The organism is Paenibacillus sp. NAIST15-1 (genome assembly GCF_001894745.1).
GTDB classification, from domain to species: domain Bacteria; phylum Bacillota; class Bacilli; order Paenibacillales; family Paenibacillaceae; genus Paenibacillus_B; species Paenibacillus_B suaedae.
In genome coordinates this window covers 1-201,949 of sequence record NZ_BBYF01000012.1, presented here as the reverse complement: position 1 = coordinate 201,949, position 201,949 = coordinate 1, and the positions used below count along the sequence as shown (strand labels likewise).

Annotated in this window: 180 protein-coding genes, 16 tRNA genes, 1 pseudogene, 2 riboswitches and 1 other annotated feature; of the genes and pseudogenes, 145 read left to right on the top strand and 52 right to left on the bottom strand. The window is 48.0% G+C overall.

Features of this window, described 5'->3' with window-relative positions; translation table 11 throughout:
- Positions 1-161 precede the first annotated feature (161 nt).
- The 16 genes from PBN151_RS22315 to PBN151_RS22240 all read left to right on the top strand — a co-directional run bounded on the left by PBN151_RS22315 (position 162) and on the right by PBN151_RS22240 (position 1,636).
- Positions 162-237: transfer RNA gene (locus tag PBN151_RS22315), tRNA-Asn, on the top strand.
- Position 238: 1 nt separating this feature from the next.
- Positions 239-331, top strand: a tRNA-Ser gene (locus tag PBN151_RS22310).
- A gap of 7 nt (positions 332-338) precedes the next feature.
- Positions 339-413: transfer RNA gene (locus PBN151_RS22305), tRNA-Glu, on the top strand.
- A 94-nt stretch (positions 414-507) separates the two neighbouring features.
- Positions 508-583: transfer RNA gene (locus PBN151_RS22300), tRNA-Val, on the top strand.
- 6 nt (positions 584-589) lie between these two features.
- Positions 590-665: transfer RNA gene (locus PBN151_RS22295), tRNA-Met, on the top strand.
- A 5-nt stretch (positions 666-670) separates the two neighbouring features.
- Positions 671-747 (top strand) — tRNA-Asp (locus tag PBN151_RS22290).
- A gap of 40 nt (positions 748-787) precedes the next feature.
- Positions 788-863, top strand: a tRNA-Phe gene (locus PBN151_RS22285).
- A gap of 10 nt (positions 864-873) precedes the next feature.
- Positions 874-949: transfer RNA gene (locus tag PBN151_RS22280), tRNA-Thr, on the top strand.
- 4 nt (positions 950-953) lie between these two features.
- Positions 954-1,039: transfer RNA gene (locus PBN151_RS22275), tRNA-Tyr, on the top strand.
- Between the two features lie 3 nt (positions 1,040-1,042).
- Positions 1,043-1,116: transfer RNA gene (locus PBN151_RS22270), tRNA-Trp, on the top strand.
- A gap of 20 nt (positions 1,117-1,136) precedes the next feature.
- Positions 1,137-1,212: transfer RNA gene (locus PBN151_RS22265), tRNA-His, on the top strand.
- A 9-nt stretch (positions 1,213-1,221) separates the two neighbouring features.
- Positions 1,222-1,296 (top strand) — tRNA-Gln (locus tag PBN151_RS22260).
- A gap of 3 nt (positions 1,297-1,299) precedes the next feature.
- Positions 1,300-1,374: transfer RNA gene (locus tag PBN151_RS22255), tRNA-Gly, on the top strand.
- Positions 1,375-1,379: 5 nt separating this feature from the next.
- Positions 1,380-1,454, top strand: a tRNA-Cys gene (locus PBN151_RS22250).
- 10 nt (positions 1,455-1,464) lie between these two features.
- A tRNA-Arg gene (locus PBN151_RS22245) sits at positions 1,465-1,541 on the top strand.
- A gap of 12 nt (positions 1,542-1,553) precedes the next feature.
- Positions 1,554-1,636: transfer RNA gene (locus tag PBN151_RS22240), tRNA-Leu, on the top strand.
- 328 nt (positions 1,637-1,964) lie between these two features.
- On the opposite strand, the gene PBN151_RS22235 is transcribed toward PBN151_RS22240, so the two are convergent.
- Complete coding sequence (locus PBN151_RS22235) at positions 1,965-3,485, bottom strand: flotillin lipid rafts scaffold protein FloT (RefSeq protein ID WP_072730721.1); 1,521 nt, start codon at positions 3,483-3,485, stop codon at positions 1,965-1,967.
- A gap of 117 nt (positions 3,486-3,602) precedes the next feature.
- Positions 3,603-4,142 carry an NfeD family membrane protein gene (locus PBN151_RS22230; protein WP_072730720.1) on the bottom strand — a complete coding sequence of 180 codons (540 nt, stop codon included), beginning with the start codon at positions 4,140-4,142 and terminating at the stop codon, positions 3,603-3,605.
- 259 nt (positions 4,143-4,401) lie between these two features.
- Between PBN151_RS22230 and PBN151_RS22225 the strand changes: the two genes are divergently transcribed.
- The 7 genes from PBN151_RS22225 (at position 4,402) to PBN151_RS22195 (ending at position 9,165) form a co-directional block, all read left to right on the top strand.
- A complete protein-coding gene (locus PBN151_RS22225) occupies positions 4,402-4,710 on the top strand; it encodes a LiaF transmembrane domain-containing protein (RefSeq protein WP_021254299.1) in 309 nt (102 codons plus the stop codon).
- 53 nt (positions 4,711-4,763) lie between these two features.
- Positions 4,764-5,438 (top strand): PspA/IM30 family protein, encoded by a 675-nt coding sequence (locus tag PBN151_RS22220; RefSeq protein WP_021254298.1) that lies wholly within the window; start codon positions 4,764-4,766, stop codon positions 5,436-5,438.
- A gap of 8 nt (positions 5,439-5,446) precedes the next feature.
- A complete protein-coding gene (locus PBN151_RS22215) occupies positions 5,447-5,947 on the top strand; it encodes a PspC domain-containing protein (RefSeq protein WP_021258624.1) in 501 nt (166 codons plus the stop codon).
- Between the two features lies 1 nt (position 5,948).
- Entirely contained in the window at positions 5,949-6,638 is a 690-nt protein-coding gene (locus PBN151_RS22210; protein ID WP_021254296.1) for a PspA/IM30 family protein, read from the top strand.
- Positions 6,639-6,747: 109 nt separating this feature from the next.
- Entirely contained in the window at positions 6,748-7,398 is a 651-nt protein-coding gene (liaF, locus tag PBN151_RS22205) for a cell wall-active antibiotics response protein LiaF (RefSeq protein WP_021254295.1), read from the top strand.
- A gap of 35 nt (positions 7,399-7,433) precedes the next feature.
- Positions 7,434-8,537 carry a sensor histidine kinase gene (locus PBN151_RS22200; protein WP_021254294.1) on the top strand — a complete coding sequence of 368 codons (1,104 nt, stop codon included), beginning with the start codon at positions 7,434-7,436 and terminating at the stop codon, positions 8,535-8,537.
- Positions 8,521-9,165: a response regulator transcription factor gene (locus PBN151_RS22195; protein WP_174807476.1), complete on the top strand. Its 645-nt coding sequence runs from the start codon at positions 8,521-8,523 to the stop codon at positions 9,163-9,165. Before PBN151_RS22200 ends, PBN151_RS22195 begins: the two co-directional genes overlap by 17 nt.
- A gap of 74 nt (positions 9,166-9,239) precedes the next feature.
- Here the strand turns inward: PBN151_RS22195 and PBN151_RS22190 are convergent, their stop codons facing one another.
- Positions 9,240-9,596, bottom strand: coding sequence for a hypothetical protein (locus PBN151_RS22190; RefSeq protein WP_072730719.1), 357 nt, complete (start codon positions 9,594-9,596; stop codon positions 9,240-9,242).
- A gap of 142 nt (positions 9,597-9,738) precedes the next feature.
- Between PBN151_RS22190 and PBN151_RS22185 the strand changes: the two genes are divergently transcribed.
- From PBN151_RS22185 to PBN151_RS22145, 9 genes are all read left to right on the top strand, one after another.
- The gene (locus PBN151_RS22185) at positions 9,739-10,512 is read left to right on the top strand and encodes a YwmB family TATA-box binding protein (RefSeq protein ID WP_072730718.1); all 774 of its coding nucleotides are present in this window, start codon (positions 9,739-9,741) and stop codon (positions 10,510-10,512) included.
- Between the two features lie 159 nt (positions 10,513-10,671).
- Positions 10,672-12,216 (top strand): glucose-6-phosphate dehydrogenase, encoded by a 1,545-nt coding sequence (gene zwf, locus PBN151_RS22180; protein WP_021254290.1) that lies wholly within the window; start codon positions 10,672-10,674, stop codon positions 12,214-12,216.
- A gap of 235 nt (positions 12,217-12,451) precedes the next feature.
- A complete protein-coding gene (locus PBN151_RS22175) occupies positions 12,452-14,050 on the top strand; it encodes an ABC transporter substrate-binding protein (protein ID WP_072730717.1) in 1,599 nt (532 codons plus the stop codon).
- An 80-nt stretch (positions 14,051-14,130) separates the two neighbouring features.
- Positions 14,131-15,081 (top strand): ABC transporter permease, encoded by a 951-nt coding sequence (locus PBN151_RS22170; RefSeq protein WP_072730716.1) that lies wholly within the window; start codon positions 14,131-14,133, stop codon positions 15,079-15,081.
- A gap of 5 nt (positions 15,082-15,086) precedes the next feature.
- Complete coding sequence (locus PBN151_RS22165; RefSeq protein WP_021254287.1) at positions 15,087-15,932, top strand: ABC transporter permease; 846 nt, start codon at positions 15,087-15,089, stop codon at positions 15,930-15,932.
- Between the two features lie 118 nt (positions 15,933-16,050).
- Complete coding sequence (locus PBN151_RS22160) at positions 16,051-17,064, top strand: ABC transporter ATP-binding protein (RefSeq protein WP_036667646.1); 1,014 nt, start codon at positions 16,051-16,053, stop codon at positions 17,062-17,064.
- Positions 17,057-18,046 carry an ABC transporter ATP-binding protein gene (locus PBN151_RS22155; protein WP_072730715.1) on the top strand — a complete coding sequence of 330 codons (990 nt, stop codon included), beginning with the start codon at positions 17,057-17,059 and terminating at the stop codon, positions 18,044-18,046. Before PBN151_RS22160 ends, PBN151_RS22155 begins: the two co-directional genes overlap by 8 nt.
- 125 nt (positions 18,047-18,171) lie before the next feature.
- Positions 18,172-18,627 carry a hypothetical protein gene (locus PBN151_RS22150; protein WP_021254284.1) on the top strand — a complete coding sequence of 152 codons (456 nt, stop codon included), beginning with the start codon at positions 18,172-18,174 and terminating at the stop codon, positions 18,625-18,627.
- Positions 18,628-18,877: 250 nt separating this feature from the next.
- A complete protein-coding gene (locus PBN151_RS22145; protein WP_021254283.1) occupies positions 18,878-20,464 on the top strand; it encodes a peptide chain release factor 3 in 1,587 nt (528 codons plus the stop codon).
- A gap of 29 nt (positions 20,465-20,493) precedes the next feature.
- Here the strand turns inward: PBN151_RS22145 and PBN151_RS22140 are convergent, their stop codons facing one another.
- From PBN151_RS22140 to sspI, 3 genes are all read right to left on the bottom strand, one after another.
- A complete protein-coding gene (locus PBN151_RS22140) occupies positions 20,494-21,369 on the bottom strand; it encodes a class I SAM-dependent methyltransferase (RefSeq protein ID WP_072730714.1) in 876 nt (291 codons plus the stop codon).
- A gap of 5 nt (positions 21,370-21,374) precedes the next feature.
- Complete coding sequence (locus PBN151_RS22135) at positions 21,375-22,451, bottom strand: MerR family transcriptional regulator (RefSeq protein ID WP_072730713.1); 1,077 nt, start codon at positions 22,449-22,451, stop codon at positions 21,375-21,377.
- A 184-nt stretch (positions 22,452-22,635) separates the two neighbouring features.
- Entirely contained in the window at positions 22,636-22,863 is a 228-nt protein-coding gene (gene sspI / locus PBN151_RS22130) for a small acid-soluble spore protein SspI (protein WP_028533687.1), read from the bottom strand.
- Between the two features lie 158 nt (positions 22,864-23,021).
- On the opposite strand from sspI, the gene PBN151_RS22125 reads away from it, so the two are divergent.
- The 5 genes from PBN151_RS22125 to yunB all read left to right on the top strand — a co-directional run bounded on the left by PBN151_RS22125 (position 23,022) and on the right by yunB (position 28,354).
- Positions 23,022-23,690 carry a potassium channel family protein gene (locus PBN151_RS22125; protein ID WP_021254279.1) on the top strand — a complete coding sequence of 223 codons (669 nt, stop codon included), beginning with the start codon at positions 23,022-23,024 and terminating at the stop codon, positions 23,688-23,690.
- Positions 23,687-24,523 (top strand): TrmH family RNA methyltransferase, encoded by an 837-nt coding sequence (locus tag PBN151_RS22120; protein ID WP_139295400.1) that lies wholly within the window; start codon positions 23,687-23,689, stop codon positions 24,521-24,523. The genes PBN151_RS22125 and PBN151_RS22120 overlap by 4 nt, the downstream gene beginning before the upstream one ends.
- A 141-nt stretch (positions 24,524-24,664) precedes the next feature.
- Entirely contained in the window at positions 24,665-25,363 is a 699-nt protein-coding gene (locus PBN151_RS22115) for a metallophosphoesterase family protein (RefSeq protein WP_072730712.1), read from the top strand.
- A gap of 142 nt (positions 25,364-25,505) precedes the next feature.
- Entirely contained in the window at positions 25,506-27,107 is a 1,602-nt protein-coding gene (locus PBN151_RS22110; RefSeq protein ID WP_083545277.1) for an S-layer homology domain-containing protein, read from the top strand.
- A 236-nt stretch (positions 27,108-27,343) separates the two neighbouring features.
- A complete protein-coding gene (yunB, locus tag PBN151_RS22105; RefSeq protein WP_072730711.1) occupies positions 27,344-28,354 on the top strand; it encodes a sporulation protein YunB in 1,011 nt (336 codons plus the stop codon).
- 202 nt (positions 28,355-28,556) lie between these two features.
- On the opposite strand, the gene PBN151_RS22100 is transcribed toward yunB, so the two are convergent.
- Positions 28,557-29,654 carry a M23 family metallopeptidase gene (locus tag PBN151_RS22100; protein WP_072730710.1) on the bottom strand — a complete coding sequence of 366 codons (1,098 nt, stop codon included), beginning with the start codon at positions 29,652-29,654 and terminating at the stop codon, positions 28,557-28,559.
- 157 nt (positions 29,655-29,811) lie between these two features.
- On the opposite strand from PBN151_RS22100, the pseudogene lipA reads away from it, so the two are divergent.
- Positions 29,812-30,714: pseudogene (gene lipA, locus PBN151_RS22095) on the top strand (lipoyl synthase); the annotation flags it as partial.
- Positions 30,715-30,900: 186 nt separating this feature from the next.
- Positions 30,901-31,587 (top strand): YutD family protein, encoded by a 687-nt coding sequence (locus tag PBN151_RS22090; protein ID WP_083545276.1) that lies wholly within the window; start codon positions 30,901-30,903, stop codon positions 31,585-31,587.
- A gap of 141 nt (positions 31,588-31,728) precedes the next feature.
- Here PBN151_RS22090 and PBN151_RS22085 read toward each other — a convergent pair whose 3' ends face one another.
- Positions 31,729-32,565, bottom strand: a complete 837-nt coding sequence (locus tag PBN151_RS22085; RefSeq protein ID WP_021254271.1) for an NAD kinase — start codon at positions 32,563-32,565, stop codon at positions 31,729-31,731.
- Positions 32,566-32,687: 122 nt separating this feature from the next.
- Positions 32,688-33,977, bottom strand: a complete 1,290-nt coding sequence (gene ylbJ, locus PBN151_RS22080) for a sporulation integral membrane protein YlbJ (protein ID WP_072730709.1) — start codon at positions 33,975-33,977, stop codon at positions 32,688-32,690.
- A 534-nt stretch (positions 33,978-34,511) separates the two neighbouring features.
- Between ylbJ and PBN151_RS22075 the strand changes: the two genes are divergently transcribed.
- Together PBN151_RS22075 and PBN151_RS22070 are read left to right on the top strand one after the other, a co-directional pair.
- A complete protein-coding gene (locus tag PBN151_RS22075; RefSeq protein WP_072730708.1) occupies positions 34,512-34,901 on the top strand; it encodes a globin domain-containing protein in 390 nt (129 codons plus the stop codon).
- A 101-nt stretch (positions 34,902-35,002) separates the two neighbouring features.
- Positions 35,003-35,707, top strand: coding sequence for a DUF2225 domain-containing protein (locus PBN151_RS22070; RefSeq protein ID WP_065290678.1), 705 nt, complete (start codon positions 35,003-35,005; stop codon positions 35,705-35,707).
- Positions 35,708-35,800: 93 nt separating this feature from the next.
- On the opposite strand, the gene PBN151_RS22065 is transcribed toward PBN151_RS22070, so the two are convergent.
- A complete protein-coding gene (locus PBN151_RS22065) occupies positions 35,801-36,031 on the bottom strand; it encodes a hypothetical protein (RefSeq protein WP_065290677.1) in 231 nt (76 codons plus the stop codon).
- Positions 36,028-36,207, bottom strand: coding sequence for a YycC family protein (locus tag PBN151_RS22060; protein WP_021258599.1), 180 nt, complete (start codon positions 36,205-36,207; stop codon positions 36,028-36,030). The genes PBN151_RS22065 and PBN151_RS22060 overlap by 4 nt, the downstream gene beginning before the upstream one ends.
- 133 nt (positions 36,208-36,340) lie before the next feature.
- On the opposite strand from PBN151_RS22060, the gene PBN151_RS22055 reads away from it, so the two are divergent.
- Positions 36,341-38,131 (top strand): M3 family oligoendopeptidase, encoded by a 1,791-nt coding sequence (locus PBN151_RS22055; RefSeq protein WP_072730707.1) that lies wholly within the window; start codon positions 36,341-36,343, stop codon positions 38,129-38,131.
- Between the two features lie 63 nt (positions 38,132-38,194).
- A complete protein-coding gene (locus PBN151_RS22050) occupies positions 38,195-39,382 on the top strand; it encodes an MFS transporter (RefSeq protein ID WP_072730706.1) in 1,188 nt (395 codons plus the stop codon).
- Between the two features lie 151 nt (positions 39,383-39,533).
- Here the strand turns inward: PBN151_RS22050 and PBN151_RS22045 are convergent, their stop codons facing one another.
- Complete coding sequence (locus tag PBN151_RS22045) at positions 39,534-40,790, bottom strand: methyl-accepting chemotaxis protein (protein ID WP_021254263.1); 1,257 nt, start codon at positions 40,788-40,790, stop codon at positions 39,534-39,536.
- A 237-nt stretch (positions 40,791-41,027) separates the two neighbouring features.
- Here PBN151_RS22045 and PBN151_RS22040 point away from each other — a divergent pair, with 237 nt between their 5' ends.
- Positions 41,028-41,426, top strand: a complete 399-nt coding sequence (locus PBN151_RS22040; RefSeq protein WP_072730705.1) for an O-methyltransferase — start codon at positions 41,028-41,030, stop codon at positions 41,424-41,426.
- A 147-nt stretch (positions 41,427-41,573) separates the two neighbouring features.
- Here PBN151_RS22040 and PBN151_RS22035 read toward each other — a convergent pair whose 3' ends face one another.
- The gene (locus PBN151_RS22035; RefSeq protein WP_005551150.1) at positions 41,574-41,807 is read right to left on the bottom strand and encodes an alpha/beta-type small acid-soluble spore protein; all 234 of its coding nucleotides are present in this window, start codon (positions 41,805-41,807) and stop codon (positions 41,574-41,576) included.
- Between the two features lie 149 nt (positions 41,808-41,956).
- Complete coding sequence (locus PBN151_RS22030; protein ID WP_072730704.1) at positions 41,957-42,922, bottom strand: aldose 1-epimerase; 966 nt, start codon at positions 42,920-42,922, stop codon at positions 41,957-41,959.
- Between the two features lie 216 nt (positions 42,923-43,138).
- Positions 43,139-43,433, top strand: a binding site (T-box leader).
- A gap of 78 nt (positions 43,434-43,511) precedes the next feature.
- Here PBN151_RS22030 and trpS point away from each other — a divergent pair.
- The gene (gene trpS / locus PBN151_RS22025) at positions 43,512-44,498 is read left to right on the top strand and encodes a tryptophan--tRNA ligase (RefSeq protein WP_072730703.1); all 987 of its coding nucleotides are present in this window, start codon (positions 43,512-43,514) and stop codon (positions 44,496-44,498) included.
- A 15-nt stretch (positions 44,499-44,513) separates the two neighbouring features.
- On the opposite strand, the gene PBN151_RS22020 is transcribed toward trpS, so the two are convergent.
- The gene (locus PBN151_RS22020; RefSeq protein WP_072730702.1) at positions 44,514-44,720 is read right to left on the bottom strand and encodes a DUF5325 family protein; all 207 of its coding nucleotides are present in this window, start codon (positions 44,718-44,720) and stop codon (positions 44,514-44,516) included.
- 120 nt (positions 44,721-44,840) lie between these two features.
- On the opposite strand from PBN151_RS22020, the gene PBN151_RS22015 reads away from it, so the two are divergent.
- The gene (locus PBN151_RS22015; protein ID WP_072730701.1) at positions 44,841-45,059 is read left to right on the top strand and encodes an alpha/beta-type small acid-soluble spore protein; all 219 of its coding nucleotides are present in this window, start codon (positions 44,841-44,843) and stop codon (positions 45,057-45,059) included.
- A gap of 158 nt (positions 45,060-45,217) precedes the next feature.
- Here the strand turns inward: PBN151_RS22015 and PBN151_RS22010 are convergent, their stop codons facing one another.
- On the bottom strand, positions 45,218-46,201 hold the full coding sequence (locus PBN151_RS22010) for a metal-dependent hydrolase (protein WP_072730700.1): 984 nt from the start codon (positions 46,199-46,201) through the stop codon (positions 45,218-45,220).
- A gap of 113 nt (positions 46,202-46,314) precedes the next feature.
- Between PBN151_RS22010 and PBN151_RS22005 the strand changes: the two genes are divergently transcribed.
- The 3 genes from PBN151_RS22005 to PBN151_RS21995 all read left to right on the top strand — a co-directional run bounded on the left by PBN151_RS22005 (position 46,315) and on the right by PBN151_RS21995 (position 48,368).
- Complete coding sequence (locus PBN151_RS22005; protein ID WP_065290670.1) at positions 46,315-46,599, top strand: hypothetical protein; 285 nt, start codon at positions 46,315-46,317, stop codon at positions 46,597-46,599.
- 166 nt (positions 46,600-46,765) lie between these two features.
- Positions 46,766-47,698: a heme o synthase gene (cyoE, locus tag PBN151_RS22000; RefSeq protein ID WP_072730699.1), complete on the top strand. Its 933-nt coding sequence runs from the start codon at positions 46,766-46,768 to the stop codon at positions 47,696-47,698.
- Positions 47,699-47,768: 70 nt separating this feature from the next.
- A complete protein-coding gene (locus PBN151_RS21995; protein ID WP_065290668.1) occupies positions 47,769-48,368 on the top strand; it encodes an SCO family protein in 600 nt (199 codons plus the stop codon).
- A gap of 4 nt (positions 48,369-48,372) precedes the next feature.
- Here the strand turns inward: PBN151_RS21995 and PBN151_RS21990 are convergent, their stop codons facing one another.
- The 3 genes from PBN151_RS21990 to PBN151_RS21980 form a co-directional block, all read right to left on the bottom strand.
- A complete protein-coding gene (locus tag PBN151_RS21990) occupies positions 48,373-48,723 on the bottom strand; it encodes a toprim domain-containing protein (protein WP_072730698.1) in 351 nt (116 codons plus the stop codon).
- A 192-nt stretch (positions 48,724-48,915) separates the two neighbouring features.
- A complete protein-coding gene (locus PBN151_RS32345) occupies positions 48,916-49,044 on the bottom strand; it encodes a hypothetical protein (RefSeq protein ID WP_260612440.1) in 129 nt (42 codons plus the stop codon).
- A gap of 153 nt (positions 49,045-49,197) precedes the next feature.
- On the bottom strand, positions 49,198-50,397 hold the full coding sequence (locus PBN151_RS21980; RefSeq protein ID WP_072730696.1) for an MFS transporter: 1,200 nt from the start codon (positions 50,395-50,397) through the stop codon (positions 49,198-49,200).
- Between the two features lie 163 nt (positions 50,398-50,560).
- Between PBN151_RS21980 and PBN151_RS21975 the strand changes: the two genes are divergently transcribed.
- From PBN151_RS21975 to PBN151_RS21840, 28 genes are all read left to right on the top strand, one after another.
- Positions 50,561-50,986, top strand: coding sequence for an ATPase (locus PBN151_RS21975; protein ID WP_174811119.1), 426 nt, complete (start codon positions 50,561-50,563; stop codon positions 50,984-50,986).
- Positions 50,983-52,161, top strand: coding sequence for a transglutaminase domain-containing protein (locus PBN151_RS21970; RefSeq protein ID WP_072730695.1), 1,179 nt, complete (start codon positions 50,983-50,985; stop codon positions 52,159-52,161). The genes PBN151_RS21975 and PBN151_RS21970 overlap by 4 nt, the downstream gene beginning before the upstream one ends.
- Before the next feature lie 109 nt (positions 52,162-52,270).
- On the top strand, positions 52,271-54,364 hold the full coding sequence (locus tag PBN151_RS21965; RefSeq protein ID WP_072730694.1) for a peptidoglycan D,D-transpeptidase FtsI family protein: 2,094 nt from the start codon (positions 52,271-52,273) through the stop codon (positions 54,362-54,364).
- A 285-nt stretch (positions 54,365-54,649) separates the two neighbouring features.
- Positions 54,650-55,651: a metal ABC transporter solute-binding protein, Zn/Mn family gene (locus PBN151_RS21960; protein ID WP_072730693.1), complete on the top strand. Its 1,002-nt coding sequence runs from the start codon at positions 54,650-54,652 to the stop codon at positions 55,649-55,651.
- A gap of 50 nt (positions 55,652-55,701) precedes the next feature.
- Positions 55,702-56,472 carry a metal ABC transporter ATP-binding protein gene (locus tag PBN151_RS21955; protein ID WP_090513654.1) on the top strand — a complete coding sequence of 257 codons (771 nt, stop codon included), beginning with the start codon at positions 55,702-55,704 and terminating at the stop codon, positions 56,470-56,472.
- A 5-nt stretch (positions 56,473-56,477) separates the two neighbouring features.
- Entirely contained in the window at positions 56,478-57,431 is a 954-nt protein-coding gene (locus tag PBN151_RS21950; protein WP_021258579.1) for a metal ABC transporter permease, read from the top strand.
- Positions 57,428-58,309 (top strand): metal ABC transporter permease, encoded by an 882-nt coding sequence (locus PBN151_RS21945; RefSeq protein ID WP_072730692.1) that lies wholly within the window; start codon positions 57,428-57,430, stop codon positions 58,307-58,309. The genes PBN151_RS21950 and PBN151_RS21945 overlap by 4 nt, the downstream gene beginning before the upstream one ends.
- A gap of 256 nt (positions 58,310-58,565) precedes the next feature.
- A complete protein-coding gene (locus tag PBN151_RS21940; protein WP_065290660.1) occupies positions 58,566-59,300 on the top strand; it encodes a Cof-type HAD-IIB family hydrolase in 735 nt (244 codons plus the stop codon).
- A 45-nt stretch (positions 59,301-59,345) separates the two neighbouring features.
- Entirely contained in the window at positions 59,346-59,822 is a 477-nt protein-coding gene (locus PBN151_RS21935; protein WP_028533705.1) for a DUF456 domain-containing protein, read from the top strand.
- 134 nt (positions 59,823-59,956) lie between these two features.
- The gene (locus tag PBN151_RS21930) at positions 59,957-61,627 is read left to right on the top strand and encodes a putative polysaccharide biosynthesis protein (protein ID WP_051240322.1); all 1,671 of its coding nucleotides are present in this window, start codon (positions 59,957-59,959) and stop codon (positions 61,625-61,627) included.
- Positions 61,628-61,896: 269 nt separating this feature from the next.
- Positions 61,897-63,876, top strand: a complete 1,980-nt coding sequence (locus PBN151_RS21925; protein WP_072730691.1) for a methyl-accepting chemotaxis protein — start codon at positions 61,897-61,899, stop codon at positions 63,874-63,876.
- Positions 63,877-64,216: 340 nt separating this feature from the next.
- Positions 64,217-65,398, top strand: a complete 1,182-nt coding sequence (locus tag PBN151_RS21920; protein WP_072730690.1) for an acetyl-CoA C-acetyltransferase — start codon at positions 64,217-64,219, stop codon at positions 65,396-65,398.
- On the top strand, positions 65,367-67,031 hold the full coding sequence (locus tag PBN151_RS21915) for a class I adenylate-forming enzyme family protein (RefSeq protein WP_072730689.1): 1,665 nt from the start codon (positions 65,367-65,369) through the stop codon (positions 67,029-67,031). The genes PBN151_RS21920 and PBN151_RS21915 overlap by 32 nt, the downstream gene beginning before the upstream one ends.
- A 103-nt stretch (positions 67,032-67,134) precedes the next feature.
- The gene (locus PBN151_RS21910; RefSeq protein WP_072730688.1) at positions 67,135-70,491 is read left to right on the top strand and encodes an AfsR/SARP family transcriptional regulator; all 3,357 of its coding nucleotides are present in this window, start codon (positions 67,135-67,137) and stop codon (positions 70,489-70,491) included.
- A gap of 142 nt (positions 70,492-70,633) precedes the next feature.
- Positions 70,634-72,013 (top strand): substrate-binding domain-containing protein, encoded by a 1,380-nt coding sequence (locus tag PBN151_RS21905; RefSeq protein ID WP_139295399.1) that lies wholly within the window; start codon positions 70,634-70,636, stop codon positions 72,011-72,013.
- 15 nt (positions 72,014-72,028) lie between these two features.
- Positions 72,029-72,895, top strand: a complete 867-nt coding sequence (locus PBN151_RS21900; RefSeq protein WP_083545275.1) for an ABC transporter ATP-binding protein — start codon at positions 72,029-72,031, stop codon at positions 72,893-72,895.
- A complete protein-coding gene (locus PBN151_RS21895) occupies positions 72,873-73,577 on the top strand; it encodes an ABC transporter ATP-binding protein (RefSeq protein ID WP_072730687.1) in 705 nt (234 codons plus the stop codon). The genes PBN151_RS21900 and PBN151_RS21895 overlap by 23 nt, the downstream gene beginning before the upstream one ends.
- A gap of 29 nt (positions 73,578-73,606) precedes the next feature.
- Positions 73,607-74,473 carry a branched-chain amino acid ABC transporter permease gene (locus PBN151_RS21890; RefSeq protein WP_072730686.1) on the top strand — a complete coding sequence of 289 codons (867 nt, stop codon included), beginning with the start codon at positions 73,607-73,609 and terminating at the stop codon, positions 74,471-74,473.
- A complete protein-coding gene (locus PBN151_RS21885) occupies positions 74,473-75,489 on the top strand; it encodes a branched-chain amino acid ABC transporter permease (RefSeq protein ID WP_028533713.1) in 1,017 nt (338 codons plus the stop codon). The genes PBN151_RS21890 and PBN151_RS21885 overlap by 1 nt, the downstream gene beginning before the upstream one ends.
- A complete protein-coding gene (locus PBN151_RS21880; protein ID WP_072730685.1) occupies positions 75,486-75,794 on the top strand; it encodes a hypothetical protein in 309 nt (102 codons plus the stop codon). Before PBN151_RS21885 ends, PBN151_RS21880 begins: the two co-directional genes overlap by 4 nt.
- Positions 75,772-76,833, top strand: a complete 1,062-nt coding sequence (locus tag PBN151_RS21875; RefSeq protein ID WP_083545274.1) for a 3-oxoacyl-ACP synthase — start codon at positions 75,772-75,774, stop codon at positions 76,831-76,833. The genes PBN151_RS21880 and PBN151_RS21875 overlap by 23 nt, the downstream gene beginning before the upstream one ends.
- A complete protein-coding gene (phaZ, locus tag PBN151_RS21870; protein WP_072730684.1) occupies positions 76,830-77,774 on the top strand; it encodes an intracellular short-chain-length polyhydroxyalkanoate depolymerase in 945 nt (314 codons plus the stop codon). The genes PBN151_RS21875 and phaZ overlap by 4 nt, the downstream gene beginning before the upstream one ends.
- A 25-nt stretch (positions 77,775-77,799) precedes the next feature.
- Positions 77,800-78,543, top strand: coding sequence for a 3-oxoacyl-ACP reductase FabG (gene fabG / locus PBN151_RS21865; RefSeq protein ID WP_072730737.1), 744 nt, complete (start codon positions 77,800-77,802; stop codon positions 78,541-78,543).
- Positions 78,540-80,147: an acyl CoA:acetate/3-ketoacid CoA transferase gene (locus PBN151_RS21860; RefSeq protein WP_083545273.1), complete on the top strand. Its 1,608-nt coding sequence runs from the start codon at positions 78,540-78,542 to the stop codon at positions 80,145-80,147. Before fabG ends, PBN151_RS21860 begins: the two co-directional genes overlap by 4 nt.
- Positions 80,148-80,400: 253 nt before the next feature.
- On the top strand, positions 80,401-81,390 hold the full coding sequence (locus PBN151_RS21855; RefSeq protein WP_227774943.1) for an ABC transporter permease: 990 nt from the start codon (positions 80,401-80,403) through the stop codon (positions 81,388-81,390).
- Between the two features lie 11 nt (positions 81,391-81,401).
- Complete coding sequence (locus PBN151_RS21850) at positions 81,402-82,310, top strand: carbohydrate ABC transporter permease (protein ID WP_072730682.1); 909 nt, start codon at positions 81,402-81,404, stop codon at positions 82,308-82,310.
- A 196-nt stretch (positions 82,311-82,506) separates the two neighbouring features.
- A complete protein-coding gene (locus tag PBN151_RS21845) occupies positions 82,507-84,156 on the top strand; it encodes an extracellular solute-binding protein (protein WP_072730681.1) in 1,650 nt (549 codons plus the stop codon).
- Between the two features lie 118 nt (positions 84,157-84,274).
- The gene (locus tag PBN151_RS21840) at positions 84,275-86,515 is read left to right on the top strand and encodes a helix-turn-helix transcriptional regulator (RefSeq protein WP_072730680.1); all 2,241 of its coding nucleotides are present in this window, start codon (positions 84,275-84,277) and stop codon (positions 86,513-86,515) included.
- A 64-nt stretch (positions 86,516-86,579) separates the two neighbouring features.
- Here the strand turns inward: PBN151_RS21840 and PBN151_RS21835 are convergent, their stop codons facing one another.
- Complete coding sequence (locus PBN151_RS21835; protein ID WP_227774941.1) at positions 86,580-87,911, bottom strand: DUF2515 family protein; 1,332 nt, start codon at positions 87,909-87,911, stop codon at positions 86,580-86,582.
- A 166-nt stretch (positions 87,912-88,077) separates the two neighbouring features.
- On the opposite strand from PBN151_RS21835, the gene PBN151_RS21830 reads away from it, so the two are divergent.
- Together PBN151_RS21830 and PBN151_RS21825 are read left to right on the top strand one after the other, a co-directional pair.
- Complete coding sequence (locus tag PBN151_RS21830; protein WP_065290644.1) at positions 88,078-88,416, top strand: thioredoxin family protein; 339 nt, start codon at positions 88,078-88,080, stop codon at positions 88,414-88,416.
- Positions 88,417-88,712: 296 nt separating this feature from the next.
- A complete protein-coding gene (locus PBN151_RS21825) occupies positions 88,713-89,639 on the top strand; it encodes a COX15/CtaA family protein (RefSeq protein ID WP_139295398.1) in 927 nt (308 codons plus the stop codon).
- Positions 89,640-89,815: 176 nt separating this feature from the next.
- Here the strand turns inward: PBN151_RS21825 and PBN151_RS32340 are convergent, their stop codons facing one another.
- Positions 89,816-89,950: a hypothetical protein gene (locus PBN151_RS32340; protein ID WP_265332122.1), complete on the bottom strand. Its 135-nt coding sequence runs from the start codon at positions 89,948-89,950 to the stop codon at positions 89,816-89,818.
- Between the two features lie 306 nt (positions 89,951-90,256).
- Here PBN151_RS32340 and PBN151_RS21820 point away from each other — a divergent pair, with 306 nt between their 5' ends.
- The 10 genes from PBN151_RS21820 to PBN151_RS21780 all read left to right on the top strand — a co-directional run bounded on the left by PBN151_RS21820 (position 90,257) and on the right by PBN151_RS21780 (position 101,076).
- Positions 90,257-92,050 carry a UbiD family decarboxylase gene (locus PBN151_RS21820; protein ID WP_072730678.1) on the top strand — a complete coding sequence of 598 codons (1,794 nt, stop codon included), beginning with the start codon at positions 90,257-90,259 and terminating at the stop codon, positions 92,048-92,050.
- A 5-nt stretch (positions 92,051-92,055) separates the two neighbouring features.
- A complete protein-coding gene (locus tag PBN151_RS21815; RefSeq protein WP_021258553.1) occupies positions 92,056-92,751 on the top strand; it encodes a Cthe_2314 family HEPN domain-containing protein in 696 nt (231 codons plus the stop codon).
- A 78-nt stretch (positions 92,752-92,829) separates the two neighbouring features.
- Positions 92,830-92,972: riboswitch (SAM riboswitch) on the top strand.
- 86 nt (positions 92,973-93,058) lie between these two features.
- Positions 93,059-93,193 carry a hypothetical protein gene (locus PBN151_RS32335; protein WP_265332121.1) on the top strand — a complete coding sequence of 45 codons (135 nt, stop codon included), beginning with the start codon at positions 93,059-93,061 and terminating at the stop codon, positions 93,191-93,193.
- Between the two features lie 27 nt (positions 93,194-93,220).
- A complete protein-coding gene (locus PBN151_RS21810; protein ID WP_072730677.1) occupies positions 93,221-94,246 on the top strand; it encodes a methionine ABC transporter ATP-binding protein in 1,026 nt (341 codons plus the stop codon).
- Positions 94,246-94,911: a methionine ABC transporter permease gene (locus PBN151_RS21805; protein ID WP_021252621.1), complete on the top strand. Its 666-nt coding sequence runs from the start codon at positions 94,246-94,248 to the stop codon at positions 94,909-94,911. The genes PBN151_RS21810 and PBN151_RS21805 overlap by 1 nt, the downstream gene beginning before the upstream one ends.
- Positions 94,912-95,126: 215 nt before the next feature.
- The gene (locus PBN151_RS21800; RefSeq protein WP_021252622.1) at positions 95,127-95,972 is read left to right on the top strand and encodes a MetQ/NlpA family ABC transporter substrate-binding protein; all 846 of its coding nucleotides are present in this window, start codon (positions 95,127-95,129) and stop codon (positions 95,970-95,972) included.
- A gap of 238 nt (positions 95,973-96,210) precedes the next feature.
- Complete coding sequence (locus PBN151_RS21795) at positions 96,211-96,993, top strand: SDR family oxidoreductase (RefSeq protein ID WP_072730676.1); 783 nt, start codon at positions 96,211-96,213, stop codon at positions 96,991-96,993.
- Between the two features lie 149 nt (positions 96,994-97,142).
- A complete protein-coding gene (locus PBN151_RS21790; RefSeq protein WP_072730675.1) occupies positions 97,143-98,300 on the top strand; it encodes a sugar diacid recognition domain-containing protein in 1,158 nt (385 codons plus the stop codon).
- Positions 98,301-98,529: 229 nt separating this feature from the next.
- Positions 98,530-99,798: a GntP family permease gene (locus PBN151_RS21785; RefSeq protein WP_021252625.1), complete on the top strand. Its 1,269-nt coding sequence runs from the start codon at positions 98,530-98,532 to the stop codon at positions 99,796-99,798.
- Positions 99,799-99,933: 135 nt separating this feature from the next.
- A complete protein-coding gene (locus tag PBN151_RS21780; RefSeq protein ID WP_072730674.1) occupies positions 99,934-101,076 on the top strand; it encodes a glycerate kinase in 1,143 nt (380 codons plus the stop codon).
- A gap of 197 nt (positions 101,077-101,273) precedes the next feature.
- Here PBN151_RS21780 and PBN151_RS21775 read toward each other — a convergent pair whose 3' ends face one another.
- Entirely contained in the window at positions 101,274-101,519 is a 246-nt protein-coding gene (locus PBN151_RS21775) for a NifU family protein (protein ID WP_021252627.1), read from the bottom strand.
- Positions 101,520-101,610: 91 nt separating this feature from the next.
- Between PBN151_RS21775 and PBN151_RS21770 the strand changes: the two genes are divergently transcribed.
- Entirely contained in the window at positions 101,611-101,865 is a 255-nt protein-coding gene (locus PBN151_RS21770; RefSeq protein WP_021252628.1) for a YuzB family protein, read from the top strand.
- 46 nt (positions 101,866-101,911) lie between these two features.
- Here PBN151_RS21770 and PBN151_RS21765 read toward each other — a convergent pair whose 3' ends face one another.
- Positions 101,912-102,985 (bottom strand): NAD(P)/FAD-dependent oxidoreductase, encoded by a 1,074-nt coding sequence (locus PBN151_RS21765; RefSeq protein ID WP_072730673.1) that lies wholly within the window; start codon positions 102,983-102,985, stop codon positions 101,912-101,914.
- 239 nt (positions 102,986-103,224) lie between these two features.
- Entirely contained in the window at positions 103,225-104,331 is a 1,107-nt protein-coding gene (gene mqnE / locus PBN151_RS21760; protein WP_021252630.1) for an aminofutalosine synthase MqnE, read from the bottom strand.
- Positions 104,332-104,598: 267 nt separating this feature from the next.
- Between mqnE and PBN151_RS21755 the strand changes: the two genes are divergently transcribed.
- Positions 104,599-104,958, top strand: coding sequence for a HesB/IscA family protein (locus PBN151_RS21755; RefSeq protein WP_021258546.1), 360 nt, complete (start codon positions 104,599-104,601; stop codon positions 104,956-104,958).
- A gap of 256 nt (positions 104,959-105,214) precedes the next feature.
- Positions 105,215-105,436, top strand: coding sequence for a hypothetical protein (locus tag PBN151_RS21750; protein ID WP_028533728.1), 222 nt, complete (start codon positions 105,215-105,217; stop codon positions 105,434-105,436).
- Between the two features lie 150 nt (positions 105,437-105,586).
- On the opposite strand, the gene PBN151_RS21745 is transcribed toward PBN151_RS21750, so the two are convergent.
- The 4 genes from PBN151_RS21745 to PBN151_RS21730 form a co-directional block, all read right to left on the bottom strand.
- Positions 105,587-105,985: a DUF2871 domain-containing protein gene (locus PBN151_RS21745; RefSeq protein WP_072730672.1), complete on the bottom strand. Its 399-nt coding sequence runs from the start codon at positions 105,983-105,985 to the stop codon at positions 105,587-105,589.
- Positions 105,986-106,096: 111 nt separating this feature from the next.
- A complete protein-coding gene (locus PBN151_RS21740) occupies positions 106,097-107,491 on the bottom strand; it encodes a sensor histidine kinase (RefSeq protein WP_072730671.1) in 1,395 nt (464 codons plus the stop codon).
- Positions 107,488-108,168 (bottom strand): response regulator transcription factor, encoded by a 681-nt coding sequence (locus PBN151_RS21735; RefSeq protein WP_072730670.1) that lies wholly within the window; start codon positions 108,166-108,168, stop codon positions 107,488-107,490. The genes PBN151_RS21740 and PBN151_RS21735 overlap by 4 nt, the downstream gene beginning before the upstream one ends.
- Before the next feature lie 170 nt (positions 108,169-108,338).
- Entirely contained in the window at positions 108,339-108,545 is a 207-nt protein-coding gene (locus PBN151_RS21730) for a hypothetical protein (RefSeq protein WP_028533730.1), read from the bottom strand.
- A 197-nt stretch (positions 108,546-108,742) separates the two neighbouring features.
- Here PBN151_RS21730 and PBN151_RS21725 point away from each other — a divergent pair, with 197 nt between their 5' ends.
- Both PBN151_RS21725 and sda read left to right on the top strand, forming a co-directional pair.
- Entirely contained in the window at positions 108,743-109,405 is a 663-nt protein-coding gene (locus PBN151_RS21725; protein ID WP_065290635.1) for a YheC/YheD family protein, read from the top strand.
- A gap of 271 nt (positions 109,406-109,676) precedes the next feature.
- Positions 109,677-109,826, top strand: coding sequence for a sporulation histidine kinase inhibitor Sda (sda, locus tag PBN151_RS21720; RefSeq protein ID WP_028533731.1), 150 nt, complete (start codon positions 109,677-109,679; stop codon positions 109,824-109,826).
- A 20-nt stretch (positions 109,827-109,846) separates the two neighbouring features.
- On the opposite strand, the gene PBN151_RS30825 is transcribed toward sda, so the two are convergent.
- Positions 109,847-110,122 (bottom strand): hypothetical protein, encoded by a 276-nt coding sequence (locus PBN151_RS30825; protein WP_139295397.1) that lies wholly within the window; start codon positions 110,120-110,122, stop codon positions 109,847-109,849.
- A 63-nt stretch (positions 110,123-110,185) separates the two neighbouring features.
- On the bottom strand, positions 110,186-111,193 hold the full coding sequence (locus tag PBN151_RS21715) for an NAD(P)/FAD-dependent oxidoreductase (RefSeq protein WP_175560775.1): 1,008 nt from the start codon (positions 111,191-111,193) through the stop codon (positions 110,186-110,188).
- A 519-nt stretch (positions 111,194-111,712) separates the two neighbouring features.
- Between PBN151_RS21715 and PBN151_RS21710 the strand changes: the two genes are divergently transcribed.
- Positions 111,713-112,909: an NAD(P)/FAD-dependent oxidoreductase gene (locus PBN151_RS21710; RefSeq protein ID WP_021252640.1), complete on the top strand. Its 1,197-nt coding sequence runs from the start codon at positions 111,713-111,715 to the stop codon at positions 112,907-112,909.
- A gap of 216 nt (positions 112,910-113,125) precedes the next feature.
- Here the strand turns inward: PBN151_RS21710 and hemQ are convergent, their stop codons facing one another.
- Positions 113,126-113,878 carry a hydrogen peroxide-dependent heme synthase gene (gene hemQ / locus PBN151_RS21705; RefSeq protein WP_021252641.1) on the bottom strand — a complete coding sequence of 251 codons (753 nt, stop codon included), beginning with the start codon at positions 113,876-113,878 and terminating at the stop codon, positions 113,126-113,128.
- Positions 113,879-114,128: 250 nt separating this feature from the next.
- On the opposite strand from hemQ, the gene PBN151_RS21700 reads away from it, so the two are divergent.
- The 6 genes from PBN151_RS21700 to dnaI all read left to right on the top strand — a co-directional run bounded on the left by PBN151_RS21700 (position 114,129) and on the right by dnaI (position 122,389).
- Positions 114,129-114,422, top strand: coding sequence for a YuiB family protein (locus PBN151_RS21700; protein WP_072730735.1), 294 nt, complete (start codon positions 114,129-114,131; stop codon positions 114,420-114,422).
- A 480-nt stretch (positions 114,423-114,902) separates the two neighbouring features.
- Positions 114,903-116,642, top strand: a complete 1,740-nt coding sequence (abc-f, locus tag PBN151_RS21695; protein WP_072730668.1) for a ribosomal protection-like ABC-F family protein — start codon at positions 114,903-114,905, stop codon at positions 116,640-116,642.
- Positions 116,643-116,884: 242 nt separating this feature from the next.
- On the top strand, positions 116,885-118,729 hold the full coding sequence (locus PBN151_RS21690; RefSeq protein ID WP_072730734.1) for a S9 family peptidase: 1,845 nt from the start codon (positions 116,885-116,887) through the stop codon (positions 118,727-118,729).
- 86 nt (positions 118,730-118,815) lie between these two features.
- Entirely contained in the window at positions 118,816-119,622 is an 807-nt protein-coding gene (locus PBN151_RS21685; protein WP_227774939.1) for a phosphotransferase, read from the top strand.
- A gap of 274 nt (positions 119,623-119,896) precedes the next feature.
- Positions 119,897-121,411, top strand: a complete 1,515-nt coding sequence (locus PBN151_RS21680; RefSeq protein WP_072730667.1) for a DnaD domain protein — start codon at positions 119,897-119,899, stop codon at positions 121,409-121,411.
- Positions 121,412-121,441: 30 nt separating this feature from the next.
- On the top strand, positions 121,442-122,389 hold the full coding sequence (dnaI, locus tag PBN151_RS21675; protein ID WP_021258533.1) for a primosomal protein DnaI: 948 nt from the start codon (positions 121,442-121,444) through the stop codon (positions 122,387-122,389).
- A gap of 158 nt (positions 122,390-122,547) precedes the next feature.
- On the opposite strand, the gene PBN151_RS30820 is transcribed toward dnaI, so the two are convergent.
- The gene (locus PBN151_RS30820) at positions 122,548-122,697 is read right to left on the bottom strand and encodes a hypothetical protein (RefSeq protein ID WP_005551050.1); all 150 of its coding nucleotides are present in this window, start codon (positions 122,695-122,697) and stop codon (positions 122,548-122,550) included.
- A gap of 247 nt (positions 122,698-122,944) precedes the next feature.
- Between PBN151_RS30820 and trxA the strand changes: the two genes are divergently transcribed.
- Both trxA and uvrC read left to right on the top strand, forming a co-directional pair.
- Positions 122,945-123,265 carry a thioredoxin gene (gene trxA, locus PBN151_RS21670; RefSeq protein WP_005551049.1) on the top strand — a complete coding sequence of 107 codons (321 nt, stop codon included), beginning with the start codon at positions 122,945-122,947 and terminating at the stop codon, positions 123,263-123,265.
- A gap of 190 nt (positions 123,266-123,455) precedes the next feature.
- The gene (gene uvrC / locus PBN151_RS21665; protein ID WP_083545271.1) at positions 123,456-125,597 is read left to right on the top strand and encodes an excinuclease ABC subunit UvrC; all 2,142 of its coding nucleotides are present in this window, start codon (positions 123,456-123,458) and stop codon (positions 125,595-125,597) included.
- 502 nt (positions 125,598-126,099) lie between these two features.
- On the opposite strand, the gene PBN151_RS21655 is transcribed toward uvrC, so the two are convergent.
- The 3 genes from PBN151_RS21655 to PBN151_RS21645 form a co-directional block, all read right to left on the bottom strand.
- Positions 126,100-126,741 carry a hypothetical protein gene (locus PBN151_RS21655; RefSeq protein WP_072730665.1) on the bottom strand — a complete coding sequence of 214 codons (642 nt, stop codon included), beginning with the start codon at positions 126,739-126,741 and terminating at the stop codon, positions 126,100-126,102.
- A gap of 183 nt (positions 126,742-126,924) precedes the next feature.
- Positions 126,925-127,413: a hypothetical protein gene (locus PBN151_RS31455; RefSeq protein WP_227774937.1), complete on the bottom strand. Its 489-nt coding sequence runs from the start codon at positions 127,411-127,413 to the stop codon at positions 126,925-126,927.
- A 43-nt stretch (positions 127,414-127,456) separates the two neighbouring features.
- Complete coding sequence (locus tag PBN151_RS21645) at positions 127,457-127,858, bottom strand: GNAT family N-acetyltransferase (protein ID WP_072730663.1); 402 nt, start codon at positions 127,856-127,858, stop codon at positions 127,457-127,459.
- 393 nt (positions 127,859-128,251) lie between these two features.
- Here PBN151_RS21645 and PBN151_RS21640 point away from each other — a divergent pair, with 393 nt between their 5' ends.
- The 10 genes from PBN151_RS21640 to PBN151_RS31450 all read left to right on the top strand — a co-directional run bounded on the left by PBN151_RS21640 (position 128,252) and on the right by PBN151_RS31450 (position 140,479).
- Positions 128,252-129,172: a carbohydrate ABC transporter permease gene (locus tag PBN151_RS21640; protein WP_021252650.1), complete on the top strand. Its 921-nt coding sequence runs from the start codon at positions 128,252-128,254 to the stop codon at positions 129,170-129,172.
- 16 nt (positions 129,173-129,188) lie between these two features.
- Positions 129,189-130,001, top strand: coding sequence for a carbohydrate ABC transporter permease (locus PBN151_RS21635; protein WP_021252651.1), 813 nt, complete (start codon positions 129,189-129,191; stop codon positions 129,999-130,001).
- A gap of 39 nt (positions 130,002-130,040) precedes the next feature.
- Positions 130,041-130,823: an SDR family NAD(P)-dependent oxidoreductase gene (locus PBN151_RS21630; RefSeq protein WP_072730661.1), complete on the top strand. Its 783-nt coding sequence runs from the start codon at positions 130,041-130,043 to the stop codon at positions 130,821-130,823.
- Positions 130,824-130,860: 37 nt separating this feature from the next.
- The gene (gcvPA, locus tag PBN151_RS21625; protein ID WP_072730660.1) at positions 130,861-132,336 is read left to right on the top strand and encodes an aminomethyl-transferring glycine dehydrogenase subunit GcvPA; all 1,476 of its coding nucleotides are present in this window, start codon (positions 130,861-130,863) and stop codon (positions 132,334-132,336) included.
- Between the two features lie 6 nt (positions 132,337-132,342).
- Positions 132,343-133,926: an aminomethyl-transferring glycine dehydrogenase subunit GcvPB gene (gene gcvPB / locus PBN151_RS21620; RefSeq protein ID WP_072730659.1), complete on the top strand. Its 1,584-nt coding sequence runs from the start codon at positions 132,343-132,345 to the stop codon at positions 133,924-133,926.
- Between the two features lie 3 nt (positions 133,927-133,929).
- On the top strand, positions 133,930-135,684 hold the full coding sequence (locus PBN151_RS21615) for an amylo-alpha-1,6-glucosidase (protein ID WP_175560772.1): 1,755 nt from the start codon (positions 133,930-133,932) through the stop codon (positions 135,682-135,684).
- A gap of 198 nt (positions 135,685-135,882) precedes the next feature.
- Positions 135,883-137,685: a cache domain-containing sensor histidine kinase gene (locus PBN151_RS21610; RefSeq protein WP_083545270.1), complete on the top strand. Its 1,803-nt coding sequence runs from the start codon at positions 135,883-135,885 to the stop codon at positions 137,683-137,685.
- Entirely contained in the window at positions 137,666-138,910 is a 1,245-nt protein-coding gene (locus PBN151_RS21605; RefSeq protein WP_072730658.1) for a response regulator transcription factor, read from the top strand. The genes PBN151_RS21610 and PBN151_RS21605 overlap by 20 nt, the downstream gene beginning before the upstream one ends.
- Positions 138,911-139,048: 138 nt before the next feature.
- Positions 139,049-140,320, top strand: coding sequence for an ABC transporter substrate-binding protein (locus PBN151_RS21600; protein WP_072730657.1), 1,272 nt, complete (start codon positions 139,049-139,051; stop codon positions 140,318-140,320).
- Between the two features lie 6 nt (positions 140,321-140,326).
- The gene (locus tag PBN151_RS31450) at positions 140,327-140,479 is read left to right on the top strand and encodes a hypothetical protein (protein ID WP_175560771.1); all 153 of its coding nucleotides are present in this window, start codon (positions 140,327-140,329) and stop codon (positions 140,477-140,479) included.
- Between the two features lie 16 nt (positions 140,480-140,495).
- Here PBN151_RS31450 and PBN151_RS21595 read toward each other — a convergent pair whose 3' ends face one another.
- On the bottom strand, positions 140,496-142,199 hold the full coding sequence (locus tag PBN151_RS21595) for a CPBP family intramembrane glutamic endopeptidase (RefSeq protein ID WP_072730656.1): 1,704 nt from the start codon (positions 142,197-142,199) through the stop codon (positions 140,496-140,498).
- A 248-nt stretch (positions 142,200-142,447) separates the two neighbouring features.
- Positions 142,448-142,606: riboswitch (cyclic di-AMP (ydaO/yuaA leader) on the top strand.
- 59 nt (positions 142,607-142,665) lie between these two features.
- Here PBN151_RS21595 and PBN151_RS21590 point away from each other — a divergent pair.
- Positions 142,666-144,024, top strand: coding sequence for a TrkH family potassium uptake protein (locus PBN151_RS21590; protein ID WP_021252660.1), 1,359 nt, complete (start codon positions 142,666-142,668; stop codon positions 144,022-144,024).
- Positions 144,025-144,063: 39 nt separating this feature from the next.
- Positions 144,064-144,747: a potassium channel family protein gene (locus tag PBN151_RS21585; protein ID WP_072730655.1), complete on the top strand. Its 684-nt coding sequence runs from the start codon at positions 144,064-144,066 to the stop codon at positions 144,745-144,747.
- Between the two features lie 92 nt (positions 144,748-144,839).
- On the opposite strand, the gene PBN151_RS21580 is transcribed toward PBN151_RS21585, so the two are convergent.
- Together PBN151_RS21580 and PBN151_RS21575 are read right to left on the bottom strand one after the other, a co-directional pair.
- Positions 144,840-145,604, bottom strand: a complete 765-nt coding sequence (locus tag PBN151_RS21580) for a hypothetical protein (protein ID WP_072730654.1) — start codon at positions 145,602-145,604, stop codon at positions 144,840-144,842.
- A gap of 108 nt (positions 145,605-145,712) precedes the next feature.
- Entirely contained in the window at positions 145,713-146,618 is a 906-nt protein-coding gene (locus PBN151_RS21575; protein WP_021252663.1) for a LysR family transcriptional regulator, read from the bottom strand.
- Between the two features lie 330 nt (positions 146,619-146,948).
- Here PBN151_RS21575 and PBN151_RS21570 point away from each other — a divergent pair, with 330 nt between their 5' ends.
- The 7 genes from PBN151_RS21570 to PBN151_RS21540 all read left to right on the top strand — a co-directional run bounded on the left by PBN151_RS21570 (position 146,949) and on the right by PBN151_RS21540 (position 153,998).
- Positions 146,949-147,620, top strand: a complete 672-nt coding sequence (locus PBN151_RS21570; RefSeq protein WP_021252664.1) for a succinate dehydrogenase cytochrome b558 subunit — start codon at positions 146,949-146,951, stop codon at positions 147,618-147,620.
- A 16-nt stretch (positions 147,621-147,636) separates the two neighbouring features.
- On the top strand, positions 147,637-149,394 hold the full coding sequence (sdhA, locus tag PBN151_RS21565) for a succinate dehydrogenase flavoprotein subunit (RefSeq protein ID WP_072730653.1): 1,758 nt from the start codon (positions 147,637-147,639) through the stop codon (positions 149,392-149,394).
- A gap of 2 nt (positions 149,395-149,396) precedes the next feature.
- Positions 149,397-150,161, top strand: a complete 765-nt coding sequence (gene sdhB, locus PBN151_RS21560) for a succinate dehydrogenase iron-sulfur subunit (RefSeq protein ID WP_021252666.1) — start codon at positions 149,397-149,399, stop codon at positions 150,159-150,161.
- Between the two features lie 210 nt (positions 150,162-150,371).
- Positions 150,372-150,734: a hypothetical protein gene (locus tag PBN151_RS21555; RefSeq protein ID WP_021252667.1), complete on the top strand. Its 363-nt coding sequence runs from the start codon at positions 150,372-150,374 to the stop codon at positions 150,732-150,734.
- Positions 150,735-151,039: 305 nt separating this feature from the next.
- Positions 151,040-151,930, top strand: a complete 891-nt coding sequence (locus PBN151_RS21550; RefSeq protein WP_072730652.1) for a metallophosphoesterase — start codon at positions 151,040-151,042, stop codon at positions 151,928-151,930.
- A 144-nt stretch (positions 151,931-152,074) separates the two neighbouring features.
- Positions 152,075-152,827 (top strand): metallophosphoesterase family protein, encoded by a 753-nt coding sequence (locus PBN151_RS21545; protein ID WP_065291538.1) that lies wholly within the window; start codon positions 152,075-152,077, stop codon positions 152,825-152,827.
- Between the two features lie 88 nt (positions 152,828-152,915).
- Positions 152,916-153,998 carry a DMT family transporter gene (locus PBN151_RS21540; protein WP_227774935.1) on the top strand — a complete coding sequence of 361 codons (1,083 nt, stop codon included), beginning with the start codon at positions 152,916-152,918 and terminating at the stop codon, positions 153,996-153,998.
- Between the two features lie 295 nt (positions 153,999-154,293).
- Here the strand turns inward: PBN151_RS21540 and PBN151_RS21535 are convergent, their stop codons facing one another.
- Both PBN151_RS21535 and PBN151_RS21530 read right to left on the bottom strand, forming a co-directional pair.
- A complete protein-coding gene (locus tag PBN151_RS21535) occupies positions 154,294-155,106 on the bottom strand; it encodes a histidinol-phosphatase (protein WP_072730651.1) in 813 nt (270 codons plus the stop codon).
- A 57-nt stretch (positions 155,107-155,163) separates the two neighbouring features.
- Entirely contained in the window at positions 155,164-156,066 is a 903-nt protein-coding gene (locus tag PBN151_RS21530; RefSeq protein WP_065291536.1) for a LysR family transcriptional regulator, read from the bottom strand.
- A 325-nt stretch (positions 156,067-156,391) separates the two neighbouring features.
- On the opposite strand from PBN151_RS21530, the gene PBN151_RS21525 reads away from it, so the two are divergent.
- A complete protein-coding gene (locus PBN151_RS21525) occupies positions 156,392-157,705 on the top strand; it encodes an MFS transporter (RefSeq protein ID WP_072730650.1) in 1,314 nt (437 codons plus the stop codon).
- A 141-nt stretch (positions 157,706-157,846) separates the two neighbouring features.
- Here PBN151_RS21525 and PBN151_RS21520 read toward each other — a convergent pair whose 3' ends face one another.
- Positions 157,847-158,560, bottom strand: coding sequence for a hypothetical protein (locus tag PBN151_RS21520; RefSeq protein WP_175560770.1), 714 nt, complete (start codon positions 158,558-158,560; stop codon positions 157,847-157,849).
- 298 nt (positions 158,561-158,858) lie between these two features.
- Here PBN151_RS21520 and PBN151_RS21515 point away from each other — a divergent pair, with 298 nt between their 5' ends.
- Positions 158,859-159,275: a helix-turn-helix transcriptional regulator gene (locus tag PBN151_RS21515; protein ID WP_227774933.1), complete on the top strand. Its 417-nt coding sequence runs from the start codon at positions 158,859-158,861 to the stop codon at positions 159,273-159,275.
- Between the two features lie 185 nt (positions 159,276-159,460).
- Here the strand turns inward: PBN151_RS21515 and PBN151_RS21510 are convergent, their stop codons facing one another.
- Together PBN151_RS21510 and PBN151_RS21505 are read right to left on the bottom strand one after the other, a co-directional pair.
- Positions 159,461-161,590 carry an RNA degradosome polyphosphate kinase gene (locus PBN151_RS21510; protein WP_072730647.1) on the bottom strand — a complete coding sequence of 710 codons (2,130 nt, stop codon included), beginning with the start codon at positions 161,588-161,590 and terminating at the stop codon, positions 159,461-159,463.
- Between the two features lie 78 nt (positions 161,591-161,668).
- Entirely contained in the window at positions 161,669-163,216 is a 1,548-nt protein-coding gene (locus PBN151_RS21505) for a Ppx/GppA phosphatase family protein (RefSeq protein WP_072730646.1), read from the bottom strand.
- A 399-nt stretch (positions 163,217-163,615) separates the two neighbouring features.
- Between PBN151_RS21505 and PBN151_RS21500 the strand changes: the two genes are divergently transcribed.
- On the top strand, positions 163,616-165,184 hold the full coding sequence (locus PBN151_RS21500) for a Ppx/GppA phosphatase family protein (protein WP_072730645.1): 1,569 nt from the start codon (positions 163,616-163,618) through the stop codon (positions 165,182-165,184).
- Positions 165,185-165,246: 62 nt separating this feature from the next.
- On the opposite strand, the gene PBN151_RS21495 is transcribed toward PBN151_RS21500, so the two are convergent.
- Positions 165,247-166,206, bottom strand: coding sequence for a zinc dependent phospholipase C family protein (locus PBN151_RS21495; protein WP_072730644.1), 960 nt, complete (start codon positions 166,204-166,206; stop codon positions 165,247-165,249).
- Between the two features lie 315 nt (positions 166,207-166,521).
- Between PBN151_RS21495 and PBN151_RS21490 the strand changes: the two genes are divergently transcribed.
- Positions 166,522-167,847, top strand: coding sequence for a glycoside hydrolase family 125 protein (locus tag PBN151_RS21490; protein WP_072730643.1), 1,326 nt, complete (start codon positions 166,522-166,524; stop codon positions 167,845-167,847).
- Positions 167,848-167,950: 103 nt separating this feature from the next.
- On the opposite strand, the gene bluB is transcribed toward PBN151_RS21490, so the two are convergent.
- Together bluB and PBN151_RS21480 are read right to left on the bottom strand one after the other, a co-directional pair.
- Positions 167,951-168,613, bottom strand: a complete 663-nt coding sequence (bluB, locus tag PBN151_RS21485) for a 5,6-dimethylbenzimidazole synthase (RefSeq protein WP_072730728.1) — start codon at positions 168,611-168,613, stop codon at positions 167,951-167,953.
- 283 nt (positions 168,614-168,896) lie between these two features.
- Positions 168,897-171,002: an acyltransferase family protein gene (locus PBN151_RS21480; protein WP_072730642.1), complete on the bottom strand. Its 2,106-nt coding sequence runs from the start codon at positions 171,000-171,002 to the stop codon at positions 168,897-168,899.
- A gap of 426 nt (positions 171,003-171,428) precedes the next feature.
- On the opposite strand from PBN151_RS21480, the gene PBN151_RS21475 reads away from it, so the two are divergent.
- From PBN151_RS21475 to PBN151_RS21465, 3 genes are all read left to right on the top strand, one after another.
- Positions 171,429-171,890: a zinc-binding dehydrogenase gene (locus PBN151_RS21475; RefSeq protein ID WP_227774931.1), complete on the top strand. Its 462-nt coding sequence runs from the start codon at positions 171,429-171,431 to the stop codon at positions 171,888-171,890.
- A 130-nt stretch (positions 171,891-172,020) separates the two neighbouring features.
- Positions 172,021-172,473 (top strand): chemotaxis protein CheX, encoded by a 453-nt coding sequence (locus tag PBN151_RS21470; RefSeq protein ID WP_021252682.1) that lies wholly within the window; start codon positions 172,021-172,023, stop codon positions 172,471-172,473.
- Between the two features lie 111 nt (positions 172,474-172,584).
- A complete protein-coding gene (locus PBN151_RS21465) occupies positions 172,585-173,361 on the top strand; it encodes an SDR family NAD(P)-dependent oxidoreductase (protein ID WP_065291526.1) in 777 nt (258 codons plus the stop codon).
- Between the two features lie 147 nt (positions 173,362-173,508).
- Here the strand turns inward: PBN151_RS21465 and PBN151_RS21460 are convergent, their stop codons facing one another.
- Positions 173,509-173,766, bottom strand: a complete 258-nt coding sequence (locus PBN151_RS21460) for a DUF2573 family protein (protein WP_021261954.1) — start codon at positions 173,764-173,766, stop codon at positions 173,509-173,511.
- 172 nt (positions 173,767-173,938) lie between these two features.
- Between PBN151_RS21460 and PBN151_RS21455 the strand changes: the two genes are divergently transcribed.
- From PBN151_RS21455 to PBN151_RS21420, 8 genes are all read left to right on the top strand, one after another.
- Positions 173,939-175,225, top strand: a complete 1,287-nt coding sequence (locus PBN151_RS21455; protein WP_072730640.1) for a DEAD/DEAH box helicase — start codon at positions 173,939-173,941, stop codon at positions 175,223-175,225.
- 468 nt (positions 175,226-175,693) lie between these two features.
- Positions 175,694-177,079, top strand: coding sequence for an ABC transporter substrate-binding protein (locus PBN151_RS21445; protein ID WP_083545268.1), 1,386 nt, complete (start codon positions 175,694-175,696; stop codon positions 177,077-177,079).
- 194 nt (positions 177,080-177,273) lie between these two features.
- Positions 177,274-178,740 (top strand): ABC transporter substrate-binding protein, encoded by a 1,467-nt coding sequence (locus PBN151_RS21440; RefSeq protein WP_036667650.1) that lies wholly within the window; start codon positions 177,274-177,276, stop codon positions 178,738-178,740.
- A gap of 140 nt (positions 178,741-178,880) precedes the next feature.
- Positions 178,881-180,290, top strand: coding sequence for an ABC transporter substrate-binding protein (locus PBN151_RS21435; RefSeq protein ID WP_370510445.1), 1,410 nt, complete (start codon positions 178,881-178,883; stop codon positions 180,288-180,290).
- 166 nt (positions 180,291-180,456) lie between these two features.
- Positions 180,457-181,242 carry an ABC transporter ATP-binding protein gene (locus tag PBN151_RS21430; RefSeq protein WP_072730638.1) on the top strand — a complete coding sequence of 262 codons (786 nt, stop codon included), beginning with the start codon at positions 180,457-180,459 and terminating at the stop codon, positions 181,240-181,242.
- A complete protein-coding gene (locus tag PBN151_RS21425; protein ID WP_083545267.1) occupies positions 181,239-182,504 on the top strand; it encodes an ABC transporter permease in 1,266 nt (421 codons plus the stop codon). Before PBN151_RS21430 ends, PBN151_RS21425 begins: the two co-directional genes overlap by 4 nt.
- Before the next feature lie 343 nt (positions 182,505-182,847).
- Complete coding sequence (locus PBN151_RS30815) at positions 182,848-183,024, top strand: GapA-binding peptide SR1P (protein WP_090513584.1); 177 nt, start codon at positions 182,848-182,850, stop codon at positions 183,022-183,024.
- On the top strand, positions 183,014-184,024 hold the full coding sequence (locus PBN151_RS21420) for a hypothetical protein (RefSeq protein ID WP_072730637.1): 1,011 nt from the start codon (positions 183,014-183,016) through the stop codon (positions 184,022-184,024). The genes PBN151_RS30815 and PBN151_RS21420 overlap by 11 nt, the downstream gene beginning before the upstream one ends.
- A gap of 79 nt (positions 184,025-184,103) precedes the next feature.
- Here the strand turns inward: PBN151_RS21420 and PBN151_RS21415 are convergent, their stop codons facing one another.
- From PBN151_RS21415 to PBN151_RS21405, 3 genes are all read right to left on the bottom strand, one after another.
- Positions 184,104-184,709 carry a DUF1854 domain-containing protein gene (locus PBN151_RS21415; protein WP_227774925.1) on the bottom strand — a complete coding sequence of 202 codons (606 nt, stop codon included), beginning with the start codon at positions 184,707-184,709 and terminating at the stop codon, positions 184,104-184,106.
- Positions 184,702-186,897, bottom strand: a complete 2,196-nt coding sequence (locus PBN151_RS21410; protein WP_139295396.1) for an ABC transporter ATP-binding protein — start codon at positions 186,895-186,897, stop codon at positions 184,702-184,704. The genes PBN151_RS21415 and PBN151_RS21410 overlap by 8 nt, the downstream gene beginning before the upstream one ends.
- Positions 186,898-187,133: 236 nt before the next feature.
- Complete coding sequence (locus PBN151_RS21405; RefSeq protein WP_021252696.1) at positions 187,134-188,429, bottom strand: aminotransferase class I/II-fold pyridoxal phosphate-dependent enzyme; 1,296 nt, start codon at positions 188,427-188,429, stop codon at positions 187,134-187,136.
- Between the two features lie 309 nt (positions 188,430-188,738).
- Between PBN151_RS21405 and PBN151_RS21400 the strand changes: the two genes are divergently transcribed.
- The 6 genes from PBN151_RS21400 to PBN151_RS21375 all read left to right on the top strand — a co-directional run bounded on the left by PBN151_RS21400 (position 188,739) and on the right by PBN151_RS21375 (position 194,508).
- Positions 188,739-189,524: a helix-turn-helix domain-containing protein gene (locus PBN151_RS21400; RefSeq protein ID WP_028533760.1), complete on the top strand. Its 786-nt coding sequence runs from the start codon at positions 188,739-188,741 to the stop codon at positions 189,522-189,524.
- A 285-nt stretch (positions 189,525-189,809) separates the two neighbouring features.
- The gene (locus PBN151_RS21395; RefSeq protein WP_021261967.1) at positions 189,810-191,075 is read left to right on the top strand and encodes a helix-turn-helix domain-containing protein; all 1,266 of its coding nucleotides are present in this window, start codon (positions 189,810-189,812) and stop codon (positions 191,073-191,075) included.
- Between the two features lie 13 nt (positions 191,076-191,088).
- Complete coding sequence (locus PBN151_RS21390; RefSeq protein ID WP_072730636.1) at positions 191,089-191,283, top strand: hypothetical protein; 195 nt, start codon at positions 191,089-191,091, stop codon at positions 191,281-191,283.
- Positions 191,284-191,489: 206 nt separating this feature from the next.
- Complete coding sequence (locus PBN151_RS21385; RefSeq protein WP_021252699.1) at positions 191,490-191,720, top strand: aspartyl-phosphate phosphatase Spo0E family protein; 231 nt, start codon at positions 191,490-191,492, stop codon at positions 191,718-191,720.
- 50 nt (positions 191,721-191,770) lie between these two features.
- Positions 191,771-193,093: an XRE family transcriptional regulator gene (locus tag PBN151_RS21380; RefSeq protein WP_072730635.1), complete on the top strand. Its 1,323-nt coding sequence runs from the start codon at positions 191,771-191,773 to the stop codon at positions 193,091-193,093.
- Between the two features lie 86 nt (positions 193,094-193,179).
- Positions 193,180-194,508 carry an XRE family transcriptional regulator gene (locus PBN151_RS21375; protein ID WP_072730634.1) on the top strand — a complete coding sequence of 443 codons (1,329 nt, stop codon included), beginning with the start codon at positions 193,180-193,182 and terminating at the stop codon, positions 194,506-194,508.
- Positions 194,509-194,644: 136 nt separating this feature from the next.
- Here PBN151_RS21375 and asd read toward each other — a convergent pair whose 3' ends face one another.
- Entirely contained in the window at positions 194,645-195,463 is an 819-nt protein-coding gene (gene asd / locus PBN151_RS21370) for an archaetidylserine decarboxylase (protein ID WP_021252702.1), read from the bottom strand.
- A gap of 160 nt (positions 195,464-195,623) precedes the next feature.
- Positions 195,624-196,721, bottom strand: coding sequence for a YheC/YheD family endospore coat-associated protein (locus PBN151_RS21365; protein ID WP_072730633.1), 1,098 nt, complete (start codon positions 196,719-196,721; stop codon positions 195,624-195,626).
- A gap of 151 nt (positions 196,722-196,872) precedes the next feature.
- On the opposite strand from PBN151_RS21365, the gene PBN151_RS21360 reads away from it, so the two are divergent.
- Positions 196,873-198,033 (top strand): glycosyltransferase family 4 protein, encoded by a 1,161-nt coding sequence (locus PBN151_RS21360; protein ID WP_072730632.1) that lies wholly within the window; start codon positions 196,873-196,875, stop codon positions 198,031-198,033.
- A 93-nt stretch (positions 198,034-198,126) separates the two neighbouring features.
- Positions 198,127-201,949, top strand: a 3,823-nt coding sequence (locus tag PBN151_RS21355) for a serine-rich family protein (RefSeq protein ID WP_139295395.1), incomplete at its 3' end; no start/stop codon positions are given.

Genomic DNA, 201,949 nt, shown 5'->3' with positions numbered 1-201,949 from the left:
CTGACCAATACTAATCGGTCGAGGGCTTATCCTAAAAGATTAAACCCCAAAAAGTGACGTGAAGCTTTGCAGCAACACCGAAACCTTTTCGGGGGCCCCGGATGAACATCTAGCACTAACTTTCGCATTCAGTTTTCAGGGTACAGCCTGAAACATCATATTCCCTGATAGCTCAGTTGGTAGAGCACTCGACTGTTAATCGAGTTGTCACAGGTTCGAGTCCTGTTCGGGGAGCCATGGAGAGATGTCCGAGTTTGGTCGAAGGAGCACGATTGGAAATCGTGTAGGCGCCACAAGCGTCTCGAGGGTTCGAATCCCTCTCTCTCCGCCAGTAATTTGGCCCGTTGGTCAAGGGGTTAAGACACCTCCCTTTCACGGAGGTAACAGGGGTTCGAATCCCCTACGGGTCACCATTACAACTTCTCAATTGGTAAAAATTGAGGGTTGAACAAGTTGAAGAAGTTTGATAAGATATAAGAGTCGCTGGTGAAACAACGACAGCAACATGGACGCTTAGCTCAGCTGGGAGAGCATCTGCCTTACAAGCAGAGGGTCGGCGGTTCGATCCCGTCAGCGTCCACCATTATATCGCGGGGTGGAGCAGTTGGTAGCTCGTCGGGCTCATAACCCGAAGGTCGCAGGTTCAAGTCCTGCCCCCGCAACCAAATATGGAGCTGTGGTGTAGAGGCCTAACATGCCTGCCTGTCACGCAGGAGACCGCGGGTTCGAATCCCGTCAGCTCCGCCATTTATTTTCAAGTGGCTTGAATTTAATAAGATTTCAATGAGGCTTGGTAGCTCAGTCGGTAGAGCAAAGGACTGAAAATCCTTGTGTCGGCGGTTCGATTCCGTCCCAAGCCACCATAGAAATTTAGCCGGTGTAGCTCAGTTGGTAGAGCGGCTGACTTGTAATCAGTAGGTCGAGGGTTCGACTCCTTTCGCCGGCACCATCTTGGAGGATTAGCGAAGTGGCCAAACGCAGCAGACTGTAAATCTGTTCCCGTCCGGGTTCGGTGGTTCGAATCCATCATCCTCCACCATGTAGGGGCATAGTTTAAAGGTAGAACAAAGGTCTCCAAAACCTTTGGTGTGGGTTCAATTCCTGCTGCCCCTGCCAACAATTTCTAATGTAATATGGCGGTCGTGGCGAAGTGGTTAACGCATCGGATTGTGGCTCCGACACTCGAGGGTTCGATTCCCTTCGATCGCCCCATTACCACATTGGGGATTAGCCAAGCGGTAAGGCAACGGACTTTGACTCCGTCACGCATAGGTTCGAATCCTATATCCCCAGCCATTTGCGGACATAGCTCAGTGGTAGAGTATCGCCTTGCCAAGGCGAGGGTCGCGAGTTCGAATCTCGTTGTCCGCTCCAGATGTGGCGCCATAGCCAAGTGGTAAGGCAAAGCTCTGCAAAAGCTTTATTCCCCAGTTCAAATCTGGGTGGCGCCTCCAAACATCTTTTGTGCCCTTAGCTCAGCTGGATAGAGTATTTGACTACGAATCAAAAGGTCGGGAGTTCGAATCTCTCAGGGCACGCCATTAATTTCATAAGCCGGTGTGGCGGAATTGGCAGACGCGCGCGACTCAAAATCGTGAGGGAAACCGTGGAGGTTCGAGTCCTCTCACCGGCACCATATTTATGACAAGACTTTCAAGCGATTGAAGGTTTTTTTTTATTCTCGGAAATGAAAGAATACGATAAGACGATTACATAGTTGCTTGAGCCAGTTTAACAGCAAATTGAATCATGAGGACAGGAAAAATAAAACGCGAAGTAGTCGAACCTATTAAGTCGAACATAGGATGTCCATAGTAGAGGAACGATCATCAGATGGATGTAGATCATGCTTCACGGTTAGATGTAGCTGGGATAGTGGACAAATAGAGTAGCCTTGCAAAGCGAACGAGTAGAGTTTGCTCTGCAAGGCTGTTTTTATGAATAAGACCTAAGTGTTTCAAAGTTTACTCGGGCTGTTTAGTTGGTTCGTTCGTAGGTAGATCGAGTGCTGGCTTGATCTGCTTGCTATGTTCCGGACCGTTGGTAAATCGCTTAATCATTTTCTCAATATCCAGACCGGATACGTCTTTTAACATTTGTGGAGCAGTCGCCATGAGTTGTGTGACATAGTTGCTTACCCGTGCTGCTCCTTCACCATTGCCTGTGTCAACGACAGTGAGCTTGTCGATGGACTTGAGTGGCTCTGCGACTTTGCCAGCGAGTTCTGGCATCATCTTAACGACGATATCGAGTACAGCAGCTTCGCCAAACTTCTCGAACGCTTCAGCAAGCTTCTCCTTCGCTTCTGCTTCGGCTAGACCACGCAGGCGGATGACTTCAGCTTCAGCCGTACCACGCGCACGTTCAGCATCGGCAATCGCCAGACCTTCTAAGCGTTTCTGTTCAGCGAGGGCCTTGGCCTCGGCTTCGATACGATACTGCAGAGCATCCGCTTCCAGTACTTTGCGTGACTTCTCAGCTTCGGCAGATTGAACAACGGCATAGCGATCCGCATCGGCCTTCTTTTTCACTTCTGCATCATACTGTTTCTCACGACGGAGAATTTCTTTGGCTTCCAGATCAATCTCACGTTCTTTGCGAACAATTTCGACACGCATTTGTTCCTCAACAACGCTTTGCTTGGAACGTGCTTCTTGAATGAAGTATGCTTGGTCTGCTTCCGCACGAGCAAGATCTTGGTCTTTTTTGAAAGCAGCAACCTTTAATTCTTTTTCTTTGGAAGCTTCAGCAATGTTCGTATCTCTGAGCAACTCGGCTTTCATTCCTGCTTCTTCCGCTTTGGCCTTTTGGATACGGGCATCACGAACAGCTTCTGCCTCAGCAATGTCTGCATCACGTTTAACGGCTGCGATACGTGGTTTGCCGAGTGCATCTAAGTATCCGTGCTTATCTCGTACGTCTTTAATCGTAAAGGATACAATTTGCAGACCCATCTTTTTTAAATCTTTAGCGGCAACTCCCTGTACTTCCTGAGCAAATCGATCGCGGTTGCGATATACTTCCTCGACGGTCATGGAACCAAGAATCGCGCGCAGATGACCTTCGAGTACTTCTTGAGCCTCACTCTTCAGCGCTTCGGTAGGCTTGCCAAGGAATTGCTCTGCAGCGGTTGCAATATCTTCTACAGTACCGCCTACCTTAATGATCGCTACAGCGTCTGTCATGACCGGTACACCTTGTTCGGTATATACTTCTGGTGTCATTACATCAAGCTTGTGTGAGAGTAGGGATAGAAATTGTGATTGCTGGAAGATTGGCAGGATGAATGCACCACCGCCGCGGACAATTTTCATTTTGCGTCCGGATTCGTCGGTGGATACGTTCTTGCGTCCCAGATAAGAACCGGTGACGATCATTGTTTCGTCTGGGCTGACGGTCTTGTAGCGTGCCCAGAATGCAAGGCCAAGTACGAGTATGACGCCAATAACGATTAATGGGATGATCAATGCTTCACTAAACTCCATGAGATACAGCTCCCTCTATATTTATTTGTATAGGCAATGCCTGAATACACATGAATCCATAAATCGAATCGAAGTGAGAATGTAGGATTTAAGTCCTGTAACAGAAGAGCAATGATGTTAATGGGTTGGACGGAGTGTTTCCTCGTTGAGCGGGGATACATACAGCGTATCTCCCTTTACTTCAACAACGACGATGGTCGTTCCGGAAGGAATGGCTTCTTTGTCGAAGGAGGCTGCAATTTGATTCGTTACTCCAGCTCCGATTCGAACAATGACCTCTCCATAGCCAGCAGCCGGAATCGGAACATTGACCTCCCCAACCTTACCTGCAAGTTCTGTAATGGAGAATCCAATGGAGTTCTCACTATTCTCCATAGGCCTTACATATAGAAAATAGACACCAATGGATACTACAAGTGCACCAGCAAGAGCGGTGAGGAGAATGGTTGTAGAAGACCAAGCTGTATAACGGCTAAGCAGGACTCCGACTGCGCCAAGTGCGGTTAAGCCGCTTACGAGTATGGTTGGCTGAAGTACCGCAAGGTGACTGTCGCCAACTAAACCATCGACTACATGGCTGAGGACCTCTCCAATCAGAAGTGAGACGATGGCGTACAAAACGCCGAATATCAGCAATCCCCAATATAACGTGTGCATGACGATGCGCTCCTTTCTCATCGCTTGAAGGAAGTGACGCCTGCAGCGAATGGGCAGTTATGGAAATATATACGTAATTGGCGGAACTTTGTTTCAACTTCGACTTCAGACCAGTCCAGTATAGGCTCGATCAAAGGTCGGTCAGGTCCCCCGACTTGAGTCTAGGATCAAAAACCGTCCCCGGCCTGTTTTGGGCAAGTGCATTTCCACCTAAAATAAAGACATAAGCAAGACACGACGAAAGGTGGTGACGAACCGAATGCAAACGAACAAAGGTAACACATTCGCTTTTGTACTGATCGCACTGGGAGGAATCATATTACTAAGCAAGTTCGGGATTCATCTGGGCAGCTGGTTTGGCTACTTGTTCCCTCTCATTCTGATTGCGCTTGGCTACTATGGAGTGAAGGCAGGGAATTCATTCTTCGGATGGATCTTTATCATTATCGGAGCGATATCGTTGATTGGCAAGTTGTCCTGGATCATCGGTATCATCGTTGCCGTAGGATTGATTGGTTTCGGGATATCGATGTTGGGAGGCAAGCGCAACAAGAGCCATCCGTTTTAACAAAGGTGATTATTAATAATTGCAAATAGTCGGTTCAAGGAGGGTAAGGCTGAATGAGTGGTATTTTGAAAAGGGTTCGCGACATTACGATGGCTACATTGAATGAACGGTTGGATAAGGTTGAAGATCCTGTTCGCTTGATTGACCAGTTTCTGATGCGTACACGCCATGATATTAATGAGGCAGACCGCCTCTATCAACAATATGTCATGCATGCGAATCAAATGAGAAATCAAATGAATCAAGCACAAGAATTATGTTCTCGCAGAGAGCAGCAAGCGATGCTGGCCTTAAAGGCGGGTGAGGAATTCGCAGCCAAGATTGCATTGCAAGAGAAGCTGATGCATGAGGATAAGGTGCAGCAGTATTCAGAATTGTACGAAAAGAGCAAGGATGCGATTCTTGAGCTGGAAGAGCAATTGAATATGCTCAAGAGCGAATATCAAGCTGTATATGACAAGCGCCAATATTACATCGCTAGAATGCAGACCGTTCGCTTGCAGCAGCAAATGAACGAGCGCTTCGGACAATACGGTGTGGGGCAAGTGGACAGCATGTTCCGCAGACTCGAGGATCGAGTGTCCGGGATGGAATGGGAAACGCAAGGCATTCAAGATGTACGCCGCATGAGCGGCCAAACGATGGGCAACATCAACCCGGAACGGGATATGGCTTTGAAGCGCGAAATGGAGCGCCTGAAACAAAAATTAGATTCAGCAAAGGAGTGAAGTAAGCCATGAACAGAAAGTTGTACCGTTCGACACGGGATCGTAAAGTATGCGGTCTCCTCGGCGGCTTAGGTGAATGGCTTGGATTCGATGTCACTCTGCTGCGTGTCCTGTTTGTAATCGGAGTATTCTTCTCGGCGTTCACACTTATCGCCGTATACTTTGTAGTATCACTAGTAGTACCTAAGGAGCCGTACCAGCCATTTGGACCTACCGGTTATGGCGCAGGCCCATACGGAGGCGGCTATCAAGGTCAACAAGGTTACCAAGGCGGCTACTCCAATGATCCCAACTATTACAACGGACCACGAGCAGCAGGGCCTACGAATCCATACGGCTCCTCCACATATGGTGGAGTGAAGCAAACCAACAGTTATGATGCGAATTATGCATCTTCTAATGATTCTTCCATCGATTCGATGATGATGGATATTGAGAAAAAAGCGTTGAAAAAAGAAATCGAAGAACTTCGCCAAAAAGTAGCGAAGTACGAGAGAGGGGACAAATAAGATGGGTGTATTCAAACGTATTAAAGATATGACTAAGGCTTCTGTACATGAGTTGTTGGATAAAGTAGAAGATCCAGTGGTAATGCTGAATCAATATCTGCGCGACATGGAGGAAGAAATCCATGATGCGGAAGTAACAGTTGCCAAGCAAATGGCAAGTGAGCGCCAAATCAAGCATCGTTATGATGAAGCTATTCGCTTTACAGCTGACCGTGAAGCACAGGCAGAACGCGCATTGAAGTCAGGCCAAGAGGAAATGGCACGCAAGTTCCTGGAAGAAAAACTGTACTATGATCAAAAAGTTGCTGAATACAGCGACTTGCATGCCCAAGCACAGGGCCATGCGGAAGAGTTAATGCATCAGCTGCGCTCGATGAAGGATGAATTCTACAAGCTGCGCAACAAACGCAATGAATTGGCTGCACGTGCACAAATGGCGAAGGCACGCAAGCAGATGTCTTCCATTACAAGCAACCATTCCATCGAGTCAGGTTCTGCGACTCGCGGATTCCATCGCATGGAAGAGAAGATTATGCAATTGGAAGCAGAAGCTGAAGTCATGCGTGTCCCTTACGGCGGATATGCAGGCACTTCATCCAATTACCAGCCGCCAGTAGATGTAGAGAAGGAAATGAAGGTTAACGAGCAATTGGCAGCATTGAAGCAAAAATTGGGTCAAACGGAGCAATAAATCCTTGGGGGATGTCCAAGGTTGTGATATGCTAACATAGGTAGCTTACGGCGATGCGCTAGCATCGCCGTAAGTGCTATCCGCGAATATTTGTGACAGGAGGTGCGACATGAATAAAAACAACCGTTTGCTTGCATATATTCTTATCGTCTTCGGGTTGCTCATTTTGATTGGCAAGTGGCTTAGTTTCGTAACGTTTGTCGCACTTGTAATGCTGTATTTGGGCATACGCAAAGTTCGTGCTGCAGAATTGCGTGTAGGGTACACCTTGCTAGGTATCGGCGGAACACTGTTACTTTTGGAACATTTAATGCTATTCGTCGGAATCATCTTGATTTCGTTAGGGATATTCTATTCGCGTGCCCGCAAAGACCAGAAACATGATCATGTCGAAAAGCGCCAGAATATTACGTCCAGCCTGAAGTGGGATCGAGTTCCGTATATTTTGCATAGCCAGAGCATGTGGCATTTCATTGGGGAAAGTGATATTGATTTGTCCTTAGCGATATTGGAAGAACCGGAAACCACCCTCATCTTTCAAGGTGTATTAGGTGACATGGACATTATGATTCCAGATGACATTGGTGTATATATCGAAGCTACGGTCATATTTGGACAAATTGATGTGGGACGCGACAAAGAAACCGGATTTTTGAACAAGTGGACGTGGCGATCGCCGAATTACGAGTTTACGGAGCAAAAGGTGAAACTCCATATTTCTTACCTCGTAGGAGATATTGATGTCAGGTTGCACATGTAGGACAGTTAGCGGAGAAAGGAGATGCAGAGGCCGGTATGGAACCGAAAAAGCATGTGAATATGGTAGTACGATTAATGGGCGAGACGCTTCTCCTTTCTATCATACTATTCTTTGTCATCATTTATTTGATGCAATCATATGGTTATGTGCAGCCATTTGAGACTTGGATCGACGGAGTGAAGGCGACATTATCGGTGTTGTTTGTCGTTGCAATCATTACGTCGATATTTGCGTTCTACCAAGGTTATCGAATGAAGCGTCGGGTGGAATTGCTGCGCGAATCGATGCTGCTCTTGGAGAAGGGGAATCTATCGCGGCCGATGCCGGATCTCGGCGATGACGAGATCGGCCAGCTAGCTGAACAATTGGAGCGAGTAAGCAAGCGTTGGGAAGAACAAGTGACTTCGATGCAGCGCTTGTCCACGAATAATGCGCAATTGGCAGAGCAGGCTCGGATATCTGCGATTATCGAAGAGCGGCAACGCTTGGCGCGGGAGTTGCATGATGCGGTAAGCCAGCAGTTATTTGCAATATCAATGACAGCTACCGCTGTACGGAGAACACTGGATGTTGATTTTGATCGAGCGGTGCGGCAGGTGGAGCTGATTGAAGAAATGGCTTCCGTTGCCCAGTCTGAGATGCGAGCGCTGCTGCTTCATTTGCGGCCTGTACATTTGGAGGGAAAAGGCTTGACTCAAGGCTTGGCGGAGCTGATCCGCGAGCTTCAGTCCAAAATTCCAATTGAAATCCATTGCGAGATGGATGATCATATTGGATTAGTGAAGGGCGTTGAGAATCATCTGTTCCGGATTGTTCAGGAGGCGTTGTCGAATACACTGCGGCACTCGAAGGCATCACGGATGGAGATCAAGCTGCAAAATCGAGGGGATTTCGTTCGTTTACTCCTTCGTGATAATGGGATAGGATTTGATTGGGACGATAAGAAGCAAGCAAGCTATGGCCTTCGTACGATGCAAGAGCGGGTAAATGAAGTGGGTGGCTCCATTCAGTTCATTACCGCACCTGACAAAGGAACCCGGATCGAAATTCGAGTGCCTGTCATGAGAGAAGAGCCTGGTCTGAAGGAGGAAGAGTTGAACGATGGAGATGGAAACATCGATGATGGACAATCCTATTAAAGTATTGTTGGTAGATGACCATGAAATGGTTCGCATCGGCCTTGCTGCAGTACTGAATACAGAAGAAGGCATTGAGGTCGTAGGGGAAGCAAGCAACGGGATGGACGGAATACGTCTTGCTCAAGAGTATAAGCCTGATGTTGTGCTTATGGATCTTGTGATGGATGGTATGGATGGTATAGAGACAACCCGCAAGCTGCTGCAGTTGTATCCTGACTGCAAAGTGATCGTACTTACAAGTTATTTGGATGATGAAAAGATGTATCCTGTCATTGAAGCTGGAGCATTCAGTTATTTGCTGAAGACGTCCCGAGCTACAGAGATTGCTGAAGCCATCCGGGCGGCTGCAAGAGGCCAATCTGTGCTTGAGTCCCAGGTAGCCTCCAAGATGATGAATCGATTCCGCCAGCCAGCACAGCCAACTGCGGCGCATGAACAATTGACAGAGCGTGAGATGGACGTACTTCGTTTATTAGCGCAGGGGAAATCCAATCAGGATATCGCGGATGATCTGTTTATTGGGATTAAGACAGTTAAATTCCATGTTACGAATATATTGGCGAAGCTTGGTGTGGAGGATCGCACGCAGGCAGCGATTTACGCTTATAAGAACGGATTGGCTGAATAGCCGAGAACCCGAGCGCTTTCCTAGGAGAGTGTTCGGGTTTTTTTCGAATGAACTGAGAAGAGGATGCAGGAATTCTAGATAAAAAGCAGAAAAAATAAGGAAACCAGACCCAAATCAAGAGCGAGGCGTCCACCAGGGAAGAAGGGACTGGCTCTATATGGATCGAATGCGCTTGTATATACTTGATTTGAAGTGTCAGCAACTTGAAGCGATCTGTTTTTCTTTTTCCCTCTGCGCTTCTTAACTGGGGAAGGTTCAACGGATGCAGCAGAAGCGCGCGAGGTAGTAACAATATCGCCGTTCAATATCACTTTCCCTCCCTCACAAGAGGTAAGCCGTCCTATATATTGATCTCCATTCTGCATCACAACACAGACCGGGCGGCCACACAGCAATCGAATGAATGTCTCGTCTATCGGAACGGGAACCACGGTTGGTCAGCCTCCATTCTTGGTTGAATGTATATGTCAGTAGTCTATTCCATGAACGAATGCTAGGTATGGTCATACACCTAGAATCAGCCCGCCTAATTCTAAGAGGTGCTACACTTCGATAAGGTAAGGTGATGGAAGGATGCATGCAGTACGCCGTTCTGCCGTTGCGGCAGTAGGATTGGTGTTGTTAGCATTATGCGGTGCCATTGCACTCATCGGAAGCAATGATCGATGGCAATTGGCTGGGAGTCGGGAATCGGTCGAGAAGCTTGATCTTGTGAAGCGGGTGAACATGCTGTGGGTGCTTGCTGAATTGGTCGGATCCGGGAAATTCCAGACTACGGTGCTCATTCAAGGGAATTATGCAGCTGATGGCAGCAAGGAGAAGAACCTCGAACAGTGGCAGAAGGATGCAGGAATCACAGCGCACCTGATACGCAAGGAAGAACAAGGCAAGGAGGCGTATCGCGGAATTTATATATCGGATTCGATAGAAGCAGCGATTCTGTGGTTTCAAGAAGAGGATGGGCGCGTATACTATACGATATCCATACAGGGATCAGCCAGAACCGGTATGACTCAGTCAGCTGCAGAAGGGGAACAACTGATGAAGAAGCTATCATCTCATTACGGGGCAGAATGGACGGCTACCGTTCAGACAGTAGCGAGCCAATCGCTGAAGGACAGCTTCGAGAGGGCTGAGCGATCGCTACGGGAATGGGGACAAGCAGAACCGCTTGACCGCTATGAGGATGAGCGTACGATCAGTGTATCTTATCAGACGGACTATATGGGTTCAGGGGTGCAAATGAAGCATGGAAATGCAAATTTGCAGCTTGCTGTTCATGAAAACAGGGACAAGGGAGAAACCCGCATATCTTTCGGTACACCGTTGATTGCCGGTGAATATTAATGAGAATGGATTGAGAATTGCGGCTGGATAAGGCAATGAGAATTATACTTGACGTCAAGGAAAGAATGGAATCTATACGGTAAGTATGCTAAAATGGCATCACATCCGAAATAGGAACTATATCAGATCTATAAACGAGTGTAAGGATGATGGAGAGAGATGACTGTGATGCAAAATCATGAATCCCAATTGGCAGAAGGCGCCGTATTCTATATATTCGGTGCTACTGGCGACTTAGCTCGCCGCAAATTGTTCCCGGCTATATATAGTCTATATCGCGAAGGCAAGCTAGGAGAACGCTTCGCAGTTATCGGGCTAGCCCGCCGTGCTCGTACGCATGAAGAATTCCGTCAGGATGTGCGTGCGTCTATCGACGAATTTTGCCGTTACCCGGTTCAGAATGATGAGGAATGGAACCGGTTTGCTAAGCATTTTGAGTACAAACCGTTAGATATTAACAATGTAGATGGCTTCCGCGAACTGCGTGAGCAGTCCGAGCATATCGAACGCGAGTACGATATTCCAGGAAATCGTCTGTTCTATTTGGCACTGGCTCCGGAATTGTTCGGCAGTGTATCGCACAATCTTCGTGATGGCGGAATGCTGGAGAGCAAGGGCTGGCACCGCCTCGTAATCGAGAAGCCGTTCGGTTACGATCTACCGTCAGCAGAGAAGCTGAACGAAGAAATCCGTCAAGTATTCAAAGAAGAAGAAGTGTACCGTATCGACCATTACTTGGGTAAAGAAATGGTACAGAACATTGAAGTTCTTCGATTTGCGAATGCATTCTTCGAGCCGCTCTGGAACAACAAGCATATTGCGAATATTCAAATTTCCCTATCTGAGACAGTTGGGGTTGAAGAGCGTGGAGGCTATTACGATCATGCAGGTGCATTGCGCGATATGGCGCAGAACCATATGCTGCAAATGCTCACGATGATTGCAATGGAGCCGCCTAGCCGCCTGCATCCGGAAGATATCCGCGATGAGAAGGTGAAGGTGCTTCGTTCCTTGCGCCAATACCCAGAGCAAGAGGATGTTCACCGCAATGTCGTGCGTGGACAATATTCCGCAGGCTCGATGAATGGCAAGGAGCTTCCTGGCTATCGTGAGGAAGATAAGGTGAATCCTGCATCTGTTACGGAGACATATTTTGCAGCACGTGTATTCGTTGACAACTTCCGCTGGGCGGGAGTACCGTTCTACATTCGGACAGGCAAGCGTCTGCCAGTGAAGACGACAGAAGTTGTGGTTGAATTCAAGAACATGCCTACGAATGTATACCTCGGACAGAAGCATAAGCTGGAGCCGAACTTGCTCGTTATCCGCGTAAATCCGATGGAAGGCATCTACGTGAAGCTTAATGGTAAGAAGCCTGGGGCGGAAGGCGGCATTCAACCGCTTGCGATGGACTTCTGCCAAAGCTGCATGGTCGGCATCAATACGCCAGAAGCGTATGAGCGTCTGATCTTCGATGCTGCTCGCGGCGATTCCACGTACTTCACGCGTTGGGACGAGGTGGCTACTGCATGGTCATTCGTTGATAATATCGCGAAGGCATGGAAGAAATCTAACGAAGATCTGTTCGCTTATCCGGCAGGCTCTTGGGGCCCTGAGCAAGCAGACAAGCTTCTGCAAGAGGATGGATTCCACTGGTGGCCTGTTAATGGACAGGAAGAAAGTGAAGTTGTCTGGACGAAGTAATTCGTTTCCCATAGATTGATAATCAGCTGTGCCCTCTACAGGGGCACAGCTTTTTTGGTTGAAGGCAGTTTATAGCGAATGGCTGCTTCGCCTTTTCATGTGTCGATCTCGTGACTGTGAAAACAGGATGATTTTAATCCCTATCAAAAAACTCGGAAAAACTATTGTCTTCTGAAAAAAATATAGTTATACTAGATTCCATAGTCTTGTTAACCATCTATCGGGAGGAATCAACATGAAACGCAACAAATTATGGATTATCGGACTGCTCACACTTATCGTCCTTGTGGTGAGTGCGTGCGGTAACAATTCTACTCCTGCGAAGGATTCAACGTCTTCTATGGCGGAAGGGACAGGCCAACCGAAGGATGGAGGCAATATTATTATTGCAGTACAAGAGGATCCTCGTGTATTGAACCCATTGTATTCGAATGACCGTGTTACGTTGACGATAAATCAAACCTTGTACGCACCATTGTATACGGTGGAAGACGGAGGCAAGAAGAAATTCGTACTCGCGGAGAGCATTACTCCATCGAAGGATTTCTTGACTTACACGCTGAAGCTTCGCAAAGGATTGACATGGCATGACGGCAAGCCGCTTACAGCAGATGATGTTGTCTTCACAATCAACAGCATCTTGGATGAGAAGCAGCACAGCACGGATCGTGAATCCTACATTTTCAACGGCAAGCCGTTGCAGGCGAAGAAAGTAGATGACGTAACTGTCGATTTGGTTCTTCCACAGCCATCTGCTTCCTTTGAAGGAATCTTTGCTTCGTTCAAGCCGATTCCGAAGCATATCTTCGAAGGCGAAGCTGATATTGAGAAGAGCACGAAGAATGCAGCTCCAATTGGTTCTGGCGCTTATAAGTTCAAAGAATATCGCCCAGGCGAATATGTAACATTGGAGCGCTTCGATAATTATTTCGCAGGCAAGGGTCATCTGGATCAAGTCATCTACCGCATTGCGAAAGATCCGAATGCAGCGAACCTGGCATTGCAGAACGGTGAATTGAATATGCGCAAGGTTGAACCAGCGGATTACAACAAGTTGAATACGAGCGGCAAGCTGAACATGGTTGTATACCCTGAAGGCCGCTTGAACTATCTGGTGTTCAATATGAACATCGATGCGATGAAGAAGAAGGAAGTCCGTCAAGCGATTTCCTATGCAATTAACAAGCAAGAACTGATTCCGCTAGCTTATGGCTCTGCAGAATTTGCAGACCCAGCGGCGTCCATCTTTACACCGGATACAACGTATTACACAGCGGATGTTGAGAAGTATGACTACAATGCGGAGAAAGCCAAAGAATTGCTTAAGCAGGCTGGCGTAAGCAACTTGAAGCTGAAGCTTGCTTACTCGAATGCAAGCAAGATTCAAACAAGCCAAGCACTCTACATTCAACAAAAGCTGAAAGAAGTAGGTATTGAAGTTGAATTGCTGCCGCTTGAATCCGGCACGTTCTCCAATATGTCGCTTGATCCGAACAACACGAAATTCGATTTGTCCTTCAATGGTTATGTAATGGGAACTGAACCGGATTCGTACAAATCGCTCTACTTGAGCAATCAACTGTACAACTACGGCCATTACAACAACCCAGAACTCGATAAACTGTGGGAACAAGCTGCTGTAGAGATGGACAGCACGAAGCGTGGCGAACTGTACAAGCAAATTCAACAAACGATTGCCAGCGAGGCGGTTGTATATCCGATTGCAAACGACAAAGCGATCATCGCGGTAGACAAACGTTATGGCGGTCTTGATGAAGCGGTTGCGAAGCCGGTCTTCATGTTCGAAGATTTGTCCAAACTTTATCTGAACTAAGCACGATAATTTGATATCGAACATAAACATCCAGAATACAGGCGCCAGCAAGGGCTGGCGTCTGCACGGAGGGAATTGAATTGCAGAAATACATCTTGCGACGCGTTCTGCAAGCCATTCCACTGCTCTGGTTTATTTCAATCGTATCATTCGCGCTCATTAAACTAGCACCGGGAGACCCGGTGCTTTCGTTCGTCACACCGAACATGAACGCGGAGGATGTAGAGCGAATCCGTCATGACCTTGGATTGACGGAACCGATTATTGTGCAGTATTGGAACTGGCTTAAAAATGTATTTTCAGGAGATTTAGGTTATTCACTGATGAGCCATCGGCCGGTGACGGAGCTCATTTTAGAACGGCTGCCTGCGACGATTGGCCTTATGGGATCCGCTATGTTGATCTCACTTCTCATTTCGGTACCACTTAGCATGTACGCTGCGTCACGTAAAAATCGTCTCAGTGACCGCGGCCTTAGCCTGCTGTCTTATATCGGAATCTCGATCCCGAGCTTCTGGTTTGGCATTATGCTGATTTATATTTTTGCGTTGAAATTAAACTTGCTCCCAAGTATGGGGATGCGAACAATCGGGGTAGATTCCGCACTTGATATTTTGAAGCACGGAATTCTGCCTTGTACGGTACTGACTTTCATGAATGTATCGGTCTATATGCGTTACATTCGTTCGCATACGATAAGTCAGCTGGAAGAGGACTACGTTCAAATTCAGTACGCTTACGGAGCTACTCGCGGCACGGTATTGCGTCGTCATGTGCTGAAAAATGTTCTGCTGCCTGTCATTACAATTCTCGGTATGTCCTTCCCTGAACTGATTGCCGGAGCATTCATTACGGAATCGGTATTCTCATGGCCAGGGATGGGGGCACTCGGGATTACTTCGGTATTTCAGCTGGATTACCCTGTCATCATGGGCATTACGATGATCTCTTCCGTTATGCTGGTTGTCGGGAACTTGGTTGCTGACCTGCTGTACGGCGTAGTAGATCCACGAATTAAGACAACGGGGTGAGTCAGATGAACCGAATGATATGGCGAAATATCGCTACACAATTGAAAGAACAGAAGCTGGCTCTGGTAGCATTGATTCTACTCGCGGTTCTCATTATCGCTTCCACCTTGGCATTTTTGAGCCCGCATGATCCCGACAAGATGGTCGTGACGGAGACACTTCAGTCCCCAAGCGCATCTCATTGGTTCGGTACAGATGACCAAGGGCGCGATGTGTTCGCACGGGCATTGTATGGCGGACGTATTTCACTTAGTGTCGGATTTTTGTCGATGTTTATCGCAGTGCTGGTAGGAACTGCTGTAGGTACAATTAGTGGTTATTTTGGCGGCTGGATTGATAATACGTTGATGCGTATCGTTGATATTTTAATGTCGATACCATCCTTCTTCTTAATGCTTATTCTGAATGCTTACTTGAAGCCAGGGATTACCACGATCGTGCTGATCATCGGCCTGCTTAGCTGGATGAACATATCCCGAATTGTGCGTGCGGAGACATTGTCCGTCAAGGAGCGGGAATATGTCCTGTATGCGCGAGTATCAGGCCAGAGCACGTTCGGCATCATTTGGAAGCATATCATTCCGAATATTATGCCTACGATTATTGTTACGGCGACGATCAATATTGCAGGGGCAATTATGATGGAGTCGTCACTAAGCTTCCTTGGTCTCGGGGTACAGCCGCCGAACGCGTCATGGGGAAGTATGTTGAACAGCGCACAAGGATATATCGGGGAGGCGCCTTATATGGCTTTGTTCCCTGGATTGCTTATCTTGGTTACAGTGCTGTCGTTCAACTTCCTAGGCGATGTGCTGCGTGTTGCCTTTGAACCAAAAGCGAATCAACGTTAGTCCATTATAAGCTGGGTTAGGTTCTAGGATGCAGTGTGTGCACTGTAGAGAGCAGATAGTTGGATCGTCTAACGATACAGATGCAGGGCTAACGATACTATACAACGGAGTGAGACTTATGAATGAACTGCTATCCGTTCAACAACTGAGAACTTCGTTCCACACACGCGACGGAGAAGTGCAGTCTGTCCGGGGCGTCAGCTTCGATGTTCATGAAGGCGAAGTCATCGGCATCGTCGGTGAATCAGGCAGCGGCAAGAGCGTGACAGCGAAGTCTCTCATTGGATTAATACAACATCCGGGACAGATTAAGAGCGGTCAAGTGCTGTTCCACGGAGATAACCTATTAGATATGTCAGAAAAGGAATTGCGGCGCATTCGGGGTAATCGGATTGCAATGATTTTCCAAGATCCGATGACGTCGCTAAATCCGGTAGTTAAGGTAGGCGCACAGATCGTAGAGGTATTGCAGCGTCATCAGAAGCTGTCGAAGACGGAAGCACGAAAGCGGGCAATCGAACTGCTGCGTCAGGTTGGTATTCCTTCGCCCGAGCAGCGCATCGATCAGTACCCGCATGAATTCAGCGGTGGGATGCGTCAGCGGGCCATGATCGCAATGGCGCTCTCCTGCCAGCCCGAGCTGCTTATTGCAGATGAGCCGACCACTGCGCTCGACGTCACGATTCAGGCACAGATTCTGGGATTGATGAAGGAGCTCCGGGATACGACGCGGACCGCCATTCTACTCATTACGCATGACTTGGGCGTTGTAGCGCAAGTGTGTACGAGGGTTATCGTCATGTATGGCGGGTTGATTATGGAAGAGGGTACGGTTGAGGATATCTTCGAGCGTCCTCGTCACCCATACACGAAGGGATTGCTTCGCTCGATTCCGAAAGTATCGACAGGGACACGCGAGCGTCTCGCTACGATTGAGGGAACGCCGCCGAACCTGCTACATCCGCCGGAAGGCTGCCCATTTATGGAGCGCTGCCCTTCTGCGATGGACAAGTGCAGACAAATGCCTCCGGTCGTTACGACCGATCCAGGTCATCGTTCGCTATGCTGGCTTGTGCATGAAGAAGAAGAGCAGCGTCTGGAACGATTGGAGAGGGGGCTGTCAAATGAGTAACCAAAAAGAAATTTTGCTAGACGTTCGTGGACTAAAAAAGTACTTCCCAGCCTCCAAATCACTGCTCGGCCGTCCACAGAAAGTATTGAAAGCAGTAGATGATGTCAGTTTCCATATTCATAAAGGGGAGACGTTCGGACTTGTCGGAGAATCAGGCTGTGGGAAGTCAACGACAGGACGTTCGATTGTAAGACTATATGATGTAACGGATGGAGAAGTTCTGTTCGACGGTCAAAACATCGCGACAATGAACGAGAAGCAGCTGAAGCCGTTCCGCAAGCGAATGCAGACGATATTCCAGGATCCCTATTCTTCGTTGAATCCTGGCATGAACGTGACTCAACTCATTAGTGAACCGATGGCGATCCATGGCGTCGTGAACCGGAAGGATCAGCGTAATATGGTATTGTCTTTGCTGGAGAAGGTAGGACTGAAGCCAGAGCATGCGGAGCGTTATCCGCATGAGTTCAGCGGCGGTCAGCGTCAACGGATCAGTATTGCGCGCGCACTGTCGGTACGGCCTGAGTTCATCTTGTGCGATGAGCCAATCTCGGCACTTGACGTATCCGTACAAGCCCAAGTGGTGAATATGCTGGAGGACTTGCAGGAAGAGTATGGGTTGACTTATCTGTTCATCGCGCATGACCTATCCATGGTAAGACATATATCGGATCGGATCGGCGTGATGTACTTGGGCAAGCTGGTCGAGGTCGCTCCTAGCGATGATTTGTACAACCATCCTGCACACCCCTATACGCAGGCGCTGCTCTCCGCAATCCCTGTACCGGATCCGAAGCAGGCTGGTTCAGCGATCTCGATGCTTCAGGGAGATTTGCCAAGTCCGCTCGCAGATATGCAAGGGTGCAAGTTCGCATCGCGTTGTCCATTTGCCACGGAACGCTGCCGTCAGGAGGAGCCGAAGTGGCGGGAAATCTCGCCTGGGCATTATGCGGCTTGCCATTTGAATGATGGTCAAGTGTAAGTGGTGCAATTATATTAGCTCGTATAGCAATTACGAGAGGTGATGGGTTTCCTATAGCTAGTATGATATAATGCTAGATATTTGTTAATCTATGCCAATGCACAATTGTGAGGAGAGTGGAATAGTTGTCTACAGAGACTCGGGTATCGCAAAGTACCGCGATTATGATAGAACGCGCTCGTCGTAAGGGCATTACCGAAGAGCAGCTGTTGCATGCAGCACGCACAGGAGATGTTAGCGAACTCATTACGATTAATGAAGAGTGGTATACGTATGACGACTTCGTATCCTATGCGAACGAACATGATGAGCCGCTTGCTCAAGCAATTGCAGAGGGATATCGGATGACATTTAACACGAATAATGGTCTGTCGATATGGCTGCAAGAGCGCTTCGATGTGCAAGAGGGAGAGCATTATACCAAGGAAATGGGTCGTATTTCAGGATTGAAGCTGAGTGCAGCTGATGTCGAAGTAATTCGCTCCTCATTGGCCTTGAACTGGACATTAGTTGAAGGGTCCGCTGCGGATGGAGCGGGTACGGTAACACTGGTTGTCCGCGCTCTGCTTGAGCAATCATAAGTAGTTAATAATACGTATTATGATATAATCGAATCGTCCATTCTCTCGATGAGAGGATGGGCGGTTTTTTAGTTGTAAAGTGAATGAGTTCCTAATATAGGGGATAGCTGTTAGGATAGCAGGGATGCAGTAACGAGGGATTAGAGATATTTCATATTCTTTGAAGGTTGTTCTCGTTACCCATTTATAGGTTTACTTATTTTGTGTTACAATAGGACTTACGTGATTTTGTGATGAGAGGGCTAACGATATGAGTAAATTATCCGAACAATTAGCGCAAGAGGTAGAGAAGCGTCGTACCTTTGCGATTATTTCTCACCCAGACGCCGGTAAGACGACATTGACAGAAAAGCTGCTCCTGTTCGGTGGCGCCATCCGTCTCGCAGGTACGGTCAAGGCTCGTAAAGCGAGCAAGCATGCAACGAGTGACTGGATGGAAATCGAGAAGCAGCGTGGTATCTCGGTTACGTCATCGGTAATGCAATTTGATTATAATGGGCATCGGGTTAATATCTTGGATACACCAGGTCACCAAGACTTCAGTGAAGATACGTATCGCACATTGACAGCTGCGGATGCTGCTGTCATGTTGATCGACGTTGCGAAGGGTGTCGAGGCACAGACCATTAAGCTGTTCCAAGTATGTGCGAAGCGTGGTATTCCGATCTTTACGTTCATCAACAAGCTCGACCGTGAAGGTCGCAGTCCGTTCGAATTGATGGAAGAGATCGAGCAGGTGCTCGGAATTCGTTCTGTGCCTATGAACTGGCCGATTGGTATGGGACGCGGTCTATGCGGCGTATATGATCGCATGAAGAACCAAGTCGAGCTGTTCCAGGATGATAACACGAAGATTAGTGTGAAGAAGGTTGAGGATTACAACGATCCGGCAATTCGCCAAATTGCAGGGGACTATTTGCATGATCAATTGTGTGAAGAGTTGGAATTGTTAGACGTAGCGGGAGACGAGTTTGATTATGAGAAGGTAAAGCGCGGCGAATTGACACCCGTCTTCTTCGGAAGTGCGGTCAACAATTTCGGCGTGCAGACATTCTTGGATAACTTTCTTCAGCTTGCTCCGAAGCCAGCTCAGCGCCAATCGACGGAAGGGCCGATTGAGCCGACGAACGAGAAGTTTACGGGCTATATTTTCAAAATTCAAGCAAATATGAACCCTGCCCATCGGGATCGCATTGCCTTCTTGCGCATTTGCTCCGGCAAATTCGAGCGCGGGATGTCCGTTAAGCATGTACGGGCAGGCAAGGAGATTAAGCTTGCGCAGCCACAGCAATTCCTTGCCCAGGATCGGGATATCGTGCAGGAGGCCTTCCCAGGCGATATTATCGGTCTGTTCGACCCAGGCATTTTTCGGATTGGAGACAGCTTGAGTCAAGGCGGAGAAGTGGTGTTCGATGAGCTGCCAACCTTCTCTCCTGAGATTTTCGCCCGGGTGACGGTTAAGAATGCATTGAAGCATAAGCAGTATCAAAAAGGCGTCGATCAGTTGACTGAGGAAGGTACAATTCAAGTATTCCATTCCGCAGGCGTATTTGATGAGACGATATTGGGCGTAGTAGGTCAGCTCCAATTCGAGGTATTCGAATATCGGATGAAGGCGGAGTACGGCGTTGATGTGATGATGCAGCGTCTAACGTACCAGTTCGCAAGATGGGTAACAGGCAATCCGAAGGATATTGATCCAACGAAGTTCCGTATCAATTCACAGCTCGTGAAGGACAAGAACGGCAATTTTGTCGCATTGTTTGAGAACGAGTATGCGATGCGTACAGCTATGGACAAAATGCCGGATTTGAAGTTTATGGAGACAGCTCCTTAAGGAAAATAGACAACAAGAAGCCCGCCAGATTATTGGCGGGCTTTGTCATTATCCCAGACCCACAGGCCTGTATAGGATGGCAGTACGACACTGCCATCTGTTTCTAGCGTGAGGAACTCGCAGGCGGCGGAATCGAAAAACCAGCTTGTAATCTGCTTGGCCTCCTCCATTGAAGGGAAGCGGAAATGCGTGCTTAATTCCGTGCGCTCGAACCCGTAACGTTCTTCTAAGTCTCGAATGTACGTCCGCAATCCAGGAGGAACTTCGGGAGCGGCTACCCCCGTTCCAAGTGTCTCCCAAATCGCGATACATCCACCGGGACGCAATATGCGTCTCAGCTCGTGCATGATGCGATCTAGTAAACTGCTCTGTTCTTCACTTGTATTCCCTTCACAGGCACCATAACAGATTGTCCAGCCTGCTAGAATGAGATCAGCAGAATGATCAGCAAGCGGAAGCTTGTGGTGCAGTGCTTCATGTGTGGACAGCTTAGCGGCTGTAGGGGCGCTTATTCGTCCCAAGGATACATCAAGCCATATATTGTGCTTTAGCTGCTCTAGCATCGCTTCAGATGCGTCACAGGCTACATAGGAACCAGATTGCCAATCTCTGTTGGGCATGTCAGCTAATACAACTCGAGTAAATCTTCCGGTTCCCGCACCAATTTCGATAATCCGCTCATAATGCCGCTTATTGAGCACCTGCTGTACAGAGTGCCGCCATTCCTGCTCGATATCTTCGTACTGGATCATACGGTCATAATCGGCAGCCTGCTGGGCGTAGACGGTGTCATGATCCGGTTTCATTTTCGTGTTCGCTTGCTTGGTTTCATCCGATTGAGGTACAAGTGTCACTTTGCGATCTTGGGGTTGGGCGGTACTATCCTGCGCAGATTCGATTGTCACGGCTCTTACACCCTCTCTTTGGAAATCGTCAGCATGTGCATTAAATGATTCAACTGTTCCGCCTTTACCTCGAAGCCTTGCTGCTCTAACCATGAAATCAATCTGGAACGATCGGCGAAATATTCGTCGTGGAGTGCTTCAATTCCCTGCACGTCCCCTGCAGCTGTCAGCTCGTCAATAAAGGTAGCGCGATGCGCCTCATCCCGGAACATTAGGTCTGCGATTACAATGCGTCCATCAGGATGAAGTAACCGGATCATCTCGGCAAGGGCGATCTCTTTCTGATCATCGGTTACATGGTGAAGCGCATAGGTCGATATTATGAAGTCAAATTGTTCATCCGCTATTGGCAAAGCCAGCATGTTGCCTTGCAGCAGCCGAATATTCGGCCATTTCTCCCGACATCGCTCGAGCATCGCGTTTGATTGATCAATGCCGGTCATATCTGCCCCTAGGCGCAAGCAGCGGCCAGCCAGATTGCCCGTACCAATCCCAATTTCAAGTCCTCTTTCTCTGGTCTTTGTCTCTTGAATCGCCTCAAGACATACCCTGTCAAGAATGGCCTCATAATCGGCATGGACATCCAATGGCCCCGTACCGTTCGCTACAGCGTGATCATATTGTCCTGCCTGCTTGTCAAAATTCCAGCGGTCGCTCCAATCACTGCGCAGCTTCTGGTAGTGTCGTGATTGTTCGCCTATGGCATGTAAATCGTTCATCATCATCTCTCCCTGATTGGCTTGATCGGAATCATAGCCGTTAAGCAGCTTGTCAATTTGGCCGAGGAGCCGCTTCAGCTCGGTATATTGCAGGGCTAGCTCTTGCCGCTTTTCTAATAAAAAGGGATGGACAGACGCCATATTCCCTTGAGCTGCATCATCAATACAGCAGCGAATTTGCTCGACTGACAAATTCATCTCCCGCAGTGCGCCTATTGTCCGCAGCCGGCTTATATCCGTTTCATTGAATACGCGATAGCCATTCTGTTCTTTGGCGAGCGGAGGCAGTAGACCTTTCTGCTCATAGAAGCGTATTGCTCTCGTTGTCATCCCAAGCTGCTCTGCAGCTTCTTGAATTTTCATGGGGCATCGGCTCCTTGCTTGTTATGCTTTCATTGTATAGTTTGACGCAGCGTCAATGTAAAGCGATATGTAAAAAAAGACGCAGAACCGTTATCCCTCTATTCAAGGGTAATGGGTTCTGCGTCATTGTAATGTGGATATGCATAATTGCATTTCGTGGATGCGGGCAATGTAGATCTGATGATTATTTGCCAGCTTGTTCGTCTTGCAGTTTGCTCTGAAGCGTATCGATAAGCTGCTGACGAGCCTCGCTGCTGCTCGCCTTCCAGATCATTTCGAACAGCACACCCAATCCAGGCAATGCGCGTTCATCGTAATCGATGGAGCCCTCAATCATATCTACGATATCTTCATCGGGCTTGTTTTTTACCTTTTGCACAATGGCTTGACGCAAATTCAATGTGACGGCCACAGGCAGTCCTCCTTCCTTCGCGTGTGCTTGCTTCATGCTATAACATTCCCTGAGATGAGGACAGTCATTCAAGGAAGGGATTCGCGTTTCACCTACGGAGATGGGCATGCTATAATGAAGGGTATAGAATGTTGTCGGAAAATGGGGAAGGTGAACCTATGGCTGCCAAAAAACAATTTGCCATTATCGGTATGGGCCGATTTGGCACAAGTATAGCGAACAGCTTAAGCAAAATGGGATTTGAAGTGCTTGCGATTGATTCGAGCGAGCAGAAAATTCAGGATGTAGCGAATATGGTTACGCATGCGGTATCCGCAGAATGTACGGATGAAGAAGCGCTGAAAGCGCTTGGTGTACGCAACTTTGACGTAGTCGTTGTTGCCATCGGGCAAGATATACAGGCAAGCATCCTGACTACGCTCATCCTGAAGGATCTAGGTGTGCCGACGATCGTTGCCAAGGCGCAGAATGAACTGCACGGCAAGGTATTAAGCAAAATCGGTGCTGACAAGGTCGTATTCCCTGAACGTGATATGGGGATGCGCGTTGCGCACAACCTGATTTCGCCGAATATTTTGGATTACATCGAGTTGTCTGATGACCACAGTATTGTAGAGATTCGTGCGACGCCCCTTATGATCGGCAAGAACTTGAAGGAACTTGATATCCGCGCGAGGTATGGATGCAACGTTATGGCAATCAAGAACAACGGCAAGACTAACATTTCTCCATATGCAGAAGATCGCATTAAAGAAGGAGACGTGCTTGTCATTATTGGGCAGAACGAACATTTGAATACGATGGAGCTGGCATTTTCGGAATCATGAGAGAACCATTGAGCATTACATCGATACAGAATAATAAAGTAAAGAGCTGGGTACAGCTAAAAGAACGAAAGCACCGCAACCGTGAAGGCTTGTTCATCGTGGAAGGCATCCATCTCGTACTGGAGGCTCTGCGCTCTGATATGCAGGTGGATGTCGTGGCGTATGACATGAACAGCGGAATACCGCAGGAGTTGGAGCCATTCCACTTGCAAGAAGAGGGGGGAATATCATCCTCTGGTCGGGCTCCGGGCACGGAGTGGATTGCAGTGACGGATGCGATCATACGCAAATGCAGTGATACCGAGACCCCGCAGCCTGTCTTCGCTATTGTCCATAAGCCTGCTGCATCGGTAGACAGCTTGCTGGCATCACCGAACTCGCTCGTTATTGTTGTGGATGGCGTACAGGATCCTGGCAACCTAGGGACGATTATCCGTACCGCAGATGCAGTTGGCGCAGATGGTGTCGTCATTGGCAGAGGAACCGTTGATCTCTATAATGCGAAGACGATTCGTTCGACGATGGGTTCGCTATTCCACTTGCCGGTTGTAGAGGGGGATTTAGCTGAGCTGCTTCCTGCTGCGCAAGCACGCGGGGTTCGCCTAGCCAGCACGAGCTTGCAGGCAACGCATTCCTGCTATAGCTATGACTATCGACCAGCGACATGGCTTGTCGTCGGCAATGAGGGGCAAGGTGTCTCTCAGAACGTGCAATCGCTCGTGGATGATACGATTATTATTCCAATGCGTGGGCAGGCGGAATCGCTGAATGTAGCCATGGCTACTACAGTGCTGCTCTATGAGGCAATGAGACAGCGTCATTACTCGCAATAGATCCTGTGAATTGGTATAAATGAATATCCCTAAAAAATAGTATTTGAATAGACAAGAGACTGGAAAAGGATTGATTTACTGCACGTTCCTTTGCCCGGTCTTTTTGCATATGCGGGACCTAATCAGAGGAGGTTCAGTTTATTGAAGTATTTCATGAGTGATATACATGGTGAGTTTAATGGCCTCGAAAAATTGCTAAAGTACGCGGAGATCGATTTAACTAAGGATCAGCTTGTGTTCGGCGGGGACTATATCAATCGTGGAAAAGAAAGCGGTAAGGTTCTCAAGAAGATTAAGCAATTAGTAGACACTTATCCTGATAATGTGATTGCGTTGATTGGCAATCATGAGGAAATGATGAGGGATTACTATCAACACGGTGATAAGCTATGGCTGAAACATGGAGGGATCGATACTCTTAAGGATTTTTCGAGGGCATTTGCTGATGAGTCGGAGATGCATAAATACATAGAATGGGCCTGCGGTCTGCCATTACTCTACGAAGATGATGAATTTGTTTATACGCACGCCGGATTAAATCCTCATGAACCGTTATATCAACAGAATAGAGGTATACTTTGGATGTCAGAGTCGGATTTTTACAGCATTCCGAAGTCTATTCTTCAGAGGTTGACCGACAATAAGCCTATCGTTCATGGCCATACGCCAGTAGAGCGAATCTATTTTGACGGAGTTCGTCTGAATTGCGACATGGGTTCGAATACGTACTCGATTAAAGAGGAGCGGGGATTAGGCTTAGTCAATGTGAGTGAAATGATCTATATCGTCTATAAGACAGCTCTGAAAAAAATGGAGACACGCAATGTTTACTGCAGGTAGCAAAAATATTCATTCATATGTTCCTATTATCATACAAAAATGTATGATAATTTCCATTATTTAATTATCTATCAATGTTCTTTTTTTTGCTAGGATGGAAGATAGCGCAATCTATCATCTCTAGTAAAGTGAGGATATCGAAGTGACCTTTCGACGCAAAATTGTATTGTTAACGGCTGTAGCCGCGATGTTTATAACCGGAAGTTTGGCATGGGGAGAATCGAAGAGTGCAAGTTCAGGTTTGCCATTCGATGATATTGCAGGCATATACGGACAGCAGGATATTGTCACCTTATATAAGAAAGGCATTGTGACCGGGTCTGGTAATCGACGCTATGAACCGGAGAAATCTGTGACCCGGGCGGAGTTAATCAGCATGATCAATCGGATGTTTAATTTGCACCCTGTGACAAGCGACATTCCTGCTTATGATGACGTGCCGCGCAGCGCTTGGTATTATGGTGCGGTTCAAGCAGGGTCATTGCTGCATTTGGTACAGGGAACAGGGGAGAGAAGCTTCCAGCCGCAACAGCCTGTAACTCGCCAGGAAGCGGCTGCAATGATTGTGCGGGCGTTCAAGCAATCTACGAAATCCGGCTCTGGCGTATTATCTTATCCAGATTCATTCGATATCGCGAAATGGGCAGTACCGTATGTAAGCATTATGCAAAAGCTGGACCTTATGACTGGTGACGATAAAGGGTTCCGGCCAAATGCTCCGCTGACCCGGCAGGAGACGGCCGTCGTATTGAATCGGGCGCTTCAACGTCCTGATTGGTCGAAGGCTCTGACGAAGACCCCGCCGAAGCGCATCGAGATGGGATGGATGCATGAGCTTTCGACGCAGCAGTATATAGAGAAGGTTTCGGGCTCAACCGTTAATACATTATCGCCAAGATGGTATTTCCTTGATGCGAAGCAGACGGTAACGGATCAAACCGACAAGGCGCTCCTATCGTGGGCGAAGCAGCATGGTAAGCAGGTGTGGGCGCTTGTAGGCAATCGCTTCAATGCGGATTTGACGCATCAGGTGCTTACGGATCCAACGAAGAAGAATGCGGTCATTGCGAAGCTGTCGGGCTTTGTGAAGACATATGGGTTAGATGGTTTAAATCTTGATTTTGAAAATGTGAGACCAGATGATAGACAGGCCTTAACGGTGTTCGTGTCGGAACTGGCGGCTAAGCTGCATCAACAGAAGGCAGTCCTATCTATTGATGTGTCTCCTGACTTGGGGACAGATTGGACGGAGGCGTTTGACTATGCAGCACTTGGCAAGTCTGCGGATTATATGGTGCTGATGAGTTACGATGAGCACTGGGACGGTGCGCCGAATGCGGGATCCGTGTCATCGCTGCCATGGGTGCAGCGCGCGCTGGATAAACTTGTGGAGTCGGTTCCGGCTAACAAAGTCATCGTAGCACTTCCCTTCTATACGAGAGATTGGGCGATCAAAGAAAAAGGTGTTACTTCCCGTGAAATGACATTGAACGAGCAAGGTGAGCTGCTTCGTTCCCGCAAGGTCAAATGGGATGACCGAACATCACAGTATATCGCTGACTTCATGGATCGAGGAATAAGACATCAAGTGTGGGCAGAAGAAAGCCGCTCCCTGAGTTCGAAGTATGCAATGGCGAGCAAGCGCAATGTAGCGGGATTTGCCTATTGGTATGTAGGTGCTGAGACGAACGATGTATGGAAGGCACTAGATAATCAGTGGAGATATTCTTCGTTAACATTTTGATACAGGTTACATGTACGTAATAAATTGAATGGTGAATGAAAAAGTAATGGAGCAAATCGGAATTCAGGAGACTATTTTTATCATTCATATCGAACGAGCAATCCGTGTTAATCTGGTTGCTCGTTTTTTTGTCCTGCAATACATTACACGGTTGAATCCTTCTTTTTTCCCTCGGGCAAGCATACACTGAGAACGTACAGGCTGCTCGTTGCACCGACCGGAAGGGGGAATCGGATGTGAACAGGTGGCGTTCGAGCGGGTTCCGTGCGCGGCGATGGAGATGGCCGAAAATATCTTGGAGCAAACGCCGTCCAGGCTGGAGAGCGTCAGGGTGGCGTCCACGGCCGAGGATGCCAGTTGCAGGTCAATCAGAAGCCAAAAATGTATCATCAGGCTGGAGCAGCAGACAATCGAAGCCGAAGCGAAAACGCAGAGCCTTCTTCATTGCGCTCGTTATTATCACGCTATTGACAGTGCAATTGTTCGTCTACGTGGATAGAAATGTGAAGGGGCCACTCATGCATTTGGCTAAAATTCGTGTAAAGCAAATTGCGACACAAGCCATTAACCGAGCGATTACCGATCAGGTGATGCGTGGACGAGAACTCGATAAGCTGATTGAATGGAAAACCGATTCACGCGGTAAAGTGACAAGCTTCGTCTTGAATTACAACGAGCATATGCGGATTACCTCCGAGACGGTAGATATTGTAGAGTCCTCGCTCAAGAATATTCATGAAATCAGTGACAAGATTCCGCTTGGTCAAGCGCTGGGCAGTCCACTGATCGCTTCCTTCGGCCCACGGATACCGGTTAAGATGGAGCCGCAGGGTGCGGTTAAGGTGGAGTTGAATACCCGCCCCATGGACGTAGGCATCAATATGGTACTGGTTGAGGTGTATATCAAGGTGACGGAAGAGGTTGCGATTGTCATTCCATTCGATCTGGAGCCTGAAGTGGTTGAAACCCAAATTCCAATCTCCTATTTGCTCGTCGTAGGGGATGTTCCAATGTACTATTATGATGGCAAGGGCCAGCCAGTAGGAGCGAATCGGGAAAAAGCCCCTGCCTTGTCGCTGCCTATGCAGTCGGTTCCAAGCAGCGGAGGAAGCGGGAGTATTTCTTCCGGCAGCAAGCAGGAAGGGATAACAGTTCCAGCGCAGACTGAAACGCATGCTGATCCGACAGCTCCGGCCGAGACTGGTGATGTGCAGCAGCATGGCGGTAACGGCAATACTGGATCGTGATCGGATTATGGTGCACAAAGATATGAAATGAAAAGTATGATGAGGCTGTAAGCGATAAAAAATCAATTCTGTATGATAAAGGGAGCATGCATCTGTATCAGATGTGTAATGGAATGTGTATGGGATTCGTATATGAAGAAGGGGCACATTCATCGGTACGGCCGAAAGATGTGCCCTTTTTGCCTTATTTAGAACCCAATCGTTAGCGCCGCTTGGAATTCAGCCGCTTGCGCTTATCGGATTGTTCCCACTGGTACAGAAGCGGGTACGGATCGAACGCGTACTCGACTAAGCCGCGATCGCGATATACGCCATAGTGGAGATGCGGAGGGAACTTGCCTGATGTGCCAGGCTTGCCATATCCAGAGCTGCCAACCCATCCCACTGTCTGACCTGGGGTGACGATATCGCCAACCTTAATATGTTTTTCATAACCAGACAGGTGGGCGTAATAATGATAAATGTTATTCAGATCACGTATGCCGATCCGCCAGCCGCCGTAACGGTTCCAGCCTTTCACCTCAACGATGCCATAGCAGGTGCTGCGCACAGGAACCCCATATCCGGCAAAGATATCGGTGCCTTCATGAATACGATATCCCCCGTAATGCCGTCCCATTCCAAAAGTACTTCGATATGAATAGGAGCTTCCAAGAGGCAATGGGAAAGTGTACTCGAACAGATCTACTTTATCGAAATGCTCGAAAATCCGCGCATACTGCTGGACACGCTGAACAGCACGTGGATTGGAATAATAATGCCACAGTCCATTGCCGAAATCTTCGACATTAGGCCCATAGGCTCCAATGATCGAAGCGACGCTGTAGAGCAAGTCCACATCATTCGAGGCGTCCGCACGCTTGTCCCCGGAACCGTCACGTCCAATACCTCTAAAGATAGATATTGACTTCGGGTTGTCATCATTGATATCCGGGTTCAGCATGCCAGCCCATTTACGGGGATCCACATATACGCCTGTTAGTCGATCTGGATGTTTACGCTGTTTTGGGTTGGCTTTGGTCAACGCCCGCTCGTACTGGTCGATGGCAGCTAATCGGTACCAAGGGATTCCGGTCAGTATCGACATTTGCTCATATAAATTTCGACGCTCTTTCCATACATCCCCTGCCGGGGATGGTGCCTGACCAGAATCTTTGGCAGCTCCAGACTGCTGGCTAGACTGAATCTTCTGCTGCTGTGAACCAGACGGAGCGGCGTGAACCAACACTGCTGAATGTGGTGTCATCAGCCCCAGCCATAAGGCAAGTCCTGCACATAGATAAGATGGAGCTTGTCTCATGTCTTCATTTCCTCCTTATTCCATACCTGAAAAGGTTGATTTAATGTTAGAATGTGCGTAAATGGCCTTTTTATCCAAGCAATGGACACGTAGGTATAGATTTTGAAGGGTTCATGGTATAATACAGAATTAGGTCAAGGTTAAGCGAACAAGAAGGAAGGTAGACTCCATGAAAACGAGAGAGCAGAAGCAGAAACCAGATTGGATACGCATCAAGCTGACTACCGGAGAGAACTATTCCGAGATTAAAGATATGATGCGCTCCAAAACGTTGCACACCGTGTGCGAGGAAGCACGTTGTCCGAACATTTATGAATGTTGGGCAAATCGTACGGCGACGTTTATGATTTTGGGAGACATCTGCACTCGTGCTTGCCGCTTCTGTGCGGTCAATACCGGCATGCCGACGGAATTGGACTTGCAGGAGCCAGAACGCGTAGCAGAAGCTGCAGAGCGCATGGGCTTGCGCCATTGTGTCGTTACATCCGTAGCCAGAGACGATTTGAATGATGGAGGAGCATCGATCTTTGCAGAGACGATCCGGGCGCTACGTCGCCGGTTGCCACTCTGCAGTGTGGAAGTGCTTATCCCGGACTTCATGGGTAATTGGGATGCACTTAAGTTGGTTATGGACGCAAAGCCAGACATTCTCAATCATAACGTCGAGACGGTAGAACGGTTGTCCGACCGTGTACGTGCGAAGGCGAAGTATGAACGCACACTTGAATTGTTGAAGCGTGCGAAGGAAATGCAGCCGAACATTCCTACGAAATCCAGCATTATGCTTGGCGTAGGGGAAGAATGGGACGAAATCTTGCAGACAATGGACGATCTTCGCGCCGTTGATTGCAACATTATGACAATTGGACAGTATTTACAGCCGACGAAGAAACACTTGTTCGTTGAGAAATATTACACTCCAGAACAATTTGCAGAGCTGAAGAACGAAGGATTGAAGCGTGGGTTCAGCCATGTGGAATCGGGACCGCTTGTCCGCAGTTCCTACCATGCGCATGAACAAGTCCAGTCCGCTCATAAGTCTATGGCTACACAAGCGTAATCGTGTTGTTAGCCGCTGGCGATGAGACGGAGTTCGCCTAAAGAGTGACCGTTCGAGAAGCCGATGTTCAGCAGCGGGAAGAATGCATCATCTACTCGATGACCCAGTCTCCTTACAAGTTACTAGCGACTTGTAAGGAGCAGCGGCGGCAATCGGGAGGAGAGGGAGCATGCAGGCCTCTATGTTATGGGAACAACCTCGATAAAGCGCGCTCCTCCGTTCGTGCTTGAGCCTGCTGCGGCAGGGGAAGGGGGAATCACGGACGTGATTCAAATTGGAGGCAGATCGTACGAAGTCATTCATGAGTACAAGAACGCATGGAATCCGGAAGCATTCAAGGGTCGCTATAGCGAAGTACTAGAACGGTATGATTACATTCTAGGGGATTGGGGATACAATCAGCTTCGCCTCAAAGGCTTCTTCCGTGACACTCATGCGAAATCCACTAAGGATAGCGCCTTGTCCGGAATGATGGATTACATTAATGAATATTGCAATTTCGGATGCGCCTATTTCATATTGGAGAGGGTAGGCAACAAGGATGTCCGTGTAAGGGCTGCTGGAGATCAGGGAGATGAAGCAGAACAAGAAGGTGCAGCAGCATTGGAAGCGCCTACTGCGGATTTGCCGCCGCAGCAACCGAAGCAGGGGATCGTACTCCAGCCGAAGCAAAATAATCAGGATGCAGCAGCGGAACCAGCTGCGAAGCCATCCTCGTCTGAGCGTAAGCCTCGTCATTCGCGCAATCGCAATAAGCAGAATCATGGCAAAGGCGGTACACCGAATCAGGCAGGTGCGCAGCCACGACCTGCTGCGGAATCGAAGGAACGGGCAGAGCGGGTAGAACGCGCACCTAAAGAAGTGCGTTCCTAAGCAGACACAGCATAATACCATAGTAGATGGACTTACCGGCACCGCTTCTCATCCGTTCAAGACGAGGAGCGGTGCCGTTTGCATGAATAGGACATAGCAATGCCCGCCGTCCAGTGAACAGCGGGCATTGTGAAGTTGAACTTATACGTTATAACAGCCGTGCTCGTCATATCCGAGGAAGGCTTCACGCACCCGATTCCAGAACGGGAATGGACGATAGCGAATAAATGTTACCTTCTGATCGGCGACTCTACAGCGTATGGAGCACAGCTGCTCCAACGGAATGTTGATATGATCAACCGTCAGGAGCAATTTCTGCTTCTTCTGAGAATGGATGTCGCAATGATGATGCTTCGGCAAAATAAGCGACGATCCAAGCGTACGATACACACGGTTGTTGATGGATGAAATCTCAGCAAGTTGAATCGATGGGATCGAGGGATGAACCATAGCCCCGCCGAGACTCTTATTGTAAGCTGTACTTCCAGACGGAGTAGATACGCACACCCCATCTCCACGGAACATTTCGAACAGTTCGTCATTAATATCAATTTGAGCGACGAGCGTATTTTCTACCCCTTTAAGCGTAAACTCATTCAATGCGATGTATGTCTTGTTGGAGCCGTTGTCATGAGTAGCGACTTGCAGCTCAATTAGCGGATACTTGACGATGCGCGGTGATATTTGATCTTGAGTTCGATTATCTGCAATCAACTGAACGAGCATCTCAATTTCATCTGGCTTCCAATCCGCGTAAAACCCGAGGTGGCCGGTATGGATGCCAACAAATGCAAGTTGATCAAGCTGATCGATGTATCGATGGAACGCTTGAAGCATCGTGCCGTCTCCGCCTATGGATAATACAATATTCGGTTCGTCATCATCACGTACTAGGCCCCGATCGTTGGCCAGTTGGTGGAACGTGTCAGCTAATGCGGCAGATACGTCGTCTCCCCGGTTCATTACTGCGTACTTCAAGGCGTTGGCTCCTTTGCACTGCTTTTCATTAAGATTTATAACGAAGTATATCCAATTCCATATTATACGTTCCACATCTGGAATACAATCGCCATTTCATCTGAAGCAGATTAGCCGTTCCCTTATCTGCCCATTCGATGGAAGTATCGCAGCAATCCAACAGCCGCTGATACGATGCTCAATATAATGATAATGGCGAAGGCTGCTAGAAGACCAGTATGTGTGGCTGACCATGCTGTATTCCATACTTTCGTTGGGATTATGCTGTGGTCTAAGTCAGACAGCCACGTAGGGAGCAAGGATTGTACCGTTCTTGTATGAAGCAGCGGATACAGGATAAAAGCGGCGAATGCGGCAAGGAAGCTGTGAATGAGTCTGGAAACAAAGAAAGGAATATATCGTAAATCGCACTGATTCATAATACTAACGATTTGGGCATGGACGGACAATCCGCCCCATGACAAAATCCAAGCTGCGGCTACCACTTGTGCATGAGTGCCAGCTGAGTCCGCGGATCCAGCGCCCTTAGCGCCAAGAGTGACCTCAAATATTCCACCGGAAAAGGCGGAAGAGAGGGAGCCGGGGAGTTGAACAGTCTGAAGCAGCCCTTGCAGCACTGCCTCCCATACACGCATAACCCCAATTACAGACAGTAAGTCCATCGCAACGGAGAAAAAGACAACCAGCCCTCCTACAACGATCATAAGCTTTAAAGAGGAGGCAACAGCCTCCTGCAATAAGGTGCCGAGGGAGCGGCCATCCTTCTGCCTTGCCTCATGCATGGCCCAGAAGGCGCGGACAACGAGGGGAGTCTGCCTGACACGCTTCGTCTGTCCATGGGAGGAGATCGGCTCGACAGCTGCTGCTATGGGTGTCATAGGAGCATGCGGAGCATGGAATCGCATCAATAGCCCGACGACAAATGCCGCTCCGTAATGAGCAAGTGCAATCGTAAGAGCTAGGCTGACGTCTCCGAAAAATCCGATGGATACAGCACCTATTAGAAATATGGGATCGGATGACGTGGTGAAGGCGACGAGGCGCTCCCCTTCTTCACGGGAAATGAGCCTCTGCATTCGCAGCTGAGTGGTGAGCTTGGCTCCAACAGGGTAACCGGAAGCATACCCCATAGCGACCACAAACCCGCCGATTCCAGGGATGCGGAACATCGGGCGCATGATTGGATCAAGCAAGGTGCCAATGAAGTGTACAATGCCGAAACCAAGCAGAGCTTCGGATATAATAAAGAACGGGAGCAAGGATGGGAACAGGACGTCCCACCAGATGGCCAACCCCCGTGTCGAAGCGGATAATACGGTGTCAGGATATATGATCATTAATAAAATGAAGAGACCAATCGTTGCTGCGATGAGTACAATCTGGATGGAGGAGCTTGTCCGAGAGCGGCTCATTGTATATTCACTCCCTCTACTTCTTCAGTCAATGGGACGACCACTGCAATACAACATATGATAAAGGGACAAAAATCATGCTGTTCACCTTCAGAACAGCGCTGTGATGATACAATTCTGTCTTTATTCTGTAATCAAAACGTAAAGGAAACGCTTGCATTTATCCGTGTCATTTCGGGAAGCATTATGGTACACTAAAAATACAAGAAAGATGAAATGCGTATCCGATCGTTAGGGGTGATTGGTGTGAGCATTATTGCAGGCATCCTTGTTTGCGCTTTTGTTTATGTCATTCGGGAATCGTTAATGGGATCACCAGAAGAAGATTGGTAAAGACAAGGTAAGAAGAGACTACAACTACGGCCAGACGCTGAACAGATGCTCAGCGTTTTTTTTGTGCTTATTTGCGCGTTCACCATTCATTTGATTGAAACTTCTGCTCGTTTGTAATAAAGTGTTGAACAAGGACTACTTTATTGACGAAATGCTGGCTGTTGATGGCAGTCGCATGATGGAGAATAGATAGGAGCGATTATGGAACGGTACAGTCAAACAATATATGAGGCGATCGGCGGAGAGGCGACGGTTCGGAAGATGGTGGAGGCTTTCTATCCACGAGTCCAGGCTCATCCTTTGCTTGCGCCACTATTCCCAGAGGATATTATGCCGGTAATGGAACGACAATTCATGTTCTTGACGCAGTTTTTCGGAGGACCATCTCTCTACTCTGATCAGTTCGGACATCCAATGATGCGTGCACGTCATCTACCATTTCCGATAACGCGTGATCGTGCAGATGCATGGTTAGGCTGCATGCGGGAAGCGCTTCATGAGATAGGAATGGAGCCAGGGCTGGCAGTGATGGTTATCGATCGCTTATCGGGCCCAGCGTATCACTTTATTAATACGAATGATGAGGCTTAATTCCTTGTTCAAATAGAACGGCTCATGTATTCCATAATAGATTCGTTTTCATGGACTTCGTGCGACTCACATAATCGATCAGCAGAAAAGAGGAACGATTTATGGAGGTTGAACCGCTTTTTACGGTGAAGGTAGGCTGTCCGTACTGTGAACAGGTATTTGTTACTTCGCGTGTACGGCCTCGCTTCAAGAAGCCCTCACGCATTGACAGTGATTTTTGTACGCATTATGACGAGGGCAAGGTGAATCCGGACTATTACGTAGTTCGGGTATGTCCTTCATGTGGATGTGCATCCACAGAAAATTCCTTAAAACATTGGTACGAGCCGCAGCGTAGGAAGTTCGAAGCACGCATCGCGAACCAGTGGAAGAACCGTGATTACGGTGGCGAGCGGACTTGGGAGGATGCGCTTGCAACGTACCAGCTGGCTCTGTTAACAGCTCAGACTATTGGCGAGAGCCATCGTGTGGTTGCTGGTCTTCTTCACCATATCGCATGGTTGTATCGATACCGCAATGATGTGGTAGAAGAGCGTCGATATATGCAATATGCACTTGACGCCTATGTTGCCGTGCTGGAGCAGGAGTGGCGCGATCAGAACGATGCGCGGCTCATTTTTATTATCGGGGAGCTGTATCGCAGATTAGGCGAATTCAATGAGGCTGTGAAATGCTTCAGTAAAATTGTTCATGATAAAAGGATCATGGATGCGGCAATGATCCGAGCTGCTAGAGAGCAGTGGACCCTGATTCGTGAGGAAATGAGAGAAGCAACTGAAAACGCTACATCAAGTATGGCCGATTGAATGAGGAGACAAGAAGACGTGTATCCGGCAGAAGTGGCGGGTACACGTCTTTGTCTTGACCAGTGAAAATCAATCCTCACTGATCCATGCATTCTATCGAATCGCGCGGTCTGCGAGCAAATAATCGTTATCCGCGTCGACGATGACGAGGCGGTTGCGACAACAAGGGAATACAAGGAGCCGTTTCTTGCCGTCATGGATATCAGGAAGCTCATTTGGCTTAATGGGAAGAAGGACATTGTCTTTCTTACAAAACGGGCAGGTTGATATATACAGGTCGCCCATTAGCTGATCATACGGCAGTGTATTTTCAAATGGTATCATTCCTTGGTGTTCTCCGATGATTGTTCTGCGCCAGAAGGGCTCTGATCGGCCTTATTAAGCTCCGCGAGCTTCTGTATAAGAATGTGCTGCGGCATATGCATGAGCTGCTCTAAGGGAACATTAAGCGCCTTAGACAGTTTGACAGCAGTGTCTGCAGAGATTGGCAATGGTTTCATCTCACGAACCTCCCTATGCGAGTTCTTATAAATTTTGATATAGTTTAGTTATACACGGTCAAGGTGCAAAACTCAAACTTTGCAAGGTTGAATAGGTGTGGACAAATTAAGCCAAATGAAAGGTGTGTGCACGATGAAACAACCGTTAAGTCAAACATGGGATTTGGATGTCATTTTTGAAGGTGGATCAGAATCCGAAGCACTGAAGGCTTCATTGTCAACCGGTGAGCAGAAGATTGCTTCGATCACGAATGAGCTTAAGGCAATGGCGATTCCTCAATCTGGTAAAGAGGCGCAACAGCTTGCTAAATTGACTGAGCAGCTGCAGCAGTTGATTATAGAGTTGCGTGAGGCCGGTGCTTACATAGGCTGCTTGACGGCACAAAATGTGAAGGATAAGAAAGCGATTCAGTTATCGGATCGTGTACGTTCCATCGGTGCCCGAATGGTAACCTTGGATACGCTTTATGATGAGCTTTTGCGCGGCATGGACGAGCAAGTATGGTCTGAATTTGTTGCACTGCCTGAAATTGCAGGCATTCGTTTCAATTTGACTGAACGCCGTGAATGGGCAAAGGAGAAAATGTCACCGGAGAAGGAAGCGCTTGTAGGCGATTTGGCAACGGACGGATATCACGGATGGAGTGCCAACTACAACACAATCGTATCCCATTTCCGCATCACGCATGAAGAGAATGGGGAGACGGTGCATCTTTCTGCAGGACAAGCTGACAACAAGCTGTCCGATGCTGATCGCTCAGTGCGCGAGGACATGTTCGTGAAGTGGGAAGAAGCATGGGAGGAGCGTGCTGACTACTGTGCAGACGCATTAAACCGCATTGCAGGCTTCCGTTTGAAGCTGTATGAGAACCGTGGATGGAAGGAAGTATTGAAGGAGCCCCTTGCTTATAACCGGATGTCACAGGCGACACTGGATGCAATGTGGGATACTATTACACGCAATAAATCGGCGTTCGTGAAGTATTTGGAGCGCAAGGCGAAGCTGCTTGGTGTGGAAAAACTCACATGGTGTGATGTAGAAGCGCCAATCGGCAGCACGCAATCGAAGATTTCTTATGATGATGGCGCCCGTACAATAGTAGAGCAATTCGAGAAATTCAGCCCACGTATGGCTAAATTTGCAGTGAATGCTTTCGAGAAGCGCTGGATCGAAGCAGAGGATCGCTCTGGCAAGCGCCCAGGCGGGTTCTGTACTTCGTTACCTGTAAGCAAAGAAACGCGTATATTCATGACATATGCTGGTACACCATCGAACGTGTCTACGCTTGCGCATGAGCTTGGACATGGTTATCATACGCATGTGATGGAAGACCTGCCTCCATTTGCACGGGGGTATGCGATGAATGTGGCAGAGACGGCTTCCACATTTGCAGAGATGATCGTAGCAGATTCTGCGGTGAAACAGGCGAAGGATGAGAAAGAGAAGCTGACACTGCTGGAGGATAAGCTTCAGCGCTCAATTGCGTTCTACATGAATATTCATGCGCGCTTCCTGTTCGAGACTCGCTTCTATGAGGAGCGTAAGCAGGGTGTATTGTCTTCGGAGGAATTGTGCTCACTTATGGAAGAGGCACAGAAGGAAGCGTTCTGTGGTGCACTGGATTCGTACCACCCGCACTTCTGGGCGTCCAAGCTGCACTTCTACATGACGGGTGTACCGTTCTACAACTTCCCATACACATTCGGTTACTTGTTCAGTACGGGATTGTATGCGCGGGCTTTAGAAGAAGGTGAATCCTTCGCAGCGAAATATGATGCATTGCTGAGAGATACAGCAGTAATGACGGTAGAGGATCTTGCACAGAAGCACCTTGGCGTAGATTTGACGAAGCCAGATTTCTGGCAATCGGCGATAGATGTGACATTGCAAGACGTGGAATTGTTCCTGCAAATGACTGAATAAATTAGAGTGACAACGGATAGACCGTGCAAGTTAAATGAGGCTTACATAGAAAGGAAAAACAACTTGGCGACATCAACTAGGCTTCTTAAGCTGTTCCATGCTTTGTTTTACTCAACGAATGCCGTTCTGCTTTCTTATTTGCCGCTTCTATTGCGGGAGCGGGGTTTCGAACCGTTTGAAGTAGGCACTATATTAATGTTGGGGCCTTTTCTAGCGATGTTTGCACAGCCTGCAGCAGGTCTGATTAGCGACCGCATCCGAAAGGTTCGCCCGCTACTAATCGGCTTGTGGATTGTATTGGGAATATCAGCGTCATTAGCTTTTTTGACAACGGATCGTATCCTTGTCGCGGTAAGTATTCTGATTTTGTATATTTGCTATCTTCCATCGATTTCATTGCTTGATACGTTAACAGTTAAAATAGCCAATTCTATGCAGCAATCATATGGAGCTGTTCGCCTTTGGGGTTCAGTTGGCTTCACCGTAACGGCTGTAACGCTAGCACAGGTATTTGATTTGGTGGGCGGAGTGGATTCACTGTTCTGGATGTATTTGCCGGTCTGGTCCAGCTTTTTTATCGGTATGTTCTTTTTGAAGGAACCGAGATATGATGATGGTGAGCCGGATGAAGCGGTGAACATGACCATTTTGAAAAAGGCGCTCACCATTCCTTCCTTGCTTGTATTGCTTACTCTTATTTTCGTCATCGGGATGCCCCACCGGATGAATGATGCGCTGCTATCGCTGCATATGAGCGATTTGGGCGCTAGCTCCGGGCAGGTATCGATTGCATGGGCTGTTGCAGGATTCAGTGAAGTTTTTGGCTTCATCATTATGGGACGAATCATGAAGCGTTATCGAATGTTGACATTGCTATCCGCCGTAGGCATGCTATATGCGCTTCGATGGCTGCTGTATTCCATAACGACGGAGCCGGTGATGTTAATCGTACTGCAAGGATTGCATTCGATTACGTATGCTTGCTTCTGGGCCTTAGCAATCGAATTCGTAGTGCAGCTTCTCCCGCAGAAATTAGCAGCTACAGGACAATCGCTGCTCGGTATGGTGTTCTTTGGTTTGTCCGGATTGGCAGGAGGAGTTATTGGCGGAGCACTGCAGGAATCGTATGGCGGTAATGTCATGTACAGCATTGGTTTTGTTCTTGCCCTTCTTGGAACTTTTGGCTTCATGTTGTGGAACCGCAAGGATCGCAAGCGCACGCTTGCAGTTGAACAAGAAGCAACTGTATAACTTGCATAATGGAATTGGAGATTAAACTTATCATTTACAGTGCTGAATAGCTGTAAGGTAGGTAAATAGGTAATCCAATAACAGCGGGGCAGCCCTTAGTAGCATTCTACTAGTGGCTGCCCCGTTTGTTTTGGATATCGAATATGCAATATTAGAATTTGAATACTTGAATCGTGCGCTGCAACTGGATCACCTTTTGCTGCATTTGCTCCGTAGCATCGGCCATCGCTTGGACGGATGTAATTTGTTCATTCATAGAAGCAGATACTTGCTCTGTTCCCGCAGCAGATTGCTGTGTAATTGCTGAGATGTTCTCGATGGAGCTTGAAATGTTTACAGCTCCCTCCAGCATCGTATCACTTTCATTCGCGAAGGCGGCAATTTGTTCGGTAATAAATTGAATGCTATCTACAATTTCTAGGAAGATGCGCTCTGTTTCTTTAATTAATTCCGTTTGGGCGTGAACGACCTCTTCATTGACTTGAATATTCGTAATTGCCTGGCGGATGCCTGACTCAATGCTTTTCACCAGAGTAAATACTTCCTTCGTCGAAGCGGAAGATTCTTCAGCAAGCTTGCGAACCTCCTGTGCGACGACTGCGAAGCCACGGCCATGCTCGCCAGCACGTGCCGCCTCGATAGAGGCATTAAGGGACAATAAGTTCGTCTGCTCAGCAATGTCAGAGATGGTGCGTGTAATTTTGGAGATGCCATCTGCTTGTCGTGCAAGTTCCTCAATTGTCGAAGCTACTTGATCAGTTGCCTCGATGTTGCGCTGCATGCCTGCGCTTTGTGTCTCGACTGCCGTTCTTCCCTTAGCAACGAGACCGACTGTAAGGGCAGAACGCTCATTCATTTCCTTCGTAGAGTATGTATAGGACTCAACCTTCTGCTCAATTTGCTTGACGGAATCCGACATCGATGCGACATCTTCGGAGATTTCCGCTGCTCCAATCGCAAGTTCATTTGATGAAGCTGTCACCTGTTCCATAACGAGCTTTAAATTGTGGTTCATATGATACATTTCTCTGCTTGATTCGGATACGTGCCGCGTAATATCGGTCGTTTGGCGTAAAATTTCACGAAGCTTAATGATCATGGAATTAAAAGCATGCCCTAACTCGCCAAGTGAATCATTCGTTGTCACGTTCAACGTTTGGGAGAAGTCACCCTTCGATACTTGCAGGGCTGACTGGGCAATGTCTTTGATCGGGGCACTCAATGAACTTTCCAGAAAGTTAATAATGGGATAGCTAACACCGATCAGGATGGCGATAATGATTATCCCGGTTGTAAGCGATACATCAGCTAGGAGTAGGACTATTGTCGCTAATGCGAATAGGCCGACGATACTGTAACAGCCGAACAGCAGCTTTTGTTTGAAGTTTAACTTGTAGAACCAGTTCATAGGACCGCTCCTTTCCCCTGTCATGCCAAAATTTAGAATTTGAAATCATTATAGCATCGGCTGGGAAGATGGTCTATGAAAATGTTAGTAAATTCAACACGATTAGACGAAATTCGTCAATACCATTTTAGGTGATGTAAAAATGTGTTGATTAAAGGAAAATAATCCCTTATACTGTGACTAAAGAACCATAAAATTGAAGCTGAGCTTCTGTCAAAATAGGGAGGAATGAATAAGATGAAGTCTGTCTCGATTCCATTAGCTAGGCAAATAAGCCTAGTTTTTGAGAAATTAGAATCAGAGCTGATTGGTTTGACAGGTGGAACAATTGTAGTTTGTCTTCGCAATGATATCATTGGGAAATTCGGTGTGAAGCACGATGCGTTGGAAAGCTGTGCTGGTGAACTAAAGCCGATTCGACAAGGATTGTCGAGGCAGCAAATTGCCCAATTTCTGCAAACGGCGATTGATGCGCTGAAACATAAGAAGAATTGGACGCATGGGGAGATTGTGTACGATTTTACAGTTAGGCATGGGGAGCTGTATGTCAGCACATGGTTTGAATCGAATCATAATATGGTTCATATTTTGGATAAGAAGGAAGAGAATCTACATACTTACAGAAATGTATCTTAATGTGTTCATTTGCAATTGTCGAATGTTATTTGTAAATAAGAAAGCAGGAGTCCCTTCTAACACCAGTTGGTTGTAGTAGGACGTCCTGCTTTTTTTCGTAAGTATGGGGTGTTGCGTAACTAGCTTAAAAAGGTTCAACAGCTAAGCTTAGCGAGCGCGGCCGGCCAATTGCTGTTCAGCAATTTGTACAAGACGCTTCGTGATGTAGCCTCCGATGGAGCCCATATCGCGAGAAGTATAGTTACCGTAGTAACCATCTTGAGAAATTGGAATACCCAATTCTTGAGCGATCTCAAATTTCATTTGTTGAAGAGCTGCTGTTGCTTGAGGAACAACGAGATTGTTGGAACGGCTTCCGCTTCCTTGTTGTTGATTTGGCATGTTGTTCACCTCCTTGTGATAGTTATTATGGAGAGATAGAGATGAAATATGCGAGAGGAAGTGCTCGTTGTGAAATGTAAATAATGCCAAGTTGTCCTGGTCCGGCATTTATGGGAGGAACCCAAAAAGGAGGCTTGTCGCCTCCCCTGTTATGGATGTTGAATTTCAAGCTCTAAGTTGAGGATAACTGGCTTGTTCGGCTCAAGTTCAATCAAGCCTGTAACCTCATTGCCGAATGGAAGATTTGGCGCATCAGGAAGCCAAGTATAAGGCTCTATGCAGATAATTTCATTCGCAGTGCCTCGAGTGTAGAGAACCCAATGCTTGAACCAAGGCTCATTGCCTGTATAGCGGATACGATAACCGTCTTCGCGGGCCAGCCAAGCTTCAGGCTTATGCTCGCCTATGCTGAATACCGTATCGAAGTCGGTTCCTTCTAGGTTCATTCCGGAGAGCAGCTTCTCGTTATCACCCAGCGGCAACGTATTTCCTGTCATAATAAGCTCTTCGTCCAGCTCATACACACCTGTAACTGGAACCTGCAGGGTCCAACGGTTCGGTTCGCCATCAAGTTGTAACCACGTATGTGTTCCGAAGCCAAATGGTGCAGTCTGCTCACCAACGTTGGTTACTTGCAATTGTTGTGTCAGTTGGCTTCCCTTCAGTTCGTAAGTAAGCTCGAACTGGAGAGGTGTTGGATATTGCTCCATCCAGCGCTTATCCTCAGAAGAATGGAACTGAACCGTGACGATAGCGTGATCTTCGGTTGCTTCGGCACATGTAACTTGCCACGATTGCAAGCGATGCAAGCCGTGAATGTGATTGTTGTTGGCTGTGTTCTGATCAAACTGATAGGACACTCCTGCATATTGGAATTGTCCGCGGCGTATCCGTCCAGGCGGCATAAGCATAGGGATGCCGAAGTGGTAAGGTTTGGTCATATAATAATCCAGATCGCTCTCAGCTGGCGTACGCAAAATATCGCGTTCAAGCACTTTGTCCCACAGACGAATGAGATTAGCGCCTAGGGAAGGCAGCAATGTTGCCTCAAGCGTGTCACTGTGAAGAATAACTGTCTCATGATCGTTCCATTTGCCTCTCGTAATCTGATACATGCGAATTGCCCCTTTGCTCGTGAAGTTATGTAATGGTTTGTTATTTTCATGATAGCAAATTCACGCATTAAAGTCATTGAAGCACACAAGGTCTAATTCAAGCGGGCGATAAACGGGCAACAGAACAGATTGACAAATACAATGATCTTCGCTATCCTTATGGCTAATTCCTAGTTATGTAGAGCTCGCATAAGTGATAGGATATAATTGAATTCGTGTAAAATGATGATGAGGACAAGTACGCTATGCGGTAGCTCCAGAGAGTCGGTGGTCGCTGTGAACCGACGCGAATGCATAGATGGAATGGGCCTCGGAGTGCTGTGTTGAACCAGTGATGTGCAAGAAGTAGACATAGCCGCTGCTCTGCGTTACAGAGGTCAAGGCTTGCAAAGAGGGAGTCAGCATCGTTTGCTGATGCTTCCTAACATTCGTAGGACTGTGCTTGTTAGAAGTCACAGCCATACGATTATGCAGGCGAATTAGGGTGGCACCACGGTTCTTCGTCCCTTGCGGATGAAGGGCCTTTTTTGCGTTCTCGAGTATGACGATACAAGAATAATGATATTTGTGGAAAAGGAAGTGTTGCGTGATGAAACGCGTATTATCTGGTATTCAGCCAAGCGGTCAATTGACACTTGGCAACTACATCGGAGCAATCCAAAACTTCGTGAAGCTGCAGGAAGAACATGAGTGCTTCTTCATGGTGGTAGACCTGCATGCTATTACTGTACCGCAGGATCCGGAAAAATTGCGTGAGCAGACAGAATCTGTAGCTGCCTTGTATATTGCGGCAGGCCTCGACCCAAGCAAGTCGAACATTTTCCTCCAATCTCATGTTCATCAGCATGCAGAGCTTGGATGGTTGATGACGACACTCACCTATATGGGTGAGTTGGAGCGGATGACGCAATTTAAGGATAAGTCGGAAGGGAAGCAGTCAGTTGGAGCGGGCTTGTTCGTATATCCATCTCTTATGGCTGCAGATATTTTATTATATCAAGCCGATCTTGTTCCCGTTGGCGATGATCAGAAGCAGCATTTGGAGCTTACTCGGGACTTGGCTGCACGCTTCAACGGGCGCTTCGGCGACTTCCTGACTGTTCCAGAACCGTATATCCCGGAAGTCGGCGCACGGATTATGTCATTGGATGACGCCTCCAAGAAAATGAGCAAAAGTAACCCTAACCCTGGAAGCTTTATTGCCTTGCTAGATGATCCTGCTGTTATTCGAAAGAAAATCAGCCGTGCGAAGACGGACTCTGAAGCGCTTGTGAAGTACGATCCTGCGAATAAGCCGGAAATCAGCAACCTGATGAGCATCTATGCTCACGCTGCTGGTATGTCCATTGCTGACATTGAAGCAAAGTACGAGGGCCAAATGTACGGTCCTTTCAAGAAAGACTTGGCAGAGCATGTAGCTGCGCTCATCGAGCCGCTTCAAGCCCGCTATCATGAAGTAAGACGCACAGGTGAACATCACGAGGCGCTGCGTCGTGGTGCTGAGCGGGCACGTGAAGCGGCAGAGCAGACTTTAACGGAAGTGAAGCGCCGGATGGGCTTTGTGCTCCCGCAATAAATCTAGGACGATTTGTTAAGCCTGCTTGCCTGCTGTATGATCTTGTTGGGCCAAGCTTCGCCGACGAAGCTTGGCCTTCACAATGAAGCCGCATCCCATATTCACGATAGCAAGTATGGTAAAGAGAAGAGCAAGCCAGACACTTTGGCTGATGGAGATCGCTGTTGCGATCAGCAGGGCGATGGAAGAGCATGCGAACCATAGTGATAACCATTTGTTCATGGGGAAGACTCCTTTTCGCAAAATAATGTTACAGATAAGTATAACATTTTGCAGGCCGGATAAAATAAGTTTGCAAGCTTGCACAACTAGAAGCGCCTAATTGCGAAAGGAGATTCACCTATGTCTAATCGTTCTGGTTCCAACAACTTGGTTGTTCCTCAAGCTACTGCTGCATTGCAGCAAATGAAATACGAAATTGCTCAGGAATTGGGCGTTCCAATTCCACAAGACGGCTACTACGGGAACTACACTTCCCGTGATACCGGTTCTATCGGGGGATACATGACGAAGCGTTTGGTGCAAATGGCACAACAATCGCTTTCCGGCGGTTCCCGCTAATCGAAATGCACTAATGATTTGGCTACCCTGCGCGCGGGGTAGCCTTTTATTATGAAAAGTGAGCATCAACAGCATTTGGCCAAAAAAGAAGGTACAGTGGATCCTGTCTTCACAGATTCCCTGTACCTTCTTCTTCTAAGTGCCCTTACACGCCGTTTCTATTCGTATTCCAATCCAAAATGCTTGCCGGAGTGAGTTTTGCTTAGCCAGCCTACGAAATAATCAAGCGTCTCATACTTGGCGTTCATCATGACGACAGCAACGAGGGGGAATTGCTTGCGATGCCTATACCTGACATCGGCCCAGCGAACGGCATATCCATAACCGGTTGGCTCTACCGTTGCACAAGCGTAGCGTGAAATGTACAGGAGCGCTTCTACAGCAGGGTGCTCCTTGGAAGCTTCTACTGCTGGATGCTTATCGCAGTAGGCCGTCTCTGTCCAATGGAGACGATTGTGATTCCAGTTCCCGATTCGGTATGCCCCTTCTGGAAGAGGCTTGACTACATTCCATCTGGATAGCGATACGGTCGGAATAAGTGTATACGTGTCCGAATGGACGTACTCTTCATCGAAGAGCAGCATCTGATCCTTAAGCTTCTTGTGTACAGATGCCCTCCATAAGAAGTACACAAGGAGCAGCGCATACAGCACGGGAAATACCATTCTTGGTGACAAGACACCCAATCCCCACAATGCTACAGCTACGAGGTGGGAAGAGAAAATAATCGGATCGAACAGCGAGATGAAGTCAAAGGACAGCCATTTGTCTGTAACAGGCCACGCCGCTTGGGTTCCATAGGCATTACACAGATCAGTAATGACGTGTATGACTACGGCGAGAGCGGTCCAGAGCAGAACGTGCCAGAACAAGGCACCCTTGTTCAGCAAAGTCATTAGACCTGCGATAAGCAGTGCCCATATTGGCAGCATCGGGATGGAATGTGAGATGCCTCGATGCTGACGAATATAGGTGGTGTTGTCCTTCAGCTTGAGTGCAACATCCGCGTCTGGAGCCTGTGATCCGAGCAGAACACTGAAGAAGACGGCCGAAGCCGTGGCAGGATGGGTCATGACGGCAGGATCAATGTGTGAGAGTCCGGCAAGCCCCAATCCAATAACAGCATGTGTGCTTGTATCCATATTCGTAATCACCCTCTTGTATTGTGAGCAATTATGTACCAGAATATGACTCATGAGTACAATTCACAAGAAGGATTCAGTGGGGGCAACATAAGAAAGAGGGGGAATCAACCATGAACATTATATTTGTCGAGTATCGAATTGATCCGGACAAGCGAGAAGCATATTTAGAACAGATTACAGAGCGCCTGCGGCCATTTCCTCAAGTCGTATTATATGAAGGAACTGACCAACCTAACGTATTCGTGGAGCAGTGGATGGATACCACACACGAAGAGTATTTGCAGCTAAGACGGATTCGTCTGGAGGAAACAAGTGAATGGGACGTTATTACCGCTTGCATTCCTGGCGGCAGATCCAAATTGCATATCTGGGAGTTCGCATCAATTTCCAAATAAGTATAGCCACATACGCTATTGTGAGGAAGATCCAATAGATTGTCAAAATGATGAACGATGCTACGAGACATTGTCAGCAATTGGACGTTTTTGATATGATGAAAATTACAGCGGAAACACAAAGTTTCTGCTCTTGTTTGTACAACACAAGGAGGAACAGGTCATTTTGGATAAACAATATACGTACCAGACTCCTTCCGACTCTATCCCGCTATCGCCGGAACCGGTGCGGGTCGAATTATGGAAAGAGTTTGTTCAGTTAACGAAGCCGGGCATTATTCGCTCCAACTTAATGGCTGCATTCACAGGGTTTTGGGTGGCAGCCAAATGGGATATTCCGTGGATGACCTTGCTGTGGATGATAATTGGTACCGCACTTACGATGTCGTCCTCATGCGTGTTCAACAACTATTTTGATCGAGATTTCGATATGAAAATGGAACGTACGCGCAATCGATCGCTTCCTACGGGACGTTTACAGCCGAATGTTGTGCTCTGGTATGCCATTATTCTTGGTATTGCAGGTCTGTCGGTCTTGTTCCTGATGACCAATCCATTGACAGGATGGTTTGGCGTTCTGGGCATGTTTGTTTATGTAGTCATTTATACATTATGGTTGAAGCGAACATCGACATGGAGCACCTCTGTTGGGGCCATTTCGGGAGCAATGCCACCCGTTATGGGGTATACATCTGTGACAGGTCAAGTGGATGAAGGGGCTATCCTGTTGTTCCTCATTCTATTCCTGTGGCAGCCGCCTCACTTCTGGGCGCTAGGCATTCGACGTGTTGAAGAATATCGTGCCGCTGGATACCCGCTGCTTCCCGTAGTCAAAGGAATCGAGCGGACGAAGAAGCAAATGATCCCGTATGTTGTGCTGCTTCTGCCGGTTACTTGGCTGTTCTATTCGTACGGCTATGTAAGCTGGATTTACGGGGTATTAGGAACCATTCTTAATGTGATTTGGCTGTATATTTGCATCTCGGGCTTCAAGGCGAAGGACAATGAAGCTTGGGCGAAGCGCAACTTCTTGTTTTCGATTAACTGGTTATTGCTGCACTTGTTCATTCTTGTCTTGGATACGATGGGGAAAATGTAATATCGCATCAAATCGAGTTAATTGGAATTCAGCCTGACCACTAAAGGGAGTGTAACGGGAGGAACAGACGATGTCTCAATGGGCGAAGAAGTATTCTTTGCAAATCTTCTTAATGTCACTGGTTGTGGTATTTGCAATTATTGCTGCTTGGTTATACTGGCCGCGTGAAGATTTCAAGAAGGCACCGGATTTTTCTATGCAGAATGTGGATGGAAGCACAGTAAGTCTTGATAGTACGAACGGGAAGGTAAGGCTCTTCTATTTCTATTTCACGAATTGTCCGGACGTCTGTCCGCCGACGACATTTATGCTGTCTGAAGTACAGACTTTACTGCAGGAGAAAGGCGTATTTGGTAAAGAGGCAGGTATCGTATCCATCTCCTTCGATCCGGAGCGGGATACGATGGATGCGATTAAGACGTGGTCGCAGAAATTCAACGCTGACTACTCAGGCTGGTATTTCCTTCGCGGAAAAGAAGAGGACGTGGCCAACATGATGCCAGCGCTGGACTCTGCTGTGATGAAGGATCAGGATGGCAACTTTACGCATCTCAATGTCATCACTCTAGTCGATCAGAAGGGTAATATTCGCAAAGCGTATAACGCGAATGATCGGGAGCGAACAACGCCTGAAATCATTGCGGAAGATGTCATGAAATTAATTAAATAAGAGATTAGGTAAGCGGGGGAAGATCCGGATACACGATGTATTCGTCTAACCCCGCTTTTTCTAATTGTTGGATTAAATACTCATCTGGCGTACCTTCTACTCCAGCATATCCTCGGCGCGTATAGAGATGATCTGCATCCGGGAACGTATCTCGCAGAATAGCTCGAATGCGTTTCCCAGAAGAGTCATTATCCATAAATAAGTATACGGGCTTATCTCCAACCTGTTTACGCAGTTTTTCTGTGCGATCGGTATTCAATGTCCCATATGTGCACATGATGTCAACTTTGTCAGCCAACAGCTTTCGCAAGCGGCTGCGATCGTTTTTGCCTTCTACGATGAGAGCGATTTCCATCGTGTTCACCTTCTTCCTCTATGCGGTACGGGCAGCATTCCGAATCTGATGGAAATGATCCGGCCAGTAATTCTCCCATTATCAATAGTGTACCACGAATGATGAAATCCATTGCGGTGATGAAACGAGAAGCGCATGACAAAATTGGCTTGCCCGGAGGCAAGCCGTATAAGGAGAGAGCAAGATGGGGGGTTACAGCAGAGGAGCACGCAGAATGATGACGAGCAGGATGAACAGGGCGAGAATTACGGTGGTTATTGTCCAGAAACGTGCGCCGAACGCTAGCTCTGGCCCACCGCCAGGCTCAGTATAATACCCCAACTAGGTTCACCTGCTTTCGTCGGTAGTCATTTCTCATCATTATAGTATGTTCGCGGAATTATCCTGTTCTGTGTATTCACCCATATTTGGGAATATGGGCGCAAACCATGTGAAGGCATCAAGATGCCGGGACAGGACATTCAGCTCTTGTTCTTATGTAGTTGGGTTCGTCGAAGGTGGACGCGTGCTGTGGACAGTCTTCTTCACTAACGATGTAGGCTTGCCTGGCGGGAGCAGCGTAACGGCTGTCATAAGGACGAGAAATGCGATGAAGTACGGCGATAATTGCCCACGGAGCTGCCCGGCAATCATCGGTCCAATGAAGGAGCCGATAGAAGAAGCAATCGATAAGATAGAGAAGATTCGTCCGTATCTGGCCCCGCCGCTCAGCAACAAGAGATGTGCTGATAAAGCCGGTAAAATGATTCCCTTCGTCATGCCGATAAGAAATAAGGAGAGAAGTAAAGGAACAGGCCAGTGAATTGCCAATAGAAAGAACAGAATCGCTAGCGAAAAGGAGCCGAGCCATGTGCGCATATAAGCTGAATATTGATTCAAGAACAACATGCTTAAGGTAAGGAGCGCCCCGAGGCTGATGGCCGAGAACAATACGCCTGTTTTCATTATTGAGGTTAATGCGTCAGCCATAAATGGCAACTCAAAAAATAAGATGCCCTGCGAGCAGGCAATGGCAAGCGGCATAAAGTAGAAGCGCCATGGGATAGCAGGTGCATGCTCAGAAGTTGCAGCTGGTGTTGAAGTAGGGATGCTTGGTGCTGTCGTCTTAGAGGAGGGACTTTCACTTTCTTGAACATCTTGAATAAACAGCCATGCCAACATACCAACAAGGATAAGGCCAATGCCCAGCGCTTGGAACGCCATGACGAATCCGATTTGGGACACGAGATAAGCGCCAGCGGCAGGAGAGACAACAGAAGCCAATGTATGGACGAGCCCATTGCCCGCCATCAACTTGCCTTGATGAACATGATCGCGTGCCATTCGTGCAAGCAGAGACAGGCAAGCAGGGGAGAGGAACGCGAGTACGAATCCGCTTATAGAACGTAGAATAAGCAGCTGCCATGGGTTGACGACATGGGCCTGAAGCATGAGAATAATGCCGGCTCCAATGAGGCTGAACACGATGAAGATGCGGCTGCCGAAGCGGTCTACTCCGTAACCGGCCATGACGTTGCCAGGCAGATGGGTGAACGAATACATACCCATCATTAATCCGATGAAGGATGGAGCAGCACCAAGAGAGATTGCAAATGGGGTCAGAATGGGGTACTGCGCATGCAAATCGAAAAACGCAACGAATAAAAACAGGTAGAGCCAAAAGACAGAACGCAAGCCAAGTCACCTCCAGATCGCTATGGTATACTTGTACGTATTAGCGGACGAACTTAGTACCCGAATTTGGCTAATGATGTTAGATGGTCTGACTGTTGCATCATATGGGAATGATGTATAATACGCTTTGGAAAGGGTGATTGAAGAAGTGAGTCAACTCGAAATGTGGTTTGAATTTATTAAGCAAAATTGGCTTGTCTTCCTAATCGCACTCATCGTACTGCTCGTAATTGTTAGTTTCGTGAAAACGATGATAAAATGGGCGCTGGTCGTCGTAATTGTCGCTGCTGTAGCCGTCTATAGCGGAATTACGTGGGACGACGTGAACAACGTAGTGACGACAGTGAAGGATGAGACTGTGCTGAAGCTGAAGGATCAAGCGATGAACTCCATGATGGAGGAAGCGAAGAAGGCGACGTTCAAGAGCAATGAGGACGGGACTTATACGATCAAGTCGCCGAATTTGGAGCTTACAGGCACTCCTAACAGTGACAAAGTGAAATTATCGTTCAATGGAGTCTCCCTTGGTGAATGGAGCATGAACGATACGATTCGCGATTTCGTGAAGGAAGCGAAGCAGAACAAATGAGTACTGGATTGCAGTGGGAATGGAACGCGATAACGCTAGTACTGCTTGCGGTCGTGCTTCTTTCCGCAGTTCAAGGGGTGGCGAGAGGCGCTTCGGGGTCCATGCGCCACCTCTTTCTATTTGTTGCTCAGTCGGCCTGCACCATTGTATCACTTATCCTGTCCTTCGCTGCTGCGATGTGGCTCTCGCCCATGGTACAGCGTCAGTTCGTTGATTGGAATATTGTTATACCCTCCCATGCACTGGCTTGGTGGGAGCAGATCTATTATACCTTCGTGACAGGAATACGGGACTTCGCACTGCTGCGCGTTGCAATCTTATTCGGCATCATCTATATGCTCGTCCGAGGAATAATGGGTTGGCTCGTTTCTTTGATCTGGAGCGGGGCTTCTGTGGCGAGTCAAGAAGAAGGAAGCTCATCTTCTCGCTCAGGGTTCATGCAAGTGATAAGCCGTATGGCCAATTGGCTAACGGGTGGTGCAATTGGTGCGCTAATTGGTGGTGTGCGCGCCTTCATCATTATTATGGTGTTATTCGTATATGTTGCCCTTCAGCCTGCTACGAAGGCAAGCGATATCATTCAATCCTCTTCTGCTTATCGCACGGTGGCTAACCAAGTGATCGAGCCGCTTGCGGGGTCATTAATTACAGAGAGTCTGCCTGTCTTCACCTCCCAAATGGGGCAGGAATTCGGAGAACTTCTGCAGCGACGATATGAAGTCATTGATAATCAGATTTCTTCCGATGTGAAGCAAGCCGCGCGTGATGTGACGGCAGGAGCATCGACCGATGAAGAGAAGGCGCGACGCTTGTATGATTGGGTCGGTTCCCGGGTTCAGTATGATTGGGATAAGGCCAAGCAATACGAGACGAAGCGGATTTGGAAGGAGCAGACTCCGGAAGATACCTTTGCTACGAAGCAGGGGGTATGTATCGATTATGCACGTCTGTATGCAGTTATGGCTCGTTCCTCAGGGCTTCAAGTCAAGGTTGTGACCGGTCTTGGATACAATGGCAATGGCGGCTATGGTCCGCATGCCTGGAATCAGGTCTGGCTAAGCGAACAGAAGAAATGGGTGCCGCTAGATAGCACATGGGCATCATCGGGAGATTGGTTCAATCCTCCTAAGTTCGACACCACTCATATTCCAGACAAGCCATTGACGATAAGATAATTTGCGGCGATGGCGATTAGAAGCTGCACAACCTTTGAATATAGGCAAATCAGTATGGTAAAATAAATAAGATTGTACAGCAAAAGTTAGCAAGAAAGGATGATTGGCATTGAGTCATCCAAATGCGGATGATCCGCAGAAGCGGGAAGTACAGAACCGGCGTACGTTTTCGTTTCGGTTGAACTTATTCTTTTTTATTACATTTTTGATTTTCACCGTGCTTATCGTGAGACTGGCCATTTTGCAATTCGTTGAAGGTCCCGCCCTGAAGGAGAAGGAGTCCCAGCTTGGATTCCGGGAAACGGCGGTACCGCCGCTTCGGGGAACTATTTATGATGCTTCGAATACGCGGCTAGCCTATTCCACAGCGTCGCAATCTCTTTACTTCAATGTGGTGAAGAATTACGGGGATCCGAGCAAGAAGATGACGGATGACCAGAAGAAGAATCGAGCTGAAGTAGAGCAGCTTGCGAAGCAGCTCGAGGAAATATTCAAGAAGATAGGCAGTCCTCAAGACAAGCCATTAACAGCTGAAGAAATTTTGAAGCGAATGGACTTGGGTGGGAAGATGAATTTTGTTTTCGTTCCTAGGCTCATTAAATCAGGATTGACGAAGGAAGAGGTTGCTTATTTCCTGGAGCATAAATCGCAGTTCAAAGGCATCGATATCGTCGAGGATAGTGTCCGTAACTATGATAAGGATACGATCGCAGTACAGACGGTCGGTTATTTGAAAAAGTTCAAGGGTGTTCGCGAGCGGATGCCGTTCTACAAGGAACAGTATGAGAAGCAGGAACAGCTTCCTACGGAGAAGGAATACTTGGAATACGAGGATGTTGGCGTTGACGGCATCGAATTGATGTATCAGAACGAGCTGCGCGGTTTGAACGGGGTGAAGAAGTTCCCGGTCAACGTGGCGGGTCGTATTATCGGGCCGATGCAGCTGACGAAGCCGGAGCGCGGCAACAACATACATTTGACTATCCATCGCGATATTCAGAAGGCAACAGAGAAATCGATCATAGATACACTGGAGAAGATTCGCAATTCCTCGAACCGCATTGAGTATGCGCCAAATGCCCGTACTGGTTATGCAGTTGCGATGGAAGTGGATACCGGTAATATCGTGTCGATTGCCAGTATGCCGGATTATGACCCGAATGTATGGCGCAACGGCCAAATCAGCGTCGAGGATTATGAGAAGATCCAGTTTTATATGGGAAATGGGGCCGTTCGCGAAGTCTATGGTCCGTATAATGATGACAAGGAGCGCGGACGTCATCCAACTTCCCTTGTCTATCTTGGATCTACGATGAAGCCATTGTCGGTTCTCGTCGGGTTGAAAGAAAGATTGTTCGGTCCATGGGAAGATTACTATGACAAAGGTTACGGTGAATTCGGCCGCCGCGGCCATGAGACGAAGGTATGGAACTCAAGCAAAACGTCTTACGGTTACATGGATGCAGCAAAAGCCTTGAAAGTATCTTCTAACGCCTTTATGGTGGATATGATTGGTAAGAGACTCTTCTCCCTTACAGACAGAAACGGTTTGGAATTGTGGGATAAATACATGGAAGCCTTTGGTCTTGGCGTGAAGACAGATAGCGGCTTGCCTGGTGAATCCGCAGGATTGAAGGACTATCTGGTAGAGGCGGAGCGCAACAATGCACAGTCCGCTCTCGTATACGCCTCCTTCGGTCAGCAAGGGAAGTATACAACCTTGCAGCTCGCTCAATATGCAGCTACCCTAGCGAATCATGGTAAGCGCATTAAGCCGCAATTCGTAAGCAAGATTACAGATGGGGATGGCAAGGTAGTCAAGTCATTCGGTCGTGAAGTGTTAAATGAGACGAATTTCGATGACACGCACTGGCGTGTCGTTGAAGAAGGGATGTCGAAGGTTAACGTTCACGGTTTTGATGGATTCCCATACTCGTTCTATAGAAAGACGGGTACATCGCAGCAAGATATAGCAGGGAAAAGACTAGAAAACGCCGTGTTCATTGCCTATGCGCCGGCAGATAAGCCGAAGCTTGCGGTTGCGGTTGTCGTACCAGAGGGCGGATATGGTTCCTACGGGGCAGCTCCGATCGCGCGTGCTATGTTCGATGCGTATGATGAGGTATACGGATTGACGGGTACACCGAAGAAGAAGCAAGGTACAGGCGGCGAATCTACGGATGCAGCTAACAACAATCAATAAGCAGGAGGAGTCGCTGCGTTCAGTGGCAATGATGCATTTCTGAGCGTTGCGAGCCTCAAATAAAGACTTTTTCATATCGTACATGGTGTCACCGATCAGGGAGCACATCGCATACGATAAGGAAAAGTCTTTTCTTTTTGCAAAACTATATGTCTAGGGAAAGAATTTTTTTTATACAAAAATAGTTGCATTAGGTAAACATATTTGTGTATATTAAACAGTGATCAGTGATAAACGTAATCATTACAAAAAAACATTGGGCATTCATGTGGGAGGGAACGAAAGATGACGAAGGCAGCTGAAAGACCGAATGGGAAGTTCAAAATGAATTCGGCGTTGAAGCGGTTGGTTATGACGATATTGTTCTTAAGCGTAGCTGTAGGATTAGCAGCATGTGGCGGCAGCACAAACGAGGGCAAGACAGAGGGAACTGCAACGTCTGCCGATGCTCATCCAATCAAGGTAACAACTACGATTGGTATGATTGCTGACGTGGTGAAAGAGGTAGGAGGAGAACGTGTTGATGTAATTGGGTTGATGGGTCCAGGGGTTGACCCTCACTTATACAAAGCGTCCCAAGGAGACATTAAGAAGCTGGATGATGCGGACATCGTATTCTACAACGGCTTGCATTTGGAAGGGAAGATGGTCGATATTTTGGAGAAAATGAGCGGCAGCAAGACGACGGTTCCCGTCTCCAGAACAATTTCGGAATCTGAGCTGCTCGCAGATCCGACATTAGCACAATCGCATGATCCGCATATTTGGTTCAATGTGCAGAATTGGATCAAGGCGACGGAGGTCATTCGTGACACGCTGGTGGAATATGATGCGGCACATGCAGAAGCCTATAAGCAGCGTGCAGAGGCATATGTAAGCAAGCTGCAAGAGCTTGATGCGTATGTACACAAGCGGATAGAAGAGATTCCGGAAGGGAGCCGCGTGCTCGTGACGGCGCATGACGCGTTTGGATATTTTGGCAAGGCGTACGGCATGAAGGTTATGGGGCTTCAAGGAATCAGCACGGCTTCTGAATACGGAAGCAAGGATGTATCCGATCTTCGCGATTATCTGGTGGACAATCAGATTAAGGCAGTTTTTATTGAATCGAGTGTACCGAAGAAGGCAATTGAGGCGGTCATCGAAGGAGCGAAGAAAAAAGGCCATGAGGTCGTCATTGGCGGTGAATTATTCTCGGATGCAATGGGCGAGCCGGGGACAGAAGAGGGAACTTATATTGGCATGGTTCGCTTCAACGTCAATACGATCGTCGATGCACTGAAGTAATGTACATAACTTCGAGAGATATAACATGGTAGGAGAGGAGCGAAATGAGCATGATGGATAAGGGGAATACGCCGCTTCGTGTGAGTGGCTTAACTGTTGCATACCAGAAGAAGCCCGTGCTTCGCAATGTTAGCTTTACGATACCGGAGGGAAATTTAATCGGCATTATCGGGCCGAATGGTGCAGGGAAATCTACACTTATTAAATCTGTGCTTGGATTAATTCCGCGAGTAAGCGGAGAGGTGAATATATTCGGCAAGCCTTACTCGGAAAGCCGCAAACGGGTAGGCTACGTCCCACAGCGCGAATCTGTGGATTGGGATTTCCCCACGAACGCACTCGATGTTGTAATGATGGGCCGTTACGGACACTTAGGATGGTTCAAGCGACCGGGCGCGAAGGAGAAGGAGATTGCGCTCGATTGTTTGGCCAAGGTGGGAATGGCGGATTTTGCAGATCGGCAAATAAGTCAGCTGTCCGGCGGACAACAGCAGCGTGTATTCCTAGCAAGGGCGCTTGCCCAAAACGCGGACATCTATTTTATGGATGAGCCGTTCGTTGGTGTAGATGCGATGACGGAGAAAGCGATCATTACATTATTAAATGAATTGAAGCGTCAGGGGAAGACCGTGCTTGTTGTCCATCACGACTTGGCAACAGTGAAGGAATACTTCGATTGGGTAATGCTTCTGAATGTAGAATTGGTTGCCTGTGGAGAAACCGAAAAAATATTTAACACAAGCATGTTGCAGCAAACCTATGGCGGCAGACTTACCGTGTTGGATCAAAATGCGGGTGCCGTCATGGTAGGAACGAGGTGAGTGCAATGTTCGGAATATCTTGGGACGTGTTGCGTGATCCGAATACACAGTGGATTCTCGTCGGTTGTTTGCTGCTCGGTCTCATGAGTGGCATTGTGGGCAGCTTCGCTTATTTGCGGAAGCAGAGTCTGGTCGGGGATACGCTCGCGCATGCTGCGCTGCCAGGCATATGCATTGCTTTTATGCTCACTGGGGTTAAATCGCTGCCCTTATTTTTCCTAGGAGCCTTCTTATCCGGTATGCTGGCAACAGCGGGAATTTCAGTCGTGACGCGCTATACGCGCATCAAAGCGGATGCGGCAATGGGGATTATGCTGTCGGTGTTCTTCGGTGTTGGCATTGTGTTGCTGACGCAAATTCAACATTCCAGCTACGGTAACCAAAGCGGACTCGACAAGTTTCTGTTCGGCCAAGCAGCTTCCATGATGCAGAGTGATGTCTATACGATGGCAGGTGTGTCGCTGCTTATTATTGTGGCATGCAGCCTGCTGTTCAAGGAATTCAAGCTGCTCAGCTTCGATCCTGGCTTTGCGCGCGGACTCGGGTTTCCGGTTGGCGTGCTGGAGCAGCTGCTTATGCTGTTTACCGTAATTGCCGTCGTTGTTGGCATTCAGGCAGTCGGCGTTGTGCTTGTTGCGGCACTATTGATTACTCCTGCCGTATCTGCACGCTATTGGACCGATCGACTCGGATTAATGGTGCTGCTCAGCGGGCTGTTTGGAGCAGTAAGCGGCATTATTGGCACACTTGTCAGTACGACGACGAGCAATTTACCTACTGGCCCGCTCAGTGTATTGGCTGCAACCTTCGTCTTCTGCTGCTCGGTTGTATTTGCCCCACGCCGCGGTGTGCTCGCGAAATGGATTCGTCGGATCCGTAATCATCAATCGATTCGGGTGGAGGAACGAATTCGTCTAGAGGAGACGGAGCCTCGATTGCGAAAGGAGGCGTCGTTGTGACAGACCTATGGATTATACTGACCGGTGCGCTAGTAGCTGCAACTTGCGGGATATTGGGCTGCTTCCTCGTGCTGCGCAAAATGTCCATGATCGGGGATGCCATCAGCCATTCCGTGCTTCCCGGCATCGTTATAGCCTTCATGCTAAGCGGCTCACGTGATTCGTTCGTCATGCTGCTGGGTGCGTCCGCAGTAGGCTTAGTAACGGTATTTCTCATTCAGCTGTTTCAAAATAGCGGCGTGCAATCGGATGCATCAATTGGAGTGGTATTTACCGCATTATTCGCGGTTGGCGTTGTGCTCGTAAGCTTGAATGCACGCAATGTGGATCTGGATTTGGATTGTGTTCTGTTTGGTGAAATCGCCTATGTCCATTGGAATACAACGACCTTGTTCGGCATCGACATGGTGCCGAAGGCTGTATGGATACTCAGTTTTACACTGCTAGTGATATTGCTCGTCATCGGGCTGTTCTATAAGCAGTTCAAAATATGTGCATTCGATCCGGCGATGGCTATAGCCTGCGGCATACCTGTTGCGTTATTCCATTATTTGCTGATGGGACTCGTGTCCATGACGACAGTGGCTTCATTTGAAAGTGTAGGAGCTATCCTTGTCGTCGGCATGCTTATCGTTCCAGCTTCCACCGCCTACTTGCTAACGGAGCGCTTGAGTCTCATGATTGTGTACAGTGTGGCCATTGGAATTGGATGTGCAATAGCTGGCTACTACCTGTCCTCCTTACTCGATGCGTCAATAGCGGGAATGATGGTCACGGTAGCGGGCGCATTGTTCATACTTGCCTTTCTGTTGTCCCCGACTCATGGAATGCTGGCCCGCGTACTGAAGCGTCGTCGGATTGCAGAGATGACTGCTTAGAAGCGGCTTAGGAACACCCTTTGCTCCTGATTATGGAGAGGGGTGTTTTTTTGTTATTGCCAGATAGGAACCACTGCGTAAGCGGCCTCTTTGTAAAGGAAAGGAATTCTTTGTTGTAAATGCCTGCATATGATACAATGGCGTTATGCAAATTTGTGCACGACAATGATTGACAATGAGTGTTACAAGCTTCGACAAATAACGAATCACAACTCGTCTGAAGCGGAACGCATCAGAGACAGGAGTGACGGATGAGATGAGTAAATATAAGTTGTTGGCTCTCGATATGGATGGAACGGTATTGGATGATGATCAGCGCATTTCCAAGGAAAATGCTGATGCCATCCGCAGTGCTTGCGATGCGGGAATTACGGTCATCTTCTCCACTGGCCGCGCGTTCGTCAATGCACTTCCTTATGCGGAAGAACTAGGATTGAATGCTCCAATGATAACAGTCAATGGGAGTGAAGTGTGGAAGAATACACGTGAGCTGCACTTGCGTCATCTCTTGGATCGCGAGGCGGTGAAGCGCATGCACGCGATGTCCGAGGAGCATAATGTGTGGTTCTGGGCTTATTCGACGGAACGATTGTACAACAAAGAGAATTGGGGAGCCGATATCGAGGCTGAGGAATGGCTGAAGTTCGGCTACTTTACGAAGGATGATCGTGTGCGCGAAATTCTGTGGCGCGAACTGCGTGCCATGGGCGGATTGGAATTGACCAATTCCTCGCCACATAATATTGAGATTAATCCTGGAGGAGTCAACAAGGCAACGGGAATACAAACTGTATGCGAGCTTATTGGCTGCGAGATGTCGCAAGTGGTTGCTGTAGGCGACAGCTTGAATGATATGGCCGCGATTCAAGCGGCAGGGCTTGGTGTAGCTATGGGGAATGCGCAGGACGAAGTGAAGCAGGCTGCGGACATCGTCGTACGAACGAACAACGAGCATGGTGTTGCCCAAGTCATTAGGGAGTATATGCTGTAATCGATTGTTCACGAGCGTTTATTCTCGTGCAAGGTGGTGGAACGGATGGTTATTTTCGGTTGGATTAGTGTGATAGTCCTGTTTCTTGTCGGTATGGCAGGGGCTATCTATCCGATTTTACCAGGTGCGTTGGCAATCTATGCAGCTTTCTTTGTGTATGGATTATGCATTAGCTTTGAACCCTTCGGGTTCTGGTTCTGGGCGATTCAGACGATTATTGTAGCTGTGCTGTTTATTGCCGATTACGTGGTCAATGCCTGGGGAGTCAAGCGATTCGGAGGGTCTAAGGCTTCAATCATCGGGAGTACAATAGGGGTCATCATCGGTCCGTTCGTCATCCCGGCGTTCGGTCTTATACTTGGGCCTCTCTTAGGCGCGTTTATCGGGGAACTTATGACAGGAGCGAGTATGGATAAATCGACAAAATCGGCCATTGGTGCGGTTGTCGGACTATTTACGAGCATTGTCGTAAAATTTGCGCTGCAAATCGTGATGATTGTCCTGTTCTTCCTTTGGTTGTAAATGTTTTAATAGAAAAGGTGTCCATAAGACGGTCTGACGGTCTGATATAGACTAGGGCTGTCTTATGGAGCGGCTTCCTGCTCTTTGGAGAAAATACGGTGGCTTTTGCCATGATGAATAGAATTGAATGTAGTATGTTCGGACGGGATATTAGGATACGGGCTAGCATACAGAAAGAAGGGAAACGTTTGGCAAAGGAATCATTTATTAAAGGAACGCTCATTATTGCAGCGGCTACCCTCGTCGCTCGCGTCTTAGGGCTCTTTCAGCGCGTTCCGCTTGAGCATATGCTCGGTTCTGTGGGTAATGCCTCTTTTGCTGCCTCACAGACAGTCTATTTGATGATACTTGCAATAGCGACAGCAGGTATTCCGAGTACATTAAGCAAGATGGTATCCGAACGCTATGCGCTGAATAAGGTGCGCGAAGCGGAGCGGGTCTATTATGCTGCGCTGCTGTTCGGACTCATATCCGGTGTGATTACAACCTTGCTGCTCATCGCGTTCGCAGGTGTGTATGCGGATATGATTCAGCTGCCTGAGGCTGCACTTGCTATTCGTGCATTAGCACCTGCGCTGCTGTTGTTCCCGGTCATTGCCATGATGCGCGGGTATACGCAAGGGCGCAATATGATGCAGGCAAGTGGTGTATCGCAGATCGTAGAGCAGGTTTTACGTGTTCTTACGGCGATCGGACTTGCCTATATCTTGATGAGCACGGGGCAGAACCAAGAGTGGATCGCAGCGGGTGCTTCCTTCGGCGGTGTGCTAGGGAGTGTCGGCGCATTCATTATTATGATCTATTACTTGCGTAAGCTCCGTCAGGCAGATCGGGAAGCTGGAGTACGCGCACGCCGCAGGGGTGCGAAGAAAGTACCGCTTAGCGATATTTTCCGTTCAATTTTCGCGATGTCCGTACCGATTGTATTGTCTTCACTTGCCGTACCGGCTGTAAACTTTATTGATACGTCCATCACGATTCCACTTCTCTCACCGGAAGTTGGGGTAGATGAGGCGAAGCATCTGTATGGTATCCTTGGTCAGCGTGCACAATCGATCGCTGGCATTCCGCCAATTCTGGCGATTGCGTTAAGCACGTCGCTCATCCCGGTCATTTCCGCTGCCTTTGCGAAGCGGGATATGGTTCACTTGAAGCGGCAGACTACAATGGCAATGCGTATTTCCGTATTGAGTGGCATGCCTATCGTATTGGCTCTAGCGGTCGCAGCATATTCCGTGAACGGTTTCTTGTTCAGTACGTTGGACGGTGCAGGCATTATTGCAGCGTTGACGCTCGGTACGATATTCCAAATTACGATGATGACGTCAAGCTCGATTCTAATTGGACTTGGCAAGCCTTATATTGCTATGATCAGTGTAACATTAGGTATTATTATTAAGCTTATTGCCAGCTTCTCGCTTGTTCACTTCTTTGGTATTTACGGCATTATTGGAGGAACAGCACTAAGCTTCCTGCTTATTACATGGCTCAATCTTCGTGTCATGAAGAAGGTTGTTCCGTTTTCGGTACTAGGCAATCGCTGGATAGGCTTCCTGATGACCATCGTGCTGTCGGGTGGCGTAGGATATGGCTGCGAATGGTTGGGCGAGCAATTAGTGGGCATCTTGCCGGCCAAGCTTGCCTTCATGTTCACGGCAGGTGTTGTAGGCGTGGGGGTAGTAGCTCTGTTCGTTGTTGGGCTGGTTGCTTTCCGCGTTATTCGATATGATGAGCTGTCGGGTTACCCGCGTGCGGTTCAGAAGGTACTGCGTCCATTGATGCGATTGCAGGGAGAACGTGGTTAATTCACATACGCGCTATTTATAGCGTAGTGAGAATAAAAAAATTGACAAGCTCCACGAAGGAAGCGCAAGCGATGCACTTCCTTCATGGAGCTTTTTTTGTCGTACACCAGGGTGCATAAGGGAAAGGAAGAGAAACGGGAGGATACAAGGATGATATGGTGTTAATTACCATCTGTTGATTTTGTAACAATGTATAAACTTTTACCGTTTTATACCGATATACCAAACGTATTTTGGCAACGAGACTTGGCAAGCAAAGGGGTGTCAACATGAAGAGGTTTTTTCAGTGGACTACAGGAATACAACAATCCTTACAAAAGAAAATAATATGCTTACTTGCGTTATTTATTGTCGTTCCTACGATTATTCTTATCATTATCCTGACAGGTACGGCAGCAAGCAATACGAAAGACATGGTCTACAATCAAGTGAATGGGGCTACCCAATCCATTGTCGGTATGCTGGATGACATGTATGATTCAAATGCCTATACGGTAAACAGCCTGGCTGACAGCATTAGTAAGAAGTCGCAACAAAAGGACTGGATCCATGATCGGATGCTGGAGATTGCCAAAGATATTGAGAATATATATGCGGCATATGTCTTTGTAGATAATCAATACATACACAGTTCTAATGACAGTGATGAGACGATTGATGCGATGAAGCGGGACTGGTATCAGCAGGCAAAGAAAAGTGCCGGGAAAGTAATTGTGACGAAGCCGTATCGCGATGCGATAACGAATGATTTGGTAGTTACGTTCGCTAAAGAACTCCCAGGGAAGAATGGAGTTGTTGCCATTGATGTGGCAATCGATCGGATTAACAAGGCTGTAGAGAAATACAAAGTAGGGAAAAGCGGTTATATCAGCCTGGTTGACAAGGATAATCAGGTCGTAACGCATCCGGTGTACAAGCAGGGGACGGTTCTGGACGAAGCTACGTACGGAGAGCTGGCGACAGCGGAAGATCACGGTGCCTACAAGTCGAATGCGGCAGGACGTAATGAGTTCGTCAGTTACGACAAACGCAACAAAATGGGTCTGAGCATCGTCTCGGTCATCGCCTTGTCGGAAATCAACAGTCAAGCCAACTACATTTTTATTGTCGCATCCATCTTCCTAGTCGTTCTTATCGCATTAATGGGACTATTTTTATGGCGGTTTGTAAAGAGCATTATTCGTCCCGTTCTCCGCGTGCAGCAGCTGACGGAACGGATTGCTGCGGGTGACTTCACAGAACGGATTCCGGAGTCGGATCGCAGCGATGAGATTGGACGCTTGGAGAAAAACTCCAACACGATGGCACAGTCCTTGACTGATGTTCTGCTTCGCATTCGCGAAGTGTCCGAGACGGTTGCAGCTTCTGCTGAGGAGCTCTCCGCTAATACAGAAGAGAATGTAGCGTCTCTGCAGCAGGTTGCTGCCTCTTACCAGGAGGTGTCTGCACAATCATCGCTCCTTAATGATCGTCTCAAAGCGGTTCGCTCTGATGCGCATCAGTCTGGCCGCCAGTTGAAGGAAGTTACCGAACTGGTTAATCTGTCCTCCGAGGCTGCTAATGATATGAGTGAATGGGCAGTACGAGGAGAGCAGGCGTTGAGCAGTGTACGCTCGCAAATGAATGCAATTACAGAACATACAGAGCTGGCGACCAAGGAAACGGAGCAGTTGATTGAGCAGTCCCAGCATATTCGCCGTATTGTCGTATTCATTCAAGAGTTGTCTGCACAAACGAAGCTGCTCGCCCTGAATGCAGCGATTGAAGCTGCACATGCGGGTGAGCATGGCCGTGGATTCGCAGTTGTAGCTGATGAGGTTCGCAAGCTGGCAGAGCAGACGAATGAAGCGGCTGGGCAAATTACAGGCATGATTCAGCATATTCATGAACGTTCTGAAGCGGTATGGACAGCAATGCAGAACGGTTCAGCCTCGGTAGAGGAAGGTCAGCAGGTGACGAAGACGGTGACGAGCAGCTTTGCCGACATGTTCGCAGCAGTTGATGAAATGAACGTACAACTGAGTCATATTGCACAAATGAGCACTCAACTCACTAGTGCCAATGGTACGATGATCACTTCGTTCGATGAAGCGAGTGAAATGACTAATACAACGCTGCTTGAAATGGAAAATGTGGCGGCAGCCGGTGAACAGCAAAATGCGGCCATGCAGGAAATGGCTTCGTACGCGAACCACTTGGCTACCATTGCTGATGATTTGCAGCAGTTGTCTGCGAAGTTCAAGGCATAGCTTGCCTTGCTAGGTGCGGCGTTACGGATGCAATAAAGATATACAAATTACGGAGAGCACTTGAACCGCGTCGCGGTTCGAGTGCTTTTTTGTTGTCCTATCGGTTCACTTCTTCTCGGTCGCATCTATTTCGAAATAGCCCATGCGAAGAGCAAGGTCATGGAGTGCGTTCATGTCTGTACCGTTATGCAACTGATTTGCAACTGTCATCGCGTTTACTGGAAATGGTGGATATACAGGCTTGCGGGTGAACGGGCATTTGGGGAGGGGGTTAGCCTCTGAACATTGCAGGACATATCTGCAAGCGGCAGCCATAAATCCTGAACGTGGGGTGGAATAGATGAATGAAGTGTGGATAATGGGGGCGGCACGCACGCCAATCGGTTCATTTCAAGGCAATTATCGGGATGTGACTGCAGTGGAACTGGGCACAGCTGCTATTCAAGAGGCCTGCAGCCGCGCTGGCATCATGGGAGAACATGTGGATCAAGTATGGATGGGACAGGTGCTGCAAGCTGGAGTTGGGCAAAATGGGGCACGACAAGCGGCTTTACAGGCGGGCATCCCTATCCATGCGCCAGCGACGGGGGTCAACCTAGTCTGTGGATCAGGGCTGCAGGCTGTCATGCTGGGGACACAGAACATCAGGACGGGTGATGCAGATATCGTCGTATCTGGCGGAATGGAGAATATGACCCAATCTCCCTATATACTCAAGCAGGCAAGACAGGGATATAAGTACGGGCACGGGGAGCTGTTGGATACTGTACTGCATGATGGACTGACCTGTGCCTTTCTACAGCAGCCAATGGGCATTACCGCAGAGAAATTAGCGGAACGCTATCATATCACACGTGACATGCAGGACGCATTTGCACTAAAGAGCCAACAACGTGCGGAATCAGCGATGCGTGAAGGAAGATTCGAAGCTGAGCTCGTTCCAATCCGAGTACCTGAACGCAAGGGGGCATTCCGGACGGTGGATACGGATGAGCACCCTCGCCATGGCATGACCATGGACAATTTAAGCAAACTGAAACCTGCCTTCCTTAGCAATGGCACGGTTACAGCGGGGAATTCGTCCGGGATTAATGATGGGGCAGCTGCTGTTGTCTTGTGCAGCTCGGAAGCAGCTGTGAAGCGTAATTTATCACCCCTCGCGGTGATGCGCGGTTATGCAGCAGTAGGCGTGGAGCCGGAATGGATGGGACTCGGACCTGTATCTGCGCTGCGGAAGGCTGCTGACAGGGCAGGCCTGTGCATGCAGGATATTGAACTGTTCGAAATCAATGAAGCTTTTGCGGCACAAGCGCTGGCTGTTACCGAGGAACTGGGCATTGATACAGAGATCGTCAATGTGAACGGAGGTGCGATTGCGCTCGGACATCCGATTGGTGCCAGCGGGACAAGAGTGCTTGTGACACTGCTTCACGAGATGGAGCGAAGAAAGGTGAAATACGGCGCGGCTGCGCTCTGTGTAGGAGGCGGTCATGGTGTCGCTGTCATCGTCGAACGGGGCTGAATCGGAACGACAGCATTCATGGCGAAGCTTTGAAACGGTGGACAGTGCTGCATACTGGTTCGAGCATCGCTGCGAGAAGACACCGGATAAAGTCGCGGTCGTAGACGCTCATACAGGGAATCGATACACGTATCGAGAGCTTGCATGCCGTGCAAGGAAGTTGGCGTTTGTACTGCAGCATCATGGTGTTAGCGCTGGGGATCGGGTTGCTGTACTGCTGCTAAATCAGGCTGAGATGCTGGATGCACTGCTTGCCTGCAGACTGTTGAGCGCGATTGCCGCCCCAATGAATTGGAGGCTCGCGGAAGCAGAGCTGCATGAAATTGTACGGGACTGTTCGCCGAAGGTGCTGCTCTATGATCGAACAGAGCCTTCGCTTGCTCCTCTATCTGAAGCATTACAAGAGAGAAGCGTAGTACGATTGGACGTGTCTGAGCTGCTGCATGAACAGGCGGAGGCCCAATGTGAACAGCCGGGGAGTTCGACAGTCAATGCAATCGAGGATGCAGATGCTGAGATTGCAGCCGGGACAACGGCAGATGAGCCTGCACAACCTCGTGATATATTGGCACAGGAAGCAATCTGCCTCGATGATCCATGGCTCATGATCTATACCGGGGGAACGACAGGGAAACCGAAGGGGGTTGTCCTGTCGCATGGCTCTGTATTCTGGAATGCGGCGAACACGGTAATTAGCTGGCAGTTGAACGAATCGGACGTTACGCCGACGATCTTGCCTATGTTCCATACTGGAGGCATTAATGCACTGACATTCCCTGTACTTATGGCTGGGGGAACGGTCGTGCTCGTGCGCAATTTCCAAGCGGATGACATGATCCGGCTCCTTCGGGAAGAACGTTGTACGATTGTGTTAATGGTGCCGACGATGTATCATCTGCTCGTTCAGTGCGATTCATTTAGAAATGATATGTTTCCGGATATGCGAACCTTTCTCTCGGGAGGTGCCCCGTGTCCATTATCCGTATATGAAGCATTTCATGTTAGAGGCTTGCCTTTTAAGGAAGGATACGGCGCGACAGAGTCTGGTCCAAACAATTTCGTAATCGAGCCGGAAGCGGCTAGAATGAAGCCCGGATCGGTAGGCGTGCCGATGCTGCTCGGAGAGGCAAGGATTATTGGATCTGACGGGCGCGTGCTGGCAGCAGGTCAAGTCGGAGAGCTGGTGCTTCGGGGAGGTCATTTGTTCTCTCATTATTGGAACAATCCGCAGGCAACGGAAGAGACGATGCAGGATGGATGGTTGTTGACGGGGGATCTGGCTCGAAGGGATGAGGACGGCTATTACTATATTGTTGGCCGGAAGAAAGATATGATTATTACCGGAGGAGAGAATGTATATCCACTTGAAGTGGAGCATATTCTCGAGAGCCATCCGAAGGTGCTGGAAGCAGCTGTGCTTGGCATAGCAGATTCGAAGTGGGGCGAAGTTGTCGTTGCCGCTGTCAGTACAGGAGAGATCTCCTCCTTGACGGAAGAAGAACTCAAGCAATACTGTCAAGCGAGGATTGGGAAGTATAAAGTGCCCAAGCGCTTTATTCTCACTGAAGAGCTTCCAAAGACAGTAGTGGGCAAGCTGGACAAAAAGGCAATGAAAGCATGGTTTGGCGGTTGACCGAGGTCAGCCGCTCATTTTTTTGTAAAAGTGCTTGAAGCAGGTATAACTGTGATACAATATACAGGACAACATTGGAAAATAGAGGAATTGGAGGTTCTGCATGAAAGAAGGCCGCGTGCTTAAAATGAAATTAATGCCGCCCCCTCTGAAGAAGCAGCTGCTCCACCGTCCTCGTCTTGCTAAAGTGCTAACCCGCATTACAGATTTCCCGCTCACCATATTGACCTCTGGTCCGGGATTCGGCAAGACGACGGCGCTGTCCGCCTATTTGCGCTCCTCGGACATGACGTATGCATGGTACGGAGCATCTCCTCAAGACAATGACTTTATCCCATTTGTATCCCATATCATTTATACGTTGCGGCAAGCGGTTCCCGATTTTGGGGAATCGCTGCTTGCTGAGCTGCACAGCGGTGGAAATCGGAACAGCAGTGAAGATATCATTGCCTTGGCAGACTTATTTTTGAATGAGTTGGTATCGCTTTCAAAGCGGACGATATTAATCATTGATGATTACCACCTCGTCGAACCGACTACAAGCATTGACGAATGGATGCAGTATGTTGTGTCCTATTTGCCTGATTGCGACAAGATGGGCATCGTCATTTCCTCACGCGCCAAGCCTCAGTGGGATGGTCTAGCTGCATTGCGCATCCGAGGCCATGTACTGGAAATTGGCAAGGAAGAGCTTGCATTCAATGAAGAAGAAATTGAAGTGTTGTACAGCGATTATTACGGGTACCCGCTTACGAAGCAGCAGCTTGAGCGGATTTATAAGCAGACGGAAGGCTGGATTATTGCGGTGCAGCTTATATGGCAGCGGCTGCTGTCTTCCAATGGGTCGCTAGAAGAACTTCTGCGGGCGCCAAGAGATACGATGGAGGAGTTGTTTCAGTTTCTGGCATTGGAGCTGTTCCAGAAGCAATCTTTGTCGATGCGCTCCTTCATGCTGGAGACGAGTATCTTTGACGAGCTTACCGGTGACTGGTGTGATGCCGTATGCGGGCGAAGCGGTTCACATGCCCTGTTGTTTGAGCTGTGCGGCAGCGGCTTCTTGTCAGCAGTCGATGACAAGCAGTTCCGCTATCATGCCCTGTTCCGTGAATTCCTGCTCGATCAGTTGAGAAGACAGCATGATCGTTACGTGTCTTTGGCGAAGCAGGCCATTCACATCTTCGCATCGCGCGGCCGCTATGATCTGGCGATGGCACAGGCGATGGTTCTGCAGGATGGCGAAGAGACGGCACTGCTGCTGCAGGATGGGGGCGAAGAGTTGATACAGGGCGGTCATTTGGAATTCGTCCATGCCTCCTTGCTGACGATTCCAGAGCGTACGAAGCGAAGATACCCATATTTGCATGTGCTGCATGGGGATATTATGCGTTATCGCTGCCAGTATGAAGAGGCGTCAGCCCAATACCGCATAGCCGAATATGAAGCAGATAGTGCCAGCAATCGCATTGTTCAGATGATGGCCCTTGAAGGGCAAGCTCTCTTATTTCTGGATACGATACAACCTGGCAAGGCAGAGCCTCTGCTGGAGCGTGCGATTGCAATTGCAGAGTCGCTCTATGGAGGCCGGATCATGCATGTAGATCGAATTGAAAGCGTTAACTTGCGGCATTCAAGCTATGAATCAGGTGGAAGGGTTCGAACGGGCGAGCGTGAGCGTCTTGGCCGCTTATATACATTGATGGCTGAAAATATGCTTAATGCGGGCAGAGGAACAGAAGCGCAGCTCTGGTACGATCGGGCTATTCATATCCACGCAGAGGGAAGAGACTGGCTGCTTGAAGCGCGGTTGTTCCTCCGTACCGGCAGACTGCACAAGGCAAAGTCGAAGCTAATGCATGCCCAGATGATGGAACAGGAACAGGGTTCGCTCTTCCGCGGGCTTAGCTACCATTCCAAGACATTATCCCGCTCGCACCGCGAGATTGATCTGCTGCTCTCGCTTATCAGCAGTATGTGCGGAGAGCCAGTTGCGGCGAAGGAGGCGGCAGAAGCGGGAATGATGCAGGGCATTCGCTTCAAGGCGCCCTTCGTAGAGGCTTGCGGATGGATGCGAATGGGCCATGCTGCGCAGCTGACTGGGAAGTATGATGCGAAGGTAGCTGCTGATTGCTATCAGGCGGCGCTGTCAATCATGGAACGGCTGGAAGTGAAGCGCGGCAGCGCTGAGCCATATATGGGACTCTGCTTGCTCTTCGGCAGAGCTCGTTCAACGGATACGGCTCTACGATACGGGCATAGTGCTTGGGAGAAGACGCAATTCGCGAATGATGGCTGGCTCACCTCGCTAATTAGGCTGAGCATGGGCATTGCACTGTTCAACGCGAATCGGTATGCCGAAGCCGAGGATGTTTTCCGTGAATGTAGTGAACGTTTCCTCGCTTGCGGTGATGGATTCGGCAGCGCTGCTGTTGAGATGTGGCTCGCATTATGCGCCTATCGGACAGAGCAGGACAGCAAGTTCGCGGTTGCGATGGAGCGCTTTTTGGCGCGGACGGAGCGGGAAGGCTACTCGTTCCTGATCACGCGGCGTACATTGTTCGGGCCGAGCGACACGCAGCAGCTCATTCCGCTGCTTATTGAAGCGGTACGACTTGATATTTGCCGTTCCTACGCATCGACGATGCTTACGGAATTAGGACTAGATCAGCTTACGTACCACCCTGGATATACCTTGTATATACATACGCTTGGGAATTTTGTCGTCCAGCTTGGCGATATCGAGTTGTCGGACAAAGACTGGCAGCGTGGCAAGGCAAAAGAGCTGTTCCAGCTTCTGGTGACTAGACGGACTCGTTCGTTGACGAAGGAAGAACTGCTGGATTCTCTGTTTCCTCAATCAGAGGAGAAGGCGGCCAATCGAGACTTCAAGGTGGCGCTAAATGCCTTGAATACGGCCTTGGAACCGCATCGTCGTGTTCGTTCGAACCCTTATTACATCATTAGGCGGGGAACCACCTATCAATTGAATCCGGCTGCGGGCTGGGTGCTCGACGCCAATCGCTTCGAGATGGCGATCGAACAAGGGCTTGAAGCTGGCGATGTGGAGCAGGCAATCAAACTGCTGGAGGAAGGGCTCCTTATCTATGAAGGCGACTATATGCCTGAACGCCGTTACGAGGATTGGTGCATTGAGGAACGGGAACGCTTGCAAGTGTTGTTCATGCGTGGAGCAGAGAGATTGTCTTGCCACTATGCGGCTATGAATACCTTCGACAAGGCGATCCGCTGGGCGGAATCGATTGTAGCGAAAGATCGCTGCTGGGAAGAGGCGTACCGAATCCTGATTGCTTGTCATCTTCAAATGAACAATCGCAATCAAGCTTTGCGCTGGTACAACAAATGCCGAAAGGCGTTGGAGGAAGAGCTAGGGATCGAGCCGATGAAGGATATCCGAGAACTTGTTCGGGACATATCGAGTGTAATACTGAGTGATGACGATTAAGAGGGTACTGCTGCGGAATGTTGCTTGCTTATCTGTTGATTAAGCTGGCAGTATGTCGTGCTGCGGTTTCCTAACCGATGCAACTCATTTGTAACTATACCCTCTTATGATGAATGAGAAATGATTCGTAAGGGGGTTTTTGGTGTCTATGACACAGTTATTTATTCGTGAAACAAGCAATCAGAAGCAACAATTACATCGCAGCCATGATAAGCAACGGGCGGTTCGCATACAGATGTCAAGACTATTGCTGCTCAGCTTCATGTCCTTGCTCCTGCTGCTGACAGCTGCTTGTGGAAGCAGTGGAAGTGATGCGGGAGGGAACTCCGCAAAGCAAGAGAACAATGGTGCAGCATCGACAGAGAACAAGAATAATCAAACGGAAGAGAAGAAATCGTCCGATGGAGATAAGACGCCAATCAAGATCGGAGTGCTTGCTTCCATGTCGGGGGCGCTTGAAAGTTACGGCAAACAGACGGTTCGCGGATTCGAGCTTGGCATCGACTATGCCACACAAGGTACGAAGACGATCGATGGACGGCCAGTTGAATTCATTGTAGAAGATACGGAAACGAAGCCGGACGTAGCCGTTAAGAAGGCAACCAAGCTGCTTGAAACCGATAAGGTTGATTTCCTTGTTGGTTCATCCAGCTCAGGGGATACATTAGCGGTTCTTCCGCTTGCTGAGGAATACGAGAAGATTATGGTCGTCGAGCCGGCTGTTGCGGATAGCATTACAGGCGAGTTGTGGAACAAATACGTATTCCGCACTGCACGCAATTCCTCGCAGGACGCGGTTGCAGGCGCGGCGGCGATAGCGAAGCAGGGCGTTAAGATTGCAACGTTCGCACCGGATGGCGCGTTCGGACGCGATGGCATTAAGGCGTTCAAGGAAGCAGCGATCAAGCTTGGTGCAGAAATTGTAGAAGAGCAGTACGCGGACGCTACTGCAACGGATTTTACCGCGAACATTCAGAAAATTGTAAGTGCAAAACCGGATTACTTGTTCGTAGTATGGGCGGGAGCGAATACGCCGTGGAAGCAGCTTAAGGATATGAAGGTAACGGAGCAAGGCATCAAACTGTCTACTGGAGCTCCGGATATCGCGGCTCTGAAGACAATGCAGGAGCTGGAGGGGATGGAAGGCTTCTCGGTGTACTACCATTCACTTCCGAGCAATGATGTGAATAAATGGCTCGTAGAAGAACATACGAAGCGATTCAATGGAGATTTGCCAGATTTGTTCACACCTGGCGGCATGTCAGCAGCGATCGCGATCGTGGAAGCGGTGAAGAAGACGGGCGGGGATACGACTGCCGACAAGCTGATTGCAGCGATGGATGGAATGACATTTGATGCGCCGAAGGGCAAGATGACGTTCCGAGCGGAGGATCATCAAGCACTGCAGACGATGTATGCGGTGAAGCTGGAGAAGAAGGATGGTACCGATTATCCGGTTCCTGTACTTATCCGTGAACTGTCGCCAGAAGAGACGGCACCGCCGATTCGCAACAAACGTTAACTAGGAGGTCAGGACATGAGCGGAGCGGAGAACAACCTCAGGACGGCCGAGTCGCTGCCGATTGAACAGGGGACGAATAGAGCTCGCCGCTCCCATTCGTCCCAAGCGGTGGATAAGATTTTGAGCACAACAGATTTGACGATTGCGTTCGGCGGACATATCGCAGTACAGGAAGTGAACCTCACCGTTGAGCGTAATCGCTTCAAGTCAATCATTGGCCCAAATGGTGCAGGTAAGACGACCTTGTTCAACTTGTTAAGCGGCGAGCTGCGGCCAACTTCTGGCCAGATCCAATTCGAGGGGCGCGACGTGACGTTGCTGCCCCCATTCGAACGGACAAGGCTTGGGATGGGGCGATCCTTTCAGATCACGAATGTATTCCCCAATCTGACGGTGATGGAGAATGTACGGCTTGCTGTCCAATCCAGACATGGTGTTCGCATGAATTGGTATCGATCACTGCGAGCGTATCGTCAGTTTGAAGAAGAAGCGGAGCATTGGCTCGAAATGGTGCTGCTTGGAGGAAGAGGCGGTGCTACAGCGAAGCACTTGGCGCATGGAGAGAAGCGCAAGCTGGAGCTAGCGATGCTGCTAGCGCTCCAGCCGTCGCTTCTTCTGCTCGATGAACCGACGGCTGGCATATCGGTGGAAGAGGTTCCAGCGATTATGGAAGTGATCCGTCGGGTGAAGGATGCCAAAGATCGAACGATATTACTCATTGAGCACAAGATGGAGATGGTTCTGGATTTATCCGATACGATCGCCGTTCTGTTTAATGGGAAGCTGCTTGCAGATGGTCATCCGGATGAGATTATGAATAATGAATTGGTACAGTCTGCTTACTTGGGAGGGTTGTATGATGACGCTGCTGCAGGTGAATGAAATTGAAACGTATATCGGACAGTTTCACATTTTGCAAGGGGTCACCTTCCAAGTGAAGGCTGGTGGGATTACCGTACTGCTTGGCCGCAATGGGGCGGGCAAGACGACGACACTGCGTTCCGTTATGGGATTGAATCCGGCATCCAAGGGAGAAATCCACTATAAGGGAGAACGATTGGATCAGCTTCCGACGCATCTCATTGCTCGCAAAGGGGTCGGGTATGTTCCAGAGGATCAGGGAATCTTCACGGATCTAACGGTAGGAGAAACGATGCGTATTGCGATGAGAGGGAATAGCGAAGAGGCTGCTGCTCGGCTGGAATGGACAATGGAGCTGTTCCCAGATCTGCGCCGCTTCTGGAACCGCAAGAGTGGGCTCTTGAGTGGAGGGCAGAAGCAGATGCTGGCGATCTCCCGGGCATATGTGAACGACAATGAATTGCTCCTCATCGATGAACCTAGCAAAGGGCTTGCCCCGATTATGGTGGAGAAGCTGATGGAAGCTATCCAGCAGATGAAGGAGAAGACGACCGTGCTCCTAGTTGAGCAGAACTTCCTTATGGCGAGCCGCATTGGAAGCGCGTACTACATGATGGACGAAGGGCGCGTCGTGAAGGCAGGAACGATGGATGAACTGCGTTATGACGAGGAGACACGGCGGAAGTATTTGGGCATTGCGTAACCGATGCGCCAAAGAGGAGGGAGTATGTATTGAACGGGTTCATCAATCTGATTGTTAATGGGCTTGCGACCGGAATGCTCGTCTTCCTGCTCGCGTCGGGGCTGACACTTATATTCGGACTTATGAGCGTGCTCAACTTCGCGCACGGCGGCTTGTTTGCCTGGGGTGCCTATAGCGGGGTGTGGTTGTATGCGGCAACGGGCTCATTCGTCTTGGCGATTGTGGGGGCAATTCTTGTTGGAATGCTGCTTGGCTTCATGATGGAACGCATTGTCATTCGGCCCGTGTACGGCAATCATGTGCAGCAGATTCTGGTCACGCTAGGCGTTATGCTCGTGTTAAGTGAATTGCTCAAAGTTGTATTCGGCCCGAATCCACTTAAGGCGGATGCCCCGCCTATACTCAGCGGAAGCTGGGAAGTTGGCGGAGTGATTCTAATTAAATACCGAATCTTCATCATCGTAATTGGTGCGCTCGTGTACGGCGGATTATTGTTCATATTGAAGCGTACGAAGATTGGTCTAATCGTGCGCGCAGGCGTTATGAATCCGGAAATGGTTCAAGCGCTAGGCATTCCGATTCGGCGTGTATTCACGCTTGTATTTATGGTTGGGGCAGGTCTGGCGGCACTGGGAGGCGTACTGCTTGCTCCATACTCAGGAGTGATCTTTGCCGAAATGGGCATGCAATTTGCCATTCTTGCCTTCATCGTCGTTGTCATTGGCGGCATGGGGAGCATCCAAGGCTCTGCACTGGCGGCACTGTTAGTTGGCTTGTCGGGAGCATTTATGGCCTATTATGTGCCGGACTTGTCGCTTGCAGGCAATATGCTGTTGATGGTGGTTGTCCTTCTCATTAAGCCTTCAGGCTTGTTCGGGGCGAAGGGGGGAGCGTAATGAGACATATAAACATCGGAACGAAATGGTTCCTTCTGCTCGTCATTGGACTTGCCGTGCTGCCGTGGATCAATGACTCGCGCAGCTTCCTCATTATTATGACGCAAATTTGCATCTTCGCTGTTTTTGCGATGAGTTACGACATTTTGCTCGGTTATACAGGCATTGTCTCATTCGGTCATTGTATGTTCTTCGGTATTGGTGCGTACGCAACTGGTGTCATGCTCGATCGGATGGGGGCCAACATCGGAGTCTTGCTGCTGTCGATTGCAGCAGGTGTGATTTTGTCGGCGCTGCTCAGCTATCTGGTAGGCATGTTGTCTTTGCGTTTGAAGAATCACTTTTACGCAATGCTTACGTTGGCCTTTTCCGGATTGCTGCTTGTCTTGGCGGAGAAGTGGAGGTCTCTGACGCGAGGAAATGACGGCTTCACGTTCCCGATTCCCTCGGAGCTAAAGGATCGGACGGTGCTGTACATGGTATCGCTCGCTGTGATGGTTGTCATCTATATGCTGCTCAGAAGGTTCACGCAATCCCCCGTCGGTCGTGTGTTGATGGCGATACGTGAAAATGAGCAGCGAACCGCTTCGCTCGGCTATGAGATCATCCACTACAAGGTGTTTGCAAGTGTAGTCGCAGGTGTAGTCGCCAGCATTAGCGGATCCATGTATGTGCTGACACTGCGATTCGTCAATACGACGGTGTTCGCGATGGATATGACCTTGAACGCGCTTCTGATGACGATTATTGGCGGCGTTGGGACACTATTTGGGGCGATTATTGGCTCAGCGATTATTGAATGGGCGCACCATGGCCTAACTGAGCTGGCTAAGTTCCACCCCATATTCGAGAGATGGATTATTTTCTTTGGCCTTCTCTACATTGTCGTCGTGCTCATCTTCCCAGCAGGCATAACCGGAACGCTCCGAATGTGGTGGATGAAGCGGAGAGGAAGGAGAGCCTCTTCGTCTCCTACGGAGACAGCATCACGGCATGGGAAGGAGGAGGCAGGATGACTTCTCGCAGGCAGAAGGACACGGCTGCGGAGCACTTGGAAGAGGATGTGCACTTGGAGGCTCATGACAGTCGAAATCAGGACAATCGACATCATTTGGTTGAGGATACCTCTGTGGTCGGTTCCTTTGTCGTCCGCTGCCGGATACGGCAGGAGACCGAGGGATTGGACGATTGGCGAATCCGAATTACCTATGTACAGGGCCAGGAAGAGCAGACCGTTGCTTCATGGGAGGAAGCGGTTGGCTATATGCAGCTGATGATGAAGCGGGGGAATGACGCGCATGAACGAGAACGGAATGAATGAAAGAGAAAAGAATGAGCAGTCGATCGTCCGTCTGTTGTCCGTAGGAACTTACATCCCTGACCAGAAAATGACTAGCGGTGATATTGCAGAAGCGTCAGGCATTCCTCAGCATATTGTGGAGTCGAAGCTGGGCATCCGGCAGAAGCCTGTCCCAGGGCCTGATGATCATCCCTGCGCGATGGGGGTTGCAGCAGCGGAGGAAGCGATTCGTCGTGCCCAGATCGCGCCTGAGGAAATTGATCTCATTATATATATCGGTGAAGAATACAAGGAATACCCGGTATGGACGGCGGCTCTTCAACTGCAGCATGAGATTGGAGCTGTAAATGCGTGGGGCTTCGATATGGGCTCCCGATGCTGTACGGCAATTATGGCTGTTCGGACAGCGAAGTCGATGATGTTGGGGGATTCTCGTATTCGCACTGTGCTGCTTGCTGGCGGCTATCGCAACGGCGACCTGATTGACTTAACGGATCCGAACACTCGCTTCATGGCGAACTTGGGTGCTGGCGGCGGAGCGATGCTGCTCCAGCGTGGGGCTGGCCCTTCGTATCCAGAGGTGCTGGATTCAGCAATTATTACGGATGGATCATTTGCGCAAGATGTCATCATTCAAGCAGGGGGAACGAAGCAGCCATTGACGGCTGAGCTATTGGCGCAAGGTCAGGCTTGCTTCCGAGTCCCAGATCCAGAACGGATGAAGTCGCGACTGGATGCGGTGTCGATGCAGCGATTCTCTCAGGTGGTGGAACAAGCCATTCAGGGTAGTGGATATACGGTCTCGAATATTGGTTTTATCGGCTTGCTTCATATGAAGCGATCCGCACATGAATTCGTGCTGCGCTCCTTAGGGATTCCTGAAGAACGTTCCGTTTATTTAGAGGACTATGGTCATATCGGTCAATTCGATCCGATTCTATGTCTGGAATTAGGCGTAAGACGGAAGTTGATTCAACCGGGCAGCATTGTTGTATTAGCAGCTGCGGGCATCGGGTATGCGTGGGGCGCACTCACCTTAAGATGGGGGGACGAAGCATGAAGATTCATGTAAAAGCCGTTGAATTGCCAAATGGGGAAACACTCGGATACCGTGAACGTGATGGCGGCGATGAGGTAGTTGTGCTGATTCATGGCAACATGAATTCGTCCTGCCATTGGGATGTCGTGCTGGAACAGATGGATGCTCGGTATAAGCTGTATGCGGTCGACCTGCGTGGGTTTGGTATTTCTACCTATCATACGCCGATTGAATCCTTATCTGATTTCACTGCAGATGTGAAGCAATGGGTCGATTTACTCGGACTAACTCGTTTCACCCTCATTGGATGGTCGACTGGTGGCGGGGTGGCAATGGAGTATACAGCCACTTATCCTGATGAGGTAACACGGCTGGTGCTGCTGGCAAGCGTCTCGACTCGTGGATATCCATTTTATGAGGACGGATCGAACGGTATGCCAGATGTTACGCGCCGGATTACGACAATAGAAGGTATTCGATCATTGGCTCGCAATACCCTCATCGAATCTGCGAACATACGTCGGGATCGCCGGTTTATGAAGCAATTGTATGAGGCCGTTATCTATGATCGGAATCAACCGGAAGAGGCAAGATACGAAACCTATATAGACGATATTTTGACGCAGCGTAATCTGATGGATGTGTATCATGCGCTGAACACGTTTAACGTGAGTGTATTTGATCATGAAGCATCTCCGGGAAGCGGGGCTGTGAAACGAATAAAAGCACCCGTTTTGGTTCTGCGGGGCATGCAGGATTTAGTTATTACTGAGGCGATGACGAGAGAGACGCTGGCTGATCTGGGAGACATTGCGGAGTTCGTTCCATTGACAGGATGCGGTCACTCACCGTTAGTTGACGATCTTCCGCAGCTGCTGCATGTAATCGAGTCCTTCTTGGGGAGAGATTCATCAGAAGCAGCTCCTAGCGGGTCAACTGCATCGGCCGGCTATACAGATTGAAGGGAGACACGGGAAGACGATGACGATGAAGCTTACAGGGAAAACGGCAATCATTACAGGCGGAGCAAGCGGCATAGGGCTTGCAGCGGTACACTTGTTTCTTGAGGCAGGGGCGAATGTTGTTATCGCTGACTTCAATGAGACGGCGGGGCAGCAAGTGATCGATGAGCTGACAAGAGAACAGCGTGATCGTGCGTTATTCGTGAAGACGAATGTAGCGGATGAAGAAAGTGTACGGCAACTGATGGAGCAGACGGTTGCAACATTTAGCGTTATCGATATTCTGATCAACAATGCTGGAATTACACGTGACGCGATGCTGCTGAAGATGACCCCAGAACAATGGCAGGATGTTATCAATGTGAATTTGAATGGAGTGTTTCTATGCACGCGTCTTGCAGCTCCTTATATGGCGGCGCAAGGCAAGGGTAAAATCATTAATACTTCATCGATTGTTGGCGTTCAAGGCAATATTGGACAGACGAACTATGCTGCGACCAAAGCAGGCGTCATTGGCATGACGCGTACATGGGCTCGGGAGCTAGGATATAAGGGGATCTGTGTGAACGCGGTTGCCCCAGGCTTCATCGCAACGGAGATGGTGGCCAAGATGCCGGACAAGATTATTGACAGTATGCGTGAAAAAGTACCGCTGCGCCGATTAGGACGGCCGGACGAAGTTGCACAAGCGTATTTATTCCTCGCTTCGGATGCAGCTGATTATATAAATGGAACAGTGCTGGAAGTGAACGGAGGGTTGTCCATTTGAATGGACTAGATGCTCGTCACAGCACAGTGGATAGCCGCTTCGATCAGCGGCTGAATCAACCGCTTGTCCCGCGCCGCTGCGCTCAGGTTATGGGCGCGGATGAAGCGGTGGAGCTTATTGCGAATGATGCAACGGTTGCTGTGGGAGGCTTCGTTGGATGTGCTCACCCAGAAGCACTTACGTCAGCGCTGGAGCGCCGCTTCTTGAACGAGGCGGCGCCGACAGGGCTTACAGTTGTGTATGCAGCCGGACAAGGGGATGGCGTTGTTCGCGGCGTGAACCATCTTGCATATGAAGGCATGGTGAAGCGGGTCATTGGAGGGCATTGGGGACTTGCTCCGCGTTTGGGCGCGCTTGCGCTCGATAACCGGATTGAAGCCTACAACTTTCCACAGGGTGTGATTGTACATCTCTATCGTGATATTGCTGCAGGCCGATCGGGGACATTGACCCATGTCGGCCTTCATACCTTTGTCGACCCGAGGAATGGAGGGGGCAGGCTGAATGCAAGCACGGTGGAAGAGCTTGTAGAGCTGGTGCAGCTTGGAGGCCGAGAGCAGCTCTATTATCGAGCTTTTCCGATTCATTGCGCTTTCGTGCGCGGCACGACTGCGGATGAGCGCGGCAATATCTCCATGGAGCGAGAGGCAGTAACGTTAGAAATGCTGGCACTTGCTCAAGCAGCGAGGAACAGCGGAGGAATTGTGATTGCGCAGGTAGAGCGCATCGTGCCGCACGGAACCATGCATTCGAAGCAGGTAGTCATCCCAGGCATGCTGGTCGATGCTGTTGTTGTCGCTAGGCCAGAGGAGCATACAATGACGTTCGCAGAGGTATACAACCCCGCATATGCTGGGGAGATACAGCAGGAATCGTCCGCCGCATATGTGCCTCCAATGGCAAGAGATGAGCGGCTAGTCATTGCACGGCGAGCACTCAAGGAAATCCCCTCACGCAGTGTTGTTAATCTCGGTATCGGTCTGCCTGAGGGAGTTGGATATGCAGCACTTGAAGCAGGACGAACAGATATGACGCTGCTGCTTGAATCCGGCCCTGTTGGTGGCATACCTGCACGCGGGCTAAGCTTCGGCGCATCTGCGTTTGCAGAAGCTATTCTTGATCAGCCAGCTCAATTCGACTTCTTCGATGGAGGAGGGATTGATGTTGCTTGTCTGGGGATGGCAGAGGCAGACGGAAGAGGAGACGTGAATGTGAGTCTGTACGGAGGCAAGCTGACAGGCTGCGGCGGCTTCATTAATATAAGCCAAAATGCGAAGAAGCTTGTCTTCTGCTCCACCTTTACGGCTGGCGGTCTGAAGATGGAGATAGCTGATGGGGGCCTTCGTATCCTTCAAGAGGGACGCTTCCGGAAGTTCGTTCGGCAGGTAGAGCAGCTTACCTTCTGCGCAGATTATGCACAGCGACGTGGCATCGAAGTGCTGTACGTGACAGAGCGCGCAGTATTCCGGCTGTATGCAGGGGAACTTGAACTTATCGAGATGGCACAGGGACTATCGCTAGAAGCAGACATTCTAGCCAATATGGACATCGTGCCTCGCATTAGTCCACAGCTGAAATGGATGGGAGAGGATCTGTTCCGATAGGGACTGTCATGGACTGTCATAGAGACTGTCTCATAAGCTGAGGCTGATTTACTGCCTGTAAGATGATAACTGGTAATGTGAAAGGTCGAGTAAGGGGTACGTTGGTACCCTAACTCGACCTTTTGTTTTATTGCTGCTTCGCCTCCATCACCTGCGTCTGCAATGGCTGTTCGAGGTGATTTTCAAGGCAGCGAAAATATTGTGAGCGCTATCAAAAAATGTTGCTTGCCTTACAAAACCGGGCGAGATTATCATGAAATTGCGGAAGGGGCCCAAAAATTACCGCAATCGATATGGAAAGGGGAAGATCATGAAGACGAACAGTCAACCGGGGGGACGCCGATCATTTCACTTGCGTGAAAATGCTCAACTCTACCTTATAATGCTTCCCGTTCTACTTCATATTTTTATCTTCAGTTATATTCCGATGTACGGGATAATCATCGCATTTCAAGATTATTTCCCGGGAAAACCTTTTTTCTCATTTACAGATACGAATTGGGTAGGTTTTAAACACTTTATTGAATTTTTTAATGGTCCGTATTTTGGAAGATTGATGCGTAATACGTTCTCGCTCAGCTTTTATTTTCTGGTGTTTGGCTTCTGGGTGCCCATTCTGTTTGCGGTATTGCTTAACGAACTGAAGAATGGCATCTTCAAGAAGTACGTACAGACCGCAAGCTACTTGCCTCACTTTATTTCGAACGTCGTCGTTGCGGGCATGGTGTTGTCATTCATCAATACAGATGGAATCATTAATACCATCGTGAAGATGTTCGGCGGGACACCGGTCGCGTTAAACACGGAAGCGGGGTATTTTCCGGCCATTTATACGATTACGAGCATATGGAAATCATTTGGCTGGAGCAGTATTTTGTATTTGGCAGCCATGTCCTCTGTTGATCCTCATTTATACGAAGCTGCTAAGATGGACGGAGCCAACCGCTTTAAACAAATCCTCCATATTTCGTTGCCATCCATTCGTCCGACCATCTTATTCCTGCTTATATTCGCGATTGGCAGTCTGTTTTCAGCGAACAGCGAGTTTATTTTGTTGATCTATAACCCAATGGTATATGAAACGGCGGATGTCATTGGCACCTATTTGTACCGCGATGGCTTGCTTGGCGGACAATTCAGCCTAGGAACGGCAGTTGGGCTGTTCATATCGGTCATTAACTTCACGCTGCTGTATTTCGCAAATACGCTAAGCCGTAAATATTCAGATTATGCCTTGTGGTAAGGAGGAGTACAATGGCCTCGGTCAGGAAAAATCCGAACAAGATTAGGGAAGGATCTGTCGTGGTCGACATTATCTTGTACGCGATCGCGCTCGTCGTTTGCTTAATCACCCTGTATCCGTTTTATTTCGTCATCATCATGTCGATCAGTTCGCCTTCGGAAGTAGCCGCCATGAATGTTGTTTGGTTTCCGAAAGGCTTTAACCTAAGCTCATATGAATTGATCGTAAGAGATGCGAAAATGTGGTGGGCGTATTCGAACACTTTGATTTACGTTGCTGCAGGTACGCTTTTGAACTGCTTAATGGCTGTATTGGGTGCATACCCGTTAACGGTACGCAATCTGAAGGGGCGAAAATGGATCGTTGTATTTCTACTAATTCCGATGTATTTCGGGGGTGGATTAATTCCCTCCTACCTGCTCGTGAATAAGCTCGGGATGTACAATACCATGTTTGCAGTTATTATCCCTGGGATGGTTAGTATTTGGAATATTATCCTCGTCAGGACGTTTTTTATGACGATTCCAGATGGTCTGAAGGAATCTGCTTTTATCGACGGGGCTTCCCATCTGCAGCTGCTGTTTAAGATTATATTGCCGATTTCCAAGCCGATTCTTGCCGTTATTGCGATTTATTCGATTGTCGGGATTTGGAACAGCTGGTTCGACGCGCTTGTCTATCTGCCGAACGAAAAGCTTCATCCGCTTCAAATGTATCTATACCGTGTGGTCGTTCAACAGTCGGTGGATCTAAAGATGTTATCGCTGGAAGATACCAAAAATGCGGTGGCGAACATGTTGACCAACATCCAGTTAAAATACGCGATTATCGTTTTTACAGCATTGCCTGTCATATTTACGTATCCATTTTTTCAAAAGTATTTCATCAAGGGAGCGCTTCTTGGTTCTTTAAAAGAGTAGGACTATACTCTTTGAGGGAACAGATCGAATTAATGTCGAAGGGAATTGCGGTATGGACTAGAAAAAATGTTTTTGACAATTTGAAAGCGTTTGCAACATATCTTGGGATAAGATTTTAGCATTTCAGCTACAAGGGCCAGATTTCGGTGAAATCATTTTGAAATTCGTTTTTATCGATTCGAGGGGGAATCTAAAAATGAAACAATGGAAAAGAACGATGATCTCCGTATTAACGGCAATTCTCGTGATTGGGTCGAGCACGGCATGCAGCACCTCCAGCAACAACGCCAACAGCGGCGATGACAAGAAGGAGGAAGCAGGAGGATCTGCTTCTACCGAAGTCAAAAAGTTAAAACTGCTTGGGCCGCAAGGTTCTAACAAATATATCAAATTCGATGAGAGAGAAAAATATCCGGTATGGAAAGAAGTCGATAAGATGCTCACAGATGCCGGTCTGCAATTGGACTATGAGATGGTTCCAGGCGAGCAATATAAAGTGGTCGTTCAAACGAGAATGGCGTCCGGTTCCTCGCTTCCAGACATCGTGAACATTTCGGCTCTAGATAATACGACAGTGTTGAATTTGGCGAAGCAGGGCGTCCTGCTTGATCTGAATCCACTGATTGAGAAGTACAGCAACGGCAACATTAAGAAAATGTACAATGAAGAATTCCCATACGCCAAAAAGACGACAACATCGCCTGACGGCAAAATGTACTGGTTCAGCAATCTTCATAAAAAAACATATCAGGGTAAAACGCCAGCACCGGTTGCATTGACGATGCTGCTTCGTAAAGACTGGCTTGATAAGCTGAAGCTCCCGGTTCCAAACACAGCTGCAGAATATTTGCAAACATTGAAGACGTTCCGGGAGCAGGATGCCAACGGAGATGGCAAGCAAAACGAAGTGCTCGTATACGATCCAAGCAAATTTGAAGGCGCTATCGCGCAATGGTTCGGGCTTGGTACAGATATCACGGCAGTAGATGTTGAGAACAAAAAGGTAGTATCCCCTTGGTATCAAGACGGAATTAAAGATTACTTCCGCTACTTGCAGCAGTTAACAAAAGAGGGCATTCTCGACACAAGCCTGATTGGGGCGACAGGGGAGCAAAAGCAACAAAAAATGACCGAAAACCAGGTTGCTTCATTGAGTGATTATAATCTGGAGACCTATCAGGAGCCTACCATTAACGGTGGAGGGGAGTTCTTCCCATTGATGCCGCTCAAGGCGGTCGACGGCATCACTCCGGCAGCACAGTTGGAACCTCCTTTCCTTGTGTGGCAGAAGTATGCAATTACAAAAGATTGCAAAGATGTGGAAGCAGCCATCAAGTTTTTCGATACGATTTACTCAGAAAAATATGCAGATCTTCTGTATTGGGGAATCGAAGGGCAAACTTACAAGAAGGACAGCAACAGCGCGAAGGTGTTTATTAATAATGGCTCAGACGAAGAGTTGGCTAAATCGGGTCAAATTACTGGGCGTCCGTTATTTGGGGACACGGTTTTTCCGCGTGTTCAATTCGCCAATCTGGAATTCGAGCTCTCTGGTGTGCCCAAAGCAAAAGCCGATCATGAGCTGAATATTTTAAATTACAAACCATATTTTGTGAATATGAACCTGAACTATCTGGCCATTCCTGATGATCAGCAGCTCGAGAAGAAAACAAAAATTTTAACTAACTTGAACACGTACTCTCAGGAGCTTGCGACCAAGCTTGCTCTAGGCCAAAAATCGCTTGACGATTGGGATCAATATATCTCCGAACTGAAGAAGCTCGGACTTGATGAATTAATGGAAATCGATCAGCAGCTGCTCGATAGATACAACAGCATCCAGTAACAGTGCACCAATAATCCGGAAAATTGGCGTTCTCCTCGGCTTCCATAGAGGAGTTCGCCGTTTTCTTCATATTGCTTCATCATGCGAAGTGGTCTTCAAACCGAAGGAGGTGCGGACTATGCGACATTGGAGCTTTGGGAGCGGCACGTTTCGAAAGATCTTTCTGTCCTATACTGCAATTTTGATCATCCCCATCATCGTGTTCAGCACCTTAAATGTACAGCGGAACATCATGGAGGAGCGTCAGAAGCTGCATGAGAAGCATGTATCGGATGCAAATCGGATTGCGGCGGTTGTCGACAATAAATTAAGCGAGCTCAAAAATATAGCGAAGATGATTAGCATTGAATCATGGCTTCGGAAGATGATGCAGAATACGGATGTTTATGATGATGAATTTGATTTGTTGAAGATGCTCGAAATCCGAAGGAATTTCGAAAATTCAATTAACTCTACAAATGTGCTATCTTTCGGCACAGTCATTTTTCCAGATAAACAACAGATGTTATCGACATGGGGGACATTTTCGGAAGACCACTTCTTCTCTAATATTGCTATATTTGATGGAGATACACGGCAAATGATGCTGCAAAGCGCTCTTCGGGAGCAACAGTATTTCAAAGTAATGGCACCAGCAACGGTCAATTTGTGGGGCAGCAGTAAGAGGGTTATTCCTGTCCTTCAAAGTCTGGAGGTGGTCAATCACCCGCGGGCCGTACTGGCTCTATTTATTGACAGCGATTACTTCTCGGAATACATGCGTCGTTTCGGGAGTGTGGAATCCAAAGACATCTTAATTACGACACATGGGACGCCTATTTTCAAGCAGAGCCGGAATCCGGATAACGGGGTTCAGGAAAATCAGCAGACCTATGAGCTTGTTGTGCCTTCCCAAGAGAGCAGTCTGCAATATAAAATCTCTTACTTCGATAACAGTGTCATCGGTATCAATAACTTGTTCAGTTCACTGCTGGCTATCATGATCTCCATTGCATTCGGCATGTTGTCGGCTTTTCTGTTGGCCAAGGTCAGTTACCGACCTCTAGGAACCTTGCTTCACAAGCTCTCCGCAGGGATTCGTTATGAGGAGGGCAATAATAGTCCCGTATCTGGCTCTGAATACAATTACATTGAGGAATCGTTCGACCGGCTGTTGAGTGAAAATCAGGTGCTTCAGCAATCCATGCAGGACTACGAAAAAGCGGCGAAGTCGAATTTGTTCCTGCAGCTTCTCAAGGGGTATTTCGCCGATGATCAGCATATGAACGGATTGAAAAAATTCGGTATCGGCTATACCGAGGAAATGCATTATTGCACGATGTTGATCAGCTTTCATGCCATCCGTGATTTTTCCGATCTGGATAAGATCAGGAAAATCGAGATGATGACGATGGTGATCATCGAAAAAGTGATGAGCCGTCATCGGCTGGACTATGAGCTATTCGAAGTGACGAATGCGGACAAAGCGTTGATCCTATCCTCCACAAACCGATTCGGAGAAGATGGCATGATGGAACAAATTGCTGCAGGAGTTACGGAAGAAATTGAACATACATGTGGTTTCCAGCCTTTTGTCCTGTATGGAACGATGGAGAAGGGGCTCGTTGGCATTAGTAAGTCGTACTATACGGCTAATGAAAGTTTGCAGTATACGTTGTTCTCACGGGAACATCTACGGGTCGCGCCGGAGGAGACCATTCCAAGCATCGTTGACTATTATTATCCGACAGATTGGGAGGTTCAGTTGATTAATAACTTGAAGATAGGGAATTTAGATACCTCGATGCAGATTCTTTATGAAATCAGCGCGGAAAACGGGAAACGAAACCTGTCTGAAGCAAGTACGATCAAGCTCGTTTCATTATTGATGGAAACGCTGCTAAGAGTGCTGCATGAGCTCAATCTCGATACGGGCATTTACGCGAAACAATTTGCCAATAGAGCAAAGGGCAAAAATACGGAGGAAATGTGGGGCTATGTGTTTGAAGTGGGAACGTTACTATGCGAGCGAAATCGGTACTCCAATACGTCATCGACGATTGAAGCTGGAAGTCAGTTGCTGCAGTACGTAAACCAAAATTATACGAGTGCCGACGTATCCTTAAAACAGCTTGCTGAAATCTTCCAGATGTCGGTCTCCAAGGCGTCTAAACTATTTAAGGAAGTCACCGGAATCAATTTCTACGATTATTTATGCCGGCTTCGTATTGAAATGGCTAAGGAATTGCTGCGAGAAAAGAAATGCGGAATTGATGACATTGCACGCCGAGTGGGTTACGAAAACGTATATTCGTTCAAACGTGCGTTTACACGATATGAAGGCATTAAGCCGGATGAATACATGGAATCGGCAGGCTGAATGAAGAAGGACACTTCTCCAGTAAGTGTCCTTCTTTGACTGCAATCCTATAAAATCTGCTTCGTTATCCCTTGCTCGGATGAATGAACCCAGCGAGCGAGGCAGTCTCCCGCCACAACCGATCATGAGAGCTGGTCATGTCAGCCTGCAACGGAGCTGAAATCGGTTGGAGATGCCGATACATTCGTTCATCTATGAACCAATCGCCTTCTTCAATTTGCCGTGCCGGCTCGTCCTTCCAGACATCAGTCAAGGCCGGACTATAGGCGCGGTATGAAACAGATAGTTCGGTTCGATCGGGCGGGATCGCCTGCTTCACAAAGCGGTGCGGCCAATAGTCTGCTCTCGATCCCGTATGAGGGGCCGCGCGCATGAAACGAACAGCATGATTATAAATATGGGGTGTATGGAACAACAGCGCATACAGCTTCTCTCCGAATGCTATGCGTTCATCTAAGTCAGTAAAGTTCTCTAAATTAAGCCCAACGAGCGGAATCGCTTCTTCCTCTCGGGGAGATGGAACACCGAGCGGGAAAATGACTTGATTCATCTGCAGCCAACCATGCAATTGGAAATCCCATTCATTAAGCACATGCGCCCGGTAGGTGGGATTGCGCATGACTCTGCCTTCAATGACGTTCTGTTCGTTAATAATAAGTGCTGTCGTGAGCAGCGAACTTGTCTGCTGTACCCAGAAGCCGTCCCAGAATGGGGTCATGAAGGCAGATACGCCAAAAGCAGGAAGCAGATGGAACAGGCTTTTGCCGGCTCGGCGGCTGGCTGCATACAGCAGCAGCTGCGGATAGGCATCATGGAATATGAGTGCATTTGATCGTTCCAGCACTCGGTAGGTCCATAATCTATGATTCGCACTCATAATGCGGGGCAGCCATTCTCCCTGCAAATCAGTCATACTCCAGCCGCCATTTCGTGAGACCATATGCGCGAGCAGGGCCCAATGCAGCTCTGGATAAGACTGATAGATTCGCGCATAGGCAGCAGTGCGTGTAATGTTGTTGCGATTGGCTGTACGAACAGAGCTTTGAATTTGCCGGATGATCCGCCATTCCTCTGCTGAGAATTCCGTATCTCCTCGCTCTCGAAAGCTGCTGACTGTACCTTGCTGACGTACTTTCTCGTTCAGCAGTCGACTGGCCTGCTCTTCCGCACGTTTCGCTGCGGCGCGATTCCAATCAAACGACGGGCGTTCCCGCCATTGTAAGAGTTGTTGATAAAGTTCATTCCAAGTTGAACGGACGACACTATATGCCGTATCGAACGAGTGGCGCATCAGCTGTATCGCGTGGCGCATGCGCTTGGACAGATTGGACAGCATCGATTGTTCCCCTCCATTTCGAGACGACGATACGTGACCGATTTCATTGATTTTCTTCATAGTATGCCCAAAAACAGCCGTAGACGTTCATGTGTGGGGTTTGACTTTTCCATTCTCCAAATGTTATAAGTTCAAGAAAGCAGAAGTATCAGAATACATCTGCTGGATGTTGGATAAGAGAAGTTCCATGTTAGATTCTGTGAACTTAGTAGGGAGTGAAGCGTGTATGGAAAGAATAGAAACAGTTGAGCGGTTCAATGAGATCATTGCACAAGAGGAGCCAGTTGTTGCGGTATTTAAGACATCCTGGTGCCCAGATTGCCACTTCATCGATCCTTTCATGCCTGAATTGGAGACGAATTATGCAGGTAAGGTGACGTTCGTTGAAATCGATTCGGAGAAGCTCCTTGATGTTGCACAGCAATACCACATTCTTGGTATTCCAAGCTTCGTAGCCTTCAAGGGTGGCAAGGAAACCATTCGTTTCGTCAACAAGCTGCGCAAGACTCGTCCTGAAATCGAGCAGTTCGTTGATCGGGCTATTGCAGTATCTGCAGCTGTATAATAAGTGAATAGTCACTCGATGCACATATGAGAACCGTCCCGCTGGTGGGGCGGTTTTTTTATTGCCTTGAAAGGGAGTGCAGAACGATGTACAGCCGAAGCAAGCCGATATTATCTGAAGTTAATCTTGTACATGAGGTAAGGGGGTTTGGTGCATCGATTAAGAAAAGAAAGATGTAATATTTGTCACAATTTAGCCGTACACTCAGCTAGGAAATCTTGTATAATGGAGGACGATTGGAACTGTTTTCATAATTTGTAATGGCAAAAAATTGAACAACGGGTCAGGTGAAACTAGTGAACGCGAACATCTACCGGATATTGAGGCGGTTATCTTACGCGGTTTGCATCGGTATGTTTATCGTGGTGTTAAACGGGGCGCTTGTAACGAAGACAGGCTCCGGAAGTGGCTGCGGCACGGATTGGCCGCTATGCAATGGCAAGTTTGTTCCGGCATATACGATCGAATCCATGATCGAATATTCTCACCGATCTGTGACGGGTGTTGTAGGATTGCTTGTTCTGGCCTTGTTCATCTACGTTCTTCGCTATGCGAAGCATCATCGTGAGGCTCTATATTACTCTTCTCTCACCTTATTATTTACCATTATACAAGCAATTATGGGAGCGCTTGCGGTAGTCTTTACCCAGTCTCCGCCTGTTATGGCGCTTCACTTCGGATTCTCGCTGCTGGCGTTCGCTTCTTCCTTCATGATGAGTGTAGTGGCAAGGCGCTACGAACGCGGCATCGATTCTACATCTGTTGTAAACTCCGTTCGTGCAGAATTTCGGTATGGGGTATGGTTCACACTTCTATATACGTATATCGTAATATACGTAGGGGCATTTGTTAGGCACACGGACTCTTCAGGGGCATGCATGGGCTGGCCGCTGTGCAACGGGGAGTTGATTCCGGAGCTGTCGGGTGGGACAGGAATTGCCTTCATGCATCGTGTTGCAGCAGCACTATTATTTGTTGTAATCGCGATTATGTCACATTTTGCTTACCACAAACATAAGGACAATCGCGAGATTCAGTTGTGCGGCATTTGGGCGCTTATCCTATGTGCAGCACAGATTGCAAGCGGCGCGGTCGTTTCGAGTACGATCACGAATCCTGACTTATTCCTATTTGCAAGCTTATTACATACGGTATTGATTTGTGGACTGTTCAGTGTACTCTGTTATATGAGCATCCGTGTCTGGCAGCTGCGGCAAAAATAAGGATCGTTTTTCTTGGCTGTGATGGTGGTAAGAAGAACCGAAGAAGATTGAGTTTGAGTTATAGAATGGACACAGTGGTTATAAATAAAGAAGCAGATCGCTTACTGTTGGACAATGGAGATTGTCAACGAGAGGCAAGCGAGCTGCTTCTTTTTCTCTGAGAAACATTCATTGGATTAGGCGCCTTCCTTTACTTGCTGTGTTTCATTCGAGTGCGCACCGAGCAATACGATAGATGCGGCAGCCTTTGCTGCTGCCAACCAGCGAACATTCCACGGCTTGCGTACGATAACTTGATTGTTGTTTTTCATATCATTCTACCTCCAACTATTTATGATGTGTCCCCTTGGATGATCTCATTATACCTGTAGACATTCTGCTCGTACCATGTAATCGGCTTACGGCTATCTTACAATGTCGTAATAATGTCGTAAGTTGTCTGCTCGGTCAGGCTTTAGGTTCATCAAAAAAACAGCTATACTACAGAAGAGGAAGTTTTCGTTTGTCATCAAAGCCCGCTTGTGAACGCAAATTATTGCAGACATCCTGCGGCATCCATGTAACTGTTCAAGTACAGCAACACAGATATGCTTATTTTTTTCAAGGAGGGCTCGTAGTTGTCATTTACGAATATACGCGACTTTGTCGACACGCTGAAGCGTGAGAATGACCTCGTCGTTATTGAAGCGGAAGTTGATCCGTATTTGGAAATTGCAGAAATTCATCGGCGCGTCATTGAAGAGGGAGGTCCTGCGCTTCTATTCACCAATGTGAAGGGCAGCCCCTTTGCAGTGACGACGAACCTGTTCGGTACGATGCGTCGGGTAGATATGGCGTTCGGAACGCGTCCTGAACAGCTCGCGAATAAGTGCGTAGAGGCCGTAAACCGTCTAATGCCTCCATCGCCGAAGAAGCTGTGGCAAGAGCGTTCGACGGTGAAAGAGCTCCTTAGCCTGATGAAGGTTGGCATGAAGGATGTATCTTCTTCCCAAGCTCCAATTATGCAGGTGAAGCGTACAGACAAGCCAATGCAGGGCTTGCCGGCATTGACGAGCTGGCAGCTGGACGGAGGTCCATTTATTACACTTCCATTGGTCTATACCGAACATCCGGAGCTGAAGAGCGCTGATCACAATCTCGGTATGTACCGAATTCAAATTTACGATGACAGCACGACAGGCGTGCATTGGCAAATTCAAAAGGGAGGCGGCCTCCATCATCATGAGGCTGAGCTGCGCAATGAAGCGCTTCCGGTATCCGTTATCGTGGGCGGGCCGCCAGCGCTGATTGCGGCTGCGATCGCTCCACTGCCGGAGAAGCTCCCGGAGCTGTTGATGGCCTCATTCGTCATGGGTGAGCGTCTTCCAGTGGTAGATAGCGGATTCGAAGGACATCGCATCCCAGCAGAAGCAGAATTCGTTATCCAAGGGTACGTTCCACCACATGAGCGCCGCATGGAAGGGCCATTTGGCGACCACTACGGCTATTACTCATGGGCGCATGAGTTCCCGTTCCTGAATGTGAAGCACATGTACCACCGCAAGAATGCAATCTACCCAGCTACAATCGTGGGCAAGCCGCGTCAGGAAGACTACTATTTGGGCGAGTACCTGGTTAGATTGTTGTCGCCAGCGTTCCCGATGGTGATGCCGGCGGTACGCAAGGTACATCCATATCCAGAAACAGGCGTTCACTCGCTTGCCGCAGCTGTTGTACGTGAGAGCTATTCTCGTGAGGCACTTCTGTCTGGCTTCCGTATTCTTGGCGAAGGGCAGCTTAGCTTGACGAAGTTCTTGATGTTGACGGATCAGCCGGTTGACTTAGAGAACTTTGCAGAGCTTACGGAAGCGGTGCTAGAGCGCTTCAAGCCAGAGACGGATCTGTATGTGATTAATAATACGTCCCATGACACACTTGACTATACGGGGCATAAGCTGAACCATGGCAGCAAGGGGATATTGCTCGGTGTAGGCGATGTAGTCCGTGAATTGCCTGGCGTGTACGAAGAAGGCCCGATCGATGAGATTAACGATGTGGCTGTATTTTGCCGTGGCTGCTTGACAATGTCAGGTGCTTCGTATGAAGCAGAACCACAGCTGGCGGAACGATTGCTACATCGTCTTGCTGCACAAGAGACGAAGTGGCCGCTCGTCTTCCTCGTTGACGACGCTCAGGTTGCCAATACGCAGTTGTCGTTCTTGTGGACGGTATTTACGCGATTTAACCCCGCATCAGATATATACGCGGCAATGGAAGTCCGTAATCACCATCTCTCGTATAAATTGCCAATTGTTATCGATGCCCGCATGAAGCCAGGCTACCCAGATGAGTTATTCCCGCGTGAGGATATTGTGGAATTGGTCGACCGCCGTTGGAAAGACTATTTCCCAAACGGATTTAAGCGGGGGTGAGTTCCATGCTGCGCAGCTTGTTCGGGGAGCCGCCCCGTGTTGACAGCGGAACGTTGAAGGATGCAATGGCGGGGATGGACAATTATTTGGAAGCAATACGCAGTCGCATGGAGGGAACAGGCGATCCCGATCACTTCTGGCGCAAGATAGAAGTATGGACAGTCGGACTGAAGACCTCCTTGGATGAACTGGAACAAAGCGTATATGCGTCTGACAAGTTCGCCGATCGTGTGTCGAAGCATTATGAGGCCGAGATGTCTGAATCGGAGCAGGATGATTATTACCGGTACGTCTATTTTTATAAAAATGGATTTATTCGCGTGTTCTCGATTTTGGACAAGCTTGGAACGCTGCTGAATACAGTGCTGTCCTTGGAGACCGAAAGGGTGAAGCATCATTTCTCTTACTTTACGGTGCTTCGCCAATTGCGCTTCAAGGGACAGCATCCTGAATTGGAACATGCCCTGCTGGCATTGAAGGAGCAGCATGAAGATGCGCTTCAGCGGCTGCGCAAGCGACGCAATATGGAGATTCATCATATGAACCCAGAAATGCAGGATGATTTATGGCAGCGGCATCGCAGCTTGAATGACAAAATTAAGCTTGAGGATATTCAGGCCAATGTGGCAGATTTGCAGCATGGTCTGGAGATGGTGTGTGGTGCATTAATCCATGTGTTTCGACTGCTTCCCGTCAAGTAATGGAATTGAAAAGGGAATAAAAGTTAATTGACAACTTTCACCCGCTGCATTATACTCAATTTAAATTTCATAACTGTTTTCTTATCAAGAGTGGCGGAGGGACAGGCCCTGCGAAGCCCGGCAACCGATCTTGCAACCCGGATGCATAACAATAAGTTATGTGATTGCAAGATGTCAATGGTGCTAATTCCTTCAGAACGTAATGTTCTGGCAGATAAGAAAGGGAGAGTCGATTTTTCATCTGGTTTCTTCACAGAATACCGAACGTTCGCCCCCTTTTGGCATCTGCCAAGAGGGGGCTTTTTGCATGAACGAGCGGCCCCAAAATGGAGAAGTGAAGGCAGCCAAGGCAATGTGGTATATTTGGCGACAGTTATTGAGAGGATACAGCATACGAATAGATGAAGATAAGGCTGTAGCGCCTATCTATTCTAGAATGTAGCTAGCATGAAGGAAGGTGACGATTCCGTTGATTCGGTTGGAACATATAAGTAAGCAATATGGTGCTAACGGCAAGGTGCAAGGGCTGCTGGCACTGGATGATGTGAGTCTGTCGGTTGAATCTGGCGAGATTTATGGCATTATCGGCCATTCAGGTGCAGGGAAGAGTACGCTGCTGCGCAGCATTAACCTGCTTGAGCGGCCTACGGCAGGCATAGTTGAGGTAGACGGCGTTAACTTAACGAAGCTGTCGAAGTCGGCGCTGCAGCAGCAGCGGCGCAAAATCGGGATGATTTTTCAGCATTTTAACCTGCTCAGTTCAGCAACGGTATATGACAATATTGCATTTCCGATGCGCCTGGCGGGAACATCCAAGGATAAAGTAGAGAAGAAAGTAAATGAGTTGATTAGGCTTGTTGGTTTGGAAGAACACAAGCATAAATACCCGGCTCAATTGTCCGGTGGACAAAAGCAGCGCGTAGGGATTGCGCGTGCGCTTGCGAATGATCCGAAGGTGCTGCTCTGTGATGAAGCAACCTCGGCGCTAGATCCGCAGACGACGAATGCGATCTTGGAGCTGCTGCTCGATATTAACCGCAAGTTCGGAATTACGATCGTGCTAATCACCCATGAGATGCACGTCATCCAAGCGATATGCGACAAAGTTGCCGTTATTCATGGCGGGAAGATTGCTGAGGCAGGCAAGGTTGTAGACGTGTTCTTGAAGCCTCAGCATCCGGTAACGCGCGAATTCATTCTTGAAGAGCGCAGCGATGCGGATATTCAGCCTTGGGCGGCATTCAAGAGCCAGGCTGCTGAGCATTCCCGTGTTGTGAAGATCAACTATTTGGGTGATGTCACGTATGAGCCGGTGCTGCATCGTGTCCTTACGGAAGCGGGCGTCAGCTTCGCAATACTGCAGGGAACGATCTCTCGGATGAAGGATACTCCTTACGGCCAATTGGTCGTTCGTCTAGATGGCGACACAAGTGCTGTAGAGCAATCATTATCTTCTCTCCGGGCGCAGGGTCTTGAAGTGGAGGTGATTGCGTGATGAATTTCGATTTCTCTACTGTCAATTGGAGCGATGTGTCTTCGGCTACTGGAGAAACATTGCAGATGATGCTGTTCTCTGTACTATTCACCTTCCTTGTTGGCTTGCCGCTAGGCGTGCTCTTGTATTTAACTGGGCGTACGGGTAGCAGAGCTGGGAAGATCGTATATAGTATCTTGTCATTCATTGTGAACGTGCTGCGTTCAGTACCGTTCGTTATTCTAATGATTGCGATCATACCGATTACACGAATTGTAGTAGGCACATCTATCGGTGTAGAAGGAACAATCCCGCCGCTCGTTATCGCGGCTGCACCATTCTTCGCTCGTCTCGTGGAGACGTCATTGCGTGAGGTTGATCGGGGCGTTATTGAGGCAGCACAGGCAATGGGAGCATCCACTTGGCAGATTGTATATAAGGTTCTGCTGCCCGAAGCGATGCCAGGCTTGATTGCAGGGACGACGATAACGGCGGTTACGCTCGTATCGTATACAGCGATGTCAGGTCTCATTGGCGGCGGCGGTCTCGGTGACCTAGCGATTCGCTACGGATACCATCGCTATGAGATTGAAATGATGATCGTGGCGATCGTTATTATGGTTATACTCGTACAGGTGCTGCAATGGATTGGCGATGCATTTGTTCGCCGCTATACAAGAAAATAAAAAAATATTGTGCTGAGTCGGTCATTTCATGGTTGACGGCAGCACAAAATATGATATAATCCCAGTAATTCAATTGGAATTATCGGCAGTTACGAGTTGGATGAAATGATCATTTGAATCAAAACCTAATAGGCATAGGAAGCACGCTCTTAGGAGCTTCAACTTACAAATATTCATCAATTAAAATGGGGATCTTGGAAGGAGTAGTGAATGACATGAAAAAGTGGACTTTTGTATTAACGCTTATTACACTCGTAGCGGTACTCGCTGCTTGCGGCAACAAAAATACAGCAGGCGATAACACGAACGCATCTGGTGAGGCAGGCAAGTCTGGCACAGAAAAAGTGAAGCTTGTCGTAGGTGCAACACCGGTGCCTCATGCAGAAATACTGAATCATATCAAGCCGAAGCTGGCTGAGCAAGGGATTGAGTTGGAAGTTAAGGAGTTCACGGATTATGTTCAGCCGAACGTACAAGTACACGAGAAGCAGCTTGATGCGAACTTCTTCCAACATAAGCCGTACTTGGACAATGAAGTGAAGACGAAGGGATACAACCTTGTAACTGTAGGCAATATTCACGTTGAGCCTTTCGGAGGTTACTCCAAGAAGATTAAGTCGGTTAGTGAAATTGCAGATGGCGCAACGGTATCGATTCCGAACGATGCAACAAATGGCGGACGTGCGCTGCTCTTGCTGGAGAAGCAGGGCATTATTAAGTTGAAGGATGGCGTAGGTCTGGAAGCAACGGTTAACGACATTGCTGAGAATCCGAAGAACTTGAAGTTCAAAGAGCTGGAAGCTGCAATGCTGCCTCGTACGCTGGATGAAGTTGACTTCTCGCTTATCAATACGAACTATGCACTGCAAGCGAACTTGAATCCTACGAAGGATGCGTTGTTCATTGAAGATAAGGATTCTCCGTATGCGAACATCTTGACGGCTCGCGAGGATAACAAGGATAGTGATGCTGTGAAGAAATTGCTTGCAGCTTTGCAGTCTGACGATGTGAAGAAATTTATTGAAGATAAATACCAAGGTTCGATCGTACCTGCATTCTAATTGTAGAATACTTTCAATGAGAGAAGCCCTAGAGGCAAGCTGTCTTTCGATAAGAAAGGTGGAGCTTGCTGCTAGGGCTTTTTTTTCTGTAATCTAGGTGGAAGGGATACAAGTACATTGCATTGCGGAGCGGGACAGTCTGTCTACATCATTGTCCAATGCAAAGTTGTTCTGCCAAGGCAAATATCTTATACTGAACGTGGAAGTTCTTTGAAGCGCTCAAAAGGAGGATTACGACGTGGAACAGCAGCGTAAAATTGCTCTTATTACGGGGAGCGCCAAAGGCCTCGGGAAGATGACAGCTATGACATTGGCCGAAGCCGGGCATGATATTGTCTTAAATTATGTACATAGCGAGGCAGAGGCTGAAGCACTGCGGCTCCAGCTCGAGAAGACGGGAATACGGTGTATTGCCATTCGCGCGGATATTTCCAAGCCGGAGGAAGTGAAGCGGCTCGTTACTAAAATGAATGAACGCATCGGTATGGCTGATATTGTGGTGAACAATGCTGGGCCGTTCATCAGAGAGCGGAGATTGTTCGCGGATTACTCGGAAGAGGACATTATGTATTTATTGAATGGGAATCTAAGTGGTGTCATACTGCTCGATCATTTGCTGCTCGGATCGATGCGGAAGAAGGGATGGGGGCGCATTATCCATTATGGCTTCGGCCATGCGTCTGAGGCGCGTTCTTGGCCGCATCGGGCGGTGTATGCCGCAGCCAAGGTGGGACTAGTGTCTTTCACGAAGACACTGGCGGTAGAGGAAGCACAGAATGGCATTACGGTGAATATGATTTGCCCTGGCGATATTCGTGGTGACAACAAGGAGCGAAAAATCGAGGATGTACTTCATCTAACCGATGATGAAACGCCGCGCGGCCGTCCCGGTAGTGGTGAAGATGTGACACGAGTCATCCGCTTCCTATGTGAGGATGCTTCTGACTTTATAACTGGTAATATTATTAATGTCTCAGGCGGACTCGATCCTATTCGTACAACGATTAGCTCGAAATCCTAATGCTGCATGTACGCCCGTCGGCTGACAGACACAGCGGTTGCTGTGCCCTGTTGGAACGAGGGCGTTTTCATATTTTGGAGAAGAAGGATGGACGGGATGCGGGATGTCCTAACCTCTTTCTGATTTCGCGTGATAGGTGGTATGAAGATATGAGTTGGCTGACCAAGCAATTGGCGCAAGCAATCGTCTCACGGACGATGCAGGTCATTGGGTACAATGTAAATGTGATGGATGAGCGTGGGCGGATCATTGGCTCGGGCGACCTGTCCCGCATTAATCAAAAGCATGAAGGGGCACTCATTGCCATTGAGCGCAAGGGAAGGTTCGAGATCGATAAAGAGAGTGCACGCAATCTTCATGGAGTTATGCCGGGGACGAATCTTGTTATTCAATTTCGCGGAGAAGTTGTCGGTGTTATCGGGATTACGGGAGATCCTGCTGAAGTGACGAAGTATGGGGAACTTGTCAAGATGACAGCTGAGATGTATTTGGAGCAGGCGGATTTGTTGGAAAAGGCGCGCTGGGATAAGCGGATGAAGGAGGATTTCCTCTTATCGGTCATTCATGCGGAACCGGGAGATCAAGCCATGCTTCGCCTGCAGGCGGAACAAATAGGCCTGAAGCCGGACAAGCCTCGTGTTGCTTGTATTCTGGAGCTTACGGATGAACAGGATGCGGATTCAGTGCCTACACTGCGCAGAGTTGTAGAACTGTTGGAAGGGCGGCCGACAATTGATCTTATCGCGATACGGAATACGCGGCAAATCGTCCTATTCAAGCCGCATTTGCACCCACGGAAGCCGAATATGGATATATGCGAGGGAATACGGCAAATTCGGAAGTTGCTGGAAGAGAAGCAGATCGCACCTCTTCGTATCGCGGTGGGCAAGGCTTATTCAGGAATCGATGGGCTCATCGCATCCTATCGCTCTGCTCAAGATACGATGCGCGCGGGTCAAGCAATCCTTCCTGAGCATACGGTCTATTATAGTGAGGATATGCCAAATGAGACGGTGCTGGCGAATGTGGGCCGCAGCTGGGTTACGGATGAAATGGAGCAGATGTGGCAGCGATTCATCCAAGAGGATCGGAGCGGGGAATTGAGGCAGACTCTGCAGGTGTATTATGAGGAGAGCGGCGAGCAGCAGCGGATTGCACAGCGGCTGGCCATCCATCGCAACACGCTCCGTTATCGTCTTCAGCGGATTGCGGATGTGACAGGCAAGGATCCCAAGAGCTTTCGCGATTTGTTTACGTTAATGTCGGCGTGGTGGATTCACGCGATGCTGCGCAGTAATGAGTCTTAGCCAGTTAACAACGGAAAGGCTGAGCATGTCTATTGCATGTATCTTATTTCACATACCGGCCTGATAGCAGCAAGACAAAGGTTGATGGATCTTGTATTGTGCAATTGAACAAAAAATACACTTTTTAAAGCGCTTCATTTCATGTTTATGCATGATGAAGCGCTTTCATATTGGAGGTAAAGTAAAGGTACAACAACGACACACTGCATCTTCAAGGAGGATGGGGACTATGACAGTAACGGTATCTGTACTTGGTGCACTGGCGGCTTTAGTGGTTGCTATCGTGCTTATTTTACGAAAAGTCCCACCGGCGTACGGTATGATGATTGGCGCGCTGGTAGGCGGCGTAGTCGGAGGAATTGGTTTAATTGACTCCGTAACGCTAATGATGGATGGAGCCAAGACGATGATTCCAGCAGTGCTGCGAATATTAGCAGCAGGTGTTCTTGCAGGCGTATTGATTGAATCAGGCGGAGCGAAGACGATTGCAGAGACATTAGTACGCAAGGTAGGCGAGACTCGCGCATTGTTCGCACTAGCTTTTGCAACGATGGTGTTGACAGCTGTTGGTGTATTTATCGACGTGGCGGTCATTACGGTGGCTCCAATCGCACTTGCAATTGCGCAGCGTGCAGACTTGTCCCGTATGGCGATATTGCTCGCTATGATTGGGGGAGGCAAGGCAGGCAACATTATGTCGCCGAACCCGAACGCGATTTCTGCGGCGGATGCTTTCCATATCCCGTTGACTTCGATAATGGCAGCAGGAATTATCCCAGCTTTGATTGGTTTGTTCGTAACGTATTGGATTGCGAAAAAGTTGTCTCATAAAGGAACGAAGGTAGCAGGTGTAGAGCAGGTGGAGGATAGCAAGGAGCAGCTTCCTAGCTTTCTTGCTGCAATGATGGCGCCAATAACAGCAATTGCATTGCTGGCCTTGCGCCCGATTGCAGGCATCGCCATTGACCCCATTATCGCTCTCCCTGTTGGTGGTTTAGTAGGGGCACTCTGTATGGGACGCATTACACAGATTAACCGATATGCAACCTCTGGACTTGGCAAAATGACGGGTGTTGCCGTCATGCTTATCGGGACGGGGACACTTGCTGGAATTATTTCGAACTCACAGTTGAAGGATGTTATTATCGATGGCCTGACGGCTTCAGGCTTGCCAGCCTATTTACTTGCACCAATCAGTGGTGCCTTGATGTCTCTGGCGACAGCGTCCACAACTGCAGGTACTGCGGTAGCAAGCTCGGTATTCGGTTCGACCATTATGGAGCTTGGCGTCGCATCCTTAGGGGCAGCGGCAATGATACATGCGGGTGCTACGGTGTTCGACCATATGCCGCACGGCAGCTTCTTCCATGCCACTGGCGGCAGCGTGAATATGGCGATGAAGGAACGTCTTCGTCTTATCCCCTATGAAACGCTAATCGGTCTCGTGCTCGCTATCGTATCTACGCTCGTATTCGGTGTCTTCGGCTGGTTCTTGTAAGCCAAGGACAAGGACAATACAATGTGCTGGGACAAGGCCGTAAATTTCGCAAGTCAGGTATAACTTTGAAACAGCTAATGCACAACTCGGCGAGAAAGAGAGAAAGTCAGATTGCATGGATAGGAGTGGATCAGTATGAAATTCGTAATTGCTCCAGACTCTTTTAAAGAAAGTTTGTCTGCGTGGGAAGCATGTCAGGCGATTGGCCGCGGCTTGGGGCGGGTATTCCCGGAGGCGGAACTCGTATATGTACCGATGGCAGATGGCGGAGAAGGGACCGTGCAGTCGCTTGTAGATGCGACAAGCGGCCGAATTGTACGGACGACAGTAACAGGGCCGCTTGGAACACCTGTGGAAGGGTTCTATGGCGTCTTGGGTGATGGCAAATCCGCAGTTATTGAGATGGCTGCGGCATCGGGACTGGCGCTTGTTCCACCGGCACAGCGGAATCCACTCGTTACGACGACGCGGGGGATGGGAGAGCTAATCCTATCCGCATTGAATGAGGGGGTAGAGACGATTATCCTGGGGCTTGGAGGCAGCGCTACGAATGATGGCGGCGCTGGGATGGCTCAAGCGCTTGGTATTCGGCTGTTAGCTGAGGATGGAACGGAAATTGGTGATGGAGGCGAAGAGGTCGGCCGCATTGCACATATCGATTTGAGCGGTGTTGACCCTCGGCTTGCGAAGGTGAAATTCGTAGCGGCCTGCGATGTTGACAACCCGCTTATCGGAGAGCGGGGAGCATCAGCAGTATTTGGCCCTCAGAAGGGGGCTACGCCGGAGATGGTGAAACAGCTGGATGTGAACTTGGCGCTCTATGCGGCGAAGCTACGGGAGGACGTCGGTTGTGATGTCGCCCATATGCCAGGCGCTGGGGCGGCCGGAGGGCTTGGGGCAGGCGTGGTGGCTTTTCTGCAAGCTGAATTGAAGCGAGGAGTAGATATTGTCATCGACGCAACCGGCTTAGCAGATCATGCAGTTGATGCTGATGTGGTCATTACTGGTGAAGGCAAGATTGACGGGCAGACCATTTACGGCAAGACGCCAATCGGCGTAGCGAAGACGGCGAAGCTGCATGGAGTACCAGTTATCGGTATTGCAGGTACGCTTGCAGCTGGACATGAAGTGGTTCATGAGCACGGTATCGATATGGTGTTCACGATTGTTCCGGGAGTTACGACATTGGAGGAGGCCTTAGGACAAGCTGCTGACAATATGGAGCGAACTGCTTATAATATCGGCATGGCCTTGAAGCTTGGAATTCAGTTGAAATAACGGAAGAATGATGGGGAACAAGCTGCAGTTAAGCGAAGCAGCCGCAGCAGTAGCAGCTATCCAGCAATGTCGCTGTACCTATTATTTAGCAGTGATAAGTTAACGCAATGAAATGATTCGGGATTGAAAAAAGGCTGTCCCCGGCAGATTCAACTGCTGGTGACAGCCTTCCTTCTTATGAAGTCCAATTATTCAATTTAGAATACTTGTACGACTTCTGTAATGCCTTCCACTTCTTCCACCAAAGCGCGCTCAATACCCGCTTTCAATGTGATCGTGGAGCTTGGGCAGCTGCCGCAAGCGCCCATCAGGCGAAGCTTAACGATGCCGTCTTCAACATCAACCAATTCAACGTCGCCGCCATCGCGCTGCAAGAACGGGCGCAGTTTATCCAACACTTCCAGCACTTCATCGTAAACTGTGCTTTGTGCATTTTCACTCATCTATGACAACTCCTTTCATCCATGCTGATTTTATTATATTATAAAGCTATCCGAATTCAAAGGCGCAACATGAAAGCGGGGGATAATGTCAATGCGACCAATCATAGAATTTTGTGTGAATAATATGCATCACGGGACAGATAATGTCATGAAGCGCCTAGAAGGCAACCCGGAGTATGACGTACTGGAGTATGGTTGTCTCGGGAATTGCGGGGAGTGCTACATGTTTCCGTTTGCATTAGTAAATGGTGAAATCGTTGCTGGGGAAACGGCAGATGAGTTATATGACAAAATTATGATCAAAATAGAGGAAATAAAAGCATGGGAGCAGCTGGACATCGATTGATGCCGCTGCTCCCATGCTTTGTTATAGAGTAGAATCATTGCATATATTATCCGAAATGGTTCTTAGACATCCATAATACACCGCTCTTAATGACGCGAGGCACATACCCTACAACGGCACGCTTGCCAACAACGCCGAAGCCGGATTTTTTACCTAATGCACCTAGCACGCCCTTCAGCTTAATTTTGCCTAAGCGAGGAGTTTCCCCGTTCCATTTCGCCCGAATGACATCCGCGATCTGCTCCCCTTGGGCGCCTGCTGCTTGTGCGCTAGGCGAGAACGGGAGGCTTGCGCAATCTCCTACAACGAACACATTCGGATATTCGGGAATGTGATGATATTCGTTAATGATGACACGACCCTGTGGATCCTTCGCAACTTGGAGCTGCTGTACCGGAGCAACAGGCTGAATGCCGGCAGTCCATACGGTAACGTCCGACAAAATCTCTTCTTCGAATTCTTCTTTCCGGTTATAGATGACCCCTTCCTCGAGGTGGCTCACATTCACAAAAGAACGAAGCTCAATATGGTGCTCAAGGAACCAGCCAGAGACAAAGTGAGAGAGCTTCTCCGGGAACGCAGATAGCACGCGCGATCCCCGATCCAGAATCCGGATATTGAGATCAGGTCGGCTCTCACGCAGCTCTGCCGCCATTTCAACACCGCTAAGCCCACCGCCCACAATGCTTACATGTCCGTATGGACGGATGTCATTTAGCAATTGATAGGTGCGTCTTGTACTGGCGAGTGATTGAATGCTGTTGCCGAACTGCTCGGCGCCTGGAATGCCATGATACTTATCCGTGCAACCCAGACCGATGACTAGATGATCATAGGCGAGTGCATCTCCATCCGAGAAGTGGACAAACTGCCCGTCCAAGTCAATGGATTGAACATTCCCATAATGCAGGTGCACGCGCGGATCATCCGGGAAGGACACGCGAATGTCCATATCCGACACCGTTCCAGCTGCTAGTGCATAATACTCCGTCTTGAGGCCTTGATAAGGCATGCGGTCAACTAATACAAGTTGTACATCGGAAGGCAGCTCGCCCTCCAACAACCGACTAATGATGGCCAATCCTCCGTAGCCGCCACCGAGTATGACGTATCGTTTCATCTGTTCGACTCCCCCCATGTTGCCGAAAAATTAAGATGGTAGGTGCTGCGCCGCAAGCGGCGATTACGTCGTATGGCTCCACTCATTTGCCTGGGACGCGATTCCGTGAAGCCAGCTGGAAGTCATGTCTTCGGTGTTATGAATCGTGCCCGCGGTTGCTGATTCTCTGTTGTATGATCCAATAGGGTCATGCATTACCTCTATCTCTCTAATATGCTCAATGATCAATTACATCGACATTACTCGTATATCTTAATCGGATTGTAGAACGTATCGCGTTCGATTGGCGTACGGCCTGCTCCCTTAATGAGCCATACGAGTTCATCGCGCGTCAAACCTTCCGGTGTAAGCGCGCCGGCTGCATGACTGATGCGTTCCTTCACAAGCGTGCCGTGCACGTCGGAAGCACCGAACGTAAGTGCAACTTGTGTCAACTGGGTTCCGATATTGATGAAGTACGCTTTAATATGTTGAATGTTGTCCAGCATAAGGCGGCTGATCGCAATTGTCTTCAAGTCTTCATAAGCGGAGTTGCGGCGCTTGATGCTGGCTTTAGGACTCTTCGGCTGCATAGACAATGGGATGAATACTTGGAAGCCATTCGTCTCATCTTGAAGTTCGCGGATCGAGATCATATGGCGAATACGATCCTCATGCGATTCGATTGCGCCGTACAGCATCGTTGTATGTGTCTTCATGCCAAGTTGATGTGCCGTACGGTGAACTTCGAGATAGCGCTCAACGCCAGCTTTCTCGACACGCATCTTCTTCCGATATTCATCGGATAGAATTTCTGCTCCTCCACCTGTCAGAGATTCCAGTCCGGCATTCATTAGCTCTTTAAGCACCTCTTCAATGCTCAAGCCGCTGATGCGTGTGAAGAAATCAATTTCAGCTGCTGTGTACGCCTTAAGTGTGACGTCTGGATACTTCTCGTTCAGTGCACGAAGCGAATCTACATAATAAGAGAACGGTACATGCGGGTTGTGTCCGCCAACGATATGGAACTCGCGTACGCCCGGATGGATGTGCTGATCTACGAAGTCAATCATTTCTTGACCGGATAATGTATAAGCACCTTCGTCTCCTTGATCTTTACGGAAGTTGCAAAATGCGCAGTGCGCTTCGCATACGTTCGTGAAGTATAGGGACATATTTTCAATAAAATAAACATTTTTGCCGTTCTTGCGCATGTTCGCAAGATTTGCCAATTGACCCAAGGTCAACAGGTCGTCCGTTTCATACAAGTAAACGCCATCCTCAAGCGTCAGGCGCTCACCGCGTTCGACTTTATCTGCGATTTCGGCCATACGTGGATCGGCATGACGCGTCATGACTGTAGTCATACACAGGCCCCTTTCAGGTAAGGTATCTTTTTACAATTCAGCACAATATGCTGTTGTTGACAAATAAAAAACTCCGCGGCGGATAAGTTCCGTCGGAGATTGCAGTGAAACGAATCACATTAATTGATGTCAGTTCCATTATACATTCGCATAAGAGGTGGGGCAATACGTCTACAGGAAGTAAAGGTGCAAATTACCAGCAGCGATGTTCTCTTGTATATGCCGAAGGGGATGGTTATACTTAGTAATACGAGGAGGGTGATTAGAATGATTACAATCAGCGATGAAGCGATTGAGAAGATAAAGGAAATGATTGCGCAAGAGGAAAATGAAAATATGTTCCTGCGCGTCGGTGTTCGTCCAGGCGGTTGCAGTGGATTCTCTTATGGTATGGGATTTGACGATGAAGAGACTGAGGAAGATGTGCATTTGGAGATTGGCGGCATGAAGGTCGTCATCGATAAGGAAAGTGTTCCTCATCTGAGTGGACTTACAATCGACTACAAGGAATCCGGCATGTCTGGCGGCTTCACGATCGACAACCCGAATGCGGTAGCAACTTGCGGCTGCGGCTCCAGCTTCCGTACAGCAACAAATGAGGGAAAAGCGGAGAAGTGCGACGACTAGTCTCCACTTATTTGCATGATACCTTATATATAGATGAATGATACATTCTGATTCCATTCGATTCGATAATTGCGATTAGACTTCGTGATTAGATGATAATGAAATATAGAAGACCTCTTATTACGGTAGAGTTGAGCATCGCTACCTTGTAAGAGGTTTTTTTGCTGTTTTTAGCGTCTATAGCGCTAATCCTAATATTTCTAATCATACTGCAAATTGTTTCGGCGAACCTTATAACGAGCAGGAGGTGATACCTATGAATGAACATCATGATGCACATCAAGTACAGCAATCCACTGATGTAGACCGTACACTGCTGGTGTCTTATAGAGCGTATTGCTCGGAATGTCCAGGAGGGTGGCATGGGACTTGCTATGATTCCCGTCAAGATTCAACGAGGGATGCCCAGAATCACAACAATACGTACCATGCAGGAACCACGGGAGCTACCGTTATTGAGAGTTCAGGCAGCTGTTAATTTACGTGAGGATAGGACGAATTGAACACAGAACACAGAACACAGAACACAGAAGCTGTGCAGCCATCTATTCTGCTCAACTGAAGAAGGCTGCCCTTACTCTTATAAGAAGAGCAGGTGCAGCCTTCGGATATGCCTGTTAGGGTCAGTTTATTCCTTCACTCGTTTGCCTAGCAGGATCATGAACCAAATGATGCTTGCTCCGAGGACTGCATGACCAAGGCCTGCCATGTGGCTCAAGCCCTTCATATCAGTTCCGTTAACCTGAAGGATGCCGCGAACCGTCATCGCTGCAAGACTTAGCATCAGACCGATATTATATACATAGTACCAACCTTTGAATGAACGGACTTCATGCACGCGGAACTGCTTCGCAAGCAAGGTGAGAAGCAGGAAGAACAGGAAGCCGAGAACGAGAATATGGGTGTGCAGCGGTTTTAATGCTGTGTAAGCTGTGAAATCATTTATTTTGGTGAACTCCCGGTAAAAGATACCCGATATGAGGCCAAGAATGGCATAGAAGAATGAAGTGTAATACAGTTTTTTCACAGTAAACTCTCTCCTTTGTTTCGTCATTCGCATGGATGATAGGAGTGTACCGCAGTTGTATGAACCCAATATGAACAGAACATGACAACGGGGTCATGTTCTGCTTATACGCTATTTAGGGAATCGGATCGTAAATATGGTTCCTTGTCCTACTTCGCTAGACACGCGGATCGTTCCGTTGTGCAATTCAATGATTCGCTTTACGATGGCTAAGCCAAGCCCTGTTCCATGCTGGCTCTGTCCTGGTTCAGCAAGCTCACTGTATTTGTAAAATCGCTCGAAGATATGTGGCAGTACATCTTCTGGAATACCTCTCCCCGTATCAGATACAACTACGATAATGTCTTCTCCTTGTTGTTTGCATTGTATCCCGATGGTTCCTTGCGACGCAGTGAATTTAATCGCATTCGTTAGCAGATTTGTCCATGCTTGATACAGCAATCCTGTATCTCCCGTTAACTTCACGCTATCGAGCTGAAGATCCAGTTCGATGTCTTTCACGCTCCATTGCGGCTCAAGTAGTATGATGACTTCTCGCAGCTGTTCATCTAGTCGGATAGAAGCTTGCTTCATCATCTCGCTTCCTCGTTCCAAGGAGGCGAGCGTCAGCAATTGCCGACTTATCCCGGATAACCGCCGCGACTCATCTGCAATGATGTGCAAATAGCGTCGTTCTTGTTCGGGCGGCAGCGGGTGATCCATGAGCTGCTGCGCTAATCCTTGGATCGAAGTCAAGGGAGATTGAATCTCATGGGACACATTCGCGACGAACTGCTTCTGTACGGCGTCCAGTTGCCCAAGAGCTTCAGCCATTACGGTGAATCGTCTTGCAAGCTCACCAATTTCATCATTGCGGTGGAGATCCAGCTTAACTTCGTAATTGCCTTTTTCCAGTTCCATAGTGGCTCGGGTTAACCGCTGCAGCGGCTTAACGAGATAGCGTGTCTTCACGGAAATGAGCACTAGGCTGATAACGAAGGTAGAGACGAGTAGTACCGCAATGAGAACGCGCACTTCTTCGGTCTGCTGCACCATATCTGGGCGAATGAACATAGCGTGCTGCACGCCATTAACTGTGAGCGGGATACCGTGGCTCAAGGCAAGTCGATTCTCGAATATAGCGGGGACGAAGAAGCTGCTCCATGCTCTTTGCTGAAGCATGCCGCGATACGTATTCCCTTGAAGAACGCTGTCAATCGCTTCAGGAGCAAGATCAGCATTCTTGAATGGTCTGCCGAATGTCTTCACATGATGATCAGGAGCGATAAGGTACAGCTGATAGCCCAGTTCAGCGAGATTCGTTAACGCCTCGTCAACCGTGTCTTCACCAGACGATAACATGTTGTTCATGCGCGCCAGCGCGTGCCCAACCTTCTCCATCTTCTGCTCGTAATGACTGGAGATCGCTTGATTGTGCGCGATATTCGCCAGAAAGACGCCGCATACGAAGCTGATAAATACGATTACAGCTGAGAAAAACACGATTCGTGTATACAGTGTCTTCAAGGTTCAGGAACCTCCAATTTGTAGCCAAGGCCTCGGATTGTAGTGATTCGGAATCCACTTGCATTCTCAGGAAAACGCTCCCGAAGACGCTTAATATGCACGTCAATGGTTCGGCTGTCCCCTTCGTAGTCAGTACCCCATATCCAAGCCAGCAGCTGTTCGCGTGTGAAGATGCGCCCTGGATAGGAAGCAAGCTGCGCTAATAGCTCAAACTCCTTGCGGGGAAGAGTCAGTTCTTCGCCGGAGGCTGCAACGGTATAGCTCTTGCGGTCGATAGTTGTTGCACCAAGGCGTATGAGGCTGTCAGATACGATCTGATACCTCCGAAGCAGCGCCTTCATGCGGAATAGCAGCTCCTTCGGCTCGAAGGGCTTCACCATATAGTCATCGGTGCCGGCTGCGAAGCCTTGCTCCTTATCTTCAAGTTCGCCGAGCGCGGTGAGCATAATCACCGGGATATCATATTGCTGTCTAATTTCGGCGCATAATGTCCAGCCATCCTTCACTGGCATCATGACATCTACGATCGCAATATGAATGGTTTCCTGCTCCAATAGTTGTGCTGCAGCTTGTCCATCACTCGCGTCGAACACATGATACTGCTCAGATTCGAGCACAAGCCGCAGCATCGTTACAATATTCGGGTCATCATCCGCAACGAGTACATGAATGATCAATGCGATTTACCTCCATTCCAAGGTGGGGAGTGATCAGGTCTAATTATGAGGGGAAAAGCACAAAAACAAAAATCCCTGGAGCAGGCGCCAAGCGCGAAGTCCAAGGATTTTGCCCCATTGTCCGTCTTGCGGGAGTCGATCAAGTCTTCCTAGATGATCAGAACTGACAATTATAAGAACGTCTTGTTGATCATGATGGAGATCAAATAAAAACAAAATACTGAAAACAGCCAGCACGCTGTTCCAAGTACCCGTCTATGCTTTCTCCAAAATTGAAAACCGATCGCAAGTATACCTACATTGGCAAGCACGAGTACGACAGACATAGATACGATCGCAATCCAGTACAACGCTTCATATACAGCTGCAGTTGACATGACGGTCGCTCCCATCCTTTATATCCATCCATTATTATCCCTTATACGATACCATCCCAATCTTGAAAAAGACAAGCACTATGCGTCCAACTTGATCTAGTCTTGTGCAAATCAGGCACATGCCATGGACAATCATACAAGAATCGGTTGGGAGCCATGAGTATGTATAAGTATTAAGGACGAAAGGGGAGTGGCGAATGGAAGGCAGACAGTTAGCCAGCAAATGGTTGAAAACCGCGGCGCTAATATCGGATTCACGTGTAGCAGGGCATATTCCGGCAACGCGTATATACAATACGTCTAATCTCCATGAAATGTTAAACATACACGGCTTCGTCGTCATCAAGCCTGTCGTTGGTTCTGGCGGTGCCGGTGTTATTAAAGTAACGAAGAGCGGATCGACTTATCGATATACGTATCAGGCCAATACACGCAGCTTTGGAGATTTCGATGCCATGGTGCGATCATTGTCCGGTACGAAAAAGAAGCGTACCTACCTGATTCAGCGGGGAATCCATCTAGCTACGATTAATGGAAGACCGATCGATTACCGGGTTAAAGTAGTGAAGTCAAATGGCAAATGGGGTGTACGCTCGATGGTTGGGCGCTTGGCGAGAAGAGGCTTGTTCGTGACGAACTTGTGCAAAGGAGGTACGATGGTAACCGCAGCACAAGGAATTGCAAGATCGCTCTCTGGACAGAGCGTCCGCGCCAAGAAGAGTAAGATGAGATATTTGACACGGATCTGCACATCGCTATTAGAGAGGAAATATCCAGGGATTGGCCAGCTCGGCTTCGATTATGGCATTGATCGCTCCGGTCATATCTGGATATTCGAGGTGAACACAAGACCGCAGTAAGGGGCAGTCTACGTTGGAAGTGGGATTTGATAGATTAGATTTACTAGAGATTGGAAAATGATTAAACATTTTTATTAGAAAAACAATCCAAAAAGATGTGAATAATTATATCCACATCATCCCCACTGATAGATAGCGTTTTTTGACGTTTATCAACAAATTATTCACAATTTTTCCACAAACGCCTGTGGATATTGGAACGCTTGTTCTGCTTTCTGAGGCCGTGATATGATGAATGCGGCAGGAAAGTTTAGGAAAGGTTGTGATGCAGATGGCTTTGCTTTCCGATGAACTGCTTATCGATTCCTATGAGCAGGCAATCAGGCTCCGATTGGATGAAGAATTCATCGCGTTGCTGCTTGAGGAAATGAAAAGGCGCTGCCTTTGTCCGACCCTCTTCCGAATACCGGTGTGCACATAGATGACCGGCATGCCGAGGCTTTACTCCCAAGCCAGTCCGTTCACATAAGTGGTTGCGTGGCAGTGCTCACAATAGATTATATGCAGGCACTGCATGGATACAGAACTAGATACAGAACTAGATACAGAACTATCATCCAGCATCGTTTGATGGGATACGGAATCGTCTGGCTGATATGGGGCGTAAGGTCCAACATAATCTTCCAGTTTGCCGCTGTCAGTGGTTGGGTTCAAACAGTTCGGACATTGAAATTCGGGACTGATCATGCCATTGCATAGTGGACAAACATGAAACAAGGGTATCCTCCTCCGTTAGATAAAGATGTTGGAGATAGGATACCCTTTCTTTCGTTTATTTAGTTACATTTTCATGCTGCTGCTGTGTCCAGGAGACAGCTTAGCTGATGGATCAATATACACCTTAGCGTTATTGATAGCGGTTGGTGCCTCGCCAAAACCGACAGCGATGAGCTTCAGCTTGCCTGGGTAAGTCGTAATGTCGCCAGCAGCGAACAAGCCTGGAATGTTCGTCTCCATACGAGAATCAACAACGATGGAACCGCCCTCGATGTTAAGGCCCCATTCAGATATTGGTCCGAGGGAGGACACGAAGCCGAAGTTGACGATAACTGCATCGACATCGATATCCATTGCTTCTTTTGATTTGGTGTTAGTCAGTGTTACGCGCTCAATTCGACTAGAATCACCATGCAAAGCGGTAATTTCTGTAGGCGTAATCACTTGAACCTTGGAATTCATCAATTGTTCAACACTATGTTCATGCGCGCGGAATTTGTCGCGGCGATGAATAAGTGTAACTTGTTCAGCAATAGGCTCCAGCATGAGTGCCCAATCGACAGCAGAGTCTCCGCCGCCGCTGATCAGCACGCGCTGGCCTTTGAACTGCTGCAGATCGCTAACGAAGTAGTGCAGGTTCGATTTCTCGTATTGGGCTGCTTCAGGCAGCTCCAAGCGGCGTGGTTCGAATGCACCTACACCAGCTGTTACGATAACGGATTTTGCGTGATGAACGCTTTTATCTGTAGTAACGGCGAATAGACGCTCGTCGAGCTTCTCTACTCCCTGAACCTTCTCTTCCAAGCGAACATCAGGATTGAAATGTTCCATTTGCTTTTTCAAGGAATCAACAAGTTCTTGCGCTGTTACTTTCGGGAATCCGGCAACGTCATAGATGTACTTTTCCGGGTATAATGCTGCTAATTGGCCTCCTAATTGAGGCATGCTTTCAATAAGACGAACGGAAGCTTGTCGCATGCCGCCATAGAATGCAGCGAACATGCCGGCAGGCCCGCCCCCAATAATTAAAATATCTACTACATCTTGTTGTGATACAAGTTGTGAATTCAAGGCAGAGCACCTCCAATGGCGATGTCTGACCATGTGATCATGGTCATTGTGTGTTTTGGCACATCTATCATTATAAACGGTGCTCGACAAGAAGGAAACCGTACATTTTCCAGGGATTTCGATATAAATGTGAAAATTATCAAAATTAAACGCTTTCATACATTGTTCTACAAAAAAGGTGCTTGTAATTTAATTGGAAACTCGATATCATTGCAGTTGAATTGTTTGTAAATTGTCGACAATTTGTCGATGTTGGGCATAATGCGATGTGCACGTGATTATGGATCTATCTGAATGAGTTACTTTCAATCATTTAGACCATAATAAAAATGATTACCAGTTGTATAATGTATAGGTACCTAGATTTCGTTTGTTGTTTTTTGTGGGGTTTTTCACAACTTCACAAGATTGATGTATATACGCGGGTTTCTAGAACAAGGGTATTCATATTCAAGTTGTAACATGTTATTACCAACCTACACAAAATGATTGACCCGATTTGGAAGGAGCTAATGAAAGATGAGTAACATTCCTAAAATCGTAATCCTAGGCGCGGGTTACGGCGGCATCATGGCAGCGCAACGTCTTCAGAAAGAATTAAACTATAATGAAGCAGACGTAACATTAGTCAGCAAACATGACTATCATTACTTCACAACTCATTTGCATATGCCTGCTGCTGGTACGGATTCCTATGAGAATGCTCGAGTGTCTATCTCGAAGTTGATCGATGAGTTCAAAATTGACTTTGTGAAGTCTTCGGTGAAGGAAATTCGTATTCAAGATAAGAAAGTCATTCTTGAGGACGGAACTTTGTCTTATGATTACTTGGTGATTGGTGTTGGTGGGGAGCCTGAAACATTCGGTATTCCTGGACTTGGCGAGTATGCGTTCAGCATTCGCAGCATCAACTCTGTTCGCGTAATCCGTGAGCATATCGAACATCAATTTGCTCTATATAAGCAAGATGAGACTCGTGCTGATCGTCTGAATTTCGTTGTAGGTGGCGCAGGCTTCACAGGCATCGAGTTCATCGGTGAATTGTCCGATCGCATTCCTATGCTGTGCAAGCAGTTTGATGTCGATCCAAAATTGGTCAATATTTATAACGTGGAAGCGGCGCCAACAGCACTTCCAGGCTTCGATCCTGAGCTTGTTGAATATGCAATGAATGTATTGAAGAAAAAAGGCGTTACATTCAAGCTGGCAACAGCGATCAAGGAATGCACACCTGAAGGTGTTCTACTTGCAACTGGAGAAGAAATCAAGTCTTCTACGGTTGTATGGACAGGCGGTATTCGTGGTAACCGTCTCATCGAGCAAGCAGGCTTCGAGGCAATGCGCGGTCGTGTGAAGGTTGATGAATTCTTGAGAGCGCCAGGTCATGATAATGTCTTCATTATTGGGGACAACTCGCTCATGATTAATCCGGCAATTGATCGTCCATATCCGCCTACAGCGCAAATGGCGATGCAGCAAGGTCCGGTATGCGCGAGCAACATCGTTGCTTCAATTCGCAACCAGCCGCTTAAGAAGTTCGAGTACCACAACAAAGGTACAGTTGCTTCCTTGGGTAAAGGCGAAGCGATCGGCGTAGTGGGTAAGAAGAAGCTGAAAGGCTTCTGGGCTGCCCAATTGAAAAAAGTCATCGATATTCGTTGGTTGTTCATCATTGGCGGAATTTCTCTTGCTCTTCGCAAAGGTAAATTCCTGTAAGAAGAACGTGACCCGTTTTACGGTTGATTGGTTAAGATCATAGTGTTAAATCAAATATATGCCGCTGCATCTTCGGTCTTTAATCGGGGATACCAGCGGCTTTTTGTTTGCTGCCATATGACAAGCAGAGACGCAAAAGGCCTGCATGATCGCAATCATACAGGCCTTTCGATGCCGGAATTGGCATTCCATACGGATGAATCTCAAAATCTTATCTTAAATTTTCATCATATCATTCAGGGTATCTGGTGTAAGCAGGTTGCCTACATAGAAGGAGCCGAACTCGCCGAAGCGGGCGCTCACTTCGTCGAAGCGCATTTCATAAATGAGCTTCTTGAACTGAAGCGGATCGTCACTGAATAACGTAACGCCCCATTCCCAATCATCCAGACCTACCGAGCCTGTGATGATTTGCTTCACTTTACCCGCATAGCCTCGGCCGATCATGCCATGGCTGCGCATCATATTGCGGCGCTCCTCCATGGACAGCATGTACCAGTTGTCGGCCAAGTCACGCTTCTTGTTCATTGGATAGAAGCAGATGTGCTTGCTCTGCGGCAAGGTTGGCTTCAGCCGCGCGATAATTTCCGGATTCTCCATTGGATCTTCGGTCGATCCTGGCTTCGTCATATAATTGCTTAATTCAACGATGCTGACATAGGAATAAGTTGGTGTTGTAAATTGAGCGAAAGACGTTTTATTCAGCGCATTTTCAAGCGCGTTAAGCTCTTCGAGTGTTTCACGAAGGTGGAAAATGACAAAGTCGGCTTTTTGGCCTACGATGCTGTATACGACAGTGCTGCCCTTCTTATCTGCTTCCGTTTCGGACCATTCCGACCATAACGTTTGCAATTCCTCAAGCGCATGCGCACGCTCTTCATCGTCCGCTTTTTTCCATTGAGCCCAGTTGATCGTGCGGAAATCATGGAGTGCATACCAACCGTCGAGCGTTAAAGCAGCTTCATTCATATCGCGTTATCCTCCGTTATCATAAAAGATTGTGTACCACAACCACTTTTGTGTAAATCGCCATACTAAAGTCATTGTAGCTATTATTTGCAGTGCATTCAACTAAGAGGTGATAAATGTCACTGAATGTTCGTTGATTTTTGGCCTTGGTACAAGTACACTAAGACTATTCAGGAATTAGCGAAATATGGATATTTAATTGGATAATAATAGATTGTGCAAAGCGAAGCAGGAGGCGGGTTGCAACATGTTGGGCTGGATAATGGTCTTCATATTAATGGTGCTATTCTTTGTGATGATGTTCGGCATAGGCTTTATTCTGAACATGCTGATGAAGACAACGTGGTTCCCGATCGGCATCTATTTAGTCGTATTGCTGCCAGCAATGGTTATTATGTTGTGGAAGCAGGATGCCTCGATTATGGACAATTTGGCAGGCATCGGCTTGCAGGGATATTTAACGGCGATTGCTGGACTTGCAGGGGCATATATTAGCGGGAAGACGATTTATTTCTTACGCAAGAGCGGGTATCAGATGTTTTAATGTAAAATGGTACTTGATAAATTTGAGTAAATTGGCATACAATGATACAGATCGCATCAGAACTTTTCGATGCGTAAGATTTTATTCGAATGAAAGGGCAAGGTATCTACTGCGATGGAGAACTAATCTGATCTGATAGAAGTCATTTTGACAGCTTTATATTTCAAAATGTACGTTCAGAGAGGATAGATCTGCCCATTTTCGCAGATTGATATCGGCCGTTATATTTATAGCTTGCATCATTTATCACTTATTTTGTAAAGGAATAACGCACGGTGCTGCACTTGTACTCACTACCTCAGTGTCAATTTTGAATGAGGAGATACGGGAAGTGATGCATCACTGCTTAGAACGGATTGCTGTAGCATATGTGTATAGACACGTGCATAGCATACTTGTTCGATTCCATATCATAAGTGAAGCGCAGGCTTGCAGCCGTATGCACACTATCCTCTCTGGGTTATCCAGGGAGGTTTTTTTATGACTATCAACCATATAGCACAATTCAAAAATAAATCGGGGCATCTTGTATTGGAAGCCCATCAATTGGCGGCCTATGTAGCCGATCGCCGCTTGTTCCGCACGGACGGTTCTCTTCGCATTTATGCAGGAGATCGAATCGGCCTTATTGGCGCCAACGGAGTCGGGAAGACGACATTGCAGCGTATATTGGCTGGCATGGTAGAGCCGGATGAAGGAAACGTAGTCTGCAATGTGGTAACATCCTTCGTGCCACAACTAGATGATGTGCGGGAGGAAGAAGCAGAGGAAGTAACATTAAGTGGCGGCGAACGGACGAAGCGCCGATTGAATGAGGCCATGAACGCAGGTGCAGGACTGTTGATGCTCGATGAACCGACAAGCCATTTGGATGTGGAAGGAATGGAGTGGCTTGAGGATCGAATGATCGAATATTCCAGAACAGGCGCGTTATTGTTCATTTCACATGACCGAACGCTGCTCAATCATGTGGCAACGAGAATCTGGGAAGTGGAGAACGAACAGATTCATGTCTTTACTGGTGGATATGAGGATTATCGCAGGGAAAAGGAACGACTGCGGCTGGAGCACCAACGCTCGTATGACAATTATGTCGCGGAGAGAGGCCGATTGCAGGAAGCGATTGTAGAGAAGAAGGAACAGGCAAGTAAGGTCAGCAGGCCTAAGAAGGGGTTGACCAGTAAGGAAATGAGGCTTGCGCGTCCACACTTCAATCGCAAGCAGGCGAAGGTAGAGAAGACGGTTAAAGCGATAGAGAAGCGTCTTGATCAGTTGGAGGTCGTGGAAAAGCCATTTGAGCAGGTGCAGGTGTTGTTCAATGCGGAATGCCATGCTCCGATTCGCAGCAAGCAGGCTGTGGAGGTTCAAGGGCTTGCGCTGCGTGCAGGCGACCGTGAGTTGTTACAGAGCAGTTCCTTCAGCATTCGGCCGAATATGCGTGTGGCCTTAGTCGGTTCGAATGGAGCTGGGAAGACAACCTTACTCCGTCGATTGGTGGAGGCCTATGAGCTGAGAACTGCAGGAGAGCGAGATGCGACGATGGAGGAAGGGCGAATTCGCTTCTCTCCTAGTGCGCGAATGGCGTATTTCGATCAGAAGCTGTATGCCTTAGATCTGCAGGCCAGTGTACTGGATAATGTATTGAAGTCGAGCGCCTATGATCAGACGATGGTGCGGACGGTATTGGCTAGGCTTAGACTGCGCCGGGATGAGGCTTTGAAGCCGGTATGGCAGCTAAGTGGGGGCGAGAAGGTGAAGACACAGCTCGCCAAACTGTTCATGAGCGAAGCAAATATGCTGCTGCTTGATGAGCCGACGAACTATTTGGATATCGACACGCGTGAGGAGCTGGAGCGTGTACTGCTTGAGTATCCGGGGACGATCCTGTTCGCGACGCATGATCGCATGCTGCTGAATCGAACGGCTACCCATACGATTGTGTTCCGTGACGGAGAGCTGGAATGGATGACGATTGAAGCATTTCGTGAGCGACAGCGCCCTCGACCTGCTGAGGCAGGAGGCTCTTCAGAATTTGTACTTGCACAGGAAGCTATGAAAAATGAACAATCGTTCACATCGATGTCGGCTGAGGAGCGATTGAAGCTGGATCTGGAATGGGCGGACTTGATGGGACGTTTGTCTGCTCCGCGCAAGGGGGATAACATCGAAGAGCTGGAACGGCAATATACGGAGCTGCTTAAGCGGCGCAAGCAGCTATAAGCAAGGAGCTTAACAGTTCGTAATTCGCTAATCGGGAATGACTTTACTATCCTTAGCCAATGCAGTGAAGCACACTCAACCAGAACCGCCGCAGCACCTGCAAGGAGGTGCTGCGGCTTGTGCGTGCTATGGACGGGACTTTACCACGATCAACGAAAACGTTATGATGGAACTATTATACATCTAGAATATTCATATACCACTTAACCCAATGTTTGGGCATATAAGGAGGAAGAAGCATGTTGTTGCAATTTCCAAAACCTGATGTTGAACAATATTTTCAATCGACAGTCATCCGCCAGTTCACGGTGAGCCTGGACGAGACAAAGCTTATATTCAGCAGCAACTTGAATGGTCATTACAACTTGTGGGCCATAGATTTGAATCAAGGCAAGCCATCATTCCCATATCCATTAACGTATAACGATCAAGTAAGCAATTTTATCTCGATTGATCCGCAGCAGCGTCATATCCTATGCGGCTTCGATAGAGATGGCGATGAGAACTATCATATGTATGCGCTTCCGACAGAGGGAGGAAAGCCTCTGCCATTGCTTGAGGCAGATGAAAAAGATAAGTTCTATTTTGCACATTTGTCTGATGACGGGGAGCGTGTCTATTATTGCACGAGCCGGAATAACCCGTCCTTTTTGAATGCTCGTGTATACAATCTCCGTACGAAGCAGGATGAGCTGCTTATTGAGGGGCAGGATGCTCTGCATCAGCTGGAGTCAGTAAGTCCGAGTGAGAAGCGGTTCGTGTATGCCAAGTCTTACGGCAACACCTATCAAGTTTGCTACGTACACACGGAAGAGGGGGACTTCCCTCTTGTTCCTCAAGCTGGGGCGGATGAGGTGCACCTGAGCTTGAGCGCGGTCTTTGTCGATGAGGATACGGTCGCCTTCTTGACAGACTACAAGGCAGAGTTCGCTTATGTGGCTACCTACCATATTCCTACCCAGCAATATGCTGAATTGTGCCGAATTGAGCATGAGAGCGGCATGGAACTCAAGTGGCATAAGGATACACGGACGCTTTATCTCGTGACAGAGGTCGGAGTAGAGGATAGATTGTACCGTATTCCTCTTGATACAGGCACGCCAGAGGCAATCGAGATGCCGACGCCAATTTTGAATCAGCTTCATGTTGCGAAGTCGGGAGCCTTGTACATCCTCAATCGTGGTGCGGTTACGCCGACCAATATCTATAAGCTGGAAGAAGGCACAACTTGGGTGCAGCTTACGCAAAATATGCCGGTTGGTCTAACATCTGAGCAATTAGTTGATCCTGAGGTTGTGTCCTATTCCTCCTTCGATGGGATGGAGATTGAGGCTCTGTTGTTCCGTGCGAAGGATGAACTGGCGAACGGTTATACGATTTTCTGGCCGCATGGCGGGCCTCAGTCCGCAGAACGCCGCTTTTTCCGCAGTATGTTCCAATACTTCCTTGCACAAGGGTACCATGTATTTGCACCGAACTTCCGCGGCAGCACGGGCTACGGCAGTTCCTTCGTCAAGCTTGTCGAAGGCGACTGGGGTGAAGGGCCACGTCTCGATTGTGTGGCAGGGATGGAGTGGTTGTTCGAGCAGGGCATCTCTTCGAAAGAGCGCCTCTTCGTGGTAGGTGGCAGCTATGGAGGTTATATGACGCTTCTGCTAGCTGGACGACATGCCGATTACTTCCGAGCTGCTGTCGATATTTTCGGTGTCAGCAACTTATTCACGTTCTACAATTCTGTACCAGATCATTGGAAGCCGATTATGAAGCAATGGGTAGGGGATCCGGAACAGGATAAGGAACGCTTCATCACGGATTCTCCGATTACGTACTTAGAGAGCATGACGAATCCGATGCTGGTTATTCAAGGGGCGAATGATCCTCGCGTTGTGAAGGAAGAGTCTGATCAGATTGTTGAGAAACTTCGCCAGCTTGGGCGCGAGGTGGAATATATTGTACTGGATGATGAAGGACATGGATTCTCTAAGAAAGAAAATGAGATGCGTGTCTATCGAGGCATCGTCGAATTCCTGAAGCGACATCATGAACAAGAAGCGGTGTCAGCAGTTGCGGCAGAAAATGTAGATTAGCAGAACGTGAATAGCGGTCATTGCCATCTAATATAACGGATGGTTTACATCAATGTGCAGCGTACTAGAAATGAGGTAATAGGCAAGTGACGCAGGAGGAAGTATTAACAGGCGGCAATGTGAATCATATTGTGCGCATGGCGAACACGGTTCGCCGCCCAACAGGCTATTGGAGTCCGTTTGTACATGAACTGCTGCTACATTTGGAGCAGCAAGGTTTTGAGGGGGCGCCCAGATTTCTCGGAATCGATGACTCTGATCGTGAAATCTTGTCATTTATTTCTGGAGAAGTTCCAGGAAACAACTACCCTGACCTTGAACCATACATGTGGTCGGACGAGACGCTTGTAGGCTTGGCGCGTCTTCAGCGCCGGTTCCATGATGCGACAGAAGGGTTCGCTTTCCTAAGAGGGGGCAAATGGCAGCTCAGCTATCCTGATGAAGGCGAGCATGAAGTAATCTGTCATAATGATGCTGCATTGTATAATGTAGTCTTTCAACAGGAGGCGCCTGTGGCGCTAATTGATTTTGACATGGCCGGACCTGGTCCGCGTATGTGGGACATTGCGTATTCTCTATACACATCGGTTCCGCTTTCCAGTTTCGCGCCGGATCATTGTATTGGTAATACAGTAGCATACCAAGCAGATTTACACGCTGTAGAGCGCCGTCGGCGAATTCATTTGTTTCTTGAAGCGTATGGGAGTCCGGTGCCTAACGATTTGCGGCGGTGGATTATTGAGCGTTTGACTGCGCTGTGCCATACATTGAGAACGGGGGCCGCTGATGGAAATCCTGCCTTTCAAAAAATGGTGGAAGAAGGACATTTAGCGCATTATGAAAGCGAAATTCAGTTTGTATCCGATCATTTCGATGATTGGATATCGGATTGAATAAAGTAATTACACAATTCAGGAGCGTTCATTGAAAGTGATCGATCGCCTTTTAACGTGATTTTGTTTGAGCAGACAATCATGAATCATGAATAGAATATATTCATATTTCGACCTGCGCAGATGAGCATATAACTTGCTCTCTGCGCTTTTTTTAATGCTGTTTGCGATCGGTATAGCGTGTCTTTTTTACCACGATTTTGTCGGACGAGCAGACCCCATTTATGTTACAATAGGTGGACTGATAAGAGCGGAAGGAGAGAAAGATACGACGATGCGGATGTCGAATATGCACCATTTTACAGAACATCATCGTTATGTGACTTACCGGGAATTTAGCTTAAGCGAGTTGGATCAGAAGATGCTGTCCCATGTGTATCAGCCAATGGTGGGGGCATTTGCGATCGGCATGTATCAGCTTCTCTGCCAGCATGTAGCATCGGACAAGACGGGGTATTCAGCAATAGATGCGCAGCGCCGGTTGTTCCTTCTTCTTGGATTGGAGCCAAGTGAGAAGGGGCGTACGTATTTCATAGAGCAAGCCTCCAAGCTTGAAGCTGTAGGTTTGTTGAACACGTCAAGAGTGATGCTGCCTGATATGGATGATTGTATGTATGAGTATGAGATGCAGTGTCCGCTGTCTCCGAAGGAATTTTTCGAGACACAGCATTTGACGCTTCTCTTACGGGATAAGGTCGGCAAATATGCGGTGCTATCCTTGCGCCAGCAGTTTACGACGGAAGATCCCTATGAAGGAGTCGCCTCCAATATACAGCGGGAGAACATATCTGTTCCTTTCTATGAACTGTTCCGATTAAATACGCATGTCATTGATTTCGAGCTGGAACAGGCGCTTCAAGAAGTAGCCCCGAGCCGAACGACAATTTCAGATTCCGATCCAGAATCCGTTGACATCAATTATGCAGATATTATTATGCGGTTCCCGAAGCAATCCTATAATCGGAAGTTCGTAGAACAACTTCGATACAATAAAGAAAGTATGGGCACAATTAATTACGTTGTCCGCAAGTTCGAGCTGACTCTACAGGAACTGTGCCGCTTGCTGGATGAAGACGGTGTCTTCTCGCAGGATGGGGTAGTTGCACTGGAGGAACTTCAGCACCGGGCCCACCTTCACTTCCGTCAGAACAAGCGAAGAAGCGAACATCGTGAGCGAGTGCAGCATCGAATTGAGCAGAAGGAGCAAGTGAAGGAAGAGCATGAAGAGGAAGTCGCGGTGCAAATGGAATTCTATGTAGAAGTGCCGCCGCAATTCCGTGATAAATGCGATATTCATCAATACAATATGCTGCTTCGCAATACACCGTATACGCAGCTGCTTGAGAAGTTCTTCCCGGGTGCTGTTCCGGACTCATTCCTTGATATGTTTACCAAGATGGACTTGAATTATAAGATGCCTGATGAGGTTATCAATGTTCTTATTCATTATTTGATGACGATGCTGGTAAGCGGATCGGAGCACAGATTGAACCGGAACTTCGTTGAGGCGATTGTGTCCAATATGCTGGTCAAGCAGATTCGTACGTATGAACAAGCAGTTACGTATACGCGTGAGCAGACGCAGGTGAATGGAGCAGGCCGAACACAAGCCTCTCGTGCAGATGCAAGCAGACAGCCTCGTTCGCGCGGCCGCTATAATAACAAAGCCGCCAAGCCTTCGATTCCGGTCGTGCAGCCTAGTGGAGCGGGATCTGGATCAGGATTGTCGCCTGAGGAGCTGGAGCGCGCACGTGAGTTAGCGCGACGCTTGGACGAAGGGCGCGTATAATTGAGCGATATCAGAATGGAGGTGCGAAGTATGGAATCAATCGGAGATATATTGAAGCAATTGCCGGTTAATGCCCGCAGAGCTCATGCGGAACAAAAAATTGAAAAGCTGCTTACTGATCCGCAGGTCATGCAATTTCGCTCCAAGTATCCAGAGCTGACGGAACGCGACCTTCGCATCAATATGAACAAGCTGTATCAGTATGTAACGGAATATGATCATTGTTCCCATTGTCCGGGCTTGGATCAATGCCCAAATGACTTCCATGGCCATTACACGATGTTGAGCGCTGACAACTTGAATGGGCACAATTATATCTATGATCGGAAGGTGCCCTGCAAGAAGCTGCTGGCAAGTGAACGCCAGCAGGCGATTCATAATCGAGTACGCTCCTTCTATGTGGACGAGACTGCATTGAAGCGGGGGTATTCGGCATCCGAAATACTGGAGAATGATATTGAACGGACGCCTGCTGTTTTAAGCATCATTGAATATATTGAGAAGACGAAGAGTGAAGGCTTAATGCCAGAGGGACTGTATCTCGTAGGATCGTTCGGAACCGGCAAGACCTTCTTGATGAGCTATGTATTGTATGAGCTTGCCCGTGCCAACTATACGGGGGTTATCGTATATATGCCTGAGTTCGTGGAAGAGCTCAAGTCGATGTTCCAGGAGCCGCAAAGGCTGCGGGAGACCATTGAGATGATGAAGGAAACCGATCTGCTCGTATTCGATGATATTGGTGCTGAGAATATAACGCCATGGGTTCGGGATCATGTGCTTGGCTCGATCTTGAATTATCGGATGAACCGCAAGCCTACGTTCTATACGTCGAATTATGATATGGAAGCCTTGCAGAAGCACTTTAGCTTCACGCGTGAAGGTGAGGATGTCCATAAGGCCGAGCGACTGATGAATCGGATCGCTCCATTTGTCAAAGAGGTGCACGTACAAGGTCGGAACAAGCGTGGAAAGTAAAGTGGATTATCCAATGAGTGTTGTATACGAGCCTTGTTTCAGTGGCTCCATACAAATTACAATAAAGCCCGGTCGCATCTAGTGCGAACCGGGCTTATTTCACGAGCTGTGGATACCACTGTGGTGCGTTCCACGAAGGGAACGCACCGTAGCCAGGGTTAGGAGATGATGAACTTCACGATAACCATGCCGAAGAAGACAACCGTCATAAATCCGGCCATTGCACCGAACCCGAACATCAGATCGGAGAAATCGTTGCGCGGTTCCTCGTTCACATGCTCACGCGGATCAATTGCTCTCGCTTCCATCAAGGGGCCTCCTATCTTACATGTCTGTTGCAATGACGTATGTCATGGCAGCGACAGGTATTTTCACCCAATTTCTTATCGTTTTTAGTATACCGAACTGCGTCGTTACTGTAAAGACAGCGCTCTCTTAGGATGTGACAAATTGGATGCAAAAATGAGGTGCGAATTTCACATAAAACCTTGAACTGTGGTATACTTTACATGTTGACTCAAATTGTAAGCTTCTCACATAAAGGAGGAACCAAATATGGCTATCGTTAACGTATCCGACCAAACGTTCAAGACTGAAGTTGAAGGTCAGCAAGGCGTTGTATTGGTCGATTTTTGGGCGCCATGGTGCGGCCCTTGTAAAATGCTTGCTCCTATTCTTGATGAATTGGAAAGCGAAGTAAACGGTCAAGCGACTGTTGCAAAAGTGAACGTGGATGAGAATCCTGAATCCGCATCTCGCTTTGGCGTAATGAGCATCCCTACAATCATCGTGTTCAAGGACGGCCAACCTGTTGATAAGGTTGTAGGCTTGAACTCCAAGGATGCATTGAAGAACTTGATCAGCAAGCATCAATAATCGAGTTTGTCCACAGAGGACAACCTATAGAAGGTCTGTTCTGTTGCGGAACAGCTTGAATGAGCTTGATGTGGTCGAAGCGCAAGCTATAGATTGCCAGCCCTTCCCGTTGTGGGAGGGCTTTTTCTTATGTCTCCGCTCGTATACAATAGGATCATATATTCGTATTATAGAAGAAAGGGGGAGGACGATGAGCGAAATAGACAACAACCAATCCAATTGGCGGGCAGTTCGCTGGAAGGAGCGTTGGAACGAACGTTATTCTACGGACGAGCAGCAGGAGCTGTCGCCAGAGGAACTTGCAGAACGGGAACAGGCATTGGAGCGAATACGGAATAAGCTGGCTTTGCTTCCTGATTCGCCAGGATGCTATCTTATGAAGAACCATGAGGGAACCATTATTTATGTCGGTAAGGCCAAAGTGTTGAAGAACCGAGTGCGTTCTTATTTCAATGGCAGCCATGATGGCAAGACACAGCGGCTGGTCTCGGAAATTCGCGACTTTGAATATATCGTCACTTCCAGTAACATGGAAGCCCTCATTTTGGAATGTAATCTAATTAAGCAGCATCATCCTAGATATAATGTGCTGCTCAAGGATGATAAGACGTTCCCATATATTAAAATTACGAATGAGCGCCATCCACGGCTTGAGGTTACGCGTCGTGTGCTAAAGGACAAAGCGAAGTATTTCGGCCCATACCCGAACTCCTTCGCTGCAACACAGACCAAGAAGCTGCTTGATCGCTTATATCCGCTTCGCAAGTGCAATACATTGCCGGATCGAGTGTGTTTGTACCACCATATTGGACAATGCCTTGCGCCTTGTGTATACGAGGTAACAGAGGCACAGTATGAAGAGATGGTGCAGGAAATCGCGAAGTTCTTAAGCGGTGGACATGAGGAAATTAAGAAGGAACTGCAGCGGAAGATGGAAGAAGCCGCTGAAGAGATGCAATTCGAGCGTGCTAAGGAATATCGGGATCAGTTGATCGCGATTCGTGCCATTATGGAAAAGCAGAACATTAATACGTCTGATCAGCTTGATCGCGACGTATTTGGCTTTGCCGTAGATAAAGGCTGGATGTGCGTTCAAATTCTATATGTTCGCCAGGGCAAAATGATTGAGCGGCATGCAACCAAATTCCCATTCTATGGGGAACCTTATGCAGACTTTATGTCGTTCGTTACCCAATTTTATAGTGAGAATCCTGCGCTGCCGAAGGAAATACTGCTCCCTAATTCGGATCGCCTTGGACTATTCACTCGCAAGGAAGATGGAGGAGAGAAGGACGCGGGCAGCGTAGATGCTGATGAGCATGCACAAGATGCTGCAATTCAGGATGAGCATGAGCCTACGCAGGCGGAGTCTATCGATGAGGAAGTGGATGGCGGCTCGGATGGCAGTATAGCGGGTGCCGAGGAGCTTCAGCAGTGGCTGAACGTCAAAGTGCACATTCCGAAGCGCGGGCTGAAGAAGCAGATGATTTCGATGGCGATGGAAAATGCGCGTGTTGCGCTCGATGAGAAGTTCAAGATGCAGGAACGCAATGAGGATCGTACGTTGCGTGCTGCTGAACGACTCGGAGAAGCGCTTGGCATCGACAATGCCCGCCGTATTGAGGCTTTTGACAACTCGAATATTCAAGGCTCAGACCCGGTATCGGCTATGGTGGTCTTTATCGATGGCAAACCCGCGAAGAAAGAATACCGGAAGTACAAGGTACGCACAGTGCAAGGGCCGGATGATTATGAAACGATGCGCGAGGTCATCCGCAGACGGTATGAGCGGGTCTTGAAAGAACAGCTCGACATGCCTGATCTGATTATTGTGGACGGTGGGAAAGGCCAGATGTCCGCTGCCCTTGATGTGCTGGAGAACGAGCTTGGCTTGACTATACCAGTGTGCGGCCTGGTGAAGGACAATAAGCATAAGACAGCGCAATTGATGGCGGGTGATCCGCCTGAAATTGTGGCACTTGGACGAGACAGCCAAGAATTCTATATGCTGCAGCGCATTCAGGAGGAAGTTCACCGCTTCGCAATCTCGTTCCATCGGGAGCGGCGTGCGAAGTCTATGGTCGCGTCAGCGCTCGATTCAATTCCAGGTATAGGCGAGAAACGGCGCAAGCATCTGTTGAAGCACTTCGGCTCGTTGAAGAAGATTCGCGAGGCTTCGGTCGAGGAATTCCAGCAAATCGGGATTGGCGAGAAGTTGGCGAATACGATCATGGCCTCTCTCCGGCAAGAAAAGGAACCACAGGAAGCCGAGCCGGATGCCCCAGACATGGAGGCTGCCCATACGGATAATGACGTGAACAATGATGAATAAAAGAAAAGCTGGAAGCCTTGCAGGTTGTTGCTGCAAGGCTTCTTTTTTCGAGCCGGTTCCGACAGTTCCGGTTGACGTAATGGACTTAAGCTTGGCCCTGGAATCGGCGGCTTTGCCCCACTAGGCAGGGATACGGAGCACCGAGCACCTAATAAGCAATCTCCCCATCGCTCAGAATCGATGTTGTCATACGTCCCTGACGAGAAGGGAACGTGTCCAGCGGGATGGCCGCTTGAAGCCTTCTGTATGTATGGGAGATGATCCGGGGAAATTTAGAGCGGGGAAACGTTCCTGAGGAGGGAGAAAGTGAGCGAAAGGAAGGGGAGACTGTCTATAAGGAGGTTACTTCGCCTTGGTAAAGACACAGGAAGGCGGAGAATGGTGCGACAACTGGTTGGCGGCATGCTTAATGTTGAAATTGTAATAAAGAAAAACAGCATTGCTGGGCTTGTCCCGCAATGCTGTTACATGTTTCTCGAATTTATAATCCTTAAGATTTCAACTAACCGTTAACCGGATCTCTAAAATTAGTAATCAAAATACTATTACCAAAGTTATCTGTTGGTCTTATTGCACTAAATTGATCGTTCCCAGATTTGAAAGTATAGCTTTCGGCAACATTCCATGTCCAAATTTCTCCTTGCTTGTTCGGCGGGATTTCTACTTCAAATTTATCTTCATAGGACATTTCTTTTCCCCATTCCTTATTGACAGAGGCTTTAAAAAATTTAGCGAAATCAGCCCCTACGGAGACTGTTGTTTTTCCAGTAGACTTCCTAGTCACTGTGCGCTTCCATACGAAATCTTTCTTTGTTCTATTTTCAGTATAGTCCACCTTGTAGTCATAATTGAATGTACCGCTATATCCAACATATGAATACCCTGAAGCAAATGCGAAGTTGTTCACTTGAAAACGGTCTTCTTTTTTAAGTCCATGCTGCTCCATATATTTGTGAGCTTTAACCGGATCGCTGATGTAAATAACAGGGATGATTTTTCCATTCTGGCTTGTGATATATTCAATCTTATCAGGCTGAGTCATGTTCACATTCATTTCGCTGGCGAATGCGTTGTTGTTCAGGGGGACGGCGAACATGCCAAGAAACAGGGTGAATGAGATGGAAAAAAGAATCATTTTTCTCATTTTTTAATTTAATCTCCTTATATTTGGAAAACATTTACTCTATCACGTATTGGGAAAATATGCTATATTCTTTTTGAGATTATCATCAAAAAAATCAATTTAATCATCGAAGATGGAACGGGAAAAGATTTTCAATCGTAATTTTGGGGAGGCGATTTTATTTTTAAGTGTGGAGTAGCGCTTCTATATGGGGCTTTTACGCATCTGTTGCTGGTTATGTTTTGGAATGATTACGTATACATGAGCACGCTGAAAGATACGAAAAGCGCAATAAACCAACCTTTCTACTATATTAACGACAGTTTTTGGACGATGTTCAAAATTGAAATTGGGCTCGCCATCGTTTTGATTATCGCATCGTTCTTCATCAAGAGAGAGCCAAAATGATATTGCGCGACATAAAAAAGGCCTGACAAGGTAAACCTTGACCGGGCCTTTTTCGCAACAAGCGTTATTAACGCTTGCTTTTGCGAAAACATTCATTACTGTGAAAAACGAGGCTTCCTGCTTCTGCTGTACTGGTGCAGTCTGCGCATGCCATACAAGATCCAGCGGCAACGCCAGATAGAATAAGCCAAGCGCGAGGTCGGCCGCTGTCTCCTCCAGCACTCTGATAGAGCGATGCTGTATGAAACATGACTGAGGTCTTGGCTCACTGGCTGCCTCAGTCATGTTTTTTTGTAGAGGGCTCTCCGAACGAAGCACCCACTGCGCATTATCTCTTATTCGCAGGCTTCATCCCCACGGCAAATACGGTAAAGCCTAACCTTTCATAGTATGGAATGAGTCCTTCTTCACAGAAAAATTGAAGATGCAGGTTATGATTGCTGCACTGCTCCATCAGCAACCGACTGATTGCAGTTCCAATCCCTTGGCCTCGATAGTCTGGATGAACGCCCAGCCCACACAAGTACGCATTTATTATCCCATCTGAAATAATTCTTCCCGTGCCGATCAACTGATCCTCATGATAGGCGTAAATAGCGCAGTAGCTTTGCTGCATCGCCTTTAGCAGCTTTTCTTGTGACAGCCCCAAATATGTGTTCCATTGAAGATGTTCATACAACTCGTAAATCTCCCCTGCTGTAGGAAGCTCCATTTCATATCGAATTCCCATTGTACAAACCCTTTCTCCATCAAGCTAAATGTCCTTCTCTCCTCATGATTACCGCGAGGCAGCAGTGTGATCTTTTCGATGGCGAATCGTGAGTGAGTTGATCTTCCTCCTATCAATCTTCTTGCAATCGAACAAAATGACGTCACATTGCAAACAAATACACCCCCACACCTAGATGATTGAGCGGATGTTCAAACAAAGTCCCCCCCAATGAGAAACAGCCTTCCGTGTAAAAACGCTTACATCTCATCTACAATGATACCTACGATGTGCCCATCAATTCGAGCTGTGTTATAGAAAGAGCCGATCATCCAGTCTCAACATTATCGTACGGCAGCGCCTGTTGCACTGCAACCTATGATCACGAACAACAAAGAAAGGAACGAAGCCCCTATGGAAATAAGAAAAAAACGATCGTTTTCGCTTCGCATGCATTCAGCCGTGCCTTATTTATTCATTATGCCATGGATTATTGGCTTTCTCGCATTTACGCTCGGCCCACTCATTTTTTCTTTCATTATCAGCTTCTTTGATTGGCCAATTGTTGGGGAGAAGACGTTTGTCGGCTTGGATAACTTTATTAACATGTTCACGGATGATCCGTTATTCTGGACATCACTGACGGTTACGGTGAAGTTCGCCATTATATTTGTGCCCGTTAACATTCTAATTGCGCTTGGACTTGCGATACTGCTGAACCGCAACGTGCGGGGCAGTGGATTTTTCCGTACAGCGTTCTATGTACCTTCCGTTATTTCCGGTGTCGCGCTGGCGATGATTTGGTCGTGGGTGTACGACGGAGAATATGGAATTTTGAACTATGCCTTATCGCTGATAGGGGTAGAAGGGCCGAACTGGCTGAACGACCCGAAATGGTCTCTCGTAGCGATGGTGTTCGCCAGCCTGTGGGGACAGGGTTCCATGATGCTCATTTTCTTGGCGGGGCTTAAGAACATCCCTCGTGAGCTGTATGAGGCTTCCGCCATTGATGGTGCAGGGACGGTATCGCAATTTTTCCGGATTACGCTGCCTATGCTTAGTCCGACCATCTTATTTAACTTGATTACAACGATTATTTCTGCGTTCCAGCAGTTGACGCTCGCCTTGGTGTTAACGGGTGGAGGCCCGCTCAATTCCACGTATTTCTATGCGATGTATATGTACGAAAATGCCTTCAAATATTCCAAGATGGGCTACGCTTCTGCGAATGCATGGTTCATGTTCGCGATTGTGCTTGTTCTGACGATGCTCGTGTTCCGCTCTTCGTCGGCATGGGTGTATTACGAAGGTGAAATGAAGGGCGGCAAAGGCTGAGGAGGGGGAGATTCTGATGAAAAAAATAATAACTTACGCACTGCTCATCTTTTTTACCGTGTTGTTCTTGGCGCCCTTCTATTGGATGCTCTCAACATCATTGAAGTCGCCCGAAGAATTGTTCTTGTTCCCACCGCAATGGATTCCGAGTACCTTGAATTTCGGCAACTTTGCAAAAGCATGGAATTCACAGCCGTTTGACGTGTTTTTACAAAATTCATTGATTGTATCGGTTATGTCACTTATTGGTCAGGTTGTATCCTCTGCACTGGTTGCTTATGGATTTGCCAGATTCCGGTTCAAGGGCAGCAAAGTATTATTCATTATTTTGCTAGCATCCATGATGATTCCTTGGGAAGTGACGATGATTCCGCTGTATATGGAGTTTAACGCACTTGGTTGGATCAATACGTTGAAGCCGTTGATTGTTCCTTCTTTCTTCGGCTCAGCATTTTATATTTTCCTGCTTCGTCAGTTCATTATGACGATTCCGCCGGAACTAGAGGAAGCAGCCCGTATCGATGGCGCTAATCCGCTGCAATCGTTCATACGTCTCATTGTGCCGCTCATGGCTCCAGCATTGATTCTGGTTGCGGTGTTCAACTTCCTCGGCACATGGAACGACTATTTGGGTCCGCTCATTTTCTTGAACGATCAGAGCAAGTACACGCTGACGCTGGGCTTGTCGCAGTTCAAAGGGATGTATGAGGTGAAGATGGATGCGATCATGGCCGTAACAAGCATGATTTGCTTGCCACCGCTTGCGATCTTCTTCGCAGCACAGCGTTATATCGTAACGGGAATTGCAACAACAGGCATGAAGGGCTAACAACTTGAGCACATAACGCAGATAACGGAGGGATTATGAATGACGCAGCAGATAGATGTATTTGGCCTGAAAGGCAAGACAGCGATCATTACAGGAGGAGCATCCGGTATCGGACGTGCTACGGCACAATGCTTGGCGCGCTTCGGAGCGAATGTAGTTATCGCTGATATTGGGGAAAAGCAAGGGCAGGAGACAGTCGAAGAGATTCGGAATGCCGGGGGAGAAGCACAGTTTGTGTCCTGCAATGTAACGAAGGCCGAAGACTGTGAGCGTGCAGCTCGCATGACGCAGGAATGGTATGGAGGCATTGATATTCTGTTTAATAATGCAGGCGTCATTCGCCGCAAGACGGTCGTTGAGCTGGAGGAACAGGATTGGGATTTGGTCATAGACGTGTCCCTGAAGGGGGCATACCTGCTGTCTAAATACGCGATTCCGGTAATGGCTGCTGGAGGAGGCGGGAGCATTATTAATACAGGTTCCGGATGGGGCTTGAAGGGCGGCGACCAAGCTGCGGCGTATTGTGCTGCGAAGGCAGGGGTTGTGAACTTGACCAAGGCGATGGCGATTGACTTCGGCAAGGACAATATTCGTGTCAACTGCGTATGTCCGGGCGATACAGATACGCCGCTGCTGCGTGAAGAGGCGGTTCAGCTGGCTGTTGAAGAAGGAGCATTCCTTGCTTCCTCCGCGGTAGGAAGACCTTTGGAGCGCATTGGTACACCGCAGGATATTGCGAATGCCGTGCTGTTCTTGGCTAGTGATCTGTCCCAGTGGATTAGCGGCAGTGTATTGGTTGTGGATGGCGGAGGACTGGCGTAACACTTGATCCGAATTATGAAGGGAGAGAACGTAGGTCATGAAGGAACGTCAATCGAATGTGCACCCTTATATTCCGAACACGGTTCCAGAAGTCAAAGCTCAGATGATGCAGGAGATCGGCATTGCGAATATCGACGAGCTGTATCGGGATATTCCGGAGCATTTGCGGATGCAGTCAGAGATGGAGATGCCGCCAGCATTGAATGAGTATGAGCTGAAGCGTCATATTGAACGACTGCTTGCGGCGAATGTGAGTACTTCGCAGGCAACCAGCTTCTTGGGTGGAGGCTGCTGGCAGCACTTCGTGCCTGCTGTATGCGATGAGATCAATCAACGATCGGAATTCGTAACAGCCTACGCGGGAGAGCCTTACGAGGATCATGGACGATTCCAGGCCTTGTTCGAATACCAGAGTCTTGTCGCTGAACTGGTTGATATGGATGTCGTCAACGTACCGACATTCGACTGGCCGCAGGCTGCTTCGACCGCACTGCGGATGGCTGCCAGAATGACAGGGCGTACAGAGGTGCTCGTGCCGGAGATTCTCTGCCCTGATAAGCGCATGATTATTGAAAATTATTTGCATCCACAAATCCGCGTTATCCCAGTTCAAGCCGAGTCGGATAGCGGGCTTCTGGATTTGAACGATCTAAAGAGCAAGCTGTCTGATCAGACAGCAGCTGTCTATATAGAAAATCCGAATTATTTCGGTGTCATTGAGCAGCAAGGCGAGGAAATTAGCCGCTTAGCTCATGAATATGGGTCCATCAGCGTAGTAGGCGTTGATCCGATATCACTTGGGGTACTGACGCCGCCAAGCGGCTATGGCGCAGATATCGTATGTGGCGATTTGCAGCCGCTCGGTATTCGTATGAACTACGGAGGTGGCCAGTCAGGATTTATCGCAACTCATGATGATGAGCGGTTCGTCATGGAATACCCATCCCGCTTGTTCGGCATCGTGCCGACCGTTGTAGAAGGCGAGTATGGCTTCGGTGACGTTGCCTATGAACGTACCTCCTTCGCACAGCGCGAGCAGGGCAAGGAGTCTGTAGGCACACAGACGGCACTATGGGGGATTACGGCAGGCGTATATTTGGCCTTGCTTGGCCCACATGGCATGCGCGAAGTTGGCGAGACGATTATGCAGAAATCCCGCTATGCAGCGAATGCATTGAACGCATTGCCTGGCGTAAATCTGCGTTATGAAAATTCCTTCTTCAAGGAGTTCGTCATTGACTTTACCGCAACAGGCCGGACGGTGAGTGAGATCAATGAATACTTGCTTACCAAGAACATCTTTGGCGGTCTGGATTTGTCTAGAACGTTCCCTGAACTTGGACAGAGCGCGTTGTTCTGTGTCACTGAGGTCATGTCGAAGGAACAGATCGATCATCTGGTGGAAGAGCTTCGAGCTGTGCTGAGTGCGGATGCTGAGCAGGAAAATGGTTCGCTTGCAGGAGTAGCTGCAGCAGGGGTTTCGGAGACAGTGAATATGGCAGAGGGGGTGTGACAAGCGATGCAACAAATCGTTCGGAAGGATCGTACAGTCAGACAATTTCATCAAGCGAAATGGGATGAACCGGTAATATTTGAACTGCATCGAGAAGGAGAGCGCGGCGTTCTCGTTCCAGAAGCGGAGCAGGAGCTTGTTGAAGCTGTTGGTGACGTCGTATCAAGCATTCCGGCCTCGATGCAGCGAGCCAAAGCGCCGCAGCTGCCTGAGATCGGTCAGGCCAAGGTGCTTCGCCATTACTTGCGCTTGTCGCAGGAGACACTCGGCAGCGATCTAAATGTAGAAATCGGTCAGGGAACCTGCACGATGAAATACATTCCGCGCGTCAATGAGCTGCTCGTTCGCAATCCGCAGCTGACGGAGCTGCATCCATTGCAGGATGTAAGCACGGTACAGGGCATGCTGGAAATCACCTATCGACTGGATGAGGCGATGCGTGAGATTTCGGGCATGGACGCCTTCTCCTTCCAGCCTGGAAGCGGAACACAAGCATTGTTCGCAATGGCCTCCATCGTACGTGCGTATCATGAGGCGAATGGAGAAGGCGAGCAGCGTGATGAGATTATTACAACGATCTTCTCTCATCCTTCTCAAGCCGCAACCGCAGCGGTGAAGGGATATAAGATCATTACCCTACATCCGGACGAGGATGGATTCCCGGATATTAAGAAGCTCAAGCAGGTGGTATCGAATCGAACAGCAGGCTTCGTGGTAGCGAATCCTGAAGATACAGGGATCTTTAATTCACGCATTAAAGAGTTCACGGACATTGTACATGCGGCAGGAGGCATTTGCTATTACGACCAAGCTAACGCGAACGGCCTTCTTGGCATCGCTCGTGCGAAGGAAGCGGGATTTGATATGTGCTTCTTCAATCTGCACAAGACGTTCGCGGCGCCTCATATGTGCGGCGGCCCTGCGGCAGGGGCTCTGGGCGTTACGGAGCAGCTGAAGCCATTTTTACCAGGCCCTATTGTTGAGCGCGATGGCGATCAATTCGTGCTGCGCTCGAATCAAGAGCTGAGCATTGGCAAGGTAAGAAGCTTCCATGGTGTTGCGCAGACGATTGTGCGGGCGTATGCTTGGATTCGCAGCTTGGGGGCAAGAGGGCTGCGGGATGTTGCGGAAATTGCGGTATTGAACAATAACTATTTGTACCATAAAATATTACAGATTTCTGGTGCAAGCGCTCCTTATGTAAAAGGGGGACGGCTTGAGCAGGTACGCTATAGCTGGGAGCAGCTGACGCGTGAGACAGGAGTGACGACCGAAGATATTCAGCGCAGAATGTGTGATTTCGGCTTGCATTACTGGACGAGTCATCATCCTTATATTGTACCGCAGCCTTTCACCTTGGAACCAACGGAATCATACTCCAAGGATGACTTGGATGAATATATTCAAGCGTTAGCCCATATTGCAGAAGAAGCTCGCAGCGTACCGGAGATCGTCAAGTCAGCACCACATCACAGCACGGTACATCGGAATATCGAGGAATCGCTGGATGAACCGGCTGAATGGTGCATTACATGGCGAGCTTACTTGAAAAAGACGGGACAGTCGAACGGCCTGCCGGATAAGGAGTAAAGGATGTCGGCAATGATTACATTTGATATTCAGCACATTCCATTTAGCCGATTTGGATCTTTTCTGACGGTATCGCATTTGCCGCAGAATGGCAAGCGAGAGGAAGGCTTGTATTTGCGCACCGTTCGCGGTGGTGACGAGACGAGCGGTGCAGTATTCCGCCTAGAGCTGGTAGCTGGCGGCGAGGTTGTACCTTATTCAGTTCATAGCGCGCCATCCTCCTTAACCCTTATTGGAGAAGGCGGACAAGGGAAGGCGGAACTATGCCTGTCGGAGCCGGAAGCGATGCGGATACGTGTGCGCGAAGCGGGAATCCGTCTGACATTAGTTGCGGGTACTTATGATTATGTGCTTCCACGTCAGGATGGACGTTACGAGGTGAATCATTTTACTACGGAAATGCGCTTTATGTTGACTTCGCTTCAAGGGAAGCTTACGGTCGAAGCTCCATGGGAACGTTCCAGATGCAAATATGCGGTGGTGGAATGCTTCCCAGGTGGGGATAACCAAGACAAAGCAGTTGAAGCAGAGCTCATGCTTGAAGAGTATCGGATAGAGCCGCCATCCATTCGTCCATTCGAGTCGCTGGTTTCCTTCGACGAGGCTGCTGCCAGCGTGGAGAAGGAATTTGCTGTATGGCTCGATAAGAGTCTGCCTGCTGCCTTGGAAGAGTTGGAACAGGCGCGCATCTTGGCTGCATACATCACATGGTCCTGTGTGGTGCCTGAGGCCGGACATTTGTCTCGTCCCGCGATGTACATGTCGAAAAATTGGATGACGAACATTTGGAGCTGGGATCATTGCTTTAATGCAATGGCGCTCGCGGCGAATCAGCCAGAGCTGGCTTGGGATCAGTTCATGATCATGTTCGACAAGCAGGATGAATCTGGTCAGCTTCCGGACTTCGTCAATGACAAGTACGCCTTGTGGAATTGCTGCAAGCCGCCTATCCATGGCTGGACGCTGCGCTGGATGATGGAGCGTAATGAGTGGTTCAGCCATGCCGATCGCTTGCGTGAAATCTATGGACCGCTTGCACAGTGGAGCAAATGGTGGATGAATTGCCGTGATGACGATCGGGACGGGATACCCCAGTACAATCATGGCAATGACAGCGGCTGGGATAATAGCACGATTTTCCGCAGTGTGGGACCTATTGAGAGTCCGGATTTATCTGCTTATTTAACTATCCAATTCGAGGTTCTTGCGGAGATTGCCGATCAATTGGGCAAGCCATACGAGGCGCAGGAATGGCTCAATGCTGCGGATAGCCTGCTCGGACGCATGCTGGAGCATTTCTGGCATGACGGCCAGTTCAAGGCGGTTCGTTCAGGCACACATGAGCCGGCGCAAGGAGACAGCTTGATTCCGTTTATGCCGATCTTGCTAGGTGATCGTCTGCCGGAATCGGTGCGCAAAGCGCTTGTGAAGGCAGTTGCCGATGAAGAGCGGTTCTTCAGTCCGAATGGATTCGCCACAGAAAGCCTGAACAGTCCGTTCTATGAACCGGACGGCTATTGGCTTGGGCCAATCTGGGCTCCAGTCATGATGCTGCTGATCGACGGTTTGCAGCGCAGTGGGGAGCGGGGAGTGGCACAAGAAGCAGCGACGCGATTCTGCCGCATGGCTGCTCGCAGCGGCATGGCAGAGAATTTTGATGCACAGACAGGGTGCGGACTTCGCGATCGGGCATTTACGTGGACGTCGAGTGTGTTCCTCATATTAGCGAATGAATATGTAATGCAGCCAGCTCAATAGACGAGGTGGAACAGGCTCCCTGCCGCTTAGCGCGTAAGGGAGCTGTTTTGTTATCTTTGTGATCTCCCCGCCTAATCGATGTCTCGATGAGGACAAATCGGTGCTTCCGTCTCCATTGTCAGATTAAAATTGGTTATGTTACACTTCTGATACATCAACGCTTCGCAGCATCATGACTAGTCCAATAAGCAACAGGGGATGATTCTTATCGCAGAGCCACGTGAAACTCTTACTGGATTAACCCATGTGACACAATCGGGTGTCTTGCATCGGCTACAGCAATGGATGGCCAATATGCCGCCCAATCCGAGGCGAAGTCTTCGCTTGAAGCTCGTGCTGTTCTTCTTGGCGGCATCACTGCTTCCGCTCATGATTCAGGGTGTGCTATCTTATCAACAATCCTCACGCCTTCTGCAAGAGCAGTTCGGCAAATATGGTCAGAACAGTGTCAATCAGCTGCAGTATCAGCTGGATACGGAATTAAATCAGATGAGCATGATTGCGGGTTATATTTATTCATATTTGCTTAATCCATATAAGAGTGTCATCAATGCGGAGATTCCGAAGACGTATTCGCAAGTGCAGGATAAGAACAACATGGAAGATTTCTTGAAAGCGCTTAAAAGGCTGCATGATCGCGGGATATTCATTATTACGAAATCTGGCTATTATTACGGGGACAGCATCTTGAATGTAGATGTTCTGGTTGAACAGCCATGGTGGAAGCGGATCCCTGCCGATCATGCAGGAGAGTATTGGGCAGGATTCTACCCTCCACTGCATTATCGCGATGAGAAGGATACACCGGATCAGAAGCTGCTTGGCTTGGTTGTGCCGATCCGCAATCAGGCAGGACCCTTGCAGGACAGCAAAATCCTTATTGAAATGAAGGCAGATAAGCTGATCGAACTGTTCCGTATGTTCGAACAGGATACGAAGTCGATTGTGACGGTGCAAAGTGCAAGTGGTCAGACGATCTATCACTCGCCGGGCAATTATACTGCGCAAGAAAATGATATCGTGTGGAAGCAGAACTTGAAAATAAATGATTGGACGATAGAAGCTAGACTGCCCTATGAATATTTTAATCAGCCATCAAGTGTTATCAAGTTTTATACCTTACTTGGTTTAGGCTTGTCAGGCTTTCTCGCTCTTCTGCTCGCCTACTTGTTCTCCACTCGTGTAACGGGCAGGATTAAACGGATCAAGGAATCGATGAACTCCGCAGGAGCTGGTCGCTTGAAGACCCGAATCCAAGTTCAGGATGAGGACGAGCTGGGGACGCTTGCGAATAGCTTCAATAAGATGATCGGACAGATCGAAGAGCTTGTGAAGGAAATAGCGGCTAAGGAGCAGCTCAAGAAGGAAGCCGAATTGCGAGCATTTCATTATCAGATCAATCCCCATTTATTGTTCAATACGTTGAACTCCATACAGTGGAAGGCTAGGCTGCAGGGCAATGATGATATAAGGAAAATGATCGCTCACTTAACGATCGTGTTAGAAGCCAACTTAGACGTGACGCGTGAACTGGTACCGATATCGAAAGAGCTGGAGCTTATTGATCATTTTCTGCAAATCCAGCAGGTTCGTTATGAAGGTGAATTTATATATGAGTCTGAAATTGCAACAAGTGCGCTGGCAGCAGTCATCCCGCGTATGAGCTTGCAGCCGCTGTTTGAGAATATCTTTTTCTACGCCTTCGAGGATGGGTATGGCACAATTGCACTCCGCCTAGTAGATACCGGGTCAGAGCTGTATTTAACCTTATCGGACAATGGTAAAGGGATGAGCGAAGAGCGTCGAATCTCTCTGCTGCAGGCTCCGAAAGACCACAATCAGAGACATGGTCTCGGGATGTACAATGTGGATCAGAAGTTCAAGCTGCACTTTGGTTCCGAATATGGATTAAGCATCGAATCCCAGTTAGGAAACGGTACAACGATTGCGATACGCTGGCCCAAAAAGGAGGAGGAATCCGATGACAGACAACCCTATTAAAGTACTAATCGCGGATGATGAGAGCATTGTTCGCAGAGGCTTGATGGCAACGGTAAATTGGAGCAGATTCAACATGGTAGTCGTAGCCGATGCCCCAAATGGTCAGAAGGCATGGGAAGCATTCCTTCTCCATGAGCCGGAGGTGGTCATTACAGATATCGTGATGCCGGAGATGGATGGAATCGAACTCGCCAAGCGAGTGAAGGAAAAGTCGCCGCATACTCGGGTCTTGCTGCTGAGCTGTCATCGAGATTTCGAATATGCACAAAAGGGAATGATGCTTGGGGCTTCCGGTTATTTGTTGAAAACGGCTTTCGAAGATGAGGAACTGGATTATTATCTTCAAAAGTTCGGGGAGGAGCTGGCTGGGAATTCGGAGCCTCCTCCAGCGGTTCGCACTGCAAATTCTAACGAAGAGGATGCACAGTGGAATGCGGCGTTCTATGCCTGGTTATGCGGCTTCCGCAACAACTTCCAAGGCGAGCTGAAACTGCGCTGGGAGACGCAATGGTATTGGTTGAATGAACCTCATGAGATTATATTGGTTAAAATATTCGACAGTTCCGAGCAATCGCTCCCTGCCGCTATCAAATCATCCAACCGTGGAGGGGAGTACTGGAAGTATCTTGGCGATAAGCTGCTGCAAGAAACGGAAGGCCCGTGCGCCTATATTCCCTGCGGTGTAGAACGATGTTTCTATTTCTATCGTCCTACAGCTCGCCTGAAGGTGGAACGGCTGTTGAAAGAGAGCAAAGCATCTTGTCCGCAGCTGCATTGGAGCAGTCGTGGCCCGTTAAAGGGCATGGACGGCTGGCTGGAGGCGGTTCAGGAGCTGCACCGAGCGGCGGAGTTGGAGCGCAAATTTGAGCTGCGAGTCAATTCATGGCCGGAAACGGTGATGCGATCGGTGCTCTTGGTAGCAGAGAATGTGAGTGAGCCTTGGTCCGTCAGTGATGTAGCACATCGAGTTGGATTGAGTCGAAGTCATTTCAGTACTTTATTTAAGAAGGTAACTGGAGAGAATTTTGTCTCCTTCTTATACCGTATGCGGCTTAAGACAGCGCAGGATTTGCTTCTGAATACAACGATGACGCTGCAGGATATCGCTGAGCGGATCGGCATGGTGGATGGAAAATATGTTAGCAAATGGTTCAAACGCTGCTGTGGAATGACACCGAGTCAATACCGAAGCGGACAAAAGGGAGAACATTTTGCTCAAAAATGACGAAGGGCGTACGATATTACGCCCTTTCACCGAACAAAATCACCCCATATTCGGAACAATTCGCCGTTTTGAAAACGCTTTATTGTCTTTAAAGTGAAGGTATGTTTGAGATGCAACCATTTGGGGGGAATGAGCAAGATGAAGAGAACGTCAAGATTGGTTATTCTGTTAACGGTCTTTGCACTTATGCTTGCTGGCTGTGGCGGAGGATCTGGAGAACAAGGTTCCTCCTCCGGGGAAGACAAGGGGAAACAAACCGTTTTGCGTTTTGCAACATGGGATACTGGAGAGAAGCTGAAGGTTCAAGAAAATATCGCGAAGGCGTTCGAAAAATCCCATACAGGCGTCAAAGTACAAATTGAACCTTATGCAGACGGCTTCGATCAGAAGCTGGCGGCATCGTTCGGTGCGAGCAACCCGCCTGATGTGATGTTGATGTGGGATTTCCCAACATACCATTCGAACTTGGAGCCGCTGGATGCCTTTACGGAGAAAGATGCAAGCCTGAAATTAGACGATATATATGATGGCTTGTTCAATTATGTGAAGGTAGATGGCAAGACGTATGGTATGCCTGCGGGCTTCACGACACGGGCTATGTATTACAACAAGAAAGTGTTCGACGCAATGGGAGTCCCATATCCGAAAGATGGCTGGACATGGGATGACTTCAAGGATATTGCAACGAAGCTGACAGATAAATCGAAGAAGCAGTATGGATTCGGTGTCCGTGCTGAGAACGACCCGTATGATCTGCAAGGATTCATCTGGAGTAATGGGGGCAGCTTCATCAGCGAAGACGGCAAGACGATTGAAGGCATTATGAACGGGCCGGATACGGTAGCGGCTGTTCAAATGTTCGGGAATATGGTGAAGGACGGATACGGAGTCCTCGTAGGAGGAAAAACGCAGCTTGGCGGTAACGACATCTTCAAAGCTGGTAAAATCGGAATGTGGGAGAGCGGTGTATGGCCGCTAGACGGGTTTAAGGAAGCGAAGGTTGATTTCGGGACTGTTGAAATGCCAGCGTTCCCTGGCAAGCCTGTGAAAGGCGTAATTTCGGTAAGTGCAGTATCGATTGCGAAGCAATCGAAGCAGAAGGATCTGGCATGGGAGTTCGTGAAGTTCTTTATTTCGGAAGAAGCCGTCAAGATGAAGAGCGATGCTGACCTGCCGATACGTAAGAGCGTCGTGCAAGAAATGAAGCTGGATACATCCGAGCTGTATGCACCGTTCTATCGCATGCTGGAGCGTTCCGACAACACGCCAGCCTTCTTGCTGAACAGCAACTGGAACCAGATGAACCGTCACCTGTCTACTGCAGTTGATTCAGTCATGCTGGGTGAAGATGCACAGAAAGCGCTAGATACGGCAGTGAAGGAAGCAAAAAAATTTATTGAGAAGAAATAAAAAATAATGAGAAATAAACGGGGCCGTTCCTTCGATGAGGCGCATTACGTACATGCGTCCTTCGATATGAACGGCCCTTGGCTTTTCAAAATGATAAGGTATGGAGATATGCTCATGTACTCGTTCTATTACTGTACGAACAAATGGATTCAACTGTAATCAATGGTGTTAATGTTTATGTCCATGTCGTGATCGCTCTAGCGTGATCTTGGTTGCGATGAATCTTCGCGAGCGCATATACAATCCCAATTGGAGAAAGGAGGTACACAAGACCGATTAGGAGACCGACTATTGTTCCATCAAGCATGAATGACAGGGACATTAAGAAGTTGTCGAGCATAAGGTGAGCGAACATGGCCGTCCACCAGCCATGCTTCAGCATAATGAACAGGAAGAACATGCCGATAAACAGAAGCTCTACCGGCCGAGAGTAGTACGGATAGATCGGATAGGTGACATGTCCGAACGCCCATACAAGGGTAGGGATAATCCCGGCTAACCAAGGGTTGCGGAACAATCGGTTCAGGAGTCCAACCCCGAACAAACGATATATCCCTTCCTCCGAAATAGCTGCAACCCAAGCTAGAAGAGGGAACAGTGGTGCAATTCGCAGGTTGAGCGGTGATTGTGAGGCATCGGTCGATGACCACGCATGAAACCCAGATTCCAAAATGAAAAATATAACCGTTTGCATGCCGAGCAATACGCCTGTGTACGCGATTCCGATCCATAATGCTTGTATGAGCTTGCCGCCAAATGCGCGATCACTCCATGTAGGCAGTACATCTCTGTACGCAGACAACTCCCATGCTCGCTTTCCTGCATGGAGAGAGAAGTAGAGGATAACGCCTTGAATTACTGTAATTGCGCCTTGAATGGCAAAGGACAGCCCCATATTCACCCCGTCCACAGGGGTACGGAGTTCCAGAGCGAAGAGACCCGGAAGCACGTTCCATAGATGCAGCAGAGAAATTCCGCATGAGACGGCAGTAAGAGCGAACAATGTCTTCGATCCGAACTTCAGGCCATGACGGTAGACGATGCAAGCGATCAGTGAACATGCACTTAGTAGGATCGTCATCCACATATAGCCGATATTGTAAATGGACGATGCAGTCTTCGTTTGATGCAGTTCTTCAGCTAGATAGCTGTTCGGGATAACCCAGTAGGGCTTCAGCATGACAATGCGATCTTGGGAGAAGACGGCCTTCACGTTCAATGCGGCTTCACCAAGTCGTGCTTCAGGCACGTTATACTCTACCGTGTCTAGCTCCGCCGATGATGCGGCGATTAGTTTTAATTGGGTAGGATTCCATCCCATGTGCTTCAAGAGTGTATCAGCAAGCTTCTTGCGGTTCACTGGATCCAAGGCAGTCTCCGCATCTTCTGCTGACGCCATATTCACATGATTTCCCGTAACCCCGCTAATGTCGGAGGTGATAGGAGGCTTTTCCTGCCATTCGAATCCAATAATACGACCGCTTGTCATGTGAACGTCAATGCGCATGACACCGGATTTTCCAGCCCGATTCATATTCAATAATACCTGAAAAGTATCATAGGGACTGGATGGTTCCCATTTCTGAAAGGAAGCGGTCAGCTTCTCCTTGCTCATGTAGCCGGAAACCGTTGATTGACTGCGATAAATGACGGTTGGGGCAGTATCTTCTTCAGGTGTAATTGAAATATGGAACTGTTTTAAGTCCTGTACAAATGTGAGTGCCTTTTGCGCTGCTTTCTCTTTGGTTAAGAGGGATTGGCTGGCTGCTGATTCCATCATGGCTTCTGTCTGCTGAAAGGGAATGAATACCTGAACAATGAGGAATAATAGAAATCCGGCCACAGAAGAAAGAAGCAGCGGCTTGGATACATAGGACATGTTGGAACCTCCATTCCATCACACATTTAGCGTATGGTTGCTTATTTGTTCATTTTATCCACTTCAACTTTGTAAAGTCCAGCAGAGAAAATGAAGAAACACCTAGCGAAAATGAGTGTTTTGAATACAATTGAAGAAAATGGGGGATTGTAAGCGCTATTTCTTCAAGTTTTTCGTCTTATTCTGGTTAATTTGTTCATTCCTTGACTTTGTATGCTGCAGGGGAAACGTATATAATCTCGTTATGAATTGCATACAAGCCGAGTTTCGTGAGTGAACGAAAGCGGGGGACCCGATAAATGGGGTGAATATCGCAGTTGTGGATGCATAGAATCCACTTGCGATTAGGGCAGCCTGAACGTGCCCGAATCCGACAGCTAACCTCGTAGGCATGTACGTCAGGATACCAGCGATAGCATTGGATTTCCAGTGCTTTTTTTCGTGGGGAAAAAAAGAGGTGACTCCCGTGGAGGGAACAAAAAAGGCCATTCGATTTAATCTGACACCACCGCGAATTCTGGTTGTAGGGTTTGCAGCAATTGTATTATTGGGTGCATTTCTACTTATGCTTCCGATATCAAATGCGGATGGGATTCCGCTGCCATTCCTCGATGCATTGTTCACGTCAACGTCAGCAACTTGTGTGACGGGGCTCATTGTGGTGGATACGGGTACTCATTTTACCGTATTCGGGCAGGTGGTCATCATGCTGCTTATTCAAATTGGTGGGCTTGGATTCATGACAATGGCAACGTTGTTTGCATTAGCACTGAAGAAGAAGATATCGCTGAAGGAAAGGCTTATATTGCAAGAAGCGCTTAATCAGGGCAGCATGGAAGGCATCGTGCGCCTTATCCGTAAAGTAATATTGTTTGCGGTATGTATCGAGGGAACGGCAGCTGTACTGTTCTCCGTGCGATGGGCATTTGATCTTCCGCTAGGCAAGGCCATTTATTTCGGGATCTTCCATGCTGTTTCTTTTTTTAATAACGCAGGCTTTGATTTATTCGGCTCTGTGAGTGGGCCGTTTTCGAGTTTAACCAGCTATGTCGGAGACCCTATTATTAACCTGGTATCAATGCTGCTTATTATCCTTGGCGGGATTGGATTTATCGTCTTGTCCGATTTGGTGGAATATAAGCGCACTCGCAAGTTGTCTCTGCATACGAAGATCGTGTTAACGATGACGGGATTGCTCATTGTAATCGGAACGGTCGTTATATTTATATTTGAATTTACCAATACACGCACGTTAGGCAGTTTGAATGGTTGGGAGAAGTTCTGGGCATCCCTGTTCCAATCTGTCAGCCCGCGTACCGCTGGAGCGAATACGATTGACATCGGAGCCATGCGCCAAGCCTCGCAATTTTTTATGGTTCTTTTGATGTTCATCGGGGCATCGCCAGGATCCACTGGTGGTGGTATTAAGACGACGACGTTCGCCATTCTCATTGGAGCTGTATTTGCCATGATTCGCGGGAAAGAAGATATCGTCATTTACCGGTACCGACTCGCCAAGGATCGTATCTTCAAAGCAGTTACGCTGACGTTGCTGTCATTGTTCTTGGTCATTATCGTATCGATGATATTGTCGACAACAGAAGATCATAGCTTCCTGATGATATTATTCGATACAACATCGGCCTTCGGAACGGTAGGGTTATCAATGGGATTGACGGCGGATTTATCAGATATCGGAAAAGTGCTGCTGAGCCTGACGATGTTTGCAGGCCGTCTTGGGCCATTAACGTTGGCTTATGCGTTAGGCCCGAAAAATGAGCGGGAATTATACCGACACCCAGAAGGAAAAATAACGATAGGATAAGCAAGTTAGATTGTAACGGACGAAGGAGTATACAGGGATATGGAGTTGCAGCAGTTTGCAGTGATCGGGATGGGCCGTTTCGGTTCGAGTCTCGCGAAGGAGCTGGTCAAGCTCGGACATCAGGTGCTAGGCATTGATAAAGATGAGGAAGTAATTGGGGATGTTATGGGCTTTGTAACCCATGCAGTTGTAGCGGACGCATCAGATGAGGAGGTGCTGCGCTCACTCGGCATACGTAATTTCGATTGCGCGATCGTAGCCATTGGTGACGATATTCAGACGAGCATTCTGGTCAGTATTCAGATGAAGGAACTTGGCGTGAAGAAGGTTGTCGCCAAAGCACTTTCCGAATTGCATGGACGTGTTCTGGAGCGGATCGGTGTGGACAGGGTTATTTACCCGGAGCGGGATATGGGCATTCGCGTAGCTCATCAACTTGTATCACCGAACTTGCTGGATTACATTGAATTGTCCAAGGAATATACCATTGCAGAGCTGAGCGTGCCTGGCTGCATGCAAGGCATGGCGCTCAAGGATGTGAATCCAAGAGCTAAGTTCGGGTGCAGCATCGTGGCCCTGAATAAGCCGAAAGGTATGATTATTGCACCATCAGCCGAAGATGTGCTTGATGAGAAAGATATTATGGTTATGATTGGTACGAATACGCAAATCGAAGATTTTGAAGAAGCATTTATGTTGAAGGGGAACGATAAAAAATCGTAAAGAATCCCTTGCTGTAGAAGGTCATAAATAAGCCTGCAGTTGTCGCTTGTATAGAGAAGCGAGCTGCAGGCTTATTGCTTATGTAAATGGCTTTACATGACTACAATTTTGAATACGATATAAGTCAGTAAGAAGTAGGCACCCATGCTTGCTGTGATGAATAGAAAGCGATTCGGACGTGCTACTTCAGTCTGCTCCATTGCTTCGGTCGTGACCAGAATAACGGATACGAACCAAGTGAAAGCTGCTACTGCAACAGATAAAGAACTGAATCCAATGATCGCGAGAAGGAATGCGAGCACAAATCCTAAGCCAAAAGGCATTTGCATAGCAGCCAATTGGACAAATGTCGTCTTCAAGTCAAGCGGCTTGCTGCCCTTCCAGCGGCTAATGAACCAAATACTAATAAAGAGTGCGGCCAATCCAATAATCTGATAGATAAACAATTGAATGAAAAAGCTAAATGGCGGGGTCAGTGAACTTGAACCGCCTAATATGCTAAGTGGACTCATTAGTGAAGCGAACAAGCTTCCAAAGAGCGTGTAGCCGAACAAGGCAAACCCCAGTGCGGAGACTAACGCGGCAATGACCGCATACACCCAATCGGAGACAGTAAGATTGCGAGCACTTGCCGGATTCTTCAGCAGTTGAAGGATATTCTTGCTGTCAATTGACTTGGCCCATTCAGGCACTGTGCTGCCTGGTGTCTTGTGAGACGCTGTCTCAGCAGTGGCGGATACTTGCTGTACATATGCCTCTGCTGCGGAACCAGCATGCTGCGGTGGGACAGACCCTGTACTGCATTGATGGGATTCATTGTCGTTGATTGGCTTGCCACAACGATTACATACAACCATGGTTTCCATTTCCTCCTTATTCTCCCCTAGTTGAGAATGTTTTTTGTCTAAGCTTACTTTATTCGACAGCAAACGAGTGTAATCCTTCTTTTTCCTTTCTATCCATGACTATTTCCCTAGCTGTGATAATGATGCTGCTTCCATAATTTCCTCAATAAACTGCGTAGCGACAGGACTCAGCAGTGCTTGCTCCCCATATACAATGGAAGTTACACGTTCGGTTTGCTTCAATTCCTTTAGGGGAACGGCAATCAGATCGTTGTCCTTGAGCCATTCCAACCGAAGATAGGAGCGTGGCAGCAAAGCAGCTGCATGACAGGTCGTGAGCAAGCGAACTATCGCTTCGAAGGAATCGATCTCCATGCGAATATCAGGCATGATGCGATATCGGCGGAATAGATCATCGATGAGCTTGCGATACCAGGTTCCCTTAGAGAAGAGGAGCATAGGCAGACCGTCCAAGCGGGACATCGTCCAATTGCGGATGCTGGCAAGTGGATGACGGCGTGGAAGCACCAGCTGAAGATGATCCGCGAACAATGGAATGCACATCAGTCCAGGCTCACGAATCGCATCGGCGACGATGCCAAGATCAATGGATTGTTCGCGGACAAGCGAGATGATTTCATGCGTCTTGCCGGTCACAGCCTTGAGTCTTGCGTCAGGATGCTTCTCGACGAAGGAGGAGATGAACAGCGGCAGTGTCGTCTGCAGTGTGGTTAAGCTGGCCCCAATGGTGATGGACGATTGACCTTCCGCCTTGAAGGACGCAATGGACTTCAAGAAACCGAGCTGGCGATTGCGAATATCGATTGCAAATTCGTACGTGAGCTGGCCAACGCGAGTTAGCTCCAGCCGCTTGCCATTCCGGATAAACAGCTCTACACCCAGTTCTTCCTCAAGCTTCGCTACTTGCCTGGATAGAGCCGGCTGAGAGATATTCAACCGCTTTGCTGCTTGATTCAAGCTCGTCAGTTCCACAACCGCTGCGAATGATTCTAACAAATCGAGCATATTTCATAGCCTCCTACGATATGAATGATGAGCTAAGCGTAAAAATGAATGGCTTCTTATGCGTTTTAGTTATAAAAGATATAAAAACATTGCAATTCCATTATAAGGGGATTCGGAGTAACATGGTAGTGTCACAAGTTGTTCACATAACTACAGAAGAGCGGTTTGCAGGAAGAACCGCGAATGTTGTCGAAAGCGGTAACAACTGCGTCATGGCAGTGGTTTTTCGTTGTGACAAATTATTGACGCTTTCGACATGCACAGGTAAAATGAGGATGTTTATTACCAAAATCTACTGGGACACAAATGGAAAGGGGAACCGGCACGCTTATGAAACGAGGATATTTTTACTCGCGCAAGCTGCACTCGCTTCTTGGAATTATTCCGCTCGGATTCTTCATTGTCGAGCACATGCTTACGAACTACGCTGCGTTCGAAGGCGGGAAGGAAGCATTTCAGGGCAGTGTCAAATTTTTGAATGAATTGCCGCTTATATTTTTCCTAGAATTGTTCGGCATCTGGCTTCCGCTTCTGTATCACGGCGTATACGGGTTGTACATTGCGTACACATCCAAGAACAACGTAGGCAATTATAATTACGGCCGCAACGTAGCTTTCTTGATGCAGCGGATAACAGGGGTCATTACATTCGTATTTGTCACATGGCATGTGTACGAAACGCGTGTTCAAATTGCGACTGGCAATATTACGCATGAGCAGCTAGGCACATACATGCATGACATAATTACTTCTCCAGTTATGTTTATCATATATTTGGTCGGTGCGATTTCTGCATCCTATCATTTTACGAACGGATTGTGGGCTTTCCTCGTAAGCTGGGGCATTACGGTTGGACCACGCGCACAAAATGTATCCGCAAAAATCTGCATGGGCTTGTTCATTATTATGGCAGTCATGTTCACATTGTCGTTAATCGGATTCCGCTCGGCAGAGTTCCAAGCAGCGGAAGCAGTTCAATCTATTATTCCATTCATCGGTTAAGGGAGGGTGACGCATTATGGCAAAACAGAACATTATCGTCGTTGGCGGAGGACTTGCTGGTCTTATGGCAACGATCAAAGCAGCGGAAGCAGGCGTTCACGTCGACCTTTTTTCTTTAGTTCCTGTGAAACGTTCTCACTCCGTCTGTGCGCAGGGCGGAATTAACGGCGCGGTAAATACAAAGGGTGAAGGGGATTCCCCTTGGGAGCACTTCGATGACACGGTATATGGGGGAGACTTCCTGGCGAACCAGCCCCCTGTAAAAGCGATGTGTGAAGCAGCGCCTGGCATCATCCACTTGATGGATCGTATGGGGGTTATGTTCAGCCGTACGCCAGAGGGCTTGCTTGACTTCCGCCGCTTCGGCGGGACGCAATATCACCGCACAGCTTTTGCTGGAGCTACAACGGGCCAGCAGCTGCTGTATGCGCTTGATGAGCAAGTGCGACGCTGGGAAGCAGAGGGACTTGTAACAAAGTATGAGCACTGGGAATTCCTCTCTGCCATCGTGGATGATGAAGGCGTATGCCGAGGCATTACAGCGCAGGACTTGCGCAGCATGAACATTACACACTTCGCTGCGGATGCCGTTATTCTGGCGACAGGCGGACCAGGGATTGTCTTCGGCAAAACAACGAACTCGGTCATTAATACGGGGACTGCGGCCAGCGCAGTGTATCAACAAGGCGTTCGTTATGCGAATGGGGAATTCATTCAAATTCACCCGACAGCCATCCCGGGAGATGACAAGCTCCGTCTTATGTCTGAATCGGCTCGCGGTGAGGGCGGTCGTATCTGGACGTATAAGGACGGCAAGCCATGGTACTTCCTTGAAGAGAAATATCCGGCTTACGGGAACCTCGTTCCGCGTGATATTGCGACTCGCGAAATCTTCCATGTGTGCGTAGATGAGAAGCTGGGCATCAATGGCGAGAACATGGTCTATCTCGATCTGTCGCATAAAGATCCGAAGGAGCTGGACGTGAAGCTCGGCGGCATTATTGAAATTTATGAAAAATTCATGGGTGACGACCCGCGCAAGATACCAATGAAAATCTTCCCTGCTGTGCATTACTCAATGGGCGGCATGTGGGTCGACTACAACCAGATGACAAATATCAAGGGCTTGTTCGCAGCAGGTGAGTGTGAATACCAGTACCACGGAGCGAACCGTCTTGGAGCGAACTCGCTGTTGTCAGCGATCTTCGGCGGCATGGTGTCCGGACCTAAAGCAGTAGAGTATGTCCGTGGCTTGAGCAAAGCGACAGAGGATGTATCGACAAGCGTATTCGAGCGTGAGGCGAAGCTAAGAACTTCACAATATGAGAAGTTGCTGACGATGGATGGTACGGAAAATGCGTACGTCATCCATAAGGAACTGGGCGAATGGATGACCAACAATATGACTGTCGTTCGCTACAATAACAAGCTGGAAGATACAATCAACAAGATTAAGGAATTGAAGCAGCGTTACAGCAAAATCAACATGACGGATACGGCTCGCTGGAGCAACCAAGGGGTAGCCTTCACTCGTCAGTTGTGGAATATGCTGGAGCTGTCGGAAGCCATGACGAAGAGTGCGCTGCTTCGCAACGAAAGCCGTGGGGCACATTACAAGCCTGATTTCCCGGATCGCAATGATGAGCAGTTCCTGAAGACGACAATTGCGTCATGGTCCCCAGAGGGACCTGAAATTTCATACGAAGACGTGGATGTATCGCTTATCAAACCGCGCAAGCGTGACTATACGGCGAACAAGAAGAAAGGGGAATAACGATGGCGGAAGCTGTGGCACAATCCAAAAAAGTCAAGTTGATCGTGACGCGTCAGGATGCGCCGGACGCGCAGCCGTACACGGAAGAATTCGAGATCCCATATCGCCCGAATATGAACGTCATTAGCGCATTAATGGAAATCCAACGGAATCCTGTGGATGCAGCTGGTAAATCAACTGCTCCGGTATGCTGGGAATCGAACTGTCTTGAAGAAGTGTGCGGAGCTTGTTCTATGGTCATTAACGGCAAGCCTAGACAGGCTTGCTCTGCGTTGATCGATAAGCTCGAACAGCCGATTCGAATTGCTCCAATGAAGACGTTCCCAGTTGTTCGTGACCTCGTGATCAACCGTCAGCGTATGTTCGATGCGTTGAAGAAAGTCAAGGCATGGATTCCGATTGACGGTACGTATGATCTCGGGCCTGGGCCTCGTATGGCAGAGACGAAGCGACAATGGGCGTATGAATTGTCGAAGTGTATGACCTGTGGTGTCTGCCTGGAAGCCTGTCCGAATGTAAATGAGAAGACGAGCTTCATCGGGCCTGCTCCGATCTCGCAGGTTCGACTGTTCAATGCGCATCCGACAGGAGAAATGAATAAGGACGAGCGCTTGGAACAATTGCTTGAGGACGGCGGTATTGAAGGGTGCGGCAATTCCCAGAACTGTGTCCGTTCTTGTCCGAAGGAAATTCCGCTTACGACATCTATTGCTGAGATGAATAAAGACACAACGAAGCTGATGTTCAAACGCTGGTTTATGCAATAAAGTAAGGTAGGAGCGCCCCGAATAGGGGCGCTTTTTTGTACCAGATAATTCGGATATCCACGTATGGCGTTATGAGCGTGAAACAAGTCAAAGCGAAGCAAAAAATTTTTAAGAAAAATTTGTATTCCACAACTGAATTTTCGATTATAGTATTGGTTAACAACTTGAATGTGCGCTGGAAGCTTGTGAAGATGACTAGGGGGTGCCGAGTTGATAGTCCATTTGCCAATACAGGACACGAACAGCTGGTACGAGAACAGCCTCTTCAGTAAGGTGAAACTGCTGGTGGACGAGTGGGATCCACTAGGACTGCGGGCGCTTGGGGCGCCGGACGATGAATACGATTGCCTTACCGCGTACATAGTCAAGCTTAGTGCTGCCAACTCGGACATGAAGATGACGGAAGAGGCGCTGGAACAATGCATGGAGGAGCATTTCGGAATTGGGCCTTCCATCATGGAGAGGGAAAGGCTTCAGCGTTGGAGAACGAGTGTTTCAATGTTTTGTAAGCGTTTAGATTCGCTAATCGAGCATGCGGCTCAGCCGTATGTGGAGTATTATTCACCAGGATAATGGAAGCGCAATCAATTCGTGGAGATTGATACAGGCAATGGACTGCCGGCCCTATAATAGTGGTCGGCAGTTGTTGTATAGAAGAAGCGAAATAGGAATGGTGTGATGTGACACAATACGCTCTGATAGCCAAACAGGCTCTTTACTCCAAACGAATGGGAACATGGATAAATCGACCCTCACTAGGATTTGCATTGAATACCGAGCTGATTCATAATAAAAGGACGAGACAGGATAGTCATACATAGGAATCGGCGTTTACTGAATGCAAGAGGTAAAGGTAGGGGATAGCTATAAAATCTCCAATGACGAGAGACACGAATCCGAATTCAGTTGCGAATCCGGGAAGACGGCGTTTACTGCGCATGATGGTAGGGGCAGTAATAACAATGCCTATGGCGGTTGGGGGCTATGCCAGATACATTGAGCCTAATAATATTCGGCAGCGTAAGCTTGAGCTGGATATTCACGGACTGCCGGCTTCCTTCAATGGGCTGACCATAGCGCATATATCAGATATCCATTACGGACATCATCTAAGTGAATCGAAGCTTGCGAGCATTGTCCAAGATGTACAAGCCAATCAACCGGATGTGATATGCATTACAGGAGATATCGTTGATAATGGGGATGTGGTTCCAGCCGAGATTGTACCAATCCTGCGCCAACTGCGTGCACCATATGGATCCTATGCTGTGCTTGGCAATCATGACTATCGGGGAAGAGGCGCAAAAGCTGTGGAGAATGCGCTGCAAACGGCAGGAATCCGCGTGCTGCGGAATGACAATGTGATACTCAGGCGGAATCATGAAGTGCTCGCTCTGGCGGGAATCGACGACGCATTGGAAGGGATTCCTGATATGACGCGTGCTATGCAAGGGATATCGGGTAAGATGTGTTGTATTCTGCTCGCCCATGAACCGGATTGGGGAACGGTTGCCCTTAACTATCAAGTTGATCTTCAATTGTCTGGTCATAGTCATGGAGGTCAGGTTCGTGTGCCACTGGTGGGCCCCTTGTTCCTTCCAACGTTAGGTGAGCGGTACCCAGATGGATTATACATGCTAGAGCGTTTAGATAGACCGGATCGCCCACTTCACATTTATACGAGCAGAGGATTGGGGACGACGTTTCTGCCCGTTCGCTTGCTGTGCCCGCCAGAATGGACCTTGCTTACCTTGCGATCAATTGGATAAGGTTTATGCATAAGTAGCCCGTTTGAGGCATAGCAAAGATATATTAGTAGGAGTAGGGTCACATGGCTATTCGTGATGATCAGTAGTATTCGGCTTATCCCCTTAGGGTGTATAATGCTGATATTAGGGAGGAGACGAAGCGACATGCAGTCTATAGCTATCATTTCCGATATACATGGGAATTTACAGGCGCTAGAAGCCGTGCTTAATGATATTCAGCGACAAGGCGCTGATAAAATATACTGCCTAGGCGATTTAGTGGGGAAAGGGCCAAACCCCGTAGAAGTTGTTGATATGTTGTTTGAATATTGCGATGTCATCGTCAAAGGGAATTGGGATGAGCTTGTTCGGCAGATTGAAGATGACGAGCAATTCCGCTGGCATGCACAGCGGCTTGGTTCAGAGCGGTTAGCCCGTCTGGAACGGCTTCCTTTCTCTTATGACTTCAATATGAGTGGGCGTCATATTCGCCTGTTCCATGCTTCCCCACAGAGTGTGTTCACTCGTGTGCAACCATGGGATGCTCCGGAAAAGCGTCTGGCCATGTTCGATTTCACTGCATCATTGACGGAACCGCTCCATCCATGCCAATCACCAGACGTGGTCATTTATGGGGACATTCATAATGCATTCTTGCAGCATTTTAGAGGGAATACGTTAGTGAACTGCGGCAGTGTCGGCAACCCGCTGGACATGACGCAAGCCTCTTATGTGATGCTGGAGGGCTATTTCGGGCAAGTTCAGCAAAGTGAGTTCTCTATACATTTCCACCGAGTTCCCTATGATATTGAGCAGGCTGTTCGAGCTGCGGAAATGAGTGATATGCCTGGAGTGAAGCCGTACGTGCGAGAGCTGCGTACCGGGGTATATCGCGGGCTGCAACAGAACGAAGAATAATTACTGGAAATGATTGTTGTCAGCGTACATTCATGCTAGGATAGAATAGGTCAATGACGATGCCGCCCTAATTAGGGCGGCATTATTGTTGCACATTCAACTAGAACTTAATGTGAGCGAAGCGGATCAGAGCATGATCGACTCGCAGCATTATGGACAAGAGGCGGCGGAAGCCGCACGAAAGGTGGATACATCAGTGACAGCGCAGAAATGGTTCACTCACCCTGTAGGCATGACCGTAAGTGCGATCATTGCTACATTATTGTGGGGAAGCGCGATGCCGGCGATTAAGCTTGGGTATGAAGCACTCAAGATTGGCTCGGACGCGGCTTATGAACAATGGGTATTTGCAGGATATCGATTTGCTTTGGCTGGACTTATGCTCATTCTATTGACTGCTTGCATGAATCGTGGAACGCGAGCTGATGGGGTTCATTACGGTCAGTCTCGGCGTGTTGGCTGGCGAGTCACACGTCTTGCAGTCATACAGACTTTTTTGCAGTATATTTTCTTCTATATAGGCCTAAGTTTAAGTACCGGAATGAAAGGCGCGATTATTACTGGCGCAACCTCCTTCTTCCAAATGGTCATTGCACGGATGGTTGATCGCAGTGAAAGCTTCACATTCGGCAAGATACTCGGATTAGGCTTGGGATTCGCGGGCGTTATTATTGTAACCTTCAGTAATACAGGCGGCGCAGGTATGTCATTTGGCATTGGCGATGTGTGCCTGATATTATCGGCATTGTTCGGTGCGATAGGGAATGTGCTGGCGCGCCATGAGTCGCGTGATTTGCCGGTATTGTGGCTGACTGGACGCCAGATGGCCCTAGGTGGAATTGGGCTTATTCTGGTAGGCGCATGGCGTGCAGGTTTCGCTCCCTTTCAATGGGATGTCTCATCCTTGCTGCTGCTCCTCTATCTGGCCTTCTTGTCGGCAGCGGGATTCAGCTTGTGGAATTTGATTATGAAATATAATCAGGTAGGGAAAGTATCGATGTTCCTCTTCCTCATTCCGTTGTTTGGAGTACTATTATCCGCATGGCTGTTGAATGAATCTTGGAATGGTGGGACATTGGCAGCACTTGGCCTTGTTGTTGCAGGGATCATTGTGGTGAATCGATCTTCTGCAGAGAAGTCTGCTCGCAAGGCAGTTCAGAGGGCGGTTTAACACAGGCTTAATAATTTGTTACACAATGGTAATATTCCTGTTAACGTTGGTTAATGTACAGAGGGTATATTAATAACAAGACCCCCTTTTGATGAATATATATCCCTTGAGACGGATCTGTGAGATACAGGTCCCTTTTTTTTTGCCCTTAACTCCGTATCATAAAAGAAAGATGCAGCTAGAGTACTGTAGGAACTTCGTATCCCGATGAAGTTCCTTATGCCCCAGAAGCATCTTTATGTTGCGCGTGATATATAACTATAATAATCGAACTATGGTCGTGCCTCCTGACAAGTTAATCAATGGGTACGACCTGTTTCTGCTTCTCTTTATAATACACCCAGTACGTAAATCCGATGTCCTTCAGCCGAGAGCGGACTTCCTCCCAGTCCTCGCCGACGCGGGAAGGCTTATGCGCATCCGAGCCAAAGCTAACTTCGACTCCGAAATGAAGGGCACGTTCCAAGATGGCGTCCGCTGGATACCAGCCGCCGCTCAGCTTTGTTTTCCCAGATGTATTGATTTCGATGGCAACGCCGCATTCTGCAATGACCTTCAAGGTGTCGTCGATAATGTCAGGGGCTTGAATGTCCGAGAACGGGGGGTAATTGCCCTTCATGGCGTCAATATGGCCTAAAATTTGAAACATGCCTGTGCGAGCAGAATCACGAATCATCTCATAATAGATCCGTTTTTCAGCAATTTGCTGCTCGGCGTTTAGCTTCTTCCATCTGTTTTTATTGAAAATGCTGACGCCATTTGTGCTGTGAACGGAGCCAATAATGTAGTCAAATGGATACTGTGCTAACGTCTTACGATAGGTTTCCGCATGTTCAGGGAAATAATCTGACTCGATGCCCAGCAGCACGTCGATGCGGCCTTCGTATTCCTTTTTGAGGCGCAGCACCTCGTCTACATAGTTGTGGAAATCGCTTTTGGCCATCGTAATATTCGGATGCGGATGATCTTCATCCTGGCCAAAATAGGGCGTGTGATCGGATATGCCAATAACGTGAAGTCCATGGGCGATCCCTGCCTCAATATACTCACGGATGTTGCCATCTGCATGACCGCAGCGAAAATGATGAGTGTGCAAATCGAATTTCATAGCTTCCCCTCCTGTTCATTGAGTGGTAGTGTCATATCTACGAAGTGAGCGGTATCGTTACTCGGAACCGATGAACTGGGTTTCAGGCATGCCCTTCAAATCATTTAAAAATTGCTGCATGGCAGAATTCAAGTAACGGCCTGAGCGATACATAACCCCAACAGGATGAGCGGTTTCGAGTTCATGAATTTGAACGATCTTCAGCGTGCCGCGACGCAATTCACTGCTGACCGATAGCTTGGAGATGATACCCGCTCCAAGATTCAACTCGGCCATCCGCTTCACTTCCTCACTGCTGGATAACTCCATAACGATATGAGGAGTGATATTGTATTGGCGGAAGGTTTCTTCAGCGAACCTTCGGCCTACAGTATCAGGCGACAATAGAATGAGCGGAACTTCCTTCAGCATATCAACCGTTGCATGCTCATGCTTGGCCAGCGGATGGTCTGGACAGACGACGAGTTCGAACGAATCGTAGTAGAGCACAGACGTATTCAGATTCGGATTCGGTTCGTTCAAATATCCGATGCCAATATCAACGGTGCCATTCTCGATATGGGCCATGATCTGTGAGGATGACATGGACATAATGGTCGTCTTAATGAGTGGAAATTGATCCTGAAAATAGGAAAGAATCCGCGGCAGGATTTGAATAGCAATCGAAGTCGTTGTACCTAGAACAATATGCCCTTGCGGAATTTGGTTCAAATCACTCAGCTTCTGTTTAACTTCGTCGACGATATCTAAGATGCGCGTTGCATGCTCCAAAAATACTTTGCCGCTGTCTGTCAGGGTGACAGGTTGGTTGCGGTCAATAAGCACCGTTTTGAACTCATCCTCCAAGCTTTTGATCTGAGCGGACACGGCAGGTTGAGTCAGGTTAAGCAATTCGCCTGCCTTGCGGAAGCTCATCGTCTTGGAAATGGTAATTAGTGTTTCCAACTGGCTTAAATTCATGACTGTTTCCCCCTTTCTTGCCTATTTTGACATAGGACTAAATTATGGTGTGAGATGTGTACACGGTGGTGAATATGTAAAATCCGAAATAGGGTATGAGAATGGAGCTTCAATACAATTTATCGCTTTTGTTGTACTAATAAAATGTTTTTCTCATTATACATTAGATTAGTTAAGGAAGCTATGCCGATGAGCAATGTTTACCAACGCGGCAGCTTATATGAAAACTTAATAATTGAAATAGTTGACCGCCGCGCAGGCCATGCCGCACAATGAAAATGAAGACGTTCTCAACAACGTTACGTTATAGCTTAGGGGGAAAACGATGCGTTCGAAACAGGTTCGCAGTTGGATGATGTATGATTGGGCGAATTCCGCTTTTGCGACAACAATGTTGGCGGCAGTTCTCCCTATCTTTTATCAGTCTGTGGCTGCTTCAGGACTTCCGAATCATGAGGCGACGAGCTATTGGGCTTTTACACAGACGATCGGCATGATCCTTGTCGCACTGCTGTCTCCGATATTGGGAGCAATGGCTGATCTATCACGCCGCAAGATGGCATTTTTGCGTGTCTTTGCGATTTGCGGCTCGGTGGCTTGTATGCTTCTGTTCTTCGCGGGAAATGGAGATTGGCTGTATGTATCGGTACTGTTTATTTTGGCAACGATAGGCTTTTCTGGAGGCAATACGTTTTATGACTCTCTCCTGCCCGAGATTGCAGCACCAGATGAGCGGGACGAAATATCTGCCAAAGGGTATATGTACGGATACATCGGTGGCGGTGTGCTGCTGGCGGTCAACATTGTCATGCTTGAGAAATGGGAGATGCTAGGGTTTCCGAATAAGCTCGTTGCCACGCAGACCGTATTTTTGTCCGTAGGAATATGGTGGCTGCTCTTCTCATTGCCAATATTCCGCCACTTGCAGGATCCTGTGCGTACAGATCGGCAATCGGTGTCTTATTACACGAAGCAAGGTTTCGGCCGGATAGCTCAAACGATTAAGCGGGTGAAGCATTACCCTGAGCTATTGAAGTATATGGTGTCCTTCTGGTTTTTCAATGACGGCATCTCCACGATTATCGGAATGGCGGCGATATATGGTGCTGGGATGGGCATTCAGACGAGCCATCTCATTATTGCGCTGCTTATTACCCAATTCGTCGGAATCCCGTTCACCTACTTGTTTGCGAAGTTCGCCCGCAGGTTAGGTTCTAAGCGTTCCTTGTACGTATCACTTAGTACGTATATCGTCATCGTGTTCTTTGGTTATTTTATGACAACAGCGCTTCATTTCTACATCCTGGCCTTCCTTGTTGGCATGGTGCAAGGGGGAAGTCAGGCAGTAGCGCGTTCTGTTTACAGTCAGATGGTGCCGATTAGCCGCGCATCTGAATTTTTCGGGTTCCTCAGTTTATCGAGCAAAGTGTCTGCTTCCATCGGTCCGGCCGTCTTTGGCATGGTAGGCTTAATGACCGGTTCTACACGCCTGGCAATCTTGTCTATCCTGGCCTTCTTCATTATCGGGATTATTTTGCTTGCATTCGTAGATATTGAGAAAGGGCGCAAGGAAGCAGCGATGGAGGAGGACACTTGGAATACAAATGCATCAGGGGGCAAGGGGATACCTGTCCATTAATAGAAAGACCCTAATCCGTATGTTCGTACTGCTTTACGCAGAGGGGAATCACGGATAGGGTCTTTCTTTTTGCGTTATATCGGTTAGAGACTGCACATACATCAGGTAAGAGAGTACTCATTTATATAGAAGGAGCCATGCTTACGTAGTCATAATCATCCACCATTGCTTGTCATACGCTTCCAGCTCAACCTCTTTCAGTCCCAAGTTCGACTCAGCAATCCACTCTCTGACCAATTGAATATATGCACTGTGGAACTCTGAAGAATACCCCATTTGCTCATATCCAGCATAGGTGCAGTTGTCAAAAATGAGATAGCCCCCTTTTTTCAACAGCTTCATACAGATATCGATAATGTTGATGAATGGCTCAAAGGCCGCCTTCCGAAGTTCTCCTCGATTGTGATAGCTCATCACAGCTTGAAGTAATTGAGGCTCGATATCCCACCAATTATTGTTGACGGTATCGATACCCTCGATATCTGCAATTATCGTCTGTATAATATCATTAATCGCATGATGGAAAGAAATGACTTCGAAAGAATGAGGCTCATAATACTGCAATAAATTGTTCCCGTTATCTTCAATAATTTTGACTTGGATGTCCAAGTCAGCCGTTTTTTGCATGAACTGCTGAGATAGCTCTTTATTCAGATTTGCTGTCACATACGTTGCACCATTGGAGAACGCATTTAGTGCTCTTGGAATACATACCGTATCACCTGCAGCTATTTCGTATAGGGATGCATGGGATTGGATACCCAGCTCAACAAGTAAATGGTACCAAGCTGCAGAGTAATAAAATTCGACTAATTCATGACTCCATTGGCGAGACAGGTCAATTGGACTTCGCATGATTTGATTTAATAAGCTTTCGATTTCTTCAGCGTTCATTTCTTGAAGTTGTGAGCGTAAGGATGTAGGGAGATACTGTTCGAGATGTGGGGGGAAGTTCCTAGTCTTATAATGCTTGGCCAGTTCCCGCACGTTCATGAGTGACACCCCATTTACCAATATTTTATTACATTCTAGGGGATAGCCGTGTAAGGAAATGAACGAATCTTGCTCAATTTTGGGGAGTCAATCTAGCAGCTAAGTTTAACATGGAATGAAACAATAAATCTCAGAAAGAGAATGATCCATGGATAACCTGGTGAGTAGTATATATAGAGCGACGGAATTCATAGAGACCAATCTGTCCAGAAAAATAACATTGGATGAGATTGCGGATGCTTGCTATATATCGAAATACCATTTGCATCGGGCGATGAGTGCTGCTGCACGCCGTCCGTTGATGGATTATGTAAGGGCGAGAAGACTGGCCTCCAGTCTGGATATGCTGCTGCATAGCAACTATTCTATTCTACATATCGCGCAGGAATATGGCTTCGAATACGAACAGTCTTATATACGGGCTTTTGTAAGTGAATATGGGATGACGCCTTCTAAGTTCAGAAAAGGGTGCTTTACTGTTAATCTTACTGAAAAAATAAACATCGCCGAATTTATACAATTGGACAATGGCATTGTTTTCGAGACAGGATTCGTGTTGAAGCAGGCCTTCAGTTGAGCGGATTCCTTCTTCTTCGAATCGATTGACGTCTCAGTAGCTAACGAACATTACTGCGAAGTCAAATTGTATGTTCCGATTGCTGCTCCACCATTACTCGATCGAAATGCATACTCGTTCGATAAAAAAGGAGAGCGCCCGACATAAGCTCGTGGGATGCTCTCCAATACAAATAGCCCTTTTTTCTAGAATTGTGACGTTGCGGCTACTTCATTCATTGCCTGCTCGTCTGTTGAATGTGTTCGCGGCTGAAAGGGAAGGGTAGCCGGGCTCATTGATTTCTCAGCTCGATCCCCAGCTCGCTTCAGCAGTTGTTCCTGCGCGTGCATTTTCTGCATGCCTTTGGCGGCCTTCTTGCGGTACGTGCCGTCAGGCTGCAAGAATCGACTTTTCGCTTGATCTGCCAAATAGCAATGAAGGATTTGAATAATCTGCTGCTTCAGCTCCGAATGCTCAATTGGGAACATGGCCTCGACACGGCGATCGAGGTTGCGCGGCATCCAGTCCGCACTGCTCAGCAGTACCTTGTTCTTGCCGCCATGCTCGAAGTAGAAGATGCGGGTATGCTCCAGAAATCGCCCAACTATGCTTCGTACCGTTATATTCTCACTCATATTCGGTACACCTGGGCGGAGGCAGCATACGCCTCGTACGATGAGCTCAATGCGTACGCTGGCTTTCGAAGCTTTATACAGCAGTGAAATGAGCTTTTCATCCACCAGCGCATTCATTTTGAGAATGATGTGCGCTTTGCGGCCTTTCCGCGCAGCCTCAATCTCATATTCGATATATTGCTCCAGCTTATGGCGCAAAAATAAAGGAGCAACGCATAATTGATTTAAGCTGGATGGCACGGTGAAGCCAGAGAGCATATTGAACAGCACTGAGGCGTCGCTGCCAATCTGGGGATTGACGGTCAGCAGCCCCATATCCGTGTACAGCTTGGCTGTCACATCATTATAATTGCCCGTGCCCAGATGAACGTATCTGCGGATACCGTCCTCTTCGCGTCGAACGATGAGCAGTGTTTTCAAGTGGGTCTTCAATCCTATCAATCCATAGATAACATGGCAGCCGGCTTGCTCCAGCCGCTTCGCCCAGTGAATATTGTTCTCCTCATCGAAGCGGGCCTTCAGCTCCACGAGTACCGTAACCTGTTTTTTATTCTCTGCAGCTGCGATTAAAGCTTCAATGATCGGGGAATTGCCAGATACCCGATACAGCGTTTGCTTAATGGCCAATACGTCTTGATCCTGTGCGGCTGCTCTTACAAGCTGAACGACAGTATCGAAGCTGTCGAAGGGATGATGCAGCAGACGATCTTGATGACGAATCCAGGTGAATACATCCTCCCCGTCCTGAAGGGGCTGATGCGGATGATGGCTTGGATAGAGAAGCCCTGGCTTCTGAACGAGCTGGATCAGCTTGAACAGGAATGTATAGTCGATAGGGCCGGCGATTTCGTATACGCCGCCGAGCGGCTGGTCTTCTCCATCCTGTGTGATCATTTGAAGCAGTTCATGACTAATGCCTTCCTCCGCCTCAATCCGAACCACATTCCCCCATTTCCGCATTTTGAGCGATTCCTCAATCTCCTTGAGCAGATCCTCTGCGCCTTCCTCATCTATGTCCAGATCCGCGTTGCGCGTTATGCGGTAAGCCTTCATATCGACAATGTCATAGCCATGGAACAAGATGTCCATATGCAGCTTGATGACGTCTTCGAGCAGGATGAACTCCTGCTTGTCCGTGCCTGTCGGTAGCCGTACGAGTCTAGGCAATACTTCAGGCACTGCTACTGTCGCGAACACATCTTCCTCCTCGTCCTTATTGCGGACGATCAATCCAATATTCAAGCTCTTGTTCTGGATGAGCGGGAACGGCCGGCTTTGATCCACGACCATCGGAGTGAGCACAGGGAACAACTGCTCCATAAAGTAGCTGCGAAGATAGTGCTTCTCATTCATCGACAATCGATGCGGCCGCTTGATTACAATGTTGTGCTGGCGCAGCTTCCTCCGAAGCTGACCGTATATGTAGGCTTGCTTCTCGACCATTGCGGCAGCGCCAGACTTGATGCCTTCGAGCGTATCATGCGGTGTGCAGCCTGATCGGTCACGCTTGTCATAACCTGCGATCATTTGATCAATGACGGACGCAGCACGCACCATGAACAATTCGTCCATATTGGAGCTGCTTATGGCTAGGAATTTCAGCCTTTCTAACAACGGGTTCGATTTGTCATACGCTTCTTCAAGAACTCTTCGATGAAAAGCCAATAGGCTCCATTCGCGGTTAATAAATGATCGAGCCATCACGAAACCTCTCCTTTTCTACACAATGAACGATTGCAGCTCAGCATGATATGGTCATTGGGGGAGATGAGAGGGATGCTATCCTTTTAGTAGGATCGGATACCCGCTCACTTGCTCGAAGAATGAGCTTTCATGTTGGAAGGCCCACCGTTCCAGCTCCAAGCTGCCCTCATAGGTAGGAATCATCGTAATGTAAGTGCCTTTTTTTATATGGATGGTGAAATCTTTAACTTTCTGCTGGTGGGCAATATCAAGCGCATCGGCCAGCTTGAGGATAGAGGTGAGCTTGGACAGTACCAACTGCTCCTGTTCACTCATATCCGATCTTAGAGGCACTTGAGCACTGCGCGGATGGTATAGTGCCATACTTGCGACAAGCTCCTTGTCCTTCTCAGACAGACCCAGCCAGTCCATCGCTTTAATCATATGGTAGGAATTGGCGGCATGGCCTTCCTGGGATATGGTCTTGCCGATATCATGCAAGATAGCGGCAAGCTCCAAGCATAGTTTGCGAGATGGATCCATGCGAAATAAGCTGTTCAAGCGATCAAAGAGCTTGCTAGCGAGTCTTCGAACCTGTCTGGAGTGCTCCATATCAAGCTGAACGCGTTCGGCAGCATGGAAGGCGGACGCCGTCATATCTTCGATATACAACGCTTGCAGCGAAGCAGACTGATCATGTGCTGAGAGTGACATCTCATGAAGGACGCCGTGCCGTAAGGAGACATCCGGCAGAAGCAATCGCTCTGCTGCCGTTGCTTTGAGCAGCTCTGACATAATAATAGCTGTTGGGATGAGCTGAGAGGCGCGTTCTTCATCAATATGGAATTTGTGCGATAGCTCTGCAGTGCCTGCTTGCATCCATTCGAACAAATGGCGCTGGAGTGTTGTTCTTGCGATGGATCGCAGTGGTAAGCTGCCGACTGAGCTTGTCCCTCGCTCTCCATATTTGTTCGCCAAGGTGGAGGCTTCTCCGCCGAGGACAATTAGATGATTGATGGTATAGGAAGACATACGGCGACGCAGCATGTCCAGTTGACTTTCAATATATTGCTGAAGAACGTTGGAATAATGCAGCGACTCGCCCCGCAAGGACTCAAGCACTTCCTTCAGCTTCAAAATACCGATGCGAACATATTCGGAAAATTGCAATCTTCCAGATGCATATACGCTTAGCTGGACACCGGCGCTGCCAATTTCGACGACCAGCAGTCCTTCTTCACGCAGCTGCGGCATTTGTTCAACGCCGATATTCAGTCCGACATAGGTCAAATATCGTTCGACAGAGCTATCAACCAGCTCGATGTCCATGTCCGTGTAACGGCGAAGGTTATCTAGAAAGTACCCGCGATTGCTTGCCTCTCTAACCCCGCTCGTCGCACAGGCGCGATACGTTTTCACTTTGTAATCTTTCATGAGCTGCGACATTTGCTTCATCGCGCGGCATACTTCGAACGTGGCTTTAGAATGGATCTGACCATGGGTGAAGGTGTCGTCGCCGATCGGGGATGTAAGCTTAACATCCTCAAGAATGCGAAGCTGCCCTGGTTCGGCAAGCTCGGCAATAAGCATTTTAATTGCATTCGAACCAATGTCGATGCCTGCGGCAATAAGCGGTTTGTCCATAATATCCCCTGTCTTTCGTTACAAGTGAATGAAATAGACGGCATGTATGCCTTCACACCTATATCGCTCGCGATTTACGGGCAGGAATGAACACAGCTTATGGTGTGAATACTGCTTCCAATAGACTGGGCATTGCTGTCTACTGCTAGAGTAATGGATTTGACAGGTACAGGTCATAGATTTACAAAAGATTAACATTATGTTACGCGCTTTCGGATGGAGTTTTCATACAGGGCATGGCAAAATGAAAAGATATTGCAAGCATTTCAAGAGATATCACTCTTTTTTTTGAAATGTAAGCAATGATAGGCTCAGCAGGCTGTTCTTCGCGGACGTAGGTGGATGATGGATGCTGTGCACACAACGTATTGCGATGAGTAAGGAAGGAGAGTATGCCATATGATGCGACCTAAGAAGCCGCTAGAAACCAAGGTTCCGACACAGAATCGCCATCAGGGCATTGTAGATATCGGTTCCAATTCGGTACGTCTTATGATTGCGGAAATTCGCGAGGATCTGACATTTCAAATTGTAGACCAATGGAAGGAAGTCGTTCGTCTTGGTGATGAGTACGATGAAGATGGAGCGATTCCGGAATATAAAATTGATAAATTAATTTCAACGCTCCTATTATTTAAGCAGTTGTGCAGCCGTTATGAGTCATGTGAGATCATCGCGGTTGCCACGGCTGCACTGCGCAAAGCGACGAACCGGGCATTAATCCTAAGCCGCATTCTAGGTGCAACACAATTGTCTGTGCGAGTAATTAGCGGAGAGTCGGAGGCTTATTTGGACTATCTGGCAGTCGTATCGACCATGAATGTCAAGGATGCGCTGCTGGTCGACATCGGAGGCGGCTCCTTGGAGATGGTGCTCATTCAGGATCGGACCTTGAAGGAGAGCATCAGCATTCCGATTGGTGCGCTAACGCTGGCAGGCCAATATCATGTCAGAGAGGCGCTTGAAGTAGAGGAGGGGCAGCGGCTTGCTGCCGATATGGGGAAGCTTCTGGGGCAGATTGAGTGGCTGCAGCAAGCAGAGGGATATCCGCTTATTGGTGTGGGCGGAACGATACGGACAATTGCGAAGATGGATAAGGCTCAGGCCAAGGTTCCACTTGCTTCGCTCCATCATTACGTGCTGAGCCGGGAACATGTTGAACAGTGGTATGAGAAGCTGAGACCGTTGTCGCTGGAGGAAAGAGAGAAGATTCAAGGGTTATCCAAGGAGCGGGCGGACATTTTTATGGGAGCCTTTACGTTCATTACGTATGTGATGGAACGATTGGATATGCCTATATTGACGGTAAGCGCCAAGGGTGTTCGGGAAGGTGTTCTATTCGATTTGCTTCAGGGGGAAGGGCTGATGATCGATGATCCTCTGTCTTTGTCCATCTCGAATATGATGCGGCGGTTTCGGTTGCAGCGAGATCATGCCAAGCGAGTCCATGTCCTATTCAATCGACTGGTGGAAGATATGGGAGCACTAATGGAACTGGGAGGGGACTGGTCGCAGATCATGCACACGAGCGCGATGCTGCATGATTGTGGAGTCGTCATTTCTCCGCTTGAACGAGAACGGCATGCGCTATATATGCTGCTCCATTCAGATTTATATGGTCTGACTCCTCGCGAGCTCGTGCTCAGTGCGTTCATCGCCTCAGCTGATCAGAAGCTGAAGGCAGGCGAAGCATGGAGTGAATATGAGGCGCTATTCCTTCCCGGAGACAAAGAAGGTGTGCGTACACTTAGCCTATTGCTGCGGCTTGCGATAAGCTTCAATCGCGGAGCAGCCTCAGATGTAGAATTGGTGGCCTGTGATATTGAAGAGCAGGAGGTCGTATTTCACGTGCGCGCCTCGACACCGCCACTGCTTGAAGTATCGGAAGCCTATGCGGTTCGCACGGCATTCCGCAAGCGTTTCAAGCGGGATCTTGTCATTGTCGCGAATGTTACGCAATCACGATAACGAATGGAAAAGGCTCTCTGAGGCAGAGGACATCGCTGTTCTGCTTCAGAGAGCCTTGTTATTTACGCATCCCAAATTGGGTCTTCGATGATGATGGGTCGATCCTGCTCCAGAGGAAGACCAGTCTCGTAAGAACGGTTGCCAATTGCTGCTCGAAGAGTCTCATACGCGTTAGCAACTGTACGCGGATCTTGATTCGCTTCCTCCTTGATGTTCCAGTAGGCGGCGGCAGCCGATACAGCACGCGCCGCATCTTCACGGGCTTCTTCCCACATATCCCATATACTCGTGGATCGAATTTCTCCTGTACCCGTCGGATCTGGCCATGGTCTTCGTGCTTCATTCAACACATCATAGGCTGGTGGTGTCCGCTTGTAAACAAACGGTTCGATTTGTTTGAATGTCAGAAGCTGCTTCATCCCGGACGGGTCATGGAATAACTTCTGTGCGCGCACCATAGCTCGATTGGCGTCGTTCCAATAGCGTGTATCCACTCGGTTGGACAGTTCAGGGTAATATCGGCCCGTTAAGGCATGCAGTGCACTGACCATTGCTTTCGGGAACTGTCCGCCCGTATCGATTTCTTTCCATACCGGTGTATTCCATGTCGCGATATTGCGCTTGGAGCGCAGCACGTGGGTATCCATCAGCACCTCGAACCGCTGGTGATCCCATTTGCGGAATCCTGAACGCACGAATACATAAGGATGCATGTTCCGATCAAGGATATGATGCAGCAGAAATCCGAGGGCGTATACGCGAGAGAGCATATCTCCTTTGGGTATGGAATCGATCAAGTCGAGCAGGAATGGACCGCATTGCTTATTGTGCATGGCGCTTCCAAGCTCGTTCATTATTTTATTGCGCTGCCATGGCAGGAATTGATGATAGAATAGAAAATCCGGCCCCTGGCACCCCATATTGAACATGCGCTTCTGGGAGTCGGGCGATATCCAATGGGCGATGCCAGCATTGTCAAGCGCCTCTTGGCCGAATAGTAAATGTGTCCATACGTTGGGCATTGTTCCCCTCCTCGTTACGGAGCATCTCTTATGCAGCTGCATGAGAAGCTGCCGCAATTGAGATGCCTATCTACCAGTTCACCTGAAATAAAGAAGAATGTCAATCCTTTGTGAGTATGAAATGGGAGCTCCTTTGCTATCTTGATGTGGAACATTTTTGTGCAACATGATAAAGTTTCTTGATCTGTCTAGCAAGATGAAGCGTTTGCATGTACACTGTAAGGAGCCACGGGGGACAAGCCCACAATGGGCCTGCCGAAGTGTGACAAGAGAGAGATAATTACATCATGTGGAGAACAGGTGGAGGATAATAACATGGAACAATTTCGTTTGCCTAAAATCGATGTACCTGCATTTGACTTGCCAAAAGCAGTCGTCCGCGTTATGGAAGAAGCGGAACAGAAGCTGGCGCATCGTCCTAAGTTGTTGAAGCTGTTCAAGAACTGCTTCCCGAACACGTTGGAAACAACGACAAAATTGCTAGATGACGGGACAACATTCGTCTTGACAGGGGATATTCCCGCAATGTGGCTGCGCGACTCGGTGGAACAGGTGATTCATTACGTTCCTTTCGCGAAGGATGACAAGGACTTGCAGCGCATTATCGGTGGTTTGATCAAGCGTCACATGTTCTATATTAATATTGACCCATATGCAAATGCGTTCAACGAGACTGCGAATGACTGGCACTGGGATGCGAATGACCAGACTGAGATGTCCCCATGGGTATGGGAACGCAAGTACGAGCTGGATTCGATGTGCTTCTCGATTCGCCTCGCATATATGTATTGGAAAGAGACAGGACGTACCGATATTTTCGATACGAACTTCAAGTCCGCAATGCGCAAAATTGTGGATGTGTGGAAGACAGAACAGCATCACTTCGAACAATCGCAATACCGCTTCACACGTGTGAACTGTCCAGCGATTGATACAATCCGCAACGAGGGCAAGGGAATGCCTGTAAATTACACAGGAATGACTTGGTCCGGATTCCGTCCAAGTGATGATGCATGCGACTTCCACTACAGCATTCCTTCTAATATGTTCGCGGTTGTCAGCTTGCGTCAAATGCAGGAAATTGCAAAGTACGGCTTCCGTGACGAAGAGTTCGTTAGCGAAATGGCGAAGCTGGAAGAGGAAATCAATCACGGCATCCAGTTGTACGGGGTTCACAACCATCCGACATACGGCAAGATTTATGTGTATGAAACAGATGGCTTCGGCAACTACTGCCTCTTGGATGATGCAGGAACGCCAAGCTTGCTGTCCATCCCTTATATTGGATATGCGGATGCAAGTGACCCGATTTATGAAAATACGCGTAAATTTATTTTGAGCAAAGAAAATCCGTACTACTTCGAAGGCAAGGTTGCCAAAGGAATCGGCAGCCCGCATACGCCAGACGGCTATGTATGGCACATGGCGTTGTCCATGCAAGGATTAACGGCAGCAAGCGATGAAGAAATGCTCGCAATGATTGATATGCTGGAAGCAACAGATGCGGATACAGGCTTCATGCATGAGGGCTTCCTCGCGGATGATCCGAATGTATTTACACGTCCATGGTTCGCTTGGTCGAACAGTCTGTTCTCGCAGCTTGTGTGGAAGGCCATGCATCGCGGGCTGTTGGATAAATAAAGGTAGATCAATCACGAAGTGCGAAGATGAGAAGCAGCCGTCCATCTCCCTAGGGAGGTGGACGGCTTTGTTGTTGAGTTTAGGAAGCTTGCTTATCGTAGATTTACAGCAGATTGGAAGAAGTGCTCCATGTATTGTCATAGACGAGCTGGCTCAATACTTTCCGCTTCTCCCAGTTGTAGGCTTCGAGCAGCGGCCGCTCCGGATAATCCTCTGTATAACCAATAGAGATAAGGGCTGTGGGATCAATATGAAGCGGGATGTTCAGAATCCGCCGGATATCCGGCTTCTTATAGAAGCTAACCCAGCCCATTGCCAAACCCTCAGCGTAAGCGGCGAGCCACATATTTTGAATTGCGCAGCTGACAGACATAATGTCGGTCTCGGGAATGGAGTTGCGACCGAGAACATGGTCGCCGCCACGCGAAGGATCGCATGTAATGCAAATCGTAACAGGGGCCTCCAGAATGCCTTGAATTTTAATCTCCATAAACTTGGTGTCGCGATCTGTGCCTTCATAGTGAATCGCCAGCGCACGACGCTCGCGATCTACCACTTCTGCCAACTTCGCCTTGGTCTCCGCGTCTTTGATGACGATAAAGTTCCACGGCTGCATAAAGCCCACCGATGGCCCGTGATGGGCAGCCTCCAGCAGTTTGACCAGCAGCTCATCAGACACGGGCTGTTGAAGGAATGTACGAATATCGCGGCGATTGTATATCGCCTTGTAAACGCCTTCTTTTTCTTGTTCGGTTAGTTTATTCATTGTCATGAGTTACACTCCTTTTTCTTGTATTTCAAAGGCATGTCATACTATTGACTGTTTCCCTCATATGTTTATTATAACGTACAAGTTATTCATGCTGCGAATCGGGGTAAGGTATGAAGGGATCTCTTGTTGGGAAAGAAAAAGGGCCTGCCCTACATACATGTGGCAAGACCCTGCAGCAATCGTAATAGGTAATATTACAGATGATAGTAAATAATTGGCTTAAGTATTAGATAAAACAATTAGAACATTTTTTATATAGGATCAAGCATGTTTTTCGTTATGAATGTTTTGTTGCGGGTGTTTTCCCACTAGGTGGTGGTGTCACAGACTCCTTGCCAGAACTGTGTTCTGATCCTGGTTGATGAGCAGGCTGCTCTTTTTTAACTTCAGATAGAGACTGAACAGCATCTGCCACTAGGGCGGCATATGCTTTGGCGCCCTTAGGTACGAGATGAGTGCCATCCAGCTCGAAATAATCGTCATGGTCTACACTGGCGTTGTACCAATCGACCAATGTTATGTTGGGATGGGCATCAGCCGTTTTTGCTAACAACGCATTGACCTTGCTCTCCCATTTCTCGGGCATGCGCGTATTGACGAAAATAATATGCTCAACATCAGAAAGGGATTCGATCAGTTTGTTTAACTGCTTTTCACCAAATATGCCGTTTGTTCCAAGTGCGATGATGACATATCTGCCGAGCTTGCCGTTCTGCTTCAACCCCTGAATAATATCGCTGGCTGCGGACATCTGCCTTCCAATCTTCGCATCGACAACAGTACCAGGGAGTTGCTTGCTCAGATAGGGAGCAACATCGAGCATGACTGAATCACCAATTGCAGAAATAGACCAGTTCTGCTTCTTGTCGGATGCGCGGTCTGTGTGAGACGGCTGATTCGGCTGTTGTGTTTGCTTGCTTTTAGGCTGCCCGCCTCCCTTGGCAGTTGAGCTAGATTCTAACGGGTCATCGGCACCTGAACTGCCGGGCTTCTTGATGGGATCAGAAGCAGCATCAGAGCGCTTCGGCTTCTTAGGTGTCGTATCCTTAACTACATGGGAGCCGATATGTTCGGTTTGGTGAGCCTTAGATGCGGCTCCTTGATTGTCTTTCGTGATGACAAGCTGATTGCTTGCATCAGGTTCTCCTGATTTTACTTGGGCGGCATCCACTAATGAACGACCGCTCATGCCAGCGTAGAACAGAGTAAGCAGCAGGACACAGCAGGCAGAAATGGACCAGTACTTCCATGACAGCCGATGCCAAGAATAGGGATCGCGTAGCTTGAGCCATAGATAAGAAAGACAGCCGCGCTGGATCGGCTGTTCGATATACTTCCACGACAAGGCGGCGAGCAGCACGCTCGCGGTGACCTGCAGCATGGCGCGCGTCCCATCAAATCCACTCGTATTGACTTCAGGATTAGTGAGAATTATGACCGGATAATGCCACAAATAAATGCCATATGATCGCTTGCCGATCCATACGAGCGGCCCCCAGCTGAGCAGCTTACTCAAGCGGCTTGCTGGATGTGCAAGCGCCGCAATCGTAAGTGCGCTCACAATAGAGAGCAGCACGAATCCCCCTTGATATAGAAAATCATCGTATTCACTTACTTCTACAATCATATAGAGCATAGCGCCTAATCCGAGAGCCCCTATTAGATCAAGGCTTAAGCCTGCCTTATGATCTGTGTTTGAGACAAGACGTCTGCTGGGCCATACGACTGCAAGTGCAGCTCCAATGAGAAGAGCGAATACCCGCGTGTCTGTACCGTAATATACACGGCTTGGATCAGTGCCTGGCTCATACAGCCATGCCATTGCCAATGCAGAAACCGCTGCTGCCGCTGCAATTCCGAGCAGAAGCTGACCTCGCCTTGGTGCAAGCTTTAATCCAATCATGAGTAGTACAGGCCACACCAGATAGAATTGACCTTCAACGGCAAGAGACCATAAATGAAGGTAGGGTGAGGGCGAACCAAAGCTGTCAAAGTAAGAAACATTGTGAAAAATGAGATACCAGTTGTTCCCGTACACGAAGGTTGACCATATATCTCCTCGTAGTTTGGTCAAGCGCGCAGGATCGAAAATGGTTAGCCAAGCAACGCTGAACAGCAGCATAACGAGAATGGCGGGAACTAGCCTGCGCACTCTGTGTACCCAGAACGTATACAGATCAATTGCACCTCGCTGCTGCCTTGTGGCCAGCAGTAAATCCGTTACAAGGTAACCGGACAAGACGAAGAAAATGCCGACACCTAAAAAGCCTCCTTGAGCCCAGCCAAGATTCAGGTGATAGGCGATGACGGCCAGAACAGCAATTGCTCTCAGGCCATCCAGGGCGGGCATGTAGCGTCTATTGTTGCGTCGAAGCTCATGCATATTGGACGCCCCCTATATGTGGTGTGACCACGACGAATAACCGTACTACTGAATCGTTATTCGGATGAAGTCTCATGCATAACCATTTCATTGTAGTCTTGATGTCCTTTCTTGAGATGTAGGGGAACATGATTGATTTGGATAATAAACTGGTAAAGGTTTCAGGTGAGTCCTGCTTGCGTTGAACCGTGTTCGTAGCGAAGAGGATGAAGGGGTGTGAGTGTCAGATATTCTCTTACTCGTTCCTTGTGCCTATATCTCCTAACCGTGTATACAAATATCAAAGTTCGAATAACCTCTCTTACTATATCGAAAAAGCACATATGTACTCGTTACAGATCTATTACATATTTTATTCAATTTTGTAATTTTTCGGATTCATGGTAAGGTTACAGCAATCTGTCCCAACACTTGTTACGCAAGCTAGTGACTAGAGTTGTTGCAAGCGACAGTGGAAATGTTTTCAATGTCTGTTCCGGTCAATGGATCCGGTATGCATTTACGATAATTCAAGCTTCAGGGGCCTTACATGTACTCGATCACATCACAGAAGCTTTTATGGATAAAATTATGTCTTTGACACACGAGAGAGGATCCGATGTAATCATCGAATTTTTGGCGAATGTGAATTTGGAGACTGATCTAGAAATAATCGCACCTTATGGCCGCATCGGCGTAGTTGGTAACCGGGGCAGTTTGGAAAGATCATATTATCCATTGATTAAGGATCAAATAATCCGAAGAGAAGGCAGACTACCTACTAATAGAAAAGAGCTGTTTCTGCAGCAGGCAATGCAAAGAAGAAAAAAAGGAGAAAAATGTCGAATTAAACCCAAAGAAGTAGTTCTTTATACTCAAAAACTTAATCTGGATATGTTTTTCTTGTGAAAATGATAAATCATATAGTGCTTGGCTGAACCGTTTTCAGTATAATAGGCATAGAAAAGTGGAAGTATAGGACGTTCGGAATATGTCGAATATACTCCATTAATGTCGGAAAGGGGAAAAGATAGCTGAGATGAGAGCCGAATGGATTCAACCTTTTTTGCAATCGGCAAGCACAGTTATTGAACAAATTGTGCAAGTCCGTCCCAGTCGGGGAGAGCTTCAAATGTTAAGTTGGAGCGGTACGCATGATTTTCGCATCCAGGTCGGTCTGACGGGGCAGTTGTCCGGACAGGTGGCATTTGGCTTGAACGAAGACGTGGCGTTGAAAATGGCATCGGCTATGATGGGGGGATCTCCTCTTGCATCCCTTGATGCTATCGGTGAGAGCGCCATTTCAGAGCTAGGCAACATGATTAGTGGCAACGCAACGTCACTGATGTACAATCAGGGAATCAGCGTTGATATAACACCTCCCCAGCTGCTCATATCGGCTGATCATCCTGGTCCTATTCAAGAGGTCTTGGCTGTACCGTTATTATTGGATGGAATCGGTCGATTTGATGTACTTATGCATATCGGCTAAAGTGATAGAGTCGACGTTGTATCCTAATGCGGCGACGCAGTTCTGACCAACTGCACCTGCTTTGTACATAAGTGAGACATGGTGCGGATTGGAGGGTAAAGGAGTAAATCAATGGAACTGAAGGGCAAGATTGTGCTTATCACTGGAGCCTCGAGCGGAATTGGGGCTTGGACAGCTCAAGCAGCTGCTGCGAAGGGAGCCGTTCCGATCTTAACGGCGCGCTCCATAGAGAAGTTGGAAGTCGCGGCTGTCTCGATGACGCCTTCACCTGCCGTCTATACGATGGATGTAACGAAGGATGAGGATGTGACGCGCGGAATTTCTACTGTGATGGAGAAGTATGGGCGTATCGATATCTTGGTGAATAATGCAGGTTTCGGCTTGTTTGAACGGACTGTAGATATGCCATCCTCGCAGTTCGCCGCGATGATGGATGTGAATTACATGGGAACGGTGCGCTGCACGAAGGCGGTCCTGCCTCATATGCTGGCCCGGGGAGAAGGGCATATCATCAATGTAGCTTCTATGGCAGGCAAGGTTGGGTCTCCGAAGTCTGCTGGCTATACGGCAACGAAGCACGCGGTGCTGGGCTTTACGAATGCACTGCGCATGGAGCTGGCAGGGACAGGTGTTGCTGTATCCGCAGTGAATCCAGGACCTGTGAATACACCATTCTTCGAGCAGGCGGATCCAAGCGGACAATATGTAAATAATATTCGTTGGTTCATGATGGAGCCAGAGAAGGTTGCGCGGCATATTGTTCGGGTGATGGAGACCCGCAAGCAGGAAGTAGATCTGCCGTGGATTGGTGCGCTCGGAGGGCGGCTGTATGGGTTGTTTCCGAGAATATCGAACCGGATTGCGGCTAAAATGCTGAATAAGAAATAAACATGTGGATGTTGTTAGGATAGGCAACCATTGGCGATTCCGATGGTTGGCATGGCGAAGTCCGCCCACTCCTGTTCGATTGGGATCAGGAGAAGGCGGACTTTTTGTGTGCTGAGCACGATTGGCATGCTTCAAATACTACTCGTCTTACTGCTCGTCGCCTTCATTGGCACGGTGAGCCTCATTCATTTGCTTAATTTCCTCGAACAGTGCACGAACGGCCGCCTTGCCCTCTGGATTGGCATTGTTCCAATGACGGGTTAAGTTGGGCATTGTTTTGTGCATATGATTATAGAGCGCCCACATTTTCACTTTTTCTACCGTTGCAGTGTCAGTGTGTCCGGTAAGCAAATCGGCATATTTCTCCAGAAGCGCATCGAATGAAGCGGATAGGTTGTCGGTCATTTGCAGATACCTCCTTACTTTTTTGGATGTGCATGTTTAGGCTATCATAACGAGCAATCATTTGGAAAGTTGGAGTGAAGACTTCTTTTCGATATAATGGGTACAGCGAACAATGGGAAGGTATGTTCATTTGTCATGAATCAGCGCCTTCCATAGAGAGGAACGATACAAGTTGAGTACAACATTTGACACATTTGCAATACGAGAAGAGCTGAAGCTTCGGCTGGAGGCCAGACATATTACGGAGCCATCACCCGTGCAGGCTGCGGCAATTCCTGCTGCATTGGAAGGACGCGACGTCCTTGCACAATCACAGACGGGTACGGGCAAGACGATTGCGTATTTGCTTCCTGTCCTAACCCGGATTCAGCAAGATGCACGATCAACACAGGCCGTGATTATAGCGCCTACCCAAGAACTTGCGATGCAAATTGTTCGGGAAGCGGAATATTACAGTGAGGGCAGCAGCATTCAAATTGCGTCGCTGATAGGCGGTGCGGCATTGAAGCGCCAGGTAGAGAAGCTGAAGCTTCACCCGCAGCTTGTCATTGGTACTCCGGGCCGGATTCATGAATTGATTGAGATGCGCAAGCTGAAGATGCACGAGGTGCGCACCATCGTCGTGGACGAGGTCGATCATGTACTGCAGAAGGGCGGTGCGAGCGATACTGATTCGATTATGCGCAGCGCGCTGCGTGATCGTCAGCTCCTGTTCTTCTCCGCTACCCTGCCTGCTGAGGTGAAGGCTCTTGCGGAACGCTGGATGCAAGATCCCGTTAACATTGGCATTGAGCCGGAGAAGCGGATAGCGGATACGATTGAGCATCTTGTATTTGTATGCGAGGAGCGCGATAAGATTGATATGCTGCGTCGTCTCGTTCGTCATTGGAATCCCAAGCAGGCAATCGTATTCATCAATGACTCATCTGAGATTGCTGAATGGGAGCAGAAGCTGGGCTATGCGAACTTGTCAGTTGCTTCGTTATACGGAGATGCGCCGAAGCAGGAGCGGGTGAATGTCCTGCGCCGCTTCCGTGAGGGACAGTTCCAGTTGCTGTTAGCTACAGATGTAGCTGCACGTGGATTAGATATACCGGATCTGCCGTATATCTTCAGTGCTCAGCCTGCATTGAATGCGGAACATTATGTTCATCGTGCAGGGCGAACAGGTCGCATGGGACGTCAAGGTGTGTCCGTCAACCTGATCTCTCATCGTGAGCAGTTCATTATGCGTAAATTCGAACGTGAGCTCGGAATCGTTATCCATGAGCGCGACTTCTATAACGGTCGCATCTTCGAGCCGAATGATGCATCACGTCGTCCGAAGACGAAGCCAGCTGCCAATCATCAGCCGAGCAAGTCGTCGGCTGGGTATCGCCCGCCGTCAAAGGACAAGCGTTCTGGCAAGGACAAGGATAAAGGCGCACCTAAATGGCTGAAAGAGAAGAAGCGCCAGTAATAATAGCAATGGAATGAACTCGAACGAGGAACCGCCGCAGATAATGGATCTGCGGCGGTTTTTTTTTGCGTAATCACTATCTATCTCATATTCATTTATTTCGGGCATTGGCACTTCTGCCATTCGCATAGGGATTTTTCCATATTTATCGATAACCATTGCTCTCATATCCTAATTCCTCTCATATCCTAATTCCTCCATATAACTCTATATTATATTTCTAATCATCTACGAATGAACGTCTAGTGTTTGCCATTGGAAAATTCAAGATACAACATATACGAGTCTTCACTTGTATCTTCGACTTAGGGTGAATCTATGACGAGCACAAAAAAGATGGAGAAAACATGGAACAATTCTTGAATCCAAGAAACCAAATGGCTGGTAATATCGTCTAATTAGATAGGGGTATGTACAAATGAGCATATATCTTGTTTCTTGTGCGAAAAATAGGAAGGGGAGAATGAGTTGGCGTCAAAGTGGAAAATAGGGGTGCTGCTGCTTACGGTAGTAGCTTTAATGAGTGGCTGTCTCGGGGAAAAACCGGTGCTAGAGCAGCTGGAAGAAGGGAAAGGTAAGATTAAGGTCGTTAGTTATAACGAGGAATCTTTCTATAGTGAGTATGGAAATTATTTCAATATTAAATACCCGGATATCGAATTTGAAGTCGTTAGCTATCAAGAACTGTATGCCAACAATCAGGATGGCGAACCATTTGATTATGATGAAGAAATGGAAAAGTTCATAGAAAAAAATAAGCCGGATGTGCTTCTCTTAAACGATAAGCTGTTCGAAAAGTATGCGCAAAGTGGAAAGCTGTATGGTCTTGATCAAATTATTAGCCAAGAAAAATTTGATTTGGAAGGCTACATGCCAGGCCTAATTGATATGATCCGCTCCAAGGGGAACGGTACTCTATATGGATTGGCGCCGTCCTTCTATACGAATGTACTGTACTATAATCGAGATCTATTTAAGGAGCATAATGTAGAGCCGCCGAGCAACAAGATGAGCTGGCAGGAGATTATCGACTTGTCCAAGCGATTTACTTCTATCGGTTCGGGAGACAATCAAGTCTATGGATATTATCAACCCTATGGAGACTTACGATCTGCCGTGAATCAAATCGTCTCATCCTCTGCATTGAATCTATTCGATACGAAGGGCGAGAAGCTGCTTATTAATTCGGATGGATGGAAGAAGGCAATTAAGATGGCAACAGATGCCGTGCGCGACAAATCGATTGGCATTCCATCTTCCGAGCAAAGAAGTATGTCGGATGATCCGTTCTTCCAGGGTAAGGCGGCGATGGTAACGGAGGGGACTTGGTTTGCACAGCAACTCAGGGATCGCCCTCGTTATGATAAGAAGGTAAAAGAAATCAATTGGGACATCGTAACAGCACCAATCGATCCTTCGAGTCCTGACGAATCAAGTAATGTGGGCTTATCTGATATTTATGGGGTTGCAGCTGATTCCCCAAATAAGCGTGCGGCCTGGGAATTCGTCAAGTTCATAAATGGGCCTGAAATGGCGAAGGCTTCTGCACGTTCCATGACTGGCCGTATTCCAACACGTAAGGACTATTTCAAGGAGATTGATGGCCGCAGCACAGAGCCATTTTACCTATTGAAACCTAAATTGGGTGCATCCTCATCAGGCTTTTGGAATAGTAAAATTCCAGAGAAATTCCATGAGGGCTTCATGCCATTAGTAAATACGTCGCTACAAGCGGTAGTCGATAATAAGAAGACGGTGGATGAAGCTGTAGCTGAATTGGAAACGAAGGGGCAGCAAATGCTTAATAAAGCGAATGAAGAACAAAAGGCCAAATCAAAAGATAAAAAACAATAGAATCTGAATCAAGATTCATTACAGATCCATCATAGAACCTTCTATGGTGGATTTTTTTATTGACTTATAGATCGGATGGAAGTAGCGGGGAAAATTGATTTCTTTCACATAAAATCAATTCTATTGTTGAATGATGGAAAAATGATCTATATACTTATTGTTGATATTTGGAAAAATAGGAAGGAGAGTTGTGTGTGAAGACGAAATGGAAGCTCGTCATATTTCTACTAACGATTACTTCTATGTTAAGCGGGTGTCTCGGAGAGAAGCCCGTGTTGGAGCAGCTTGATGAGGGAAAAGGCAAAATTAAGGTTCTCTACTATAACGAGGAATCATTCTATCAACAGTATGGCAATTATTTTAATGTGAAATTTCCGGATATTGAATTCGAGGTTGTGAACTCAGAAGATATGTACGCAAATCGGAAGGATAATGAGCCGTTTGATTATGAAGCAGAAATGAAAAAGTTTCTTGATAAGCATAAGCCTGACGTCTTGTTCTTGAATGACACCATGTATGAAACCTATGCGAAGGACGGGAAGTTGTACAACATAGAGGAGATCATTGCACAGGAGAAATTTGATTTGGAAGGCTATATGCCAGGTCTTATTGATATGATTCGTGCGAAAGGGAACGGTACGTTGTATGGACTTGCTCCATCTTTCTATACGAATGTACTGTACTTCAACCGCGCTTTGTTCAAGGAGCACAATATCGAGCCCCCGCGCAATAAGATGAGCTGGCAGGAGGTCATCGATCTGTCGAAGCGCTTTACGGGTATCGGTTCAGGAGACAATCAAATCTTTGGATTGTACCAAGACTATGGAGATGTTGATCGTGTGATGGACAACATTGTCTCTACCTCTGGCTTGAAATTGGTAGACCAGAAGGGCGAGAAGCTGCTTATTAATTCGGACGGTTGGAAGAAGGCCATCACCCTTGCTACCGATGCGATACGGTCGAAGGCCGTCTATGTCCCACCACGAGATAATGGTGAGAATGGACAAATGATGCGGTTCGGTAATGATATGTTCATGAGAGGCAAGGCGGCAATGATGATTGAGAGCACGTGGTTTGCGCGTCAAATTAAGGATCGACATCGTTATGATAAGGAAGCGAAGCAAATCGATTGGGATATCGTCACGGCACCGGTAGATCCAGCAACACCTGATGAGTCTGGCAATGTGTTTTTATCTGAAATTTACGCGATATCCGCAGATTCTCCAAATAAGCGAGCGGCGTGGGAATTCGTTAAGTTCGTCAATGGTACAGAAATGGCGAAGGCTTCTTCCCGAGCGCTAAGTGGACAAATTCCGACCCGCAATCAATATTTCAAGGAAATCGACGGCAGAAGCACGGAACCGTTCTACTTGCTGAAACCGAAGTCTACCGCTGAGCGCTACAACAAAAATATTCCTATGGAATTTTACGAGCCTTATAACCAATTGCTGCGGAAAGCGTTGCAGGATATCGTCGACAACAAGAAGTCGTTAGACGAAGCGGTAGCTGAATTGGAAACAAAAGGGCAAGCCGAATTGATAAAGGCGAAAGAGGCAGAGAAGGCGCGTCTAGCGAAAGAGAAAAAAGGAGATTCGTCTTCGACGAAAACAGAGTCTACAGGCTCTACAGAATCCACTGGATCCACTAAATCAGGTGGCTAACCTGTCCGAATGATATAGATATATGACGTTACAGTACCTATTCTCCATTCCTTCTTGTGGTGAGAATAGGTACTGATCGTTTGAAGGGATGCTGTTATACTATATCTGTTGGAAAATAGAGGGTGGGAGGTCGTGTGTTGGTGAGGTGGAAATTCTGGAAGTTGAGTGCTTTACTGCTTGCAGCCATGGTGCTCGTAAGCGGTTGTCTTGGGGACAAGCCGGTGCTTGAGCCGCTAGAGGAAGGAAAGGGAAAGATTAAAGTTCTTTATTATAGTGAGGAATCATTCTATAGGCAGTATGGAAACTACTTCAATATTAAATTCCCGGATATCGAATTTGAAGTCGTTGGTATGGAAGATCTCTATTCGAGCGACGACTATCAAGAAGCACTGAAGAAAATGGTAGAGAAACATAAGCCAGACGTTATGCTTCTGAGCGAGGATATTTTTGAGACCTTTGCCGAAGATGGGAAGCTGTACGGCCTAGATGATATCATTGCACAAGAAAAGTTCGATTTAGAAGATTTTATGCCAGGCCTTATCGAGCGTATTAAAAGCAAGGGGGGCGGCAAGTTGTATGGCCTCGCTCCTTCCTTTTATACGCGAGTCTTGTATTACAATGAAGACTTATTCAAGGAGCATCATGTTGAATTGCCGAACAACAAGATGAGCTGGAAGGACGTCTTGGATTTGGCCAGACGATTCAGTGGTATTGGTTCAGGCGAGGATCAGGTCTATGGGTATTATCAGGAGTATGGGAACATGAGCAATCTGTTTCAAGATATTGTTAGCTCGTCATCTTTGAAGCAATTTGATGCGAAGGGTGAAAAGCTGCTGATTAACGCTGATGGCTGGAAACAGGCCTTTACACTGGCAACGGATGCGCTGCGAAGCAAGGCTGTATATATGCCACCTAAGGGCGAAGAAGCGCAATTTATGAATAATAACTTGTTCGTTCAAGGGAAGGCAGCAATGATGATGAGTGGTACTTGGCTCGCGCAAGAGATTGATAATCGTTCGACCTACGACAAGAAGGCGAAGAAGTTTGCCTGGAACTTCGTCACAGGTCCGATCGACCCTTCGTCTCCAGACGAATCTGCTTATGTGAATTTATCTGAAATCTATACAGTGTCTGCGGACTCAGCGAATAAGCGCGCAGCGTGGGAGTTCGTCAAGTTTGTCAACGGCAATGAAATGGCCAAGGCAGCCTCGCGTTCCATGATGGGAAGCTTGCCGACACGAATGAAGTATAAGAAGGATATTGCAGGCAAGAGCTCGGATCCGCTCTATATGCTGAAGCCAAAATCCTCCTCGGCCTATGGCTGGTGGAACAAACATGTTCCTAGCGCTTTTTATAGCACTTATGATGGTATGGTTCAGCAAGCCCTCGAAGCCGTAATTGAGAAAAAGAAATCCGTGGATGAGGCTGTTGGAGAACTGGAAACCAAGGGGCAGGCAGCGTTAACGAAAGCGCATGAAGACGAAAAAGCGCGCAAGGCTAAAGAGAAGGGCAAAGAATCAAGTTCTACTGAAAACGGAAAGTCGGGTTGATGAAATTAATAGGATTCTTGTGTGAAAAAGCCGTCTGAAAAGACGGCTTTTTATTGTTCATACAGAACGCTCTTATTGTAACAGAAATGTAAGGCCGTGATTAGAGGATATCCATTCGCTTCCTGTCAGGTTGTTCGATATAATGAGAACAGTGAGGTGAAGAGGCATGAAGCCCTTATTGAAGATTGATAGACTAACTGGCGGTTACAGTACAGGCAGACCTGTGCTGCATGATATCTCCTTGCAAGTGAATGCAGGCGAAATGGTTGGCCTCATTGGATTGAACGGCGCAGGGAAGAGTACGACGATGAAGCATATATTAGGACTACTTGAGCCGCAAGCAGGAAGCGTTGCCATACATGGGAAGACGCTGGCGGAGGATGCGGAAGCGTATCGTGCTGCTATTGCGTATGTACCGGAGTCGCCGATTCTATATGATGCGCTGACGGTGCGCGAGCATCTGGTATGGACGGCTACCGCATATGGCGTCGAACAAGGGGTATTTGAGAAGAGGGTACGGGAGCTTGCGGAAATGTTCCATATGACCGCACACCTGGATAAAGCTGCACAGCATTTATCGAAGGGGATGCGGCAGAAGACGATGCTCATGTGCGCGTTTGCTGTTCGGCCGCCTTTATATATTATTGATGAGCCTTTCCTTGGACTTGATCCGCTCGGTATTCGATCACTGCTCCAATATATGAAGCAAGTGCAGGCAGAGGGCGCATCATTGCTGGTGAGCTCTCACATTTTGTCGACGATTGAGCATTACTGTGATTCGTTCGTGCTTCTGCATCATGGTAAAGTTCTCGGAGCGGGCACGGTGCATGGAATGCACGATCAATACGAGGCCCAGTCAGGCAAGCGGGCGGAAGAGCGGCTGGAGGAGCTGTTCTATGCGTGGGTTAGCGATGAGCGCATCACTGGTTCTGTGGATGGTGTACAGCGATGACACAGACCCGAATGAAGGAGGCATCCACCGTCAATAGTCTGACAGAGGTGCTTCTACATCCTGAGGAGCTATGGGCAAGCCGCAAGCGTGAATTCTGGGGCAAGGTCATGCCTTATATGCGCTACGTCATACAAAGCGGACTCGGGGCACTCATGCTATTCGTGCTCGTGGCAGGGACGGCGTTATATGCTTCCTTTATCGAGCACATTCCGCCTACTTTTCCGATTAAGGAGGTTGCCCTGCTGCTGGTAGCGCCCGCAGTTGCCTATACGACCTATCGCACGCTGCTGCGGCCGGCCGATCTTGCCTTTCTGCTGCGCATTGAGCATCGAATGTCCGGCTATATGAAGAGAAGCGTACGCTATAGCCTATGGCCGCGAACAGTGCTCCTTATTGCTGTGTGGTGTGTATTGTGGCCGTTATACAGCCGTGCAGAGGATAACCCGAAGAACTTCATCTTTACTTTAATCCTATTGTTGATGCTCAAGGCGGTTGCTGCATTTGGCGCTTGGAAGGAGCGCCACTATAGTGACAATCGCCGTCGAATTGCTGCCCGCTACGTGCGTTATCTATGGGCTTGGGGAGCAACGGCTTGTTGGCTGTGGCTCAATATACCTGCTGCGCTTCTTGTCATCGGTGTGAGTGGGTTGGTGTACATAGGCTGGTTGGTTACAGGGAGAACGCTGCGTTTTCCATGGGAGGCGCATTTCGAAGCGGAGAAAGCACATGAGGGACGAGTTTATTTGTTTTTGAGTGGATTCGTGGATCTGCCAGCAACAGACGAACGTCGATATGCGAGACCGTGGCTCAATTTCATAGGCAATCGATTTGCATTGCGGAAGCCATTTGCCTATCGTTATTTGTTAATGAAGACGTTGGTGCGAAGTGAGCTGCTGGGCATCTTATTGAGGCTGGTCATCATTGGCGCTGTGCTTTTATATTGGACAAATGCTACAGAGTGGAGTCTCCTGCTGTATGCAGCAGTTGTATTCGTTGCAGGCACACAGATGGGGGCTGTGTTTGCCTTCCATCGACATGATGTGTGGCAGGAAGTTTACCCACTTCCCGTGCATGCACGTCATGAAGCGGCATTATATGCCAGTACCGTTGCGCATGCGCTGGCAGCCTTCGCTCTGCTGCTGCCAATTGCAGTCGGGCCATTATCGGTCTCATTCAAGCTAGCCGTGATCGGATCGGGGGTGGCTATCGTCTTGTTGACTAGATGGAAACGTTCGAAGCCGCGCAAGGATGATGAAGATTAATCGAATAGGAAGCATAAAGATTACAACATAAAGGGTTCCTAGAATAACATTTCGAAGCGTATGAACGAATTAAATAACTGCAATTGTCTATACGGGACAAGGGAGAGATGCTTTATCTGCTTCCTTGTCTTTTTTTGTCAGTATGTTTCACAAGCAGTTCATGCATATGCACTAATTCTTTATTTCGTGTCTAGTCGTACAAGCAGCGACAAGAATACGATACATTGTGACGTCATAGTTATGGTAATGGGATGGCTGAATCCGCTATCATCATCAAATATGCAGCCAATTGAATTCGGCAGGGGATGCCCGTCATGCAGATGAAGGGAGAGGTGAATGTCCGATGGAGCAAGAACGTCGTCAGCTATTGCTTGGGGCAATCATATGCAAGAGGTGCGATCGGATAATTGCCGAGCAAGATACGGAAAAAGTCATGGTGTACTATGTGGAGTGCAATAAGCGCGATTGTAGAGAGCAAACAGCAGTGATGGAGAGAGAGGTACTGTACATTGAAGCTTAGTTCGAATCAGGCGGAGCAGTGGGATAAGACGGTTGTCCAGCGTCATGGCCATTCCAACAGTACGGCTGGCATACGGATTATCGAATTGCATCAGCAGCATATTCATCATGTGGGCACATTATGGCGGGAGACGGAATACAAGAACTTCGTCCCTTATTCGCCTCAATTAGATGGCCTGCATGTTGCGCAGTGCGGCAGTTCTGCAGAAGTGCAGGCTGCTGCAGAAGCAGGGTATCACAAGTTGCTGCTGGCGCCAAGCCATAGCTTATTAATGAAGTCGGAACGTGTTCGTCTCATTCGTGAGATGCTGCTTGCTGGAACGGCGGGAGAACGTGATTCAGCGCTTCAGAAGCTGCTTCCGCTGATGACGGCCGAATATGAGCATATGTTGGCTGTCCTTCATCGACATGCTGCTATACATGGATATGTGCGTTTGCTCGATGCCCCAATTATGCAGCTGCTGCCGAGTATAGCTGATTTGGAGTTGCGAATGGGAGTAGTTCAGCGCTTTGCGGCCGATTCCGATCTATCAGTGGAACGGCACCGTCTGCATCAGCAGTGGTTGAAGCTTAAGCAATGGAAGCAGTGGCTTCATTCCGGAAACGGGGACAAATGCATGCTGTCGAGCGCAGTTGTGGAATGGATCGATATGCAGGCAGAAGCCTTGTTCCGGGCTGAGCAGCGCTTGGCGAATCAAGGGTATGATATTCAATTAACGGTGCTGCTGCCGTATGAAGCGGGGAGCTGGAAGCAGCATGTCGGCTGCGTCCGTCTGGCTGCCGAGCAAATTCTTGGTGTTCACGCCACACGTAGTTACCCGATTGTCGGGATCCGAATAGAGCATGCGGTTAACGCCTGGGAGAATATGTCACAATCTGGAAGGCTTGGTGGATTGGGCGGGCAGTTCGTCTTACCGGAAATCGATATGGACTGGGAAGAAGTTGATTTCGTTTGGATGAGTCGGGGAGGGAAGCCGACGAATGAAAACGATCATTTCTAGATGATCGTTCATAATATAGCTCGAACGGTGGAAAGGCCAGTGACGGTGTGGAAGCTGCCGGCACTGGCTTTATTTGAATTTAGAACAACCGGCTCAGACATCGCTTGCTTCCTGTGTCTAGTTCAGAGATCGGAGGCACGATACAGCGTCGTCCGAAGCTGTCGAGCAGAATCATTCCCCCTTCTGGTGAAGGCTGGACGTGCTCATGCAAAGTTTCCAGCTCGAGCCTCATTGTTCCTCTATCAGTGATAACCTCCCATTTCCACACATTGTTCTTCTCATGTATGCTCACGATACTCTCCACTCTAGGAATGAAATACCGACGCTTCAGCTCGAGCTGAATAGCGTCTTGACTGCTGGAATCCAGCTGCTGCAAGTCGCGTACAATGCCAATTTCCTTGCCATCACGATCTCGTACAGATAAGTAGCATAAGGCGTGAGAGAATGGAAATGCCCGATAAATTGATACTTCCGTTGTTGCCGTATCTCCATCCCTAAGCTCCAGCAGGCCTCCTTCACTGTGGCGAAAGGATACGGTGGGAGGGAAATAGCGGATATCTTCCGCAAATGCGCTTATGGAAGTGGCGGACTGATCATGATCGTTAGTGTTGTTCGCTGACTGGTTGCGGATATGTTCTTCCAGCTCGGCTTGATGGAGCGGTTCTTGGACATGTTCATCAGGCAAAGAGATACTCCCCTTTCATTTCAGACATTTCCTGTTGAGCCTGCACAAGCTTCGCGTATACTCCATTCTGCGAGAGAAGCTGATCGTGGGAACCGACTTCCACGAGCCTGCCTTGATCCAGGACAATAATACGAGTGGCGTGGCGGAGCGTAGACAGCCGATGAGCAATAGCAAAGGTCGTGCGCCCACGAATGAGTCTCATCATCGCTTCTTGAATCTGGCGCTCTGTGGCGGTATCGACAGAAGCGGTAGCTTCGTCGAGAATCAGGATTGCCGGATCATGGAGAATTGCGCGTGCAATGGCAATCCGCTGCTTCTCACCGCCGGATAATCGTGCTCCGCGTTCGCCGACTCGAGTATCATAACCATCGGGCATTCGGATGATGAAGTCATGTGCATTCGCTATCTTGGCGGCACGCATAATTTCCTCTGGAGATGCGTCAGGCTTCGCATAAGCAATGTTCTGGGCTACAGAACCATCGAATAGAAAGGTTTCCTGAAGAACGACTCCGATATGCTGACGCAAGCTTTCCTGCTTCATGTCTCTAATATCGATCCCGTCGATGCGAATGAGACCGCTGTAAGGATCATAGAAACGGCAGAGCAAATGAATGAGCGTGGACTTCCCTGCTCCTGAATGACCAACGATACCGATCATTTCTCCAGGCTGTACAGCAAGCGTAAGCTCCTTCAATACGGGACGATGCTTCTCGTAACCATAGCTAATATTCTCGAATTGTACGGCTCCGCGTACAGATGGGAGCGCCATAGCTTGCTCTCGGTCAGGTACCTCGGGCTTCATATCGATAATTTCAAATATGCGGCCTGCGGCAGCAAACGCCCGGCTGGTCCAGTTTACGGCTTGACTGAACCATTTCAGTGGGCCAAAGAACATACTCAAGTAACCAATGAACGCCATAAGTGTTCCAAGTGTCATATGTTGACCAAGTACGGATTGACCCCCAACGAACCAGACGAGCAGCAAACCAGATTGTGTCACAAGGGAGAACAATGGGAATACACCTGCCCAAAGTCCGTCTACACGAATGGACTGCTTCATTAACACATCATTCGCCTCATGGTAACGACTTCTTTCTGTGCTCTCTTGTCCGAATGCTTTTACGACGCGAATGCCTTGGAGTGTATCGCCTACAATCGTGTTGATGCGATTAAGCGCTCTCCAGTGGATGTACCAGCGCTGATGAATGAATGGCCAGATGACAAAAGAGAAGAAGATGACGATGGGAGCTGGGACGAGTGCGAGCAAAGTAAGCTGCCAATTGAGTGAAGCCATCATGGTGAAAATGGAGATGATGAGCAGAATCTGGCTGGTAACCCATACGACGCCATCGTTCAAAAATTGACTGAGTGCGTCGGCATCATGGTTGACTCGCCCAATGAACTGTGAAGTTTGGCGGCGATCAAAAAATCCGAGCGACAGCTTCATCAGAGAACCATATACATCCTCACGGATATTATGCATAAGCTTACTGCCGGTATGTACGCTGATATAGCCGCGAACGGTCGTCATGACAGAAAGTGTGAGCTGAACAAGACCAAGCATCAGTACGAGTGCGAGCAGGGATGCGGCGGGATGTGTCGTCTGCAGGACATCATCGACGATAATTTTCGTGAGGTAAGGAGGGATAAGTTCAATTAACGTTGTGGCGATGACGAGCAATGAGGCAATCGACATCCATTTCTTAAAAGGCTTCGCGTAGTCCAGCACTCTCCTGAATGCCTTGCCCTTATCGGTGCAGCGTAGGCAGCTTTCGTTCTGGTTAACGAGTCGTGCCCCACATTTGGAGCACCGCCGCGGCATGTCATCCACGGATGGAAGCGGCAGTTCATCTCCCTGAATGATTGCTTGAATCAGTCGGCAAGCGAACGCGAACTTCACATTTTCCATCGATGTGTATCGAACCAGTACGATCGAACCGTGCTCAGTATCTGCGATGAGCTGCGAGCTGCCTATCGCATCATTCGTTCGGCACCTTTTGACAACGCTTACAAAAATGCGTTTTTCTAATTTTCCGGAAGAGGTGCATATGAAGATTTCATCTTGGGAAATCAGCAGCCAGCGTTCAGATAATGTAGCATCGTCCTGAATATCGGCTCTCCCGCAGAAGAGCAGTTCAGCCGTGGTCATGCCTGCGGTCGCGAATGGCGGTGATTCGATAAAACGCAAGGATATCCCCCTTTTCTATAAGAATTATTAATATTGGGAAATTGTAACATACAAACTTGTGTTAGGGGAGGGGGATATCGTATAGCTGCATAATGTTGGAGGAAAGATTCAAGATAGCACAGAGATCGGATCTGAAATAAAAAGAGCCGCCTAAGGAGCAGTGTTCTACTCCTTAGGCGACAATTGTTCGTTGCACGATAATAGGGCTGCTGAATTGCACGAACAAGCACAGGGTGCTATTTCGTCAGATCAAGAATCCCTTGATAGATTGTATCAAATAATTGCTCTAATTGGTTCTCCTCAATACAGGAGAACGCAACACGCAGATCGGTATCGCCAAGAGCAATTGTGCCGACACCATACTGCTCGAGCAAGTGTGTGCGCAAGGTTTCGGCATGTACATTTTGAAGCTTCAAGCACATGAAATATCCGGAGTTGAATGGATAATAGCTTAGCACATCTCCGTACTTGCCGCTGTCAAGCAGCTCCTTCACTTTGTTCGCACGCGCCTTCATCAGATTGAACTTGGCTTGCTTCTGCGCTCCGTACTCTGGAGAGTTCAGCGCATGGAGCACGAACGTCTGCGAAGGATGAGGGCCGCTGGATATAGTAGCCCGAATGATCCCGATTGTCTTCTGCTCCAAAGCAGCGAGCAGTGCTTCGGACTCAGCTGCGTACGTGATGAAACCTACGCGGAATCCCCATACATACTCTTCCTTCGTAGCTCCATCGACCTTAATTGGCAGGATGTTAGGATGAATGGAAGCCAATTTGCCAAATAAGGATTCATGCATGGAGTCTTCGAAGAAGAGACCGAAGTATGCATCATCTGTTACCACGACGAGACGCATGCCTGCTTCTGCTGCTTCAAGCAAGGCCGCAGCGATCTGCTCGCCTTCTTCTCTTCCAGGTGTATAGCCAGTTGGGTTATTCGGGAAGTTCAAGACAACGATTGCCTTACCCTTGTCCTTATTGGCAAGCAAGGCATCGCGAAGTCCTGCACTATTGAATTTCCAATTGTCATTATATAACGGATAGTAGACCATCTCTGCATTGCGGCGAATGCCGAACGTGAGCTCGTAGTTCTCCCAGTTCTTCTCTGGAAGCACCACAACATCGCCCTCGTCCGCGAACAGATCCGCAACGATGCTGAGTCCGTGCGTCAATGCATTCGTCACAATCGGATTGCTGATTGTTACATTGCTAAGCGATGGGTTCTCCGTAAGCATTTTTTCTTTCCATGCTTTGCGCAGTTCAGGCTTGCCTGCTGGCGGTGCATAGGGATAGATATCAGCAGGGTCATAGGCAGACAACGTATCCTGAATGACGCTTAGGTGCATTGGGGTATTGCCTTCCGTAGCGATGCCAATTGTGGCATTGAATGCCTTGGCCTTGCTTTTGGCTTCTGCTGATTGGCTCAGTATGCCTTCCTTCGGGAAGTAGATTTGCTGCGCGAGCCGGGAGAGCATGGCATAAATGTTGGGATTGTGCTGTTGAATTGTTTCGTTCAATTGTTGAGCCAGTTGATTCATGGCGTCCATCCTTCCACCATCATTGTAAGAGGGCCCATTCCATGCATGCATGGAATACGCCCTTGAAATACTTTCTTCATTATAGCATTATGGCTCTTCATTCGTCACGATGAATTGGTTATCATTACCTATAAGCGGCATACAAAAACGATACGCCTAATATTTGATGAGTAAAGAATGAGGTTCAAATTTTGCAAAAGTGATGGTACTATAGTGAAATAGTGCAAATTTTTCGAGCAATCCTACATGAAATTGGCTTAATTATGATGGAGAAGAGACCATGTTAGAGAGAAAGAAGGGGGCACTACCGTGTTACAAGCATCGCCGACGCAGTACATTCTGAAGCCGGCTTGCGCGAAGATTACATGTGAACCGAACTGGAAATGGCAGAAGCGAGAGAAGCCAATGCCGAACTATGACCTGTTCTATGTATGGAGTGGGGAGGGGGAGCTGACGCTGAATGGCGAAGTCTATGAGATTCGCAAAGGCAGCTGCTTCTTATTCCGTCCGGGGGATCACACATCCGCAACACATAATCCGCAAAAGCCGCTGACATTAACTTATATTCATTTTGATGTGGATGCATCATTGTCGGACATTCCCATGTCCTATCGAGAACTGCACGAAACGGTTGACTTCGAACATTTGCTTGCCAGATATGTGCGCTTGTTCTTGCGGGATACGTATGGTGCAGAGATTGAAGCTCAGCTTGTGCTGAAGCAGTTGATGATACATCTGCTGCGCGCAGACAAGGAAGAGCCGGATGAGCGGAAGACGAGTCATCAGCTTGCGGAATCCATCCATGAAATTGCGAATTATATCAGGCAAAATCCGGGTGCCAATCATCGTATTCAGCATTTGGCGAAGCGAGCGCAGTTGTCCCCGCGTTATTTCTCAGTGAAGTTCAAGGAACTGATCGGGATGTCTGTGCAGACGTATATTATTCGTTCTCGAATTGAACGAGCGGAGCATCTGCTGCATCATGCTGGAATGAATGTGACGGAAGTGGCGGATGCATTAGGATACAGAGATATTTTCTTCTTCAGCCGCCAGTTTAAGCAATATACAGGACGGAGCCCGTCCGAAATTCGATAAAAGGATCATACAAGCTGCTTTGGGCACTATTGTCCGGGCAGCTTTTTTGTTAGATATGGTTTTGCTCTAAAACGACAACCTTATCTGCCTACATAATGATTAGAATTGTTAAGGAACGATAAATTCAGCACGAGGTTATCGACAAAAGGTGTTCACTAGTTTACTTTTAATAGTAGAAAGTGCGAGTCGAATAAATATTCATTTTGTTGGAATGTGAGGGATTTACAAGAGATATATATAATGATAGAATTAAGACAATAAATTCCATAATAAGGAGGTGATGGAGTGGGTTCCATCAGTGCTGTTTATTCGACATTAGGAGAATTAATTCAACGTTATCGGTATGAACGGTCAATGACGCAGGCGAAGCTGGCGGAGTTGACAAGAATTAACCGAGGCAGCATCTCCAAGATTGAGAATGGGGACATTAAACGGCCTGATTACGCGACCATACAACCCATTATTTCCGTTCTGAACGTGCCCTTGCGCGAAGTGATTGATGCTTTGTCCTTGACTGACCATCGTTCAGACACTTGGTTCGGATTATTGCATAATTCAACATCGAGTGGGGATTACTCCTTGTCAGCTGAGATCGCTTCCTATCTATTAGCATCCCGCAATGAAGAGAGCGAAGTTCTGCTAGGCAAGCTTTTTCAAATAGTTCAGGAAATATCGAACGATAATGAGCTGAAGCTCTCATTACTGAACATCGTTATTACCTATGCACGAAGTCATGGAATTCAACGCTTCGTTGCGAGAGGAACTTTACATAAGTATTTAATTGAGCGGGACGATTTCTCGAAGATGGAGGCAACCTATCAATCCGGACAGTATGTGCTCCATTATGTCGAATTTCTATCTCGTGAGGAGAAAGCCACATTATATTACAAGCTTGGCGTTCATGCGTTTAATTTGGGCCTGTACAATGAATGTATAGAGTTATGTAAAAATGCAGTCATTCAAGAAGATGTGGAAAGCAGTTTTAGCGCATACTCTACTTTAGCGATTTGTTCGTCATATTTTGAACTTGAGCAATATGATATGGCGGAAAAATATTTGAGAACATTTAGTTTGTTCAGCTTTCCTTTCGTGCAGAAAAATGTAGACTATATGACTGCTAGATTGAATGAGAAAAAAGGGAATATTCGCTTGGCAATCCAACAATTTAAGGATTGCTTAGAACTTCCATCCTATAGATTAAATGCTGTGAACTCGCTGTTAGAAATATATCGTTTGCATAATGATATTGATTCAGCAACTGAACTGATTAAACGTGAATCAGAGTATTTAGTTCAACACTCTGAAAGTCCGATTATTGTTTCTGGACGTGCACATTATTTTTTGAATAAAGGAAAATATTTGTGTGATACAGGTGATGTAAGAGAAGCAATTCAGAATTTTATTACAAGTGCTACTATGTTTGTGGAATTGAGCGAACATAAAAAAATTTACGAGTGCTTGGAACATATTTTTTGTCTAATTGGATCTTTTAGTAACGATCTTGACCTGATGAAACAAGTAAATATTTTATTTGCTGACTTAAAAAAATAAGGAGGAAAAATCATTGAAACAAAAATTAATTAAGTTATTCGTACCATTTGTTGTGGCCTCACTTATTCTAATGCCTACACTTACAAATGGGTACCAAGCGAAAAATGATGTTCGAAAGAATGTTCAATCATACAGTAATGAGGCCGTTTACCAGAGTGATCAGTTTTATATGTTCTCGGGAGGAAAGGATGCAGAAATAGCTTGGTAGCAATTAATTAAGGACGCTAACTCTAGCGTCCTTTTTTTGTCGTCTACTATGCATCGCAACAAATGTTGAACAGCGTCGAATATATCTTATTTTAGAGAAACATAGTGAAACAAGCAGAATGTTATATAATGACAATGATACATAATTGTCGGATAATAGAAACAATCACTATAATATAGAATCTCATTAAAAGGGAGGCTAACAAGATGAGGTTTTACTTTGATATCCCAACTAATGAAATCAGTTTATCGGATGAAATACTGCTGGACGAAATCGAAAAAGCTCGTGAACAGTTGCAGGAAGCACTCGAAGAGGGCAAAACTTTCACTGACGTAGAGGTCATTGAACTTAGTCAGAGGCTCGATGAGTATTTGGTTGAAATCCAAAAGAAAAGACTGCTGAAAAAGGCGATCTTGGAAATTGATATTGCTGGATAAGAGCTAGTGGCCAATGTATGACTGATATCCTGTAGGCGGAGGAAACATACATGCGTTCCGTTATGGAGTATGAGAAACTAGGGGAACTAATACGATGTTACCGGAATAGGGAGAATAAGACCCAGCAGGATTTTGCAAAAGAAGCAGGTATAGACCATGACAGTGTTATCGCAATTGAAAAAGGGGAAATTCCATTAGAACATGCAGTGCTGAAGTCACTTCTTGCAGTGCTGCATATCCCGATGGCCGAAATAGTGGCTCATCTTGTGACAGAAGAAGTTAGTACAGAGTTATGGCTGTCGCTATTAGAGGCATCCTTGCCTAGTCAGGATAGGCGTTTATGCGAAGACATTGTTGTACACGTATTGGCTTGCTGTAATGAGGACTGTGAAGATTTGCTGCTGAGGCTATATCAAATGATTCAAAAATGGACTGGTAGCATTGAAATGCGGCTTGAGTTACTGGACAATGTGATTTCCTATGCTAGATCACGAGATTTACAGAGCTTGGTTGCAAAAGGACTGTTTTATCGGTATTTAGTGGAGCGGGACGATTTTATTCGACTGGATGAGACTTATGGGTCTGGTCAAGCAGTGCTTCGTTATGTTGAACTGCTCTCGCGTGGCGAGCGAGTAATCTTCTATTACAAGTTAGGCGTTCATGCGTTCAACATAGAACGATTCTATGAAAGTATAGAAATAGCTAAGCGAGGGATCGATGAGGATAGCTCAGAGAGCACCTACAAGGCATACGCTAACTTGCTTATTTGTTCTTCATATTTCCGTCTTGAGGATTATGATAAAGCCGAAGAATATTTACTAGCTTTAAGCCGGTTTCCTTTCTCCTTTGTTCAAGAGCATGTCGACTTTTTAACAACCAAACTCTATGAAAAAAGAGGAAACATAGATTTGGCAATTAGCCAATTGCAAAGATGTTATAAATTGTATCCTTCAAAGATTTGCAGCGTAAATGCACTTCTTAGATTATATCTATCCCAAAACGATAGTACTTCCGCCAATCAATTACTCCAGCAAGAGCAAGAGTACCTCGATGTAGATTATTTAAATCCAATCTCTATAAAAGGACACGCCTATTATTTCATCAATAAAGGGAAATGGATGCATCGATGGGGGAAAAACAGTGAAGCCATTGATTGTTACATCCAAAGTGTAAGCATGTTTGTTGAACTGACCGAAGCTGATGAAGCTTTGTTACGAAAGATGGAGCGCACACGGTTGAAGATGATGAATGCAGCCAAAACAGGACGGAATTTAACAGATGTCTCTGTTGTGCAGCTCAGTCAAGAGCTTGATACCTATATCGTTGAAATACAGAAAAAAGGGATATTTAAGAATTCTCTATTAAGAGATTAATGAAAAAGAAGCACAATTGATCTCTTTTGTTTCCAGATAGAGATTCACTCACGAGTCATCAAGCAAGTGTAATGGAGGATACATGCATGGGGGTTGTAAAACTGAGAAATGAGACCTTGGGGGAGTTGATTCGTCGTTATCGAGATGAATTGAATATGACTCAGCAGGAACTTGCGAACAGGTCAGGTGTAAATAACAAGAGAATTTCGTTCCTGGAATATGGCGGAGCTCCACGAGATTATGCGATCCTACAACCCATTTTCTCTATTTTACATATACCTGCTCATGAAGTCGTAACGGCTCTTGCCAATATGAAGATTCATTCGGAGATATGGTTCTGTCTGCTGCAGCAACTCGTGTCGTCCGAAGACGATATCTCACTGGCTAGAGAAGTAATGGCTCATCTAATGGCCTCTCTGGACGAGAATTCAGAAGTTAGGTTTGGAAAACTATTAAGCATTGTACAAAAAGGAATAGGCAACCTAGAGTCTCGGTTAGAATTAATGGATGATGCAATTATGTATGCTCAAAGGCAAGGCTGGCAGACATATGTTGCAAAAGGATTGTTCTATCGGTATTTAGTGGAACGGGATGATTTCAGTAAAATGGAGGAAACCTATCAATCGGGGAAGCAGGTACTTGCCTATGCTGAAGATCTGACCTGCGAAGATCGTGTTATTCTATATTACAAGTTAAGTGTTCACGCTTATACACTGCGCAAGTATAATGACAGTATTGAATTCGGTAAACTACTGCTGGCCTGTGATAAGACAGAGAGTACCTATAAAGCTTACTCCATTTTACTGATTAGTTCTTCTTACTATTATAAATCTCAATTTGAATTGGCAGAGAAGTACCTCAATCGTATTCGATTGACACGCTTCCCGTTCCTGAAGGATCATGTAACTTTTATGCAGGCCAAGCTTCATGAGCAACGGGGAGAAACGGAATCAGCTATCTACCATTTGCAGCTGTGTATGGAGTCATCGACTTACCAATTAAATATTGTAAACTCACTACTTCATATCTATCTTCAACAACGAGATATAGATGCAGCACAACATTTGCTCCAAGGTGAATCAGACTATCTGGAAGAAGACTTCTCCAATCCTATGAAGATCAATGAACTTGCAAACTATTACATTAACAAAGGGAAAGTTATGAGCGGAATAAATAGACAGAAAGAAGCTATCGATTATTTCAAAAAGGGGATATCCATGTTCACTAGATTAACGGAAACGGATGAGGCCTTGCTGAGACAATTGGAGCAGACACGATTGAACATGATCAGTGCTGTAGCGGATGGCCGGAATCTGACAGATGCTACTGTCGTTCGACTTAGTCAAGAGCTGGACGGTTATATTGTGGAATTTCAGAAAAAGAGCATTTTAAAAAGAGCATTGTTAACTACTTAAAGAAAGTTATAGCGCTTTTCTTTAGTAGTCGGTGCCTGAGAAAATGAGCACAGAAAAAGGGGCTTTTCCAATTGCCATGGTTCATGGCCTATGGAAAAGCCCCTTTTCAGTAAGATGCTATTGAACGCAAGTAGGGTTAGCTCTGTGTCTTCTGTACACGTTCAGTCTTCGCATGGAACGTCCCCAAGCAATCTCCCATTCTAACCTTGGCGCCGAGCGCTAATCCCTCCAGGGGCTCGAATGTGTTCGTTTCTGTCAGCAGCACAACGGTTGATCCGAATTCAAAATAGGCAAGATCCTGCCCCTTCTCGTAGCTGGACTTCACTTTATCATCCGAATAACGGATGCTGCTCACATTGAGTGCCCCAACTTTCACAACCGCTACTTCACCTTGTCCATGTCGTATGTACGTGATAAGTCGTTCGTTGCGGCTAAGTACACGCGGCATATGATGCAGACCAAAATCATTTACTGGATAGACACGCCCAGGCACATGTTCGCTCTCCACAGTGGTCCCCGTAACGGGGGCGTGAATACGATGATAATCGGAAGGACTTAAATACAGCACGAAGCAATAGCCATGACTATATTTTTGTCGATGAGGAGAGTGGTTCAGCATCTCATCGAGTGTATAATCCTGTCCCTTCACATTAAATATACTGCCTTCCTGAATTGGGCCCATACCTGTAATCACTGCATCTACAGGGCTAGCAAGCTGGTCCTCTGCAGCAGAAATAGGACGCATATCTGGCTTAAGCTTGCGTGTGAAGAATTCATTCAAAGTCCCGTATTGATCCATAGGCTTCTCAGCTTCCTCAACACGGATATTGTACGTCTTCGCAAAGGTTGGAATAAATCGGCGGCTTAATCCGGAGTTGGCGAAGCGGCCTGCGATGCGAGATACCCACTTGCGTGAGGATAATTCAGTTAGTAGCCGTAAAAATCTTTTTTTCATTGTTAATTAATCACCTGGTTTATAAGACACCTGAATGAAGGGCGTCCTGTATTTTTCAGCCTCAAGAAACAGAATAAGAAGCATGTTTCCTGTGGACTATCTTGACACAGAACGCCATCATTTTCAATATGATCCTACACAACGCTAAGAATAAATAGGGTTATTGACTTGCTTGACGAAGCAGAGATGCGCCATAGGCAATGGGATTCACATAGGTTGCTCTCCAACATTCAAGTAAATTAGCCTCACGAAAACTGTAACGTTGATCTCGTCCATTGCATTCGATAAATAAAGGAACTCCATCAGGAGAGATCCCAATATCTAGTCCTAAGTCTGCAAGATGGGGCAGGGTGTGTGATAGCCGTGAAGCGACATCTAAGGAGAAGCGGCTGATTCGTTCGCGAAGGATATCAAGCGGAATATAAGGCAGTGCAGAAGCTGCCAGCAGTTCAAATGGATAGACTGTTCCGCCTTGAGCTACGTTCGTGACGAATGTATGCGATGGTGCAACCTTGCCCACGATTCCTGTGATTTTCCATTCTCCGGTTCCGTCTCGTTGTACGGATACACGCAGATCGAAGGGTCTACCCTTATAGCAAACGAGCGGCAAGAGCTGTTGAACCAAAAAGGCCTTCTTCAGCATTTGGGACTTCACGGATGCGGGCAATTTCCCCTTAGGCATCTCGACGGTTCTCCACTTACGGCCCCCTGTTGACGTTCGCAGCATGTAGGTCGTTCTCCACCCTTTGCTTGTTCGCTCAATTTTGGTGAGCCCTCGTCCTATGCTGCTGTTATTAGGCTTCAGTACAATCGCGTCATAGCGTTCCATGAGTCTGGCGATAGAAGAACGAGTTGCGAGGGTTGTGTCGGGCAAATGTGGGGCGATCATATGATCTGCCTTGAGTACGTTGTGAATGCTCATTTTGCCGTATCGATTGACCTCGTTGAATAAGATAATATTCGCTTGAACCAGAGTGCGGATACGCGCACGTGAAGTGGGACGTAAATAAATCGCTCGGTTATGAATGACTCGTGGAATAGGCATGCGTCGGCGAACATAGCCAGTCGGCCCTTTTACATATGCGGCTACTTCCATTCGACGGGTATTTACATCTTCAATTCGGAAGAAGCAAGGGATGATTCCGTTCTGACGCGCAGCTTCTTCATAGAACAGGATAGCTTCGTGCTTCGTCTTACCACGGATGAGTCCACGCAGCAAGGGAGCATTGAACAAAATGCCGATTCGATTATCGGACATGGTCATACCTCCTTAGGGGCAAAAATGCGATATACAAATAGCCATCGGCGATAATGCATCGTATGTATGTCCAGTATTGGCGGTATGGACGAGTGGATGAAGGCATAATGACTAAATTTGATGCTTGGCTAAGCAGATGAGGAGGAACGAAATGCATCTTCAGAAGGTGGCTGTCATCACGCCAGGAACATTCCCGATTCCTTCTGGATCGAGCAGTTCCGTTGAGCGAGTCGTGGAGCATGTGGTAAGCAAGGCTGCTCAGCGAATAGATGCACGAATTTATGCAAGACTGTGGAGCGGCCAGGAAGAGATAGACACGGTTCGGGGTGTTCCTTGTGTTCGAATTCGAGCGAGCCATGCACGGATGTACGTGCAGGGGGTTATTCGCAGCATGGCTCAGTTCATGCCTGATACGATTCAAATTGAGAACCGTCCCCGATTTGTTCTCCCTATCAAGCGTTCCTTTCCCAATGCCCAAATCATATTGAATCTTCACTCCGTCACCTTCATGAGCCGTAAGCATATTCCCCTGAAATTATTAAGGTCATCACTTCGAGCGGCAGATCGGATTTTCGTCAACAGCCGCTATTTATATCGCAAAGTTGCAGCAGTCTGTCCAAGTTGTGCTTCGCGAATCGTAGTGAATACATTAGGAGTTGACCAAGAGCGATTCCGCTCTAAATGGACGGAAGAAGGAATGCAGCGTTCTGAAGCAGGCAAGGACATGCTAGGTTGGGCGGATCGCAAAATCATTCTATATGTCGGGCGTCTTATTCCCTTAAAGGGAGTTCATCATTTATTGAAGGCCATTCCGCGTGTCATTGCGAGGCAGCCTAAGGCGCTATTTGTCATCGTCGGCAGCGCGTTTTATGGATCTGCACGGAGAACCGTCTATGTGCGTAAGCTTGAGCGTTTGGGCAGAGTGTATCCGAAGCACGTTAGATTCGTCCCTTATGTATCCCATGAACAAATACCGGATTGGTATTTGCTAGCGGATGTTGTAGTCATGCCTTCGGTCGAGAAGGAGGCATTCGGTTTAGTCAATGTGGAAGCGATGGCTTCTGGAGTTCCTGTACTTGCAACACGTGTCGGAGGCATTCAAGAGGTTGTTGCAGACGGGATTACAGGCGTGCTCGTGCGGCCGCTTCGGCTAAGCGTACGGCTTGCGAATGAACTAAATCGGTTATTGGATGATGATGAACGAAGAAAGAGAATGGGGGAAGCGGCTGTGGAACATGTACAGAATCATTTTACATGGGACAAAACAGCCGAGCGGTGGGCTAACGAAATAGGCGCTCCTGCAGAGCAATAGATTCATACGTATAGGCGAGTGTCGGGGAGAGCACTGGGTGCATATGATGGATTAGGTGTAGGTAGAAGCCCATCGGAAAGGAGAGAGTGCAGCGTGAAAAAGAAAAAAGGGAGCTTGTCCCCGAAAGGAAAGAGGCCTTCCTATTATGTAGATAATCCGAATAGGTCGGAGCTGAAAATGTTGGATCGATTATCGAAATCTAAGCCTAGTTTGGATCAATTATCGAAATCTGAGCCCCATTTGGATCAATTATCGAAATCTAAGCCCGATAGTGTTGCACATTCCAAGAAAGCTAACATCAATGCGTTTGCGACAGCACAGGAAGAAATGAACCATTTGATGAAACAAGCAAAGCTGGCTCTTCAGCAGGCAAAGAGAGGCAATGTTGCCATGAAGCAGCCCACAGCAGGTGAAGGTTCTTCGAAGTCGAAGACACCATCTTTGGATGCCCATGTAAGTAGAGAAGAGAACATACCAACGCCTGTACCTCCATTCACTATATCCCCAGACATTGAGCATAGCGAGCAGAAGGCACAGTCCACTCAAGTTTCGGAAGTCGAAGCTTCCACACTCACTGGCGTAAACGCACCTTCATCGAAGCAAGCAGATAGCAAGCTTTCGAAAGCAACCCGCACAGAAAAGAAGAAGACTAAAAATCCATCAAAGCCTATTAGAGGAACGGTGTCCCAAGATGTAGAGGTTGAAGCTTCCTCAGTTGATGCTTCCTCTATGGACGCACTCCATATGCTTGAAAACAATGAGCTTGAGCAAACAGAGCAGAAGGTAGACGTTGATGCAGTAATAGCTGTGCAGGCAGAGAAGGAAAAACGGCTTTTCGAGAAGAGAAGCATTTTCCGGCCAAAAGCGATTGTATATACCGATGATATCGTGGATGAGGCTGTTACCAATGAGAAACTGGCTGCGTATTCGATAAGCGGATCCAAGATTAAACGTGAGAGCATTGATTCTGATGCGCTAAAGGATCATTCTGTCACATCGATTAAAATTGCAGATGAAGCGATCACTGGCGGGAAGATCGCTCCTGATTCGATTATGGGTGAGCACCTCATTCGCAATGCGATTTCAGGCAGTAAAATTCGAGATCGTTCTATTACAGGAGGCAAAATTAAGGACGGCAGTATAACCTCCGAGAAGCTGGCTGATAAGACGATCGATTCTGATAAATTAGCGGAAGGCTCTATTCATACGAAGCATTTGAGCGAACTAATCATCTCGAATGAATTGATTCAAGACCAATCCATAACCTCTGAAAAGATACGCAGCGGTGCGATCCATACGGAAAACTTGGCCAATGGCGCTGTGGACACATCCAAGCTTAGTGATGATGTAGTCACGAATTCGAAGCTGCGGAATCATGCTGTAACGAGCGATAAAATAGCCCCCTCTAGCATTGTTAGTGACCATTTAGCTGATGAAATTATTGTGAGTCGTATCATCGCTGAACGTGCTGTTGAGAGTCGGCATATCGGTTCCAACCAAATTGAAGGCTCACATCTTACCCCGAATATGATTAGCAGCTATCATCTACAGCCTCAATCAATTCATTCGATCCATCTTGCAGCAGAAACAGTTCAATCTGCCCATTTGCAGAAGGAAGCGGTCCATCAGAAGCATGTGCGCGAAGGAGAAATTCATAGCTGGCATTTGCACGAACAGGCTGTAACGACAGATAAATTAGCGGATCAATCAGTCGCAACAGCGAAGTTGATAGATCAAGCCGTCACTTCCTCCAAAATCGCCGATCAGAGTATTACTTCGCAAAAAATTGCAGATTCCATGATTCAGTCTCGTCATGTTGTCAAGCATGCAATAAGCACGCAGCAGATCGCACCACTTGCCATAGTCGGTCTTCATATTCAGGAAGAGGCGATCGGCGGGGAGCATATTGAGCAAGATAGCATTGCAAATCGGCATGTGCAGGACGGGGCAATTGATAAGCGTACGATTACTTCAGGCGCAGTAGAAGGGAGACATTTAGTCGCGAATGCTGTTAACACAGCGCATCTCGTAGATGAGGCAGTGACAACAAGCAAGTTGGGTGTACACAGCGTTACCTCTTTGCAGCTCGCTGATGAGGCGGTTACTCGTCAAAAGCTGACGAATCAAAGTGTGACGGCTGAGATATTGGCTGACGATAGCGTAACTTCCCGTCACATCAGTGCGGGTGCAGTAGGGGCCAAGGAAATAGAGCTGTACTCCATCAAGGATGAACATATTTCACCAGGAGCAATTAGCGACGAACATATCCGAGCTCAATCGATTGATGCGGCTATGCTGAAGCAAGAAGCGGTAACGAGTGAGAAGATTGCTCCGCATGCTGTACGAGACAGACACATAGGTTCATCCTCCATATACTCCCATCACTTGGCTGATCATGTGGTTACATCCCTCAAGTTGTCTCCAGAGAGTGTATCCAGCGACAAGTTAAGTGATATGTCGGTTACATCCAGCAAGCTTGCGAATAAGAGTGTTACTTCTGAGAAATTAGCAGCGGGCAGTGTAGAATCCATCCATTTGACAAAAGGTGCAGTAAGCTCGGAAGCAATTGCCTATCAAGCTGTTGAGGCGGAGCATCTTGCTCTCGGATTGGTATCAGGCAAGCATGTAGAAGCGCAGGCGATTGACACCTATCAGCTTGCAGAACAGTCGGTAACGGCCTCCAAGCTGGCTCCAGGGTCAGTGGAAGGGACACATATTCAGCCACAGGCTGTTGCGGACGAACACTTGGCATCTGGGGCAGTTCGTATTGAACATCTCGATGATGAATTGTTTACGATGTTGAATAATCTCGTCAATCCCCCACCAGCAGAGCCCATAATCATTGGATCGTCTCAACTTGAACCATTTGCTGTAACGAAAGACCATATAGGGCCCAACGCTATCCATGCAAAACATATATCAGTAGCAGCTATCCATGGATCTCATCTGGCGGCAGGAGGAATAAACAGCCAGCATATGGCCAGCGGCTCGATTGATGAGACGCATCTCGTAGAGAATGCTGTGCATGGGCATCATCTTGCCCCGGAGAGCGTAGAATCGATTCATGTGCAACCGGAGTGTATCCAATCTCAGCACATGAGCCAAGGAGCGATAAGCTCGGAGCACGTAAGCCACAGGGCGATAAGCTCGGAGCATGTAAGCCAAGGAGCCATAACAGCAGAGCATGTGAGCCACGGGGCGATAACTGCGGAGCACGTGAGCCACGGGGCAATAATCGCGGAGCATGTGAGCCAAGGAGCGATAGGCTCGGAGCATGTGAGCCACGGGGCAATAACAGCGGAGCATGTGAGCCAAGGAGCGATAACTGCGGAGCACTTGAGCCACGGGGCAATAACATCGGAGCATGTGAGCCACGGGGCAATAACAGCGGAGCATGTGAGCCACGGGGCAATAACAGCGGAGCATGTGAGCCACGGGGCAATAATCGCGGAGCACGTGAGCCAAGGAGCGATAGGCTCGGAGCATGTGAGCCACGGGGCAATAACAGCGGAGCATGTGAGCCAAGGAGCGATAACTGCGGAGCACGTGAGCCACGGGGCAATAACAGCGGAGCACGTGAGTCAAGGAGCGATAAGTTCGGAGCACGTGAGTCAAGGGGCAATAACAGCGGAGCACGTGAGCCAAGGAGCAATAAGCTCGGAGCACGTGAGTCAAAGGGCAATAACAGCGGAGGCTGTGAGCCACGGGGCAATAAGCTCGGAGCACGTGAGCCATGGGGCAATAACAGCGGAGCATGTGAGCCACGGGGCAATAAGCTCGGAGCACGTGAGCCAAGGGGCGATAAGCTCGGAGCATGTGAGCCAAGGAGCGATAAGTTCGGAGCACGTGAGTCAAGGGGCAATAACAGCGGAGCACGTGAGCCAAGGAGCGATAGGCTCGGAGCATGTGAGCCACG

Bases quoted from the DNA above. Each gene is read 5' to 3' on its own strand.
- PBN151_RS22235 (WP_072730721.1), bottom strand. From the start codon at position 3,485: ATGGAGTTTAGTGAAGCATTGATCATCCCATTAATCGTTATTGGCGTC.
- PBN151_RS22230 (WP_072730720.1), bottom strand. From the start codon at position 4,142: ATGCACACGTTATATTGGGGATTGCTGATATTCGGCGTTTTGTACGCC.
- PBN151_RS22225 (WP_021254299.1), top strand. From the start codon at position 4,402: ATGCAAACGAACAAAGGTAACACATTCGCTTTTGTACTGATCGCACTG.
- PBN151_RS22220 (WP_021254298.1), top strand. From the start codon at position 4,764: ATGAGTGGTATTTTGAAAAGGGTTCGCGACATTACGATGGCTACATTG.
- PBN151_RS22215 (WP_021258624.1), top strand. From the start codon at position 5,447: ATGAACAGAAAGTTGTACCGTTCGACACGGGATCGTAAAGTATGCGGT.
- PBN151_RS22210 (WP_021254296.1), top strand. From the start codon at position 5,949: ATGGGTGTATTCAAACGTATTAAAGATATGACTAAGGCTTCTGTACAT.
- liaF (WP_021254295.1), top strand. From the start codon at position 6,748: ATGAATAAAAACAACCGTTTGCTTGCATATATTCTTATCGTCTTCGGG.
- PBN151_RS22200 (WP_021254294.1), top strand. From the start codon at position 7,434: ATGGAACCGAAAAAGCATGTGAATATGGTAGTACGATTAATGGGCGAG.
- PBN151_RS22195 (WP_174807476.1), top strand. From the start codon at position 8,521: ATGGACAATCCTATTAAAGTATTGTTGGTAGATGACCATGAAATGGTT.
- PBN151_RS22185 (WP_072730718.1), top strand. From the start codon at position 9,739: ATGCATGCAGTACGCCGTTCTGCCGTTGCGGCAGTAGGATTGGTGTTG.
- zwf (WP_021254290.1), top strand. From the start codon at position 10,672: ATGACTGTGATGCAAAATCATGAATCCCAATTGGCAGAAGGCGCCGTA.
- PBN151_RS22175 (WP_072730717.1), top strand. From the start codon at position 12,452: ATGAAACGCAACAAATTATGGATTATCGGACTGCTCACACTTATCGTC.
- PBN151_RS22165 (WP_021254287.1), top strand. From the start codon at position 15,087: ATGAACCGAATGATATGGCGAAATATCGCTACACAATTGAAAGAACAG.
- PBN151_RS22160 (WP_036667646.1), top strand. From the start codon at position 16,051: ATGAATGAACTGCTATCCGTTCAACAACTGAGAACTTCGTTCCACACA.
- PBN151_RS22155 (WP_072730715.1), top strand. From the start codon at position 17,057: ATGAGTAACCAAAAAGAAATTTTGCTAGACGTTCGTGGACTAAAAAAG.
- PBN151_RS22145 (WP_021254283.1), top strand. From the start codon at position 18,878: ATGAGTAAATTATCCGAACAATTAGCGCAAGAGGTAGAGAAGCGTCGT.
- PBN151_RS22135 (WP_072730713.1), bottom strand. From the start codon at position 22,451: ATGAAAATTCAAGAAGCTGCAGAGCAGCTTGGGATGACAACGAGAGCA.
- PBN151_RS22125 (WP_021254279.1), top strand. From the start codon at position 23,022: ATGGCTGCCAAAAAACAATTTGCCATTATCGGTATGGGCCGATTTGGC.
- PBN151_RS22120 (WP_139295400.1), top strand. From the start codon at position 23,687: ATGAGAGAACCATTGAGCATTACATCGATACAGAATAATAAAGTAAAG.
- PBN151_RS22100 (WP_072730710.1), bottom strand. From the start codon at position 29,654: ATGAGACAAGCTCCATCTTATCTATGTGCAGGACTTGCCTTATGGCTG.
- PBN151_RS22090 (WP_083545276.1), top strand. From the start codon at position 30,901: ATGGGAACAACCTCGATAAAGCGCGCTCCTCCGTTCGTGCTTGAGCCT.
- ylbJ (WP_072730709.1), bottom strand. From the start codon at position 33,977: ATGAGCCGCTCTCGGACAAGCTCCTCCATCCAGATTGTACTCATCGCA.
- PBN151_RS22075 (WP_072730708.1), top strand. From the start codon at position 34,512: ATGGAACGGTACAGTCAAACAATATATGAGGCGATCGGCGGAGAGGCG.
- PBN151_RS22070 (WP_065290678.1), top strand. From the start codon at position 35,003: ATGGAGGTTGAACCGCTTTTTACGGTGAAGGTAGGCTGTCCGTACTGT.
- PBN151_RS22065 (WP_065290677.1), bottom strand. From the start codon at position 36,031: ATGATACCATTTGAAAATACACTGCCGTATGATCAGCTAATGGGCGAC.
- PBN151_RS22060 (WP_021258599.1), bottom strand. From the start codon at position 36,207: ATGAAACCATTGCCAATCTCTGCAGACACTGCTGTCAAACTGTCTAAG.
- PBN151_RS22055 (WP_072730707.1), top strand. From the start codon at position 36,341: ATGAAACAACCGTTAAGTCAAACATGGGATTTGGATGTCATTTTTGAA.
- PBN151_RS22045 (WP_021254263.1), bottom strand. From the start codon at position 40,790: ATGAACTGGTTCTACAAGTTAAACTTCAAACAAAAGCTGCTGTTCGGC.
- PBN151_RS22040 (WP_072730705.1), top strand. From the start codon at position 41,028: ATGAAGTCTGTCTCGATTCCATTAGCTAGGCAAATAAGCCTAGTTTTT.
- PBN151_RS22035 (WP_005551150.1), bottom strand. From the start codon at position 41,807: ATGCCAAATCAACAACAAGGAAGCGGAAGCCGTTCCAACAATCTCGTT.
- PBN151_RS22030 (WP_072730704.1), bottom strand. From the start codon at position 42,922: ATGTATCAGATTACGAGAGGCAAATGGAACGATCATGAGACAGTTATT.
- trpS (WP_072730703.1), top strand. From the start codon at position 43,512: ATGAAACGCGTATTATCTGGTATTCAGCCAAGCGGTCAATTGACACTT.
- PBN151_RS22020 (WP_072730702.1), bottom strand. From the start codon at position 44,720: ATGAACAAATGGTTATCACTATGGTTCGCATGCTCTTCCATCGCCCTG.
- PBN151_RS22015 (WP_072730701.1), top strand. From the start codon at position 44,841: ATGTCTAATCGTTCTGGTTCCAACAACTTGGTTGTTCCTCAAGCTACT.
- PBN151_RS22010 (WP_072730700.1), bottom strand. From the start codon at position 46,201: ATGGATACAAGCACACATGCTGTTATTGGATTGGGGCTTGCCGGACTC.
- PBN151_RS22005 (WP_065290670.1), top strand. From the start codon at position 46,315: ATGAACATTATATTTGTCGAGTATCGAATTGATCCGGACAAGCGAGAA.
- PBN151_RS21995 (WP_065290668.1), top strand. From the start codon at position 47,769: ATGTCTCAATGGGCGAAGAAGTATTCTTTGCAAATCTTCTTAATGTCA.
- PBN151_RS21990 (WP_072730698.1), bottom strand. From the start codon at position 48,723: ATGGAAATCGCTCTCATCGTAGAAGGCAAAAACGATCGCAGCCGCTTG.
- PBN151_RS21975 (WP_174811119.1), top strand. From the start codon at position 50,561: ATGTGGTTTGAATTTATTAAGCAAAATTGGCTTGTCTTCCTAATCGCA.
- PBN151_RS21970 (WP_072730695.1), top strand. From the start codon at position 50,983: ATGAGTACTGGATTGCAGTGGGAATGGAACGCGATAACGCTAGTACTG.
- PBN151_RS21960 (WP_072730693.1), top strand. From the start codon at position 54,650: ATGACGAAGGCAGCTGAAAGACCGAATGGGAAGTTCAAAATGAATTCG.
- PBN151_RS21955 (WP_090513654.1), top strand. From the start codon at position 55,702: ATGATGGATAAGGGGAATACGCCGCTTCGTGTGAGTGGCTTAACTGTT.
- PBN151_RS21950 (WP_021258579.1), top strand. From the start codon at position 56,478: ATGTTCGGAATATCTTGGGACGTGTTGCGTGATCCGAATACACAGTGG.
- PBN151_RS21940 (WP_065290660.1), top strand. From the start codon at position 58,566: ATGAGTAAATATAAGTTGTTGGCTCTCGATATGGATGGAACGGTATTG.
- PBN151_RS21935 (WP_028533705.1), top strand. From the start codon at position 59,346: ATGGTTATTTTCGGTTGGATTAGTGTGATAGTCCTGTTTCTTGTCGGT.
- PBN151_RS21930 (WP_051240322.1), top strand. From the start codon at position 59,957: ATGTTCGGACGGGATATTAGGATACGGGCTAGCATACAGAAAGAAGGG.
- PBN151_RS21925 (WP_072730691.1), top strand. From the start codon at position 61,897: ATGAAGAGGTTTTTTCAGTGGACTACAGGAATACAACAATCCTTACAA.
- PBN151_RS21920 (WP_072730690.1), top strand. From the start codon at position 64,217: ATGAATGAAGTGTGGATAATGGGGGCGGCACGCACGCCAATCGGTTCA.
- PBN151_RS21915 (WP_072730689.1), top strand. From the start codon at position 65,367: ATGGTGTCGCTGTCATCGTCGAACGGGGCTGAATCGGAACGACAGCAT.
- PBN151_RS21910 (WP_072730688.1), top strand. From the start codon at position 67,135: ATGAAAGAAGGCCGCGTGCTTAAAATGAAATTAATGCCGCCCCCTCTG.
- PBN151_RS21900 (WP_083545275.1), top strand. From the start codon at position 72,029: ATGAGCGGAGCGGAGAACAACCTCAGGACGGCCGAGTCGCTGCCGATT.
- PBN151_RS21895 (WP_072730687.1), top strand. From the start codon at position 72,873: ATGACGCTGCTGCAGGTGAATGAAATTGAAACGTATATCGGACAGTTT.
- PBN151_RS21885 (WP_028533713.1), top strand. From the start codon at position 74,473: ATGAGACATATAAACATCGGAACGAAATGGTTCCTTCTGCTCGTCATT.
- PBN151_RS21880 (WP_072730685.1), top strand. From the start codon at position 75,486: ATGACTTCTCGCAGGCAGAAGGACACGGCTGCGGAGCACTTGGAAGAG.
- PBN151_RS21875 (WP_083545274.1), top strand. From the start codon at position 75,772: ATGAACGAGAACGGAATGAATGAAAGAGAAAAGAATGAGCAGTCGATC.
- phaZ (WP_072730684.1), top strand. From the start codon at position 76,830: ATGAAGATTCATGTAAAAGCCGTTGAATTGCCAAATGGGGAAACACTC.
- fabG (WP_072730737.1), top strand. From the start codon at position 77,800: ATGAAGCTTACAGGGAAAACGGCAATCATTACAGGCGGAGCAAGCGGC.
- PBN151_RS21855 (WP_227774943.1), top strand. From the start codon at position 80,401: ATGAAATTGCGGAAGGGGCCCAAAAATTACCGCAATCGATATGGAAAG.
- PBN151_RS21850 (WP_072730682.1), top strand. From the start codon at position 81,402: ATGGCCTCGGTCAGGAAAAATCCGAACAAGATTAGGGAAGGATCTGTC.
- PBN151_RS21845 (WP_072730681.1), top strand. From the start codon at position 82,507: ATGAAACAATGGAAAAGAACGATGATCTCCGTATTAACGGCAATTCTC.
- PBN151_RS21840 (WP_072730680.1), top strand. From the start codon at position 84,275: ATGCGACATTGGAGCTTTGGGAGCGGCACGTTTCGAAAGATCTTTCTG.
- PBN151_RS21835 (WP_227774941.1), bottom strand. From the start codon at position 87,911: ATGAAGAAAATCAATGAAATCGGTCACGTATCGTCGTCTCGAAATGGA.
- PBN151_RS21830 (WP_065290644.1), top strand. From the start codon at position 88,078: ATGGAAAGAATAGAAACAGTTGAGCGGTTCAATGAGATCATTGCACAA.
- PBN151_RS32340 (WP_265332122.1), bottom strand. From the start codon at position 89,950: ATGAAAAACAACAATCAAGTTATCGTACGCAAGCCGTGGAATGTTCGC.
- PBN151_RS21815 (WP_021258553.1), top strand. From the start codon at position 92,056: ATGCTGCGCAGCTTGTTCGGGGAGCCGCCCCGTGTTGACAGCGGAACG.
- PBN151_RS32335 (WP_265332121.1), top strand. From the start codon at position 93,059: ATGAACGAGCGGCCCCAAAATGGAGAAGTGAAGGCAGCCAAGGCAATG.
- PBN151_RS21805 (WP_021252621.1), top strand. From the start codon at position 94,246: ATGAATTTCGATTTCTCTACTGTCAATTGGAGCGATGTGTCTTCGGCT.
- PBN151_RS21800 (WP_021252622.1), top strand. From the start codon at position 95,127: ATGAAAAAGTGGACTTTTGTATTAACGCTTATTACACTCGTAGCGGTA.
- PBN151_RS21790 (WP_072730675.1), top strand. From the start codon at position 97,143: ATGAGTTGGCTGACCAAGCAATTGGCGCAAGCAATCGTCTCACGGACG.
- PBN151_RS21785 (WP_021252625.1), top strand. From the start codon at position 98,530: ATGACAGTAACGGTATCTGTACTTGGTGCACTGGCGGCTTTAGTGGTT.
- PBN151_RS21780 (WP_072730674.1), top strand. From the start codon at position 99,934: ATGAAATTCGTAATTGCTCCAGACTCTTTTAAAGAAAGTTTGTCTGCG.
- PBN151_RS21775 (WP_021252627.1), bottom strand. From the start codon at position 101,519: ATGAGTGAAAATGCACAAAGCACAGTTTACGATGAAGTGCTGGAAGTG.
- PBN151_RS21770 (WP_021252628.1), top strand. From the start codon at position 101,611: ATGCGACCAATCATAGAATTTTGTGTGAATAATATGCATCACGGGACA.
- PBN151_RS21765 (WP_072730673.1), bottom strand. From the start codon at position 102,985: ATGAAACGATACGTCATACTCGGTGGCGGCTACGGAGGATTGGCCATC.
- mqnE (WP_021252630.1), bottom strand. From the start codon at position 104,331: ATGACTACAGTCATGACGCGTCATGCCGATCCACGTATGGCCGAAATC.
- PBN151_RS21755 (WP_021258546.1), top strand. From the start codon at position 104,599: ATGATTACAATCAGCGATGAAGCGATTGAGAAGATAAAGGAAATGATT.
- PBN151_RS21750 (WP_028533728.1), top strand. From the start codon at position 105,215: ATGAATGAACATCATGATGCACATCAAGTACAGCAATCCACTGATGTA.
- PBN151_RS21730 (WP_028533730.1), bottom strand. From the start codon at position 108,545: ATGTCAACTGCAGCTGTATATGAAGCGTTGTACTGGATTGCGATCGTA.
- PBN151_RS21725 (WP_065290635.1), top strand. From the start codon at position 108,743: ATGGAAGGCAGACAGTTAGCCAGCAAATGGTTGAAAACCGCGGCGCTA.
- sda (WP_028533731.1), top strand. From the start codon at position 109,677: ATGGCTTTGCTTTCCGATGAACTGCTTATCGATTCCTATGAGCAGGCA.
- PBN151_RS21710 (WP_021252640.1), top strand. From the start codon at position 111,713: ATGAGTAACATTCCTAAAATCGTAATCCTAGGCGCGGGTTACGGCGGC.
- hemQ (WP_021252641.1), bottom strand. From the start codon at position 113,878: ATGAATGAAGCTGCTTTAACGCTCGACGGTTGGTATGCACTCCATGAT.
- abc-f (WP_072730668.1), top strand. From the start codon at position 114,903: ATGACTATCAACCATATAGCACAATTCAAAAATAAATCGGGGCATCTT.
- PBN151_RS21680 (WP_072730667.1), top strand. From the start codon at position 119,897: ATGCGGATGTCGAATATGCACCATTTTACAGAACATCATCGTTATGTG.
- dnaI (WP_021258533.1), top strand. From the start codon at position 121,442: ATGGAATCAATCGGAGATATATTGAAGCAATTGCCGGTTAATGCCCGC.
- PBN151_RS30820 (WP_005551050.1), bottom strand. From the start codon at position 122,697: ATGGAAGCGAGAGCAATTGATCCGCGTGAGCATGTGAACGAGGAACCG.
- trxA (WP_005551049.1), top strand. From the start codon at position 122,945: ATGGCTATCGTTAACGTATCCGACCAAACGTTCAAGACTGAAGTTGAA.
- uvrC (WP_083545271.1), top strand. From the start codon at position 123,456: ATGAGCGAAATAGACAACAACCAATCCAATTGGCGGGCAGTTCGCTGG.
- PBN151_RS21655 (WP_072730665.1), bottom strand. From the start codon at position 126,741: ATGAGAAAAATGATTCTTTTTTCCATCTCATTCACCCTGTTTCTTGGC.
- PBN151_RS31455 (WP_227774937.1), bottom strand. From the start codon at position 127,413: ATGACTGAGGCAGCCAGTGAGCCAAGACCTCAGTCATGTTTCATACAG.
- PBN151_RS21645 (WP_072730663.1), bottom strand. From the start codon at position 127,858: ATGGGAATTCGATATGAAATGGAGCTTCCTACAGCAGGGGAGATTTAC.
- PBN151_RS21640 (WP_021252650.1), top strand. From the start codon at position 128,252: ATGGAAATAAGAAAAAAACGATCGTTTTCGCTTCGCATGCATTCAGCC.
- PBN151_RS21635 (WP_021252651.1), top strand. From the start codon at position 129,189: ATGAAAAAAATAATAACTTACGCACTGCTCATCTTTTTTACCGTGTTG.
- PBN151_RS21630 (WP_072730661.1), top strand. From the start codon at position 130,041: ATGACGCAGCAGATAGATGTATTTGGCCTGAAAGGCAAGACAGCGATC.
- gcvPA (WP_072730660.1), top strand. From the start codon at position 130,861: ATGAAGGAACGTCAATCGAATGTGCACCCTTATATTCCGAACACGGTT.
- gcvPB (WP_072730659.1), top strand. From the start codon at position 132,343: ATGCAACAAATCGTTCGGAAGGATCGTACAGTCAGACAATTTCATCAA.
- PBN151_RS21615 (WP_175560772.1), top strand. From the start codon at position 133,930: ATGTCGGCAATGATTACATTTGATATTCAGCACATTCCATTTAGCCGA.
- PBN151_RS21610 (WP_083545270.1), top strand. From the start codon at position 135,883: ATGATTCTTATCGCAGAGCCACGTGAAACTCTTACTGGATTAACCCAT.
- PBN151_RS21605 (WP_072730658.1), top strand. From the start codon at position 137,666: ATGACAGACAACCCTATTAAAGTACTAATCGCGGATGATGAGAGCATT.
- PBN151_RS21600 (WP_072730657.1), top strand. From the start codon at position 139,049: ATGAAGAGAACGTCAAGATTGGTTATTCTGTTAACGGTCTTTGCACTT.
- PBN151_RS31450 (WP_175560771.1), top strand. From the start codon at position 140,327: ATGAGAAATAAACGGGGCCGTTCCTTCGATGAGGCGCATTACGTACAT.
- PBN151_RS21595 (WP_072730656.1), bottom strand. From the start codon at position 142,199: ATGTCCTATGTATCCAAGCCGCTGCTTCTTTCTTCTGTGGCCGGATTT.
- PBN151_RS21585 (WP_072730655.1), top strand. From the start codon at position 144,064: ATGGAGTTGCAGCAGTTTGCAGTGATCGGGATGGGCCGTTTCGGTTCG.
- PBN151_RS21580 (WP_072730654.1), bottom strand. From the start codon at position 145,604: ATGGTTGTATGTAATCGTTGTGGCAAGCCAATCAACGACAATGAATCC.
- PBN151_RS21575 (WP_021252663.1), bottom strand. From the start codon at position 146,618: ATGCTCGATTTGTTAGAATCATTCGCAGCGGTTGTGGAACTGACGAGC.
- PBN151_RS21570 (WP_021252664.1), top strand. From the start codon at position 146,949: ATGAAACGAGGATATTTTTACTCGCGCAAGCTGCACTCGCTTCTTGGA.
- sdhA (WP_072730653.1), top strand. From the start codon at position 147,637: ATGGCAAAACAGAACATTATCGTCGTTGGCGGAGGACTTGCTGGTCTT.
- sdhB (WP_021252666.1), top strand. From the start codon at position 149,397: ATGGCGGAAGCTGTGGCACAATCCAAAAAAGTCAAGTTGATCGTGACG.
- PBN151_RS21550 (WP_072730652.1), top strand. From the start codon at position 151,040: ATGACGAGAGACACGAATCCGAATTCAGTTGCGAATCCGGGAAGACGG.
- PBN151_RS21545 (WP_065291538.1), top strand. From the start codon at position 152,075: ATGCAGTCTATAGCTATCATTTCCGATATACATGGGAATTTACAGGCG.
- PBN151_RS21535 (WP_072730651.1), bottom strand. From the start codon at position 155,106: ATGAAATTCGATTTGCACACTCATCATTTTCGCTGCGGTCATGCAGAT.
- PBN151_RS21530 (WP_065291536.1), bottom strand. From the start codon at position 156,066: ATGAATTTAAGCCAGTTGGAAACACTAATTACCATTTCCAAGACGATG.
- PBN151_RS21525 (WP_072730650.1), top strand. From the start codon at position 156,392: ATGCGTTCGAAACAGGTTCGCAGTTGGATGATGTATGATTGGGCGAAT.
- PBN151_RS21520 (WP_175560770.1), bottom strand. From the start codon at position 158,560: ATGCGAAGTCCAATTGACCTGTCTCGCCAATGGAGTCATGAATTAGTC.
- PBN151_RS21510 (WP_072730647.1), bottom strand. From the start codon at position 161,590: ATGGCTCGATCATTTATTAACCGCGAATGGAGCCTATTGGCTTTTCAT.
- PBN151_RS21505 (WP_072730646.1), bottom strand. From the start codon at position 163,216: ATGGACAAACCGCTTATTGCCGCAGGCATCGACATTGGTTCGAATGCA.
- PBN151_RS21500 (WP_072730645.1), top strand. From the start codon at position 163,616: ATGATGCGACCTAAGAAGCCGCTAGAAACCAAGGTTCCGACACAGAAT.
- PBN151_RS21495 (WP_072730644.1), bottom strand. From the start codon at position 166,206: ATGCCCAACGTATGGACACATTTACTATTCGGCCAAGAGGCGCTTGAC.
- PBN151_RS21490 (WP_072730643.1), top strand. From the start codon at position 166,522: ATGGAACAATTTCGTTTGCCTAAAATCGATGTACCTGCATTTGACTTG.
- bluB (WP_072730728.1), bottom strand. From the start codon at position 168,613: ATGAATAAACTAACCGAACAAGAAAAAGAAGGCGTTTACAAGGCGATA.
- PBN151_RS21480 (WP_072730642.1), bottom strand. From the start codon at position 171,002: ATGCATGAGCTTCGACGCAACAATAGACGCTACATGCCCGCCCTGGAT.
- PBN151_RS21470 (WP_021252682.1), top strand. From the start codon at position 172,021: ATGAGAGCCGAATGGATTCAACCTTTTTTGCAATCGGCAAGCACAGTT.
- PBN151_RS21465 (WP_065291526.1), top strand. From the start codon at position 172,585: ATGGAACTGAAGGGCAAGATTGTGCTTATCACTGGAGCCTCGAGCGGA.
- PBN151_RS21460 (WP_021261954.1), bottom strand. From the start codon at position 173,766: ATGACCGACAACCTATCCGCTTCATTCGATGCGCTTCTGGAGAAATAT.
- PBN151_RS21430 (WP_072730638.1), top strand. From the start codon at position 180,457: ATGAAGCCCTTATTGAAGATTGATAGACTAACTGGCGGTTACAGTACA.
- PBN151_RS21425 (WP_083545267.1), top strand. From the start codon at position 181,239: ATGACACAGACCCGAATGAAGGAGGCATCCACCGTCAATAGTCTGACA.
- PBN151_RS30815 (WP_090513584.1), top strand. From the start codon at position 182,848: ATGGAGCAAGAACGTCGTCAGCTATTGCTTGGGGCAATCATATGCAAG.
- PBN151_RS21405 (WP_021252696.1), bottom strand. From the start codon at position 188,429: ATGAATCAACTGGCTCAACAATTGAACGAAACAATTCAACAGCACAAT.
- PBN151_RS21385 (WP_021252699.1), top strand. From the start codon at position 191,490: ATGAGGTTTTACTTTGATATCCCAACTAATGAAATCAGTTTATCGGAT.
- PBN151_RS21380 (WP_072730635.1), top strand. From the start codon at position 191,771: ATGCGTTCCGTTATGGAGTATGAGAAACTAGGGGAACTAATACGATGT.
- PBN151_RS21375 (WP_072730634.1), top strand. From the start codon at position 193,180: ATGGGGGTTGTAAAACTGAGAAATGAGACCTTGGGGGAGTTGATTCGT.
- asd (WP_021252702.1), bottom strand. From the start codon at position 195,463: ATGAAAAAAAGATTTTTACGGCTACTAACTGAATTATCCTCACGCAAG.
- PBN151_RS21365 (WP_072730633.1), bottom strand. From the start codon at position 196,721: ATGTCCGATAATCGAATCGGCATTTTGTTCAATGCTCCCTTGCTGCGT.
- PBN151_RS21360 (WP_072730632.1), top strand. From the start codon at position 196,873: ATGCATCTTCAGAAGGTGGCTGTCATCACGCCAGGAACATTCCCGATT.